The organism is Xanthomonas sp., from assembly GCF_017163755.1.
Lineage (GTDB): Bacteria > Pseudomonadota > Gammaproteobacteria > Xanthomonadales > Xanthomonadaceae > Xanthomonas_A.
This window is the reverse complement of sequence record NZ_JAFIWC010000002.1, coordinates 1-213558: the sequence shown is the minus strand read 5'-3', so window position 1 is coordinate 213558 and position 213558 is coordinate 1. Positions and strand designations below refer to the sequence as shown.

General features: G+C 71.1%; 158 protein-coding genes and 4 pseudogenes. 116 read left to right on the top strand and 46 right to left on the bottom strand.

Going from position 1 to position 213558, the window contains the following annotated elements:
- Positions 1-194 precede the first annotated feature (194 nt).
- Entirely contained in the window at positions 195-428 is a 234-nt protein-coding gene (locus JR065_RS02725; protein ID WP_206231865.1) for a hypothetical protein, read from the top strand.
- 821 nt (positions 429-1249) lie between these two features.
- Here JR065_RS02725 and JR065_RS02720 read toward each other — a convergent pair.
- Positions 1250-2488: a sugar MFS transporter gene (locus JR065_RS02720; protein WP_241093321.1), complete on the bottom strand. Its 1239-nt coding sequence runs from the start codon at positions 2486-2488 to the stop codon at positions 1250-1252.
- A gap of 222 nt (positions 2489-2710) precedes the next feature.
- Between JR065_RS02720 and JR065_RS02715 the strand changes: the two genes are divergently transcribed.
- From JR065_RS02715 to JR065_RS02700, 4 genes are all read left to right on the top strand, one after another.
- A complete protein-coding gene (locus JR065_RS02715; protein WP_206231861.1) occupies positions 2711-3004 on the top strand; it encodes a hypothetical protein in 294 nt (97 codons plus the stop codon).
- A gap of 336 nt (positions 3005-3340) precedes the next feature.
- Positions 3341-3940, top strand: coding sequence for a hypothetical protein (locus tag JR065_RS02710; RefSeq protein WP_206231859.1), 600 nt, complete (start codon positions 3341-3343; stop codon positions 3938-3940).
- Between the two features lie 10 nt (positions 3941-3950).
- Positions 3951-4643 (top strand): hypothetical protein, encoded by a 693-nt coding sequence (locus JR065_RS02705; RefSeq protein WP_206231857.1) that lies wholly within the window; start codon positions 3951-3953, stop codon positions 4641-4643.
- A gap of 163 nt (positions 4644-4806) precedes the next feature.
- A complete protein-coding gene (locus JR065_RS02700; protein ID WP_206231856.1) occupies positions 4807-5460 on the top strand; it encodes a YceH family protein in 654 nt (217 codons plus the stop codon).
- Between the two features lie 174 nt (positions 5461-5634).
- Here JR065_RS02700 and JR065_RS02695 read toward each other — a convergent pair whose 3' ends face one another.
- Both JR065_RS02695 and JR065_RS02690 read right to left on the bottom strand, forming a co-directional pair.
- Positions 5635-6177: a DinB family protein gene (locus JR065_RS02695; RefSeq protein WP_206231854.1), complete on the bottom strand. Its 543-nt coding sequence runs from the start codon at positions 6175-6177 to the stop codon at positions 5635-5637.
- Between the two features lie 2 nt (positions 6178-6179).
- Complete coding sequence (locus JR065_RS02690; RefSeq protein ID WP_206231852.1) at positions 6180-6719, bottom strand: GNAT family N-acetyltransferase; 540 nt, start codon at positions 6717-6719, stop codon at positions 6180-6182.
- Between the two features lie 263 nt (positions 6720-6982).
- On the opposite strand from JR065_RS02690, the gene JR065_RS02685 reads away from it, so the two are divergent.
- The 5 genes from JR065_RS02685 (at position 6983) to JR065_RS02660 (ending at position 16464) form a co-directional block, all read left to right on the top strand.
- Positions 6983-8764 carry an autotransporter assembly complex protein TamA gene (locus JR065_RS02685; protein WP_206231849.1) on the top strand — a complete coding sequence of 594 codons (1782 nt, stop codon included), beginning with the start codon at positions 6983-6985 and terminating at the stop codon, positions 8762-8764.
- Positions 8761-12597 (top strand): translocation/assembly module TamB domain-containing protein, encoded by a 3837-nt coding sequence (locus JR065_RS02680; protein WP_206231848.1) that lies wholly within the window; start codon positions 8761-8763, stop codon positions 12595-12597. The genes JR065_RS02685 and JR065_RS02680 overlap by 4 nt, the downstream gene beginning before the upstream one ends.
- Positions 12598-12739: 142 nt before the next feature.
- Complete coding sequence (locus JR065_RS02675) at positions 12740-13219, top strand: hypothetical protein (protein WP_206231846.1); 480 nt, start codon at positions 12740-12742, stop codon at positions 13217-13219.
- Between the two features lie 186 nt (positions 13220-13405).
- On the top strand, positions 13406-13855 hold the full coding sequence (locus JR065_RS02665; RefSeq protein WP_206231842.1) for a hypothetical protein: 450 nt from the start codon (positions 13406-13408) through the stop codon (positions 13853-13855).
- A gap of 464 nt (positions 13856-14319) precedes the next feature.
- Positions 14320-16464: a S46 family peptidase gene (locus JR065_RS02660; RefSeq protein ID WP_206231840.1), complete on the top strand. Its 2145-nt coding sequence runs from the start codon at positions 14320-14322 to the stop codon at positions 16462-16464.
- Positions 16465-16835: 371 nt separating this feature from the next.
- Here the strand turns inward: JR065_RS02660 and JR065_RS02655 are convergent, their stop codons facing one another.
- The gene (locus JR065_RS02655; protein ID WP_206231838.1) at positions 16836-17444 is read right to left on the bottom strand and encodes a hypothetical protein; all 609 of its coding nucleotides are present in this window, start codon (positions 17442-17444) and stop codon (positions 16836-16838) included.
- Positions 17445-17751: 307 nt separating this feature from the next.
- Positions 17752-18312 carry a gluconokinase gene (locus tag JR065_RS02650; RefSeq protein ID WP_206231837.1) on the bottom strand — a complete coding sequence of 187 codons (561 nt, stop codon included), beginning with the start codon at positions 18310-18312 and terminating at the stop codon, positions 17752-17754.
- A gap of 151 nt (positions 18313-18463) precedes the next feature.
- Here JR065_RS02650 and JR065_RS02645 point away from each other — a divergent pair, with 151 nt between their 5' ends.
- From JR065_RS02645 to JR065_RS02620, 6 genes are all read left to right on the top strand, one after another.
- Entirely contained in the window at positions 18464-19849 is a 1386-nt protein-coding gene (locus JR065_RS02645; RefSeq protein ID WP_206231835.1) for an MFS transporter, read from the top strand.
- Positions 19846-22245 (top strand): GH36-type glycosyl hydrolase domain-containing protein, encoded by a 2400-nt coding sequence (locus tag JR065_RS02640; RefSeq protein ID WP_206231832.1) that lies wholly within the window; start codon positions 19846-19848, stop codon positions 22243-22245. Before JR065_RS02645 ends, JR065_RS02640 begins: the two co-directional genes overlap by 4 nt.
- 243 nt (positions 22246-22488) lie before the next feature.
- Positions 22489-23262 carry a response regulator transcription factor gene (locus JR065_RS02635; protein WP_343237238.1) on the top strand — a complete coding sequence of 258 codons (774 nt, stop codon included), beginning with the start codon at positions 22489-22491 and terminating at the stop codon, positions 23260-23262.
- Positions 23263-24033: 771 nt separating this feature from the next.
- Positions 24034-31761 (top strand): SdrD B-like domain-containing protein, encoded by a 7728-nt coding sequence (locus JR065_RS21670; RefSeq protein ID WP_206231828.1) that lies wholly within the window; start codon positions 24034-24036, stop codon positions 31759-31761.
- Positions 31758-35135, top strand: coding sequence for a hypothetical protein (locus tag JR065_RS02625; protein WP_206231826.1), 3378 nt, complete (start codon positions 31758-31760; stop codon positions 35133-35135). The genes JR065_RS21670 and JR065_RS02625 overlap by 4 nt, the downstream gene beginning before the upstream one ends.
- Before the next feature lie 10 nt (positions 35136-35145).
- Complete coding sequence (locus JR065_RS02620) at positions 35146-36165, top strand: OmpA family protein (RefSeq protein ID WP_206231824.1); 1020 nt, start codon at positions 35146-35148, stop codon at positions 36163-36165.
- A 197-nt stretch (positions 36166-36362) separates the two neighbouring features.
- Here JR065_RS02620 and JR065_RS02615 read toward each other — a convergent pair whose 3' ends face one another.
- Positions 36363-38282 (bottom strand): GGDEF domain-containing protein, encoded by a 1920-nt coding sequence (locus JR065_RS02615; RefSeq protein WP_206231822.1) that lies wholly within the window; start codon positions 38280-38282, stop codon positions 36363-36365.
- A gap of 165 nt (positions 38283-38447) precedes the next feature.
- Here JR065_RS02615 and JR065_RS02610 point away from each other — a divergent pair, with 165 nt between their 5' ends.
- Both JR065_RS02610 and JR065_RS02605 read left to right on the top strand, forming a co-directional pair.
- Positions 38448-39851 carry a sensor histidine kinase gene (locus JR065_RS02610; RefSeq protein ID WP_206231820.1) on the top strand — a complete coding sequence of 468 codons (1404 nt, stop codon included), beginning with the start codon at positions 38448-38450 and terminating at the stop codon, positions 39849-39851.
- A gap of 67 nt (positions 39852-39918) precedes the next feature.
- On the top strand, positions 39919-43365 hold the full coding sequence (locus JR065_RS02605; RefSeq protein WP_206231818.1) for a hybrid sensor histidine kinase/response regulator: 3447 nt from the start codon (positions 39919-39921) through the stop codon (positions 43363-43365).
- Between the two features lie 369 nt (positions 43366-43734).
- Here the strand turns inward: JR065_RS02605 and JR065_RS02600 are convergent, their stop codons facing one another.
- The 4 genes from JR065_RS02600 to acs all read right to left on the bottom strand — a co-directional run bounded on the left by JR065_RS02600 (position 43735) and on the right by acs (position 48220).
- Entirely contained in the window at positions 43735-44304 is a 570-nt protein-coding gene (locus JR065_RS02600) for a manganese efflux pump MntP family protein (protein WP_206231816.1), read from the bottom strand.
- Between the two features lie 256 nt (positions 44305-44560).
- On the bottom strand, positions 44561-45073 hold the full coding sequence (locus tag JR065_RS02595) for a GNAT family N-acetyltransferase (RefSeq protein ID WP_206231814.1): 513 nt from the start codon (positions 45071-45073) through the stop codon (positions 44561-44563).
- Positions 45074-45482: 409 nt separating this feature from the next.
- Positions 45483-46148, bottom strand: coding sequence for a response regulator transcription factor (locus JR065_RS02590; RefSeq protein ID WP_206231813.1), 666 nt, complete (start codon positions 46146-46148; stop codon positions 45483-45485).
- A 128-nt stretch (positions 46149-46276) separates the two neighbouring features.
- Entirely contained in the window at positions 46277-48220 is a 1944-nt protein-coding gene (gene acs, locus JR065_RS02585) for an acetate--CoA ligase (RefSeq protein WP_206231811.1), read from the bottom strand.
- Positions 48221-48450: 230 nt separating this feature from the next.
- On the opposite strand from acs, the gene JR065_RS02580 reads away from it, so the two are divergent.
- From JR065_RS02580 to JR065_RS02545, 8 genes are all read left to right on the top strand, one after another.
- A complete protein-coding gene (locus JR065_RS02580; protein WP_206231809.1) occupies positions 48451-49827 on the top strand; it encodes a DcaP family trimeric outer membrane transporter in 1377 nt (458 codons plus the stop codon).
- A gap of 160 nt (positions 49828-49987) precedes the next feature.
- A complete protein-coding gene (locus JR065_RS02575; RefSeq protein ID WP_206231807.1) occupies positions 49988-51646 on the top strand; it encodes an MFS transporter in 1659 nt (552 codons plus the stop codon).
- 140 nt (positions 51647-51786) lie between these two features.
- Positions 51787-52479, top strand: a complete 693-nt coding sequence (gene yjjG / locus JR065_RS02570) for a pyrimidine 5'-nucleotidase (RefSeq protein ID WP_206231805.1) — start codon at positions 51787-51789, stop codon at positions 52477-52479.
- Between the two features lie 347 nt (positions 52480-52826).
- Positions 52827-54263, top strand: a complete 1437-nt coding sequence (locus JR065_RS02565; protein ID WP_206231803.1) for a coniferyl aldehyde dehydrogenase — start codon at positions 52827-52829, stop codon at positions 54261-54263.
- A gap of 297 nt (positions 54264-54560) precedes the next feature.
- Positions 54561-55184 (top strand): type IV toxin-antitoxin system AbiEi family antitoxin domain-containing protein, encoded by a 624-nt coding sequence (locus JR065_RS02560; RefSeq protein WP_206231801.1) that lies wholly within the window; start codon positions 54561-54563, stop codon positions 55182-55184.
- A complete protein-coding gene (locus JR065_RS02555; protein WP_206231800.1) occupies positions 55177-56007 on the top strand; it encodes a nucleotidyl transferase AbiEii/AbiGii toxin family protein in 831 nt (276 codons plus the stop codon). Before JR065_RS02560 ends, JR065_RS02555 begins: the two co-directional genes overlap by 8 nt.
- Before the next feature lie 126 nt (positions 56008-56133).
- Entirely contained in the window at positions 56134-56961 is an 828-nt protein-coding gene (gene xth, locus JR065_RS02550; RefSeq protein ID WP_206231798.1) for an exodeoxyribonuclease III, read from the top strand.
- The gene (locus JR065_RS02545) at positions 56958-57368 is read left to right on the top strand and encodes a GFA family protein (protein WP_206231796.1); all 411 of its coding nucleotides are present in this window, start codon (positions 56958-56960) and stop codon (positions 57366-57368) included. The genes xth and JR065_RS02545 overlap by 4 nt, the downstream gene beginning before the upstream one ends.
- A gap of 67 nt (positions 57369-57435) precedes the next feature.
- Here the strand turns inward: JR065_RS02545 and JR065_RS02540 are convergent, their stop codons facing one another.
- Positions 57436-57687 (bottom strand): GlsB/YeaQ/YmgE family stress response membrane protein, encoded by a 252-nt coding sequence (locus JR065_RS02540; RefSeq protein ID WP_206231794.1) that lies wholly within the window; start codon positions 57685-57687, stop codon positions 57436-57438.
- Positions 57688-57818: 131 nt separating this feature from the next.
- Between JR065_RS02540 and JR065_RS02535 the strand changes: the two genes are divergently transcribed.
- The 22 genes from JR065_RS02535 to JR065_RS02430 all read left to right on the top strand — a co-directional run bounded on the left by JR065_RS02535 (position 57819) and on the right by JR065_RS02430 (position 82864).
- The gene (locus JR065_RS02535) at positions 57819-58445 is read left to right on the top strand and encodes a 4'-phosphopantetheinyl transferase family protein (protein WP_343237237.1); all 627 of its coding nucleotides are present in this window, start codon (positions 57819-57821) and stop codon (positions 58443-58445) included.
- A 371-nt stretch (positions 58446-58816) separates the two neighbouring features.
- Positions 58817-59458 (top strand): 16S rRNA (guanine(527)-N(7))-methyltransferase RsmG, encoded by a 642-nt coding sequence (gene rsmG, locus JR065_RS02530; protein WP_206231793.1) that lies wholly within the window; start codon positions 58817-58819, stop codon positions 59456-59458.
- Positions 59459-59551: 93 nt separating this feature from the next.
- Positions 59552-60349, top strand: coding sequence for a ParA family protein (locus JR065_RS02525; RefSeq protein ID WP_206231791.1), 798 nt, complete (start codon positions 59552-59554; stop codon positions 60347-60349).
- Positions 60349-61269, top strand: a complete 921-nt coding sequence (locus JR065_RS02520; RefSeq protein ID WP_206231789.1) for a ParB/RepB/Spo0J family partition protein — start codon at positions 60349-60351, stop codon at positions 61267-61269. Before JR065_RS02525 ends, JR065_RS02520 begins: the two co-directional genes overlap by 1 nt.
- 128 nt (positions 61270-61397) lie before the next feature.
- Positions 61398-62123, top strand: coding sequence for a suppressor of fused domain protein (locus tag JR065_RS02515; protein ID WP_206231788.1), 726 nt, complete (start codon positions 61398-61400; stop codon positions 62121-62123).
- Positions 62124-62173: 50 nt separating this feature from the next.
- Positions 62174-63139, top strand: a complete 966-nt coding sequence (locus tag JR065_RS02510) for an NAD-dependent epimerase/dehydratase family protein (protein ID WP_206231786.1) — start codon at positions 62174-62176, stop codon at positions 63137-63139.
- 81 nt (positions 63140-63220) lie between these two features.
- Entirely contained in the window at positions 63221-63943 is a 723-nt protein-coding gene (locus JR065_RS02505) for a glycosyltransferase family 2 protein (protein ID WP_206231784.1), read from the top strand.
- A 1-nt stretch (position 63944) separates the two neighbouring features.
- Positions 63945-64286, top strand: coding sequence for a lipid-A-disaccharide synthase N-terminal domain-containing protein (locus JR065_RS02500; protein WP_206231782.1), 342 nt, complete (start codon positions 63945-63947; stop codon positions 64284-64286).
- Between the two features lie 194 nt (positions 64287-64480).
- Positions 64481-64972 carry an REP-associated tyrosine transposase gene (locus JR065_RS02495; RefSeq protein WP_429001831.1) on the top strand — a complete coding sequence of 164 codons (492 nt, stop codon included), beginning with the start codon at positions 64481-64483 and terminating at the stop codon, positions 64970-64972.
- 261 nt (positions 64973-65233) lie between these two features.
- Positions 65234-67069 (top strand): DUF885 domain-containing protein, encoded by a 1836-nt coding sequence (locus JR065_RS02490; protein WP_206231780.1) that lies wholly within the window; start codon positions 65234-65236, stop codon positions 67067-67069.
- Positions 67070-67320: 251 nt separating this feature from the next.
- Complete coding sequence (locus JR065_RS02485; RefSeq protein ID WP_206231779.1) at positions 67321-67689, top strand: hypothetical protein; 369 nt, start codon at positions 67321-67323, stop codon at positions 67687-67689.
- Between the two features lie 55 nt (positions 67690-67744).
- Positions 67745-69016 carry a TolC family protein gene (locus tag JR065_RS02480; protein WP_206231777.1) on the top strand — a complete coding sequence of 424 codons (1272 nt, stop codon included), beginning with the start codon at positions 67745-67747 and terminating at the stop codon, positions 69014-69016.
- A 122-nt stretch (positions 69017-69138) separates the two neighbouring features.
- The gene (locus tag JR065_RS02475; RefSeq protein ID WP_206231774.1) at positions 69139-69615 is read left to right on the top strand and encodes a hypothetical protein; all 477 of its coding nucleotides are present in this window, start codon (positions 69139-69141) and stop codon (positions 69613-69615) included.
- A complete protein-coding gene (locus tag JR065_RS02470; RefSeq protein ID WP_241093320.1) occupies positions 69612-70892 on the top strand; it encodes an efflux RND transporter periplasmic adaptor subunit in 1281 nt (426 codons plus the stop codon). Before JR065_RS02475 ends, JR065_RS02470 begins: the two co-directional genes overlap by 4 nt.
- Before the next feature lie 158 nt (positions 70893-71050).
- Positions 71051-74266: an efflux RND transporter permease subunit gene (locus JR065_RS02465; RefSeq protein ID WP_206231770.1), complete on the top strand. Its 3216-nt coding sequence runs from the start codon at positions 71051-71053 to the stop codon at positions 74264-74266.
- Positions 74267-74269: 3 nt separating this feature from the next.
- Complete coding sequence (locus JR065_RS02460; protein WP_206231769.1) at positions 74270-74935, top strand: cation transporter; 666 nt, start codon at positions 74270-74272, stop codon at positions 74933-74935.
- A gap of 173 nt (positions 74936-75108) precedes the next feature.
- Positions 75109-75345: a 50S ribosomal protein L28 gene (gene rpmB, locus JR065_RS02455; protein WP_003467012.1), complete on the top strand. Its 237-nt coding sequence runs from the start codon at positions 75109-75111 to the stop codon at positions 75343-75345.
- A gap of 10 nt (positions 75346-75355) precedes the next feature.
- Positions 75356-75523: a 50S ribosomal protein L33 gene (rpmG, locus tag JR065_RS02450; protein WP_170874102.1), complete on the top strand. Its 168-nt coding sequence runs from the start codon at positions 75356-75358 to the stop codon at positions 75521-75523.
- Between the two features lie 218 nt (positions 75524-75741).
- Positions 75742-77160: a cardiolipin synthase gene (gene cls, locus JR065_RS02445; RefSeq protein ID WP_206231767.1), complete on the top strand. Its 1419-nt coding sequence runs from the start codon at positions 75742-75744 to the stop codon at positions 77158-77160.
- Between the two features lie 130 nt (positions 77161-77290).
- Positions 77291-78724: an FAD/NAD(P)-binding protein gene (locus JR065_RS02440; protein WP_429001830.1), complete on the top strand. Its 1434-nt coding sequence runs from the start codon at positions 77291-77293 to the stop codon at positions 78722-78724.
- 202 nt (positions 78725-78926) lie between these two features.
- Positions 78927-81125 carry a DNA helicase II gene (gene uvrD / locus JR065_RS02435; protein ID WP_206231763.1) on the top strand — a complete coding sequence of 733 codons (2199 nt, stop codon included), beginning with the start codon at positions 78927-78929 and terminating at the stop codon, positions 81123-81125.
- The gene (locus tag JR065_RS02430; RefSeq protein ID WP_206231761.1) at positions 81086-82864 is read left to right on the top strand and encodes an amidase family protein; all 1779 of its coding nucleotides are present in this window, start codon (positions 81086-81088) and stop codon (positions 82862-82864) included. The genes uvrD and JR065_RS02430 overlap by 40 nt, the downstream gene beginning before the upstream one ends.
- 508 nt (positions 82865-83372) lie before the next feature.
- Here JR065_RS02430 and JR065_RS02425 read toward each other — a convergent pair.
- The 6 genes from JR065_RS02425 to JR065_RS02400 all read right to left on the bottom strand — a co-directional run bounded on the left by JR065_RS02425 (position 83373) and on the right by JR065_RS02400 (position 91104).
- Entirely contained in the window at positions 83373-83981 is a 609-nt protein-coding gene (locus JR065_RS02425) for a TetR family transcriptional regulator (protein WP_206231760.1), read from the bottom strand.
- Positions 83978-85255, bottom strand: a complete 1278-nt coding sequence (gene fabF / locus JR065_RS02420; RefSeq protein WP_206231758.1) for a beta-ketoacyl-ACP synthase II — start codon at positions 85253-85255, stop codon at positions 83978-83980. Before fabF ends, JR065_RS02425 begins: the two co-directional genes overlap by 4 nt.
- A gap of 70 nt (positions 85256-85325) precedes the next feature.
- Positions 85326-88391 (bottom strand): efflux RND transporter permease subunit, encoded by a 3066-nt coding sequence (locus JR065_RS02415; RefSeq protein ID WP_206231756.1) that lies wholly within the window; start codon positions 88389-88391, stop codon positions 85326-85328.
- On the bottom strand, positions 88388-89497 hold the full coding sequence (locus JR065_RS02410) for an efflux RND transporter periplasmic adaptor subunit (RefSeq protein ID WP_206231754.1): 1110 nt from the start codon (positions 89495-89497) through the stop codon (positions 88388-88390). Before JR065_RS02410 ends, JR065_RS02415 begins: the two co-directional genes overlap by 4 nt.
- An 85-nt stretch (positions 89498-89582) precedes the next feature.
- A complete protein-coding gene (locus JR065_RS02405; protein WP_206231753.1) occupies positions 89583-90200 on the bottom strand; it encodes a TetR/AcrR family transcriptional regulator in 618 nt (205 codons plus the stop codon).
- A gap of 334 nt (positions 90201-90534) precedes the next feature.
- Positions 90535-91104: a TetR/AcrR family transcriptional regulator gene (locus JR065_RS02400; RefSeq protein ID WP_206231751.1), complete on the bottom strand. Its 570-nt coding sequence runs from the start codon at positions 91102-91104 to the stop codon at positions 90535-90537.
- Positions 91105-91193: 89 nt separating this feature from the next.
- Between JR065_RS02400 and JR065_RS02395 the strand changes: the two genes are divergently transcribed.
- On the top strand, positions 91194-92207 hold the full coding sequence (locus JR065_RS02395; protein WP_206231749.1) for an NADP-dependent oxidoreductase: 1014 nt from the start codon (positions 91194-91196) through the stop codon (positions 92205-92207).
- A 329-nt stretch (positions 92208-92536) separates the two neighbouring features.
- Complete coding sequence (locus JR065_RS02390) at positions 92537-92755, top strand: tautomerase family protein (RefSeq protein WP_206231748.1); 219 nt, start codon at positions 92537-92539, stop codon at positions 92753-92755.
- Positions 92756-92902: 147 nt separating this feature from the next.
- On the opposite strand, the gene JR065_RS02385 is transcribed toward JR065_RS02390, so the two are convergent.
- Positions 92903-93778 (bottom strand): aldo/keto reductase family oxidoreductase, encoded by an 876-nt coding sequence (locus JR065_RS02385; protein WP_206231746.1) that lies wholly within the window; start codon positions 93776-93778, stop codon positions 92903-92905.
- A 109-nt stretch (positions 93779-93887) separates the two neighbouring features.
- On the opposite strand from JR065_RS02385, the gene JR065_RS02380 reads away from it, so the two are divergent.
- Positions 93888-94784 (top strand): LysR family transcriptional regulator, encoded by an 897-nt coding sequence (locus JR065_RS02380; protein ID WP_206231745.1) that lies wholly within the window; start codon positions 93888-93890, stop codon positions 94782-94784.
- Positions 94785-95194: 410 nt separating this feature from the next.
- Here the strand turns inward: JR065_RS02380 and JR065_RS02375 are convergent, their stop codons facing one another.
- Positions 95195-96088, bottom strand: coding sequence for a LysR family transcriptional regulator (locus JR065_RS02375; RefSeq protein ID WP_206231743.1), 894 nt, complete (start codon positions 96086-96088; stop codon positions 95195-95197).
- A 184-nt stretch (positions 96089-96272) separates the two neighbouring features.
- Between JR065_RS02375 and JR065_RS02370 the strand changes: the two genes are divergently transcribed.
- Positions 96273-96926 carry a hydrolase gene (locus JR065_RS02370; RefSeq protein WP_206231742.1) on the top strand — a complete coding sequence of 218 codons (654 nt, stop codon included), beginning with the start codon at positions 96273-96275 and terminating at the stop codon, positions 96924-96926.
- 313 nt (positions 96927-97239) lie between these two features.
- Here the strand turns inward: JR065_RS02370 and JR065_RS02365 are convergent, their stop codons facing one another.
- The 5 genes from JR065_RS02365 to JR065_RS02345 all read right to left on the bottom strand — a co-directional run bounded on the left by JR065_RS02365 (position 97240) and on the right by JR065_RS02345 (position 102289).
- The gene (locus JR065_RS02365) at positions 97240-98529 is read right to left on the bottom strand and encodes an aminotransferase class V-fold PLP-dependent enzyme (protein WP_206231740.1); all 1290 of its coding nucleotides are present in this window, start codon (positions 98527-98529) and stop codon (positions 97240-97242) included.
- The gene (locus JR065_RS02360; RefSeq protein ID WP_241093318.1) at positions 98529-100991 is read right to left on the bottom strand and encodes a TonB-dependent receptor plug domain-containing protein; all 2463 of its coding nucleotides are present in this window, start codon (positions 100989-100991) and stop codon (positions 98529-98531) included. The genes JR065_RS02365 and JR065_RS02360 overlap by 1 nt, the downstream gene beginning before the upstream one ends.
- 184 nt (positions 100992-101175) lie before the next feature.
- On the bottom strand, positions 101176-101664 hold the full coding sequence (locus tag JR065_RS02355) for a hypothetical protein (RefSeq protein ID WP_206231737.1): 489 nt from the start codon (positions 101662-101664) through the stop codon (positions 101176-101178).
- 5 nt (positions 101665-101669) lie between these two features.
- Positions 101670-101975: a nucleotidyltransferase domain-containing protein gene (locus JR065_RS02350; protein ID WP_206231736.1), complete on the bottom strand. Its 306-nt coding sequence runs from the start codon at positions 101973-101975 to the stop codon at positions 101670-101672.
- A gap of 110 nt (positions 101976-102085) precedes the next feature.
- Positions 102086-102289 (bottom strand): hypothetical protein, encoded by a 204-nt coding sequence (locus tag JR065_RS02345; protein ID WP_206231734.1) that lies wholly within the window; start codon positions 102287-102289, stop codon positions 102086-102088.
- Between the two features lie 83 nt (positions 102290-102372).
- On the opposite strand from JR065_RS02345, the gene JR065_RS02340 reads away from it, so the two are divergent.
- Positions 102373-102936 (top strand): maltose acetyltransferase domain-containing protein, encoded by a 564-nt coding sequence (locus JR065_RS02340; protein ID WP_206231732.1) that lies wholly within the window; start codon positions 102373-102375, stop codon positions 102934-102936.
- A gap of 78 nt (positions 102937-103014) precedes the next feature.
- Positions 103015-103461 (top strand): universal stress protein, encoded by a 447-nt coding sequence (locus tag JR065_RS02335; protein WP_206231731.1) that lies wholly within the window; start codon positions 103015-103017, stop codon positions 103459-103461.
- A 149-nt stretch (positions 103462-103610) separates the two neighbouring features.
- On the opposite strand, the pseudogene JR065_RS02330 reads toward JR065_RS02335, so the two are convergent.
- Positions 103611-104129, bottom strand: a pseudogene (locus JR065_RS02330) (helix-turn-helix transcriptional regulator); the annotation flags it as partial.
- Between the two features lie 419 nt (positions 104130-104548).
- Between JR065_RS02330 and tssB the strand changes: the two are divergent.
- The 26 genes and pseudogenes from tssB to tssA all read left to right on the top strand — a co-directional run bounded on the left by tssB (position 104549) and on the right by tssA (position 146458).
- Positions 104549-105058, top strand: a complete 510-nt coding sequence (gene tssB / locus JR065_RS02325; RefSeq protein ID WP_206231728.1) for a type VI secretion system contractile sheath small subunit — start codon at positions 104549-104551, stop codon at positions 105056-105058.
- 3 nt (positions 105059-105061) lie between these two features.
- Positions 105062-106555, top strand: a complete 1494-nt coding sequence (tssC, locus tag JR065_RS02320) for a type VI secretion system contractile sheath large subunit (protein WP_206231726.1) — start codon at positions 105062-105064, stop codon at positions 106553-106555.
- Positions 106556-106643: 88 nt separating this feature from the next.
- Entirely contained in the window at positions 106644-107147 is a 504-nt protein-coding gene (locus JR065_RS02315) for an Hcp family type VI secretion system effector (protein WP_184414202.1), read from the top strand.
- 74 nt (positions 107148-107221) lie between these two features.
- Positions 107222-108013, top strand: coding sequence for a type VI secretion system accessory protein TagJ (locus JR065_RS02310; protein WP_206231724.1), 792 nt, complete (start codon positions 107222-107224; stop codon positions 108011-108013).
- 12 nt (positions 108014-108025) lie between these two features.
- Positions 108026-108529 carry a type VI secretion system baseplate subunit TssE gene (gene tssE / locus JR065_RS02305; RefSeq protein ID WP_206231723.1) on the top strand — a complete coding sequence of 168 codons (504 nt, stop codon included), beginning with the start codon at positions 108026-108028 and terminating at the stop codon, positions 108527-108529.
- 2 nt (positions 108530-108531) lie between these two features.
- Entirely contained in the window at positions 108532-110415 is a 1884-nt protein-coding gene (tssF, locus tag JR065_RS02300) for a type VI secretion system baseplate subunit TssF (RefSeq protein ID WP_206231721.1), read from the top strand.
- Positions 110379-111413, top strand: a complete 1035-nt coding sequence (gene tssG, locus JR065_RS02295) for a type VI secretion system baseplate subunit TssG (RefSeq protein ID WP_206231719.1) — start codon at positions 110379-110381, stop codon at positions 111411-111413. The genes tssF and tssG overlap by 37 nt, the downstream gene beginning before the upstream one ends.
- A 48-nt stretch (positions 111414-111461) precedes the next feature.
- Positions 111462-114218: a type VI secretion system ATPase TssH gene (tssH, locus tag JR065_RS02290; RefSeq protein WP_206231717.1), complete on the top strand. Its 2757-nt coding sequence runs from the start codon at positions 111462-111464 to the stop codon at positions 114216-114218.
- Positions 114219-114320: 102 nt separating this feature from the next.
- A complete protein-coding gene (locus JR065_RS02285; protein ID WP_206231715.1) occupies positions 114321-115277 on the top strand; it encodes a hypothetical protein in 957 nt (318 codons plus the stop codon).
- Positions 115198-116028: a hypothetical protein gene (locus JR065_RS02280; RefSeq protein ID WP_206231713.1), complete on the top strand. Its 831-nt coding sequence runs from the start codon at positions 115198-115200 to the stop codon at positions 116026-116028. Before JR065_RS02285 ends, JR065_RS02280 begins: the two co-directional genes overlap by 80 nt.
- A 962-nt stretch (positions 116029-116990) precedes the next feature.
- Positions 116991-119489, top strand: a complete 2499-nt coding sequence (locus JR065_RS02275; RefSeq protein WP_206231711.1) for a serine/threonine-protein kinase — start codon at positions 116991-116993, stop codon at positions 119487-119489.
- Between the two features lie 60 nt (positions 119490-119549).
- Complete coding sequence (locus JR065_RS02270) at positions 119550-119837, top strand: PAAR domain-containing protein (RefSeq protein ID WP_206231709.1); 288 nt, start codon at positions 119550-119552, stop codon at positions 119835-119837.
- A 67-nt stretch (positions 119838-119904) separates the two neighbouring features.
- On the top strand, positions 119905-121209 hold the full coding sequence (locus JR065_RS02265) for a tetratricopeptide repeat protein (RefSeq protein WP_206231885.1): 1305 nt from the start codon (positions 119905-119907) through the stop codon (positions 121207-121209).
- Positions 121210-121467: 258 nt separating this feature from the next.
- Positions 121468-123456, top strand: coding sequence for a type VI secretion system tip protein TssI/VgrG (tssI, locus tag JR065_RS02260; protein WP_206231708.1), 1989 nt, complete (start codon positions 121468-121470; stop codon positions 123454-123456).
- A gap of 19 nt (positions 123457-123475) precedes the next feature.
- Positions 123476-124015: a DUF6931 family protein gene (locus JR065_RS02255; protein WP_429001833.1), complete on the top strand. Its 540-nt coding sequence runs from the start codon at positions 123476-123478 to the stop codon at positions 124013-124015.
- 79 nt (positions 124016-124094) lie between these two features.
- Positions 124095-125414 (top strand): type VI secretion system-associated FHA domain protein TagH, encoded by a 1320-nt coding sequence (tagH, locus tag JR065_RS02250; protein WP_343237236.1) that lies wholly within the window; start codon positions 124095-124097, stop codon positions 125412-125414.
- A 657-nt stretch (positions 125415-126071) separates the two neighbouring features.
- On the top strand, positions 126072-127406 hold the full coding sequence (tssK, locus tag JR065_RS02245; protein ID WP_206231702.1) for a type VI secretion system baseplate subunit TssK: 1335 nt from the start codon (positions 126072-126074) through the stop codon (positions 127404-127406).
- Positions 127388-128697, top strand: a pseudogene (gene icmH, locus JR065_RS02240) (type IVB secretion system protein IcmH/DotU). The gene tssK and the pseudogene icmH overlap by 19 nt, the downstream one beginning before the upstream one ends.
- Positions 128698-128702: 5 nt before the next feature.
- Positions 128703-132242, top strand: a complete 3540-nt coding sequence (tssM, locus tag JR065_RS02235; protein WP_206231698.1) for a type VI secretion system membrane subunit TssM — start codon at positions 128703-128705, stop codon at positions 132240-132242.
- Complete coding sequence (gene tagF, locus JR065_RS02230) at positions 132239-132835, top strand: type VI secretion system-associated protein TagF (protein WP_429001832.1); 597 nt, start codon at positions 132239-132241, stop codon at positions 132833-132835. Before tssM ends, tagF begins: the two co-directional genes overlap by 4 nt.
- Positions 132835-133566, top strand: a complete 732-nt coding sequence (locus JR065_RS02225) for a PP2C family protein-serine/threonine phosphatase (protein WP_206231694.1) — start codon at positions 132835-132837, stop codon at positions 133564-133566. Before tagF ends, JR065_RS02225 begins: the two co-directional genes overlap by 1 nt.
- 6 nt (positions 133567-133572) lie before the next feature.
- On the top strand, positions 133573-137217 hold the full coding sequence (locus tag JR065_RS02220) for a protein kinase domain-containing protein (protein ID WP_206231692.1): 3645 nt from the start codon (positions 133573-133575) through the stop codon (positions 137215-137217).
- Positions 137214-137672 (top strand): hypothetical protein, encoded by a 459-nt coding sequence (locus JR065_RS02215; RefSeq protein WP_206231691.1) that lies wholly within the window; start codon positions 137214-137216, stop codon positions 137670-137672. Before JR065_RS02220 ends, JR065_RS02215 begins: the two co-directional genes overlap by 4 nt.
- The gene (locus JR065_RS02210) at positions 137669-139351 is read left to right on the top strand and encodes a ShlB/FhaC/HecB family hemolysin secretion/activation protein (protein WP_206231883.1); all 1683 of its coding nucleotides are present in this window, start codon (positions 137669-137671) and stop codon (positions 139349-139351) included. The genes JR065_RS02215 and JR065_RS02210 overlap by 4 nt, the downstream gene beginning before the upstream one ends.
- An 11-nt stretch (positions 139352-139362) precedes the next feature.
- Positions 139363-145332: a filamentous hemagglutinin N-terminal domain-containing protein gene (locus JR065_RS02205; protein ID WP_206231689.1), complete on the top strand. Its 5970-nt coding sequence runs from the start codon at positions 139363-139365 to the stop codon at positions 145330-145332.
- Positions 145333-145411: 79 nt separating this feature from the next.
- Positions 145412-146458, top strand: coding sequence for a type VI secretion system protein TssA (tssA, locus tag JR065_RS02200; protein ID WP_206231688.1), 1047 nt, complete (start codon positions 145412-145414; stop codon positions 146456-146458).
- A 514-nt stretch (positions 146459-146972) separates the two neighbouring features.
- Here the strand turns inward: tssA and JR065_RS02195 are convergent.
- Entirely contained in the window at positions 146973-147260 is a 288-nt protein-coding gene (locus JR065_RS02195) for a DUF2782 domain-containing protein (RefSeq protein WP_206231683.1), read from the bottom strand.
- A gap of 89 nt (positions 147261-147349) precedes the next feature.
- On the opposite strand from JR065_RS02195, the gene polA reads away from it, so the two are divergent.
- Together polA and JR065_RS02185 are read left to right on the top strand one after the other, a co-directional pair.
- Positions 147350-150118 (top strand): DNA polymerase I, encoded by a 2769-nt coding sequence (gene polA, locus JR065_RS02190; protein ID WP_206231682.1) that lies wholly within the window; start codon positions 147350-147352, stop codon positions 150116-150118.
- A 799-nt stretch (positions 150119-150917) separates the two neighbouring features.
- Positions 150918-151397, top strand: a complete 480-nt coding sequence (locus JR065_RS02185) for a DUF421 domain-containing protein (protein WP_206231681.1) — start codon at positions 150918-150920, stop codon at positions 151395-151397.
- 784 nt (positions 151398-152181) lie between these two features.
- Here the strand turns inward: JR065_RS02185 and JR065_RS02180 are convergent.
- The 5 genes from JR065_RS02180 to JR065_RS02160 all read right to left on the bottom strand — a co-directional run bounded on the left by JR065_RS02180 (position 152182) and on the right by JR065_RS02160 (position 158018).
- A complete protein-coding gene (locus JR065_RS02180; RefSeq protein ID WP_206231680.1) occupies positions 152182-152460 on the bottom strand; it encodes a DUF2164 domain-containing protein in 279 nt (92 codons plus the stop codon).
- Entirely contained in the window at positions 152457-153356 is a 900-nt protein-coding gene (gene hemF / locus JR065_RS02175; RefSeq protein ID WP_206231679.1) for an oxygen-dependent coproporphyrinogen oxidase, read from the bottom strand. Before hemF ends, JR065_RS02180 begins: the two co-directional genes overlap by 4 nt.
- A gap of 55 nt (positions 153357-153411) precedes the next feature.
- Positions 153412-154482, bottom strand: a complete 1071-nt coding sequence (locus JR065_RS02170) for a hypothetical protein (RefSeq protein WP_206231678.1) — start codon at positions 154480-154482, stop codon at positions 153412-153414.
- A gap of 43 nt (positions 154483-154525) precedes the next feature.
- Entirely contained in the window at positions 154526-155089 is a 564-nt protein-coding gene (locus tag JR065_RS02165) for a hypothetical protein (protein WP_206231677.1), read from the bottom strand.
- Between the two features lie 550 nt (positions 155090-155639).
- The gene (locus JR065_RS02160; RefSeq protein ID WP_206231676.1) at positions 155640-158018 is read right to left on the bottom strand and encodes an alpha/beta hydrolase family protein; all 2379 of its coding nucleotides are present in this window, start codon (positions 158016-158018) and stop codon (positions 155640-155642) included.
- Positions 158019-158488: 470 nt separating this feature from the next.
- Here JR065_RS02160 and JR065_RS02155 point away from each other — a divergent pair, with 470 nt between their 5' ends.
- The 3 genes from JR065_RS02155 to JR065_RS02145 all read left to right on the top strand — a co-directional run bounded on the left by JR065_RS02155 (position 158489) and on the right by JR065_RS02145 (position 162388).
- Positions 158489-159889 carry a cytochrome ubiquinol oxidase subunit I gene (locus tag JR065_RS02155; protein ID WP_206231675.1) on the top strand — a complete coding sequence of 467 codons (1401 nt, stop codon included), beginning with the start codon at positions 158489-158491 and terminating at the stop codon, positions 159887-159889.
- The gene (cydB, locus tag JR065_RS02150; RefSeq protein WP_206231674.1) at positions 159889-160905 is read left to right on the top strand and encodes a cytochrome d ubiquinol oxidase subunit II; all 1017 of its coding nucleotides are present in this window, start codon (positions 159889-159891) and stop codon (positions 160903-160905) included. Before JR065_RS02155 ends, cydB begins: the two co-directional genes overlap by 1 nt.
- A 124-nt stretch (positions 160906-161029) precedes the next feature.
- On the top strand, positions 161030-162388 hold the full coding sequence (locus tag JR065_RS02145; RefSeq protein ID WP_206231673.1) for an AMP-binding protein: 1359 nt from the start codon (positions 161030-161032) through the stop codon (positions 162386-162388).
- Positions 162389-162567: 179 nt separating this feature from the next.
- Here the strand turns inward: JR065_RS02145 and JR065_RS02140 are convergent, their stop codons facing one another.
- On the bottom strand, positions 162568-163578 hold the full coding sequence (locus JR065_RS02140; RefSeq protein WP_206231672.1) for a pteridine-dependent deoxygenase: 1011 nt from the start codon (positions 163576-163578) through the stop codon (positions 162568-162570).
- The gene (locus tag JR065_RS02135; protein WP_241093317.1) at positions 163578-164942 is read right to left on the bottom strand and encodes an NAD(P)/FAD-dependent oxidoreductase; all 1365 of its coding nucleotides are present in this window, start codon (positions 164940-164942) and stop codon (positions 163578-163580) included. Before JR065_RS02135 ends, JR065_RS02140 begins: the two co-directional genes overlap by 1 nt.
- A gap of 125 nt (positions 164943-165067) precedes the next feature.
- On the opposite strand from JR065_RS02135, the gene xanC reads away from it, so the two are divergent.
- From xanC to JR065_RS02085, 10 genes are all read left to right on the top strand, one after another.
- On the top strand, positions 165068-165337 hold the full coding sequence (xanC, locus tag JR065_RS02130) for a xanthomonadin biosynthesis acyl carrier protein XanC (protein WP_003470209.1): 270 nt from the start codon (positions 165068-165070) through the stop codon (positions 165335-165337).
- Entirely contained in the window at positions 165312-166055 is a 744-nt protein-coding gene (locus JR065_RS02125) for a ketosynthase (protein ID WP_241093316.1), read from the top strand. The genes xanC and JR065_RS02125 overlap by 26 nt, the downstream gene beginning before the upstream one ends.
- 57 nt (positions 166056-166112) lie before the next feature.
- Positions 166113-166862: a lysophospholipid acyltransferase family protein gene (locus tag JR065_RS02120; protein ID WP_206231877.1), complete on the top strand. Its 750-nt coding sequence runs from the start codon at positions 166113-166115 to the stop codon at positions 166860-166862.
- Between the two features lie 13 nt (positions 166863-166875).
- Complete coding sequence (locus tag JR065_RS02115; RefSeq protein ID WP_206231671.1) at positions 166876-167163, top strand: 3-hydroxyacyl-ACP dehydratase FabZ family protein; 288 nt, start codon at positions 166876-166878, stop codon at positions 167161-167163.
- Complete coding sequence (locus JR065_RS02110; RefSeq protein WP_206231670.1) at positions 167160-168134, top strand: acyltransferase; 975 nt, start codon at positions 167160-167162, stop codon at positions 168132-168134. Before JR065_RS02115 ends, JR065_RS02110 begins: the two co-directional genes overlap by 4 nt.
- Complete coding sequence (locus tag JR065_RS02105; RefSeq protein ID WP_343237235.1) at positions 168058-168705, top strand: LolA-related protein; 648 nt, start codon at positions 168058-168060, stop codon at positions 168703-168705. Before JR065_RS02110 ends, JR065_RS02105 begins: the two co-directional genes overlap by 77 nt.
- Positions 168706-168796: 91 nt before the next feature.
- Positions 168797-169018 (top strand): hypothetical protein, encoded by a 222-nt coding sequence (locus tag JR065_RS02100; protein ID WP_206231669.1) that lies wholly within the window; start codon positions 168797-168799, stop codon positions 169016-169018.
- The gene (locus JR065_RS02095) at positions 169015-171390 is read left to right on the top strand and encodes an MMPL family transporter (RefSeq protein ID WP_206231668.1); all 2376 of its coding nucleotides are present in this window, start codon (positions 169015-169017) and stop codon (positions 171388-171390) included. Before JR065_RS02100 ends, JR065_RS02095 begins: the two co-directional genes overlap by 4 nt.
- A 5-nt stretch (positions 171391-171395) precedes the next feature.
- Positions 171396-171827 (top strand): phosphotransferase, encoded by a 432-nt coding sequence (locus tag JR065_RS02090; protein WP_206231873.1) that lies wholly within the window; start codon positions 171396-171398, stop codon positions 171825-171827.
- Positions 171828-171865: 38 nt separating this feature from the next.
- The gene (locus tag JR065_RS02085) at positions 171866-172435 is read left to right on the top strand and encodes a hypothetical protein (protein ID WP_206231667.1); all 570 of its coding nucleotides are present in this window, start codon (positions 171866-171868) and stop codon (positions 172433-172435) included.
- A 42-nt stretch (positions 172436-172477) separates the two neighbouring features.
- Here the strand turns inward: JR065_RS02085 and JR065_RS02080 are convergent, their stop codons facing one another.
- Positions 172478-172846: a tetratricopeptide repeat protein gene (locus tag JR065_RS02080; RefSeq protein ID WP_206231666.1), complete on the bottom strand. Its 369-nt coding sequence runs from the start codon at positions 172844-172846 to the stop codon at positions 172478-172480.
- Positions 172847-173276: 430 nt separating this feature from the next.
- Between JR065_RS02080 and fabG the strand changes: the two genes are divergently transcribed.
- The 3 genes from fabG to JR065_RS21665 all read left to right on the top strand — a co-directional run bounded on the left by fabG (position 173277) and on the right by JR065_RS21665 (position 175234).
- On the top strand, positions 173277-174014 hold the full coding sequence (gene fabG / locus JR065_RS02075; RefSeq protein ID WP_206231665.1) for a 3-oxoacyl-ACP reductase FabG: 738 nt from the start codon (positions 173277-173279) through the stop codon (positions 174012-174014).
- A 115-nt stretch (positions 174015-174129) separates the two neighbouring features.
- Positions 174130-174285 carry a hypothetical protein gene (locus JR065_RS02070; RefSeq protein ID WP_206231664.1) on the top strand — a complete coding sequence of 52 codons (156 nt, stop codon included), beginning with the start codon at positions 174130-174132 and terminating at the stop codon, positions 174283-174285.
- A 16-nt stretch (positions 174286-174301) separates the two neighbouring features.
- A complete protein-coding gene (locus tag JR065_RS21665; protein ID WP_206231663.1) occupies positions 174302-175234 on the top strand; it encodes a hypothetical protein in 933 nt (310 codons plus the stop codon).
- 129 nt (positions 175235-175363) lie between these two features.
- Here the strand turns inward: JR065_RS21665 and JR065_RS02060 are convergent, their stop codons facing one another.
- The 4 genes from JR065_RS02060 to JR065_RS02045 are packed head-to-tail and all read right to left on the bottom strand — an operon-like array spanning position 175364 to position 179785.
- Positions 175364-176989 carry an NAD(P)/FAD-dependent oxidoreductase gene (locus JR065_RS02060; protein WP_206231662.1) on the bottom strand — a complete coding sequence of 542 codons (1626 nt, stop codon included), beginning with the start codon at positions 176987-176989 and terminating at the stop codon, positions 175364-175366.
- Positions 176986-177810, bottom strand: a complete 825-nt coding sequence (locus JR065_RS02055; protein WP_206231661.1) for a glycosyltransferase family 2 protein — start codon at positions 177808-177810, stop codon at positions 176986-176988. The genes JR065_RS02060 and JR065_RS02055 overlap by 4 nt, the downstream gene beginning before the upstream one ends.
- Positions 177807-178589: a beta-ketoacyl synthase chain length factor gene (locus JR065_RS02050; RefSeq protein ID WP_206231660.1), complete on the bottom strand. Its 783-nt coding sequence runs from the start codon at positions 178587-178589 to the stop codon at positions 177807-177809. The genes JR065_RS02055 and JR065_RS02050 overlap by 4 nt, the downstream gene beginning before the upstream one ends.
- Entirely contained in the window at positions 178586-179785 is a 1200-nt protein-coding gene (locus JR065_RS02045) for a beta-ketoacyl-ACP synthase (RefSeq protein ID WP_206231871.1), read from the bottom strand. The genes JR065_RS02050 and JR065_RS02045 overlap by 4 nt, the downstream gene beginning before the upstream one ends.
- A gap of 212 nt (positions 179786-179997) precedes the next feature.
- Here JR065_RS02045 and JR065_RS02040 point away from each other — a divergent pair, with 212 nt between their 5' ends.
- The 4 genes from JR065_RS02040 to zwf all read left to right on the top strand — a co-directional run bounded on the left by JR065_RS02040 (position 179998) and on the right by zwf (position 187660).
- Positions 179998-180258 carry a YcgL domain-containing protein gene (locus tag JR065_RS02040; RefSeq protein ID WP_206231869.1) on the top strand — a complete coding sequence of 87 codons (261 nt, stop codon included), beginning with the start codon at positions 179998-180000 and terminating at the stop codon, positions 180256-180258.
- Entirely contained in the window at positions 180251-183565 is a 3315-nt protein-coding gene (locus JR065_RS02035; protein ID WP_206231659.1) for an ankyrin repeat domain-containing protein, read from the top strand. The genes JR065_RS02040 and JR065_RS02035 overlap by 8 nt, the downstream gene beginning before the upstream one ends.
- A 466-nt stretch (positions 183566-184031) precedes the next feature.
- Positions 184032-185822 carry a glycoside hydrolase family 15 protein gene (locus tag JR065_RS02030; protein ID WP_206231658.1) on the top strand — a complete coding sequence of 597 codons (1791 nt, stop codon included), beginning with the start codon at positions 184032-184034 and terminating at the stop codon, positions 185820-185822.
- Entirely contained in the window at positions 185819-187660 is a 1842-nt protein-coding gene (gene zwf / locus JR065_RS02025; protein ID WP_206231657.1) for a glucose-6-phosphate dehydrogenase, read from the top strand. The genes JR065_RS02030 and zwf overlap by 4 nt, the downstream gene beginning before the upstream one ends.
- A gap of 476 nt (positions 187661-188136) precedes the next feature.
- On the opposite strand, the gene JR065_RS02020 is transcribed toward zwf, so the two are convergent.
- A complete protein-coding gene (locus tag JR065_RS02020) occupies positions 188137-189969 on the bottom strand; it encodes a monovalent cation:proton antiporter-2 (CPA2) family protein (RefSeq protein ID WP_206231656.1) in 1833 nt (610 codons plus the stop codon).
- 505 nt (positions 189970-190474) lie between these two features.
- Between JR065_RS02020 and JR065_RS02015 the strand changes: the two genes are divergently transcribed.
- From JR065_RS02015 to JR065_RS01990, 6 genes are all read left to right on the top strand, one after another.
- Positions 190475-193171 carry a bifunctional acetate--CoA ligase family protein/GNAT family N-acetyltransferase gene (locus tag JR065_RS02015; RefSeq protein ID WP_206231655.1) on the top strand — a complete coding sequence of 899 codons (2697 nt, stop codon included), beginning with the start codon at positions 190475-190477 and terminating at the stop codon, positions 193169-193171.
- 135 nt (positions 193172-193306) lie between these two features.
- On the top strand, positions 193307-193594 hold the full coding sequence (locus JR065_RS02010) for a hypothetical protein (RefSeq protein ID WP_206231654.1): 288 nt from the start codon (positions 193307-193309) through the stop codon (positions 193592-193594).
- A 290-nt stretch (positions 193595-193884) separates the two neighbouring features.
- Positions 193885-194163: a hypothetical protein gene (locus tag JR065_RS02005; RefSeq protein WP_206231653.1), complete on the top strand. Its 279-nt coding sequence runs from the start codon at positions 193885-193887 to the stop codon at positions 194161-194163.
- Positions 194156-194722 carry a tetratricopeptide repeat protein gene (locus JR065_RS02000; protein ID WP_206231652.1) on the top strand — a complete coding sequence of 189 codons (567 nt, stop codon included), beginning with the start codon at positions 194156-194158 and terminating at the stop codon, positions 194720-194722. Before JR065_RS02005 ends, JR065_RS02000 begins: the two co-directional genes overlap by 8 nt.
- A 136-nt stretch (positions 194723-194858) precedes the next feature.
- Entirely contained in the window at positions 194859-195362 is a 504-nt protein-coding gene (locus tag JR065_RS01995; protein WP_206231651.1) for a hypothetical protein, read from the top strand.
- Positions 195363-195411: 49 nt separating this feature from the next.
- Complete coding sequence (locus tag JR065_RS01990) at positions 195412-195678, top strand: SHOCT domain-containing protein (RefSeq protein WP_206231650.1); 267 nt, start codon at positions 195412-195414, stop codon at positions 195676-195678.
- Between the two features lie 345 nt (positions 195679-196023).
- Here JR065_RS01990 and JR065_RS01985 read toward each other — a convergent pair whose 3' ends face one another.
- On the bottom strand, positions 196024-197358 hold the full coding sequence (locus JR065_RS01985; protein WP_206231649.1) for a hypothetical protein: 1335 nt from the start codon (positions 197356-197358) through the stop codon (positions 196024-196026).
- Between the two features lie 729 nt (positions 197359-198087).
- Between JR065_RS01985 and chrA the strand changes: the two genes are divergently transcribed.
- The 5 genes from chrA to JR065_RS01960 all read left to right on the top strand — a co-directional run bounded on the left by chrA (position 198088) and on the right by JR065_RS01960 (position 201783).
- Positions 198088-199335, top strand: a complete 1248-nt coding sequence (gene chrA, locus JR065_RS01980; protein WP_206231648.1) for a chromate efflux transporter — start codon at positions 198088-198090, stop codon at positions 199333-199335.
- A gap of 265 nt (positions 199336-199600) precedes the next feature.
- A complete protein-coding gene (locus tag JR065_RS01975) occupies positions 199601-200044 on the top strand; it encodes an excalibur calcium-binding domain-containing protein (protein WP_343237234.1) in 444 nt (147 codons plus the stop codon).
- Between the two features lie 129 nt (positions 200045-200173).
- Positions 200174-200590, top strand: coding sequence for a hypothetical protein (locus JR065_RS01970; RefSeq protein ID WP_206231646.1), 417 nt, complete (start codon positions 200174-200176; stop codon positions 200588-200590).
- Entirely contained in the window at positions 200580-201077 is a 498-nt protein-coding gene (locus JR065_RS01965; RefSeq protein WP_206231645.1) for a GNAT family N-acetyltransferase, read from the top strand. Before JR065_RS01970 ends, JR065_RS01965 begins: the two co-directional genes overlap by 11 nt.
- A 316-nt stretch (positions 201078-201393) precedes the next feature.
- Complete coding sequence (locus JR065_RS01960) at positions 201394-201783, top strand: hypothetical protein (RefSeq protein WP_206231644.1); 390 nt, start codon at positions 201394-201396, stop codon at positions 201781-201783.
- 22 nt (positions 201784-201805) lie between these two features.
- On the opposite strand, the gene JR065_RS01955 is transcribed toward JR065_RS01960, so the two are convergent.
- The 5 genes and pseudogenes from JR065_RS01955 to JR065_RS01940 all read right to left on the bottom strand — a co-directional run bounded on the left by JR065_RS01955 (position 201806) and on the right by JR065_RS01940 (position 208771).
- The gene (locus JR065_RS01955) at positions 201806-202576 is read right to left on the bottom strand and encodes a DUF6065 family protein (RefSeq protein WP_206231643.1); all 771 of its coding nucleotides are present in this window, start codon (positions 202574-202576) and stop codon (positions 201806-201808) included.
- A gap of 288 nt (positions 202577-202864) precedes the next feature.
- Positions 202865-203134: pseudogene (locus JR065_RS21850) on the bottom strand (acetyl-CoA carboxylase biotin carboxyl carrier protein subunit); the annotation flags it as partial.
- Between the two features lie 168 nt (positions 203135-203302).
- Positions 203303-204868: pseudogene (locus tag JR065_RS01950) on the bottom strand (acetyl-CoA carboxylase biotin carboxylase subunit); the annotation flags it as partial.
- A gap of 1014 nt (positions 204869-205882) precedes the next feature.
- The gene (locus JR065_RS01945) at positions 205883-207493 is read right to left on the bottom strand and encodes a carboxyl transferase domain-containing protein (protein WP_206231642.1); all 1611 of its coding nucleotides are present in this window, start codon (positions 207491-207493) and stop codon (positions 205883-205885) included.
- Positions 207494-207607: 114 nt separating this feature from the next.
- Positions 207608-208771: an isovaleryl-CoA dehydrogenase gene (locus tag JR065_RS01940; RefSeq protein ID WP_206231641.1), complete on the bottom strand. Its 1164-nt coding sequence runs from the start codon at positions 208769-208771 to the stop codon at positions 207608-207610.
- Positions 208772-208906: 135 nt separating this feature from the next.
- Here JR065_RS01940 and JR065_RS01935 point away from each other — a divergent pair, with 135 nt between their 5' ends.
- From JR065_RS01935 to JR065_RS01925, 3 genes are all read left to right on the top strand, one after another.
- Positions 208907-209524 carry a TetR/AcrR family transcriptional regulator gene (locus JR065_RS01935; RefSeq protein ID WP_206231640.1) on the top strand — a complete coding sequence of 206 codons (618 nt, stop codon included), beginning with the start codon at positions 208907-208909 and terminating at the stop codon, positions 209522-209524.
- Between the two features lie 530 nt (positions 209525-210054).
- Positions 210055-210573, top strand: a complete 519-nt coding sequence (locus JR065_RS01930) for a c-type cytochrome (RefSeq protein ID WP_206231639.1) — start codon at positions 210055-210057, stop codon at positions 210571-210573.
- 89 nt (positions 210574-210662) lie between these two features.
- A complete protein-coding gene (locus tag JR065_RS01925; RefSeq protein ID WP_206231638.1) occupies positions 210663-212378 on the top strand; it encodes an ExeM/NucH family extracellular endonuclease in 1716 nt (571 codons plus the stop codon).
- Positions 212379-212719: 341 nt separating this feature from the next.
- Here the strand turns inward: JR065_RS01925 and JR065_RS01920 are convergent, their stop codons facing one another.
- Positions 212720-213088 carry a MerC family mercury resistance protein gene (locus JR065_RS01920; protein ID WP_206231637.1) on the bottom strand — a complete coding sequence of 123 codons (369 nt, stop codon included), beginning with the start codon at positions 213086-213088 and terminating at the stop codon, positions 212720-212722.
- Positions 213089-213558 lie beyond the last annotated feature (470 nt).

Genomic DNA, 213558 nt, shown 5'->3' with positions numbered 1-213558 from the left:
GCCATGCGCGCACCTGTTTCCAGCCGGGCCGCCGTTAGCCGGTTGATCCTACTCGGGAAAACGTGGGGATACCTCAGACTCTGACCCATGTTTTCGGTTAGGAGTGGTGTAATTCAGAATGGAGGTGTCAATAAGATGCCAAAAGCATTTAATAGTAGAGTTGGTTTGCCAGGCAAAAACTAATGGAAAAGCTAATGGACAAATTAATTACCGTTGAGCAGGCTTATATGGCCATGTTTGAATATTGGTTGGAGGTTTATAAAAGGACGAACTCTGATGAAATTGGCACTGTGTTATCCGAGTTGAGCATTCTTGAGGATGGCTCCAGCGCTGATCCTGCTGCTATAAACGATTGGTTGCAGGTGATTGATAGGGTTGTTAAAGGAGAGCACGACATAAAATTTAAGATTCTCCCTGATGAACACTAAAGGAACTATTCTATCTTGGATAGCACGCTACTTCCTAGAGTGCATTTTCGGAAAATCGGGGGGTCAGAGTTTAGTTTCCCTGCTCATCTACATCCGTTGGAACCTGTGGCGCCAGCATGTGCTGAGCAACAGCCCTTCCTTGCGGCCATTAAACGCCGTTTCGGCCGTCGTGTCGGCCCCACTGCGCGGGTGTAGATAGCCGAAAGTCAACCTGACAGGAGGGAACGTGCGCTCTGATCCATGTTTTCGATTGGCGTGGGACTAAGCTCCACTTGACGACGTTAGGAGGTTAGAGATGATAAAAAAATACACTTGGCTCTCTGGATTAGCTGTTCTGCCTATTGGCTTGTTGTTGCCCTAAGTGTTGCGTTGGGCATATATATAGACGGATGCGGCACATTAGTATGTAAGTTTGCCGCTAGTGTCTTCGACTATCTTCTTGTGTTCGAATTCCTAGTTCCTACGCTTGCCCTGGTGCCGTCATTGACACTTGTGCTGATTCTAGTGCGACGGCGGACGGGTGACTGGCCAAGGGTTGAGCGACAGTTATGCATAGTAACCTGGCTATTAGTTATATTCTTTATATTTTCTATTCCTTCTTTTTAGGTTGGGCAACGTAGAATCTCACAAAATTGGAGTTTCGCTATCCATAAGGGCAGTACATAGGAATGATTGTTGCGATGGTGTAAAGTTCAAACGCAACGCATACAAGCTTCCGAGCGGCAAATTAATGTCGTTCGTGTGGAAGTGGTATGCGCCGACGGCACATCACCCCACGCAGTGCTGGATGCCGGATATCGTGAACGGCTACGCCTTCACCCTCACCGCACCCTCGCCCCCCAAACCGCATAGAAAAATACATACACCTCGCACGCCGCGGTCAGCAGGAAGGCGTTCTGCAGCCCGTAGGCATCGGCCAGCCAGCCCTGCACCACGACCAGCGCGCCGCCGGCGATCGCCATGATCAGCAGGCCCGAGCCTTCCTCGGTGAGCGGGCCGAGCCCCCTGATCCCCAAGGTGAAGATGGTGGGGAACATGATCGAGTGGAACAGGCCCACGGCGATCAGCGACCACATCGCGACCGGTCCGGTGGTGAAGACGGTGAGCAGCATCACCGCGAACGCGCCGACCGCGAACAGGGCGAGGATGGTTTCGGCGGCGATCGTGCGCATCAGCGCGCTGCCGACGAAGCGCCCCACCATCATGCCGCCCCACAGCAGGAACAGGTAGTGCGACGCCCGTTCGTGGGTGAGGTTGCCGATGTGGGGCTGCGAGACGAAGTTGATGAAGAGGTTGGATACGCCGATCTCGGCGATCAGGTAGATGAAGATGGCGGGTATGCCCAGGACCAGGTTGCGGTGCCGCCACAGCGAATGCTGTCCCCGCTGCTCGCGCGTGGCCCGCTGCGTGGCCTGGCCGAGCGCAGGCAGCTTGAAGCGGGCGATGACGACGGCGAGCACGATCAGCACCGCCGCGACGATCAGATAGGGCAGTTGCACCGACTGCGCGTCGGCCAGGCGTTCGGCCTGGGTCAGCGCGACCTCGCCCTGGGCGGTGCCCGAGGCCGAGCGCCCCAGGATCAGGTAGCCGCCGAACAGCGGCGCCAGCGTGGTGCCGACGGAGTTGAACGCCTGCACCAGGTTCAGCCGCGCGGACGCGGTCTCCGGCGCGCCGATGACCGCGACGTACGGGTTGGCCGCGACCTGCAGCAGGGTGATGCCGCTGGCGATGACGAACAGCGAGACCAGGGTGATGCCATAGGAGGCCAGCCGTGCCGCCGGGATCATGCCCAGCGCGCCGAGCGCCATGATGCCCAGCCCGATCACCAGCGCGCGCTGGTAGCCCACCCGCTCGATCAGCTTGGCCGCCGGAAGCGAGGCGAAGAAGTAGGCGATGAACCATACCGACTCGATCAGCGTCGCCTGGGTGTAGGTCAGGTCGAACACGCTGCGCAGATGCGGCAGCAGCGTGTTGTTGATGACGGTGATGAAGCCCCACATGAAGAACAGCGAGGCCAGCAACGACAGCGCCGCGCGATAGGAAGGCGAATTGCCGGCCATCGGCGCCGCTTGCGAGATCGGAGCCCCTGGCCCCACCGGTCCTGCCATCTGGATTGCTTCCTCCGATGTCGGCAACGCTGAGCGATAGCGATGCGGGCGGATCTTGCCGCGCCATGCCGGTATATGCGCCGTTTCCCGTGACCCACGGCATGGAAACGCATACCGCTCTTGCATGACGCGGGCGAAGCACAGACGGTAGCGGGAGTGGGCGACGGCCGACCAATGAATAAAATCGGCGCGGCTATACGACAATTGCAATGCTGCATTGCCGCACGGCGTTCAGAAGTCGATCCTGTCGCGAGCCGAGCCGAAGAACAGCCGGCATCGATCGTCCCGCTCATTCCTGCCTGCTCATTTCCGCTTGATAGGGTCGAGGCTTGGCATCCGGCGTCTCCGCAGCCGGCACCGGGTGTCATGAAGCGCAACACCAAGATGATGCTTGAGGTGGCGACTGCGACTTCCAATCGCCGCATCCGACGCAAGCACCGGCCGCAAACCGCGCTCCACCGCGCCTGATTGCGTGCGGCAAGTCCGGCGACCAGCCAGCGCAGGTGCGGCCGTTCAGAGCGCCGCGCCGCTCGCTCCGCATCGCCCGATCCGGCAGCGCCCGCAGCAGCAATGCGCTGGCAGGACGCTGTCGGGACCACCCCGACACATTGTCGGAAATCCTCGGATGGCGAGCGCAGCCGCGGCAGCGGAAAATGCGCACACGGCGGGCGATCTGTCCAAGCTCCTCTCGCCGGCAGCCGAATACGCAACGACCGCACACTCGCGCGGCGTTGCGCCATGGACGGAGTGGCTCGGCGACCGATAGAGCCGCGCCCGCGGACGCCACACGAAAGGAATCGAGTCATGAAAGGCGGAAAACTCAACGGGCTGTGCATGGCGCTGGCCGCCGCACTGACCACGTCCTGTGCCATCGTCGCCAACAGCCCGCAGCTGTATCTGTACGACGAGCCGGCAGACGGCGCACGCACGCGGCTGCGCCTGGTCGGTGCGATCGACGGTGCGGTGATCTATCCGGGTACGACCTGCAACCGCGGCCACGTGCCGGGCTTCGGGCGGCCCGCGTTCTCGCCGCTGACCGCGCACCGCGACCTGCAGATGCCGCGGCTGAGCGACACGCCGAAGCGGCCGCTCGAGGTCTATGTCCGCGCCGACGAGCCGGTGGTGCTGTCGTTCGCCGCCGGCGCGACGATGAGCGCGCCGTGTCCGCCCGCTCCGCCGGGCTATCGCATGGTCTGCGATCGCCCGATCGACCACGGGCCGACCTGTGTCAGCGCACGCACGTTCGTGCCGCAGCCCGGGCAGGACTACGAAGCCACGTTCGACTTCGGTGCCGGCGCCTGCAGCCTGGACATCTATGCCATCACCAAAGCGACCGACGGCCGGGTCGAGCGACGCTCGGTGCCCAGCCGTTCGCCCACCTGCCCCGCCAACCAGAATGGATAAGGAACGTTTCATGTCATTGAAGATGTCGATGTACGGGCTCGCGCTCGCCGCCGTTGCGCCGATGCTGGTCGGCTGCGCCACCGCGGGAAAGACCGCCTTCGTCGAGCCGGCGCAGGCGCCCTTGACCGTGCACGCCAGCACCGACTCCAAGACCCGCGGGTTGCGCGTGGTGCGGCGCGCGCATACGGCCAAGATGACCGGCCTGAAGGTGATGCAGGGCGTCTTCGGCGCCATGAGCGGCCAGGTGGTGACGGGCTTCAAGAAGGAAGACCTGCTGGGCGACCCGAACGAAGCCATCGTCGATCCCGCGCTCAGCCTCCTGCCGGCGACGCTGGAGAGCCGCCTGCGCGACTACGCCGCCGCGCATCCGCAGGCCCTGCCGCCGGCCACCTTCAAGGTGAAGGCGGAGGACTGGGTGCTGGTGTACAAGTCGCTGGCCGATGCGGACACCCCGTACGAACTGCGCTTCGCCGCCAGCATGGAAGCGCGGCCGGCGGACGTGAACGGCATGCGCCAGGCCGTGGTTTCGCAGCGCTGCACTCCGGGCGCCATCGAACTGCCGATCGGCGACTGGGAAGCCGACGACTACGCCAAGGTCAAGCAGCGCGCCAGCGAGCTCTCCGAGCAATGCGCCGCCGAATTCGTGCAGAACTTCCCCGACCTGTTCCATGCGCTCGACAGCGTGGCGGTGACGCAGCAATAGGCGCCGCCACGGCCGGTGCGGCAGTGCCGGCTCCCGCCGCGCCGTTGGCCGGATCGGCTGCAGCGACGCGCGATGCCGGCCGTGGCAGGCCGGTTCCGCAGCCCCGGCAGCGAGCCCGGCGCGGTTGCGCGGTATGCTTGCCGTCATTTGTTGGATGCCGACCATGACCGCCGACGCTCCTGCACTGCCGTTGCTCTCCGCCGTCGAGGCCCGCGCGCTGGGTTGCCTGATCGAGAAGGAAGCCACCACGCCCGATGCGTATCCGCTCACCGTCAACGCGACGGTGGTGGCGGCGAACCAGAAGACCTCGCGCGAGCCGGTGATGTCGCTGAGCCCGGGCGACGTGCAGCATGCACTTCGCCAGCTCGAGACGCGCGGCCTGGTGCGGCAGCAGTTCTCCTCGCGCGCCGAGCGCTACGAGCACCGCCTGATCACCGCCCTGGACCTCACCAAGCAGCAGCTGGCGCTGATCGGCCTGCTGTTGCTGCGCGGGCCGCAGACGGTCAACGAACTGCTGTCGCGCGCCGAGCGCATGGTGCGCCTGGCCGACGCGGAGGAAGTGCGCCACCAGTTGGACCGCCTGATCCAGCGGCAGATGGTGGTGCAGCTGCCGCGCGTCAGCGGGCAGCGCGAGGACCGCTACATGCACCTGCTCGGCGGGCCGGTGGATGTCGAGGCGCTGGCGGCGTCGTTCAGATCGCAGCCGGCGCAGGGCGGCAGCGAACTGGAGGCGCGGGTGCAGGCGCTGGAGGCGCAGGTGGACGAGCTGCGCGAGAGTCTGGCGCAGCTCAGGCAGCAGTTCGGCGCCGAGCAGTGAAGCAGTGAAGTAGGGCTTGCCCGGACAGGGCGCGTGCCGCGTGGGCGCCTGCGTAGGCACGAAGACGACGAAGCGCGTGTCGGCAGCGGGCGAGTGACGCCGCACCCTGCGCTCGCAAGCGCTATTCGGGTGGTCGGGTGCGAGGCCCAGGCTGCCCGTGCGTCGGCCCGCCGGTCAATCGGCGTCCAGTTGCGGAATCAGCATCAGCAGGTCGGTCGCGCCCATGTCCACGCCGGCCTGGCTGAGCAAGGTGGTGGCCTGGCCGCGGTGATGGGTCTGGTGGTTGAAGAAGTGCAGCAGCACGTCGCCGCAGCGGCGCCGGTGCGCATCGCCGCGGGTGGTGCGGTAGCTCAGCGTCGCGTCCAGGTCGGCCGCGGCCAGCTGCGCCATCCACGCGTCGATCATGGCGTCCAGCGCCTGCCGCTGCGGCCGCAGCCCGGCCAGCGTCGCCGCTTGCGGGGCATCCAGTGACGCCGGGGCCGGCGCGGCGGCGATCGCGCGCAAGGCGGCAGGCTGCGCCGGGTGCAGCGCGAAGCGGCGCAGCCAGATCGTATCGGCCACCACCAGGTGGTTGAGCGTGCCCAGGATCGAGCCGAAGAAGGCCCCGCGCGGCTGCGCCAGTTCTGAGTCGGACAGCGTGGCCGCCGCCGAATACAGGCGCTCGTTCATCCAGCGGTTGTAGCGCGCGAGCAGGCGCAGCGATTCCAGGGCGTCCATGCTCAGCCCGCCTGCGCCGTGGCTGCGCCCAGGTCGCGTACATACAGCCGCACGTCCGACGCCTCGGGCGCGATCCGGACCGTGCCCTGGCCGCGGAAGCCCAGGGCTTCCAGCAGCCGCGCCGACGCCGCGTTGCCCGGCGACACGATCGCGCACAGCCGCGGCAGCTTCAGTCCGTCGCGCGCATGCTCCAGCACCGCCTGCGCCGCCTCGCAGGCGTAACCGTGGCCGCGGTACTGCGGCAGCAGCGCGTAGCCGATATCCGGCGCGGGCAGGGCGGGGCGCAGCACCAGCCCGGCGACGCCGATCCAGGCATTGTCGTCGCGCCGCTCCACCGCATACAGGCCGAAGCCGTGCGCGGCGTAGCTGGCCACCGCGCCGTCGGCCAGGTAGGTGCGCGCCTGGGCCTCGTCGCGCACGCCACGGTCGCCGATATGGGTCAGGAAGCCGGGGTCGTTGAGCAGGGCCAGCATCGCCGCGGCGTCCCGGTCCGCCTCCAGTCGGCGCAGGCGCAGGCGCGCGGTTTCGACCACGATGGACACAAACGACTCCACGGGCAGCGAGGGGACGCCAGCGTGGCGCGACGCCGGTGGCTTGGCAAGGGGCGGCCCCGCGCGCGCGATGGCCAACGCCGGCCGGCGCACCCGGCCGCCGGCAGGGACGGGCGCTGCGGCGTCGGGCGCGGCCAAAGCCGCGCCGCATCTGGCTTGCCGCGCTTCCCGGCAGCGCGGTGCGGCCGCGGCCGGCCGGCGCGGCACCGGCGCCGGTTAGCAGCTTCACACAAGGTGTCGGTATTCTGGCGCCCATGCGATCCATTTCCCACTTCGCCGCCGCCCTGCTCGTCCTGTCGCTGGCCGGTGCCGCCCATGCACGCGGCACCATCGAAAAAGTGCAGATCCAGGGCCTGGACCAGGACGACGACGCGGCGATGATCGAGAACATCGAGGTCTCGCTGTCGCTGTACCAGGCGGTGGGCAAGGTGCAGGGCGAATCGCGCCTGGAATACCTGCTGGGCCAGGCCGAGCGGCAGGCGCGGCAGGCGCTGGAACCGTTCGGCTACTACACGCCCACGATCACCGTCGAAGCGCCGCGCGTGGACGACAAGCTCAACGTGACCCTGCACGTGAGCAAGGGCGAGCCGGTGCGGGTGCGCAACTTCCATGTGGCCATCACCGGCCCGGCCGAGGACGACCGCTACCTGGGCCAGGACCTGCAGAACTTCCGTCCCAAGGCCAAGGACGTCTTCGACCACACCACCTACGAGACCAGCAAGGTCGCCATCACCCGGCGCCTAGCCGAGCGCGGCTACTTCGACGCCGACTTCACCCAGCGCAAGGTCGAGGTCACCCGCGCCGACCACGCCGCCGACATCGACCTGAGCTGGGACAGCGGCCGCCGCTACAACATGGGCGCGATTCGCTTCCACCAGGACTACTTCCGCCAGGACCTTTTCGATCCATTGGTGTACTGGGACGAAGGCAGCTACTACCACGAAGGCAAGCTCGACCGCCTGCGCGAGTCGCTGGTCAAGCTGGACTACTTCAGCGTCGTCGACATCCAGACCAAGTCAGAGGAAGCCGACGCCAACGGCAACGTGCCGGTGGACGTGAACCTGACCCTGGCCAAGCGCAGCGTCTACACCAGCGGCGTCAGCTACGGCAGCGAGAGCGGCGCCGGCGTGCGCCTGGGCCTGGACCGGCGCTACGTCAACGCGCGCGGGCACAAGCTCAGCACCCAGCTGGACTACGCGCAGAACCGCAAGAGCCTGACCACCAGCTACCGGATCCCGGCATTCCGCTGGCTCGACGGCTGGTACACCGCCTCGGCGCGCGCCTACGACGAACAGACCGACTACATCGACCTGCGCAACCTCAAGCTCAGCGGCAGCCGCAGCGGCGAGATCAACGAGCACTGGACCGCGATCGCGTCGATCAACGCGCTGCGCGAGCGCTGGCGCTACGCCACCGACGAGGTGTTCGACGGCGCGCTGTACCAGTATTCGACCCTGGTCTATCCGCAGATCGAGGGCGACTACGTGGGCGTGGACGACCGGCTGTTCCCGCGCAAGGGCTTCAGCGGCAACGTCAGCCTGCGCGCCGGCGCCGAAGGGCTGGGCTCGGACGCCAGCTTCACCCAGGCGCACATGCGCCTGACCTGGTTCCAGGGCCTGGGCGCCAACAGCCGGCTGATCGTGCGCGGCGAAGCCGGCAGCACCTGGACCAACGCGCTGGTGTCGATGCCGCCGAGCCTGCGTTTCTTCGCCGGCGGCGACAACAGCATCCGTGGCTACGCGTTCCGCGAGGTCGGCCCGCGCACTCCCCGGCCCGACCGCTTCGCGCTGGGCGCCAAGCACGTGCTCACCGGCAGCGCCGAATACGAGCACTACTTCAAGGGCGGGCCGTGGGGCGGGGCGGTGTTCGTCGACAGCGGCAGCGCGTTCGACGACACCCCCGACTGGCACACCGGCGTGGGCTTCGGCGTGCGTTGGCGCTCGCCGGTGGGCCCGGTGCGGGTGGACATCGCGCACGGCCTCAACGACCCGGATTCGCAGTTCCAGCTGTACCTGAACATCGGAGCCAACCTGTGAGCGCGCCCACGCCCGCGTCGCCCGCGCCGCCGCCGCGCCGCCCGCGCTTCTACCGGCGCAAGCGTTTCTGGTGGGGCTCGGCGCTGACCGCGCTGGGCCTGACGCTGCTCGCGTTGATCGTGCTGTACTGGCTGCTGCAGACCGTGGCCGGGCGCGACGTGCTGCTGGCGCAGGTGGTGGCGCGGCTGCCGGCCGGCTCGTCGCTGACCTGGGACAAGGCCGAGGGGCCGCTGGCCGGGCCGCTGACCCTGCACAACCTGGACTTCCGCTACAACGACATCCACTTCACCGCCGAGTGCGCCTACCTGGATCCGGACATCCGCCCGCTGCTCGGCCGCAAGTTGCAGCTGGACCTGCTGCAGCTCAGCAACGCCAGCTTGAACCTGGCCAAGAGCGAGGAACCGTTCGAGCTGCCGAGCTGGCCGCAGTCGCTGCCGCAGATCGAGATGCCGCTGGCGCTGCAGGTCGACCGCATCGCCATCAACGGCTTGCGCATCACCCAGTCGCAGGAGCCGATGATCGACATCCGCACGCTGCACGGCGGGGTGGAAGTGGCCAACGGCGAGCTCCGCGCCAAGCACCTGGTGGTGACCAGCGATCGCGGCGATTTCCGCATCCACGGCGACTACGTGCCGCGCCAGGACTACAAGGCCGACCTGGTCGCCAGCGCGGTGCTGCCGGCGCCGCGCGGGCGCACGCCGGCGCGGCTGGGGCTGGTGGCGCGCGGCAACCTGGACAAGATGGAAGTGGCGATCGCCGGCCACGCGCCGGCGCCGCTGCGCGCCACGCTGATGTTCACCGGCCGCACCGATCCCACCTGGCAGTTCGCCGCCAGCAGCGCCGCGCTGGACCCGGCGTTGTTCGTGCCGCCGGCCGCCGCCGGCAGCGAACCCGCCGCGCCGCTGGCGTTCGACCTGAAGGCCGGCGGCAAGGGCGGCGACGCGAAGTTGCAGGGCCGGTTCGAGTACGCCGGCGACGTGGTGACGCTGGATCCGTCGAACGTGCGCCTGGACAACCAGGTGCTGACCGTGGCGCCGCTGCAGATCCGCGCCTTCGACGGGCAGGTGCGCCTGCGCGGCAGCGCCGATTTCCGCGACGCGGCCAATGCGCGCCTGCGCTTCTCGGTCAACGCCAGCGGCCTGAAATACGCCGCTGCGCCGGACCCGTCCACGCCGGATGCGCCGGCGGTGCCGCTGGAGCTGGTCGAGGCCAACCTCGGCCTGGCCGGCACCCTGAAGGACTGGGCCACCTACGGCGAGGCCACGGTCAGCCGCGGCGACGACACCGCCGAACTGCTGATCGATGCGCGCGGCAACGACCAGCGCGCGCGGCTGCAGCAGGTGCGCGCGACGATGCCCAGCGGCACGCTCGACCTCGGTGGCGAAGTGGCCTGGGCGCCGCACCTGGACTGGGACGTCAGCGCCACGCTGGCCGGGTTCGATCCGGGCTATTTCGCGCCGGGCTGGGACGGCAACCTGTCCGGCCAGCTCGCATCCAAGGGCAGGCAGCGGCCGCTGCGCGCCGACGGCGCGTCCGACGGCTACGAGGCCACGCTGGACGTGCCGCGCGTGAACGGCCGCCTGCGCAGCCGCCCGCTCGAGGCCAGCGGCAAGTTCGCGCTGCAGGGCGAGCAGGGCGAAGGCCAGTTGCAGCTGGCGCTGGGCGACAGCCGCGTGCAGGCCAAGGGCAAGGTGGGCGAGCAACTGGACATCGATGCGCAACTGCAGCCGCTGCAGCTGGCCGATCTGCTGCCCGGTGCCGCCGGCAGCCTGCGCGGCAGCGTGCAGGTCAAGGGCCGCCGCGACGCGCCCGACCTCACCGCCGACCTGGTCGGCAACGGCGTGAAGTGGGACGGCTACGGCGCCGACAGCGTCAGCCTGCGCGGGCGCCTGCCCTGGCGCGGCAGCGGTGGCGAACTGGCGTTGCGCGGCAGCGCGATCAGCGCCGGGCTGGCGCTGGACACGCTGCGCGTGGACGCGCGCGGCGCGGTGGAAAACCTGCAGCTGGACGCGCAAACGCAGAACGACATGGGCGCGCTCGCGTTCAACGGCCAGGTGCGCCGCGACGGCGCGCGCTGGCAGGGCACGCTGGCGTCGCTGCGCGTGGCGCCGGCCAAGGGCGAGCCGTGGCAACTGCGGCAGCCGGCGGGCTTCGCGGTGGCCGGCAGCAGCTTCACCCTGGCCGATGCCTGCCTGGGCGCGGCCGGCGGCGGCGCGCTGTGCGTGGCCGCGAACTGGCCCAAGCAGGGCCTGACCCTGCGCGGCGATGCGCTGCCGCTGTCGCTGATCCAGCCGTGGCTGCCGCCCAACAGCGGCCGCAAGATGTACCTGCGCGGCGAGCTCACCGTCGATGGCAGCTTCAAGCCGGCCGGCAACGCCTGGCAGGGCGCGCTGCGCCTGGCCTCGCGCGAAGGCGGGCTGCGCCTGGGCGACAACGCGCGCGGCGAACTGGTGCGCTACGACCAGTTCAGCTTCAACACCGAGTTCAGCGCCCAGCACATCCATTCCAAGCTCGGCGTCGGCTTCCAGGGCGACGGCTTCATCGACGCCACCGTCGATACCGGCTGGGACGCGTACTCGCCGCTCAACGGCGAGATCTACATGAACATGTCGCGGCTGTACTGGATGGAGCTGTTCTCGCCGGACCTGGTGCGGCCCAAGGGCCTGGTCGAAGGCCACGTCAGCCTGCGCGGCACGCGTTCGCAGCCGTCGATGGGCGGCAACGCCACGCTCAGCGGCTTCACCGGCGAACTGCCGGCGCTGGGCCTGACCCTGAGCGAAGGCAAGGGCCGCTTCGACGCGCAGCCGGACGGCTCGGCGCGCATCGTGGCCTCGGTGAAATCCGGCGAAGGCACGCTCGACGTGGACGGCGGCCTGTCGTGGTACGGCGACAGCACGCCATTGAAGCTCAACATCCGCGGCGACAACGTGCTGGTGTCCAACACCACCGAGCTGCGCGCGGTGGCCAATCCGAACATGCAGTTCGGCATCGCCAACAAGACCATGCAGCTGACCGGCGAGGTCACCGTGCCGTCGGCCGACATCGACCTGGAGCGGCTGGACCGCGGCACCTCGGTGTCCGAGGACGTGGTGGTGCTGGACCCGGCCGATCCGGAGGAAGCGCCTAGTTCGCCGCTGGAGATGGACCTGCGCGTGGTGCTCGGCGATGAGGTCAAGATGGCCGGCTTCGGCCTGAACGGCGCGCTGACCGGCGCGATGCAGGTGCGCTCGCGCCAGGGCCGCGAGATGACCGCCTCCGGCGGCCTGGACGTGAGCGGCCAGTACAAGGCCTACGGCCAGGACCTGACCATCAGCCGTGGCCAGCTGACCTGGAGCAACAACGTGGTCTCCGATCCGCGCATCAACATCCGCGCGCAACGCAAGATCGGCGACGTCACCGCCGGCATCGACGTCACCGGCCGCGCCACCGCGCCGCGCGCCGACGTGTGGTCGGACCCGTCGATGTCGCAATCCGAAGCGATGTCCTACCTGGTGCTCGGCCGCAGCCTCAGCAACGCCAGCAGCGACGAAGCCGACCAGGTCACCGCCGCGGCCAGCGCGCTGTCGGCCGGCAGCGGCCTGCTCGCCTCGCAGCTCGGCGCCCGCCTCGGCTTCGACGACGCCGGCGTCAGCCAGTCGCGCACCCTCGGCGGCTCGGTGGTGGGCTTCGGCAAATACCTGTCGCCCAAACTCTACGTGAGCTACGGTGTGTCGCTGATCGGCAGCGGTTCGGTCATCACCCTCAAATACCTGCTCGGCCGCGGCTTCGATGCGGAAGTGGAATCGAGCTCGGTGGAAAGCCGCGGGTCGCTCAATTGGCGGAAGGAGAAGTAGGTTCCTTGTGGGGAGCCTGGTGAGCAGCCGCACGGCTAGGCTGCAAAGCTTCGGTCCGACCAAGATGTTGACGCTTACCTCACTCTTCTTGTATTAATGCGTAATTCCCAGTGCAACGCCGCGCGATGTATTCGGCAAGCCCATGTCGATCCGGCGCCGTCGTAACTGCAGCGGTATTACGACCCCAGTCATCGGTAGGTTCCTCAGCATTGATCCGGTGGGTGTCAGTCCGGTTAACGGCTTCAACTTCAATCGATATTGGTGCGCCTCAAACAATCCTTACAAGAACACCGCTCCCGATGGGCGATGTGATGGTCCGTCGACATGCGCCATTGATCGCGACATAGTCGCCATGAATCGCGGCGACATGTCCCGCAGTGAATTTATGGATCGATCGGAGGCTAGGGCAGTCGGTGCGGCTATTGGTGTTGGGTTAATTGCCCTCAGCCGTGCGCCGGTTGCTGCGCCGGGCGTGGTCGCTGGCGCAAAGTCATTTTTTACGAAGCTTTTCGCGAGCAAGGCCGTGTTGACTCGCGCTCAGCAGCAAGCAACTAAGAAGGTTGACAACATCATTTCCAATAACACAAAGCCACATGATTTTGCTGGATGCGCATCGAGCTAAAGGGTGAGAAGACTGGATACGATCATGTCACCGAGATGAAAAATTCCGTGACTGCGTTGAAGGGTGCCGTGAAGAATTTGGAGGGAAGTATGAATAATCCAAGCTTGACGGCTGGGCAGCGCACTGCCATCGAGGGGGCTTTCAAACGAACGACTGAGACCATGGATAAAATGACGAGGGCGTTGAGTGGAAAATAAAGCTGATGATTTGCTGGATCAGCTCTACGCCTTGTCGGGGAATTCGAACAGAACCCCAGGGGGCGACCAATATTTTCTGGTTTCTTCTTCGTTGCATCATCCAAGTGAAGACGTGCGTGAGCGCGCAGTCTTTATTGGCGGTTTGAGATGGATGGACAAGGCCATTCTCGGTTACTTCAAAGACGCACTAATCTCAGGGGAAGAGGTTTCCGACAACATCCGCAGACTGATGATTGAGTGCTTGGTTTCGGAGGCTATTGAGCGAAGTGGATCGCGTGATTCTTTGGCTGGGTTCCTGGCTGACATACAGCGATCCTCCGGAAGTCAAAGTCTCGCGGGAAAGGCGGCCTTTGTTGGGATAAAAAGGCTAAAAGGGGAAATCAGCAAAAATGAATTTGCCGTACTTGATTACGATGACATCCATGTTAACGACGATTGACGGCCTTGCGGCGGGTTAAAACCCGCCCTAAGAAGCCGTAGAACTTGTAGGGCGGGACTTAACCCGCCGCAACAAGCAAAAGCCCGCGCACTGCGCGGGCTTTTGATGGTTATTGCTGGTTCGCCAGCATCGAGTCGAGCACCTGCGCGATGGCGGGTTGCTTGGCGTGGGCAGTGCCTCGATCTTTTCAAGCTGCCGAATCTTCTTCTGTGGTACTGCCTCCGGCCGATGGCCGCCATCTATTCGCAGGAGAATGAGTGGCGTAGACCGGGTTGACTATATTCTATGGCGGGAACCGCTGAGATACCCTGCCAATAGATCAACGATGCGCTAGATTTTATTAGGCCTCCTTCTAACAACCAGAGCGCGAGCGCATTGGCTGTGGCGATATATCAAGGTCGCGTATTGCTACTTGCTGCAATGGCAGGCTAAGGTCCGGAACTAGCTCGTAACGTGACGTTTGCATGCCCACATCTAAGAACCTCGCCTGCCTCACCCTGAGCCTTGCTCTCTCTGCCACCGCCCGTGCTGACGAAGGCATGTGGATGCCGTCGCAGTTGCCGGAGCTGGCCACGCCGCTGCGCAAGGCGGGCTTCCGCGGCGATCCGCGCGACCTGGCGGCGGTGACGCAGCCGCCGTTGAGCGCGGTGGTGAAGGCCGGTGGCGGCACCGGCGCTTTCGTGTCCGGCGACGGGCTGTTGCTGACCAACCACCACGTGGCCTACGGGGTGATCCAGTACAACACCTCGGCCGGCGAGAACCTGATCGACAACGGCTTCATCGCACGCGACCGCGGCGACGAGCGCGCGGCCAATCCGGATTTCCGGGTGCTGGTGACGGTGGGCTTCGACAAGGTCACCGACGAAGTACTGGGGCAGGCCAGGGGCAAGACCGGGCGTGCGTACTTCGATGCGGTGGATGCGGCGAGCAAGCGCATCGTCGCCGACTGCGAGCGCGAGGGCGGGGTGCGCTGCAGCGTGGCCAACATGTACTACGGCACCGACTTCTACCGCATCCGCCAGCTCGAGCTGCGCGACATCCGCCTGGTGTACGCGCCGCCGCGCGCGATCGGCAACTACGGCGACGAGATCGACAACTTCATGTGGCCGCGCCACACCAGCGATTTCACCCTGCTGCGCGCCTACGTGGGCAAGGACGGCAAGCCGGCCGACTACAGCGCCGACAACGTGCCGTACCAGCCGCCGGCGCACTTGCAGATCGCCACGCAGGGCCCGAAGGCCGGCGACTACGCGATGCTGGCCGGCTATCCCGGCATCACCTACCGGCACCGCACCGCGGCCGAGTTCGACGAGCAGGTGAATTCGACCCTGCCGCAGCGCGTGGCGGTACTCGACGCGATGATCGCGGTCATCGAGGCGGCCGGCAAGGCCGACGCCGAAGCGCGCACGCGCTATGCGGCGCAGCTGCAGTCGCTGAAGAACAACCGCAAGCGCGCGGCCGGCGAACTGGAAGGATTGCGGCGCAGCGACGCGGTGCGGCTGCGCGGCGAGGACGAGCGCGGCATGCTCGCCGCCGCCACCGGCGAGGACGCGCGCGCGATCGCCGCGTTGCAGGCCTCGCTGGCGCAGGGCGCGGCGGTGCGCGAGCGCGATGCGCTGTTAGCGCTGATCGGCAGCCAGACCCAGTTGCTGTCCTCGGCCCTGGTGCTGGAGCGGTTGCGGCTGGAGTCGGCCAAGCCCGACGCGCAGCGCGAGAGCGGCTACCAGCAGCGCGACCACGCGCTGATCGAGGGCAAGCTGAAACAGGTGCAGCGGCGCTATTCGCCGGCGGTGGAGAAGGCGCTGCTCGGCACGCTGCTGACCCGCTACCAGCAGTTGCCCGATGCGCATCGCGTGGCGGCGTTCGACGCGGCATTCGGACGCACGCCGGCGCAGCTGCAACAGGCGCTGGACGCCCTGTATGCCGGCACGAAACTGGGCACGGAAGCCGAGCGCCTGTCGCGCTTGGCCGCCGCTCGCGAAGGCAAGGCGCTGGCGGCCGATCCGCTGCTGGCGCTGGCCACCACGCTGGTGCCGGCGCAGCTGCAGCTGGAGGACGCGCGCAAGGCACGCGAAGGCGAGCAGCTGCGCCTGCGCCCGGCGTACATGCATGCGCTGGTCGGCTGGCGCAAGCAGCAGGGCCGCGCGGTGTACCCGGACGCCAACGGCACCCTGCGGATCAGCTACGGGCGGGTCGAGCCGCTGGCGCCGCGCGACGCGGTGAGCTTCGCGCCGTTGACCACGGTCGCCGGGATCGTCGAGAAGCACACCGGGCAGGTGCCGTTCGATGCGCCGCAGCCGCTGCTCGAGGCGATCGCCAAGGGCGATTTCGGCAGCACCGCCGATGCGCAGCTGAAGACGCAGCCGGTGAACTTCCTGACCAACCTGGACACCACCGGCGGCAATTCCGGCTCGCCGGTGCTCAACGCGCGCGGCGAGCTGATCGGGCTGAACTTCGACAGCAACTGGGAGGCCGTCAGCGCCAGCTGGTGGTACGACCCGCGCTACAAGCGCGCGATCCACGTGGACATGCGCTACCTGCGCTGGCTGCTGGCCAAGGTGTATCCGGCGCCGCAGCTGTTGCAGGAGATGGGCTTGCCGAAGGAGTGAGGCGGGCACGGCGGTGGCCGATGGCCGTATCGTCCATGCGCTCGTAGCGATAACCGCCAGGATGGGCCTCGATTGGACGCTTGCGGCTGGCGCGCAGATCGGGCTCGCGGGCAGTGCTGCGCGCTCTACGCCTGCGCATGTTGCCGCGCCGCTTCGCGGGCAAGGCGTGGCGGCGCACGTCGTCCCGGGGCGGTCGGCTTCGCTCAGTTCCTGCCGGAGCTCGCCCACCGGCGGGCTGTTGGCGGGTTCGGCCATGTCCGCCTGGCGAGCGAGCGCGAGCGGGCAGATCCCGGGCGCCGACTGGCAAGCGAGCGCGGGCTGCAGATCCGGACTTCGGTGTACCTCGCGTTGCCGGCGCCCGGCAACGCCGTTCAACGCTGCACCGGCGTGCGCACCTCCACCGGCTCCGGCGGCGTCAGCCGCTTCTTCGGCAGCCTGGGCGCGCGAATGTCGGGCACGGTCATGATCGGCGGCCGCGCATCGACCAGGCAGCCGCTGATGTGGTAGTCGCCGGTGACCGCGCGGGCGTGATCGTTGCCGCGGTAGGCCACGAACTTGATCCGGGTGCCGCGGTCGGCGTACAGCGCCCCGTCCTTCGCCGCGCTGTAGAGCGCCGCGCCGTTCTCCACGCGCAGGTCGTACCACTCGTCGACGCCTGCGGCGTTGAGCGCCAGATTGCCCGCCCGCAGCCCGGGCTCGCGCAGCGTGGCCTTGAGCCGGCGCAGTTCCAGGAACTTGTCGGCGGGAATGAACTCGGACGAGGCGCCCGCGCCGCTGAAGCCGGCCGGTATCGCGAACGTGCCACGGTTCTCGAACGGCCGCGCGCAGCGGACGCTGCTCACGGGAACGTCCGGGCGCGGCAGGTCGGTGCGCTTGTCCAGTTCGCGATTGGGCGGCGGTGCCGCCGTGGCCATGCCGCACAGGCACAGGCACAGCGCCATCAGGGTCGGCGGCAGGCGGTGGCGCGCGAGGTGGTTCATGTCGGTCCTTCGGGTGGCGGGTCGGGTGGAACGGCGCGCCTGGCTCAGGCAATGCGGTCCTTCCCAACCTATAACGCGGTCGGCCTGGATTTCAGGACACGCCGGCGCACTGGCGGCCGGTCGCCCAGGGCCGGCGTGGCGCGGACTTCTTTGTATGCGCCATGTCGAAATCCTCACGCCTCGCGATGGCGGGCAGCGAACAGCGGCTTGGAGCGCGGGGCGTGCGCACGTGTGCGTATCAACCGCGTCGCATCCCGTACCCGTGCGTCGCAACCGGCCGCATCAAGCCCGTGCGTCGCGGACACGTTCACGGCGAGCTGCGTGACCGCGCCCCGGCGTCGGCATCGAGCTGCGCGATCGCATCGGCGACCACCGCATCGAACGGCTTGTCCACGTCCACCGAGATCACGTCGCGCTCTTCCAGCGGCAGTTCCAGCGTGTCGAACTGGCTGTCGAGCAGGCTCACCGGCATGAAGTGACCGCTGCGGTGCGCCAGGCGCTGGGCGATGACGTGCGCGGCCGCGTGCAGGAACACGAAGCGCAACGGCACGCCGCTGTCGCGCAGCTGCTGGCGGTGCGCGCGGCGCAGGCCGGAGAAGGCCAGCACCAGCGCCTGCCCGTCGGCCACGCGTTCGCGCAGCTGCGCGGCCAGCGCCGCCACCCACGGCGCGCGCATCGCGTCGGTCAGCGGCTGCCCGCCGGCCATGTGCGCGCGCGCCGCGTCGCTGTGGAAGTCGTCCGCGTCCAGGAACAGGTAGCCGTAGTGCGCCGCCAACGCCTGGGCGACGCTGGTCTTGCCGCTGCCCGAGACGCCCATCACCACGATGGCCTCGGCGGTGTGCAGGTTGGTTGCTGGCGTTGCGTCCATCACGTGCGGTTATACCTTGGGACGGGTTTGGCATGACGCGGCGGCAGGCGTTGGCGGTGCGCGCGGCAGTGGTGTAGCGTCGTGCGCCAATACCGCCGCAGCCCACGCTGCGATGGCTCAATCATCGCACGACTGCCCACAGGAACCGCCGATGCCGCCACCGACATCCCCGCCGCGTGCCGACGCGCCACTGCGCTGGAAGGAAAAGTTCGGCTACGGCATCGGCGACATGGGCTTCAATTTCTACTGGGCCAACATCTCCGCGTTCCTGCTGATCTTCTACACCGACACCATGGGCCTGCCGGCCGCGGCGGTAGGCACGATGATCCTGCTGACCAAGGTGGTCGACGCGATCACCGATCCGGTGATGGGGGCGATCGCCGACCGTACGCGCTCGCGATGGGGCAAGTTCCGTCCCTATCTGTTGTTCGCCGCGGTACCGATGGCGGTGTCCGGGGTGCTGGCCTATACCACGCCGGCGCTGGACCAGGATGGGCGCCTGCTCTGGGCGTACGCGACGTTCATGCTGCTGATGCTGATGTACACGGTGATCAGCATCCCGTACTCGGCGCTGTCCGGGGTGATCACCTCCGACAGCCAGCAACGCACCACGCTGATCAGTTTCCGCTTCATCGCCGCCTTCGCCGGCACCACCCTGGTCAACTACGCCACGCTGGACATGGTGCGCTGGTTCGGCGGCGGCGACGACGCGCTGGGCTGGCAGCGCACGATGATGGTCTATGGCGTGGTCGCGGTCGTGCTGTTCGTGACCGTCTTCGCCACCACCCGCGAGCGGGTGCAGCCGTTGCCGCAGCAGCGCTCGCCGGTGCTGCAGGACATCGCCGACCTGCTGCGCAACCCGCCGTGGCGGGTGCTGTTCGTGCTGGCGCTGATCATCATGGTCAGCATCGTGATGCGCGGCGGCGCCGGCGTGTACTACTTCAAGTACTACATCGGCCGTCCCGAGCTGACCGGCTGGTTCCTGGGCAGTTATTCGGTGGCGCTGGCGGTGGGCGCGGCGGCTACGCCGCTGCTCACGCGCCGGTTCGACAAGCGGCGGCTGATGATGGCGCTGATGGCGATCGTCGGCGTGCTCAGCTGCGCGATGTTCCTGATCCCGCGCGAGGCGATTTGGGCGCTGTTCGCGATGAACATCCTGATCGGCCTGGCGCTGGGGCCGAAGTCGCCGCTGGCGTTCTCGATGTACGCCGACACGGCCGACTACACCGAATGGAAGAGCGGGCGCCGCGCCACCGCGATGACGTTCTCGGCGGCCACGTTCTCGCAGAAGCTAGGCGGCGCGCTGGCCTCGGCCTGCATCGCCTGGATGCTGGCGGGCATGGGCTATGTCGCCAACCAGGCGCAGAGCGACGCCTCGCAGCTGGGCATCGTGCTGCTGTTGACGGTGATCCCCGGCCTGGTCGCGCTGCTGGCGGCGTGGACGATGCGCTTCTATCCGCTCAGCGACGCGATGCTGGTGCAGATCCAGCAGGAGCTGGACGCGCGCAAGCAGGCCGCGCGCGAGACGGCGCCATGACCACCACCACGACCGATACGAGCGACACGATGGATCTGCTGTCCCCGACCGACCACGGCGAGCGCTACGACCTGTACAGCCCGACCGCGATGCCGAGCGCCGGCGGCTTCCTGTGGAACCGGCGGATGATGATCCAGGTGACCTGCCGCGGCTACGCCACCGCGCAGTTCATGCAGCCGGAGCCGGCCAAGTACGCGCATGCGCCGAACCTGGAGGCCAGGACCTTCATGCAGCCGGAGCAGCCGTACTACGCGCACCATCCGGGGCGCTTCGTCTATCTGAAGGACGAGGACAGCGGCGCGCTGTATTCGGTTCCGTACGAGCCGGTGCGCGCGACCCCGCAGCGGTTCCGTTTCTCGGTGGGCAAGCGCGACATCGCCTGGTGCGCGGCCTACGACGGCATCGAAGTGGAACTGCGCCTGCAGCTGCCGGTCGACGACTGCGTGGAACTGTGGCAGTGCCAGGTGCGCAACCTCAGCGGCCGCGCGCGCCGGATCAGCGTGTACGCGTACTTCCCGGTGGGCTACATGTCGTGGATGCACCAGAACGGCGAGTACCGCGCCGACCTGGGCGGCATCGTCTGCAGCAGCGTCACCCCGTACCAGAAGGTGGAGGACTACTTCCGCAATCGCGAGTTCAAGGACCGCACCTTCCTGCTGCACGAACGCGCGCCCGACGCCTGGGACGCGCGCCAGTCGGCGTTCGAAGGCGAGGGCGGGCTGCACGCGCCCTCGGCGCTGCGGCAGGCGCAGCTCGGCGGCAGCGACGCGCGCTACGAAACCCCGACCGCCGCGCTGCAGTACCGCCTGGCGCTGGCGCCGGAACAGCACGAGTGCCTGCGCTTCCTGTTCGGCCCGGCGCGCGACGACGCGGAGATCGGCGCGTTGCGGCAGCGCTACCTGTCCGCCGCCGGCTTCGCGCAGGCCGCCGCGGACTACGCCGACTACCTGGCCGACGCGCGCGGCTGCCTGCACATCGCCACGCCCGACCCGGGCCTGGACAACCTGGTCAACCACTGGCTGCCGCGGCAGGTGTTCTACCACGGCGACGTCAACCGCCTGACCACCGACCCGCAGACCCGCAACTACCTGCAGGACCACATGGGCATGAGCTTCCTGCAGCCGCGTGCGGCGCGTGCGGCGCTGCTGCGCGCGCTGTCGCAGCAGGAAGCCAGCGGCGCGATGCCCGACGGCATCCTGCTGGTCGAAGGCGCGGAACTGAAGTACATCAACCAGGTGCCGCACACCGACCACTGCGTGTGGCTGCCGGTGTTCCTGTCGGCGTACCTGGACGAGACCGGCGATGCGGCGCTGCTGGACGCGCCGGTGCGCGGCGAAGACGGGCGCAGCGCCAGCGTCGCCGAGCGCCTGGATGCGGCGATGCGCTGGCTGCTGGCCGCGCGCGACGCGCGTGGCCTGAGCTATATCGCGCAAGGCGACTGGTGCGATCCGATGAACATGGTGGGCTACCAGGGCCGCGGCGTGTCCGGCTGGCTGTCGGTGGCCACCGCGTATGCGCTGCAGCTGTGGGCGTCGATCTGCGAGCGCCACGGCAGGACCGCGCCGGTGGCCGAATTCCGCGCCGGCGCGGCCGAGGTCAACGCCGCGGTCAACCGCCAGCTGTGGGACGGCGACTGGTACGCGCGCGGCATCACCGACGACGGGGTGGCGTTCGGGGTCAAGGACGATGCCGAAGGCCGCATCTACCTCAATCCGCAGAGTTGGGCGATGCTGGCCGGCACCGCCGACGCGGCGCAGCGCGAGCGCATGCTGCAGGCGATCGACGCGCAGCTGGACACGCCGTACGGGCCGACGATGCTGGCGCCGCCGTACACCGCGATGCGCGAGGACGTCGGCCGGCTGACCCAGAAGCATCCGGGCTCGGCGGAAAACGGCTCGGTCTACAACCATGCCGCCGCGTTCTACCTGTACAGCCTGTACGCGATCGGCGACGCCGACCGCGCCTGGCGCGTGCTGCGCGCGATGATCCCGGGGCCGGACCCGGCCGACTACCTGCAGCGCGGCCAGCTGCCGGTGTTCGTGCCCAACTACTACCGCGGCGCGTGGCGCGAACTGCCGCGCACCGCCGGGCGTTCCAGCCAGCTGTTCAACACCGGCACCGCGGCATGGCTGTACCGCTGCCTGCTGGAAGGCCTGTTCGGGCTGAAGGGCGAGGGCGATGCGTTGCGCGTGCAGCCGCAGCTGCCGTCGCACTGGGCGCAGGCGCAGGTGCAGCGGCGCTTCCGCGGCGCGCTGTTCGAGGTGCAGATGCGGCGCGACGCCGCGTGCACCGCCACGCGCGTGAGCGTGGACGGCGTCGTGCTGCCGGCGCCGCGGATCGGCGGCATCGAGCCTGGCCGCCGCTATCGCGTGCAGGTGTTGCTGCCGCCAGGCTGAGCCGGCGCTTGCGCGACACCGCGAACGCGATCGGAAGAAGCCGCCAATCGATGCGCTGACGCTCTGAGCCGATAACGTCGATGGCGTCGATGGCGTCGAAATGCACGCTCGCCGCGCAGAGCTGCAGCCTGCGTCGCCGATTCGAACGCGGTCCGAACGCTCCTGTCATGCGCCCCTAACGCGGCAAGCGCGCAAATGACACGTGTTAGCATTTCCGCCGCATCATCGGGAGAGAGACGCGCAGTGGTTGATGCACAGGGCAAGGCGGACGCCGCGGCAGCGGCGCCGGACGCCACGTCGCTGGCCGGCTTGACGGTCGTGGTGGTGGAAGACGATGCCGAGATGCGCGACATCATCGTCGACGAGCTCGGCTTCCGCGGCGCGCAGGTCCACGGGCTGGACAGCGCCGAAGCGCTGTACCGGCATCTGTCGGTGCACCCTTGCGACATGGTGGTGCTCGACGTCGGGCTGCCCGGCGAGAACGGGTACACGGTGGCGCGGCACCTGCGCCAGATCGCGCGGGTCGGCATCGTGATGCTGACCGGCCGCGGCGGCGCCGGCGACATGGCGCACGGCCTGCACCAGGGCGCGGACCTGTACCTGGTCAAGCCGTTGGACCCGGCGGTGCTCGCGGCCGCGTTGCAGAGCCTGCGCCGGCGCCTGGCCCCGGCGGCGACCGTCACGGCCGCCCCGGCGGCGGCCACGCCAGCCACGCCGGCCGCGCGCTGGCGCCTGGCCGACGATGGCTGGACGTTGCAGTCGCCCGGCGGCGCGTCGCTGGCGCTGACCGAGTCCGAACGCGGCTTCCTGCGCCCGTTGTTCGCCGCGGCCGGCACGCCGGTGGACCGGGAAACGCTGATCGCCGCGCTCACCGACCAGCCCTGGGATTTCGATCCGCACCGGCTGGAAACGCTGGTGCACCGGTTGCGCACGCGCGTATCCGGCGCTTGTGGGCAGCCGTTGCCGGTGCGGGCGCTGCGCGGCAGCGGTTACCTGCTGGTGGCCGGCGCCGAGTGAATCCGCGTCGCCGACGCGGACTCATCCACGGCGTCCTGTTCGGCGACGCGTTCGACAAGCGCGGCCGGGTGTTGCCGAAGCGCCGCCTTCGCGACGCGGCGATACCGGGAGCTGGGTCGACGTAGGAATGCGCTCCTGCGCGAAGCGACCGCTGCCCCCTGGCAGAGGGAAGTCCGTCGCCGGACCGGGGAGATCGGCGGGCTCCTTGGCGCCGCGCGACGTGATGCGACGGATGCGGCGACGTCGTTGCCGCTACGGGCCGGTGCGTCTGGTAGACATCTTGTCGGGCACCTGCCGGCGCAGCCCCCCACGGCGCTGGCGCGTTCGCGCGATACCGAAGGTTGACGATGGCCGCGGCCCGTGCGGCCAAGACGTCCGCCACGCATGCCTTCATGCCGCATTGCCTCGCTTCGTGCTATCCAGAAGCCCGCTCGCAGCAGGCCGACCGGGTGTCCGGCCATGCACCGGCAGCGCATCTGGCTGCCCGACCCGCCGCGCCTTGCCCCGCCTGGGAATGCATCGCCAGCCGCCGCGGCGCGGCTCCTCCGCCGTCTCGGTGAGCGAGCGAGAGCGAGCGAGAGCCGGCGGCACTGACATCCCCGCAGCGCCTACCCACAATCCGCGCGCCGCTCCCGCTGCGCCACTTTCGTGGCCGGCACGGGGCGGTTCGGCGGTAGCCGGGGGAGAGAGCACGTAGGGGAGCGTGGCGCCAGTGGCGTCGCGAACTACGTGATCCCCAGGCGCCGCATCGGTGCTGAATTGGGGAAATACATGGAACCGTATAACGAGCGCGCGGGCGTTGCCCGCGGCGTTGTCGAGGGTGCGCGTGCGCCGCGCTGGCTGCGTCTGCTGACGATCCTGCTGGGTCTGACCGGCGTGCCCGGCTGGGCGCTGGCGGCCGACCTGCAGATGACCGACCTGTCCGATACCGGCTACGACCCGACGCCGGCCGGCGGCGACGTGGTCTACAACGTCACCGTCGAGAACGGTGCGGCCGACACGGTCACCAACGCGGTCGCGATCTTCGACCTGCCCAACGGCGCCATCGCCGCCGCCCCGCTGCCCGCCGGCTGCGCCGCCGACAGCGGCGTGTCGACGCGGCTGGTGTGCAACATCGGCACCCTGGTCGGTACCTTCTCCTCCAACGGCGCGCCGGTGTCGCTGGCGCTGCGCGTGCGCACCACCGGCGTGGCGCCGGGCACCTTCAGCCTGGTCGGCGCGATCGGCTTCGCCGACGCGGTGCCGGCCGCCACCACCCCGATCGCCAGCCTCAGCAGCAACGATCCGTTCTTCGGCGCCGACACCAACACCGCCAACAACCGCCGCACCGAGGACACCACCCTGGTCGCCGCGGGCGACCTGAGCCTGGAGAAGACCGCCACCCCCAACCCGGTGGTCGGCGGTTCGGAAGTCACCTACACCCTCACCGTGCGCAACGCCGGCCCCAGCGCGTCGGCCAACTTCAACGTGGTCGACAGCCTGCCGGCCGCGGTCACCCTGGTGCCGGGCAGCTTCGCCGGCAGCGGCTGGACCCTCAACAGCGGCACGATGACCGCCACCCACGCCGGTTCGCTGGCGGTGGGCGCCAGCGCCACGTTCAGCTTCCGCGCCAAGGTCAACGCCGGCAGCGGCAACCTGGTCAACAGCGCCGTGGTCAACGCCGGCCCCAGCCCGGACCCGAACCCGGGCGACAACAGCGCCAGCGTCACCACCGCCGTGTCCGCCGGTGCCGACCTGACCATCAGCAAGTCCGCCACGCCGGCGCCGGCGGTGTCCGGCCAGCCGGTCACCTTCAACCTGCAGATCCGCAACGAAGGCCCCAGCGCCGCGGTCAACCCGCGCTTCACCGACGCGCTGCCGACCGGCTTCGTGATCACCGGCGGCACCGCCCCGGCCGGCTGGACCTGCAGCAACAGCGGCGGCGACACCAGCCGCACCTGTTCGCTCGCCGGCAGCCTGGCCAACGGCGCCACCGCCGACTTCACCATCGTGGCGACGGTGCCGGCCAGCGGCACCAACAGCAGCGGTAGCGTCACCAACAGCGCCACCGTCAGCGCCGACACGCCCGATCCGAACGGCCCGACGCTGGGCACCGACAACAACACCGGCAGCGTCACCTTCAGCGTGCTCGCCGACGGCGCCGACCTGTCGATGGCCAAGACCAAGGCCCCGGCCCTGGTGGCGGTGTGGAGCGGCGTCGGCAGCGATGCCGACAGCCGCATGACCAGCCGCATGCAGGTGGCCAACCTGGGCCCGCGTCCGGCCACCGGCCAGGTGCAGGCGGTCGACGTGCTGGCGCAGGGCGAGGAACTGCTGGCCAGCGACGGCAGCGTCGCCGTGCCCGGCGTCGGCTTCGCCGCCGGCAACTGGACCTGCGTGGTGAACGCGGCCTACGCGCCGGGCGGCAACCAGACGGTGACCTGCGACCTGAACGCCGGGTCGCTGCCGCTGGCGGTGAACGCCAATGCGCCGATCCTGCAGCTGCTGACCCGCGCGCGCGCGGCCGGCAACCTGCAGAACCAGGCCTGCACCGGCGGCTCCGGCGGCAGCCTGGAACCGCTCACCGGCAACGGCGTGGACCGCGACCCGGTCACCAGCAACGACTGCTCCGGCGCCGGCACCCGCACCACCGACGAGCGCGTGGACCTGTCGATCAGCAAGCGCACCAACGGCGTCGGCGATGCCGACAACGTGCTCGCCGCCAACGAGAACACCCTCACCTACACGCTGGGCGTCAGCAACAGCGGCCCCGACGGCACCGCCGGCGTGGTCGTCAACGACACCATCCCCGGCTTCGTCGCCGGCCGCACCACCATCAGCGTGGCCGCGCCGGCCGGCTGGAGCTGCCCGGTCAACGGCGCCTCGGTGGTCTGCAACTCCGGCGCCACCGTGCTGGCCAGCGGCGGCAGCGCCAGCATCGTCATCACCGTGACCCGCGCGCTGTTCGACAGCGTCGGCCAGGGCAGCACCACCTGCGGCGGCAGCACCGTCAGCGGCGCGTTCTGCAACACCGCCGGCGTCGGCATCGACGCCGCGGTCGCCGGCTCGGTCGGCGAGATCGACGGCAGCAACAACCAGGCCTCGGACTGGGTGCGGATCGAGCGCGTGGCCAACGTGCGCACCACCGCCAAGAACATCACCTCCGGCACGCCCGGCCGCGCCGGCGTCAACACCACCTACGTGATGTCCTACCTCAACGACGGCCCGTCGACGGTGCCGGGCGTGGTGTTCCGCGACGTGTTCACCCTGCCCGCCAACGACGCCGGCTTCGTGCTGGTCTCGGCGCAGCGCACCGGCGGCGGCACCGCCACCTGTACCGCCACTGCCGGCGCCGGGGTCACCGCCACCGCCACCGCCGGCGGCACGTCCTACGCCAACACCAGCGGCAGCCCCGCCACGGTGACGGTGCAGTGCGCGCGCCTGACGATGAACAACCAGCAGACCGAAAGCCTGACCGTGGTGATCCGTCCGAACGTGGACGCCGGCAACACCGCCCGCCAGTTCGACAACCTGGCCGACTTCTTCCTCGACCTGGACGGCGACGGCGACGCGGACGCGGTGCGCGGCACCGACGCCAACGGCAGCTTCGACTTCAACACCGTGGAAACCGCCGCCGACGACCAGCGCAGCGCCTCGCTGCCGTTCGAGAGCGGCTCGGTGGAACTGATCACCAACAAGGTCGATACCGGCTTCACCGGCGGCGTGGATCCGCTCGGCTACGACGCGACGAATCCGACCGCCAACCTGATCACCTACCGCGTCACCGTGCGCAACAGCGGCCCGTCGGTGGCCACCGACGTGCGCATCGTCGACACGCTGACCCCGCTGCCCGGGCGCACGCTGACCTTCATCGGCGCCTCGGCTACGCCGACCGGCAGCTACGACTTGGCGGCCTGCGCCATCACCGGCGGCAGCAATCCCACCGTGGGCGCGGCGCTGCAGCTGAACTGCCCGATGCCCGGCGTGGGCTTCGGCGGCGGCAACGTCAGCGGCGTGGTCGCCGCCGGCCAGACCAGCACCCTGTACCTGCGCTACCGCTACGACACCGCGCCCGGCGCTTCCGGCGACACCGTGGCCAACATCGCCGTGGCCAGCTCGGCCGAAGCGGACACCAACACCGCCAACAACAGCGCCAGCCAGGAAACCACCATCCGCGCCTCCGCCGACATGGGCGTGAGCAAGCACGTGATCGCGCAGGCCCCGGCCGCCGATCCGGACGTGGCGCTGCCTGCCGACATCGGCAGCGTCGGCCTGCGCCAGCCGTTCTTCTACGTGATCGACGCGATCAACAACGGCCCCGGCGCCAGCCTGTCGCGCGATCGCGGCGGCAGCAGCCCGCTCAACGGCACCGGTACCGTGGTCGGCGACGTGCTGCCGGCCGGGCTGGTGGTCGTCGGCGCCATCACCTGGCAGAAGGTCGGCGACGTGCCGCCCGGCGGCGGCGGCGAAGTGCCCAACGGCACCGGCAGCTGCAGCGCCAACGGCAGCAACGTCACCTGCGCCCTGGGCGACGTGACCGTCGGCGGCCGCGTGCGCATCGTGATCCCGGCGCGCTGGGACACCTATCCGGGCGCCGCCGCGGTCAACAACACCGCCACCGTGTCCACCGAGCAGATCGACCGCGTGCCCAGCAACAACACCTCCACCGTGCCGCTGCTGGTCACCCGCGCGTCGCTGGCCGGCACCGTGTTCGAGGACCGCGACCGCAGCGCCGGCAACGGCGGCGTGCGCCAGGGCGGCGAGCCCGCGCTGGCCGGGGTCACCGTGACCCTCAGCGGCACCGATGCCTACGGCAATGCGGTCAGCGCCACCACGGTCACCGATGCGAATGGCCAGTACCGCTTCGAGAACCTGCCCGCCGCCGGCGCCGCCGGCTACACGCTGACCCAGACCCAGCCCAACGGCTACGCCAACGGACCGGTCGCACCGCCCACCGGCGGCGCCGATGCGCCCTCGCTCGGCGGCACCTACGCGATCGGCACGCCGAACTCCAGCTACACCGCGATCCCGGTCGGCGCCAACGACCAGGGCCTGCGCTACGACTTCCCGGAAGTGCGCCAGCCCAGCCTGTCCGGCTACGTCTACGTGGACCTGGACTTCAACAACCAGCGCAGCGCCGGCACCGACCCGGCGATCGTCGGCGCCAGCATCGAACTGCTCGACGCGCTGACCGGCGCGGTGCTCGCCACCACCGTCACCGATGGCAACGGCCAGTACCGCTTCGAACAGCTCGACCCGACCGTGCTGTACACGCTGCGCGAAGTGCTGCCCAGCGGCGCCTACAGCAACCGTCCCACCGCGGTGAACCCGGGCCTGATCGGCGGCGCCGCGTGCGCGCCCGGCAACTGCGTGGCCGGCACCGGCGTGACCGCGCCGGGCGGCGCCGATGCCGCCAGCACCGACCGCATCTCGCGCATCGACCTGGGCGCGGGCCAGGACGGCACCGTGTTCAACTTCGGCGAGAACCCGAGCGGCAGCTCGATCAGCGGCCGCGTGTGGCTGGACCGCGACAACGACGGCACCATCGACAGCAGCGAGACCGGCCTGGGCGGCGTCACCGTCGTGCTCACCGGCACCGACCAGAACGGGGCGGCGGTGAACCTCACCACCACCACCGCGGCCGACGGCCAGTACGCCTTCACCGGGCTGCTGCCGGGCAACTACACCGTCACCGAGCCGACCCAGCCGGCCGACACGCTCAACGGCCTGACCGTGCCGGGCGACCGTGGCGGCACCGCCACGCCGCCGACCACCACGCCGTCGGCGATCAGCACCATCGCGCTGGGCGCCAACCAGCAGGCCGTCGGCTACGACTTCGGCGAGATCCCCGCCGCGTCGATCGCCGGCCGCGTGTACTACGACAACAACGACAACGGCGTGATCGACAGCGACGAGACCGGCATCGCCGGCGTGCCGATGCAGCTCACCGGCACCGACGACCTCGGCCGCCCGGTCAGCGTCAACATCGTCACCGAGGCCGACGGCCGCTACCGCTTCCCCGAACTGCGCCCGGGCACCTACACCGTGACCGAGCCGCAGCAGCCGGCCGACACCACCAACGGCATCACCACCGCCGGCACCGTCGACGGCGTCAGCCGCGGCACCGCCACCGCGCGCACCACCGTGCCTTCGGCGATCGCCACGATCGTGCTGGCCGACGGCGCGCAGTCGATCGACAACAACTTCGGCGAGATCGCCGACACCCCGGACCTGGTGGTCAGCAAGGTCGCCGAGCCGACCCGCTTCACCGTCAACAACGGCGCGCGCTACACCATCAGCGTGCGCAACATCGGCCCGCGCCCGACCACCGGCGCCTACCAGGTCGAAGACCGCCTGCCGCCGGGCGTGACCCTGGCCGCGACCCCGACCGGCACCGGCTGGACCTGCACCGGCGCGGCCGGCGCGGACCGCTTCAGCTGCAGCAGCAGCCAGGTGCTGGCCTCCGGCGCCACCGCGTCCGAGCGCATCGTCGCCCAGGTCGCGGTCGCCGCGGCCGCCGCCACCGGCGCGCCGATCAACAACGCGGTGCTGGTGGAAGGCGGCGGCGAAGACGCCGCGCACCGGCCGAGCCCGGCCGAGCGCGGCGCGTTCGAGGGCGACGTCGGCCAGCTGCCGGTCTGCGACCCGGCCATCACCCAGAACGCGTGCCGCCTGCCGAGCCAGGTGCAGTTGGCCGCGTCGGTGTCCGGTACGGTGTGGTTCGACGTCGGCAACGACGACACCCTGCTCGACGGCGGCGATCGCCGCCTGCAGAACTGGATCGTCGAACTGGTCGATCCGACCAGCGGCCAGGTGGTCAAGACCACGCTCAGCGCCGCCGACGGCAGCTACCGCTTCGGCGACGTGATTCCCGGGCAGAAGTGGCACATCCGCTTCCGCGACCCCAGCTCCGGGGTGATCTGGGCGTTCCCGGTCAGCGGCGAGACCGCCTCCGGCGCCGCCGCCCCGTGCGCGGCCGATACCGCCATCAGCAACGGCAGCGCCAGCTCGTGCCGGGTCAGCGACGGCGGCATCAGCCAGCTGGAAGTGGTGCTGAAGGCCGGCGAGAACCTGCCGCAGCAGAGCCTGCCGGTGGATCCGTCGGGCGTGGTCTACGACGCGGTCACCCGCGACCCGGTGCCCGGTGCGATCGTCACCCTGGCCCCGGTCGGCGTCTGCGCCGGCTACGACCCGGCCACCAGCCTGCTCAACACCGCGGCCGGCGGCTACCGCATCGAAGGCAACGCGGTGTCGATGACCGTCGGCAGCGACGGCTACTACCAGTTCCTGTTCGGCCCGGCCGCGCCGGCGCGCTGCGAGTTCGAGCTGACGGTGACCCCGCCGGGCGGCTACGTGTTCGTCTCCACGCTGATCCCGGCCGAAGGCAGCTCGCTGTCGCCGCCCGGTGCGGTGGGCAGCAACTACCAGGTGCAGCCCAACGCGCTGGCGCCGACCGGCCCGGTCGGCACCGCCACCCAGTACTACCTGCGGCTGTTCGCCGGTTCGGCCACCGCCGGCATCGTGCACAACCACATCCCGCTGGACACCGCGGTGGCCACCGGGCTGGCGATCAGCAAGACCGGCGACCGCCAGACCGCCGAGATCGGCGACACGGTGATGTACACCCTGACCGTGCGCCAGACCGCGGGCAACGCGCTGGCGTCGGTGGACATCGTCGACCGCCTGCCGCGCGGCTTCACCTACATCGCCGGCACCGCGCGCGCCAACGGCCGCGCCGTGGCCGAGCCCGCCGGCGCGCCGGGTCCGCAGCTGGGCTTTGCGGTCGGCCCGATCCAGGTCGGCGCGCAGATCGTGCTCACCTACCGGGTGCGGGTCGGCGTCGGCAGCCAGCAGGGCGACGGCATCAACCGCGCGCAGGCGTTCGGCTGCTCCATCGCCGGCGGCTGCGTCGACCCGGTCAGCCTGCAGCCGCGCGGCGGCGCGCTGCCGTCGAACCAGGCGCAGTACCGCGTGCGCGTCACCGGTGGCGTGTTCACCGAGGAAGGCTGCGTGCTCGGCAAGGTGTTCGTGGACTGCAACGTCAACCACGTGCAGGACCCGGAAGAGATCGGCATCCCCGGCGTGCGCATGTACTTCGAGGACGGCACCTGGATGATCAGCGACTCCGAAGGCAAGTACAGCTACTGCGGCCTGCCGCCGCAGAGCCACACGCTGAAGGTCGATGCGTCCACGCTGCCGGTCGGCTCGCGCCTGACCACCAGCAGCAACCGCAACCTCGGCGACGCCGACAGCCTGTTCATCGACCTCAAGAACGGCGAGCTGCACCGCGCCGACTTCGTCGAGGGCAGCTGCTCCAACCCGGTGCTGGAACAGGTCAAGGCACGGCGGACCCAGGGCGAGGTGCGCGCGCCGGAAACCGAACCCGGCCACGCCCCGCTGCGCTTCGAAAGCAAGCCGCTGCGCGCGCCGCAGCAGGCCACCGACTCGGCCAAGCAGAGACCCATCGTGGATCCCAGACCGACAACGCCTGCCGCGCCGGCCGCGGAGGTGCAGCCATGAGCCGCAACCCGCAGCTGCGCCGCGCGCCGCGCTTGAGCGTCCTCGCCTGTGCGCTGGCGGCCCTGCCGGCGCTGGCCCAGGACGTGAGCGGCAGCAGCCGCTTCACCCCGGTGCTCGGCGACGCCAGCGTGCTGTACCCGCAGGCGCCCAACACCACCGCCGCACCGCCGCAGGCCGTGCCGACCCGCGCCGGCGAGCTCGACTACGCGGCCAACGGCGAGCTGGGCAAGATCGTGGTCGAACTGGACCGCGACGGCGTGCCGGCCGATGGTCAGAGCGCGGTGCGCGTACAGGTGCGCCTGCTCGGCGAGAACGGCCAGCCGATGCCGGGCGAACGCTTCGCCACCATCGAGTACAGCGGCGGGCGCGTGCGCCTGCCCGGCTCGCGCACCGACGAGTTCGGTCCGGGCGCGCTGGACGCCGACAAGCTGGTGCCGGGCATCCAGCTGCCGGTGCACGACGGCGTGGCCGAGTTCGAACTGCTGGCGCCGTACGAGCCGCAGGACGTGCTGTTGCGCGTCACCGCCGGCAGCCAGACCGCCGAGGGCGTGGTCGGCTTCGTGCCGGAAATGCGCGAGCTGCTGGCCACCGGCCTGATCGAAGGCGTCATCAACTTCCGCCGCCGCGACAACAGCAGCGCGATCGCGCCGGTGCAGCACGACGACGCCTTCGAGCGCGACATCCGCCGCTGGGAGAAGCAGTTCAACAACGGCAAGGCCAGCGCCACCGCGCGCACCGCGTTCTTCGTCAAGGGCCGGATCAAGGGCGAGTACCTGCTCACCGCCGCCTACGACTCGGACAAGGACGTGCGCGGCCGCCTGCTGCGCGACATCCAGCCGGAGGAGTTCTACCCGGTGTACGGCGACTCGTCGCTGCGCGGCTTCGACGCGCGCTCGGCCGAGCGCCTGTACGTGCGCATCGACAACCGCCGCAGCTACCTGCTGTACGGCGACTTCCAGACCGGCGACGGCCTGGCCTCGCGCACCGGCGTCGGCAGCACCGACGCGATCCCGCTGCGCAGCCTGGGCACCTACAACCGCACCGCCACCGGCCTGGGCTGGCACTACGAAACCCCGCGCGTGCGCAGCAACGTGTTCGCGATCCAGGATTCGCTGCGCCAGGTGATCGAGGAGTTCGCCAGCCAGGGCAGCGGCCCGTACGCGCTGCGCAACAACGCGGTGCTGGAAGGCAGCGAACGCGTGGAAGTGGTGGTGCGCGACCGCAACCAGCCCTCGCGCATCGTCTCGGTGAGCTCGCTGGCGCGGCTGGTGGACTACAGCTTCGAGCCGTTCTCCGGGCGCATCCTGCTCAACCAGTTCCTGCCCGCGTTCGACAGCGACCTCAACCCGGTGTCGCTGCGCATCACCTACGAACTGGACCAGGGCACCGAGAAGTTCTGGGTGGTCGGCGCCGACGGCCAGTTCAAGGTCACCGAGCGCCTGGAAGTGGGCGCCTCGGTGGTCGACGACCGCAACCCGTTCGCCGAATTCCGCATGGGCAGCGCCAACGCCGGCTACCGCTTCGGCGAGCGCACCTTCCTGGCCGCCGAATTCGCCCGCACCCGCAGCGAACTGAACACCAACAGCATCAACCAGGTCGCCACGCCGGGCCTGCAGGACCTCAGCGGCGAAGTGGAAGGCGACGCCTGGCGGGTGGAGTTCGGCCACGACGGCGACAAGCTCGACGCGCGCCTGTTCGCCGCGCGCACCGACCCGGCGTTCAACAACGCCGCCTCGCCGCTGTACGGCGGACGCGGCGAGTACAACGCCAAGCTGGACTACCACGTCGGCCCGCGCCTGGACCTGTACGTGGAAGCGCTGCGCAGCGAGGACCGCAATCCCGACGGCGGCGAGCGCGAGGCCGGCGGCGCCGGCGTGCGCATCGGCGCCACCTCGCGGCTGACCGTGGACTTCGGCGTGCGCAGCATCCGCGAGACGGTGGGCGCGTACTCGCCGTGGTCCTCGGCGACCCCGTTCGGCAACAGCGGCGGGCTCACTGGCGGCTTCGCCAGCGGCGCCGGCGGCGGCGCACTCGGCTACGGCCAGCAGCCGCTGGATCCGCTGACCGGCCTGCCGGTGATTGGCAGCAGCAATGGCGGCACCGGCGTGGCCAGCGACCTGCCGATCGGCACCCGCCTGTCCTCCGACAGCGTGCGCCTGGGCCTGGGCTACCGGTTCAACGACCGCTTCTCGGCCGGCGGCGAAATCGAACAGGGCGTGGAAGGCGAGGACCGCCACCGCGTCGCCGCCGGGCTGGACTACAAGGTGTTCGAACGCAGCCGCGTGTACGGCCGCTACGAACGCCAGACCGGCCTGACCAGCGCCTACGGCATCACCACCACCGACCGCGAGACCGATGCGCTGGTGTTCGGCGTGGACAGCAGCTACGTGCGCGACACCCAGGCGTTCTCCGAGTACCGGCTGCGCGATGCGATCAGCGGCCGCGACGTGCAGGCCGCCTCGGGCATCCGCAACAACTGGGACATCCGCCAGGGCCTGCGCCTGAGCAGCTCGGCCGAGCACGTCAAGGTCTACGACGGCAACACCGGCGACGCCACCGGCCTGGCGCTGGCGCTGGACTACAGCGGCAACCCGCTGTGGCGCGGCGCGGTACGGGTGGAGCACCGCATCTCCGGCGACGTGGTCGACACCGCCGCCGACGAGGCGTTCGACACCACCCTGCTGCAGTTCATGGTGGCGCGCAAGCTCAGCCGCGACTGGACCCTGCTCGGGCGCAACTACCTGCTCAGCACCGACTACGCCGCGCGCGGCGACGTGCTGCAGGACCGCTTCCAGCTCGGCGTGGCCTACCGCGACACCGACCGCAACCGGATCAACGCGCTGGCCCGCTACGAGTACAAGCTCGAGCGCGACGAGAGCGGCCTGACCCTGCTCGACGGGCAGGCGGTGGACGGCACCAGCCAGGACGTGCGCACCCGCGCGCACATCGTCTCCACCCATGCCGACTGGCATCCGTCGCGGCCGTGGTGGCTGACCGGGCGCGTGGCCGGCAAGTGGCAGCAGGACCGTTTCGCCTACGCCGACGGCGGCCGCGTCGACAGCCGCTTCCATGCGCTGCTGCTGTCCGGTCGGGTGGTCTACGACATCACCGAGCACTGGGACATCGGCGTGCTCGGCGCGACCTTCCGCGGCCAGTCCGGCGGCAACCAGTACGCCTACGGCCTGGAAGTGGGGCGGCTGCTGCGGCAGAACCTGTGGCTGTCGGCCGGCTACAACTGGAGCGGGTTCGCCGGCGACCGCGACCTGAGCGGCTACGAGTACACGCAGCAGGGCGCGTTCCTGCGCCTGCGTTTCAAATTCGACGAAGACCTGTTCCGTCGCGACGACGTCCGTTACCGCGATCCGGCGCGCTGAGGAAACTGCCATGACCTACCCGAACCGCATCCGCACCCTTCGCCAGCGTGTCCTGGTCGCCGCGCTGATCGCCGCGGCCAGCGCCAGCGCCGGCGCGCAGCAGACCCAGCTGCAACCGGCGCCGCAACGCATCAGCGACGAGGCGATCCACGCCGACCTGGAGGCCTACGAGGCCACCCAGGGCCGCATCCAGGCGCTCAACGACGGTGGCCGCCCGATCCGCGACTACCACCTGTCCAAGGCGCAGTGCTGGCTGGACGTGTCGTTCCACGAGTACACCCGCAACGACCGCAGCGATTTCCCGCAGGCCGCGCTGAGCGAATCGGAGAAGCTGATCGTCGGCATGGAGCAGGGCGCCTCGCCGCTGCCGACCGACACGCCGCTGGTCAACGGCGCCAAGTACCTGCGCGACGACCTGTGGAAGCGCCTGCGCGTGCTGCACGGCACCCCGGGCTTCGCCTGCGCGCAGCAGGCGGTCGCCTGCGGCGAGGTCGAGCTGGTGCATGCCGGCAACGAGTTCAACCAGCAGCAGTGGCGCCATTCCAAGCCGTACATCCAGATCGCCGAGGACCTGGTCAACGACGCCGAGGCGCTGGCCCGCCAGTGCGGCGTGGCCGAAGGCACGCCGGCGGCACCGGCCGCGGCGCTGCCGCTGATCGCCAACGTGCTGTTCGAGTTCGATCGCGACCGCCGCGCCGACATCCGCAGCCACTCGCTGGAGAGCCTGGACCGCGCGCTGGCGCGCATCGCCGAGGAAAAGCTCACGCTGCGCGAAGTGGAGCTGGTCGGCCACGCCGACCGCATGCAGGGGCGCGGCCACGACTACAACCAGGGCCTGTCGCAGCGCCGCGCGCAGACCGTGCGCGAGCTGCTGATCGCCCGCGGCGTGGAACCGGCCAAGATCCGCTACAGCTACCGCGGCGATACGCAGCAGGTGCAGCAGTGCGACGGCGTCACGCCGCGCGCGGCGCTGCTGGAATGCCTGCTGCCCAACCGCCGGGTGGAAGTGCGCTTCGAGCTGGGCGACTAGCGCATTCGACCGCCGGCGTCGCAGCCGGCAAGCGTGTTGTAGGAGCGGCTTCAGCCGCGACAGGCTCTATCGGTACCGCCTGTCGCGGCTGAAGCCGCTCCTACAGGGTGCGGTCGCCTGTGCATGGTGGAAAAGAAGCGCTGGCACCGCTCGCCGTGGCGACCCGCCCTGGAACGTCCCCTGCGCCTCGCGGCGCCTCAGTACTCCGGCGCCGCGTCCGGCGGCGGCGATGCGCCGGCCGGCGCGGCGGACGCGCGCATCCAGATCGCCGGATGGCTGCCGTCGAGCACGATCCATTGCCGCTCGCGTGCGCGCAGCAGGTCGGGCAGCACCTGTTGCGCGGTGGCCTCGGCGCCCGGCACGGCCCACAGCCCGGCCCAGCCGTTGCCGCCGGCGCGGCCGGCCGCATGCACCGCGCGTTCGGCCAGGGCGATCGCGTCCTGCACGCGCGCCTCGGGCTGGCGGAACAGCGGGAACGGCGCGACCCCGACCGACACCGTCAGCGGCAGCATCTCGCCCTGGCCGGCGTCCACGCGCAGGCGCTCGATCCTGCCGCGCAGGTGCCCGGCCAGCGCGAACGCCGCCTCCGGGGAGGTGTTGGTGCGCACCACCAGGAACTCCTCGCCGCTCCAGCGCGCGAGCATGTCGTCCGGTTCGCAGGCCTCGCGCAGGCACGCGGCCAATGCGGTCAGCGCGCGGTCGCCGGCGGCGTGGCCGTAGCGCTCGTTCAACGCCTTGAAGTCGTCCACGTCGATCAGCACGATCGCGCAGCGGGTCTGCGCATCGCAGTCCTCGTCCGCCGGCGTGTCGAACATCGCGTGCATGCGGCGCTCGGCGGCCGGACGGTTCAGCAGCCCGGTCAGCGGATCGAGGTGGCCCAGTTCCGCCTCGCGGCGCGCGCGGCGGCGATGCAGGATCACCAGCGTGGCGCCGAGCAGCAGCACCAGCGCCAGGCCGATGGCGACATGGGCGGCGCTGTCGGCGCGTTCGGTGCTCGCGGCGGCGATCGGCTGCAGCTTGCGCGCCGCGTTGGCCTGCAGCGTCGCCAGCGTGCCCAGGGTTTCGGCGCGGGCCTTGTCGCGATCCATCGCGCGCGCCTGCTGCGCATAGCGTGCCGCGGCCTCGGCGTTGCCCAGCGCGGCGTGGATCTCGCTGATCAGGTCCAGCCCGGTGCGGATCTCGAGGGTGAAATTGCCACGCTCGGACAGCGTCTGCGCCTGCTCGGCGTAGGCCAGCGCGTCCTTCGTCCGGCCCTGGTCCAGGCGCAGCCGGGCCAGGCGTTGCAGCGTCACCACCGCCCCTTGCGGGTCGCCGTTCGCCTGCCACTGCAGGGTCTTCTGCAGGATCTGCTCGGCGCGTTCGTAGTGGCCGCCGGCGCGCTGGATCTCGCCGCGATGGCCATCGATGCGGTGCAGCAACATGTCCTGGTTGCCGAACCTGGCCGCAATCGCCGAGGCCTGGCTGAAGGCGCGGTCGGCCTCGTCGTAGCGCTGGAGCACCAGCAGCGCGTAACCGTAGTTGTAGTACAGCCCTATGTCGCCCGGCGCCGGCGGCCGCTGCAGCCGTTCGGACAGGGCGATGGCCTGGCGGAAGTAGCCCAGCGCGCCCTCCGGATCGTCCAGTTCGCCACGGATCAGGGCGATGCCGATCAGTGCAGAGAGCTGCGCGCCGGTGTCTCCCTTGGACACCGCCTCGTCCTGGGCCTGCTCGAGCAGCTTCAGCGCGCGCGGCGACTGTCCCTGCTGACGCAGCAGATTGGCCGCCTGCAGCCGTTCGACGGCGCGGATCGGCGGGGGGATCCCGGGGGACTGCAGCAGCGCCAGCACGCGTTCGACGGTTGCCGCCGCGCGCGTCGCGTCGCCCAGAATCTGCTGCGCGGTCGCCAGGCAACCGGTCGCCTGCACCTGCACCGACACCGGCAGGTCCGGCTTGGACAGCAGGTCGTTGGCGATCGCCAGCGACGTCTGCGGCTGTTGCGTCAGGCCCGTGCGGCAGCGTTGCAGCAAGGCCTCGTTCGGATCGGCGCCGGGAATGGTCTGCGCCAGCGCCGGGCCGGCCAGCAGGCCCGCGACCACGAACAGGATCCGGCCCCGGCCGGTGAGGAAGTCAGGCGTCATCGATTTGTAATCCAAGCGCGTCTAGCGGCGGAATCGGCCCGCGCAGGCATGCGCGGCACATGCGGATCCAGCGCCGCGTCGCATCCAGCGGGAAGACGGAGGTGGCTAATATAGCCGCAGTCCGCGTCCTGCCTGTCTATGGCGCTTCCTCCCCAGGTCTTGCGCATGCCGAACCCGTCCGCCCCGCAACGTTCCACCGACCTGCGCAGCGCCGGGCCGCTGGCGCGCGCGCTGCGTTGGTGGCGCGACATCCCGCTCGCCGACCGGGGCGATCGGCGCAACGCGGCGATGTTGCAGTTGGTGCTGGTATTCGTGGGCCTGTACCAGTTGACGACCATGCTGGTGGCCTGGTCGCGGATCGGCACGGCCATCGATCCGGTCGCGCTGTGGCTGGCGGGACTCAACGCGCTGGCGATGTGGGCCTGCTTCGTGTTGCTGCGGCGCGGCGCTTTCCTGTGGGCGGCGCGGCTGTTCGTCGTGGTCAGCCTGGCGCTGCTGACCCTGGGCTATGCGCGCTGGGGCCTGGAGGCGCAGCTGCGCGGCCAGCTGAGCCAGCTGCTGCCGGTGCTGATCGGCGGGCTGCTGCTGAGCCGGCGGGCGTTGTGGGGAACGGTGGCCTGGATGGCGCTGGTGGTGGCGCTGGGTGCGTGGCGCGACGCGGCGCGGGTGTTCTTCCTGCCGGGGCTGTGGCCGCGGATATCGGAGAGCGCGGCGATGGGCATCGTCGGCTTCGTGATCGCCGCGATCGTGCTCGACCAGTCGGTGGCGGCGCTGCGCGACAGCCTGGCGCTGGCGCGCCAGCGCGGCAACGAACTGGCCCGTTCGCGCGACCGCCTGCAGCTGGAAATGCAGGAGAAGGAACGCTCGCAAGCGTTGCTGGTGCACGCGCAGAAGATGGAGGCCGTCGGCCGCCTGGCCGGCGGCGTGGCGCACGACTTCAACCACCTGCTGGGGCTGATCCTGGGCTATGCCGCGCGCGGCCGGCGCAGCGACGATCCGGAACAGCTCAAGGCCGCGCTGCAGGGCGCCGAGGCGGCGGCGCGGCGCGCGGCGGCGGTGACCCGCAAGCTGCTCGATTTCAGCCGCCTGGAGGATACCCGGCTGGAGGTGTTCGAGCCGGCCGAGGTGGTCGCCGGCATGCGGCCGATGCTCGACCAGCTGTTCGGCCCGCAGGTGCAGGTGCGCCTGCAACTGCACGAGGCGCCGTGCCCGGTGCGCTTCGATCGCGCGCAGCTGGAGCTGATCGTGCTCAACCTGGCCGCCAACGCGCACCAGGCGATGCCCGAGGGCGGGCAGTTCGAGCTGGCGCTGGCGCCGCAGCCCGACGCGATGCTGGAGATCGTCGCCCGCGACAACGGCCATGGCATGAGCGAGGACGTGCGGGCGCGCTGCCTGGAGCCGTTCTTCACCACCAAGCCCAGCGGCCAGGGCACCGGCCTGGGGCTGGCGGTCAGCGCCAACCTGATCGCCGCCGCCGGCGGCGCGCTGCTGGTGGAGAGCGCGCCCGGGCGCGGCAGCGTGTTCCGCCTGCGGCTGCCGCTGCACGCCGGCGCCGCGGCGGCCTCGTGAGCGGCGCGGCCTGTGCCAATGGCGTTGGCAGGCCCTAGACTGCGGCGATCGCGCACGGGACATCGCCTTGGTTTCTAGCTGGATCCTGCTGCTGGTGTCGGTCGGCTACGCCGCGCTGCTGTTCGCGGTGGCGTGGTGGGGCGACCGGCGCCCGCTGTACCCGGAGCGGCCATGGCTGCGCCCGGCGGTGTACAGCCTGGCGCTGGCGGTGTACTGCTCGTCGTGGACCTTCTACGGCGCGGTCGGCAGCGCGGTGCGCAACGGCGCCGGCTACCTGCCGATCTACCTGGGGCCGCTGCTGCTGCTGCTGTTCGGCTGGCGCATCATCGAGCGCCTGGCGCTGATCGCGCGCAGCGAGAACACGGTGTCCATCGCCGACTTCATCTCCTCGCGCTACGGCCGCTCGCGGCGGCTGGCGGCGCTGGTGGCGATGATCGCGCTGATCGGCGTGGTGCCGTACCTGGCGCTGCAATACAAGGCGGTGGCGATGAGCCTGCAGGTGCTCAGCGGCCAGCCCAGCGCCGGCGCGCCGTTCTACGCCGACCCGGCGCTGTACGTGGCGCTGCTGATGGCCTTGTTCGCCACCTTGTTCGGCACCCGCCAGGTGGACGCCACCGAGCACCACCACGGCATGATGCTGGCGATCGCGCTGGAATCGGTGGTCAAGCTGCTGGCGATGGTGGCGGTGGGCGTGTTCGCCTACGTCTGGCTCAGCGGCCGCGACGGCCACGTGCTGCAGTCGGCGCGCACCCTGTTCCAGAACACCCCGCCGGTCGGCTTCATCTCGCAGACCCTGCTCAGCTTCCTGGCCATCGTCTGCCTGCCGCGGCAGTTCCACGTGGCGGTGGTCGAATGCAGCGACGTCGGCGACATCCGCAAGGCGCGCTGGCTGTTCGGGCTGTACCTGGTGGTGATCTCGGCGATGGTGGTGCCGATCGCCTCGGCCGGCATCGCGATGTTCGGCCAGGGCGGGGAGGTCGCGCACGACAGCATCGTGCTGGCGCTGCCGCTGGCCGAGGGCCGCACCGCACTGGCGCTGGTGGCCTACGTCGGCGGCTTCTCCGCGGCCACCGGCATGGTCATCGTCTCCAGCATCGCGCTGGCGACGATGATCAGCAACGACCTGGTGATGCCGGTGCTGTTGCGCCGCCGCGGCAACCGGGCCGCCAGCGCCGACGTGGCCTCGCGGGTGCTGTGGATCCGCCGCCTGGCGATCCTGCTGCTGGCGCTGATCGCCTACGGCTACTACCGCAGCAGCAGCAACGACAGCACGCTGGCCTCCTACGGGCTGATGGCCTTCGCCGCGGTGGCGCAGTTCGCGCCGGGGGTGATCGGCGGGCTGTACTGGCGCGGGGCCAGCCGCAAGGGCGTGGAGGCCGGCATGGTGCTGGGCTTCGGCACCTGGATCTACACGCTGCTGCTGCCGGCGCTGACCCAGGCCGGCTGGCTGGCGCCGCAGTGGCTGCAGCAGGGGCCGTTCGGCATCTCTTGGCTGCGCCCGCAACAGCTGTTCGGCATGAGCGGCTGGGACCCGCTGGCGCACGGCACGTTCTGGTCGCTGCTGGTCAACGTCGGCACGATGATGCTGGTGTCGGCGCGCTGGCGCCCGGGCCTGGACGAGCGGCTGCGCGCGGCGCCGTTCCTGGAGCCGTATTCGCAGCGGCCGGCGGTGGCCGGCGACTGGCTCGGGCACGTGCACGTGGTCGACCTGCAGGCGCTGGCCGAGCGCATGGTCGGCGAGCGCCACGCGCGGCGCGCCTTCGCCGAGCAGGCGCAGCTGCTCGACCGCGAGCCGCAGCCCAACGCGGTGGCCGACCGCGCCTGGGTGCAGTTCACCGAACGCCTGCTGGCCGCCTCGATCGGCGCCGCGTCGGCGCGGCTGGTACTGACCAGCCTGCTGCGCGGCTCGGGCATGGACCTGGGCGAAGTGGTGGCGGTGCTCGACGAGGCCGGGCAGGAGCTGCGCTTCAACCGCGAGATCCTGTCCACCACGCTGGAGAACATCAGCGCCGGGGTCAGCGTGGTCGACCCGGCGATGCGCCTGACCGCATGGAACCGCCGCTACCAGCAGATGTTCGGCTACCCCGACGGCATGCTCTACGTCGGCCGCCCGGTCGCCGACCTGATCCGCTACAACGCCGAGCGCGGCGAACTGGGCGAAGGCAACATCGAGGAGCAGATCGGCCGCCGCATCGGCCACATGCGCGCCGGCACCCCGCACGTATTCGAGCGCACCCGCAGCGACGGCAAGGTGATCGAGATGCGCGGCCAGCCGCTGCCCGGCGGCGGCTACGTCACCAGCTACAACGACATCACCGACTACAAGCGCGCCGAGCAGGCGCTGCTGGAGGCCAACGAGACCCTGGAGCAGCGCGTGGCCGAGCGCTCGCGCGAGGCCGAGCTGGCGCAGCAGTCCAAGACCCGGTTCCTGGCCGCGATCAGCCACGACGTGCTGCAGCCGCTCAACGCCGCGCGGCTGTTCGCCTCGGCGCTGCGCGACGCGCACCAGAACGAGGAACAGCGGCACCTGGCCGAGCGCGTGGACGCCTCGCTGCGCGCGGCCGAGGAACTGCTCGACGGGCTGCTCGACGTCTCGCGGCTGGACGCCGGCGGCATGCGCCCGACGATCGAGGACTTCGACGCCAGCGTGCTGCTGCGCGAACTGGCCGCGCAATACACCCCGGTCGCGGCTGGACGCGGGCTGCGCATGCGCGTGTACGCGCGGCCGGCCTGGGTGCGCAGCGACCGCCGCCTGCTGCGCCGCGTGCTGCAGAACTTCCTCGCCAACGCACTGCGCTACACCCGCCAGGGGCGCATCGTGCTGGGCATGCGCCAGCGCGGCCAGGAACTGGAACTGCAGGTCTGGGATACCGGGCCGGGCATCCCCAAGCACCACATGCAGCAGATCTTCGACGAATTCCAGCGCTACCAGCAGCCGTTCGACTGGGGCGAGCAGGGCCTGGGCCTGGGCCTGTCGATCTGCCAGCGCATCTCGCGCCTGCTCGGCCACGACCTGGACGCGCGCAGCGCCGTCGGCCACGGCAGCATGTTCTCGATCACCCTGCCGCGGGTGGCGCCGGTGCCGCAGAAACAGCAGCGCCAGCAGCGCGCCGTGGCCAGCCACGATTCGCTGGCCGGGCTGCGCGTGCTGTGCGTGGACAACGACCAGGAAATCCTCGACGGCATGCGCGCGCTGCTCGGCCGCTGGGAGGTGGAGGTGATCTGCGCCAGCACCGTGGACGAGGCGCTGGCGCTGGCGCCGCGCGCGCCCAACGTGATGCTGGTCGACTACCACCTGCACGACCGCCTCGACGGTCTGGACACGCTCGACGCGCTGCGCGAGGCGATGGTCGGCCCGGTCGCCGGCGCCCTGCTCACCGCCGACGGCCGCGACGAACTGAAGCTGCAGGCGCGCGAGCGTGGCTACCGGGTGCTGACCAAGCCGGTCAAGCCGGCGTCGCTGCGCGCGTTCCTGACCGCGTACCACGATCCGATCAAGAGTGGCGAGTTGTGATTGGGGAGTGTGGTAATTCGGAGTGGGAATCGCAGGAGCAAGGGTTCGGCATCCGACGCTGTCGGCGAGCGGACGCCCGTGGTCGCCGCCACTGCAGGCAACGCCGGCGTGCCGCGAACCGGATCATCGATACGTCAACAGCGAAGCAGGGAAGCAAGCAGCGGCTCTTGCCGATCCACTCCGACCCCGAGCGCGCAGCGGCAGCGCTCGCCTTGTAGGAGGGCTTCAGCCCCGACGCTCTACCGTAGAGCGTGGGACTGAAGCCCGCCTGCGAACGGACAGGCGCCGCGGCAGTGGTTCGCCGCCGCGGACGCCGGAACCGGCCACCGCGCTCTTGCCAATCCCCACTCCGAATCCCCCATCCCGGCCTCATGCACCGAGATGCTCGTACAGGATCGTGCTGCCGATCGCGATCAGCAGCAGGCCGCCGACGATCTCGGCGCGCTTGCCGGCAAGCGCGCCGAGCACGCGGCCGAGCATGATGCCGGCGGTCACCATGGTCAGGGTGCACAGGCCGATCACCGCCGCCACCTTGACGATGTTTACGTCGAGGAACGCCAGGCCTACGCCGACCGCCATCGCGTCGATGCTGGTGGCCACGCCGGTGGCGGCCAGCGACCAGAAGCCGTGGCGCCGGCCGTGCTGCGCGTCCGCATCGTCCGGGTCCTGGCGCAGCCCGGCCACGATCATGTGCATGCCCAGCGCGCCGAGCAGGCCGAAGGCGATCCAGTGGTCGAACGCCATCACGTAGCGGGCGGCGGCGCGGCCGAGCAGCCAGCCGAGCGCCGGGGTCAGCGCCTCGATTGTGCCGAAGATCAGGCCGGCGCGCAGCGCATCGCGCCAGCGCGGCCTGCGCATCGCCGCGCCCTTGCCGACCGCGGCGGCGAAGGCATCGGTGGACATCGCGATGCCGAGCAGAAGAATCGAAAGTGGGGACATGGATCGGTACGCGCCGGGGCGGGGGACGACGACGAGCGCACACGCCCGGCGGTCGCCACGCACGCTCGCCGCTGGTCTCGCCAACCGGAACTGGTTGCCCGCACCACGGCGCATCGGCCGAGCATGTTGACGCGGGCACTTTCCGAAGACCGGAAAGCAGGCTACTCCCCAAGGGGACGCGCAGTCTAACAGCGGCAAACGCCGCCGAATACGCCACGAACGCACGCGAACCTGCGGCTTTTCTTGATAGTCGCGGCTATACCGCGCGGCGCGGCGCGGCCGCGCGCGGCAGCCGCCAGTGCACCCGCCAGGCGCCGTCGTCCGGATCCTGGCGCCGCTCGCCGGCGACGAAGCCCAGGCCCTGCGCCAGCCGCGCCGACGCCAGGTTGCGTTCGTCGATGCAGGCCAGGACCCGCTGGACCTGCGCGCTGGCGAAGGCGATGACGATCAGCTGCCGCGCGGCGGCACTGGCCACGCCGCGCCGCCGATGCGCGGCTGCGACCGCATAGCCGATCTCCACTTCGCCGTGCCGCGGCGGGCCCTTGAAGCCGCAGCCGCCGAGCACGCGCGCGTCGGCGTCGCGGATGTAGTAGGTGGCCGCCCATGGCGGCGCCACGCCGTCGGCCAGCCACTGCAGCGCGCGCCGGGCGACGAAGGCCGGCGGCAGCGCGTCGCGGCTGGCCAGGCCGTGCAGCCGCGGCGGCATGCGGCCGCTGGCGAGCAGGGCCAGTTCGTCGGCCGCGATCGGTTCGAGCAGGTAGTCGGACATGGCAGGCTCCCAGGCGACTGCACGATAGCGGACCGATGGCGGCGGACGCCATGTCGCGCGGTATCGCCGGTGCGATGCGCGAGCCGAGGGCGCCGTCCGCGGTCGCCCTCGCGCGCGATCGCTGCGGCGGATACCCGAATCGCACCGGTGATCAGCGCCTTGCCCGGCCAGGTGGCCGCGGAGCTCACGTAGCCGGTCCGCCGCTTCGCTGGTCGCGACTGGAGCCGCTCCTGCAGGTGCTGGCGGCAACGGACTGGGAGCGCTGCGGGACCGGGGCGGCAACGCCGAGCCCGGGCCGCCGCGACCGGCAGGAATAGCACCGAATCGCTGCTCAAACCTCACGCCGCGCGTGGCGCCGGCGTTGGATGCGGTTGGCGAGGCATGGCGCGCCGGGCACGCCGTCGCGCGCTCAATCCTCTTCCGGCGGCAGCACGATGCCGTCGCTGTCGATCGCCAGCTTGCCGGACATCAGCACCGCCTGGGTGCGGTTGGTGACGCCGAGCTTGCGCAGGATCGCGGTGACGTGCGCCTTGATCGTGGCTTCGGACACGCCCAGGTCGTAGGCGATCTGCTTGTTGAGGCGGCCGGCGCCGAGCATCTGCAGCACGCGGAACTGCTGCGGGGTCAGCTCGCGCAGGCGCTGGCCGACCTCGCGTTCGGCGCGGTCGGTGGGCGGCACGTTGTGCGCTTCCGGCGGCGCCCAGCGTTCGCCGTCGAGCACGGTGCCCAGGGCGATGCCGATGGTGTCCGAGTCGGCCGACTTGGGGATGAAGCCGAACGCGCCGTGGTCGAGCGCGCGGCGCATCACCGTGGGTTCCTCGCGCGCCGACACCACCACCACCGGCAGCTGCGGATGCAGCGCGCGCATGTGCACCAGCGCGCTGAAGCCCTGCGCGCCAGGCATGTTGAGGTCCATCAGCAGCAGGTCGGCATCGGCGTGGTGGTCGGCCAGCGCGTACAGCGCCTCGACGCTGTCGGCCTCGTACAGCTGCACCCCCGGCATCACCCGCTGCACCGCCCCGCGCAGCGCCTCGCGGAACAGGGGATGGTCGTCGGCGATCAGCAGGGTGGTCATGGGGGCTGGGATTCGGGATTGGGGATTGGCAAAAGCAAACGGGTGTATCGGCGCGGCGAGGTTGCGGATGGAGGGGAGCCGCTTTGGCGAATCCCCCATCCCGAATCCCCCATCCCGGCTGGCACGCTTCAGCGCGCCAGCCGCTCGTTGACCAGCGAATCCACCACCGACGGGTCGGCCAGGGTCGAAGTGTCGCCGAGCTGGTCGGGGGCGTTCTCGGCGATCTTGCGCAGGATGCGGCGCATGATCTTGCCCGAGCGGGTCTTGGGCAGGCCCGGCGCCCACTGCAGGTGGTCGGGCGCGGCGATCGGGCCGATCTCCTTGCGCACCCAGGCCACCAGTTCCTTGTGCAGCGCCTCGCTGGGCTGCTCGTCGGCCACCAGGGTCACGTAGGCGTAGATGCCCTGGCCCTTGATGTCGTGCGGGAAGCCCACCACCGCCGCCTCGGCCACCTTCGGGTGCGAGACCAGCGCGCTCTCGACCTCGGCGGTGCCGATGCGGTGGCCGGAGACGTTGATCACGTCGTCCACGCGGCCGGTGATCCAGTAGTAGCCGTCGGCGTCGCGGCGGCAGCCGTCGCCGGTGAAGTAGCTGCCCGGGTAGGTGCGGAAATAGGTGTCGATGAAGCGCTGGTGGTCGCCGTAGACGGTGCGCATCTGCCCCGGCCACGAATCGCGCAGCACCAGGTTGCCTTCGGCGGGCCCTTCCAGGATCTCGCCGTCGGCGCTGACCAGCGCCGGCTGCACGCCGAAGAACGGCAACGTCGCCGAGCCGGGCTTGAGGTCGATCGCCCCGGCCAGCGGGGTGATCAGGATGCCGCCGGTCTCGGTCTGCCACCAGGTGTCCACGATCGGGCAGCGGCCGTCGCCGACCACGTCGAAGTACCAGCGCCAGGCCTCCGGGTTGATCGGCTCGCCGACGCTGCCGAGCAGGCGCAAGGACGCGCGCGAGGTGCGCTTGACCGGCGCCTCGCCCTCGCGCATCAGCGCGCGGATCGCGGTCGGCGCGGTGTAGAAGATCGTCACCTGGTGCTTGTCGATGACCTCCCAGAAGCGCGACACGTTCGGATAGTTCGGCACGCCTTCGAACATCAGCGCGGTGGCGCCGTTGGCCAGCGGCCCGTAGACGATGTAGCTGTGGCCGGTGACCCAGCCCACGTCGGCGGTGCACCAGTAGATGTCGTCCTCGCGCAGGTCGAACACGGTCTCGTGGGTGTAGGCCGCGTACAGCAGGTAGCCGGCGGTGGTGTGCAGCACGCCCTTGGGCTTGCCGGTGGAGCCGGAGGTGTAGAGGATGAACAGCGGGTCCTCGGCGTTCATGCGCTCGGGTTCGCACTGCGCCGGCTGCGGGTCGACCACGTCATGGAACCAGCGGTCGCGCGGGGCCTGCATGTCCACCGCGCCGCCGGTGTGGCGCACCACCAGCACGGTCTCCACGGTGGTGGTGCCGGGCAGCTTCAGCGCCGCGTCCACGTTGGCCTTCAGCGGGATCTTCTTGCCGCCGCGCAGGCCCTCGTCGGCGGTGATGATCAGCTTGCTGCCGCAGTCGATCACCCGGTCGGCGATCGAATTGGGCGCGAAACCGCCGAACACCACCGAGTGGATCGCGCCGATGCGCGCGCAGGCCAGCATCGCCACCGCCGCGTCGGGGATCATCGGCAGGTAGATGGTGACGCGGTCGCCCTTCCTGACCCCGAGCGCGCGCAGCGCGTTGCCCAGCCGGCACACGCGCTCGTACAGCTCGCGGTAGCTGACCTTGTAGGACGGCGCGTCCGGGCCGTCCGGCTCGAACAGCAGCGCGGTCTTGTCGCCGCGCGTGGCCAGCTGCCGGTCCAGGCAGTTGACGCTGGCGTTGAGCTCGCCGTCGTCGAACCAGCGGATGCGGAAGTCGTCCAGGGCGAAGTTCACGTCCTTGATCCGGGTTGGCTTCTTGAACCAGTCCAGGCGCTCGGCGGCCTGGCCCCAGAACGCCTCAGGCTGCTCCACCGACTGCCGGTACAGGGTCTGGTACTGGGTCTTGTCGACCCGCGCCCGGGCGGCGAACTGCGGATCGACGGGGTAGATATCGGCCATGGTTCCCTCTGCGATGAACGTTGCGGTGTGGCGGTGCGCCGCCATGCGGCGGCGCGTCATGGTCCAGTGTGCCGCATCCTCTGTTAAACGCGCACGCGATGGCGGCTTAGACGATGGTCGTAACGCCGGCGCTGTTCGACTAATGGCCAATAGGCGCCGGCGCCGGCGGCGCGCACCCTGCGATCAGCCGTGCCTGTGCGCGGCGGACATCCATTATTCGGGAGGGAGTAATGAGCAACCGCATCGCATCCATCGCGCGCCGCCCCCTGGCGGCCGCGCTGTTGGTGGCCCTGATCGCCCCCGGCGCGGCTTTCGCGCAGAGCGGCAAGGGTCAGTCCGCACGGGAACAGGCGCTGGAGGCCCGGGTCGCCGAGCTGGAGCGCCAGGTCCAGCTGCTGCTGTCCTCGCAGCAACAGCAGCAGGGCCAGATCGCCGAGACCCAGACCCAGATCGCCACGGTGAAGTCGACCCAGGCCGCGCAACCGGCGCTGCCGGCGGGCAAGGCGCCGATCCAGGCGCTGACCATCACTCCCGGCGCCGCCCCGGGCACCACGTTCAAGGTCGGCGGCTTCATCAAGGCCGACTTCCTGGCCACCCAGACCGGCGACGGCCAGCTGGCCGACGACGCCACCGGGCGCATGCTGTACCTGCCCGGGCAGACCCCGGTGGGCGGGGAGAAGTCCAACGTGGACTACAACGCCCACGCCAAGTTCTCGCGCATCAACTTCGGCGTGGACAGCGTCACCGACGGCGGCAACAAGGCCGGCGCGCTGGTGGAGCTGGACTTCTTCGGCAACTCGCTGGGCAACCAGACCGCGACCAACACCTACGGCGCCACCCTGCGCCATGCCTACATGTACTGGAACCACTGGCTGGCCGGCCAGACCTGGTCGAACTTCATGGACGCCTCGGCGCTGCCGGAAGCGGCCGACTTCATCGGCCCCACCGACGGCGTGATCTTCGTGCGCCAGGCGCAGGTGCGCTACACCCAGGGCGGCTTCAGCGTCGCGCTGGAAAACCCGGAGACCACGCTGATCGGCACCACCTCGTCCGACCGCGGCTCGATGCCGGACCTGACCGTGCGCTACGGCTGGAAGGGCGACTGGGGCACGTTCGGCATCGGCGGCCTGGTGCGCCAGCTCAAGGTCGACCGCCCCGGCTTCGAGGACAGCAGCGTCGGCGGCGGCCTGACCTTGGGCGGCAAGTGGGCGGCCGGCGCCAACGACAGCTTCGTCTACCAGATCACCGGCGGCGAGGGCATCTCCCGCTACATCGGCCTGGGCATCACCGCCGATGCGGCGCTGGACGCGGCCGACGGCAGCCTGGACAGCACCGGCGTGCTCGCCGGCTACGTCGGCTGGCGCCACGCGTTCTCGCCGAAGCTGCGCACCAACCTGATCTACGCGCGCAGCGACTACGACAACGACACCGCGCTGACCGGCCTTGCGGTGACCAAGAACGTGCAGAGCATCCGCGGCAACATCTTCTACACGCCGATGCCGAAGGTGGATGTGGGCGCGGAGCTGATGTACGGCAAGCGCGAGGTGGAGAGCGGCGCCAAGGGCGACATCACCCGGGTGCAGTTCACCACCAAGTACAGTTTCTGAGGCCATGGCGGCGCGGCGCCCGGGAGGGCGCGCCGCGCCGCCACGACTCGCGCATCGCAGGCGGCGCAGCGCCTGATCACGTCCCGCATCACGCCTGACCGATCCAGCCTGATCCAACCCACATCACCGCACCATGCACGCTTCGGAGGGGAAGCTTCCTATGTCCAGCACCACCACCAACCCGTCGGGCAAGCCCTTGACCCAGGGCCACAAGAAGGTGATCTTCGCCTCGAGCCTGGGCACCGTCTTCGAGTGGTACGACTTCTACCTGTACGGTTCGCTGGCGGCGATCATCGCCAAGCAGTTCTTCAGCGGCGTCAACGAAACCACCGGCTTCATCTTCGCGCTGCTGGCCTTCGCCGCCGGCTTCGCGGTGCGTCCGTTCGGCGCGGCGTTCTTCGGCAGCCTGGGCGACCGCATCGGCCGCAAGTACACCTTCCTGGTCACCATCGTGCTGATGGGCCTGTCGACCTTCATCGTCGGCGTCCTGCCCAACTACGCCAGCATCGGCATCGCCGCACCGATCATCCTGATCGTGCTGCGCCTGGCGCAGGGCCTGGCGCTGGGCGGCGAATACGGCGGCGCGGCCACCTACGTCGCCGAGCACGCCCCGCCGGGCAAGCGCGGTCTGTACACCAGTTTCATCCAGACCACCGCCACGCTGGGCCTGTTCCTGTCGCTGCTGGTGATCCTGGGCACGCGCCTGTACCTGGGCACCGAGGCCTTCGAGGCCTGGGGCTGGCGCGTTCCGTTCCTGGTGTCGATCGTGCTGCTCGGCGTGTCGGTGTGGATCCGCCTGCAGCTGAGCGAATCGCCGGTGTTCCAGCAGATGAAGTCCGAGGGCAAGACCGCCAAGCAGCCGTTCCGCGAGAGCATGCGCTCGGCCAACGGCAAGCTGATGCTGCTGGCGCTGTTCGGCGCCACCGCCGGCCAGGCCGTGGTGTGGTACGGCGGCCAGTTCTACTCGCTGTTCTTCCTGACCCAGTCGCTGAAGGTCGACGGCACCACCGCCAACATCCTGATCGCGGTGGCGTTGGCGCTGGCCACGCCGTTCTTCGTGGTGTTCGGCTGGTTGTCGGACAAGATCGGCCGCAAGAAGATCATCCTGGCCGGCTGCCTGCTGGCCGCGGTCACCTACATGCCGATCTTCAAGGGCCTGACCCACTTCGCCAACCCGGGCGTGGAAGAAGCGCGTGCCAACTCGCCGGCGCTGATCGTCGCCGATCCGGCCACCTGCCACTTCCAGTTCGATCCGGTCGGCGTGCGCAAGTTCACCAGTTCCTGCGACATCGCCTCGGCGGCGCTGACCAAGGCCGGCATCCCGCACGACGCGCAGCCGGCGGCGCCGGGCAGCGTGGCCAAGATCACCATCGGCGGCGCCGAAGTCACCTCCTACGAAGCCGAAGGGCTGAGCAAGGACGAGGCCAAGGCCAAGGGCGATGCGTTCGCCAAGGAACTCAAGGGCGCGCTGGCCACGGCCGGCTACCCGGAGAAGGCCGACCCGGCGCGGATCAACAAGCCGATGACGCTGCTGCTGCTGTGGATCCTGGTGATCTACGTGACCATGGTCTACGGCCCGATCGCCGCGTTCCTGGTCGAGCTGTTCCCCACCCGCATCCGCTACACCTCGATGTCGCTGCCGTACCACATCGGCAACGGCTGGTTCGGCGGCTTCCTGCCGGCGATCTCGTTCGCGCTGGTGGCCGGCAGCGGCAACATGTACTTCGGCCTGTGGTACCCGATCGGCATCGCGTTGATGACCTTCGTGATCGGCGCGCTGTTCCTGCGCGAGACCAATGACGTGGACATCACCAAGTAAGCCTGAAGTAGCTTCGCCGCAGCATCTTGCGGCACTGCGACGCCGGCCCTCGTGGCCGGCGTCGTCGTTTTCGCCGCTGCGCCGCTGCGCGGCCCGCGCCGGGTCTACCATGCGCGCTGGCTCCCAGCTTCCGCCGCCGCATGCCCGCCGCTTCCGACTACCGCTGGATCCTGTTCGACGCCGACGACACGCTGTTCCGCTTCGACGCCTTCGCCGGCCTGCAGCGCCTGTTCGCCACCTACCAGGTGGCGTTCTCCGCGCAGGACTACCACGACTACAGCGCGGTCAACCGGCCGCTGTGGGTGGACTACCAGAACGGCGCGATCAGCGCCGCGCAGCTGCAGCAGCGCCGCTTCGACGGCTGGGCGCAGCGCCTGGGCGTCTCGCCGCAGGCGCTCAACGACGGCTTCCTGGCGGCGATGGCCGAGCTGTGCGCACCGCTGGACGGCGCGGTGGCGCTGCTGGATGCGCTGCGCGGGCGCGTGCGCCTGGGCATCGTCACCAACGGCTTCAGCGCGCTGCAGCACGCGCGGCTGCGGCGCACCGGCCTGCACGACCGGTTCGAGGTGCTGGTGATCTCCGAGCAGGTCGGGCTGGCCAAGCCGCACCCGGGCATCTTCGAGCATGCGCTGGCGCAGATGGGCGCTCCGCCGCGCGAGCGGGTGCTGATGGTCGGCGACAACCCGCATGCGGACATCGCCGGCGGCCTGGCGGCCGGGCTGCACACCTGCTGGTTCAACGCCCACGGCCTGGCGGCGCCGGAGGGCATCGCGCCGCACTACGAAGTGGCGACGCTGGCGCAGTTGCAGGCATTGCTGCTCGAGGAGACATGAACGCTCGTGTTACGCCGCGCGCCATGGCCGAAGCGCCTTAGCGCTTTCTATAGGAGCGGCTTCAGCCGCGACCCACAGCCTAGGCGCACGTCATGCCTGCTGGAGTCTCGCAGGATTGCCAACAGAGCGCATCCGAACGCCGGGCATCGTCGGGACTGAAGCCTCTCCCACAAGGAAACGGCGTGCCGACCAGCCCATGGTGGGAGCGACTTCAGTCGCGACGCGGCAACCCTGCGGCGCCTGCATCAAGGGACCCGGTTGGCCCTCCGCCGCCACCGCACCGCCGCGCCACGGCTTGTCCGGCATCGCCAACATCGGGCCATACGCCAGCATCGTATAGTGCGCCCATGCCCATTTCCGACCCCGCGACCCACAGCGCCGACACGCCGCTCGCCGCGCTGCCGGTCACGCTGCAGCGGTTGCGCGACGCCTGGCAGGCGGCCAAGCCCGACCAGGCGCAGCGCCGCGCCGACCTGCTGCGCCTGCGCGCGGCGCTGAAGCGGCGCCTGCCGGAGATGGCCGACGCCATCGCCGCCGACTTCGGCCACCGTTCCCGGCACGAATCGCTGCTCGCCGACGGCATGACCGTGCTCGGCGAGATCGATCACCTGCTGGCGCACCTGAAGCGCTGGATGAAGCCGCAGCGCATCGGCGTGGGCTGGCGCTTCTGGCCGGCGCGCGCCGAGGTGCGCGCGGTGCCGGTGGGCGTGGTCGGGGTGATCGCGCCATGGAACTACCCGGTGAACCTGGCGTTGATCCCGCTGGCCACCGCGATCGCCGCCGGCAACCATGTCTATCTCAAGCCGTCCGAGCACACCCCGCGCACCGCGCAGTTCCTGCACGCGCTGCTGGCCGAGGCGTTTCCGCCCGAGCGGGTGGCGGTCGCGGCGGGCGGCGCCGAGGTGGCCGCCGCGTTCGCCGCGCTGCCGCTGGACCATCTGGTGTTCACCGGCTCCACCGCGGTCGGGCGCAAGGTGATGGCCGCCGCGGCGCCGAACCTGACCCCGCTGACGCTGGAACTGGGCGGCAAGTCGCCGGCCATCGTCTGCGCCGATTACCCGCTCGAGCAGGCCGCCGCGCGGCTGGCCAGCGGCAAGTGGTTCAACGCCGGCCAGACCTGCATTGCCCCGGACTACGTGCTGATCGACCGCGGCCGCGAGGCGGCGCTGGTGCAGGCGCTGCGCGCGCAGGTGCAGGCGCGCTACGGCGACTTCGCCGACGCCGGCGACTACACCCGCATCGTCAACGACGGCCAGTACCGGCGCCTGCGCGGCTACCTGGACGATGCGCGCGCGCGCGGGCTGGAGGTGATCGAACTGGCGACGGTCGATCCGGCGCGCGCCGACCGCGAGCGCCTGATCGCGCCGACCGTGGTGCTGCAGCCCGGCGACGACGCGGCGCTGATGCGCGAGGAGATCTTCGGCCCGATCCTGCCGATCCGCGGTTACCGCACGCTGGACGAGGCGCTGACCACCGTCAACGGCCGCGAACGCCCGCTGTCGCTGTACCCCTTCAGCCGCGACCGCGGCACCGTCGAGCGGATCCTGCACGCCACCGTGGCCGGCGGCGTCACCGTCAACGACGCGCTGCTGCACTTCGCGATCAACGGCCTGCCGTTCGGCGGCATCGGCGCCAGCGGCATGGGCGCCTACCACGGCCGCGCCGGCTTCGACGCCTTCAGCAAGGCGCTACCGGTCCTGTGGCAGTCGCGCCGCGCCGGCAGCGACCTGCTGAAGCCGCCGTACCGGCGCATCCAGCGCGTGATCGACGTGCTGGTGCGTTAGCTGGCAGTCCTGACCCTTTACACAGGAGCAAATGGATTTTCCGAAACGTCCGCATCCCTGTTCTGGACTAGCCTGTTTGCATACCGTCTGCTTGGCCTGTTCCTGACGGCCCGCAGGCGAGGCCTCGAGGACGGGGCCTATCGCGGCCCTTTGACGGAACGAGCGTCTGCAGAGGCCAGGCAAGCCCGGCACGCCGGGGCGCCTAACTCACGCGGCTCCCTGCGGAAGTGGCACTTTTTCCAACCTGTTGTGATATAAAACCTCGGCCAATTATTAAACTAGGCAAGGTTTCATATCATGCCTGCGCCGCACACCGCTCCCCAACGTGAACAGGCACTCGCGCTGCTGGGAAGCCGCGGGATGATGCGCCTGCGCGAATTCGGCGACGCCGGGATCACAGCCGCGACTGTTTCCCGGCTGGAGCGCGATGGCGCCATCGTGCGTCTGGCTCGTGGGCTGTACCAACTGGCCGATGCGTCGCTCGACCAGCAGCATTCGCTGGCGGAAGTGGCGAAACTGATCCCAAAGGGGATCGTCTGCCTGACCTCGGCGCTGGCCTTTCATGGCCTGACCGACCAGCTGCCCGCCCGCGTTTGGGTGGCGCTGGGCAAGAAGGATTGGCGGCCCCGCATTGCCTATCCTCCGGTGCGGATTGTCCGTTTCCCTCCCGAACTGCTGTCGGCCGGCGTCGAACACCATGCCATCGAGGACATCCCGGTGCCGGTCTTCGGCGTCGCCAAGACCATCGCCGACCTGTTCCGGTACCGGCGGACGGTCGGCGAGGCGGTCGCAATCGAAGGACTGCGGGAGGCGCTGCGCCAGCACAAGACCACACCGGCCGAGATCGCCCGATTTGCCGAGCAGGCACGTATCTGGAAAGTCATGCAGCCCTATCTGACGACGCTGACCTCGCATGGCTAAGCCTCCCACCAACATTGCGGCATCGGTGCGCGCCCGGCTGCTGAACCTCGCGCGCGAAACTCAACAGCCGTTGGATCAACTGTTGACTCGCTATGCGCTGGAGCGGCTGCTGTACCGTTTGAGTCGTTCGGAACATCGGGACCGCTACGTCCTCAAGGGCGCCCTACTTGTCACTACCTGGTTCGATAGCCCGCATCGACCAACCCTCGATGTCGACTTCCTGGGCTTCGGCGATCCGTCGACCGACGTGCTGCTGTCGCGATTCCGGGAAATCGCTTCCGTTCCGGCCGATGACGGCCTTGAATACGACGCCGCTGCACTGAAGGCGGAGTTGATACGGGAGGATCAGGACTACGGCGGCATCCGGCTGCGCACGACCGCAACTCTCGCAGGTGCGCGCATCCCTATCATCATCGACATCGGCTTCGGGGACGCGACCGAACCGGGCCTGGAGGAAATCGACCTGCCAGTACTGCTCGACATGCCCGCGCTACACCTGCTCGCCTATCCGCCCGAGACAGTGATCGCCGAAAAATTCGAGGCCATGGTCAAGCTCGGTTTGGCCAACTCACGTCTGAAGGATTATTACGATGTGTGGGCGTTGCTCACGACGCGGGAACTTGACGAAAACCGGTTATCCGTTGCGATCGCCGCTACGTTCAAACGTCGCGGTACCGCTCTGCCGTCTGACACGCCGGATGCACTGACACCCGCTTTCGCTGCTGACGGCGCCCGGCGAACCCAGTGGATTGCGTTCATGCGGAATGTCGAACGCGAGGCCCCGCACTCGATGACTTGGTTGCAGAACTGGAAGCACGGCTGATGACAGTCGTCCGTCTCGTCTCCACCCAGCAACGACCTTTCTGAGGCCATTGCCATGCTGGTCACGCGCGTAATCGCGCGAAACCAAGGTATTAAAAATGAACAAATTCAAAAGGTTATGTGATTTATGAAAATCGCCTCCTGGAACGTCAATTCGCTCAACGTGCGCATGCCGCACCTGGAACAGTGGCTGCGCGAGTTCGCGCCGGACGTGGTCGGGCTGCAGGAAACCAAGCTGGAGGACCACAAGTTTCCGGACACGGCGCTGGCCGCGGCCGGCTACCGCAGCGTGTTCGCCGGGCAGAAGACCTACAACGGCGTGGCGATCCTGTCGCGCGCGCCGATCAGCGACGTGCAGGTGGGCATCCCCGGCTTCGACGACGCGCAGCGCCGGGTCATCGCCGCCACGATCGGCGCGGATGGATCCTCCGACCCGGCGCAGGCGCTGCGCGTGGTCAACCTGTACGTGGTCAACGGCCAGGACGTGGGCACCGACAAGTACGCCTACAAGCTGCGCTGGCTCGAGGCGGTGCGCGACTGGCTGCAGCAGGAGCTGGCGCGCCACCCGCGGCTGGTGGTGCTCGGCGACTTCAACATCGCCCCGGACGAACGCGACGTGCACGATCCGCTGGTGTGGAGCGACAACCACATCCTCACCTCCACCGCCGAGCGTGGCGCGCTGCACAAGCTGCAGGCGCTGGGGCTGCACGATGCGTTCCGGCTGCACCACGCCGACGGCGGGATCTTCAGCTGGTGGGACTACCGGCAGGCCGCGTTCCGCCGCAACCTGGGCCTGCGCATCGACCTGACCCTGGTGTCCGAGGCGCTGAAGGCGCAGGCCGTCGATTCGGGCATCGACCGCCTGCCGCGGACCTGGGAGCGCCCCAGCGACCACGCCCCGGCCTGGGTCGAACTGGCCGCGGCGGCGCCGGTTACCGTGGAGACCCCGGCATGAGCATCCGCCTGGTCGGCGACACCCCGATCCAGCCGCGGCATCTGGCGCGCTGCCATTGCGGCGCGGTGGTGCTGGAGCTGGCGCTGCCCGACGGCATCGTCGATCCGCGCCGCTGCGACTGCTCGCTGTGCCGCCGCCGCGGGGCCATCGTCGCCTCGGTGCCGCTGTCCGGGCTGCGCGTGGTGCAGGGCCAGGCGGCGCTGCGCCTGTACCAGTTCCATACGCATACCGCGCAGCATCATTTCTGCGGCGTGTGCGGCATCTACACCCATCATCGCCGGCGTTCGGACCCACGTCAGTACGGCTACAACGTCGGCTGCCTGGACGGGGTCAATCCGTACGCGCTGGACGTGCCGATTCCGGTCGAGGACGGGGTGCATCACCCGTCCGATCGCGCGCCCGGTTGAGCGCCGCCGCTGCCACAAAAAAGCCCGGGACATGCCCGGGCTCGGTGTGACGCGACGGTGCGCCGAGTCAGCGCGCGCGTCCGCGGGTGAACAGGTTGACGATCGCCAGCAGGATCACCGCGCCGATCAACGAGTACAGGAAGGTCCACAGGGTGATCGCCTGGTTGATGCCGCCGCCGAACAGCCAGCCGGCGATCAGCGCGCCGACGATGCCGACCACGATGTTCAGGATGATGCCCTGCTGCGCGTCGCGACGCATGATGAGGCTGGCCAGCCAGCCCACGATGCCGCCGACGATCAACCAGATGATGATGCCCATGCTCGCTACTCCTAAAAGGGTCTGCCGGCACCGGGAGCGGTGCGGCGCGGCCATTTAAGGGGCGCGGCCGTGAAGCGACCGTGTAACCTCGGTGACCCCGCCCAGCGGCCATTCCTGTTCGTGGACACGACGTGAGCAACGCCCCTCTCGACCCGCCGCTGCGCCAGGACCCGCCCGACTGGCGTTTCGGCCCGGTGGCGGTGTGGCTGCGCGCGCATCCGCCGCGCACCCCGGGCGAGGCGCAGGCGCGGCGGCTGCTGGCGTGGGAGCTGGCCACACCGGAGGCCGAACTGCCGCTGCGCCGCGACGAACGCGGCCGGCCCTGGCTGCACGAACCGCTGGCGCACGTGGGCACCGGCTGGAGCCACAGCGGCGACTACCTGCTGGTGGCGATCGGCGCGCATGCGCGGCTGGGCGTGGACATCGAGCACCAGCGCCCGCGCCCGCGGCTGCCCGAGGTCGCGCAGCGTTTCTTCCACGCCGACGAAGCGGCGACCCTGCAGGCGCTGGACGAGCCGGCGCGCGAGGCGCTGTTCTTCCGCCTGTGGTGCGCCAAGGAAGCGCTGCTGAAGGCGCACGGCCACGGCCTGTCGTTCGGCCTGCACCGGCTGCGCTTCGCCGAGGATGGCGGCGGCGTGCTGCGCCTGGCCTGGTGCGATCCGGCATTGGGGCAGGTCGAACGCTGGCGCCTGCACGAATGGGTGGCCGCGCCGGGCTACCGTGCCGCGCTGGCCTGGTATCCGCTCGAGCCGGCGTAGCGCCCGGGATGGCCTCGCCATCGACGCGCGGGGGGGCGAGCGATTCAGTCGCAAGGGGGCTGCCGGAGTGCCTGTCGCGACGGAAGTCCTTCCCGCAGCTGATTGGCCGCTGTGCCAGCGACCCGCATCCCGCCCCAGGGCCGAGCGCGCCGGTGCAGCCGTCTTCGGCCAAGGCGCTTGAGCATGGACCCCGCGGGAGGCGGTCGCCGCTTGAGCGGCGCCGTGGTCGCGACGCGGCTTCCCGCGCTGCCGGCGCGCCGCTGCGCCACGCCGGCATTGCCCCTGCCGCGGACATCCGTCAGCGATGGCGCCCTCGGCGACGGCGCCCAGGGCATGGCAGTGGACCCGCCGGCACCTGCGATAATCCGTCGATGAACGACGCCTCCCTCCCCGAACACGTCCACGCCGAGCTCGACCAGGGCCTGCGCGCGCAAGGCCTGGATGCGGCCGCGCTGGCGCCGCCGCTGCTGGCCTACCTGGCGCTGCTGCTGCGCTGGAACCGCACCTACAACCTCACCGCGGTGCGCGACCCGCGCGAGATGGTCACCCGCCACCTGCTCGACTCGCTGGCGATGCAGCCGTACCTGGAGCGCGGCAGCCTCGCCGACCTGGGCACCGGCCCCGGCCTGCCCGGCATCCCGCTGGCGATCGCGCGGCCGCAGCTGCGCGTGACCCTGGTCGAGAGCAACGGCAAGAAGGCGCGCTTCTTGCGCGAGGCGGTGCGCCAGCTGCGCCTGGACAACGCGCGGGTGGCCGAATCGCGCGCCGAGGCGCTGGACGAGCCGGGCGCCTACGACCATCTCACCGCGCGCGCGCTGGACACGCTGGCCGGCATCGTCGCCGTCGGCGGCCACCTGCTGCGTCCCGGCGGGCGCCTGTGGGCGATGAAGGGGATGCGCCCGGACGAGGAGATCGCCGCGCTGCCGCCCGGATGGGTGGCGCAGGCGGTGCATCCGCTGCACGTGCCCGGGCTGGACGCCGAGCGCCACCTGGTGGTGGTCGAGCGCGGCTGAGCCGCGCGCCCGGCCCCGGCCGGGCCGATTTCCGCCCCGGGGGGCTGTGACCGCATAATGCCCGGTCCCACCCACGCCCACGAGGCTTCCCGCATGGCCCGCATCATCGCCATCGCCAACCAGAAGGGCGGCGTCGGCAAGACGACCACGGCCGTCAATCTGGCGGCCGCGCTTGCGCGCCAGCCGCAGCGCGTGCTGCTGGTCGACCTCGACTCGCAGGGCAACGCGACCATGGGCAGCGGCATCGACAAGCGCGAGCTGGTCGCCTCCACCTGCGACGTGCTGCTCGGCGAGAGCGCCGCCGCGGACATCCGCGTGACCACGCCGGAACACTTCGACCTGCTGCCGGGCAACATCGACCTGACCGCGGCCGAGATCCGGCTGATGGACCAGCCCGAGCGCGAGCAGCGGCTCAAGCGCGCGCTGGCGCCGCTGCGCGCCGAGTACGACTTCATCCTGATCGACTGTCCGCCGGCGCTGTCGCTGCTGACCTTGAACGCGCTGACCGCGGCGGACTCGATCATCGTGCCGATGCAGTGCGAGTACTACGCGCTGGAAGGGCTGACCGCCTTGCTGGAGACGATCGAGGCGCTGCGCGGCAACCTCAACCCGGCGCTGGAGATCGAAGGCGTGCTGCGGACCATGTTCGACGTGCGCAACAACCTGGCCAACGCGGTGTCGGCGGAGCTGACCAACCACTTCGGCGACAAGGTGTTCCGCACCATCGTGCCGCGCAACGTGCGCCTGGCCGAGGCGCCCAGCCATGGCCAGAGCATCGTAGGCTACGACCGCACCTCGCGCGGCGGCGTCGCCTACCTGGGCCTGGCCGGCGAGCTGGTGCGCCGCCACAAGGATCGCAACAAGGCCGCCAAGGCCGTGGAGACCGTCTGATGACCGCCAAGCCCCCCGCCCTCGGCCCGAAGAAGCGTGGACTGGGCCGTGGCCTGGAGGCGCTGCTGGGTCCGAAGGGCTCGGCCGCGCCGGCCCCCAACGACGAGGCGCAGCCCGGCGAGAGCCTGCGCCAGCTGCCGGTCGGCCAGCTGCAGCCGGGCAAGTACCAGCCGCGCCAGGAGATGGACGAGGGCAAGCTGCAGGAGCTGGCCGAGTCGATCAAGGCGCAGGGCGTGATCCAGCCGATCGTCGCCCGCGAACTGGCGCCGGGCCGGTTCGAGATCGTGGCCGGCGAGCGCCGCTGGCGCGCCTCGCAGCTGGCCGGGCTGACCGAGGTGCCGGTGGTGGTGCGCGAGCTCGACGACCGCACCGTCATCGCCATGGCGCTGATCGAGAACATCCAGCGCGAGGACCTCAACCCGCTGGAGGAGGCGCAGGCGTTGCAGCGGCTGATCGACGAATTCGCGCTGACCCATGCCGAGGCCGCCGAAGCGGTGGGCCGCTCGCGCGCCTCGGTGTCCAACCTGCTGCGCCTGCTGGAGCTGCCGCCGGCGATCCGCGCGCTGCTGGAGGCCGGGCGCCTGGAGATGGGCCATGCGCGCGCGCTGCTGACGCTGTCGCCGGAACTGGCCAGCCGGCTGGCCTCCGATGCCGCCGACCAGGGCTGGTCGGTGCGCGAGGTCGAGCACCGCGCGCAGCAGTTCGCCGCCGGCAAGGTGCCGAACAACCGCAAGGCCAAGCCCGGCCGCGTCGCCCCGCAGGCCGACATCGCCTCGCTGGAGACCGAGCTGTCCGAGAGCCTGGGCACCAAGGTCGCCATCGCCCACGGCCGCGGCGGCAAGGGCAAGCTGGTGATCCACTACACCGACCTGGACACGCTCGACGGCGTGCTGGAGCGGCTGCGCGGACGGCAGGGCTGAGTCCCTGTCCACCCCGCCACTGCGCCAGGCACTGAAGCACGCAACGCCACACCGGCCACGGAACCACCGCTCGCCCTCGGGCTGAGCGCCGCCCACGGCGACCCGTGACCGCCCACCGGGAGCACTGCATGAGCCACCCCTACGACGACATCAGCCCCGGCGGCAGCCTGATCCAGCTCCGCGGGCAGGAGAAGGCGTTCGAGCCGGCACGCGGCGGAGCGTGCCTCGAACAGATCAGCGCGCATATCGAGCGGCACCTGGGGCCGATATCGAGCGTCTTCCACGAAATCGTCTCCGACACCGTGCATATCGACGTGCATGTGGTGCCGGCCACCGAGGACGTCCCGTACCTGCGGCTGGTGACCTCGGGCATGAGCGATCTGCCGATGGCGCTGTCCGAGGGCGTGGCGGCGCCGCAGTACATGGAACTGATGCTGACGCTGCCCCCCGACTGGCCGATCCGGCAGGAGGACGTCCAGGACGAACGGCACTACTGGCCGATCCGCCTGCTCAAGACCCTGGCGCGGTTGCCGCACAAGCACGACACCTGGCTGGGCTTCGGCCACACCGTCCCCAACGGCGACCCGGCCGAGCCGTACGCGCCCGGGGTCGGCTTCGACGGGGCGATCGTGCTGCCGCCGGTGAGCGCGCCGGAGGAATTCGGTCACCTGGTCGTCGACGCCGAAAAGACCATCGTGTTCATGACCATCGTGCCGCTGTATCCGGAAGAGATGGCGCTCAAGCTGGACAGGGGCAGCGACGCATTGCTGGACCGCTTCGATGCCAAGGGCGTCGGCGACATCGTCGAACCGGGCCGCGTCAACGTGGCCAAGAAGCGCTTCGGGCTGTTCTGAGTGCGGCGCCCGTTCCACCCTGCATCCCCGGATCTCCCGAGACTCCTGCCATGACCATCCTCGTCACCGGCGCGGCCGGCTTCGTCGGCGCCTACACCTGCAGAGCGCTCGCCGCGCGCGGCGAGACGGTGGTGGGCCTGGACAACTACAACGACTACTACGACCCGCAGCTCAAGCGCGACCGCGTCGCCGCGTTGTGCCCGCAGGCCGATATCCGCGCGCTCGACCTCGCCGACCGCGACGGCCTGACCGCGCTGTTCGACGAGATCCGGCCGCAGCGCGTGGTGCACCTGGCCGCGCAGGCGGGCGTGCGTTATTCGCTGCAGAACCCCTACGCCTACGTCGACAGCAACCTGGTCGGCTTCGTCAACGTGCTGGAGCTGTGCCGGCACCGCGGCGTGCAGCACCTGGCCTATGCGTCGAGCAGTTCGGTGTACGGCGATTCGGCCACCGCGCCGTTCTCCGAGGACCAGCGCATCGACCAGCCGCGCTCGCTGTACGCGGCGACCAAGGCCGCCAACGAGCTGATGGCCTACACCTACGCGCAGCTGTACGGCCTGCGCGCCACCGGGCTGCGCTTCTTCACCGTGTACGGCCCGTGGGGCCGCCCGGACATGGCGCCGCTGATCTTCAGCCGCGCGGTGCTGGCCGGGCGCCCGATCGAGGTGTTCAACCACGGCCGCATGCGCCGCGACTTCACCTTCGTCGCCGACATCGTCGCCGGGGTGCTCGGCGCGCTGGACCATCCGTCGCAGGACCCGGTGCCGCACCGCGTGTTCAACCTGGGCAACCATACCCCGGTGGAGCTGGAGCGCTTCATCGGCGTGATCGAGGCCGCCGCCGGCCGCGCCGCCGACAAGGTGTACCGGCCGATGCAGCCCGGCGACATGGTCGAAACCATGGCCGATACCGCCCGCGCCCATGCCGCGTTCGGCTTCGAGCCGGCCACGCCGATCGAGTTGGGCCTGCCGCAGGTGGTGCAGTGGTGCCGCGACTATTTCGGCGCGGCCGCCTGACGCTTCATCTGCGGCTCACCCTGCCACGGGACAATGCGCGGTCTTTTTGTCGTTCCATCCTGCCCAGCCAAGCCGCCCCCCATGAGCCAGCCCTCCCTTTCCGTCGTCGTCCCGGTGTTCAACGAACGCGACAACGTGCCGCCGCTGGTCGCCGAGATCGTCGCCGCGCTGCGCGGGGTCGCCGACTTCGAGATCGTCTATGTCGACGACCATTCGCGCGACGACACGCTGGCGGTGCTGGAGGGCCTGAAGGCGTCCACGCCGGAGCTGCGCGTCCTGCACCACGTCACCCAGAGCGGGCAGAGCACGGCGGTGCGCAACGGGGTCAAGGCCGCGCGCGGCGCCTGGATCGCCACCCTCGACGGCGACGGCCAGAACGACCCGGCCGACATCCCCAAGCTGCTCGCCGCGCGCGCCGCGGCCGACGCGCAGGTCAAGCTGTTCGCCGGCTGGCGGGTGTCGCGGCGGGATTCGGGCAGCAAGCGCTGGGCCTCGAAGTGGGCCAACGCGATCCGCGCGCGGATGCTGCACGACGACACCCCGGACACCGGCTGCGGGATCAAGCTGTTCGAGCGCGAGGCGTTCCTGGACCTGCCGTACTTCGACCACATGCACCGCTACCTGCCGGCGCTGATGCAGCGCGCCGGCTGGCAGACACTGAGCGTGCCGGTGAACCATCGCCACCGCACCTCGGGCGTGTCCAAGTACAACAACCTCAACCGCGCGCTGGTCGGCATCCGCGACCTGCGCGGGATGGCCTGGCTGATCGCGCGCAGCCGCCGCACCGCGGTGCAGGAGCGCTGAGATGGAAGTGCACTTCCTCAACGAACCGATCCGCGCGCTGTTCTGGACCGGCCTGCACGTCACCGGCTGGAAGCTGATCGGCTATACCGGCGCGCTGATGTTCGGCGGCCGCTGGCTGGTGCAGTTCGTCGCTTCCAAGCGCGCCGGCAAGCCGGTGATCCCGCGCCTGTTCTGGTACATGAGCGTGGTCGGCAGCCTGATGACGCTGAGCTACTTCCTGTTCTCGGCCAAGCAGGACTCGGTCGGCGTGCTGCAGAACCTGTTCCCCGCCTTCACCGCGGTCTACAGCCTGTACCTGGACATCAAGCACCGCGGCTGGCACCGCGATCGCGCGTCGCATTGAGGCGGCGGCGATCGCCACTGAGGACAGGCTGAAGTCGAGGAGAGGCTGAAGCGCCCCGGCATGGCGCCTGTTGTGGGAGGGACTTCAGTCCCGACGCCTTGCAGTTTCCGCCATCGCGGGCTTGCGCATTTTCCGACACCCCCGCAGGTCGATTCCCGATGGCGCCGCCGTCTCCCAGCTACGAAGCTGGCGGCATGCACATGGAACCTCCCCGCGGCTATCGCGCGCTGCGCGCAGGGCGCTGCACCGAATCGGGCCGCATCTATCTGGTGACGGCAGTGACCTGCGAACGCCAGCGCCTGTTCGAGGACTGGCGTTGCGCCTGGGCCGCGGCCGCCTGCCTTGCCGATTCTGCGACATGGGACGATGCGCGGTTGCTGTGCTGGGTATTGATGCCCGATCACTGGCATGGATTGCTCCAGCTCGAAGGGGGCGGTCCATTGTCGAGCGTCATGCAGAACGCCAAGGGCAGAGCGGCCAGGGCAGTGAATCTGGCGCGGGGCCGCGGCGGGACGGTATGGATGCCGGGTTTCCATGATCGCGCGCTGCGCCAGGAACGGCAGTTGCTGCCCGTCGCGCGCTATGTCGTCGCCAATCCGCTGCGCGCGGGGCTGGTGCGCAGCGTCGCCGAGTATCCGTATTGGGACGCGGTCTGGCTGGATGCGACGAAGGGGCGGGCGCGCTGACATCAGCAACAGGTCTGTGCCCGGGTTCGGCCCTCGGTGCCACGCCGAAGGCGCTGCGCAGGCTGTCTGGCTTCGTTCGTCGCGACTGAAGTCGCTCCCACAGAGGCGACAACCGCGGCGCTGCCGCCGCCGCTGCGAGAACGCATATCGTGCATCCCGCGCGCGTTGCGTGCGTTGTGGGCTCCCATACTTTCGGCCCACCCCCTGCCGCGCGCGGGGTGCGATCATCGGGATCCTGTTCCCACCTGCCTGTCGCCGCCCATGCCGATCGCCAAGACCCCGCTGGCCGCTTCCCTGTTGCTCGCCCTCACGTTGGCCGCGTCGGCGCCGGCGCGTGCCGCAGCGCCGGCCGTACCGCCAACGGCGTCCGCCGCTTCCGCCGCCGACACCCGCTTCCAGGCGATCTACGAGAAGGAGTGGAAATGGCGCCAGGCGCAGGTCGGCCGCGCCGACGAGGACAGCGACAGCAGCGGCGACAACGTGCGCCTGCCCGACGTCGGTCCCGCCGCGCAGGCCGCGCGGCTGAAGGTGTGGCAGGACGTGCTGCGCCAGCTCGATGCGATCGATCCGCAGCAGCTGTCGCCGGACAACCGCATCAACCTGGCGATCTACCGCCCGCAGGTCGAGAACCTGGCCGCCGAGGTCCGCTTCGGCGCCTACGAGATGCCGTTCAACGCCGACAGTTCGTTCTGGTCGGACCTGGCATTCATGGCGCGGCGGCCGCTGCGCACCCCGGCGCAATACCGCGCCTACATCGCCCGGCTCGACGACGTGCCGCGCTACTTCCAGCAGCAGACCGACAACATGCGCGCCGGGCTCAAGCGCGGTTTCAGCGTGCCGCGCGCGGTGCTGGAAGGCCGCGACGGCTCGATCGCCGGCGTCGCCGAGCTGAAGGATCCCACCGCCGCGGCGCTGTACGCGCCGTTCAAGCAGCTGCCCGCGCAGGTTCCCGCTGCCGAGCAGCAGGCATTGCGCGAGCAGGCGCAGGCGGCGATCCGCGATAAGGTGATCCCGGCCTATGCGCAGCTGCTGGACTTCTACCGGCGCGAGTACGTGCCGCAGGCGCGCACCACCCTGGCCGCCGAAGCGATGCCCGACGGCAAGGCCTATTACCAGCAGCAGATCCGCGAGTACACCACGCTGGAGCTGAGCCCGGAACAGATCCACCAGGTGGGCCTGCAGGAAGTGGCGCGGATCCAGGGCGAAATGAACGCGATCATCGAGCAGGTCGGGTTCAAGGCGCCGGCCGGCCAGCAGACGTTCCCGGCGTTCCTGCAGTTCCTGCGCAGCGACCCGCAGTTCTACGTCAAGACCCCGCAGGCGCTGCTCGATCGCGCCGCGTGGATCGCCAAGCGCGTGGACGGGGAGGTCGGCAAGTTCATCGGCACGCTGCCGCGCGGGCGCTTCACCATCGTGCCGGTGCCGCCGGAGATCGCCCCGTTCTGGACCGCCGGCCGCGGCGGCGTGGGCACCTACTGGCTCAACACCTACGACCTGCCGTCGCGCCCGCTGTACAACCTGCCGGCGCTGACCCTGCACGAATCCTCGCCAGGCCATTCGCTGCAGGGCGCGCTGGCCGAGGAACAGGGCGCGCAGCCGGCGTTCCGCCGCGAGAACTACATTTCCGCCTACGGCGAAGGCTGGGCGCTGTACACCGAGAAGCTCGGCAAGGAGATGGGCATCTACGAAACCCCGTACGAGGATTTCGGCCGCCTCAGCTACGAGATGTGGCGCGCGTGCCGGCTGGTGATCGACACCGGCGTGCACCACAAGGGCTGGACCCGCGACCAGGCCCTGGCCTACCTGCGCGAGCGCACCGCACTGAGCGAGCACGAGGTCACCACCGAAGTGGACCGCTACATCTCCTGGCCGGGCCAGGCGCTGAGCTACAAGCTCGGCGAGATCGCCATCGTCAAGCTGCGTGCCGAAGCCGAACGCGAGCTGGGCGCGGACTTCGACATCAAGGCCTTCCACGACGCGGTGCTCAAGCAGGGCTCGGTGCCTTTGCCGGTGCTGGAGCAGCAGGTGCGCGCGTTCGTCGCCGAGAGCAAACAGCAGGCCGCCGCCCGCACACCCGCCGCGGCCAAGCCCGAATAGCCACCGCGGCGTAAAAGCCCGACGCCTCTCCTTCTCCCACCGAGAGAAGGTGGCGCGCAGCGCCGGATGAGGGTGCGACCGCCAGCGGGACGGCGATGGCCAGGCGCCACCGCCAGCGAGAGCGCGACCCTCGATGCCGATCGAGGGCGCGCTCCGGCGAGGTACGCGCCAGCACCGGATGAGGGCGCACCCGCCGTCCGCTCCGCCGCACTGCGATTGTGTAACCCCTCCCGCATCGCTAGGCTGGCGCCATGTCCGTCCGCCGTGCCCGCCTGCTGCACCCGTTGCTGCGCCTGATGGCGCTGGCGCTGCTGGCGCTCGGCGTGCTGGTGGCGCCGGTGGCCTGCGCGCTGGGTGACGTGCATGCGCTGGCGCACGGCCAGGCGCATGTGGACGAAGACGCGTCGCACCACGCCGACGGCGCCGGCGAACGCGATGGCGCCGGCCTGATGCATGCGTTGATGCACAGCGGCTATTGCCATGGGCAAAGCCCGGCGCTGCTGCCGTCGCTGGCCTGGCAGGCGTTGCCGTTGTCGGCGCAGCTGCGCCCGGCGGCGGTGCGCGAGGACTACCGGTCGCACCTGCTGGACACCTTGCTGCGACCTCCGATCGCGGGTTGATGCGCCGCCGGCGCCTGCCGGCCCGTCCATCGATTCCCGAATCCGGAGAACTCCCATGTGGTTGCGACTGGCGGCATTTGCCGCCTTCGCGGTCGCGTCCTGCGCCTGGGCGCAGGCCGTGCCGCCCGATGCCGTGCTCAGCCTGGACGACGCCATCGCGCGCGTCGCCGGCTCCCATCCCGACCTGCGCCTGGCCGACGGCCAGCGCGCGGTGCTGCGCGCCGAAGCCGAACGCGACGCGCTGCGCCCGCCGCTGCGCCTGGGCGCCGAACTGGAGAACGCGTTCGGCAGCGGCGATGCGCGCGGCCTGGACCAGGCCGAGCTGACCGTCACCCTGGCCGGCGTGCTCGAGCGCGGCGGCAAGCTCGACGCGCGCCGCACCCTGGCCCAGGCGCGCATCGATGCGCTGGCGCCGCAACGCGAACTGGCGCGGCTGGACCTGCTCGCCGAGGTCGCCCGCCGCTATCTGGCGATCGCCGCGGCGGCGCAGCGCCAGGCCATCGCCAGCGACGACGTGGAGCAGCGGCGGCGCACCGTCGCCGCGGCGCGGCAGCGGCTGCAGGCCGGCGCCTCGCCCGAATCGGTGCTGTTGACCGCGCAGGCGCTGCAGGCGCGCGCCGAACTGGAGCGCGACCGCGCCCGCCAGGAGCACGCCGCCGCGCGCCGGCACCTGTCGGTGCTGTGGGGCGAGCGCGAGCCGAGCTTCGCCGCGACCGGTGGCGATCCGCTGGCGTTGCCGGCGGTGCCGGACTTCGCAGTGCTGGCGCAACTGCTCGAACGCACCCCGGAACTGGCGCGGCTCGGCGGGCAGGCGCGGGTGCGCGAAGCGCGCCTGCGCCTGGCGCGCAGCCAGGCGCGGCCGGACCTGGACTGGCAGCTGGGCGTGCGCCGCCTGCAGGACGACGACGCCACCGCGCTGGTCGGCGGCGTGTCGCTGGCGCTGGGCAGCGCCGGCCGCGCGCTGCCGGAGATCCGCGCCGCGCAGGCGGAGCTGGACCTGCTCGGGGTCGAGCGCGAATCGCAGGCGCTGGCCCTGTACTCCACGCTCGCCGACGCGCACGGCCGCTATCGCGCCGCGCAGCTGGAAGTGGCGCGGATGCGCAGCGACGTGCTGCCGATGCTGGCGCGCGCCGAGGCGGCCGCCGAGCGCGCCTACCGCGGCGGCGCGATCAGCTACCTGGAATGGGCGCAACTGCAGGCGCAGCGCAGCGACGCGCGCCGCCAGCAACTGGCGGCCGCGGTCGAGGCGCAGAGCGCGCTGATCGAGATCCAGCGCCTGACCGGGCAGCCGTTCGTGGCCTCCGCCGCGGCGGAGGCGCCGCGATGAGCCGTTGCGGCGTGCCATGGCCGCGGCATCGGCCAGCGCCGCACGCCATCCCGGCGGGTCGGGACTGCCGGACAGGAGAGCCGCCGCGGGCCACACAGCAGCGGCAAAGGTGCCAGCCCGTCGTGGCCATCGGCTTCCGCGCTGCGGCGCGAGTCACGGGCGCCATCATGATCACCGGCAGGCAGCGTGGGCCGCGCTATGCGCTGTCATCGGTGGGCCGCGTCCTGCCTGCCGCACGCCAAGACCCGCCGCACGCCGCCGCCGGCGCTGACCGCAACGCTCCAACGACCGTGGTGCCGCCGCGCGATCTGCGGGCCACGCTGCCGCGGGCCGCCATCGCGACCGCCTCCCTTTTCTTCCGAACCCCCGGCAGATGGCCTGGGCCGCACTGGGTGCTGTCGTCGGTTGGCAGCGTCGTGCCTGCCGTGCGGCAAGACCCACCGCGCGCCGCCGCGGTCGCCGACCGCAACGCTCCAACGACCGCTGCGCCGCCGCGCGATCTGCGGCGCACGCCGCCGTGGGCCGCCATCGCGCCCGCCTCCCTTTTCCTCCGATGCCTGGCGCGCGCCGCCGGCACCTCTCAGGACCGCCTACGATGAAAACCGGATCCATTGTGCTGATCGCGCCGCTGCTGCTGGGCCTGCTGCTCGGCGGCTGCGCCGGCGACGATGCCCACCACGCCCACAGCGGCCACGACGAAACCGAGCCGCATGGCGAGGCGGGACAGGCCCACGCCGACGAGGCGCGCAAGGGCGCGCATGGCGGCCGCCTGCTCGAGCAGGACGGCCATGCGGTCGAACTGGCGATCGCCGAGGACGGTACGCCGCCGACCTACCAGGCCTGGCTGTACCGCGACGGCAAGCCGCTGCCGCCCGGCGCAGGCAGCGTCGAGGTGCGGTTGCAGCGCCTGGGCGGCGTCGCCGAGACCCATCGCCTGCGTGCGCGCGGCGACGGCAGCCTGCTCGCCGACAGCGTGGTGGGCGAACCGCATTCGTTCGACGTGGAGGTGCGGGCGGACGTGCAGGGCCAGGCGCTGCGCTGGACCTATCCCAGCTACGAGGGCCGCACCGCGATCGCGGCGAAGATCGCCGAGGAGGCGGGCATCCGCGTGGCCGCGGCCGGTCCGGGCAGCATCGCCGACGAACACGAGGTGCAGGGCCTGCTGACGCCGTCGGAAGGTGCGCAGGCGCAGGCCACCGCGCGCTTCCCCGGGCCGGTGCGCAGCCTGCGCGCGAACGTCGGCGACCGCGTGCGCGCCGGCCAGGTGCTGGCGACGGTGGAGAGCAACCTGAGCCTGACCGGCTATGCGGTGACCGCGCCGATCGGCGGCACGGTGCTGGCGCGCAACGCCAGCGTCGGCAGCAGCGCCGCCGAGGGCCAGGCGCTGTTCGAGATCGCCGACCTGTCCACGCTGTGGGTGGACCTGCACATCTTCGGCGCCGACGCCGGGCATATCGCCGCCGGCGCGCCGGTCACGGTGACCCGGATCAGCGACGGCGCGGTGGCGCAGACCGTGCTGGAGCGGGTGCTGCCGGGCACGGCCACGGTCAGCCAGAGCACGGTGGCGCGCGCGCTGCTGCGCAACGACGACGGCCTGTGGCGGCCCGGCTCGGCGGTGAAGGCGCGGGTCACGGTGGCGCAGCAGCCGGCGGCGCTGGCGGTGCCGGTGGCGGCGCTGCAGACGTTCCGCGACTGGGAGGTGGTGTTCGTGCGCGTGGGCGACACCTACGAGGTGCGGCCGGTGCGGATCGGCGCGCGCGATGCGCGGCAGGTGCAGGTGCTGTCCGGGCTGAAGGCCGGCGACCAGGTGGTGGTGGAGCAGAGCTACCTGGTCAAGGCGGACATCGAGAAGTCGGGGGCGTCGCATGACCATTGAGCTGCGCATATCGCTGCATCGACCGCGCCGGTGCTTCTGTAGGAGCGGCTTCAGCCGCGACAGAAACCCGAACATAGTCGGGATGCAGGCATATCGGCCGCGGCTGAAGCCGCTCCTACAGAAAAGCGGCATGTCGAGCGCTGCGCACGGAGGCCGCCATGCTCGCTAGCCTGATCCGCTTCGCCATTGCCCAGCGCTGGCTGATGCTGGCGCTGACCGCGGCGCTGGTGGCGGTCGGGGCGTGGAGCTTCTCGCGCCTGCCGATCGACGCCACGCCGGACATCACCAACGTGCAGGTGCAGGTCAACACCGCCGCGCCGGGCTATTCGCCGCTGGAGGCCGAGCAGCGGGTCACCTTCCCGCTGGAAACGGTGCTGGCCGGGTTGCCGGGGCTGGAGTCCACGCGCTCGCTGTCGCGCTACGGGCTGTCGCAGGTGACCGCGGTGTTCGCCGACGGCACCGACCTGTACTTCGCCCGGCAGCAGGTGGCCGAGCGGCTGCAGCAGGTGAAGTCGCAGCTGCCGCCGGAACTGGAGCCGCAGCTCGGGCCGATCGCCACCGGCCTGGGCGAGATCTTCATGTACACGGTCGAGGCCAAGCCGGACGCGCGCAAGCCCGACGGCAGCGCGTGGACCGCCACCGACCTGCGCACGCTGCAGGACTGGGTGGTGCGGCCGCAGCTGCGCAACGTGCCGGGCGTCACCGAGGTCAACACCATCGGCGGCTACGCGCGGCAGATCCACATCACCCCGGACCCGGCGCGGCTGGTCGCGCTCGGCTTCACCCTGGACGACGTGGCGCGCGCGGTCCAGGCCAACAACCGCAACGTCGGCGCCGGCTATATCGAGCGCAACGGCCAGCAGTTCCTGGTGCGGGTGCCGGGGCAGGTCAGCGGCATCGCCGAGCTCGGCGCGATCGTGCTGGACCGGCGCGAAGGCGTGCCGATCCGGGTGCGCGACGTGGCCCGGGTCGGCGAGGGACCGGAACTGCGCAACGGCGCCGCCACCCAGGACGGCAGCGAGGTGGTGCTGGGCACGGTGTTCATGCTGGTCGGCGCCAACAGCCGCCAGGTCGCGCAGGCCTCGGCGGCCAGGCTGGAGCAGGCCAACCGCAGCCTGCCGCCCGGGGTGCGCGCGGTGCCGGTGTACGACCGCACCGCGCTGGTCGACCGCACCATCGCCACCGTGGCCCGGAACCTGGTCGAGGGCGCGCTGCTGGTGATCGTGGTGCTGTTCCTGCTGCTGGGCAATTTCCGCGCGGCGCTGATCACCGCGGCGGTGATCCCGCTGGCGATGCTGTTCACCCTCACCGGCATGGTCCGCGGCGGCGTGTCCGGCAACCTGATGAGCCTGGGCGCGCTGGACTTCGGCCTGATCGTCGATGGCGCGGTGATCATCGTGGAGAACTGCCTGCGCCGCTTCGGCCAGGCGCAGCAGCGCCTGGGCCGCGTGCTCGGCGCCGCCGAGCGTTTCGAGCTCACCGCGGTGGCCACCGCCGAGGTGATCCGTCCCAGCCTGTTTGGCGTGGGCATCATCGCCGCGGTGTACCTGCCGGTGCTCGCGCTGAGCGGCATCGAAGGCAAGATGTTCCACCCGATGGCGATCACCGTGGTGCTGGCGCTGACCGGCGCGATGCTGCTGTCGCTGACCTTCGTGCCGGCGGCGATCGCGCTGGCCTTGGGCGGCAAGGTGGCCGAACGCGAGAACCGCGCGATGCGCTGGGCGCGGCAGGCGTATGCGCCGCTGCTGGACGGCGCGCTGCGCCACGCGCGCTGGGTCGGCGCCGGCGCGCTGGCGCTGCTGCTGCTGTGCGGCGCGCTGGCCACGCGGCTGGGCACCGAGTTCATTCCCAACCTGGACGAAGGCGACGTGGCGCTGCACGCGCTGCGCATCCCCGGCACCAGCCTGCAGCAGGCGATCACGATGCAGGCCACGCTGGAAAAGCGCATCAAGCGGTTCCCGGAAGTGGCGCACGTGTTCGGCAAGCTCGGCACCGCCGAGGTCGCCACCGATCCGATGCCGCCGTCGGTGGCCGACACCTTCCTGATCATGAAGCCGCGCGCGCAGTGGCCCGATCCGCGCAAGCCCAAGGCGCAACTGCTGGCCGAGATCGAGGCGGCGGTGCGGCAGCTGCCGGGCAACAACTACGAGTTCACCCAGCCGATCCAGATGCGCATGAACGAACTGATCTCCGGCGTGCGCGCGGACGTGGCGATCAAGCTCTACGGCGACGACCTGGACACGCTGGTGGCGGTCGGCCAGCGTATCGAGGAGGCGGCCAGGCGCGTGCCCGGTGCGGCCGACGTCAAGCTGGAGCAGGCCACCGGCCTGCCGATGCTGGCGGTGGTGCCGGACCGCGCCGCGCTCGCCGGCTACGGGCTCAACCCGGGCGTGGTGCAGGACACCGTGGCCGCGGCGGTCGGCGGCCAGCCGGCCGGGCAGCTGTTCGAAGGCGATCGCCGATTCGACATCGTCGTGCGCCTGCCCGAGGACCTGCGCCAGGACCCGGCGGCACTGGCCGACCTGCCGATCCCGCTGCGCGGCGACGGCGAGCGCGGCGATGCCGACGAATCCAGCCGCCCCGCCGGCGGGCGCAGCGGCGCGCCGGTCACCGTGCCGCTGCGCGAGGTGGCCAGGGTGCAGACCGTGCTCGGCCCGAACCAGATCAACCGCGAGGACGGCAAGCGCCGCGTCGTGGTCACCGCCAACGTGCGCGACCGCGACCTGGGCGGCTTCGTCGCCGAGCTGCAGCGGCGCGTACAGGCCGAGGTCGAACTGCCGAGCGGCTACTGGATCGGCTACGGCGGCACCTTCGAGCAGCTGATCTCGGCCGGGCAGCGGCTGGCCTGGGTGGTGCCGGCCACGCTGCTGCTGATCTTCGCGCTGCTGTACTGGTCGTTCGGCTCGTTGCGCGATGCGGCGATCGTGTTCAGCGGCGTGCCGCTGGCGCTGACCGGCGGGGTGGTGGCGCTGGCGCTGCGCGGCATCCCGTTGTCGATCTCCGCCGGAGTGGGCTTCATCGCCCTGTCCGGGGTGGCGGTGCTCAACGGGCTGGTGATGATCGCCTTCGTGCGCAAGCTGCGCGAGGAGGGCGCGCCGCTGGCGCAGGCGGTGCGCGAGGGCGCGCTGGCGCGGTTGCGGCCGGTGCTGACCACCGCGCTGGTGGCCGCGCTGGGCTTCGTGCCGATGGCGTTCAACGTCGGCGCCGGCTCGGAGGTGCAGCGGCCGCTGGCCACGGTGGTGATCGGCGGCATCGTGTCGTCCACGCTGCTGACCCTGCTGGTGCTGCCGGTGCTGTACCGCTGGCTGCATCGGCGGGACAATGCGGCGGACACGGCCGCGACCGCGGCCGATCCGGTTCCGGACCCGAGGTGAGGCATGGCCGACGACTGCTGCGGCTGCGGCAAGACCCTGGACGTGGCGGCGCTGCAGGCGCGCCAGCGGCGGGTGCTGTGGTGGGTGCTGGCGATCAACGCCGGCACCTTCGCGATGATGCTGGGCAGCGCCTGGCACAGCGGCTCGGTCTCGCTGCTGTCCGGCAGCCTGGACAACCTCGGCGATGCGCTGACCTATGCGCTGAGCCTGGCCGTGGTGGGCGCGAGCCTGGCGGCGAAGGCGAGGGTGGCGTTGCTCAAGGCCGCGCTGATCCTGGCCGCGGCGCTGGCGGTGGCCGCCGGCATCGGCTGGAAGCTGCTGCACCCGCAACTGCCGCTGTTCGAGAGCATGGGCGTGGCCGCGGCGCTGAACCTGGCCGCCAACCTGCTGTGCCTGCGCCTGCTGTGGCCGTACCGGCGCGGCGACATCAACCTGGCCTCGGCGTGGGCGTGCTCGCTCAACGACGTCTACGAGGGCGGGGCGGTGATCGTGGCCAGCGTCGCGGTATGGGCGTTCGGCGCCGGCTGGCCGGACCTGCTGATCGCCGCGGCGCTGTTGCTGCTGTTCCTGCGCTCGGCCTGGAGGGTGGCGCGGCGCGCCTGGGCGGAATTGCGTCAGGCCCGCGTGTTGCCGGTAAGTGCTTGCGACACAAGGGAAAGCCGTGCATAATGCGCGGCTCGCTGTGCCCGGCTCCGGTCGGAACGGCGGCCGGATACGCGATCTCCGGCCGGCCTTTTCCAGCGTAACTGCTTGATTTCCCATGTCGCGTGGTGGCCCGCAAGGCTGCCGGGGCCGCCGTCTCCCAGGCTATGGGCGACTCAAACTTTCTATCGAGGTGCGTAATGTCCCGCGTATGCCAAGTGTCCGGCAAGCGTGTGCAGACGGGTAACAACGTCTCCCACGCCAACAACAGAACCCGTCGCCGCTTCCTGCCCAACCTGCACGAGCGCCGCTTCTGGGTCGCCAGCGAGAACCGCTGGATCAAGCTCCGTGTTTCCGCGCATGCGTTGCGCACCATCGACAAGAACGGGATCGATGCCGTTCTGAAAGAGCTGCGCGCGCGCGGCGAAAAGGTCTGAGGAGTAAGCAATCATGGCAGGCAAGCGTGACAAGATCCGTATGATTTCCTCGGCCGCCACCGGCCACTTCTACACCACGGACAAGAACAAGAAGAACACTCCGGGGAAGATGGAAATGATGAAGTACGACCCGGTCGTGCGTAAGCACGTGATGTACAAGGAAGGCAAGATCAAGTGATCGCCTGATCGCTGGATCGCGTTTCCAGGTCGACACGAAACCCGCCGCAAGGCGGGTTTCGCGTTTGTGGCGCAAGCGATCGGAAGCGGCCGCATACGACGGCGCCGCGGGCGCAACCGCGCGCAGGTACTTGCGCTGATGGCGGCAGTGCCCGGCATCGGTTGCGTTTGCCGCCGGCTCGCGCAGAATCGGACGACTTTGGCTGCGAAAGGATCGCGATGCTGCCGTTCTGGTTGGAAGGCACCTGGCTGCTTGCGCTGGACTGGCTGATCCGGCTGGTGGCGCTGTTGTGGATACCGGCGCGGACCACCCCCGGCGCGGCGCGCAGCTGGTTGCTGCTGGTCGGCTTCGTGCCGGTGCTGGGATTGCCGCTGTACCTGCTGCTCGGCCATCCGTGGCTGTCGCGCGAGCGCGTGCGCCGGCAGGCGCAGGCCTCGCAGGTGATCCGCGAGCAGCAGGCGCCGCTGACCGCGCTGCGCTGGACGCCGCCCTCGGACACCGCGGTCGCCGAGGTGGTGCCGCTGGTCGAGCGCCAGGGCGATTTCATGCCCACGCACGGCAATACGGTGGAGCTGCTGGACGACTACGCGGCATCGCTGCAGGCGTTGCTCGACGACATCGACGCGGCGCACGAACGCGTGCACCTGCTGTACTACCTGATGTTCGACGACGCGGTCGGCGAGGCGGTGGTGGCCGCGCTGCTGCGCGCGGCCGCGCGCGGCGTGCGCTGCCGGCTGATGCTCGACGCGGTCGGCGGCAAGCGCGGCCTGCGCCGCTACCGCAGGCGCCTGCTGGCCGCCGGCGTGGAAGTGCAGGCGCTGCTGCCGGGCGGGTTGCGCTGGCGCCGCAGCGGGCGCATGGACCTGCGCAACCACCGCAAGATCGCGGTGGTCGACAACCGCGTCGGCTACATCGGCTCGCAGAACCTGGCCGCGCCGGGCTTCGTGCGCGGGCATCCGAACCGCGAACTGGTCGCGCGGGTGCAGGGGCCGGTGGTGGCGCATCTGGAGGCGGTGTTCGCCAGCGACTGGTTCATCGAGACCGGGCAGCGGCTGAGCGTCACCGCCGGCACCGCCGTGCATGGCGCCGACGTGGTCGCGCAGCTGCTGCCCAGCGGTCCGGCCTATCCGTTCGAGAACGCGCGCGATGCGGTCAATGCGCTGATCCACCTGGCGCGGCGGCGCATCGTGATGGTGACGCCGTATTTCGTGCCCGACGAGGCCACCCTCAGCGCGCTGCGCATCGCCGCGCTGTCCGGCGTGGACGTGCAGCTGATCCTGTCGGAAAGCAACAACCAGCGCCTGACCGCGTGGGCGCAGGAGGCGTACTACGACGAGCTGCTGCGCAGCGGGGTCAAGATCGCGCTGTACCGGCCCTGCTTCCTGCACGCCAAGCACCTGAGCGTGGACGAAGGCATCGCCCTGGTCGGCTCGATCAACCTGGACATCCGCTCGTTCGCGCTGAACGCCGAGATCGGCATGCTCTGCTACAGCGCCGACGTGGTGCGGCGCCTGCGCGTGCTGGAGGACGGCTACCTGGCCGATGCGCGCGCGCTGGCGCTGGACGCCTGGCGCAAGCGCCCGGCGTGGCGGCGCAGCCGCGAGGGCATCGCCCGCCTGGCCGACGCGCTGATGTAGCGCGCGCCACGCGGATGTGACAGCGCGATGTAGCCGCGCATGCCAATGGCGGCGGCCACATGACCGATGGTTCTCAGCCGGCGATGGCCGCGAGGGGGGCATCCCTTACAATCGGCGCATGAGCGAAACCATGCCCGATGCATCCGGCGAGGGCGACTGCGATGTCGCCATCGTCGGCGGCGGTGCCGCCGGCGCCCTGGCCGCACTGCAGCTGTTGCGGCAGGCGCCCGGCACGCTGCGGCTGCTGCTGATCGAACCGCAGGCGGTGGCGGCGCAAGGCGTGGCCTATGCCACGCCGTGCGCCGAGCACCTGCTGAACGTGCAGGCCGGGCGCATGAGCGCGTTGCCCGAACAGCCCGGCGATTTCGTCGACTGGCTGCAGCAGCGGGCGCTGTACCCCGAACTGGCGCGCGAGGCGCTCGCGCAGGCCTACGCGCAACGCCGCCATTACGCCGAGTACCTGCGCGCGCGCCTGGCGCAGGCGCAGGCGGCGAGCCCGGCGCGGCTGCGCCACCTGCAAGATCGCGTGCTGGCGTTGGACAAGACCGACGCGGGCAGCGCGCTGCAACTGGCCGGCGGCATGCGGGTGCGCGCACGCACGGTGGTGCTGGCCGTGGGCAACAGCCTGCGCCCGTTGCCGGCGCGCGGCGCCAACAGCCTGCCGGCGCAGGCGCGCGTGGAGGCGTGGAACTACGAGCAGCTGCGCGCGATCCCGCGCGAGGCCACGGTGTGCATCGTCGGTGCCGGCCTGAGCATGGCCGACAGCGTGCTGACCCTGCTCGGCAACGCCCATCGCGGTCCGGTGCACGTGATCTCGCGGCACGCGCTGCTGCCGCTGCCGCACGTGGCGCACGGCGCGCATGCCGCCTTCGACTTCGACCCGCAGCCGCTGCTGGCGATGCCGTTGCGCCAGCGCCTGCGCGCGCTGCGCCGGCATGCGGCCGCGGCGCAGGCGCAAGGCCTGCCGTGGCAGAGCGTGATGGAGCGTATCCGTCCGCTGGGCCAGGCCCTGTGGCGGACGCTGTCGGCGATCGAGCAGCGCCGCTTCCTGCGCCATGCCATGCGCCACTGGGACGTGCACCGCCACCGCATCGCCGCGCCGGTGTTCGCGCAGTTGCAGGCGATGCGCGGTACCGGCCAGCTGCGCGTGCATCGCGCGCGGCTGGACACGGTGTTCCCGGTTGGCGCCTGCGTGCAGGTCAATGCGGTCGGCCCTGACGGGCTGGCGCTGCAGCTGGACGCGCACTACCTGGTCAACGCCACCGGCGTGGAACTGCGCGCGCAGACCATGCGCAGCCCGCTGCTGCACCAGCTGCTCGGCCGCGGCCACGCGCTGCCCGGGCCGCACGGCATCGGCGTGGCCACCGCCGACGATGGCGCGTTGCTCGACGCCGAACACCGCGCCGATCCGAGGATCCGGGTGCTCGGCAGCCTGCGCATCGGCAGCCTGTGGGAAAGCCTGGCGATCCCCGAGCTGCGCGTGCAGGCGCAGCAGGCGGCGCAGGCGCTGCTTGCGGTACTGGGCGCACCGCCGCCGCCGGCAGGCGCCGCCGCGTCGGGCTGAAGCCCGCGCTGTATCGACGCCGCTGCGCATTGGACGCGCCTGCGGGCCGTTCGACCAGCGATGGCATCCAGTGGCACGGCAGCGCACGCCACGTTGCGCCCGGGGCCGACTGCATTGCGCAGAGACAGGCCGGCGGCGCAATCCGAACCGTTCATCGGCACCCAGTCTCAGGTTCCGCGCCGGCTTCGCGTAAAATGCCCGGGTGGATGTCTCCCATTTGCTCGATGATCTGAACCCCGCCCAGCGCGAGGCCGTCTCCGCGCCGCCCGGCCATTACCTGGTCCTGGCCGGCGCCGGGTCCGGCAAGACGCGCGTGCTCACCCATCGCATCGCCTGGCTCAACGAAGTCCATGGCGTGCCGGTGCACGGCATCTTCGCGGTCACCTTCACCAACAAGGCCGCCGGCGAGATGCGCCACCGCACCGACCTGCAGCTGCGCAACGGCAGCCGCGGCATGTGGATCGGCACCTTCCACGGCCTGGCGCACCGCCTGCTGCGCCTGCATTGGCCCGACGCCAAGCTGCCGGAGAGCTTCCAGGTGCTCGACTCGGACGACCAGCTGCGCCTGGTCAAGCGCGTCGTGCAGCAGCTGGAGCTGGACGAGGGCAAGTTCCCGCCCAAGCAGATCGTGTGGTGGATCAACCAGCAGAAGGACGAGGGCCGGCGCGCGCAACACATCCAGCCCGAGCCGCGCGACGAATGGACCACCACCCTGCGCAGCGCCTACGCGCTGTACCAGGAGCGCTGCGACCGCGCCGGGCTGGTCGATTTCGCCGAACTGCTGCTGCGCGCGCACGAGCTGCTGCGCGACAATCCGGCGCTGCTGGCGCACTACCGCAGCCGCTTCGGCGAGATCCTGGTCGACGAGTTCCAGGACACCAACGCGATCCAGTACGCGTTCGTGCGCGTGCTCGCCGGCGAGACCGGCCGGGTGTTCGTGGTCGGCGACGACGACCAGGCGATCTACGGCTGGCGCGGCGCCAAGGTCGAGAACGTGCAGCGCTTCCTGACCGATTTCCCCGGCGCGCAGACCATCCGCCTGGAGCAGAACTACCGCTCCAGCGCCAACATCCTCAACGCCGCCAACGCGGTGATCGCGCACAACCCGGACCGCATCGGCAAGCAGTTGTGGACCGATTCGGGCGACGGCGACCCGATCGACCTGTACGCGGCGTACAACGAGATCGACGAGGCGCGCTACGTGGTCGAGCGCGTGCGCCAGTGGGTGCGCGACGGCGGCAGCTACAGCGAGGCGGCGGTGCTCTACCGCAGCAACGCGCAGTCGCGCGCGCTGGAAGAATCGCTGATCGCCGAACAGGTGCCGTACCGCGTCTACGGCGGCATGCGCTTCTTCGAGCGCGCCGAAATCAAGGACACGCTGGCCTACCTGCGCATGATCGCCAACCGCGCCGACGACGCGGCGTTCGAGCGCGCGGTGAACACGCCCGCCCGCGGCATCGGCGACCGCACCCTGGACGAGGTGCGGCGGTTGGCGCGCGGGCAATCGCTGTCGCTGTGGGCGGCGGCGCAACAGGCCACGCAGGGCGGCGAACTGGCCGCGCGCGCGCGCAACGCGCTGGCCACGTTCCTGGGCCTGATCGAGCAGCTGGCCGCCGAAGTGGCGGGGCTGCCGCTGCCCGAGCAGATCGACCAGGTGCTGGCGCGCTCGGGCCTGCGCGAGCACTGGGCCAAGGAAAGCCGCGGCGGGCTGGACTCCGAATCGCGTACCGAGAACCTGGACGAACTGGTCTCGGTGGCCTCGCGCTTCACCCGCGCCGACAACGACGAGGACGCCGACGAAGGCCGCCAGGCGATGACCGAGTTGGTCGCGTTCCTGGCCTACGCCTCGCTGGAGGCCGGCGAAGGCCAGGCCCAGGCCGGCGAGGACGGCGTGCAGCTGATGACGCTGCATTCGGCCAAGGGCCTGGAGTTCCCGCTGGTGTTCCTGGCCGGGCTCGAGGACGGCCTGTTCCCCAGCGCGCGTTCGCTGGAAGAGAGCGGGCGGCTGGAGGAAGAGCGGCGCCTGGCCTATGTCGGCATCACCCGCGCGCGGCACAAGCTGGTGCTCAGCTACGCCGAGTCGCGGCGCATCCACGGCCAGGACAACTACAACGTGCCCTCGCGCTTCCTGCGCGAGATCCCGCGCGACCTGCTGCACGAAGTGCGGCCGAAGGTGCAGGTCTCGCGCAGCGCGTCGCTCGGCGCGCCGCGCCATCCGGGCCACAGCGTGATCGAGGCGCCGGCGATCCGCCTGGGCGCCAACGTGCACCATCCCAAGTTCGGCGGCGGCGTGGTCACCGACTACGAAGGCAGCGGCGCGCACGCCCGCGTGCAGGTGCAGTTCGACGAGGTCGGCGCGAAGTGGCTGGTGATGGCGTACGCCAACCTGACGGTGACATAGGGCGGAGCGTTGCCGCTACGATCCGTGCGTCGGCGGCGAATGCTTTGCGTGCCGATGGATCGGCTCCGTTTTCCTGCGGACGATGGGTGCGTCCGTCACGCAGGGCGGAGCGCAACACGGAAGGCACAGCGATGACCACCTCAACCGGAGAGGCGATGCGCATGAAAGGCTTCGGCTTGGTCCTGGCGCTGATCGCGCTGTTCGTTTCGCCCTCCCTTGCGGCGGCCGGGCAGGCGCGCAGGCACTTCGACCTGGGCACGGCCACCGTGGCCGACATCAACGCGGCGATCGATGGCGGCGCGTTGACCTCCGAGCGGCTGGTGGCCTTGTCGCTGGCGCGGATCAGGGCTTACGAACCGAACCTGCATGCGGTCATCCGCCTCAACCCGCGGGCGCTGCAGGAAGCGCGCGCGCTGGACGCCGAGCGGCGCAGCAAGGGGCGGCGCTCGCCGCTGCACGGCATTCCCGTGCTGCTGAAGGACAACATCGACACGCACGATCTCCCTACCAGCCTGGGCTTCTACGGGCTCAGGAACGCGGTGCCCTACGCCGATGCCGCGGTCGTCGCCCGGCTGCGTCAGGCCGGCGCGATCGTCCTGGCGAAGGTGAACCTGAGCGAGCTCGCGTCGGGCCCCACCCTGAGTTCGCTGGGAGGCCAGACGCACAATCCGCACAACCTGGCCTATGGACCGGCCGGCTCGTCGAGCGGCACCGCCGTGGGCGTGGCGGCCGGCTACGCGCCGGTCGGCATCGCCACCGACACCACCGGTTCGGCCCGCTGGCCCGCCGCGACCAACGGCGTGGTCGGCCTGCGTCCCACCCTGGGCGCGATCAGCTATGCGGGCATCCAGCCGAGCGCGCCGACGCTCGATGCGGTCGGCCCCATCACCCGCTCCGTCGCCGACGCCGCGCTGGTACTGGACGTGCTGGAAGGCGCCGGCCCGCCGCCGGTGGCGAACGAACCCGTCCGCGCCCTGGCGCCGGACGCGCTTCGCGGCGCGCGCATCGGTTTCCCGCGGCGCGACTTCTCCGGAGACGATCCGCAGGTGGATGCAGCGATGAACGCGGCCATCGACCAGCTGCGCAACGCCGGGGCGACGGTCGTGGAGGTCGAACTCCCGTTCTGGCTGCCGCGCCTGAGCGGCGACCTGCAATCGATCATCGTGCGCACCGAGGCCGCACCGAGCCTGGATGCCTACCTGGCGTCCTCGTTCCCGCCGGGATCGCCAAGCAGCCATGCGCAGATCCTGGCGATGAGCGAGGCGTTCGCGGCGTCGCCGCCCGCGGGCGCCACGCCCAATCCGGGGCGGCTGGACGGGTATCGCGACGAAGCCCATGCGCTTGCGCCGACCGACGCCTACTACCTCGCCGCCCGCGACCAGGGACGCCAGTTCGTCGCCGCGTCGTTGCAGGCGGTGCTCGCGCAGCACCGGCTCGCGGCGATCGTCTATCCCACGCAGACCACGCGCATCAACCGGATCGGCGAGCCGGCGCAGCGCAACGCGCGCGGCCTGTTCGGCAACTTCGGCGGTGTCCTGGCGAGCCTGGCCGGGTGGCCCGAGCTGACGGTCCCGGCCGGGTTCACGGCCGACGGCCTGCCGGTCGGCGTGTCGTTCCTGGGCCCGGCGTCCAGCGAGCACACGCTGCTGGGCTACGGCCTGGCGTTCGAGCGGCAGACCCGCGCCCTGCGCCAGCCGGCGACCACGCCGCCGCTGCCCGGCGAGCGCTTCGACTATTGAGGCACCGCGATGCCGGCATTGGTCCATGGCCGTGCCGGATCGCGTCCCGTGCGTGCCCATCCTCCTTCGTCCGAGGCGATCGGCGGAGGGGCGTGGCGTGGAACGGGCAAGCCGACCGCTGCGCGCTCGACCAGCCGGCGCACCTGCGGCAAGGAGAAGCTGGGCCTTGCGGAGGCGGTCCGTGACCACGAACGCGTCCTCCCGCAGTCGGAGCGGAAGAAGTACGCCCGCAGATCCAGTGCCGCCTGCGCATGGGCACGTCGTGGACCATGGCGCCGTGCCGATCGAACAGCCGCGCCGTTCAGCGCCGGAGAACGCAGGGCCCAGTTGCCGGAACACGCGGATCCGGCCGCGTCGCTGCGGCAGCGGGGGCGCCCGTTTCGGCACCTCCGCCTTACGCGCGAAGCCGTGCCGGCGCACCGCGTCCGCGCTGGCGCGGAGCGGCTCCGGTCCTCGATCAGGTCCAGGACGACCGCTTCGCGCATGGCGCCGCAGCAACGCGCAGTCGTCATGCATCGTTTCGGGCGAAGGCCTGCTCGAACAGGATCACGACGGCCTCGTCCCCGGACACGGCCGTCGTCGGCGGCAGCAGGGCGTGCGCGCTCAAGGCGAGCAGCATGAACTGGTCGGCGTGGACGCCGGGCGCAGCGACCCGCTCATGCGCCAGCGCCTCGGCCACGTAGCGCCGGTACGGGAGCAGCCGGGCCTCCCAGCGCTCCGGGTAGATGCCCGGGGCTTCGCTGGAGCGGGCCAGCGTCCGGCAAAACGATCGGCAGGCCTGCTGCCCGGCGAGATCGCGGATCTGCGCCGCGACCCAGTCGAGCTTGCGCCGCAGGTCCAACGCATCGGACGGCGGACGCGCAGGCGGCGGCAGGCAGGACAGGTGGTGGTCCATGACCGCGCAGAACAGCCGCGCCTTGTCGCGGAAGTGCGCATACAGCGTGACCTTGCTCATGCCGGCCACGTGCGCGATGCGCAGCATGTTGGCGCGTTCGTATCCGTCCTGCTGGAAGACTTTCGCCGCCGCGTCGAGGATGCGGCCGCGGCTCTCCACGCGCGCCCGCTCCCAGCGCAGCGCGGTCTTGCCGGCGGCAGGCGGGCCGGCGGGCCGGTTCACCACCGCCGGAACAGCACGCTGGCGTTGACCCCTCCGAAACCGAATCCGTTCGACAGCGCGTATTCGATCGCGGCCTTGCGCGGCTGCCCGGCGACGAGGTTCAAGCCTTCGGCCAGCGGGTCGGGATGCTCCAGGTTGAGCGTGGCGGGCGCGACCTGGTCGCGCAGGGCGAGCACGGTGAACACGGCCTCGATGCCGCCGGCCGCGCCGAGCATGTGCCCGGTGCTGGATTTGGTCGCGGAAACGAAAAGGTCGTCGCGACGGCCGAACAGCGCCGCCATCGCCGCCAGTTCCGCGCGGTCGCCCACCTGGGTGGAGGTCGCGTGCGCGTTGACGTGGTGGACATGGGCCGGCGTGAGCCCGGCCTGCGCGATCGCCAGGTGCATCGCCCGCCGCGCGCCATTGCCGTCCTCCGGGCCGGCGGTGAGGTGGTAGGCGTCGGCGCTGGTGCCATAACCCACCAGTTCGGCGAGCGGCGTGGCGCCGCGCGCCAGGGCATGCGACAGGCGCTCGATGACCAGCAGGCCGGCCCCTTCGGCCATCACGAATCCGTCGCGACGCCGGTCGAAGGGGCGCGACGCGGACCACGGCGTGTCGTTGAACGCGGTGCTCAAGGCCTTGGCTGCGGCGAACCCGCCCAGGCTGACGCGGTGCATGGCCGCCTCCGCGCCGCCGCACAGCGCGATGTCGGCCTCTCCCACGCGGATCATGCGCGCCGCATCGCCGATCGCCTGCACGCCGGCGGCGCACGCGGTGACCGGCGCCGCCTGCGGGCCCCGGAAGCCGTAGCGGATCGACGCATGCCCGGCGGCCATGTTGGCCAGGAATCGCGGCGCCGAGAACGGCGACAGCCGGTCCGGCCCCCTGGCGTCGGTCGTATGCACGGCGTCGATGATGGAGCCGAAGCCGCCGATGCCGGTGGCGATCACCGTGGCGGTGCGCTCCTGTTGGCGCGCCTCGGTGGGCCGCCAGCGCGCCTGCTCCAGCGCCTCGTGCGCGGCCACCAGGGCGAACTCGACGAAGCGATCCATCTTCTTCAGGTCCTTGGCGGGGATCAGGCCGCTCGCGTCGAAGCCGGCCTCGGCATCGTCGGCGATGCCGGGGACGCGACCGCCCACGCGGCAGGCCACGCCGTCGTACAGCGCCTGCGGCAACGCGGCCACGCCCGATCGCCCGGCCAGCAGCCGCGCCCAGACGTGCTCGACGCCGCAGCCCAATGGCGTGACCGCGCCCATGCCGGTGACCACGATGCGGTTTTCGTCTGTGGCGTTCATGCGTTGCATCCTGAAACGGTTCGCAGGCGCCGGATCGCCTCCGGCGCAGGGGAGTGGAATGCCGCGCGGCTCAAGCGCCGGCGGCGGCGGGCCGGCGGATCTTGAACCAGATGGCGTACATCGCCGGCAGGAACACCAGGGTCATCACCGTGCCCGCGATCGTGCCGCCGATCAGCGTGTAGGCCAGCGTGCCCCAGAACACCGAATGCGTGAGCGGGATGAAGGCCAGCACCGCAGCCAGCGAGGTGAGGATCACCGGGCGCGCGCGCTGCACCGTGGCTTCGATGATGGCGTGGAACGGGTCCATGCCGGCCTGTTCGTTCTCGTGGATCTGGCCGATGAGGATCAGCGTGTTGCGCATCAGGATGCCGGACAGCGCGATCAATCCCACCAGCGCGTTGATCCCGAACGGCTGCTGGAACAGCAGCAGCGTGGGGACCACGCCGATCAGTCCCAGCGGACTGGTCATGAACACCATGATCATCGCGGCGATCGAACGCACCTGCAGGATGATGATCAGCAGGGTGATCGCCAGCATGATCGGGAACAGCGGCAGCATCGCGCTCATCGCCTTGCCCGATTCCTCGATGGAACCGGCCTGGACGATCGCGTAGCCCTCCGGCAGCGTCGCGATCACGGGTTGCAGCGCCTTGGTGATCGCCGCGGACACGTCCGGCGGCTGCAGGTGCTCGGCGATGTCGCCGCGCACGGTGATGGTCGGCACGCGGTCGCGCCGGCGCAGCACCGGTTCTTCCATGCGCACCTGGACCGTGCCGATCTGCGACAGCGGCACGCGCTGGCCCGCCGCGCCCACCAGGGTGAAGTCGGCGATCCTGGCAGGATCGAGCCGGGTGCCGCCGGCCGAACGCGCCACGACCTGGACGCTGCGGATGTCCTCGCGTACCGCCGTGACCGGCACGCCGCTGAGGAAGAACTGCAGTTGCTGCGAGACCGAGGCCGAGGTCATGCCCAGCGCCTGCAAGCGGTCCTGGTCGAGGGTGAAATGCAGCGTGGGCGTGCGCACCCCCCAGTCGGTGTTGACCGTGCGCATGAGCGGGCTGGACTGCAGCGTCCGTTCCACTTGCGCCGCGATCGGCCGCAGTACCGCAGGGTCCGGCCCGCTCACCCGGTAGGCCACCGGAAACGGCGAATACGGGCCGAAGACCAGTTGGGTGACGCGCACCCGCGCCTCGGGCGCGAGCCCGTCGGCGATGGCCAGGCGCAGCCGCTGCTTCAACGCATCGCGCTGCTCCTGGCTGTCGGTGCGCACGACGATCTTGGCGAAGGCCGGATCCGGAAGCTCGGGAGAGATGGCCAGGTAGAAGCGCGGCGCGCCCTGTCCCACGTAGGCGGTGACGATCTTCGCCTCGCCTTGCCTTCTCAGCCAGGTCTCGACCTTTTCCGTCGCCCGGCTGGTCTGTTCGATGGAGGTGCCGTAGGGCATCTGCACTTCCACCAGCACCTCCGGGCGATCGGAGACGGGGAAGAACTGCTTCTTGACCATCCCCATGCCCAGCACCGACAGCGCGAACAGCAGCGCGACCGAACCGGCGGCCAGCCATTTGCGCTGGATGACCTGCGCCAGCACCGAGCGGAAGCGGTTGTAGCGGGGGGTGTCGTACAGCGCGGCATGGCCGCCTTCGACCTTTCCCAGCTCGGGAAGCAGCTTGACGCCCAGGTACGGAGTGAACACCACCGCGACCACCCACGAGGCGATCAGCGCGATCCCCACGATCCAGAACATGTTGCTGGTGTATTCGCCGGCGGTGGAGCGCGCGAAACCGTTCGGCATGAACCCCACCGCGGTCACCAGGGTGCCGGCGAGCATCGGCGCGGCGGTGTGGCTCCAGGCGTAGGCCGAGGCCGCGACCCGGGTGTAGCCCTCTTCCATCTTCACCACCATCATCTCGATGGCGATGATCGCGTCGTCCACCAGCAGCCCCAGCGCCAGGATCAGCGAACCCAGGGTGATGCGGTCGAAGTTCTTGCCGGTGGCGGCCATGACCACGAACACGGTCGCCAGCGTCAGCGGCACCGCCGCCGCCACGACGATGCCCACGCGCCAGCCCATGCTCACGAAGCACACCAGCATGACCACCAGCAGCGCGGCGAAGAACTTCATCATGAACTCGCCGACCGACGAGCTGATGTTGACCGCCTGGTCGGTGACCTTGGTCAGCGACATCCCCATCGGCTGCGCGTCGTTGATCTTGCGCACTTCGGCGTCCAGCGCGGCACCCAGGTCCAGGCCGTTCCAGCCGTCGCGCATGACGATGCCCAGCAGCAGCGCCGGCTGGCCGTCGTTGCGGATCAGGAACGTCGACGGGTCCTCGTAGCCGCGCGTGATGGTGGCGATGTCGCGCAACTTCAGCGAACGGCCGTCGGCCACGATCGGGGTGTTGCGGATCTTTTCCAGCTCGTCCAGCGCACCGTCCAGGCGAATGAAGATCTGCGGGCCCTTCGCCTCCACCGATCCGGCCGGGGTCAGCACGTTCTGTCCGTTCAGCGCCGCGAACACGTCCTGCGGGCTGACCCCCAGCGTGGCCAGCCGCGCGTGCGAAAGCTCCACGTAGATGCGCTCGGGCTGTTCCCCGATGATGTTGACCTTCTTGACCCCGGGGACATGCAGCAGGCGCTGGCGCAGGCCCTCCGCGTCGCGCGCGAGCGCGCGGAACGGCTCGCCCCTGGCCTTCAGCGCGTACAGCGCGAAGGTCACGTCGGCGTACTCGTCGTTGACCAGCGGCCCGACGACGCCGGCCGGCAGGTTGGCGGCCTCGTCGGCCAGTTTCTTGCGCGCCTGGTAGAACTCCTCCGGCACCTGCGCCGGCGGCGTGCTGTCCAGCAGGGTCAGCGTGGTGAACGCCAGGCCCGGCCGGGTATAGGTTTCGCTGCGCTCGTACCAGCGCAGTTCCTGCAGGCGCTTCTCCAGTTTCTCGGCCACCTGGTCCTGCATTTCCTGCGGCGTGGCCCCGGGCCACGCGGTCACGATCGTCATCACCTTGACGGTGAAGGCCGGATCCTCGGCGCGTCCCAGCTTGAAGAAGGACACCACGCCGGCCAGCGATATCAGCAAGATCAGGAAGACGGTGACCGCGCGTTCGCGCACCGCCAACGCCGACAGGTTCAACGCGCTCACCGTCCGGCGCTCTTGCCGGCGGCGGCGACCGCCTCGCCGACGACGCGGACCGGCTGGCCTTCGCGCAGCAGATGCGCGCCCAGCGCCGCCACGCGGTCGCCGGGCCCGAAGGCGCCTTCGACCAGCGCCGATTCGTCCCCCAGCTGCCGGATGGCGACCGGGCGCCACGTGGCCTTCGCGGGGGAACCTGCGATCAGCCACACGCCCGGCCCGGTGCCCGGGTCGAACAGCGAGGCGAGCGGGACCTCGAACAGTCCGCCGGCAGGCGCCGCGGCGGCCGGCAGCTCGACCGTCACCGTCGCGCCCAGCGGCAGCTCGGCGTGGTCCTGCTCCAGCGCGTATCTCGCCTCGAAGGTCCGGGTGAGCGGATCGGCCGCGCCGGAAAGCACCCGCAGGCGGGCCGGGATCGCGCTGCGCCCGCCGAACAGCGATGCCGTCGCCGGCGAGCCGATCGCCGGCCGCAGCGTCTCGGGCAAGCGGACGACCGCCTCGCGGCTGCCCGAGCGCGCCAGCCTGGCGACCACCTGCCCGGCGGAGACGACCTGGCCCGGCTCGGCCAGCACCTCCATGACCACGCCATCGGTGTCGGCGACCAGCGTGGCGTAGCGGCTCGCGTTGCGCGCCACCGCCGCCTGCGCTTCGGCGGCGCGCAGTTGCGCCGAGGCCGCTGCCGCCGAGGCCTGCACCTGGTCGTAGGCGGAGCGGGAGACCACGCCCTTGCCCTGCAGCTCGCGGTACCGGGCTTCATCGGCGACGGCCTGGGCGGCCTGCGCACGCGCGGCGACGACCGCCTGCTGCTGCGAGGCGGCGGCGAGGTTCAGGTCGAGCGGGTCGATGCGGTACAGCGCCTGGCCACGGCGGACGGCCTGGCCGGTCTCGACCAGGCGCTCGACCACCTTTCCCGGTACCCGGAACGCCAGATCGCTCTGCACCCGCGCGGCGATCGTCCCGCTGAAGCTGCGCGACGCGGCGGCGCCGGCCTGCACCGTCGCCGCCCGCACCATCGGCGGCGCGTTGCGCGGATCGGCCTGGGTGGAACTTCCGCACGCGGCGAGCAGCAAGGGGAAAACGCACGCCAGGGCGTGGATGACGGTATGGCGCCGCATACGGGTGTCCGGAGTGGGATGTCCGGGCGCAGTCTGTTACTTGTGACCAATATTGTCAATAGTCACAATATGGACGGGTCGGTGCTCAGGGCGAAAGGCTGCGCAGCACCAGGCTGGACAGCGCGGTCGGCGCCTCCTTGTGGGCATCGGCCAGGTGTTGCAGCGTCACCGGATTGATGTAGGGCAGCAGCACCATGTAGGTCGCGGTGGCCGCCTCGTCCAACGGCGTCCTGCGCTCGAACTCGCCGGCCTCGCGCCCTTCCTGCAGGATGCGGGTCACCAGCTCGCGGATGCGCACGGTGTAGGTGGACGCCGCCGGCCAGCGCTCGGACACGGCCGCGGCCGCCAGCTCGTACAGCCGGCGGTCGTGGACGAACAGGCGCAGGCTCGATTCCACCAGGGTCTTGAACAGGTTGCGCAGTTTTTCCGGCGCGCCCTCGGCGCCGGCCAGCGCGGCCTGCACGTCGTGCTCGATCTGCTGCAGGCAGTTGGCGCAGATGACCTCGCCGATCGCCTGTTTCGACGCGAAGAACTTGTAGATGTACGCCTTCGAGAAGCCGATCGACTTGGCCAGGTCCGAGACGGTGGTCTTGTCGTAGCCGAAGTGGCGGAAGTGCTCGGTGGCCGCCAGCACGATCTGCACGCGGACGTCGTGTTCCACGGGCCCGCGAACGGCGGTGGAAGGGGAGGGGGGAGTCGTCATGGCTGCAGGTTACCCCCCGGGCTGGGCGGCGACAATGGATGACCTTTTCGGTAACGGGTCACTGAACGGCTGCGTACACACAGACCATCGCCCGCAGCGTCGAAGGCCGGCCGGCGGCGTTGCGCCGGTCGGCGCGGGAATCGGCGTGTGCAGGATCGATCCGCGCCGCGGCCGCTGCCAAGCCGTGGACGTGCAGCGGTTGCGTTCGGGAACCGTGCCGGGCCCGGAAGCGGCGCCGTAGCGTTTTTCCCCTTGGCCCGCGACCCGAACTCGCAATCGATCTTCGCCTGCGACGGCCTGCTCACGCCGCTCATCCGCCAGAGCCGGGAGCGCTTCAAGTCGTGGCGGCGGGCCTCGCCTGCTCGGTCAGGATCGCGCCGGCAATCACACCGAACAGGTGGTCCGCACGCGAGGCGAGCGCCGGCTGGTCGCCGACCCACGCCAGCGCCCCGACCAGGGCGAACAGGTCGGTGCCGTCCATGTCCGGGCGGGCCACGCCTTGTGTCTGCGCATTGGCGAGCAGACGGGTGCCGGCCGCGCGCATGGTCACGCACGACGCGTGCAGGGCCGATTCCGGCTCGGCGATCGCCGCCACCATCGACGCGATCGCGCCGCTGTAGTCGTGCGTGACCGCGACCGCCTCGCGCAGCCATGTCACCAGCGCCTCGCCGGGCGCGTGCGAGTCCGCCAGTTCGCCCGCCCTGGCCGTCAGCGCATCGAAGCTGGTGCGCAGCAAGGCTTCGAGCAGGGCCTCGCGGCTCGGGAAGTGGCGGTACAGCGTGCCGAGCCCGACGTTGGCGGTGCGCGCGATGTCGCGCAGCGAGGCGTCGGCGCCCTGCCGGGTAACGATGTCCCGGGCGACCGCAAGCAGGTGCTCGTAGTTTTTCTTCGCGTCGGCTCGCATGGCTGCCTGTTGACAAGCGGAGCAGTGCTCCGAATAATCGGAGCATTGATCCGATTAGTCTAGCAGCGTCCGCTGCGAGGAGAACACCGATGCAGGCGAACACGATGAAGGCCATCCGTATCCACCGGTTCGGTGGCCCCGAGGTGCTGCGCTACGAAGACGTGCCCAAGCCTGTGCCGGGGCCGGGCGAAGTGCGGGTGCGCGTGCACGCCGCCGGCATCAACCCTCCCGATTGGTATCTGCGCGACGGTTACCAGATGCTGCCGCCCGACTGGCGGCCGCAGGTGCCCTTGCCGGTCATTCCGGGATCGGACGTGTCCGGCGTCGTCGAGGCCGTGGCCGAGGGCGTGCAGGGGTTCGCGGTCGGCGACGCGGTGTTCGGCATGATCCGCTTTCCCAGCTACGGCGGCAGCTTCGGCTATGCCGAGTACGTCTGCGCGCCGGCGTCGGATCTGGCGCTCACGCCGCCCGGCGTCGATCACGTGCATGCCGCCGCCGCGCCGATGGCGGCACTGACCGCGTGGCAGTTCCTGATCGAGCTCGGGCACGACGTCGCCAATCCGTTCCAGCCGCAGCCGCATCGCCCGGTTCCGCTCGCCGGCAAGACGGTGCTGGTCAATGGCGCCGCCGGCGGCGTGGGGCACGTCGCGGTGCAGCTGGCGAGGTGGAAGGGCGCGCGCGTCATCGCCGTCGCCTCGGGCAAGCACGAGGCGTTCCTGCGCGATCTGGGCGCCGAGCGGTTCGTGGACTACACCCGGACGCCGCCGGAGGACGTCGTGCAAGACCTCGACCTGGTCCTGGATACCCTGGGCGGGCCTTCGACCGGCCGCTTCCTGCGCACGCTCAAGCCCGGCGGCGCCCTGTTCCCGGTGTTCCCGCTGGGATTCTCCGACGCCGAGAAGGCCGCCGCGCTCGGGGTGACGGTGTCGATGACCCAGGTGCGTTCGAACGGTTCCCAGCTCGCGCAACTCGGTGCCCTGCTGGCGGCGGGCACGGTCCGCATCGCCATCGACAGCACGTTCGCGCTGGCGGATGCGCGCGCGGCGCACGCGCGCGCCGCCGCGGGCCACGTGCAGGGAAAGATCGTTCTGACCGTAGAGTGAGGGATGCGCCTGGCGCGAGGCTGCGTATCCCGTGCGTGGAGACGATGCCCGCGACTGCGGATCGCGCGCTGCAGCTACGGACGACCGCATCGCGGCGCGGGAACATTGTTGTGCTTTCTTGAAATGATTTGCCGACTGGCCAGGCTTTTTCCCACCTCGGCGAACGGCAAAGATCGCTGGCCGAGACGCCGATCGCGCCGCGTCGCGGCCGGCGCTGCCAAACCGCCGCCGGCGGTCGGCGCCTCGACGTTGCATCCGTTCCGGCGCGCATCGCGCCGGAGCACCCGTCATCGCGCCCGTGGCGCCATCGCAAGCAACAGGAGATCCCCATGCCGTTCGCCAACTTCAAATTCCCCGAGGGCGTCGTCGATGCGGCGCAGAAGGAGGACATCATCCACCGCACCACCGCCATGTTCGTCGAGTACTTCGGCGAAGCGGCGCGTCCGTATTCGATGGTCCTGGTCGAGGAAGTCGCCGACGGCGGCTGGGGCCGTGCCGACGAGACGCTGACCCTGGCCAAGATGGGCCTGCCGCCGGCCCGCCGCTAGGCCGCCGGGACGTTCGGCGGCTCCGAGGAGCCGCCGTTCGCATGCAGGCGGCGGGTTCGCAGCTTCCCGGCGGGTGCACGCGTGCCGTGTCCGCGCCATCGCCTGGCCGAGCCATTGGCCAGCGGAAAGCCCAGCCCGGGCGCTGTCTCAATCGTGCCCGCGCCCGATCCGGTCCAGTTCGGCCAGCACGTCCGCCGCGAGTTCCAGCCCGCCTGCCGCCAGGTTTTCCTGCAGATGCCTGGTCGAGGAGGTGCCCGGGATCAGCAGGATGTTGGGCGCACGCGCGAGCAGCCATGCCAGCGCCACCTGCATCGGCGTGGCGCCGAGCCGTTGCGCGATGGACGACAAGGCGCCGGACTGGAGCGGGGTGAAGCCGCCGAGCGGGAAGAACGGGACATAGGCGATGCCCTGGCGGCCGAGCGCGTCGATGAGCGCGTCGTCGTGGCGATGCACCAGGTTGTAGTGGTTCTGCACGCAGACCACCTCGGCGATGCCCTGCGCCTGCGCCACCTGCGCGGCGGTGGCGTTGCTCAGGCCCAGATGCCGGATCAGCCCCTGGCGCTGCAGCTGCGCCAATGCATCGAACTGCTCCTCGATCGAACCCTCGCTGGGCTGGTGCACGTCGCCCATGAGGCGCAGGTTCACCACGTCCAGCGCCTCCAGGCCGAGGTTGCGCAGATTGTCGTGCACCGCGCGGGTCAGCTCGGCCGGGCTCTGCGCCGGGTTCCATGACCCGTCGTCTCCCCGCAGGGCGCCGACCTTGGTCGCGATCACCAGGTCCTGCGGATAGGGATGCAGCGCCTGCCGGATCAGCTGGTTGGTGATGTGCGGGCCGTAGAAGTCGCTGGTGTCGATGTGGTTCACGCCCGACGCCACCGCGTCGCGCAGCACCGCCAGCGCCGCATCGCGGTCCTTCGGCGGGCCGAACACGCCCGGGCCCGCCAGCTGCATGGCGCCGTAGCCCATCCGGCGCACCGTGCGGTCGCCGAGGGAGAAAGTGCCGGATTTCGAAAAGTCGGTCATGGTTGCCTCCAGGCCAGCGGCCGGAACAAGGGTGAGGCGGCACTATAAGTAGCGGGCGGATGCGCGATAATCCGGTTCAATCGGCACAGGCTGTACGGAATCCCGAACGATGGCGGCAGATCTGCAGGACCTCTTTGCGTTCCTGGCGGTGGTGCGGGCAGGCGGCTTCCGCGAAGGGGCGCGCGCGAGCGGCAGTTCCGCCTCCAGCCTGAGCGAGGCCGTGCGCCGGCTGGAAACGCGCCTGGGCGTGCGCCTGCTGAACCGCACGACCCGCAGCGTGCTGCCGACCGAGGCGGGCGCGCGCCTGGCCGAACGGCTCGTTCCCGCGCTCGGCGAGGTGCAGGCGGCGCTGGACGTGGTCAACCGCTTCCGCGACCGCCCGACCGGCACGCTCCGGCTCAACGTGCCGGCCACCGCCGCGCGCCTGGTGCTGCCGGCGATCGTCACCCCGTTCCTCAAGACCTACCCGGAGATCAAGCTGGAGGTCATCGTCGAGGACAGCTTCGTCGACATGCTGGCGGCCGGCTGCGATGCCGGCATCCGCTACGACGAGCGGCTGGAGCAGGACATGATCGCCGTGCCGATCGGCCCGCGCCAGCAGCGCTTCGCCACCGCCGCCGCACCCGGCTATCTCGACGCCAGGGGGCGGCCGCAGCATCCGCGCGATCTGCTCGGCCACGCCTGCCTGCGCGGGCAGTTCGCCAGCGGCGCCATCCCCGCGTGGGAGTTCGAGCGCGACGGCGAGGTCGTGCTGGTCGAACCGGGCGGCCCGTTGCTGGTCCGCCTGGGCGCGGCGGTGGACCTGGCCGTCGAGGCCGCGATCGGCGGCCTGGGCGTGATCCAGCTGTTCGAGGAATGGCTGCGCCCGCACCTGGACAGCGGCGCGCTCGAGCCGGTGCTGGAACCCTGGTGGCAGACCTTCAGCGGCCCGTTTCTGTACTACCCGGGGCGCCGCCATCTGCCGGCGCCGCTTCGCGCCTTCGTCGATTTCATCAAGGCGGGTTGATCGCAGCCCGACGCACGGCTGGCGTCGCCATGGAACCCTGGGCCGAGAAGCTGCCTTCCTCGGCCAGCCGGCGCCACGCTCTGCTTCCCGCAAGATTCCCCCCGCAGAGTCCTCGAGTTCCTGCATGCGCCAATGCCTGGTGGATGCTCTTTTCTCCATCATCCGCGCTCGGCTTGCGGCGTGCCGACGGTTGCGCGAAGACGTTCGCCAACCGGCCAGACGCCGGCTTCAGCGCCCGGATCGCGAACACGTCATGCCGGGATACGGGCTTTCCACGGTTTCATGCGCGGTACTGGCCAACACGCATGGCGCCCTTCGCTCCAGGGCGAAGGCACGCTCGGATCGATCTTTCGCCGGTCATGCAGGGCGACGTCGCTGCGAAGTCGGGAGCGCGGACAACGCGTTCCCGCCTAGCGACCGTCGCCAGCCACCTGCGGTGCCTGCTCGAAGCACGCGATCAACAGCTCGGTGAGCGCTCTGACCTTCAGCGAGGGGTGCTGGCCGGGTGGCCGGACGACATAGATGCCTGCCGGCGGCGGCGGATAGCGCGTCATGACCGCGACCAGCGCGCCGGACTTCACGTGCTCGTGGGTGATGCCGTCGGGCAGCCAGGCGATGCCGAGCCCGGCGATGGCGGCGGCGATGAGCGCGCTGCCGTTGTCGGCCTTGAAGCGACCTCGCGGATGCACGGTGACGGCCTGGCCGTCCTGCATGAACTGCCAGGATTCCGTTCCCTGCATCAGCGCTTCGTGGGCGAGCAGGTCCTGCGGCGTCTCGGGCGCGCCGTGCGCGTGGACATAGCCCGGGCTCGCGACGAGCTTTCCGTGGATCGGCCCGACACACCGCGCGACCAGGTTGGAGTCGGGGAGATAGCCGACGCGGATCGCGCAATCGAAGCCCTCCGCGACGATATCCACGAAACGATCGCTGTAGGACGTGTAGACGTGCAGCCGCGGGTGGCGCAGCGCCAGTTCCGCGAGCACCGAAGCGAAGTGGGTCGGACCGAAGGACAGCGGCGCGGCGATGCGCAGGCGGCCACGCAGGTCGCCGGTGGGCAGGATGCTGTCCCTGGCGGCGTCGATCTCGGCGCAGGCCCGGGCCGCGTGTTCGCGGAACGTGGCGCCGGCGTCGGTCAGCGCGGCGCCGCGCGTGGTGCGTGCAAGGAGCTGCACCCCCAGTTCCGCTTCCAGCCGGGCGAGCCGCCGGCTGACGATGGACTTGGCCAGGCCCAGGCGCCGCGCGGCGGGAGAAACGCCTCCGGCATCGGCCACTTCCACGAATGTGCGCAGTTCTTCGATGTCCAACGTTGCGTTCCCGATTGCGGTACAGCGTGGCACAAACGGCGCCGGTTCCCGCGTTCCCGAATCGGCGACACAGCTTGGCACGGCACGGCGCTACCGCGCCATGCCGGGGAATGACAAGGTTGGCCGCCGGGGCAGCGCCCCTTGGCGCAGGCCCTGCCACTCCACTTCAACCTAGGATGTATTCATGACTTTCCGTAACGGTCTTGCGTCGCTGCTGCGTCCAGAAGACTCGGTCCTCGTTCTGATCGACCACCAGCCTTACCAGCTCACGAACCTCAACAGCCATGATCCGCAGGCGGTGGTCAACAACGCGACCGCGCTGGCCAAGACCGCCAAGGCCTTCGGCGTGCCCACCATCCTGACCAGCGTGATCGCCGATCGCGGCGGCCTCATCTTCCCCCACATCACCGATGTGTTCCCCGGCCAGGCCGTGATCGACCGGACGCTCATCAACACCTGGGAGGACCGCAAGGTGGTGGACGCGGTCAAGGCGACGGGCCGCAAGCAACTGGTCATCGCCGGCTTGTGGACCGAGGTCTGCGTGGCGATGCCGGTCATCCATGCCCTCGGCGAAGGCTGGGACGTCACCGTCATCACCGATGCGTCCGGCGGCGTTTCCGTCGAAGCCCACCAGGTCGCCATCCAGCGCATGATCGCCGCCGGCGCGAACATGATGACGTGGCTGGCGCTGGCCGCCGAATGGCAGCGCGACTGGGCGCGTACCGAGCACGCCGCCGAGCTGACGGACGTGTTCAAGCAGCATGCCGCAGGCAGCGGCATCGCCTACCTGTGGGAGCAGCAACTGCTCAACACCCCGGTACCGCCCAGCGCAGGCTGATCCAGGCGGGGATGGCGAGCATGCGGGCGACCGGCTGCGAAAACGGCCTGCGCATTCGGGGGCTCGTCATCTCCCGCGCTCCAGGAAGACCGCGGTGGCCGAGAGCCGGGCGGTCGGCACAACCAGCGACATGCGCCGCGCCGCGCTCACCACCCGCAAGCCGTTGCCGCTGGCCGGTCGGGGTTCGCGCGCCGCCAGGGATTGGCCTGGCGCTGCTGAAGGCCGGAAGCGACGAACGGGAAAGCCGGCCTGGGCGGCGGCGGACGCCACCGCCTGGATCGCGAACCCGCCGTTCCGGTACCGATCGCCGCCCTCATCCGAGCTGGCTCAACGCCTCCACCAAGGCATCGATCTGGCGTACCGAGGTGAACACCGCCGGCGTCACCCGCACGCACGAGCCGGAATCCAATGCGTCGCGGGCCGTGGTGAAGATGCGGTAGCGCTCCAGCAGCGTCTTCTGCAGCGTGCGGTTGTCCTCGGGCGTGGCCCGGCCGCGCAGGCGGAACGAGGCGATGGCGCTGGTCAGGCGCGGATCCGGCGACGCCAGCACCTCCAGGTGCGGCATGCGGCGCGCGGCGTCGGTCCAGCGGTTGCGCAGCAGGCGCAGGCGCGCCTGCTTGCGCGCCGCGCCGATGCGCTGGTGCAGGTCGATGGCCTCGGGCACCGCCAGATACGCGGCGAAGTTGGACGTGCCGGTGTGCACGCGGCTGTCGGCCTTGCCGCTGTCGTCGTTGCCCATGTACGGATCGATGTCCTGCACCCGGCCGTTGCGGATGTACAGCGCGCCGACGCCGACCGGCGCGCCGATCCACTTGTGCAGGTTGATGCCGACGAAATCCGCCTGCAGGTCCGGCACCCGGTAGTCGAGCTGGCCGAACCCGTGCGCGGCATCCACGATCGCGTCGATCCCGCGCGCACGCGCCATCTGCGCGATCTGCGCCACCGGAATCACCAGTCCGTGGCGGTGGCTGACCTGGGTCAGCAGCACCAGCTTCAGGCGCGGCACGCGCTCGAACGCGGCCTGGTAGGCATCGAGGATCTGCTGGTGGGTGGGCACGTCCGGCAGCGCGATGCGATGCACCTGGACCTGGCGCCGCGGGCCGAGCCAGCGCATCGCGGCGATCATGCTGTCGTAGTCGATGTCGGCGTGCAGCACCGCATCGCCCGGCCGCAGCCGGTTGTAGCCGCCGATCAGCGCCTGCAGCGCTTCGGTGGCGCCGCGGGTGAAGGCGATCTCGTCCTCGCCCACGCCCAGCATCGCCGCCGCCGTGGCGCGCGCGGCCAGGTACTGCGGCGGGTACTGCACGCGCCCGTACCAGGCATTGCCGCGGTTGACCTCGGCGCTGTGGCGCTGGTACGCGGCGAGCACCTGGCGGCCCATGGCGCCCCAGTAGCCGTTCTCCAGATGGTTCACCTCGCCGGTGATGTCGTACTGGCCGGCCACCGCCGACCAGTAGGCCTCGTCGCCGGCCAGCTGCTCGGGCGGCAGCGTGGTGGCGGGCAATGCGGGTATCGCGCCGTCGGCCGCGCGCGCGGCCACGGCCAACCCCGTGGCCGGCAGCAACAGGCCGGCGCCGAGCAGCGCGCGTCGGTTGCGGTCCATCAGAAGTTCAACCGGTACTCGGCGTAGAGATTGGCGCCGTCGGTGTCGTAGGGCGCGTTGCGCGAGTAGATCAGGCCGCGGCTGGCCTGGAAGGTGGCCTCGTCCGGATAGCGGTCCAGCACGTTGTCGGCGCCGACGCGGATGGCGTGCATGCGGCCGATGCGATAGGTGACCGCCAGGTCCAGGAAGGCCATGTCGCCGAAGCGCTGGAAGATGTCGCCCACCGCGTTGCCCGACGAGTCGGTCCAGGCGCCGTAGTAGCGCACACGCCCGAGGAACGACCAGTCGCCGATCGCGTAGGTGCCGCTGAAGGTGGCCTTCTGCCGCGGCAGTTGCTGCTCGAAGATCGTGCGTTGGGTGGCGCTGGTGGCGACGCTGGTGCGGCCGCCGTCCACCTGGGTGCGGTTGTAGTTGTAGGCCAGAGTCAGGTCCAGGTCGCCGCCGCCCAGCGCGCGCGCGTAGCTGCCGACCACGTCCACGCCCTGGGTGGTGGTGTCGAAGTCGTTGGTGAAGTAGTTGACCGAGGTGAAGCCCAATGGATTGGCCACGCCGGCCGGCACCGCGAAGCTGGCCGAGGTGCTGAAGCGGTCGGTCAGTTTGATGTCGTAGATGTCCACCGAACCGGACAGCCCCTTCGCCGAGCGCCAGGTCAGGCCCAGCGACGCGGTGCGCGACTGCTCGGGTTTGAGCGCCCTTGCGCCCAACGCGATGGCCAACGGGTCGCTCGGCGAGAGCCGGCCGCTGGTGAACACCTGCAGCGTGCGGGTGTCCAGGCCCTGGGTGGTGCTGGTGGAGTTGAGCTGGCCCGGGGTGGGCGCGCGGAAGCCGGTGGAGATCGAGCCGCGCAGCGCCAGGTCGGGGGTGAATTCGAACCGGCTCGACAGCTTGCCGTCCACGCTCTGGCCGAACTCGGAGAAGTGCTCGTAGCGCGTGGCCGCACCCACCGTCCAGCGCGCGGTCACCGGCACTTCCACGTCGACGTAGGCGGCGTAGCTCTGCTGGCTCCAGTTGCCCGACTGCCGGTCGGAAAAGCCCGGCGCGCCGTTGGCGTTGGCTTCCAGGCCATCGGCCGCCCCCGGCCCGACCGCATACGAGGCCGGATCGCCGGCCTTCACCCGATAGGTCTCCTGCCGGTACTCGGTGCCGAAGGCCAGGTTGATCGGCCTGGCGAGCGCGGCCACCTCCCACTCGTAGTTGAAGTCGGCGTTGAGGTTCTTCTCCGCCTGCTGCAACCGGCCCAGGTAGAACGAGGTCGGGCTGTCCGGGCCCAGCGATGCGTTGAGCGAGTTGTCCAGCGTGTAGTCGCTGCGGTTGCGGCCGTACGCGGCGCTGACGTCCCAGCGCAACCGCTGCGCGATGTGCCCGCGGATGCCGCCTAGCAACTGGATATCGTCCTGCTCGTTGCCGTACTTCGGGCTGAAGCCGACCGGATAGACGCGGTCGGCCCTCCAGCCCGGATACACGACGCTGGCGCGATACACGCCGGTGGTGCTGTCGGGATTGCGCCAGTTGAAATCGGACACGCCCTCGCTTTCGCCGTACAGGCCGTACCCGTAGAGTTCGACGTCGTCGGCCACGAACGCGTTGGCGTTGAAGCCCACGCGCTTGCTCTCCAGGTCGGGCTGACCCCAGCGCTGCACCGGATCGGGCACGTCCAGTTGCGGATGCGCCGCCTGGAAGGCGATCGCGTCCGGACGCTGGCGCGTGCGCGAGGTCGCATCGGCGTTGCCGCCTTCGGCGAACAGGACCACGCTGCCGTAGTCGCCCAGCGCAAATCCGGTGCGCGCGGCGATCTCGCGCGCCGCGCCGTCCCCGGCCGCGTACTGCGAATACTTGGCGACCACTTCGGTGCCCGGCTGGTCTTCCAGGATGATGTTGATCACCCCGGCGATGGCGTCGGAGCCGTACTGCGCCGACGCGCCGTCGCGCAGCACTTCGATGCGCTTGATCGCGCTGACCGGGATCTGCGCCAGGTCCGCCGCCTGCGCGCCGCGCGCGCCCAGCAGCGCGGTGCGATGGAAGCGCCGGCCGTTGACCAGCACCAACGTCTGATCGGGCGACAGGCCGCGCAGCGTCGCCGGGCGCACGAACACCTGGCCATCGGCCATGGGCAGGCGCTGCACGACGAACGAGGGTACGAGCTGCGCCAGCACGTCCTTCAGGTCGGACGATTCGACCGCCTGGATCTCGTCCTTGCTGAAGACATCCACCGGCGCCAGCGTGTCGAACTGGGTGCGTCCCGAACCGCGCGTGCCGGTGACGATCACCGAGTCCAGCGTGGAAGGCGCCTTGGCCGCTGCGTCCGTCGAAGCCGGTTGCGTGGTGTCGCCCCTGTCGAGCGGAGCCGGCGCCGTCGCCGCGGCAGGGGCGGCGCCTGCCGCACCGGAATTCAGAACGAAAAGAACGGTAAGCGCCAACCGACTGCTCTGCACTGTGGTCTCCGAAGGACAAAGAGCAGGCATGGCCTTCGATGGCCATGCCCGAAAGAGTGCGCAGGATCGGCCGACAATGTGAATCTGTGATTACCCCGGCAATACGGCTTGCCGATGCGGCAGCCGGGTCGCATGGAGGCACGCGCTGCCGATGTCGCGGCGTTTGGATGCACGGGGCGGTGTCGGCCGGGCCATCGAGGGCCCGGCCGTCGCGTCATCGGTAAGGCGTGGCGCTGTCGCTCAGATAGTCGAGCAGCGCCTGTGGCATGTGGCCGACGGGGTCGCGCGGCGGTCGGTCGTTGCGCAGATCCAGGTAGAGCGCGATGGCGGCCAGCAGCGCCGAACGCACCGACGCTTCCTCGTGCGTGGCGACGGTCGCCGCCAGCTGCTCGCTCGACGGTTCCGGCGCCAGTTCCAGGCGCCTGACGCCGCGCTGCGGACGCCCGGCCCGACGATGCAGCATCGGCCCCAGCACCTGCTCGCGGAACAAGGCCAGCATCCCGATCGCCTCGAACAGTTCGCCCCGTGCGAGCTTCGTGGCGCCGTAGTGGAGCCAGATCCACGCCCTTTGCTCGAACCATTCCGGCGAGGCGTCCGGCCACGCAATGGCCGCGGCATCGAGCCGCGCCTGGATATGCTGGGGATCGCGCGCGAACACCATGGCCGGACGCTCGATGCGCCGGTCCAGGTCCGCCGCGGTCACGAACTTCAGGTCGACATGGAGCAACTCGGGCCATACAGGCAGATGAGCAGCCTCGGCTCGCCCACATGCTCTCCGCCGAAGGCCGACAGCAGGCCGCCGATCCGCGCGGCGAAATGCAGCCGCGACGCCATCACCTCATCGTACCGGTCCTCGTCGACCACGACCACGAAGTCCAGGTCCGAATGCCGATCGAAGCCGCCGTGGACATACGAACCGCCGGCCAGCAGCGCGGCCATCCGCGGGTCGCCGGCGACCGCGGCGCGGACCTTCTGCACAAACTCGCGATGCAACGCAGGAAGCGTGCTGGGCATAGTGGATCCTCCAAGCCAGCAGTCCAGGTTACCGAAGTTCCACCGCGGCGAACAAGCGCCGATACGGCCTTGGGCTCGGGAACGTAGCGCCTTGCATCGCTGGTCCATGGTCAGGCCGCCGGTACCGCCAGGCCCGCCGAGCGCTGGATCGTCATCCGCTTTTGGGCGAGCAACGGCGCGAGGACCGAAGCGCGCACATCCGGTGCCTGCTGCCGCGGGACGCAGCGGTTCGGGCGAGCACGCACGAAGCGCGCGCACGCCTGGTCCTGCGACGCTTGCACCGTGCGCGTTCCGGTCACGCGCGTGGCGGCCATCAGGCGCGGCCCGCATCCGCAAGGTGGCTACGCGTCGCCGGCCAATGCGATGATGGCCGCCCTCGATCGCCTGGGAGGGCACGATGCGCAGTGAGAAGGACAAGATGCTCGCCGGCGAGCCGTACCGGCCCGGCGACGCCCAGCTGCAGGCCGACCAGGCCGCGGCCAAGGCCTGGATGGTGCGCTACAACGCGGCGCTGGCCGAGCCGCCGGCACGGCGCCGCGAGCTGCTCGCCGAGCGCCTGGGCGCGGTCGGCGCCGGCGCGGTGGTGCGGCCGCCGTTCCATTGCGACTACGGCTACAACATCCACCTGGGCGAGGGCGTGTTCCTCAACTTCAACTGCGTGATCCTGGACGTGGCGCCGGTGCGCATCGGCGCCGGCACCCAGATCGGGCCGGCGGTGCAGCTCTACGCCGCCGACCACCCGCGCGACGCGGCGCAGCGCCAGGCCGGGCTGGAACTCGGCCGGCCGGTGACGATCGGCCGCAACGTGTGGATCGGCGGCGGCGCGATCGTCCTGCCCGGGGTGACCATCGGCGACGACGCGGTGATCGGTGCCGGCAGCGTGGTCACCCGCGACGTGCCCGCCGGCGCGCGCGTGGCCGGCAATCCGGCGCGGCCGCTGGCGCCATCGTCCGGAAATTGATCCGGGTCAAGGCGCGGCGTCCACGCCGGGTGTGCAATGGTGCCCATGCCGCGCAAGCGGCGTCACCGGAGCACGCACATGTACAAGCGCATTCTGATCGCCACCGACGGTTCCGAGCTGTCCAGCAAGGGCCTGCAGCAGGGGCTGGCGCTGGCCGCCCGGCTCGGCGCCGAAGTGGACATCGTCACCGTTTCCGAACCCTGGGCGATGGGCATGTACGACGCGATGGGCTGGAGCGTGGGCTACGAGGCCACCGCCGAGTACCGGCAGGACCGCGAGCAAGGCGCGCAGGCGATCCTCGGCCCGGCGCTTGAAGCGGCCGCGGCGGCCGGCGTGCCCGCGCACGGCTGCCATGTGCTCGACCGCTACGCCGCCGAAGGCATCATCGACATCGCCACCTCGCACCACAACGACCTGATCGTGATGACCTCGCACGGCCGCCGCGGCATGAGCCGGGTGCTGCTCGGCAGCCAGACCGCCGAGGTGCTGGCGCGCAGCCAGGTGCCGGTGCTGGTGATCCGCTGAGGACAGGGTTCCATTGCGCGCCGCGAGCGGCGGCGGCTCCTGTAGGAGCGGCTTCAGCCGCGACCGAAACCTTCCCCGCGCGACCGTTCCCGGCAAGATCCTGTCGCGGCTGAAGCCGCTCCTACAGGGAGCGGCGGCGGCTATTGCGCCGTCGCCGGCTCGGCCGCCGCATACACCGGCGCATCGTCGACCATCGAGGTCCGGCACAGTTCGCGGATGATCCGCCACATCGGGATGTAGGGGCCGCGGCGTTCCTCCTTGGGCGGGTGCGGCATCGCGCGGCACGCCTTGCGCCAGTGCGCCGGCGACATGCCGAAGCGCGCCTGGAACGCGCGCTGGAACTGGCGCTCGGACGCGAAGCCCATTTCGTACAGCAGCCAGGTGAGGCTGCATTCCGGATGCAGCTGCAGGTAGCGGTGCGCGGTGCGCAGGCGCTGCTCGCGGATGTAGCTGGCCACGCCGCCGCGCGACTGGAACAGCCGGTACAGCGTCGCGCGCGACAGGTGGAACGCCGCCAGCAGCGACTCGGTGCCCAGTTCCGGCTCGCCGATGTTCTCCTCGATGTAGGCCAGCAGGTCGATCAGCAGCGGTTCGTCGGCGACGGCGGGGCCGGCGCCCGGCAGCGGATGCACGCGCGGCAGGGAGGTCGGCACACGGGAAACGGTCATGTCGGCGCAGCTTTCGGCCCACCCCACGGGGCCTGTCCTGGGTACAACCGTGGGAAGCGGACGAAAGCCATCATCGCCGGCGCGTTTGTGCACCGGCGTAGACGCCGCCGCCGCGCTGAGACGAAATGTCGGGTGGCCCGCCGGGCGCGTTCCTAGACTCGCCGCATCGTGTGAAACGCGCCGCGCAGGCGTCAGGCGGCAGGGGACATGGCCGCTTGGCGCGGCGCCCGCGACTACCGGGCGCGGCCAACGGTTGCCGCGCCCAGGCGCAAGGGGAACGTGGAGGCGGAACGACGGCGGCGCGAGGGGAGCGCGCCGGCGGCCGCGTCGGCGTTGCGGGGACAGGCGGCGGCAGATGCGGGACCGGACTGCGGGGAACGCCGGCAGCCGGGTCGATGGGCTCAATCGGAGGCTAGGCAATGGCAAACAGTCAGAAATTCATCGCCCGCAATCGGGCGCCACGGGTACAGATCGAGTACGACGTGGAGGTCTACGGCGCGCAGAAGAAGGTGCAGATCCCGTTCGTGATGGGGGTGATGTCGGACCTGTCCGGCGCCAATGCCGGCGAGCTGCCGTCGCTGGAGGAACGCAAGGCGCTGGAGATCGATGTGGACAACTTCGACAGCCGCCTGCAGTCGATGCGCCCGCGCGCGCGCTTCAGCGTGCCCAACACGCTGACCGGCGAAGGCGAGCTCAGCGTGGACATCACTTTCGAGAGCATGGACGACTTCTCGCCGGCGGCGGTGGCGCGCAAGGTCGAGCCGCTGGCCAAGCTGCTCGAGGCGCGCACCCAGCTGGCCAACCTGGACACCTACATGGACGGCAAGGCCGGCGCCGAGAACCTGATCGCGCAGGCGCTGCGCGACCCGGCCCTGCTGCAGTCGCTGGTGTCGGCGGCCAAGCCCGAAACCGATCCGCAGGGGACCTGAGCCATGGCGACCGAACAACTGGCCGAAGCCGGCAGCGCCACCCAGACCCTGGAGGCGGGCGATTTCGCCGCGCTGCTGAACCGGGAATTCAAGCCCAAGAGCGAACGCGCCAAGGAAGAAGTGGAATCGGCGGTGCGCACCCTGGCCGAGCAGGTGCTCCGCCGCAGCGACGTGGTCAGCGAGGACGTGTCGCAGACGATCAAGGCCTACATCGCCGAGATCGACCGCAAGCTCAGCGAGCAGCTCAACCACATCCTGCACCACGCCGACATGCAACAGCTGGAAGGCGCCTGGCGCGGGCTGCACTACCTGGTCAGCAACACCGAGAGCGACCAGCAGCTGAAGATCCGCGTGCTCAACATCTCCAAGAAGGAGCTGGGCAAGGTGCTCAAGCGCTACAAGGGCACCGCCTGGGACCAGAGCCCGATCTTCAAGAAGGTCTACGAGCAGGAATACGGCCAGCTCGGCGGCGAGCCGTACGGCTGCCTGGTCGGCGACTACTACTTCGACCAGAGCCCGCCGGACGTGGAGCTGCTCAACGGCATCGCCCAGGTCGCCGCGGCCGCGCATGCGCCGTTCATCTCGGCGGTGTCGCCGCGGCTGATGGGCATGGACAACTGGAGCGAGCTGTCCAACCCGCGCGACCTGGCCAAGATCTTCTCCACCCCCGACTACGCCGCGTGGCGCTCGCTGCGCGAGTCGGAGGATGCCAAGTACATCGGCCTGGCGATGCCGCGCACGCTGTCGCGCCTGCCGTACGGCGCGTCCACCAACCCGGTGGAGGAGTTCGATTTCGAGGAGGAGACCGCCGGCGCCGACTCGTCCAAATACACCTGGCAGAACGCGGCCTATGCGATGGCGGTGAACATCAACCGCTCGTTCAAGCAGTACGGCTGGTGCTCGCGGATCCGCGGCATCGAGTCCGGCGGCGCGGTCGAGGGCCTGCCCACGCACACCTTCCCCACCGACGACGGCGGCGTGGACATGAAGTGCCCGACCGAGGTGGCGATCACCGACCGCCGCTCGGCCGAACTGGACAAGATGGGGCTGATGCCGCTGGTGCACCGCAAGAACTCGGACATGGCCGCGTTCATCAGCGCGCAGTCGCTCAACAAGCCCGACGAGTACGACGACCCGGACGCCACCGCCAACGCCGCGCTCGGCGCGCGCCTGCCGTACATGTTCGCCTGCTGCCGCTTCGCGCACTACCTCAAGTGCATCGTGCGCGACAAGATCGGCTCGTTCAGCGACCGCGAGCAGATGCAGGTGTGGCTGACCCGCTGGATCACCCAGTACATCGACGGCGATCCGTCCAACTCCAGCGAGGACACCAAGGCGCGCAAGCCGCTGGCCGCGGCCGAGGTGGTGGTGGAGGAAGTGGAAGGCGCGCCCGGCTACTACACCTCCAAGTTCTACCTCAAGCCGCACTACCAGCTGGAAGGGCTGACCGTGTCGCTGCGGCTGGTGTCGCGGCTGCCGTCGGCGGCCAAGGCCTGACCCGGCGCGTCCGCGCCACGGCGCCGGCGCGGCGACGCGCCGCGCGCCGACCCATCGTTGTTGCGTTTTCCATTACAGGAGCAGTTCCATGGCGTTCGACATGCACATCAAGTTCGGCAGCGGCAAGGTCAAGATCGAAGGCGCGTCCAACCACAAGAAGCACAAGGGCGAGGTGCCGATCCTGGCCTGGTCGTGGGGCGCGAGCAATTCCGGCGATCTGCACACCGGCGGCGGTTCGGCCAGCGGCGGCAAGGCGCACATCCAGGACATCTCCATCACCAAGTACGTCGATGGCTGTTCCAATGCGCTGCTGGATGCGGTGTGCACCGGCGCGCGGGTGGAGAACGCGTGGCTGTACGTCACCAACGCCACCGGCGAGCAGACCGACTTCCTGACCCTGGAACTGAGCGAAGGCGTGCTGGTCACCTCGCTGTCCACCGGCGGCTCGGGCGGCGAAGACCGGCTCACCGAGAACGTGACCCTGCACTTCGGCAAGTTCAAGTACAGCTTCCAGCCGCAGGACGACAAGGGCACGGCGCAGGGCGGGGCGAAGGAATTCACCTACGACATCCAGGGCGTCGCCAAGGCCTGACGGCCGCCACCCGGCCACGCGATCGGCACCGCCGCGACGGCGGCGCCGCGATCCCTTCTTCGTGCGGGCAGACCATGGACACCACTCCCGAACTGCTGCTGCGCCACGGTCGTCCCGACGAGGCGTTGAAGCTGCTGACCCAGCGCGTGCGCCAGCATCCGGCCGACGCGCGCCAGCGCGTGTTCCTGTTCCAGCTGCTGGCGGTGCTGGGGCAGTGGGAGCGCGCGCGCGCGCAGCTGGACGCGTGCCGCGAGCTGGACGCCGGCAACGCCGCGCTGGCCGGCACCTACGCCATCACCGTGCAGGCCGAGCGGCAACGCGCCGCGGTCTTCGCCGGGCGGGCGCTGCCGACCGTGCTCGGCGAACCGGACCCCTGGCTGGCGCACCTGCTGCAGGCGCTGAAGCTGTCGGCCGGCGGCGCCCATGCGCAGGCCGCCGCGTTGCGCGCCGAAGCGTTCGCGCAGGCCCCGGCGGCGGCCGGCACGCTCGACGACGATCGCTTCGACTGGATCGCCGATGCCGATCCGCGCTTCGGCCCGTGCCTGGAGCTGGTGGTCAACGGCGGCTATGCCTGGGTCCCGTTCGCCCACGTGCAGGCGCTGCGCTTCGAGGCGCCGGCCGACCTGCGCGACACGGTATGGGCGCCGGTGGCGGTGACCTGGCGCAACGGCGGCGAGGCGCTGGGCTTCGTGCCGGTGCGCTATCCCGGCACCGAACTGAGCGACGACGGCCAGCTGCTGCTGGCACGGCGCACCGACTGGAGCGGCGCCGACGGCGACACCGGCCTGGGCCAGCGCATGTGGGCCACCGACGGCGGCGACTATCCGCTGCTGGACGTGCGCCAGATCCTGTTCGATCCGACCTGAGCGGCGCGTGCGATGGCCGAACTCACCACCCAGGAACGGCTGCAGCCGTCGCTGCTGGACCGGCTCACCGACGAGGAGCCGCTGCGCCGCGAGGAGAGCCGCGAGCAGCGGGTGATCTCCGCCGCGCGCCTGCGCGAGTGCGTGATGCGCGACCTGTCGTGGCTGCTGAACTGCGTGAACCTGGCTACCGACCAGCCGCTCGACGCGTACCCGGAGGTGCGCCGCTCGGTGCTGAACTTCGGCATCCCCGACCTGGCCGGCGTGGCGATGTCCGGCATCGACGCGGCGGCGCTGCAGCAGCGCATCCGCGAGGCGATCGTGGCCTTCGAGCCGCGGCTCATCGCCGACACCCTGCGGGTGACCGTGCAGGCCGACGCGCGGCGCATGGACCGCCGCTCGCTGGTGTTCTTCATCGAATCGGAGATGTGGGCGCAGCCGTTGCCGCTGAACCTGTACCTGAAGACCGAACTGGACCTGGAGACCGGCCGTCTCGACGTGACCGAGGGGTACGCCTGACCATGGACCCGCGCCTGCTCGGCTACTACAACCGCGAACTGCAACACGTGCGCGAGATGGGCGGCGAGTTCGCGCGCGAGTTTCCCAAGATCGCCGGGCGCCTGGGCCTGGAAGGCTTCGAGTGCGCCGACCCGTACGTGGAGCGGCTGCTGGAAGGCTTCGCGTTCATGGCCGCGCGCGTGCAGCTCAAGCTCGATGCGCAGTACCCGGTGTTCACCCAGCACCTGCTGGAAATGGTCTACCCGCACTACCTGGCGCCGCTGCCGTCGATGGCGGTGGTGCAGTTGCAGCCGGACCCGAACGAAAGCGCGCTGGCCGCCGGGCACCTGGTGCCGCGGCATACCGCGCTGCGCAGCCTGGTCGCCGGCGGCGAACGCACCGCCTGCGAATACCGCACCGCGCACGCGGTGACGCTGTGGCCGCTGGCGCTGCGCGAGGCCAAGTACCTGGACACGCCGGCGGCGATCGCCGCGGCCGGGGTGGGCCTGCCGGCCGGCAGGCCGGTGCGCGCGGCGCTGCGGCTGCGTTTCGAAACCCTCGGCGGGGTGCAGGCTGGCATGCTGGCGCTGGACGCGCTGCCGCTGTTCATCGCTGGCGGCGACGAACTGCCCAAGCGCCTGTACGAACAGCTGCTCGGCAACGCCGCCGGGTTCCTGGTGCGCGGCCAGGACGCGTCGGGCGCGGGGCTGGAACTGCCACGCGGGCGCGAGGCGATCCGCGCGCGCGGCTTCGCCGACGACGAGGCGCTGATCCCCTACGACGGCCGCGCGTTCAGCGGCTACCGGCTGCTGCAGGAGTACTTCGCCTGCCCCGAGCGCTTCCTGTTCGCCGAACTGTGCGGGCTGCGCGCGGCACTGCGCCGGCTGCACGGCACCGCGTTCGAGGTCGTGGTGCTGCTGGAGCGCAGCGTGCCGAGCCTGGCGCAGGCGGTGAGCGCGGACAATTTCCGCCTGTTCTGCACGCCGGCGATCAACCTGTTCCCGCGCCGTGCCGACCGCGTGCACCTGGCGCCGGGCAAGACCGAATACCACGTGCTCGCCGACCGCACCCGGCCGATGGACTTCGAGATCCACAGCCTGGGCGAGGTCGAGGGCTTCGGCGACCGCCAGGAACCGGAGCAGCGCTTCCTGCCGTTCTACGGCGGCGACGCGCGCACCTGGCACGCGCGGCACGGCGCGTTCTACACGCTGCGCCGGGAGCCGCGGCTGCTGTCGGCGCGGCAGCGCCGGCAGGGCGCGCGCTCCAGCTACGTCGGCAGCGAGGTGTTCGTCAGCCTGGTCGATGCCGGCGACGGCGCCTACGCCACTTCGCTGCGCCAGCTCGGGTTGCAGCTGCTGTGCAGCAACCGCGACCTGCCGCTGCACATGCCGGTCGGCAAGGGCGTGACCGACTTCACCCTGGACGGCGGCGCGCCGGTGCGCAGCGTGCGCTGCGTGGCCGGGCCGACCAAGCCGCGCCCGGCGCTGGCCGGCGGCGAGACCGCCTGGCGCCTGCTCAGCCACCTGCAGCTGAACTACCTGTCGCTGTTCGAGGACGGCCAGGACGGCGCCGCCGCGCTGCGCGAGATGCTGACCCTGTACTGCGACCCGTTCGACGCCGCCGCGCTGCGCCAGATCGAGGGACTCAAGGCGGTGAGCGCGCGGCCGATCGTGCGGCGCATTCCCGCACCGGGCCCGATCACCTTCGGCCGCGGCCTGGAGATCACCCTGACCTGCGAGGACAGCGCCTTCGAAGGCACCGGCGCGTTCCTGCTGGGCGCGGTGATGCAGCACTTCTTCGCGCGCTACGTGTCGGTGAACTCGTTCGCCGAGACCGTGCTGCGCACCACCGAACGCAACGAGGTCGCGCGATGGCCCGCCCGGCCCGGCACGCGGCAGGTCCTGTGAGCGCCGCGGCGCTGCAGCGGGCGTTGCGCGAGCGGCCGCAGGACTTCGAGTTCTTCGCCGCGCTGCGCGCGCTCGAGCGCGCGCACCCGCAGCAGCCGCGGCTCGGCCATTCGACCCGGCCGGCCGACGACCCGGTGCGGCTGCGGCACACGCCGTCGCTGGCGTTCGCGCCGCGTTCGATCGACCGCTACGAGCCGGCCGCCGGCGACGCGCCGGCGCGCCTGTACGGGCTGTTCCTGGGCCTGTTCGGGCCCAACGCGCCGCTGCCGCTGCACCTGAGCGAATACGCGATCGAGCGCCGCAGCAACGCCAAGGACCCGACCCTGGCCGCGTTCGCCGACATCTTCCACCACCGCATGCTGAGCCTGTTCTACCGCGCCTGGGCCGACGCGCAGCCGACCGTGCACGCCGACCGCCCGCAGCAGGACCGCTTCCGCGGCTACCTGGACGCGCTGATCGGCATGGCCTCGCCGCACCTGCGCGAACGCGATGCGCTGCCCGACGATGCGCGGCGCCATTTCGCCGGCCGCCTGCTGCCGGTGGCGCGCAACGCCGAGGGCCTGCGCGGGCTGGTCGAGCAGCTGTTCGGGGTGCCGGTGCAGGTGATCGAGTTCGTCGCCGAATGGATGCGCCTGCCCGACGATGCGCACCTGCGCCTGGGCGCTTCGCCGCAGGTCGCCGGGCTCGGCCGCAGCAGCGTGCTCGGCGCGCACGCGCGCGGCGCGCAGCAGCGCTTCCGGCTGCGCCTGGGGCCGCTGCCGCGCAGCGCGTTCCAACGCTTCCTGCCCGGCGGGGAGGCGCTGCGCCAGCTGGCCGCGGCGGTGCGCAGCTACATCGGCGACGAGCACGGCTGGGACCTGCAACTGCTGCTCAAGTCCGACGAGGTGCCGGCGACCACGCTGGCGCGCGGCGGACGCCTGGGCCTGGACACGTGGCTCGGCCAGCGCAGCTGGGACATCGCCGACGCCGACGACGTGGTGCTGCGGCCGTCCGGCTGAGCGCTTTCCTTCCACCTCTCCACCGCATCCGCACGAGGAATCACCGCCATGGCCGAGATCAGTCGCAGCGCCCTGTTCGGCAAGCTCAACAAGCTCGCCTACCGCGGCATCGAAAGCGCCACCGTGTTCTGCAAGCTGCGCGGCAACCCGTACGTGGAACTGGTGCACTGGCTGCACCAGATCCTGCAGCTGCCCGACTCGGACCTGCACCGCATCGTCAAGCGCTTCGAGCTCAACCCATCGAACCTGGCGCGCGACGTGACCGAGGCGCTGGACCGGCTGCCGCGCGGCGCCAGCGGCGTCACCGACCTGTCCGGCACCGTCGAAGAGGCGGTGGAGCGCGGCTGGGTGTATGCCTCGCTCGGCTTCGGCGAGGCGCAGGTGCGCACCGGCTACCTGATCGTCGGCGTGCTCAGCGTGCGCACTCTGCGAAATGCGCTGGTCGGCATCTCCAGGGAGTTCGAGAAGATCAAGCCGGAGGCGCTGAGCGAGCGCTTCGCCGACATCGTCGCCGGTTCGCCGGAGGACGGCCTGCTGCCCAGCGACGGCTTCCGGCTCGGCGACGCCGGCACGCCGGGCGAGGCCAGCGGCGCGATCGCCCCGGCGGCGATGGGCAAGCAGGAGGCGCTGAAGAAGTTCACCACCGACCTGACCGCGCAGGCGCGCGACGGCAAGCTCGACCCGATCATCGGCCGCGACGACGAGATCCGCCAGGTGGTCGACATCCTGATGCGGCGCCGGCAGAACAACCCGATCCTGGTCGGCGAGGCCGGCGTCGGCAAGACCGCGGTGGTCGAGGGCCTGGCCCAGCGCATCGCCCGCGGCGACGTGCCGCCGGCGCTGAAGGAGGTGGAGCTGCGCGCGCTGGACGTGGGCCTGCTGCAGGCCGGCGCCAGCATGAAGGGCGAGTTCGAACAGCGCCTGCGCGCGGTGATCGACGAAGTGCAGGCCAGCGCCAGGCCGATCATCCTGTTCGTCGACGAGACCCACACCCTGGTCGGCGCAGGCGGCGCGGCCGGCACCGGCGATGCGGCCAACCTGCTCAAGCCGGCGCTGGCGCGCGGCACCTTGCGCACCGTCGGCGCCACCACCTGGGCCGAGTACAAGAAGTACATCGAAAAGGACCCCGCGCTGACCCGCCGTTTCCAGGCGGTGCAGGTGGACGAGCCGGACGAGGCCAAGGCGGTGCTGATGATGCGCGGCGTGGCCAGCACCATGGAGCGGCACCACCAGGTGCAGATCCTGGACGAGGCGCTGGAGGCGGCGGTCAGGCTCAGCCACCGCTACATCCCGGCGCGGCAGCTGCCGGACAAGTCGGTGAGCCTGCTCGACACCGCCTGCGCGCGCGTGGCGGTGAGCCTGCACGCCACTCCGGCCGACGTGGACGACAGCCGCCGCCGCATCGAATCGCTGCAGACCGAACGCGGCATCATCGAGCGCGAACGCGCCATCGGCATCGGCGTGGACGAACGCGATGCGGCGTGCCGCGCGCTGCTTGGCGCCGAGCAGGCGCGCCTGGCCGAACTGGAGCAGCGCTGGGGCGCGGAGAAGGCCCTGGTCGACGAACTGCTGGCGCTGCGCGCGCAGCTGCGCGCCGGCACCGCACCGATCGAAGGCACCGGCAGCCCGCTGGAAGCGGCCGCGCAGACGCTCGCGCAGCAGGCCCCGGCGCAGCAGATGCAGGAGATGCCGGCGCCCGGCGGCATGCAGGACGACGAGCGCGGCGCGCTGCTGGCGCGGCTGCGCCAGGTGCAGGCGGAACTGGGCGCGCTGCAGGGCGAGAGCCCGCTGATCCTGCCCACCGTGGACTACCAGGCGGTGGCCGCGGTGGTCGCCGACTGGACCGGCATCCCGGTCGGGCGCATGGCGCGCAACGAGATCGACACCGTGCTGCGCCTGCCCGAGCTGCTGGCCAAGCGCGTGATCGGCCAGGACCACGCCATGGCGATGATCGCCAAGCGCATCCAGACCACCCGCGCCGGGCTGGACAACCCGCACAAGCCGATCGGCGTGTTCATGCTCGCCGGCACCTCCGGCGTCGGCAAGACCGAGACTGCGCTGGCGCTGGCCGAGGCGCTGTACGGCGGCGAGCAGAACCTGATCACCATCAACATGAGCGAGTACCAGGAAGCGCACACCGTGTCCTCGCTCAAGGGCGCGCCTCCCGGCTACGTCGGCTACGGCGAAGGCGGCGTGCTCACCGAAGCGGTGCGCCGCAAGCCGTACTCGGTGGTGCTGCTGGACGAGGTGGAGAAGGCGCATCCGGACGTGCACGAGCTGTTCTTCCAGGTGTTCGACAAGGGCGTGATGGAAGACGGCGAAGGCCGCCGCATCGATTTCCGCAACACGCTGATCCTGCTCACCACCAACGCCGGCACCGAGCTGATCGCCAGCCTGTGCAAGGACCCGGAACTGATGCCGGACCCGGACGGCATGGCCAAGGCGCTGCGCGAGCCGCTGCTGAAGATCTTCCCGCCGGCGCTGCTCGGCCGGCTGGTGGCGATCCCGTACTACCCGCTGTCCGACGCGATGCTCGGGCAGATCGTCAGGCTGCAGCTGGACCGGATCAAGCGGCGCGTGGAAGCCCGCTACAAGATCCCGTTCGATTACGACGAGGACGTGGTGAAGCTGGTGGTCAGCCGCTGCACCGAGAGCGAATCGGGCGGGCGGATGATCGATGCGATCCTGACCAATTCGATGTTGCCGGAGATTTCGCGGGAGTTCTTGAATCGGATGATCGCGGGAGTACCCATCGAGCGTACCCGGATGGGTGTGGAAGGCGGCGAGCTCTCCTATCAATTCTGATGCCGCTCGATGTGCCCTATTCCAAGGAGGTGACCCGTGGCAAGGTGCTCGGATTGCGGCCAGAATCTAACCCTCGATGGCATCGGTCACTCGCGTGACTGCGTGAAGTTGGCGCTGCAGCGATCAGCTAGGCGCCGCGTGACTCCGGAGGAGGCGGAGGCGCTGCGTGCGCAGCAGCGCAATCGCGAGGCCGCGCAGCGCGAACGTGATGCGGAGTTGCGCCGGGAAGTCGTGCGGAGCGCACGCGAAGCGTTGCTGGGCATGGCTCCCACGGCCAACGCCCGGCGCTCGGAGCTGGACGACGTGGCCTACAACATTCACAACGCCTACAACTGGCAGGGACGCGGCGACCAATGCGTCACCGCGGTGGTGGAAAAGCGCAATGGCCGTCACGTGGTGTTTCCCCAGCGCTTCATGTCGGTGATGGAGCAATACGCGTTGCGTCATTACGCCGGCCATGGCCTCGTGTTCAAGCCGGCGGGCGGGGCCCATTTGCACGCGGAGATGTACGTAGTGCTGCACTACCTGTTGCGTGAGAAGAACCCAGCTCTGGAAATAAAGCGCATCGGTGTCAGCAAGCCGATCTGCCCGTTATGCCGGGCGGTGCTGGCCTACCTGGGCATCGGATTCTCGGAAGGATGGGTGACCAGCGAGCCGAGCACCCACTGGCTCGATCCCTGGCGCCTGTTGCCCAGCACCTGCAAGCCCGCCGTCGATCATTGGCGGAAGAAAGGTGACCCGGACGACGATGCCGGGGTCGGAGGCGGAGGGGGTCCTCCGTATCGCCGATCGGTGTCTGAGTCCGCCTACGGCTGGAGATCGCTGGCCGAACGCAGTCGCGCGCAATGGGATTGCGTCCGCTGCTCCGGACGAACGAACACTCCCCGCTCTGCCGATCGCCGATCCGGAATCGCAATTTCCGCCCACAGGGTTTGGGGAGCATTGATCAATCTGCCGAATACGATAGGAGTTCCGCGTCATGATGTTCCTTGCGATCGAGAATATGGCAAGCGCCTATGGGTACAAGCAAAGCAATACGCGCAGTGGCGACAAAAATAAAAATAAGAACAACAAGAAGAAAAATAAGAAAGGCGGGGCTCCGGCGCGGAAAAGCGGCAAGGACGCGATATACCAGGCCAGACGAGCGCTGGCCGAGGCTGTGGACTTCGATCCGGAGAAGGACGATTCGGTTGGAGACTTTATCTTTTGCGTGAAGATGTTCGCCGAACAGAACAAGGACAAGTGCCGCTACGGCGTAGCCGGATCATTGAATAGCCTTCTCAAGCGGATTGCGATCGAATGTAAAAGTGGCGGCATGACTTTCGATACATTGGTATTCGCCGGGCATGGAAACACCGGGGTGATGACCGTTGGGATGGGGTGTACGCCGCTTGGAAAAATGGAGCAGCTGAAGCAGCCAGAGCATCAGGCCGCTCTCGCCGGCTTGCAGATGGACCGACGCATGATCAACGTACAAAACACCCAAACCTGGCAAGACATGTTCAAGGCCCATCGCGAGTGCTTCACTCCCTCTCGGTTGGATGACACATTTCATGTGATATTCGCCGGATGCAGCACGGGAAACATGAGCGAATCAAGCTATCGGCACCTTACGCATGTGGTGGCGGAACAGCTGTCGTCGGTACTCGGCTGCAGAGTGAATGCTTACGGTACGGACGACGAGATAGTCAATGATGACATCCTGGATATTCTCAAGAGCATGGGAACCATCAAGACATCCGCAACGGGTGCTAACGGATCGTACCGGCTCCCATCGGGTGTGTCATTGGACTGGATAAAGAAGGGGTAGGACACGCCAGCGCTCAGACCGGAAGCTATCGGCGCCGATATGAGCCGTGGCCGATCGACCGGATGCCTCGCTGCTCGCGGACCGGTTCCGGATCGTCGACCGCCACTCGCGCGAGAAGCACGTGGCATTCATCGGTAGTGGAAGGTATCTACATCATTCGGGAGAGGTGGGATATGGGAAGGACGCATGCGAAAAAGATCAAGCACCGCGCTCGCAGGTTAGGTGCTCGGTTTCGCTCCTCGAGGGTGCGACTGAAGGATCTGGAGAGGAAGAAGGTCAGTTGGCTGTCGAAGAAGATACTGACCTCGATGGGGGTTCCGGCCAAACCGGGGCCGGGGTCGATTTGTCCCAGGTGCGGGCGCGCGTCTGCGGCATTCGAGTTGGACCATATGGGCCCCTGGCGGCAGTATGTGGCTGCGTTGGCCGGTCCTCATATGATCAATGGCACGATCAAGCTCTCCTATGTTCGAGCGCTCTACAACGATCCGGAGAACCTCTGGTGGATATGCAGGTCTTGCAACGGAAGGAAGAGTGACTACATATCCGAAGACGGTAGCTTTCCCATATCCGGCGTGAGGGGGAGGGATGTGGATCTGGATGATATCGCCCCGCAGTAGCGTATCGAATGCCGTCCGCGGCACGGCAACCATCGTGAGTCCGAATGCCCTCGCCGAGCCTCGGGGTTCGCGCGGTGCGCTTAGAGCTTTTATGAGGTGGCGGCGGAAGGTCTTTCGATCCGCTTGCTCTCTCGCGCCGGGAACCGATGTGGAAGCGGAGCAATGTCGTCGGTATGCGTGATACTTGAGCATCATCTTCGCCATCCGGCCGGCCATGCCCGACTTCCCGCTCAGTCCGTTCTTCGCCGCCGGCCGGAGTACCTCGGTCGCGCACGTTCCCTCTGCGAAGCGGGATGCCAGCGCCTGGACCGGTGTTGCGCCGGCCTCCAGGGTGTTCGCCCCACCATGCCACTGACCCCCGCCGCCTGGCAGCGCCTGCAGGCGCTGTTCCACCAGGCCTGCGAGGTGCCGGAGGCGCAGCGCGCCGCCTTCGCGCAGGCGCAGGCCGGCGACGATCCGGTGCTGCTGCACGAACTGCTGGCGATGCTCGCGGCGGACATGCGGCCCACCGATATCGCGCAGCAACCGGTGCTGGCGGCGATGCGCGGCTTGGCGCAGGCGCCGGCGGTGCCGACCGGCACCCGCTTCGGGCCGTGGGCGATCGACCGCCTGCTCGGGGCCGGCGGCATGGGTCGGGTCTATCTGGGCCATCGCGCCGATGGCGCCTACGAGCGCGAGGTGGCGATCAAGCTGGTCGCCGCCGCGGCGCTGGATGCGCAGCAGCGCGCGGTGTTCGAGTTCGAATGCCGGCTGCTGGCGCAGATGCAGCACCCGGCGATCGCGCAGATCCACGACGCCGGCACCGATGCGCAGGGGCGTCCGTACCTGGTGATGGAATATATCCGCGGCGAGCCGCTGACCCGCTGGTGCGAGCAGCAGGCGCTGTCGCTGCGCGCGCGGGTGGAGCTGCTGGTGCGGGTCGGCGAAGGCGTGCAGCACGCGCACCAGAAGGGCGTGATCCACCGCGACATCAAGCCGAACAACGTGCTGGTCGGCGCCATCGACGGACGCGCGGCGCCGAGCATCATCGATTTCGGCATCGCGGTCGAGACCGCCGACCCGTCGCGCAATCCGGCCGGCGCGCGCGGCACGCCCGGCTACATGAGCCCGGAGCAGGCGCAGGGCGATGCGGGCGGGATCGATGCGCGCAGCGACGTGTACTCGCTGGGCGCGATGCTGTACGAGTTGATCTGCGGGGCGCGTCCGGAGCTGTTCGAGCGCGGCGTGCCCGAAGCGCCGTCGCGCTGGATCCAGGCGCAGCCGGAGCCGGAGCGCCGCGCGTTGGCCGCGCGGCGCGGGCTTGCGCCTGCGCGGTTGCTGCGCGCGCTGCACGATGGCCTGGACGCGATCGTCGTGCAGGCGATGGCGCCGGACCGGACAGCGCGCTATGCCTCGGTGTCGTCGCTGCTCGACGACCTGCGCCGCTGGCTGGGCGACTATCCGCCGCGCGCGTTGAAGGCGCAGCGCTGGATCGGCGCGCGCAAGTTCGTGCAGCGGCATCGCAGCGCGGTGGTGGCCTCGTCGCTGGTGCTGTTGAGCCTGCTCGGCGGCCTGGCCAGCACCGCGTGGTCGCTGCGGCAGATCGCGCGCGAGGCGCAGCGCGCGCAGGTGACCGCCGGCTTCCTCGGCTCGCTGCTGTCCAGCGTCGATCCGGCGGTCGCCAAGGACCTGGACAAGACCCTGCTGCTGCAGGTGATGGACCGCGCCTCGCTGCGCGCCGCGCGCGAACTGGCCGGCCAGCCGCAGGCGCTGGTCGACGTGGAACTGACCATCGGCAGGAGCCTGATCGGCCTGGGCGAATACCGGCGCGCGGTAGCGCAGCTGCAAGCCGTGCGCCAGCACGCCGCGGCGCACCTGGGCAGGTACAGCGATGAAGAGCTGCAGGCCATGCGCATGCTCGGCGAGGCGCTGGTGATGGTCGGCCAAGCCCGCCAGGCCGAACAGGTGCTGCGCGAGGCGATCGGCCAGGTGCGGCGCCGCGACGGCGTGGATTCGCCGCTGGGCTACGACCTGCAGTCCCGCCTGAGCTGGGCGTTGCGCGAGCAGGGCGATTACCAGGCGGCGCTGCGGGAGAGCAAACAGGCCTACGGCGGACTGCTGCGCACCCGTCCGATCGACGACCAGGATGTGGTGACCGCCGGCGACCGCTACGCGGCCAACCTGGCCGACGGCGGCGCCTACGACGCGGCGATCGCGCTGACCGGCGAGCTGATCCGCCGGCGCAGCGCGCGCCTGGGCGCCGATCATCCGCTGACGCTGTCGCTGCGCAACAGCCTGGCGGTGTACCTGCTGATGAAGCGCGATTTCGCCGCCGCCGAGACGCAGCTCAAGGCGATGCTGCCGGTGTTCGTGCGGCTGTACGGCGCCAACGGCGTCGATACGCTGATGATCCACGCCAACCTGGCCGGCGCGCTGCGCCAGCAAGGCAAGCTGACCGAGTCCGGCCCGCACTACCGCGCGGCGCTGCACGGCTGGCGCGCGAAGTACGGCGACGAACACCTCTCCAGCATCATCGCGCGCACCAACCACGCGTTCTGGCTGCTGGACGACGGCCAGCCGCAGCGCTCGGCCGCCGAGCAGCGCGCCGCGCTGGCCAGCGCCGAGCGCGCGGTCGGCGAACGGCACGCGGTGACCGCCGAGATCCTGCGCGGGCTGGCCGAGGCCGAGATCGCGCTGGGACAGCCGGTGCCGGCGCGCGGCCATGCCGAGCGCGCCCGCGGCATCCTGATCGGCCTGTACGGCGACGCCGACGGTCCGCTGGCGTCGGTGCGCGAGACGCTGGCCAAGTTGGATGCCGGCGACGTCGCGCCCGTTGCGGCGATCCATGCTGCTGAGACGAAATGACGGGTCGGCGCGCGCGCTGAGGCGCGACACTGGCGCCCTGGTCAACGCGCCGTCCACGCCATGCCGCCCGCCGCCCGCCTCACCGATCTGCACGTCTGCCCGATGGTCACCGGGGTGGTGCCGCATGTGGGCGGGCCGATCCTGGCGCCGGGCGCGCCGACGGTGCTGATCGGCGGATTGCCCGCGGCGCGGCTCAGCGATGCGGCGGTCTGCGTCGGGCCGCCGGACACCATCGTCTCCGGCGCGCCGGCGGTGTTGATCGGCGGCCTGCCGGCGGCGCGGATGGGGGACAGCACCGCGCACGGCGGGACGATCACGCTCGGTTGCTTCACGGTATTGATCGGATAGGGGACAGGGCATGGAGCAGGCCGGGGCCGCGATGCGGCGCGAGCAGGGGGAAGCGGCGCTGGACGGCATGGGGACGCCGCCGACGCTGGCGCAGGCCATCGCCGCGCACCGGGCCGGGGACCTGGAGGCGGCCGAGCGCGGCTATCGCGCCCTGCTCGCCGCGCAGCCGGCGCAGGCGGACGCGCTGCACTTCCTGGGCGTGCTCAGCCACCAGCGCGGGCGCAGCGACGCGGCGGTGGCGCTGATCGGGCGCGCGTTGGCGCTGATCCCGGCGCACCCGGACGCGCACAACAACCTGGGCAACGTGCACAAGGAATGCGGGCGCCTGGCCGACGCGGAAGCCTGCTACCGGCGCGCGCTGGCCAACGGCCCGGCGCACCACAACGCGCTGAGCAACCTGGCGGTGGTGCTGGAGGCGCAGGCGCGGCTGGAGGAGGCGTTCACCGCCTATGCGCAGCTGCTGCAGCAGGCGCCCGGCTTCGCGCACGGGCACTACCTGCTCGGGCTGTTCCTGCGCAACCATGCGCAGCACCACGAGCATCTGCAGCAATCGGCCGACTGCTTCCGCCACGCGTGGCAACTGGACCGGGACAACCTGCGCGCGCTGGAAGCGCTGGGCACCGCGCTGTACCTGCTTGGCCGCCACGACGAGGCGGTGGGCGTGTATCGCGACTGGCTGGCGCGCGATCCGGGCAACGCGATCGCCCGGCACATGCTGGCCGCCTGCGGCGGCGATGCCGCGCCCGCGCGCGCCGGCGATGCGTACGTGCGCGAGGTATTCGATGGCTTCGCCGACAGTTTCGACGAGCAACTGCTGAACAACCTGGACTACCGCGCGCCGCAGCTGCTGGCCGATGCGCTGGCGCCGCGGCTGGGCGCGCCGCGCGCGGCGCTGGACGTGATCGACGCCGGCTGCGGTACCGGACTGTGCGCGCCGCTGCTGCGGCCGTACGCGCGGCAGCTGGCCGGGGTGGACCTGTCCGCCGGCATGATCGGCAAGGCGCGCCAGCGCGGCGGCTACGATGCGCTGGTGGTGGGCGAACTCACCGCCTACCTGCGCGAGCGGCATGCCGGCTGCGACGTGGTGGTGTCGGCCGATACCCTGGTCTACTTCGGCGACCTGCGCGAGGTGCTGCTGGCGGCCTACGGCGCGCTGCGCGACGGGGGCTGGCTGGCCTTCACCGTCGAGGCGCTCGACGACGCGCCCGAGCGGGTGCTGCTGGGCGCGAGCGGCCGCTACCGGCACAGCCGCGCGCATGTGCGCACGGCGCTGGCCGAGGCCGGCTTCCGCTCCACGAGCATCGACGCCGACGTGCTGCGCAAGGAGGGCGGGCTGCCGGTGCGCGGATGGGTGGTGCTGGCGGGCCGGTGATGCGCGGCGCGCGCACGGACCTCGTCCGCTGGTTAGTAGCCGTCTCAAGCATGTGCCGCTGTCGCGACGGACGCCGCAGCACAAGCGGCGCGGGGCGCGGCCACGGTGCGCAGCGGCGCCCCCGGCGCTGAGACAAAACGTCGGCTTTTGCCGGCAGCGGCATGTGACCATCGCTCGCCGGCCATGCGGCGCAATGGCTCGCGCGGCACCGCCGGCGCGCGCGACCGCACGCGGCGACCGACTTCCTGGACTGTGACCATGGCGCGCACGATCACGCTGCAATCGGACCTAGGCGACCAGCTGCTGTTCTGGCGGATGCAGGCGCACGAGCAGCTGGGCCGCCTGTTCGCGTTCCAGCTGACGCTGCTGTGCAAGCAGGCGCAGCCGGACCTGCGCGGCCTGCTCGGCACGCCGATGGCGGTGCAGCTGGATACCGGCGACGGCTACCGGCGCTGGTTCCATGGCATCGTCGCGGAGATCGCGCAGACCGGCTTCACCAGCATCGACAAGCTCAGCTACGCGGTGCTCGACGCCAGGCTGGTACCCAAGCCGTGGCTGCTGACCCAGCGCCGCGACTGCCGCATCTTCACCGACCAGAGCGTGCCGGAGATCGTGCGCGCGGTGCTGGGCGACATCGGCTACGGCGACGTGCAGCTGAGCCTGAGCGGCGATTACCCCAAGCGCGACTACTGCGTGCAGTACCGCGAGGACGACTTCAACTTCGTCAGCCGGCTGCTCGAGCAGGAGGGCATCTACTACTTCTTCACCCACAGCGCCAGCGCGCATACGCTGGTGCTGGCCGACGCGCTGGGCGCGCATGCGCGCACCCGCGGCTTCGATACGCTGCCCTACGTGCCGCCGGCGCAGCAGGGCAACCGCAACAGCGCCTCGGTCAGCGAATGGCAGCTGGCGCGCGCGGTGCACACCACCCGCCACCAGCTCACCGACTACGACCCGTTGCGCCCGCGCGCATCGCTGGCCGCCGACGAGGAGATCGGCCACGGCGGCGACCTGCACGCGGTCGGCGGCCTGGCTGCGTTCGACTACCCGGGCGCACACGTGCAGGTCGCCGACGGCAAGCGCTATGCGCAGGTTCTGGCCGAAGCGCACAACGTGCAGCGCTCGCGCTATCGCGGGCAGACCACCGCCTGCGGCCTGAGCGTGGGCGCGCTGTTCGCGCTGCAGGACTTCCCGCACCGCGAATGGAACCAGGAGTACCTGGTGATCGCCGCCGACACCACGCTGCAGGCGCCGGGCTATGTGTCCGGCGATGGCGACGACGGCGCGCCGTTCGCGTGCCGCTTCGAGGCCATCGAGAGCAGGCTGCCGTTCCGCAGCGCCGCGCAGGCGCGGCGGCCGACCATCGCCGGGCTGCAGACCGCAGTGGTGACCGGCAGCGACGTCGACGAGGACATCGTCGTCGACCAGCACGGCCGCATCCAGGTCACGTTCCATTGGAATACGTCCGCGCGCAACGGGTCCAAGCCCTCGTGCCCGGTGCGGGTGGCCTCGTCGTGGGCCGGCAAGGGCTGGGGCGCGCAGAGCATCCCGCGCGTGGGCCAGGAGGTGGTGGTCAGTTTCCTGGAAGGCGACCCGGACCGCCCGCTGGTGATCGGCAGCGTCTACAACGCCGATCACCTGCCGCCGTTCGCGCTGCCGGACAACAAGACCCAGAGCGGCGTGCGCAGCCGCAGCGCCGGCGGCGCCGCCGCGGACTTCAACGAGATCCGCTTCGAGGACAAGCTGGGCAGCGAGGAGTTGTTCGTGCACGCGCAGAAGGACCTGCGCGAGGAAGTGGAGAACGACCACTTCGCCACCATCGACAACGACCAGACCGTGACGGTGAAGCGCGACCGCAAGCACACCGTGAGCCGCGACGAGATGCTGGACGTCGGCAACAACGCCACCCACGCCGTCGGCAAGACGTTCAAGCTCAGCGCCGGCACCCAGATCGAACTGGTCACCGGCGCGTCGAGCATCGTGATGAAGAGCAGCGGCGAGATCGAGATCAGGGGCGTGAACGTCAGCGTCTTCGCCCACAACACGGTGAAGGTGGAGAGCGGGGTGCAGGTGGCGATCAAGGGGGCCGCCACCGTGGACGTGGGCGCCGGCGTCAGCGTCAAGGTGCATTCGGATGCGCTGCTGGCGCTGGAGGGCGGGGCGTTGGGCACGCTGCAGGCGCCGGCGCTCAACCTCAAGGCCGATGCGGTGCACAAGATCGGCGGCGCGCTGATCATGATCGGCTGAGGGCACGGTCATGAACGCTATGAACGCGATCGAGCAGGCCTGCGCGGAGATGGAGCTGTCGGCGCCGGCGCGCGCGCGGCTGGACCCGGCGCTGCCGGCGCAGGTGGCGGTGCGCACCCTGCTCGACGGCGGCCAGCCGCAGGATGCGCTGAAGCTGCTGGCGCGGCTGCTGCCCAAGCGTTACGTGGTGGCGTGGCTGTGCCAGTGCGCGCGCGGCGAGGCGCTGGCGCCGGAGGACCGCGCCGGTGCCGCGCTGGCCGAGAAGTGGGTGCGCGAGCCGAACGAGGCCAACCGCCGCGCCGCCTTCGCCTTCGCCCAGGCCGGCGGCTACGCATCGCTGGGCGCGTGGCTGGCCGCGGCGGTGGCGTGGTCGGGCGGCAGCCTGGCGCCTGCGGACCAGCAGACCCCGGTGCCGCCGGCCGAGCACCTGACCGCGCGCGCGGCGGTGGCGGCGATCAACCTGCTCGCCGCGCAGCAGCCGGAACAGTTCGAAGCGCGGCGCAGCGCCTATGCGCTGCACGCGCTCGACCTGCTGGCCGGCGGCGGGGCGGGGCCATGATCGGCGCCGGTGCGCGCGCCGAACCGCGGCACCGCGCGCGGCGGCTTTTCCACTGTTGATCCTGCAAGGGCCTATTCGCGTGTCCACATCGACCAAGCTGATCCTCACCGTCGCCGGCCGCAACGCGGCCCAGTTCGGCGCGCGCGCGCAGATGGCCTTCGCCCAGCGCGGCGGCAGCATCGGCCGCGCCGACGACAGCGACTGGGTGCTGGCCGCGCCCGGCGTGTCGCGTACCCATGCGCTGGTACGCTATCTCAACGGCATGTACTTCATCGAGGACCGCAGCACCAACGGCATGCTGCTCAACGGCGCGGCGCTGCACCGCGGCGACCCGGCCGCGCTCGGCGATGGCGACCGGCTGCAGCTGGACAGCTTCGAGATCGAGGTGCAACTGCAGGCCGAAGCGCCGCCCGTGCCGCCGCCCGCGCAGGCGCCCCCTCTGGACGATGCGCCCGACCTGACCCAGGTGGCGCCCGCGCCGATGCCGCCGCGCGCCGCCACGCCCGCGGCCGAGGACGCGTTCGACTTCGATTTCGGCCTGCCGGCGTTCGGCGGCAGCCCGGCGCGCGCGGCCGCCGGCTACGACGACGCGCTGCTCGGCGATACCGGGCTGGCCAGCGCCGGCGGCGAACTCGACCCGCTGCGCCTGCTCGACCCGCTGCCGACCGCGCCACCGGTGCCGGTGCCGGGCGCGTGGAACCACAGCGCGGCCACCCACGACCATTTCCCTCCGCCGCGCCCGGCGGCTGCCGGCACCGGCTACGAGCTGCCGGAGAACTGGGACCTGACCATCGGCGACTTCGCCCCGCCGCCGGCGCTCTCGCCGCCGCCGTCCGCCGGCGCACCTGCGGCCGCGCATCCTGCCGCGGCGGCGCTGCCACCGGAGCTGGCACGCATCTTCGACATCGTCGTCGACGGGGTGATGGAGGTGCTTCGCGCCCGTGCCGAGATCAAGAACACCTTCCGCCTGCCGGTGACGGTGATCCAGCGTTCGGAGAACAATCCGCTGAAGTTCGCCGCCACGCCCGAAGAGGCGCTGCACAAGCTGCTGGCGCCGACCAGCCCGGCGTTCCTGTCCGGCGCGGCCGCCTTCGACGACGCCTTCGACGACATCCGCTGCCACCAGATGGCGATGCTGGCCGGCATGCGCGCGGCGTTCGAGTCGATGCTGTTCCACTTCAGCCCGGACCGGCTGGAGCAGGAAGCCGACGCCGGCGGCAAGCGCCTGGCCTTCGCCGGCAAGGGCCGCTACTGGGAACGCTACCGCGACAACTTCCAGACCCTGGCCAAGGACCCGGACGAGTGCTTCCGGCGGCTGTTCGGCGACGAGTTCGCGCGCGCCTACGAGGCGCAGCTGGCGCGGCTCAAGTCGTCGCGGCGCGCGGGGAAGATGGGGTAGCCGGGTGCCGTGGCGATCGCCGGCGGCTTGGGGCGCCGACGCGTCGCTGCCGCCCGCGCACGGCATCGCATCCTGTAGGAGCGGCTTCAGCCGCGACACGCGTTGCCGATAGTGCCTGTCGCGGCTGAAGCCGCTCCTACAGCTGGCCAAGGACCCGGACGAGTGCTTCCGGCGCCTGTTCGGCGACGAGTTCGCGCGCGCCTGCGAGGCGCAGCTGGCGCGGCTCAAGTCGTCGCGGCGCGCGGGGAAGATGGGTTGGGGCGCCGACGTGCCGCTGCTGCGCGCGCACGGCATCACATCCTGTAGGAGCGGCTTCAGCCGCGACACGCGTTACCGAGAATGCCTGTCGCGGCTGAAGCCGCTCCTACACAAGCCGCGCTCAGGCGATGGAGGAACACACGCGCAGCGAGTACCGACGGCACCTCGACATCGGCCATATTTCCTGGGCGCAGTACGTCGCCGCGGCATAGCGGCAGCGCTGAGACGAATTGTCGGGTAGCGCATCGGCGCGCTGACCACACTGCATCCGCCAGCCTGGACTGCGCGCGCCGCGCGCCGCGTCCGGGCCTTTTCGGCAAGGGGGATCGCAATGGGGTCGGCTGCCGCGTCCAACGCCGCGGCCGCAGCGGCCATCGACAGCAGCGGGCACGGCGGATCATGCAGAACAACAAGGTCGTCTGGAGCGAGGGACTGTTTCTGCGTCCCCAGCATCTGCAGCAGCAGGAGCGCTACCTGGAGCGCTACGTGGACCTGCGCGCCGGCCGCCTGCGTCCGCACGCGTGGGGCTTTTCCGAACTGGAACTGGAAACCGACCTGCTGGCGATCGGCAAGCTCGGCATCCGCCGCGCGCGCGGCGTGTTTCCCGACGGCACGCCGTTCGCGATGCCCGGCGACGATCCGCTGCCGCCGGCGCTGGACGTGGAGCCGAACTGGCGCGACCAGACCGTCTACCTGACCCTGCCGCTGCGCTCGGCCTCGCAGGCAGACGTGGGCCGCGCCGAGGCGGCGCCGGACCAGCTGTTCCGCTACCGGGTGCGCGAGACCGAAGTGGACGACGCGTCCGGCAGCATGGACGGTGCGGTGCTGATGGAGGTCGGCGGCATGAGCGCGCGGCTGCTGCCGCAGTCGCAGCCGCTGGAAGGGCTGACCCGGATCCCGCTGGCGCGCATCGTCGAATCGCGCGCCGACCGCCAGGTGACGCTGGACGAGGCCTTCGTGCCCACCGCCCTGGCGTGCCAGTCGGCGCCGCGGCTGAGCACGTTCCTGGTGGAACTGCTCGGCCTGCTGCACCAGCGCGGCGAAGCATTGGCCGGGCGGGTGGCGGTCGGCGACCGCGGCGGCGCGGCGGAGATCGCCGATTTCCTGCTGCTGCAGGTGATCAACCGCTGGCAGCCGCAGGTCGCGCACTGGTCGTCGGCGCCGCTGCTGCATCCGGAAGACCTGTATGCGGCGCTGGTCGCGCTGGCCGGCGAGCTGAGCACCTTCACCGTGCCGGGCAAGCGGCCGCCGGCCTGGCCGGCGTACCGCCACGATGCGTTGCAGGCCAGCTTCGAGCCGGTGTTCGCCGCGCTGCGCGGCAGCCTCAGCGCGGTGCTGGAGCAGACCGCGCTGCCGATCCCGGTGCAGGCGCGCAAGTTCGGCGTGTGGGTGGCGATGGTGCCCGACGCGGGGCTGTTCGACAGCGCCGCGTTCGTGCTCGCGGCCAAGGCCGAGGTGCCGGCCGAGGAACTGCGCCGGCAGTTGCCGCTGCAGGCCAAGATCGGCCCGGTGGAGAAGATCCGCGACCTGGTCAACCTGCAGCTGCCGGGCATCGCCGCCGTGCCGATGCCGGTGGCGCCGCGGCAGATCCCGTACCACGCCGGCTACCTGTACTTCGAATTCGACAAGCAGTCGCCGCTGTGGCGCGCGTTGAAGGGCTCCGGCGGCATCGCGTTCCACTTCGGCAGCGAGTTCGCCGGGCTGGACCTGCAGCTGTGGGCGATCCGGAGCTGAGCGCATGAACCGTCAACCGCCCGCCGCCGACGATCCGTTGAGCGATGCCACGATCATGCGCCCGCGCCGCGCCGCCGCCGCGCCCGCCGCGGCCACCGCGCCGGCGGCGGCCGACGCCGACATCAGCGAGTTCCTCGGCCGCAGCGTCAATCCGCTGGTGCAGGCGGCCAGCCCGCTGCTGCTGCTGGCGGTGCAGCTGCGCCACAGCGCGGCCATGCCCGACGTGGCGCGGCTGCGCGAGCAGGTGATGGCGCAGGTGCGGCGCTTCGAACAGCGCGCCCGCGACGCCGGCGCGCCGGTGGAAGCGGTCACCGCGGCGCGCTACGTGCTGTGCGCGATGCTCGACGAGGCGCTGCTCAATTCGCCGTGGGGCGAGCACAGCGGCTGGTCGCAGAAGACGCTGCTGGTGGTGTTCCATGGCGAATCCTACGGCGGCGCCAAGTTCTTCCAGATCCTCGAGCGCCTGTGCGCGGACGTGCCGCGGCACGTGGACCTGATCGAACTGATGTACCTGTGCCTGGCGCTGGGCTTTTCCGGGCGCTACCAGATCGAGGCCGGCGGCCGCGCCCGGCTGGCGGAGATCCAGGACGACCTGTACCGGCGCATCCGCGCCCAGCGCGGCGCCGCCGCCGACACCCTGGCGCCGCACTGGCAGGGCGTGGACGATCGCCGCAACCGGCTGGCGCGCTACGTGCCGCTGTGGGTGGCCGCGCTCGCCGCGGCCAGCGTGGTGCTGCTCGCGTTCGGCTGGTTCAACGCGCGCCTGAACGCGCTGTCGGCGCCGATCAGCGCCGCCGCGGCGCAGATCGGCCTGCAACGCGGCACGCCGCCGCAGGCGAGCCGGCCGCCGCCGGCGACCAGCCTCAAGCAACTGCTGGCGCCGCAGGAACGCGCCGGCCTGCTCAGCGTCGACGAGCGCGGCGACGGCCAGGCGCGGGTGCGCCTGAACGCCAGCGCGATGTTCGCCTCCGGCGGCGTGGACGTGGACCCGGACCAGTTGCCGCTGCTGGGCAGGATCGCCGCCGCGCTGGAGCAACTGCCGGGGCGGGTGATCGTGGTCGGGCATACCGACGACCAGCCGCTGCGCTCGCTGCGCTTCAAGGACAACTACGCGCTGTCGGCGGCGCGCGCCGAGGCGGTGGCGCAGGTGCTCGGGCAGCGCCTGTCGGTGCCGACGCGGATCGAATCGGCCGGCGCCGGCGATTCGCAGCCGGTCGCCATGCCGCCGCAGCTGGCGGCCAACCGCACGCGCAACCGGCGCGTGGAAATCCTGTTCCAACCGGGGGAGTGAGCGCCGTGGGCAAGCTGCTTGGACTGCTGAAATCCCGCTGGCTGGTGACCCTGGCCGGGCTGCTGCTGGCCGCGCTGCTGATCTGGCTGATCGGGCCCTATGTCGCCATCGCCGGGCGCCAGCCGCTGGCCGGCCCGGTGGCGCGCCTGCTGCTGATCCTGTTGCTGGTCGGCGCGTGGGCCGGCTGGCTGCAATGGCAGCAGCTGCGCGCGCATAGGCAGGCCGGCAAGCTGTCGGCGGAACTGGCCGCGCCGTCGGCGCTGGACGCGCTCGGCGACGACCGCCAGGCGCGCGGCGACGACGAGCGCAACCAGCTGCACGCGCGCTTCCACGAGGCGGTGCAGATCCTGCGCAAGCGGCGCGGCGGCGGCGACCTGTACACGCTGCCGTGGTACGTGGTGATCGGCCCGCCCGGCTCGGGCAAGAGCACGCTGCTGCAGCATTCCGGGCTGCATTTCCCGCTGGCCGCGCGGTTCGGCCAGCAGGCGCTGCGCGGCATCGGCGGCACCCGCAACTGCGACTGGTGGTTCACCGACGAAGCGGTGTTCCTGGACACGGCCGGGCGCTACACCACGCAGGATTCGGACCGCCAGGTCGATGCCGGCGCATGGCTCGACTTCCTGCGCCTGCTGCGCCGCTACCGGCGGCGGCGCCCGCTCAACGGCGTGCTGGTGACGATGAGCATGTCCGACCTGCTGCTGCTCGACGACGCCGGGCGCGACCTGCACGTGCAGGCGATCCGCCGCCGCCTGGACGAGCTCGGCGAGCAGCTGAAGATGAGCGTGCCGGTGTACCTGGTGTTCACCAAGTGCGACCTGATCGGCGGCTTCGGCGAGTTCTTCGACGACCTCAACCCCGAGCAGCGCGCGCAGGTGTGGGGCGTGTCGTTCCCGTTGCCGCGCAGCCTGGACGGCAGCGCCGCGCGCGGCTTCGCCGACGAATACGCGCTGCTGCAGGAGCGGCTCAACGCGCGGCTGTTCGAGCGCATGCACGTGGAGCGCGACCGCGCCCGGCGCGCGGCGATCCTGTCGTTCCCGCAGCAGTTCGCCGCGCTCGGCGAGGCCGCGCGGCAGTTCGTCGAAGGCGTGTTCGCCGGCACCGCCTATGCCGCGCCGCCGCTGCTGCGCGGCGTGTACCTGACCTCCGGCACCCAGGAAGGCACGCCGATCGACCGCATGATGGGCGCGGTGGCGCGCACCTTCGGCCTGGCCGAGGCCAGCGTGCAGGCGCCGGGCGCGCAGCGCCGCACGTTCTTTGTCGAACGCCTGCTCAAGCAGGTGCTGTTGCGCGAATCCGGGCTGGCCGGGCGCGCGCCGGCGCTGGAGCGGCGCCGCGCCTGGCTGCAGGCGGCCGGCTACGCCGCGGTCGCGCTGCTGACCGCGGCGCTGCTGGCCGGACTGGGCGGCAGCTACCTGGGCAACCGCGCCTACCTGGCGCAGGTGCGCTCGGCGCTGGACGCACGGCCGGCCGCGCCGGATCCGGACAACGCCGCGACCGCGCCGCAGTACTTCGCGCTGGCGCTGCAGCAGCTGGAGGGCACGCGCGCGGTGGAGCGCGTCGCGCGCCAGTACCGCGGGCGCGCGCCGTGGTCGATGCGGCTGGGCCTGTACCAGGGCGAGGCGGTCGGCGACGAACTGCACGACGCCTACCTGCGCCAGCTCAACGGCACCCTGGTGCCGGGCGTGGCGCTACGCCTGCGCCAGGGCATGGCCGAGCATGCCGCCAGCTCGCCGCAGGCGCTGTACTACTACCTCAAGGGCTACCTGATGCTCGGCCAGCCGCAGCACCTGGACCGCGACCAGCTGGCCGCGCTGACCGCGATCGAGTGGCGCAAGCTGTTCCCCGGCGACGCGGTGCTGCAGCAGGCGCTGGCCGCGCACTTCCAGGCACTGCTCGACGAGCCCGGGCGCCTGCGCGCGCTGTCGCTGGATCCGGCGCTGCTGGAGCAGGCGCGCAACACGCTGCGTTCGGCCGACCTGGCCACGCTGGTGTACGGCAACCTCAAGCTGTCGCAGCCGCAGGCCGGCGCCGAACCGCTGCAGCTGGACAAGGCGCTGGGCCTGCTCGGCAACGTGTTCCAGCGCAAGAGCGGCGCGCCGCTGTCCGAGCCGCTGCCGGCGCTGTACACGCAGCCGGTGTTCGCCGCGCTGGCCGGCCAGGGCATCGGCGAGGCGGTCGAGCAGTTCGTGCGCGACGACTGGGTGTTCGGCCCGCGCCGCATCGACGCGCTGGGCAAGGCGCGGCTGGCGCAGCAGGTGCGCGTGCTCTACGAACAGGACTACATCCGCTACTGGGACGGCCTGCTCGCCGATCTGCAGCTGCAGCCGGCCGCCGACCTGCAGCAGGCCAGCGCGATCGCCGCCAAGCTGGCCGGGCCGAGCTCGCCGCTGCGGCTGCTGCTCGGGCTGGTGCGCGACAACACCCGGCAGCTGCTGCGCGCGCCGCCGGCCGCGCCCGCGCAGGACGCGGCGCGCGCCGCGGCGGGCAAGGCCGGCGCCACGCTGGCGGCCAAGCTGCCCGGCGGCAACGCGACGATGGCCGCGGCGCTGGCCGCCAGCGGCGACGGCGGCGCCGATGCCGCTGCGCCGCCCGGCGCGGCGATCGCCGAGCACTTCGCCGCGCTCAACGGCCTGGGCGACGGCGCGCCCGGCGCCACGCCGCTGGACCACGTGCTCGGCGTGCTCGACCAGCTCAGCAAGACCCTGCTGACGATGACCGATCCGGCCACCGCCTCCGCGCAGCCGAACCCGCAGCTGTTGCTGGCGCGGCAGGAAGCGGCGCAGTTGCCGCCGCCGCTGTCCGGCTGGCTGCAATCGCTGACCGGCAGCAGTGCCGCGCTGATGGCGCGCGGCGCGCAGACCGCGCTGGACGCGCAGGTGCAGCAGGCGGTCGGCGTGGTGTGCGCCGAGTTCGTGCGCGGCCGCTATCCGTTCGATCCGGCCAGCGCCAGCGAGATCCCGCTGCAGAACTTCGGCGAGCTGTTCGGCGTCGGCGGCCGCTTCGACGCCCTGTACCGCGATTCGCTGCGCGCCCTGCTCGACACCAGCGGGCGCGACTGGCGCTGGAAGAGCGGCCCGGATGCGCTCGCCGGCGCGCCCGGGCTGCCGGCGCAGCTGCAGCTGGCCGAGCGCATCCGGCAGAAATACTTCCGCGGCGCGGCGATGCCCGAGGTCGGCTTCACCCTGCTGGCGCCGACCCTGGGCGAGGGCGTGGCGCGGCTGACCGTGGACATCGAAGGCCAGCAGTACGACTACCGCCCCGGCGGCATCGACAGCAAGCCGATGAAGTGGCCCGGGCCCACGCCCGGCCACGTCAGCATCGCCGCGTTCGGCAGCGATGGCGCGGCGCTCGGCCGGCTCGACTACCAGGGCGACTGGGCGCTGTTCCGCGCGCTGCAGGCCGGCGACCTGCAGAACCCGTCGGACCTGCGCTTCGTCGCCCGCTTCGATGTCGGAGGGCATGCGGTGCAGCTGCCGTTGCGCGCCGGCAACCTGCGCCATCCCTTCCTCGACGCCGACGTGCGTCGTTTCGCGTGCGGGGGCTGAGCATGCCGCAGGCCCTGCTGCCCGGATTCTTCGGCAAGCTGCCGGGCGCCGGCGACTTCGTGCAGCGGCGCCTGCCGCCGGCGTTCGTCGAGGCCTGGGACCGGCATTTTTCGCAACTGGTCGCCGCCGCGCGCGAGCAGTTGGGCGCGCAGTGGGCGCCGGCGTACCGCGGCAGCGGCATCCGCGCCTTCGTGCTCGGCGCGGGCGTGTGCGATGCGCAGGCGTGGGCCGGCGTGCTGGGGCCGGGCGAGGATCGCGTCGGCCGCTGCTTCCCGCTGCTGATCGCGCTGCCGCTGGCGCAGGCCCAGGCACCGGCGCCGGCCTGGTACGCACGCGCGGCCGCGGTGCTCGGCGAAGCCTTGCGCGCGCGCACGCTGGGCGTGGACGCGTTCGACGCGCAGGTGCTGACGCTGGCGCCGGACCCGGACGCGACCGTGGTCCCGGACGCGGTGCCGGCGCCGCGCGCGCTGCGCGGGCACGCGCAGTGGTGGGGCGAGGACGGCGCGGTGCTGCACGGCGAAGGCCTGCTGGCCGCGCACCACTACCTGGCCTGGCTGCGCGGCGGCGTGGCGTTGCCGCAGGACGCGCGCTGATGGCCGTGTCCCGCTACCGCTCCGCCGGCCATACCGAGACCGGCAAGGTGCGCCGCCACAACGAGGACGCGCTGCTGCTGCGCGACGATGCCGGCCTGTGGGTGGTGGCCGACGGCCTCGGCGGGCACGCCGCCGGCGACTACGCCAGCGGGCTGATCGTCGAGCGGCTGGCGGCGCTGCCGCGTGCGCCGGACGTGTGCGACTTCATCGAGGCGATCGAGGACACGCTGGCGCAGATCAACAGCGAGCTGTTGCGCTGCGCGGCGCAGCGCCAGGTCGACATGATCGCCTCCACCGTGGTGGTGCTGGTGTACGACCCGGACTTCATGCTGTGCGGCTGGGTCGGCGACAGCCGCGGCTACGGCCAGTTCGCCGGGCCGCTGCGCCAGCTCACCCGCGACCACGTGCACGGGATCAAGGACGACGCCACCCAGTTCGCGAAGGCCGGCGCGGCCGCGTCCGATCCGGCCGCCAACGCCGGCGTGCTGACCCGCGCGGTCGGCGCGCAGGAGCCGCTGTTCGTGGACTGGGTGCTGGCGCCCAGTGCGGCGGGCGCGCAGTACCTGCTGTGCAGCGACGGCATCAACAAGGAAATCCCCGACCCGGAGCTGGACGCCGAATGCCGCCGCTTCGGCGATCCGCGCGCGCTGCTGGCGCGCTTGTTCGAACTGGCGATGGGCAGGGCGGCGCGCGACAACGTCACCGCCGTCGTCGTGCGCCTGCAGGAGTGACACCCCGTGCATGAAGACACCGCCACCGTCGTCGAACTGGTCGCTGCGATGCGCAGCGGCGATCTGGACCTGAAGGCCGTGCTCGACGCGCTGGCCCGGCGCAGCGCGCTGCCCGAGGCCGAGTACCGCGCCGGCGTGGAAACGCTGTGGACGCTGCAGCGGCAGCGGCTGCTCGACGCCACCACCGTGACCACGCTGGTGACCCGGCTCGACGCGCTGCGCGGGGACGCCGCCGCCACGGGCGCGGCGCGTGCGCCGGTCGACGACGACGCCACCGTGGTGATGCCGCGGCGCGCGCCGCCGCCGGCCGTCGAGGACGACGCCACCCGGGTGCAGCCGGCGATGCCGCTGCCCGGCGCCGACGCCGATGCCACCGGCGGCACCGGCACCGGTGGCGCGACCGGCACCGCCGGCACCGCCAGCCTGTCCAGCTGGCAGCGCCTGGCCGATGCCGCCGGCGGCGACTACGCCACCGTGGGCACGCTGCTGAAGGGCCGTTTCTACCTGGAACGCGAGCTCGGCCGCGGCGGCATGGGCGTGGTCTACCTGGCGCGCGACGAGCGCAAGGTCGAGGCGCGCGACCGCGACCCGTGGCTGGCGGTGAAGGTGCTCAGCGACGAGTTCCGCCGCCACCCCGATTCGCTGGTGGCGCTGCAGCGCGAGGCGCGGCGCTCGCAGAAGCTGGCTCACGACAACATCGTGCGCGTGTACGACTTCGACAAGGACCGCACCCTGGTGTTCATGACCATGGAGTACATCGACGGCTGCGACCTGAAGACGCTGATCCGCGAGCAGGCCTACCACGGCATGCCGCTGGCGCGGGCGCGGCCGCTGATCGAAGGCATGGCGCGCGCGCTGGCGCGTGCGCACGCCGCCGGTGTGGTGCACTCTGATTTCAAGCCGGGCAACGTGATGGTCACCCGCGACGGGGTGCCGAAGGTGTTCGACTTCGGCATCGCCCGCGCCGGCAAGCACGCCGCCGACGCCAGCGGCGAGCAGACCGTGTTCGACGCGGCCACGCTCGGCGCGCTGACCCCGGCCTACGCCAGCCTGGAGATGATCCGCGGCCAGGAACCCACCGCCTCGGACGACATCTACGCGCTGGGTTGCGTGTGCTTCGAGCTGCTGACCGGCAAGCATCCGTTCGACAAGCTCAGCGCCGAGGTGGCGCTGCGCGAAGGGCGCATGCCGCCGCCGGTGCCGGGACTGACCAAGCGCCAGTACCAGACCCTGTGCGCGGCGGTGGCGTTCCCGGCCGCGCAGCGCCTGCGCGACGTCCAGGCGCTGCTGCAGGGCCTGCGCGAGATCCCGCTGCGCGAGCGCGCGCTGCCGCTGGCCGGCTACGGCGCCGCGGCGCTGGTGCTGGTCGGGCTCGGCGGCTGGGGCGGCTCGCGCTATCTGCACCAGCGCCAGCTGGCCGAAGTCACCGCGCGCTTCGGCGCCGACGACCCGCAGCGCTACGCCGACGAAGCGCAGGCGATGCAGGCGCTGTCCAGCCTCGACGACGACGACCGCCGGCGCCTGCTGGTCGACCGCGGCGATCTGATCCAGGACTTCCTGCTGCGCCGCCTGGACGCGTTGTGGAATCCGTCCAGCGGCCGCTACGACTACCGCGGCGCGCTGCAGGTGTTCGCGCTGCGCGACCGCCTGCGGTTGTATTCGCCGGCGCTGGACGCGCGCCGCCAGGCCATGGAGCGGGAGAGGAACGAACGCCTCAACGCGCTGGACACCGCGCTCAACCGGCAGATCCAGGCCGGGGCGATCTTCCGCGAGCAGCCCGGCAACGCGCTGGCCACGCTGGAGCAGGTGCGCGAGATCGATCCGGCCAGCGCCCTGCTGCGCCATCCGGAACTGGAACTGCGCTACGACGCGGTGGTGGGCGAGGCGATCGGCGCAGGCCAGCTGGGGCCGGCGCGCACGCGGCTGGCGCAGGCGCGCGCGGCGTTTCCCGATTCGCTGCGCCTGCAGCTGCGCGACACGCAGCTGGCGCAGGCCGAGCACAGGCTGCGCGCGCGCGGCGCCGACCCCGCCGCGCCGCGCAGCGCGGCGCAGGCGCGGCAACTGCTCGCCGCGCTGCTGGCCGCGCCGAGCGCCGACCTCGGCTGGCAGGACCAGGCGGCGTCGGCGTTGGCCGCGCTGCCGGCGGACGAGCGCAGCGCGCAGGCCCAGGCGCTGGCCGCCGCGGTGGTGGCCACGGTGGCGCCGCAGAGCGATCCGGCGCAGCTGGCCAGCGCGCAGGACCTGGTCGCGTTCGGCCTGCGCCAGGCGCCGGATGCGCCTGCGCTGCTCGCCCAGCGCGACCGCCTGCAGACGTTGCAGGCGCAGCTGCAGGCGATGCTGGCGCGCGAGAGCGCCGAGGCCGAAGTGGCCTCGCGCATCGAGTCGCTGCGCCGCGCCGCCGCCGCCAACGACCTGGACAAGGCGCGCGCCGCGCTGGCGCGGATCCGCGCGCTGCAGCCGCAGCACGCGTTCCTGGCCAAGGACGGGCCGCAGTTGCTGGCCGACGTCTATCTGGGCAATGCCGGCGGCGCGTTCGCGCAAGGCGGCTACCGCCAGGCGGCCGAGCTGCTCGGCCAGGGCATCGCCGCGCTCGGCGAGCGTGCCGAACTGCGTGCCGCGCACGAACGCTACCAGGTGGTCGCCGCGGTGATGGACGCGTCCGCCGCGTCGTTGCCGGCGCCCGCGCGGCAGCAGCTGGGCCAGCGCCTGGACGCGCTGTACCGCCGCGATGCGCAGGCGATGGCGCAGCTGGAAGCGCAGTTGAAGACGCAGGGCCGGTTGCCCGAAGGCAGCCTGTCCGCGCGCCTGCAGCGGCCGGGCGGCGACGCGCCGGCGCCGGGCGCGGTGGCGCCCGCGGCCGCGGCCGAGCCCGCAACGGCGGACGCGAAGCGGCCTGCGGGCGGCAAGGCCGACGGATCCAGGCCGGCGGCCGCGACGCCGCGCGCCGCGGCGGCCGGCGCGGCAGCCGCGCCCGCGCCCGGCGCCGACGACGAACCGCTGCCGCCGGTGCCCACCGGCCCGGATCCGTGTGGCGGCGCGGCGCTGCCCGGACGCGGCAAGGCCTGCTTCGACATGCTCGGCCAGCAGCGCGGGCCGATGCTGGTGGTGGTGCCGGGCGTGGCCGGCGGCAAGCCGTACGCGCTGTCGCGCGCGGAAGTGGCGGTGTCGGACTTCAACCTGTTCTGCCAGGCCACAGGCAAGTGCACCGCGCAGCCGGCCGGCGATGCCGAGCTGGCGCGCGCGCCGGTGCGCAACATCAGCCTGACCCAGGCCAGGGCGTACCTGCGTTGGCTCACCATCGGCAGCGGCGGCTGGCGCTACCGCCTGCCCACCGACGCCGAGTGGCAGCACGCCGCGCAGGCCGGCGCCGACTGGCGCCAGGCCGAGGACAGCAACTGCGTGCCGCCGAGCGCCAGCGCCGGCGACGCCGCGCGCGCGCCGGTGTCCGCGCGCGGCCGCGACGCCAATCCCTGGGGGCTGGTGAACGTCACCGGCAACGTATGGGAATGGGTGTCCAGCGGCGGCGGGGTGCAGGCGCGCGGCGGCAGTTTCGCCAGTTACTGGTCCGACTGCACGGTGCAGGCGCGCCGCGCCGACAACGGTTCGGCGCAGGCGGACGTGGGCCTGCGCGTGCTGCGGGAACTGCCATGAACGATGCCCAGCAGCGGGCCAACGCGCAATTGCACGCGCTGGCCGAGGCGTACCAGCACGGCCGCATCGGCCGCGACGAATACCGCGCGCGCCGGCGCAACGTGCTGGCCGCCGTGCGCGGCGGCGCGCAGGGCATCACCCACCGCAACGCGCTGCGGCCGGCCGTCCCGCCGGCGCACGCCGGGCACGAGCCGCTGCCGCTGCTGCTGGCCGCCGCGCCCGCGCGCCGGCGCCGGTTCGGATGGCTGCTGTTGGGCCTGGCGCTATTGCTGGCCTTGCTGCTGCTGCTACTCTTCGCAGACGCAACGCCCACGCTCGCCGGGCGTTCGGAAGCGGCCGCCGTCCCCGGCACGTTCGCCCACCGTTCCGCCCGGTTCCCGGCGGCAACGCAGGCAACCGCCGGCGGAGACGACGCACGACAGGGATCGGGTTCGGGGGAAATCGCATGCGCATGACGTGTCTGGCCGCGGCCGTGTCCGCGTGGCTCGCTGCCGCGCCGGTGTGGGCGCAGGCGCCCGCCGGTGCCGATGCCGGCGCCGCCGCGGCGCTGCCGCCGCTGAAGGACCGCGACAGCGGCGAGGCGGTCGCCCTGCAGGTGCGCGGCTTCCGCGTGCGCGACGTCGGCGAGCACCCGCAGGCCGGCATCACCCCGGCCACGGTGCAGGCGCTGGCCGACGCGCAGTTCCAGGCCCTGGCGCAGGGCCAGCCCGCGGTGGCGTTGCGCTTCGAGCAGCTGCAGGCGGTGGCCGATGCCATCACCCGCTTCTACCGCCTGTCCGGCTTCATCGTAAGCACCGCCTACCTGCCGGCGCAGACGCCGGGCCCGGCGCAGATCGTGGAGATCCGCGTGCTCGAAGGCCGCGTCGGCCAGGTCGAGGTCAAGGGCGCGTCGCGCTACCGCAACGGCACCCTGGCCGCGCCGCTGCGGCCGCTGCACGGGCGGCCGCTGCGCAAGCAGGAGGTGGACAGCGCGCTGCTGTATCTGCGCGACCTGCCGGGCGTGTCGGTGTCCTCGGTGCTGCAGCCGGGCAAGCACGAGGGCGAGACCGACGTGCTGCTGGTCGCCAGCGAGGCGCCGCGGCCATATGCGATCAGCGTGGGCGGCAACAACTACGGCACCGAGCTGACCGGCCGCTACCGCGCCCAGGCCGGCATCGCCTGGAACAGCCCGCTCGGCCTGGGCGACGTGTTCTCCGCCAGCTACGCCTATGCGCTGGACCCGCGGCAGAGCCGGATCGGCGCGCTGTCCTACGCGCTGCCGGTGCCGGCGGTGCCCGGGCTGGGCGCGGTGGTCGGCGCCAGCCGCAGCGAACTGGAAGTGCGCAACGGCGTGTTCGCCGCGCTCGGCCTGCAGGGTCCGACCTCGGTGGCCTATGCCGGCGGCGACTGGAAGTTCGTCAACCGCGAGAACCTGCAGTGGCAGGCGTCGGCGCGCTACCTGCGCGAGCAGTCGCGGCTCAGCGCGATGGGCATGCAGCTGTCCAACCAGAAATTCGACGTGGTCGAACTGGGCGCGGCGATGCGCCGCACCGACCTGCGCTGGCGCGGCATCGATCTGCTGCAGCTGAGCCTGCGCCAGTCGCTGAAGGACCGCTCCGAGGCGCCGGACCTGGTCAGCCCGCAGCACGACCGCCACTTCACGATCGCGCGGCTGGGCTATACGCGCATGCAGTACCTCAGCCGCACCCAGCGCCTGTACTTCAAGCTCAACGGCCAGTACAGCGACGACGCGCTGACCCCGATGGAGCAGTTCGCGGTGGGCGGCCCGGACAGCGTGCGCGCCTACCCGGTGTCCGACGCGCTCGGCGACCGCGGCTACTACGCCGCGCTGGAATACCACGTCGACGCGCCGGGCTTCGCCGATGCCGCCTCGCCGTTCAACGGCCGGCCGTGGCGCGAGGTGCTGGAGCTGGATGTGTTCGCCGACCACGCGCGGGTGTATCCGGCCGGCGGCAACCGCGTGCTGGCGCCGGCGGTGGAAACCTTCGACGGCGCCGGGGTCGGCGCCACCTTGCGCCTGCCGCAGTTCAAGAACTTCGAGCTGCGGCTCAGCGCATCGCGTCCGACCGGCGGGCGCGATGCGTCCGACGGACGCGACGTCCGCTACTACTCGCGCTTCGGTTTCACCTTCTGAGGGATACGCGCATGCCTGCCATCGCCCACGCTTCGACCGCCGCCCGTGCCGCACGCACCCGCACGCCGCGGCACTCGCCGCTCGCGCTGGCATTGGCGGCCACGCTCGCCATCATGGCGCCCGGCGCCGCGCCGGCGCAGGTCGCCAACACCCAACTGCCGACCGGCGGCAGCGTCGTCGGCGGCGCCGGCATGATCAATCCGCCCAACAACCTCGATAACACCCTGACCATCGACCAGAGCTCGAGCCGGATGGCGCTGACCTGGAGCGCGTTCGACATCGGCTCGGCGGCCACGGTGACGTTCAACCAGCCGTCCAGCAGCGCCGCGGTGCTCAACCTGGTGCAAGGCGGCGAACCCACGCAGATCTTCGGCAATCTCAACGCCAACGGCCAGGTGTTCCTGATCAACCGCGAAGGGGTGATCTTCGGCAGCACCGCGCAGATCAACGTCGGCGGGCTGGTGGCCAGCACCCTGGGCATCAGCGCCTCCGACTTCATGAGCGGCAACGACACGCTCGATGCCGGCGGCACCATGGTCGCGCTGATGTCCAACAGCGGCACCATCAACGCCGCCGCCGGCGCGGTCGACCTGATCGGCGGCAAGGTGGTCAACAGCGGCACCATCACCGCCAGCGCCGGCAACATCAACCTGGTCGGCGCCGACAAGGTCACCCTGACCTTCGAAAGCGGCGGCTTCGGCGTCGTCGTCGACAAGGCCTTGCAGATGCAGCTGGACACGCTGGCGGTGGACAACAGCGGCACCCTCAGCGCGCCCGGCGGCATCGTCACGCTGCAGGCGCGCGCGGCGCAGGGCCTGTTCGACCAGTTGGTCAACAACAGCGGGATTGTCACCGCCGCGGCCCTCGGCAACGGCAGCGACGGCAGCGTGTCGCTGATCGCCAACGGCGCCGGCCAGCTCGGCATCGGCGGCAGCGGCAGCATCGACGTGGGCAGCGGCGCGATCACCATCGGCACCGACAGCAGCGTGCAGCAGAGCGGCGTCTATACCGCCGGCACCCTGGGCGGCAGCATCGGTGGCGATGCCGGCTTCACCGGCAACAACCGCATCGCCGCACTCGGCAGCCTGGATGTAGGGGGCAACCTGGGCCTGTCCAACACCATCGGCCTGGGGCAATCCGGCGCGCTGACCGTCGCCGGCAGCAGCAGCTTCGCGCTGGGCAGCCATGCGCTCACCCTGGACGCCGCCGGCAACGACTTCGGGCAGGCGGTCAGCCTGAGCAGCGGCAGCGCCACGATCAGCGACAGCGGCGAACTGATCCTGGGCACGCTGGCCACCGGCAATCTCACCGCCACCAGCAGCGGCGCCTTGAACCTGGGCAGCGGCAGCGTGACCGGCACCCTGTCCGCGACCAGCAACGGCGGCGCGATCGGCCAGTCCGCGAGCAATTCGCTGACCGTCACTGGCACCAGCATCCTCGACGCCGGCAGCGGCTCGATCGCCCTGGAACGCCCCGCCAACGATTTCGGCGGCGCCGTGTCGCTGACCGGCAGCGGTATCGCCCTGGCCGACGCCAACGCCCTGACCATCGCCGCGTTGACCCTGGGCAGCAACAGCGCGCTGTCGCTGAGCGCTGGCGGCGCGCTGACGCTGCCGGGCAGCGCGATCGACACCGGCAGCGCCGATCTGAGCCTGGCCGCCCATGGCGCCGCGCTGAGCACCGCCGGCGACCTGCGCGGACGCAACGTCACATTGAGCGCCCGCGACGGCCTGACGCTCGGCCATGACATCACCACCACGGGCAGCGGCACGCTGCAGTTGAGCAGCGCGGCCGGGGCCATCCAGCAGGCCGGCGGCGTGCTGGACGTCGGCGGCGCGGCGATCGTCAACGCAGGCGGCAACCCGATCCTCCTGGACCGCGCCGGCAACGAGTTCCGCGCCGGGGTCAGCTTGACCGGTACCGGCATCACCGTGGTGGATCAGAGCGATCTCGTCGTCTCGGCGTTGAGCAGCGGCAGCAACGGCGCGATCTCGCTCACCGCCGGCGGCGCCCTGACGCTGCCGGCGCAGGCGATCGATACCGGGACCGCCGACCTCGCCCTGCAGGCCAACGGCGGCGCGCTCGGCATCACCGACGCGCTGTCCGGCCGCAACATCGCGCTGACCGGGCGCGACGGCGTGAGCTTGGCGGGCGGCGTGACCAGCACCGGCACGCTCGCGGTGACCAGCAGCGGCGGTTCGATCCGGCAGGACGGCGGCGCAATCGACGCCGCCGGTGCCGCCACCCTCACCGCCGCCGGCGCGATCGAGCTGGACGCTCCCGGCAACGACTTCCGCGACACGGTCAGCCTTGCCGGTACCGGCATCGAGGTGGTCGCGCGCAACGATCTGAACGTGGCCTCGCTCACCAGCGGCAGCAACGGCGCGCTCTGGCTGCAGGCCGGCGGCACGTTGACGCTGCCGACGGCCGCCATCGGCACCGGCAGCGGCGACTTGACCCTGATCAGTGGCGACGGCCTGAACATCGTCGCGGCGCTGTCCGGCCACAACGTCCGCCTGACCGGCGGTGGCGGCATCAGCCTGGGCGCCGATGTCGATGCCGGCGGCACGCTCGCACTGACCAGCAGCGACCACGACATCGTGCAGAGCGCAGGGGCGCTCACGGCCGACGGCATCAGCACCATCAACGCCGGCACCGGCGCGATCGGCCTGGCCAACGGCAACGACTTCCGCTCGGCCGTGGACCTGACCGGCGGCGACGTGACGATCGCCGACCGCAACGCGCTGACGCTGGGCACGCTGTCCACCGGCACTCTCACCGTCGCCAGCAACGGCGCCCTTAACCTGGGCGGCGGCACGGTGACCGGCGCGCTGGACGCGGACAGCAACGGTGGCGCGATCACCCAGGCGGCCGCATTGACGGTCGGCGGCAGCGCCGATATCGACGCCGGCAGCGGCGACATCACCCTGGACAAGGCCAACGCGTTCCAGGACACGGTCGGCCTGACCGGCACCGACGCGGTGCTGGTGAACAGCGGCGCGCTCACGCTGGCGGCCAGCACCCTCGGCGGCCGCCTCGACATCGACGCCAACGGCGCCATCGGCCAGAGCGGCGCCTTGCGCGTGACCGGCGCCAGCCGCTTCCAGGCGCACGGCAACGCGATCGGCCTGGCCGGCCCCGGCAACGATTTCCAGGGCGCGGTGAGCCTGGCCGGCGGCGGCGTGCAGATCGCCGCCGCCGGCGATCTGGAACTCGGCACGCTGGCCACCGGCGCGCTCGCCGCGACCAGCCATGGCGCGCTGAACCTGGGCAGCGGCACGGTCGGCGGCGCGCTGGACGCGCGCAGCAACGGCGGCGCGATCACCCAGTCCGTCGCCACCGCGCTCACCGTCAACGGCACCAGCACCCTCGACGCCGGCGGCGGCGCGATCGCGCTGGCCAACACGGGCAACGACTTCGGCGGCGCGGTGGACCTCACCGGCAACGGCATCCAGCTCGCCGACCGCAACGACCTGGACATCGCCGCGCTGCGCAACGGCAACGATGGCCGCATCACGCTGCTCGCCGACGGTTCGCTGCGCCTGCCGGCCGGCGCGATCGCCACCGGCAGCGGCGACCTGAGCCTGGTCGCGCGCAACGGCGCGCTGCATCTGGGCGGCGCGCTGAGCGGACGCAACCTGACCCTGGGCAGCGGCAGCGCCCTGATCCTGACCAGCGACGTCGCCGCGACCGGCGACCTGCTGCTGACCACTGCCAACGCGACGCTCGGCCAGGCGAACGCCGCGCTGACCGTCGGCGGCGCCACCACCGTGGCGACCGGCAGCGGCGCGATCGCGTTGACCGATGCCGGCAACCACTTCGCCGGCACCGTGGACATCGCCGGCGGCGCGGTGCAGCTGCGCGGCAGCGGCGCGCTGACCCTGGGCAACCTTTCGGTCGACAGCCTGGACGTGACCAGCGGCGGCATCCTCGGCCTGGGCCAGGGCCGCGTGCGCGGCGCATTGCAGGCCGACAGCGGCAATGCCGCGATCGGCCAGAGCGGCGCGCTGCGCGTGGACGGCGATGCGGCCCTGGTGGCCGGCAGCGGCGCGATCACCCTTGACCAGGCCAACCGCTTTGCCGGCACACTGTCGCTCACCGGCGGCGACACCCGCATCCGCGCAGTGGACGGGTTGAGCCTGGGGACGTCGAACGTCGCCGCGCTGCAGCTCAGCAGCGGCGGCGCGCTGCGCCAGCTGGACGCGTTGACGGTGACCGGCGACGCGGCGATCGACGCCGGCAGCGGCGCGATCGCGCTGGACGCGGCCGGCAACGACTTCCAAGGCACCGTGGCGCTGGCCGGCGGCAGCGCCCGTATCCGCGACGCCAATGCGCTGGCGCTGGGCACGCTGGCCGTGGATGCGCTGGATGTCGCCAACCGCGGCGCGCTGACCCTGGGCGCGGGCAGTGTCGCCGGCAACCTCGTCGCCGACAGCGGCGGCGGCGCGGTGACGCAGCGCGGCGCGTTGCGGGTGGACGGCAGCGCCACGATCAACAGCGGCGCCGCGGCGATCGCGCTGGACGATGCCGGCAACGATTTCCAGGGCGAGGTGAACCTCGCCGGCGGCGCCGCCCACGTGCGCGATCGCAATGCGCTGGCCTTGGGCAGCGTGGCCGTCGCGGCGTTGACCGCGACCAGCAACGGCGCCTTGTCGCTGGGGCAGGGCAGCATCGGCGGCGATCTGGTCGCGCGCAGCGATGGCGCCGCTGCCGCCGCGTCCGGCCTCGCCACGGCATCGGCCGCCACGCCGGCGGCGAGCGGCGGCGACATCGGCCAGCGCGGCGCGCTGAGCGTCGCCGGCAGCGCCACGCTCGACGCCGGCAGCGGCGCGATCGCGCTCACCGAAGCCGGCAACGATTTCCAGGGGACGGTGCTGGCCCGCGGCGGCGCCATCGCCATTGCCGACCGCAACGACCTGGCGGTGGCGGCGCAGGCCGGCGGCGCGCTGGCGCTGAGCGCGGGCGGCGCGTTGCGCACGGCCGGCGCGTCCAGCGGCAGCGGCATCGCGCTCGGCGCCGGCGGCGACCTGGAGCTGGGCCACGACGTTACCAGCAGCGGTGCGCTGCAGCTGCGCAGCGGCGGCGCGATCACCCAGACGGGCGGCGTACTGAGTGCCGCGTCGCTGAGCGGGAGCGCCGGCGGCGCGACCCGCCTCGACGGCGCCAACGCGATCGCCGCGCTCGGCGAGTTCGGCGCCACGCAGCTGAGCCTGCGTACCCTCGGCGACCTGACCGTCGCCGGCCCGGTCACGGTCGGCGACGCGCTGCGCCTGAGCGCCGGCGGCGACCTGGCGATCGACGGCGCGCTCGGCGCCAGCAGCGTGTGGCTGCAGGCCGGCGGCGACCTCGGCCAGGGCGGTGGCGGGCGCATCAGCGCCGCCACCCTCAGCGGCAGCGTCGGCGGCAGCACCCGCCTGGGCGGGCGCGACGCCTTCGTCGACAACCGCATCGGCACCCTGGGCAACTTCGCCTCGCCCGGCGGCTTCAGCCTGAGCAACGGCCAGAGCCTGACCCTGTCGGCGCTCGACGGCAGCGCCTACACCGTCAATGCCGGCACCTCGGCGCTGTACCTGGGCGTGCTCGGCGACCTGCTGCAGGCCGATACCACGTGGCTGTACGACGGCGCCGGGGTGTTCTCGGCCAGCGGCCGCATCGGCACCGCCGCCAACCCGATCTACGTGCGGGGCGTGCACAACCAGACCGTCGCGGCGATCGGCCTGCCGCCGGCGTACTTCTACGCGCTGCGCGCCGACGGCGCGCTGCTCGGCGTGGACGGCGAATCGGGCATCAACGTGCCTACCTCCGCCTTCGCCAGCCGCGCGCAGAGTTCCAGCAACCGTACCGTCGCCTACGTCGACCTGGGCGCGGCCAACGCCCCCTATCGCGCGTTCGGCCTGGTCAAGCCGGGCATCCGCCTGCCCGCCGACCAGCAGCCGGCCTGCGATCCGGACGATCCGGATGCGCAGTGCGAGCAGGAATGAGCGCTCCGCCGCCGCGCTGTTTCCCCGCCGGCATGGCGCCATGCCCTGCCGGCCGACACCGTCCCCGGAGTGACAGCGCATGACCACCGAACAGACCCTCGAGGCGCTGCTGGCGCCGATCGCCGACGACGCCCCGTCCGGCCCTGACCTGGAGTACGACCCGGAGTTCCTGGCGCTGGACCGCGCCGCGGCGAACAAGGCCGAGCGCGCGGTCGGCGACAGCGTGATCGCCGCCGAGGAACCGGACTGGGACAAGGTGCAGACGCTGGCGCTGGCGCTGTTCCGCCGCACCCAGGACCTGCGCGTGGCCAGCCACCTGTGCGCGGCGTGGCTGCGCCTGCGCGGGCTGCCGGGCTGGGCCGACGGCCTGGCGCTGGTCCACGCGCTGCTGGCGCAGCGCTGGGACAGCGTGCACCCGCAGCTGGATGCCGACGACGACGACGATCCCACCGCGCGGGTCAACGCGGTGGTCGGCCTGGGCGACCCGCTCGGCCTGCTCGGCGCGCTGCGCGCCACCCCGTTCGTGCAGTCGCCGCGGCTCGGCCGCTTCAGCCTGCGCGACCTGCGCGTGGCCAACGGCACGCTGAAGCTGGCCGGCGAGGGCGGCGCATCGCTGGCGGAGATCGAGGCGTGCTGCCTGGACTGCCCGCAGCAGGCGCTGGGCCAGACCGTGGCCGCGGTACAGCAGGCGCTGCAGCAGGCGCGCGAAATCGACGCATTGTTCGCCGAGCGCATCGGCACCGCCGCGCCCGACCTCAAGCCGCTGCTGGCCGACCTGCGCGACCTGGAGCGCTTCCTGCTGCCGCAATGGACCGCGCGCGACGGCGCCGCGGCGGCCGAAGCGGGAGCCGATGCCGATGCCGACGCAGCCGGCGCGGACGCCGGCACCGCCGTGGCGGCAGCGGCCGGCAATGCGCGCATCGCCGGTCCCGACGACGTGATGCGGCGTCTGGACGAGATCTGCGCCTATTACGCCAGCCACGAACCCTCCAGCCCGGTGCCGCTGCTGCTGCGCCGCGCGCAGCGGCTGGTCGGGCGCAACTTCCTGGACCTGCTGAAGGAGCTGGCGCCGGCCGGCGTCACCGAACTGCAGCACGTGGCCGGCGTCCGCGACGAGGACGCGTAGCGGCCGACTTGTGCGTCGCGCCTGGCGCGATGGCCCAGGCCGCGGGCAGGCACTCAAGCGGCTGGCCCGCCCAGGCGCTCCGCGCCGCCGCCGGCGGGCGCCGGCGATCGGAGCTTCGTGGGGGCTACCGACGGCTCTGACTGATCACGCCCACGGGCCGGGACGGGCGGACCCTCGCCTCCGATCGTCGCGTCCAGCGAACTTCATCCGAGCCGTCCCCAAGCGGGCGGTCGGCACGCAGCACCTGTAGGAGGGGCTTCAGCCCCGACAGATGGCGTCCGCAGCCAGAGATGTCCATCCCGCCGGTCGCGGCTGAAGCCGCTCCTACAGGGGGCTCGCTGCTACCGGCACCGTCTTGCGAAGAACTCCGGTCAGGGACCACTAGCCCCGCCGTCGCCCGACATCGGCCAGGCCCAAATCCACTGCACGGCGCTTGCAAAGCCCCCAAACCAGGCAATGCTGAAATCGAGTCCCGAGTCCCGAGTCCCGAGTCCCGAAACCCGAAACCCCGGCCTCACCAGCTATACAACTTCCAATACACCGGCGACACGTTGTCCTTGTTGCCGTCCATGTGGCCGTCGCCGTTCTGGTCGTACAGGTAGTACGCCGGGCCGCGCGACGGGGTCACCTTGACCATGCGCAGCTGGCCGGCCACGCGGTATTCCTCCACGGTGTCGCCGTTGTCCATCGTGCGGCTGAACACCTCCGCGCCGCTCACGTCCACCGGCGCGCCGTCGGGGCCGACGCCGCTCGTGGCGCAGCCGGCCAGCAGCAACAGCGGCAGCAACATCAGGGCTTTCATCGCGTTCTCCAGCAGCCAGTTCGTGGCCTGCGATTATGCGCCGCGCCGCCGCATTCGGTGCGCGAAGGGCGGCAGCGTAGAATCGGCCGATGAGCCGATTAGTCCTGATCGACGGGTCCAGCTACCTGTACCGCGCGTTCCACGCGCTTCCGCCGCTGACCAACGCGGCCGGTGAACCCACCGGCGCGCTGTTCGGCGTAGTCAACATGCTGCGTGCGACCTTGAAGGAGCGCCCGGAGTACGTGGCCTTCGTGGTCGATGCGCCAGGCAAGACCTTCCGCGACGACCTGTACCCGCAGTACAAGGCCAACCGCCCGCCGATGCCCGAGGAGCTGCGTGCCCAGGTCGAGCCGATGTGCCAGATCGTGCACGCGCTGGGCATCACCATCCTGCGCGAGAACGGGGTCGAGGCCGACGACGTGATCGGCACCCTGGCGCTGCAGGGTTGCAGCGACGGCCTGGACGTGACCATTTCCACCGGCGACAAGGACTTCGCCCAGCTGGTGCGCCCGGGCGTGCAGCTGGTCAACACGATGAGCGGCAGCCGCATGGACTCCGACGCCACGGTGATGGAGAAGTTCGGCGTGTGGCCGAGCCAGATCGTCGACCTGCTGGCACTGATGGGCGATGCCATCGACAACGTCCCCGGCGTGGACAAGTGCGGGCCCAAGACCGCGGCCAAATGGCTGGCCGAATACGGCTCGCTGGACGGGGTGATGGCCAACGCCGACGCGATCAAGGGCAAGATCGGCGAGAACCTGCGCGCGGCGCTGGCGCGGCTGCCGCTGAACCGGGAGCTGGTCACGATCAAGACCGACGTGGCGCTGCCCGGCGGCCCGCGCACGCTGGGCCTGCGCGAGCAGGACCCGGAGCAGCTGCGCGGCCTGTACCAGCGCTACGGCTTCACCCAGGCGCTGCGCGACCTGGACGGCGGCATCGCCGCCCCGGGCGGGGCGATCGGGGGCGCGCCCAGCCTGCGCGGCACCGCCGCCGGCTACGCGCGCGCCGCCGCGCCCATCGACGAAACCCTGGACCCGGCGCTGGCGGCCAAGGGCGACTACACCGCGATCGTGACCCCGGCGCAGTTCGAGGACCTGCTCGATCGCCTGCGCGCGGCCGACAGCTTCGCCTTCGACACCGAGACCGACGCGCTGGACGCGATGCGCGCCAACCTGGTCGGGCTCAGCTTCGCCACCGAGCCCGGCCGCGCCGACTACCTGCCGCTGGGCCACGACTACCCCGGCGCGCCGGTGCAGCTGGACCTGGCGCTGGCGCTGGCGTCGCTGAAACCGCTGCTGGAGGACTCGGCCAAGCGCAAGATCGGCCAGCACGGCAAGTACGACCTGCACGTGCTGCGCCGCCACGGCGTGCTCGTGCGCGGCTACGCCGAGGACACCATGCTGGAGAGCTTCGTGCTCAATTCCACCGCCAGCCGCCACGACATGGACTCGCTGGCGCGGCGCTACCTGGGCTACGACACGGTCAAGTACGAGGACGTGGCCGGCAAGGGCGCCAAGCAGATCGCGTTCTCGCAGGTGGCCATCGACGACGCCACCGGCTACGCCGCCGAGGACGCCGACATCACCCTGCGCCTGCACCGCGCGCTGTCCGCGCAGCTGGAGGTCGAGCCGGCGCTGGCCAAGGTCTACCGCGAGATCGAGATGCCGCTGGTGCAGGTGCTCACCCGCATCGAGGCCAACGGCGTCAGCGTGGACATGGCCGAACTGCGCAAGCAGAGCCAGGACCTGAGCCAGCGCATGCTCGCCGCGCAGCAGAAGGCCACCGCGCTGGCCGGGCGCACCTTCAACCTGGATTCGCCCAAGCAGCTGCAGGCGGTGCTGTTCGACGAACTGAAGCTGCCGGCGCTGCTGAAGACCCCCAAGGGCCAGCCCAGCACCAACGAAGAGGCGCTGGAGGCGATCGCCGCCGAGCACGAGCTGCCGCGGGTGATCCTGGAGTACCGCGGCCTGGCCAAGCTGCGCAGCACCTACACCGACAAGCTGCCGGAGATGATCAACCTCGACACCGGCCGCGTGCACACCAGCTACCACCAGGCCGGCGCGGCCACCGGGCGGTTGTCCTCGTCCGATCCGAACCTGCAGAACATCCCGATCCGCACCGAGGACGGCCGCCGCATCCGCCGCGCCTTCATCGCCCCGCCCGGGCGCAAGCTGATCGCCTGCGACTACTCGCAGATCGAACTGCGGATCATGGCCCACCTGTCCGAGGACGCGGGCCTGCTGCGCGCCTTCGGCGCCGGCGTGGACGTGCACCGCGCCACCGCCGCCGAGGTGTTCGGGCGCAAGCTGGAGGAGGTCACGCCGAACGAGCGCCGGGCCGCCAAGGCGATCAACTTCGGCCTGATGTACGGCATGAGCGCGTTCGGCCTGGCCCGCAACCTGGGCATCGGCCGCGGCGAGGCGCAGGACTACGTGGCGCTGTACTTCAGCCGCTACCCGGGCGTGCGCGACTTCATGGAGCGCATGCGCGAGCAGGCGCGCACCCAGGGCTACGTGGAAACCCTGTTCGGCCGCCGGCTGTACCTGAACGACATCAACGCCAAGCAGCAAGGGCTGCGCGCCGGCGCCGAGCGCGCGGCGATCAACGCGCCGATGCAGGGCACCGCCGCGGACATCATCAAGCGCGCGATGGTCACCGTGGACGCCTGGCTGGAGCCGCACCGCGCGCGCGCGCTGATGATCCTGCAGGTGCACGACGAACTGGTGTTCGAGGCCGACGCCGACTTCGTCGACACGCTGCTGCCCGAGGTGACCCGGCTGATGGCCGGCGCCGCCGAACTGAAGGTGCCGCTGGTGGTGGACAGCGGCGTCGGCGACAACTGGGACGAGGCGCATTAGCCCGGAGTGGGAATGGGACGCCGGGAATGGGAATGGGGAAGCGCTGGTTCCCTTGCCGTTCTAGGCTCTAGTGCGTGCAGGCGTGCACGCGATCTCCTGCTGGCTCGCTCAGGAGCGCGCGTGGCTGGCGGAGCGCCAAGCGGGAGGTCCGTGTCGAGCTGAACTGCAACGTTCGGCTGGATCGCTAGGCGCGTTCATCCCGATGAGAGGCCGAGCGTTAATCCATTCATGCTGGCGTGGCAGGATGCGAAGCGCGAACACGGCGCCGGGCGTCAGCGGCGAATCGTTTCAGACGAAAAGTGCGCTACATCCCGCGAGCGCATCGCCAATGGATAGGCCGGTCACTGGACGTTGCTGCGGCGGATCCCGATAAATCGTTGTTCGGTGCACAGAAAAGCCAGCAATAAAGCACTGATTTTTGGAACCTTGCGTTGCATCGAGTTTCGGGAATGAATCCGTCCTTAATCCGACAAATTTTTAACCGAAATCTTCACGAACTAGCAAGGTGGGAAGTGGTCATATAGCTCGCGACAGGCGCAATACCTGTCGCGGATCTCCTCCCATCCCCTGGAGTAGATCTAGGAACGGCGACTCCTCCCCAAGTCTCCGTTCCCTGGCCCCGCCGACCTCCCCCTGGTCCGCGGGGCTTTTTATTTTCCGCGCCTGAAACATACGGCCGCATGCACGCCGCCATTCCCGGATGCGGCGTTCCACCCCAACGCAGACGCAACGTCGATGCGCGGACGCTGCGGCGACGCATTACAGTGCGCCGATTCACCAAACTAAACGAGTGCAGGACATGTCCGACCTGTTCCATCTGTCGATGCCGTGGTGGGAGTTCGTCCTGCGCGCGGTGGTGGTGTACGTGATGGTGCTGACGATGGTGCGGGTCTCGGGCAAGCGCGCGATGGGCCAGCTGACGCCGTTCGACATGCTGCTGATCGTGCTGCTCGGCAACGCGGTGCAGAACGCGCTGCTCGGCGAGGACACCTCGCTGGGCGGCGGCCTGCTGCTGGCGGCCACGCTGATCGCGCTGAACTTCGCCGTCGGCCTGCTGACCTCGCGCAGCGAGCGCCTGGAGCGCCTGATCGAGGGCGAGCCGATCGTGCTGGCGCGCGATGGCCACGTGTTCCGCGACGTGCTCCGCCGCGAGCTGGTCAGCCGCGCCGACTTCGAGGCCGCGATGCGCCAGCAGGGCTGCCCCGGCATCGACAACGTGCGCCTGGCGCTGCTGGAGACCAACGGCCACATCACCATCTCGACCAGCAGGGACGGCTGAGCGGGGGAGGCAATGGGCGGCACGGGACCAGCCGCCGGGTCGGCCGGATGCGCGAGGCTCCGCCCGTACCCTCATCCGGCCCTGCGGGCCACCTTCTCCCGGTGGGAGAAGGGAGCAGCCGCAGCCCGCTTTAGCCCCTCTCCCACCGGGAGAGGGTTGGGGTGAGGGTACGGCGGCCAGCGCCCAGCCGGACTAGGTGCACCAGGCTCCGCCCGCACCCTCATCCGGCCCTTCGGGCCACCTTCTCCCGGTGGGAGAAGGGAGAAGCCGCGGCCCGCTTTAGCCCCTCTCCCACCGGGAGAGGGGTTGGGGTGAGGGTCCGGCGGCCAGGCCCCAGCCGGACTAGGTGCACCAGGCTTCGCCCGCACCCCCATCCGGCCCTTCGGGCCACCTTCTCCCGGTGGGAGAAGGGAGAAGCCGCAGCCCGCTTTAGTCCCTCTCCCACCGGGAGAGGGGTTGGGGTGAGGGTACGGCGGCCAGGCCCCAGCCGGACTAGGTGCACCAGGCTCCGCCCGCACCCTCATCCGGCCCTTCGGGCCACCTTCTCCCGCCGGGGAGAAGGAAGAGGCCGCAGCCTGCCTTAGCCCCTCTCCCACCGGGAGAGGGGTTGGGGTGAGGGTACGGCGGCCAGCGCCCAGCCGGACTAGGTGCACCAGGCTTCGCCCGCACCCTCATCCGGCCCTTCGGGCCACCTTCTCCGGTGGGAGAAGGGAGAAGCCGCAGCCTGCCTTAGCCCCTCTCCCACCGGGAGAGGGGTTGGGGTGAGGGTACGGCCACCGCCACGCTACCCGCGCACCCCGACCGGCTGCTCGAGCTGGTACAGCGCGTCGTCGATCTCGTCGAGCTTGCCGGCCAGCAGCTGCCGCGCATCGTGCAGGCCGCGGTTGTAGAAGTGCGTGCCGATCTGCCCGGCAACGAAGTCGAGCAGGAGCCCGGCCTCGAAACTGCCGATCTCCTGCTGCAGTTCCTCGCGCAGGTAGCGCTGCAGCGCCTCGGCGGCCTGCGCCTTGTGCTCGCGGTCCAGCGTACCCGGCGGCGGTGATGCGCCCCGTGCCCGGCTCATGCCAGCCAATCGCGCGGCACCAGGTAGTCGGCCAGCCGCGCCTCGGCGCTGCCGGGTTCGGGCTGGAAGCCGTATTCCCAGCGCACCCGCGGCGGCAGGCTCATCAGGATGCTCTCGCTGCGCCCGCCGCTCTGCAACCCGAACAGGGTGCCGCGGTCGTAGACCAGGTTGAACTCGACGTAGCGCCCGCGGCGGTACAGCTGGAACTCGCGCTCGCGCTCGCCCCACGGCAGCGCGCGGCGGCGCTCGACGAGGGGCAGGTAGGCGTCGAGGAAGCCGTCGCCGACCGCGCGCTGGTAGGCGAAGTCGCGTTCGAAGTCGCCATGCAGGTCGTCGAAGAACAGCCCGCCGACGCCACGGGTCTCGTTGCGGTGCTTGAGGAAGAAGTACTCGTCGCACCAGCGCTTGTGCGCGGCATAGCGGTCCGCGCCGAACGGCGCGCACAGCGCCTGCGCGGTGCGGTGCCAATGGCGCACGTCCTCGTCGAACGGATAGTACGGGGTCAGGTCGAAGCCGCCGCCGAACCACCAGGCCACCGTCTGGCCATCGCGCTCGGCGCGGAAGAAGCGCACGTTGGCATGGGTGGTGGGCAGGTACGGGCTGTGCGGGTGGAACACCAGCGACACGCCGGTGGCGCGCCACGAGGCGCCGGCCAGCTCCGGGCGGTTGGCGCTGGCCGACGGCGGCAGCCGCGTGCCGGACACGTCGGAGAAGCCGATGCCGGCCTGCTCGAACACCGCGCCGTCGCGCAGGATGCGGGTGCGGCCGCCGCCGCCCTCGGCCCGTTGCCACAGGTCCTCGGCGAAGCGGGCGCGGCCGTCCGCGGCCTCGATGGCGGCGCAGATGCGGTCCTGCAGGCCGGTCAGGTAGTCGCGGACGCGGTCGAAGTCGGTCATGGGGGCGATCGGCGGTGCGGGCGGCGAGAGGGCATGCGCCAGGCGCACGCGGCCATTATGGCGTGGCGGCCGCCGCCGGTTCGCCTGCCCGGCGCGGCGCGGCCTGCGGATCGGCGCCATCGCAACGGCTGTCTTCGTTGCGGAAGAACACCGCGAAGCGGTGCTCGCCGTCCAGCCCCAGCAGCAGGTCGGTGCCCAGCGGACGCAGCCGCCATTGCCGCCCGTCGCGCTGGCGCAGCGTGACCTGGCCGTCGGCCAGGCGCGCCTGCCACACCTGGCCGTCATTGCCGCGCACGCTGCCGTCGCGGCGGAATTGCAGGCCGAGCGAATTGCCGATCGGGGCGTGGAAACCGCCGCACGGCAGCTGCGTGGCCGGCGGCGACTGCAGCTGCGCCGCGCTCACCTCGCCCAGCGCGGTGGTGCGCCCGCAGGCCACCGGATCGGACAGCTGGCAGGCCTGTTCCAGCAGCGCCTTCGCGCGCAGGAACTGGCCGTCGTCCCACAGCCGTCCGGCCGCGGCGGTGCATACGTGCGGCGACGCGCTGCGCTGGCACACGGCTTCCGGTTGCGTCGGCGGCAGCGGCGCGGCGCCGGTCCGCGCCGGCGTCCCGGTCGGAGCCGGCGCCGCATCCAGCAGCGCGCGGCAGGCGAACGGCAGCTGCGGCCCGCACAGCGCCGACGCCTGCGCGCGGTCGCCCTGCGCCAGCCGCTGCGCGCAGGTGGGCAGGTCCTGGCGGCATTGCGCGATCGCCGGCGTGGCCGCAGGCGCGGACGGCGCGCAGGGTTCGTTGCCGCCGCCCCGATACACGGTGCCGTCCGGCGCGCGGATCTGCGCCGCGTCGGCCGAGACCGTATAGCGTTCGTTGCGGCCGGTATCCAGGTCGAACAGCTGCAAGGCACCGGGCTCGCGCCGCAGGTGGAAGCGCCGCGGCGAATCCTGCTCCGGTTCCAGCCGCGCGCTGTCCGCGCCGTCCAGGTACAGCGCGTTCTGCCCGCCGTCGGTGTACAGGCCGCACAGGGGGGCGGCCGCAGGCGCGGCGTCGGCGCAGGCGGCGGCGCCCAGCCAGGCCAGCGCGAACAGGCCGGCGCGCGCCGGGGCGTGGCGGAGGGAACGGTACGAGAGCATCGAGAATCCTTTGTCGGCTGGCGCGACGCGCCGGGGGAGAAGGTCAGGCGCGGAACTCGGCGCGGATCGCCGGCCGGTACAGCTGGTACACGATCCAGCCGTGCAAGGCGGCGAAGACCAGTGCGGTGGCCGCGCCGGTGGCCAGGCTGACCACGCGCCCCATCTGCAGTTCGGCCTGCAGCTGCGCGCCTTCGGCGGTCTGCCGGATGGCCTCGGGCAGCAGCCCGTTCATCGTCTCGAAGAACTGCCACAGCAACGGCAGGCTGGCGAAGTTGCCCAGGCCGGTGACGACCAGGAAGGCCACGAAACCCAGTCGCGCCCATTCGCGACGCTGCAGCAGTCCCCAGGCGACGACGCAGAACAGCAGCGCCAGCACCGCCGACAGCACCGACAGCGCGAGCAGGTGGTCCACGCACCATTGCAGCAGCGGCGGCAGCAGCACGCCGATGCGCAGCAGGGTCCGCTCGATCGTCCCGTCGGGCAGCAGCGCCACCAGCCCGGCCTGGCCCAGCGCGTACAGCAGCCATGCCGCGCCGACCAGCAGCGAGATCTTCGCCATCGACGTGATCATCGAACTGCGGGCGACGGGCAGGGGCGGTGGCGGCATCGGCGGTCCTTGCTGGAGGGGCGGTCGGCCGGTGCGCCGGCGCCGCGAACGATCCGCAAGGATAGAGGGCTGGGCGGGCGACGCAAGCGGCAAGGGTGGCGATGGTGGTGGGAGGGGGCTTGGCGCGGTTGGTGTGCGGCACCGGGGAGTTGCGCGGCTTCGCTTGTCGCGACGAATGGCCCGGGGCTAGGCAGAGTCGCTTCTACAAGAGTGAGAAATCGCTGCGGTGGAAGATGGCGTTGAAGGCACGGTCGTAGGAGCGCGAACAGTGATCGAACCGGCCGGTGCACTGTAGGCGGGGCTTCAGCCCCGACGCTGTGCGCAGCCGACAGGTCCGCCACTTCGCTTGTCGCGGCTGAAGCCGCTCCTACAGGGGCTTGCGGGGAGCCGGCCGGGTGCACTGTAGGCGGGGCTTCAGCCCCGACACTGTCCATAGCCGGCAGGTCCGCCGCTTCGCTCGTCGCGACCGAAGCCGCTGCCACAGGCGCAGCCTTCCCGTGGCTCGTCGCGGAGGATGGCCTGGAGCCATCTGCCGCTTCCCCGGCGCGTGCTATTTCAACTGCTGCTCGAACAGCTTCAGCACGCGCTTGTATTCGTCCAGCCACGAGTCGGCGCGGGTGAAGCCGTGCCGCTCCAGCGGGTACGGGGCGAGCTCCCAGTTGTCCTTGCGCAGCTCGATCAGTTTCTGGCTCATGCTCACCGAATCGCGGAAGAACACGTTGTCGTCGATCATGCCGTGGGCGATCAGCAGGTGGTCGCGCAGGCCGTCGGCGTACTCGATCGGCGAGGACACCCGGTACGCCTCCGGGTCAAGCTCCGGGGTGTTGAGGATGTTGGCGGTGTACTCGTGGTTGTACTGGGTCCAGTCGCCGACCGGGCGCAACGCGGCGCCGGCCTTGAACGTGCCGGGCTTGCGGAACAGCGCCATGTAGGTCATGAAGCCGCCGTAGGAGCCGCCATAGATGCCGGCGCGGTCGCGGTCGCCCTGCTTCTGCGCGACCAGCCAGTCCAGCCCGTCCAGGTAGTCGTCCAGCTCCGGATGGCCCATGTTGCGGTAGATCGCGGTGCGCCAGTCGCGGCCGTAGCCGGCGCTGGCGCGGTAGTCCAGGTCCAGCACCACGTAGCCCTTCTGCACCAGCAGGTTGTGGAACATCTGCTCGCGGAAGTACGGCGTGTAGCGCGCCGAGACGTTCTGCAGGTAGCCGGCGCCGTGCACGAACATCACGATCGGGTAGCGTTTGCCCGGCTCGGGCTGCTGCGGGCCGTAGTACTTGCCCCAGATGGTGCCGGCGCCGTGCTTGGACGGCACCTGCACGTACTGCGGCTGGATCCACGGGCGCGCCTTGAATTCGGCGCTGCGGGTGTCGGTGAGCACGCGCGCCTGGCCGCCGGCGGCCGGCAGCACCGCCAGCTGCGGCGGCAGGTAGCTGCCGGAGTAGCGCACCAGCAGCTGCTGGCCGTCCGGCGACAGCGCGAAGTCCTCCACCCCGTCGAGCGCGGTCAGTTCGCTGACCGTATCGCTGTCCAGGTCCAGCTTGCACACCTCGTAGTCGCCCGGCCACGTGCGGTTGCACAGGAAGTAGAAGCCGCGGCCGTCGGCGCTGAGCACCGGTTCGGACACTTCCCAGTCGCCGCGGGTGCGCTGGCGCGGCTTGTCGGTGCCGCGCTGGGTGTACAGGTGCGAATAGCCGGACTGCTCGGACAGCAGCCACAGCGTCTGGTTGTCCGGCAGCCAGCCGAAATCGTTGAAGCTCCAGCCGATCCAGGCCGCATCGGTGAGGCGGTGGCGGGTCTGCAGCGCCGCGCGGTCCAGGTCGACGCTGGCGATCCAGCGGTCCTTGTTGTCGACTGCGCGCAGCAGCACCGCGGCGTTGCGGCCGTCGTCGCTCCAGTGGATCGCCGGGCCGCTGCCGTCGCCGTCGGTCTCCACGCGCAGCGCGCGCGGGCCCTTCAGCGGCTCGCGCTTGGCCGCCTTGCGCAGCTTGGCCAGCGGATCCTGGTCGATGCCGGGCAGGGTGTCGAAGTCGAGCTTGCGCACGCTGCCGGCATGCACGTCCACCAGCCACAGGGTCTGCGCCAGCGGCGCGTTGTGGCCGACGCGGGTGCGGGTTTCCTGGAATTCCTCGTAGCCCGATTCGGTCACGTACTTGGGCATCTTGCCGCCGCGGCCTTCGTCGCCGCCCTTGGCGTGGGTCGCCACCAGCAGGTAGCGGCCGTCCGGCGACAGCGCGCTGTCGTCGATGGCCACGTCCTCGCCCAGGTACACCGGCGCCGGCGCGCGGCTGCTGTCGGCGCGGCGCCAGGCCTGGTCCTGCTTGCGCGCCAGCTCGCGCTGCTCGCGGTCGCGCGCCAGCGTGGCCAGGGTGCGCAGCTGCTGCTCGCGCAGCGCGTCGGGCTTGGGCGTGGCGTCGGGATCGCGCTCGGCCTTCAGCACCGCGGCCTGCATCACGCCGCCGCCGGGCGTCCAGCGGTACCAGTCGTTGCCGGCACGCCACAGCGCGCCGCCGTCGGTGGTGAACTGCGGGCGCGACTCGGCATCGACGCTGCGGGTCAGCTGGGTCAGCGCGCCGCTGCGCAGGTCGCGCAGGAAGATGTCGCCGTTGCGCACGAACAGCATGCGCTGGCGCTGCGCGTCGTAGACCGGGTTGGCCGCGTCCAGGGTGCTGCGCTGGGCATCCTCGACCTGCTGCGCGACGCCGCCGGCGACCGGCTGGCGGAAAGTGTCGCGCACCGGGCTGGCACGGCGCTTGAGCTCGTACTGCACCTGGCGGCCGTCCCAGGCCCACCACGCATTCTCCACCGGCGGCCCGATCCAGTCCGGATCGGCCATCGCCTGTTCGATGGTCAGCGGGGCGGCGTCCTGCGCGGTGGCCAGCGACGGCAGGCAGGACAGGGACAGCAGAAACGCGGGCAGGCACAGACGACGCATCGGGATTCCGGGCAACGGGCAAACCGCGAGCGTAGCAGCCGGCGCGGCGGCGGCGAGTGCGCCGTTGGTCATGGGGGAGCCGGGACTCGGGACTCGGGACTCGGGATTTTCGCAAGTTCGCGGCATTGCTGCTTTTCTGTAGGAGGGGCTTCAGCCCCGACGCTCTACCGGCAAGGCGTCGGGGCTAAATCTCTCCTACAGAAAGCGGCTTGGCTGGAGCCGCAAAAAAGCCGCTTTTTCTAAGAAAAATCTGCACTTTTTTCATCAAATCGCTTGACAGCGATTTGCCCCGGGACAGCATCCTGCCGTCCCGAGTCCCGAGTCCCGAGTCCCGAGTCCCGAGTCCCGAGTCCCGAGTCCCGAGTCCCGAGTCCCGAGTCCCGAGTCCCCGCCCCTGCGACATCCCGTCACGGGCAATTTCACGGCCGTGGCCTAACAATGTGCCTCGGTTCGAGTCTCAGGAAGATGCCATGGACGCATTGCTGCTTTCGCGCATCCAGTTCGGCTTCGTCATCAGCTTCCATGTGCTGTTTCCGGCCTTCACCATCGGCCTGTCGAGCTGGCTGGCGTTCCTGGAATGGCGCTGGCTGCGCACCCGCGACACGGTCTGGCGCGACCTGTACTTCTTCTGGCTGAAGATCTTCGCGGTGTCCTTCGGCATGGGCGTGGTCAGCGGCATCGTGATGAGCTTCCAGTTCGGCACCAACTGGTCGGTGCTCAGCGAACGCGCCGGCAACATCCTCGGCCCGCTGCTCAGCTACGAAGTGCTGACCGCGTTCTTCCTGGAGGCCTCGTTCCTGGGGGTGATGCTGTTCGGCTGGCGCAAGGTGCCGGAGAAGCTGCACTTCCTGTCCACCTGCCTGGTTGCGCTGGGCACGCTGATCTCCACGTTCTGGATCCTGTCGGCCAACAGCTGGCTGCAGACGCCGGCCGGCTACACGATCGTCGACGGCGTGTTCCATCCGGCCAGCTGGCGCGAGGTGATCTTCAATCCGTCGTTCCCGTACCGGCTCACGCACATGGTGCTGGCCGCCTTCATCACCACCTGCTTCGTGATCGGCGGGGTCAGCGGCTGGTACCTGCGCCGCGGCGAGCACCTGGATGCGGCCGCGCGCATGCTGAAGCTGGCGGTGGCGTTCGCCGCGATCGCGGTGCCGCTGCAGATCGCCGCCGGCGATGCGCACGGGCTGAACACGCTCGAGCACCAGCCGATGAAGGTGGCGGCGATGGAGGCGCACTGGCACAACGAGGCGCCGGGCGAAGGCGTGCCGCTGGTGCTGTTCGCGGTGCCCAACGAGGACGCCGAGCGCAACGACTACGAGGTGAAGGTCCCGCGCCTGGGCAGCGTGATCCTGACCCATACGCTGGACGGGCAGATCGCGCCGCTGACCACGGTGCCCAAGGACGAGCGGCCGCCGGTGAAGCCGGTGTTCTACGCGTTCCGGGTGATGGTCGGATTGGGCATGGCAATGCTCCTGCTGGCGTTCGTGTCGCTGTTCTTCTGGTGGCGCGGCACGCTGCTGCGCCGGCGCGGGCTGCACCTGGCGTGGAACGCGATGCTGCCCGCCGGCTTCATCGCCCTGGTCGCCGGCTGGTTCGTCACCGAGATCGGCCGCCAGCCGTACGTGGTCTACGGGCTGCTGCACACGCGCGATGCGGTGAGCGAACTCACGCCGGCGATGGTGTGGGTATCGCTGGGCGTCTACGTGGCGGCCTATGCGGTGGTGTTCGGCTTCGGCAGCTGGTACATCCTGAAGATGCTGCGCAACGGGCCGCTGCCGCACGAGCCGGAGCCGCGCGTGCAGGAAGGCGACAAGACCCCTGCGCGGCCGATCTCCGCGGCCGACGACTACATCGAGGAGACACGCTGATGGACATGGCGACCGTGTTGCCGGTGATCTGGTTCGGGGTGATCGGGTTCGGCGTGCTGATGTACGTGCTGCTGGACGGCTTCGTGCTCGGCCTGGGCATCCTGGCGCCGTTCGCCGAGGACGAAGAGCAGCTCGACCTGATGATGAACACCGCCGCGCCGATCTGGGACGGCAACGAGACCTGGCTGGTGCTCGGCGGCGCCGGGCTGCTGGCCGCGTTCCCGAAGGCGTACGCGGTGGTGCTGTCGGCGCTGTACCTGCCGGTGCTGATGATGCTGATCGCGCTGGTGTTCCGCGGCGTGGCGTTCGAGTTCCGGTTCAAGGCGCATACCTCCAAGTACCTGTGGGGCTGGGCGTTCGCGGCCGGTTCGCTGTGCGCGGCGTTCTGGCAGGGGGTGATCCTGGGCGCGCTGGTGGAGGGCATGCCGCTGCAGGGCGGCAAGTACCTGGGCGGCGTGCTGGGCTGGTTCAGCCCGTTCTCGATGCTGACCGGCGCGGCGGTGGTGTTCGGCTACGCGCTGCTCGGCGGCAGCTGGCTGATCCTGAAGACCGAAGGGACGATGCAGCGCATCGCGCGTTCGCTGACCCGGCCGCTGGTGCTGGTGGTGGTGGTGTTCATGGGCCTGGTCAGCGCATGGCTGCCGTTCCTGGATTCGCGGATCATGGCGCGCTGGTTCCACGACGGGAACTTCTGGTGGCTGTCGCCGGTGCCGCTGCTGGTGCTGGTCAACGCCTTCGCGCTGTGGCGCGCGGCGATGGCGCAGGGCCGCGACGCGCGTCCGTTCGTGCTGACCCTGTGCTTCTTCGCGCTGGGCTTCTTCGGCCTGGTGCTGGGCATCTGGCCGAACATCGTGCCGCCGGGGCTGACCATCTGGGAGGCGGCCTCGCCGCCGTCGTCGCAGGGCTTCGTGCTGGTCGGGCTGGCGGTGCTGCTGCCGGTGATCCTGGGCTACACCGCATGGTCGTATCGCGTGTTCCGCGGCAAGATCACCGCCGACAGCGGCTACCACCACTGAGGGCGCGGCCGCCGCTGGCGTCCCGCCGCCGCGCCGGGCCGGCTTGCCAGCGGCGGCAGCGGCGGCCAAGCTAGCGTTTCCCGCGCGCGTTGCGGGTCATTGCCCGCCCGAGCCGCCGCCACGCATGCCTGCCGTTTCCTCTGCCGTTCCCGCCCCGTCGTCGCATCCGCTCGCCGTCGGCGATGCGCACCGTCCCCTGGCCTACGCCGACGGCCGGCATGTGGATCTGGCCACGTTCCTCGGCCACGTGCGCGGCCTGGCCGCGGCGCTGCCGGACGGGCGCCATGCGCTGAACCTGTGCGAGGACCGCTACCGTTTCATGGTCGCGTTCTGCGCGGTGGCGCTGCGCGGGCAGACCTCGCTGCTGCCGTCCTCGCGCGCGCCGGCGGTGGTGGCCGAGGTGCAGCGCAGCCACGCCGACAGCTACTGCCTGGGCGATACCGCGCTGGCCGAGCCGCCGCCGCGCTACTGGCGGCTGCCCGAGACCCTGCCCAGCGCCGACGGCGAGATGCCGATGCTCGCCGACGACGCCCTGGTCGCGATCGGCTTCACCTCCGGCAGCACCGGCGCGCCCACGCCCAACCGCAAGACCTGGGGCAGCTTCCTGACCAGCACCCGCCAGGACCTGCTGGCGCTGCAGGGCCTGTGGGACGGCGGCGCGGTGCCGCACGTGGTCGCCACGGTGCCGCCGCAGCACATGTACGGGATGGAGCTGTCGGTGCTGCTGCCGCTGGTGACGCCGCTGGCGGTGCATGCGGGGCGGCCGTTCTTTCCGCAGGACGTGGCGCGCGCGCTGGCGCAGGTGCCGGCGCCGCGGTTGCTGGTGACCACGCCGGTGCACCTGCGCGCGCTGGTCGAATCCGGCGTCGCGCTGCCGCCGTTGGCCGGCATCGTCTCGGCCACCGCGCCGCTGGCTGCCGAGCTGGCCGCCGCCGCCGAGGCGCGCTTCGGCGGCCAGGTGCGCGAGATGTTCGGTTCCACCGAGACCTGCGTGTTCGCCAGCCGGCGGACCGCCTGCGAGGCGCTGTGGACGCCGTTGCCGGGGGTGCGCGTGGCGCCGCAGCCGGATGGCACGCTGGTGCACGCGCCGCACCTGGCGCAGCCGGTGCTGCTGGCCGACCTGATGGACGTGGACGCCGACGGCCGCTTCCAGGTGCGCGGCCGCCAGGCCGACCTGCTGGAGATCGCCGGCAAGCGCGCCTCGCTGGCCGACCTGACCCGCCGCCTGCTGGCGGTGCCGGGCGTGGTCGACGGCGCGATGCTGCAGCTGGAGCCGGAGCCCGGGCAGACGGTGGGGCGCATCGCCGCGGTGGTGGTGGCGCCGACGCTGGACGAAGCGGCGATCCTGGCTGCTCTTCGCCGCGAACTGGACCCGGTGTTCCTGCCGCGCCGGCTGCGCAAGCTCGACGCGCTGCCGCGCAACGAGACCGGCAAGCTGCCGCGCGACCGGCTGCTGGCGTTGCTGGCGGCCGCGGCGCGTTGAGGCGGGGACTCGGGACTCGGGACTCGGGACTCGGGACTTTAGCGAGTGCACTGCATTGCAGGAGGGGCTTCAGCCCCGACGCCTTACCGGTAGCGCGTCGGGGCTGAAGCCCCTCCCACAATGTAGTCATGCCGAAGCGGCTGGAAGCGCTTTTTTGGAGGCTGAGCCGCGGCCGCGGCTCAGCCGTGCACGCCGTCGATCTCCACCGCCAGTTCGTCGCGGCAGATCACCGCATGCAGCAGCAGCCGCGGGACGCGGTCGCCGAAGCGCGCGTCCAGCGCCGCGGCCACCAGCGGCAGGTCGGCCTGCTCGCGCACGTAGACCTTCAGCCGAGTGCCGTCGCCGAACTGCGCCGGCAGTTCCGGCGCGTGCGCACGCGCGGCGGCGAGCAGCGCGTCGAAGTTGGCGAAGGTCTCCTCCAGCTGCGCCAGCAGCTGGCCGCTGTGCATCGACGCATGGCCGACCACGCTGGCGGTGCCCGACAGCAGCAGCGGCATGTCGCTGCCGGCCGGCGGCAGCATCGCGCGGGCGAAGCTCGGCGGCTGCGGGCCGTACTGGCGCGGGTAGCGGTACGCGCTGACCTGGCGCGGGTTCTCCAGCGGCGTGCCGGATTGCGCGGCGGCCAGCCAGTAGATCTGGATCACCCGCGCCGCGTCGCAGCGGCCCACCGCGGTGGCCGCCGGCAGCTGGCTGGCGTCGAACCGGCCCAGGCCGCGCGCGCGGCCGACGCAGAACTGGCGGTAGCGTTCGCGGTCGCCGCTGCCCAGGGTGATCGCGTCCAGGTAGTTCCAGATGCGCAGCAGGCGCGGCGTGGCGCTGGCGCCGACGAACGCGGTCAGCTGCGCGTAGGCCAGCGCCGAGGCCGCTTCGATGTCCAGCGCCTGCTCGTCGATCTCGATCACGCCGAACTGCAGGCGCCCGTCGCTGGCCCAGGCGATGTCGCCGTCGCGGCCGCTGCGCACCGGCGCATCGGTGCGCCACACCTCCAGCACGCGCGGCCCGTGCGGCTGCAGCGGCACGCGCAGGTAGCGCGGGTCGTCCAGCCGCGGGGCGTCGTCGCCGAAGCCGAACACCGCCAGCACCTGCGCGTCGCGCAGCAGCGCGTCCAGCTCGGTTTCGGCGACGTAGTCCACCTGCAGCTGCGGGTGGCGCTGCTCGGTGTGCGGGGGAAGCGGGTGCGGCCGGCTCATCAATGGTCTCCGTGCAGGGTGTCGCCGTGGAAATGCTCGCGCGCCTGGCGGCGGCGGTGGCGCCAGGCGCGCAACGCGCGCGGCAGCATCGACGCGGCGGCGATGGTGTAGATCGCGCGGAACACGCGCAGCCGGCGCAGCACCGCGCGGTTGTCGAACACGTCGCCGGCCAGCATCGCCACCACCGCCTGCTCCACCTGCAGCACGTTGCGCGGCTGCGCGAACAGCTCGCGCATGGTCGGCGAGGTGAAGCGGTAGATGAACCACTTGAACTCGTTCAGGCCGGCGCGCAGATGCTTCTCCAGCGCGCGCTGCAGCCGCGCTTCGCGCGCCGGGTCGCGCAGCGCCGCGTCGACCACCGCCGCGCCGCGCTCGGCGCTGTGCATGGCCAGGTACACGCCGGAGGAGAACATCGGGTCGACGAAGGCGTAGGCGTCGCCGAGCATCAGCCAGCGCGGGCCGCTCATGCGCGTGCATTCGTAGGCGTAGTTGCCGGTGGCGTGCACCGGCGCCACGCGCTGCGCGCCGGCCATGCGCGCGGCCACGTCCGGGTGCAGCGCCAGGGTGCGCAGCAGGAACGCCTCGCTGTCGCCCTTGCGGGTCTTCATGTATTCGGGGTAGCACACCGCGCCGACGCTCATCACGTCGTCGGGCAGCGGGATCAGCCACATCCAGCCGTGCGCATGGCGGTAGATGCTGATGTTGCCGGCGTCCTCGCCCGGGCGCCGCGCCACGCCGCGGAAATGGCTGAACAGCGCCGCGGACTGGTGCCGCCGGTTGGCGCGCTTGAGCTTGAGCTTGTTGCCCAGGACGGTGTCGCGCCCGCTGGCGTCGATCAGGTAGCGCGGGCGGAAGCTGCGCACCCCGTCGGCGCCGCGCGCCTGCACCAGCGGCTGTTCGCCGTCCAGCCGCACCGCCTCCACCTTGGTGCCCTCGCGCAGGTCGGCGCCTTCGGCGCGCGCCTGCGCGAACAGCACCCGGTCGAACTCGGCGCGCGGCACCTGGAACGCGTAGTCGGCCTTGGCGTGGAGCGCGCGCTCGAAGCGGAAGGTGTTGTAGCCGCCGGCGTCGTTGGGAAAGTCCGCGCCCAGCTTCAGCACCCCGATCGCGCGGACCTGCTCGAGCACGCCCAGCCGCTGCAGTATTGGGATGTTCATCGGCAGCAGCGATTCGCCGATGTGGAAGCGCGGGTGGCGGTCCTTTTCCAGCAGGGTGACCCGCCAGCCCTGCCGCGCCAGCAGGATCGCCGCCGCGCAACCGGCCGGGCCGCCGCCGATCACCAGCACGTCGGGCGTCTCCGTCGCGGTGGCCGCCGTCGCGGGCGGTGCGGCGGCGGGGACGGGGGCAACGGCGGTGGCGTTCATCCTGGAACCTACGGGCATGCGTGAAGAGACGGCATGATAGCTTGCCCGCCGGTGTCGGGCAGTTGCGCCGCTGCGCCCGATGCACCATCTTGTCGCACCTTTGTCCTCTAGCCGGAAGCCCTTGGATGTCTTCGCAAACCGCCGCCGAACGTGAACTGGCCGAGCTGCTGGTCGAGAGCCTGAACCTGGAGGACGTGCAGCCCGGCGACATCGACCCGGAGGCGCCGCTGTTCAACACCGGCCTGGGCCTGGACTCGATCGACGCGCTGGAACTGGCGTTGGCGATCAGCAAGCGCTACGGCTTCCAGCTGCGTTCGGACAACGACGAGAACCGCCGCATCTTCGCCTCGCTGCGCGCATTGTCGGCGCATGTCGAAGCCAACAAGACCAGCTGACCCGGCGCTCGCCGCGCCCGCCGACGCGCCGTGGGCGCTGGCGCTGGGCCTGCTGCTGGCGCTGGCGTATTCGCCGCTGGCGCACTGGGCCAATGCCTCGCACCGTCCCGAACTGGCGGTGCTGGCCGGCATGGCGCTGGTGCTGATGGTGCTGGTGGAGCCGCTGGCGCGGCGCCGCGGCTGGGCGTGGCTGCTGGCGCTGCTGTGCCTGGGCGCGCTGCTGCCGCTGTGGGACTCGCCGCGCGCCCTGCTGCTGCTGGCGGCGCCGCCGGTGGTGTTCACCGGCTGGGTGGCCTGGTTCTTCGGCCGCAGCCTGCGCGCCGGGCGCACCCCGCTGATCTCGCGCATCGTCCAGGCCCTGTACCTGCAGGCGGGCATGGCGATCAGCGCCGAGCAGTACCGCTACACCCGGCGCCTGACCCTGGCCTGGTCGCTGCTGCTGGCCGCCTTGACCTTGCTGAACCTGGTGCTGGCGCTGTGCGCGCAGCCCAGCGGCGTGCTGGCCCAGCTGGGCTACCGCTCGCCGCTGCCGATCGGCGACGCGCGCGCCTCGCTGATCGCCAATCTGCTGGGCTACGGGGTGATCGGCGGCTTCTTCGTCGGCGAGTACCTGCTGCGCGGGCGCTGGTTTCCGCAGCGTCCCTACCGTAATCTGCCCGATTTCCTGCATCAGCTGGCGCGGCTGGGGCCGGTCTTTTGGCGCGATCTGTTGCGCTGACGCGCGTATCGCGGGGGTTGCAGAGGTTTCGTGCAGATCATCAAGGACAAACTGAAGATGCCGCAGGCAGGGATGCCGTCGCGCATGGCGTGGGCCGTGTGGAATACGTTGCAGCTGCTGTTCACCCTGTCCTTCACCGGGGCCGGCATCGTGGTGGCGCTGCTGTTGCTGCCGCTGGGCGGGCCGCGCCTGCCGCTGCGCATGGGCGCGCGGTTCTGGGCGCCGGTGCTGCTGTTCGGCGCCGGGGCGCGGCTGCAGGTCGAGGGCCAGGAGCGGGTGGACTGGTCGCGCAACCACCTGTTCGTCAGCAACCACCAGTCGATCATCGACATCTGCGCGCTGTTCATGGCGCTGCCGGTGCCGCTGCGCTTCCTGCTCAAGGACGAGATGCTGCAGGTGCCGTTCGTGAACTGGTACGCGCGCTATACCGGCATGCTGTTCCTGGACCGCGACAGCCGCCGCGCCGGGGCGATGGTGCGGCGCCAGGCCGCGGCGCTGCTGCGCCAGGGCCAGGACCTGTGCCTGTTCCCGGAAGGCACCCGCAGCCGCACCGGGGAATTGGCCGAATTCAAGGCCGGGCTGCTGCAGGCCGCTATAGATGCTGGCGTGGACGTGGTGCCGGTGGCGCTGGACGGGGCGGGCAAGGTCCTGCCGCCGACCAGCCTGTTCCGGGTGCGGCCCGGGGTGATCCGGGTGCGGATCGGCGCGCCGATCAACGTGAACGGCCCCGATGGGCCGCTGGACCGGCAACAGCTGACCCAGCGCGCGCACCACGCCGTCCGTGCCATGCTCGAACCCAGGATCTGAGTTGCCAAGGCTTATGCATTTCGTCGTACCGCCCGATCATCCCTGCCTGCCGGGGCACTTTCCCGGCCGGCCGCTCGTGCCCGGCGTGGTGGTGCTGGACCACGTCCTGCAGGCGATCGAGGCCGCGCATGGCGCGCGCGCCGGGTTGCGCCTGCCGCAGGTGAAGTTCCTGCAGCCGCTGCTGCCGGGCCAGCCGGCGCATATCGAGCTGGACGGGCAGGCGCCGCGCTGGCGCTTCCGCGTGCGCCGCGGCGAGGACCTGCTGGTCAGCGGCGACGTGGTCGCGGAGGCGGCGCCATGAGCGCCAGCTGGAAACACCGCCCGGAAGGCGGCGGCCGCTTCGCGCTGTGGCTGATCCGCAGCATCGCCCGCTACGGCGGCCGTACCGTCGGCCGCCTGCTGCTGTACCCGATCACGCTGTACTTCCTGCTGGTGCGCGGCCCGGAGCGGCGCGACTCGCGCGACTACCTGAGCCGGGTGTTCGGCCGCCCGGCCACGCTGCTGGACGTGGCCCGGCACATCCACACCTTCGCCTCGACCATCCTCGACCGCGTGTTCATGCTGTGCGGGCAGATGCAGCGCTTCCGGGTCGACATCCAGGGCCTGGAGCAGCTGCACCGGCAGATGGACCGCGGCCGCGGCGTGCTGATCTTCGGCTCGCACCTGGGCAGCTTCGACGCGCTGCGCGTGCTGGCCACCGAGCGCCCGGACGTGCAGGTCAAGGTGGTGCTGGACAAGGCGCACAACCCGGCGATGACCGAGCTGCTCGGCGCGCTGAACCCGCAGCTGGCGGCCAACATCATCGACGCCGGCATGGACAGCACCTCGATCGTCATGGCGATCAAGCAGGCCACCGACGAAGGCGCGCTGGTGGCGCTGCTGGTCGACCGCCCGCGCCCGGAAGACCCGGCGCTGCCGGCCGCGTTCATCGGCCAGGGCGCGATGTTCCCGACCTCGCCGTGGCTGATCGCCGCGGTGCTGAAGGTGCCGGTGGTGCTGGCGTTCGGCCTGTACCGCGGCGGCAACCGCTACCAGCTGGTGTTCGAGACCTTCAGCGAAGGCCTGGACCTGCCGCGGCGGCAGCGCGCGCCGGTGCTGGCCGCGCTCATCCGCGATTACGCCGCCAGGCTGGAGCATTACACGCGCTCGGCCCCGTACAACTGGTTCAACTTCTACGATTTCTGGAACAACCGCCATGCCGACGCGTCGCACCTTGCCGTGGATGCTGATACTGCTGTGCAGCGCCGCACCGCTTTGCGCCGCACCGCCTGAGGCGCCGGACCCCGGCTGGATCCTGCAGAAGCTGGCGCGGCCGGCGCCGGTCAGCACCGACTTCATCGAACTGCGCGGCTCGGCGCTGCTCAAGGCGCCGCTGCGCGTGCAGGGCCAGTACCGCCGCCCCGACAACGACACGCTGGTGCGCGAAGTCACCTCGCCGTACCGCGAGACCACCACGCTGAAGGACGGCCAGGCCACGCTGCAGCGCGACGGCAAGCCGCCGCGGCGCTTCTCGCTGGCGCGCGCGCCGGAGCTGGCCGGCCTGCAGAACGGTTTCGGCGCGCTGCTGTCCGGCGACCTGGCCCGGCTGCAGCAGCACTACGCGCTGCGCAGCGAAGGCACGCGCGAGCGCTGGCAGCTGCAACTGCAGCCCAGGGACGCGGCGCTGGCCGCGCAGGTGCGCGAGCTGCGCCTGTACGGCCGCGGCGCGGAGCTGCGCTGCATCGAGACCACGCCGGCCAAGGGCGAGGTGCAGCGCACGCTGCTGGCCGGCGCCGCGCGCGACGCCGCGCGCATCGACGCGGCCGCCGCGCTGACCGCGCTGTGCCACGGCGACGCGCGCTGATGCCGGCCCGCGGTAGCAGGGCGGTTCGCCACGCCCAAGCTGCGCCCGCGGCCCCGGATCCGGATATGCGGGCTTTGGCCGGATCGAATCGATGAAACCTGGATTGGGTTCGAGGGCACGCATTTCCTTGGCGCTGCTGTGGCTGGCGCTGCTGGCTGGCGGCGGCTGGTGGCTGGGCAACGTGCTGCAGGTGTCCGGGGATTTGCGCAAGTTCATGCCGGCCCGCGGTAACAGAAGGCGGTTCGCCACGTCCGAGGCCGCGCCCGCGGCTCCGGATCCGGACGCGTGGGCCTTGGCCGGATCGACTCGATGAATCCTGGATTGGGTTCGAAGGCACGCATTTCCTTGGCGCTGCTGTGGCTGGCGCTGCTGGCTGGCGGCGGCTGGTGGTTGGGCGCGGTGCTGCAGGTGTCCGGGGATTTGCGCAAGTTCATGCCCGAAGCCCAGACCCCTGCGCAGAAACTGCTGCTGGACGAACTCGGCGAAGGTCCCGGTTCGCGGCTGCTGCTGATGTCGCTCTCCGGCGCCGATGCCGCGACGCTGGCGCGGCAATCGCAACAGATGCGCGCGCAGCTGGCGGCGCAGCGCGATACCTTCGAACTGGTCGCCAACGGCGCCGACGCCGGCCTGGACGCGATTCCCGATCGCCTGCTGGCGTACCGCTACCTGCTCAGCGACAGCTTCGACGCCCGGCCGCTGGACGCGGCGGCCCTGGCCGACGCGCTGCAGGCGCGGGTGCAGGATCTGGGCTCGCCCGCGGCGGCGGCGGTGGAGCCGCTGCTGCCGCGCGACCCGACCCTGGAAATCCTGCACCTGGCCGAGAGCCTGCAGCCGGCCGGCGGCCCGCAGCCGCGCGAAGGCGTGTGGTTCGACCGCGCCGGCCGCGACGCGCTGCTGGTCGCGCAGACCCGCGCCGCCGGCTTCGACCCCACCGGCCAGCAACGCGCGGTGGACGCGATCCACGCCGCCTTCGCCCAGGCCAGCGCCGGCAGCCGCAGCCGATTGACCCTGACCGGCCCCGGCGCGTTCTCGGTGGAGATCGGCGGGCGCACCCAGCGCGAGGCGCAGTGGATCGGCATGCTCGATACGGTCGGGCTGGTGCTGCTGCTGCTGGTCGCCTACCGCAGCTGGAAGATCCCGGTGCTCGGCGTGCTGCCGCTGGCCAGCGCCGGGCTGGCCGGGCTGGGCGCGGTCGCGCTGCTGTTCGACGGGGTGCACGGCATCACCGTGGCGTTCGGCTTCACCCTGATCGGCGTGGTGCAGGACTATCCAATCCATCTGTTCAGCCACCAGCGTCCGGGCATCGACCCGCGCGCCAACGCGCGCGCGCTGTGGCCGACCCTGGCCACCGGCGTGGTCGCCACCTGCATCGCCTACGTCACCTTCCTGTTTTCCGGCGTCGACGGCCTGCGCCAGCTGGCGGTGTTCACCATCGCCGGGCTGGCGACCGCGGCGGCGACCACGCGCCTGCTGTTGCCGGCGCTGATCGACCCGTCGCCGCGCGACCATGCCGATTCGCCGGCGCTGGCGCGGCTGTGGCGGGGCATCGCGCGACTGCCGCGGCCGAAATGGTCGCTGCTGGCGGTGGCGCTGGCCGCGGCCGCGGTGCTGGCGTTCGCGCCGGGTCCGTTCTGGCAGAACGACCTGTCCAAGCTGACCCCGGTGCCGGCCGAGGGCCTGGCCCAGGACGCGCGCCTGCGCCAGGAGCTGGGCGCGCCCGACGTGCGCTACGTGCTGGCGCTGCCGGCGGCCTCGGCCGAGGCCGCGCTGGCCGCTTCCGAACGGCTGCGCCCGCGCCTGGACGCGCTGGTCGCCGACGGCGCGCTGGCCGGCTACGACATGGCCGCGCGCTACCTGCCCAGCGTCGCGACCCAGCAACGGCGCCAGGCGGCGCTGCCGGACGCGGACGCGGCGCGCGCGCTGACCGATGCGGCGGTGGCCGATACGCCGTTCCGGCGCGAGGTCTTCGCCCCGTTCCTGGCCGACCTGGAGCAGGCGCGCCGCGCCGCGCCGCTGGCGCCACGCGACCTGCGCGGCACGCCGCTGGCCGCCAGCGTCGACGGCCTGCTGCTGCTCGGCGACGGCCACGCCACCGCGCTGGTGTCGCTGGTCGGGCTGCGCGATCCGGCGCCGCTGGCCGGCGCGCTGCGCGGCAGCGGCGCGCAGCTGCTGGACCTGAAGGACGCCTCCGAATCGCTGGTCGCCGCCTATCGCGGCCGGGTGCTCGCCGCGCTCGGCATCGCCGCGCTGCTGCTGGCGCTGACCGTGGCGATCGCGCTGCGCACGCCGCGGCGCATCGCGCGCGTGCTGCTGCCGATGGCGCTGACCACGCTGCTGGTGCTGGCGATCCTGCGCGCCGCCGGCGTGGAGCTGAACCTGTTCCACCTGATCGCGTTGATCCTGGCCGCCGGCCTGGGCCTGGACTACGCACTGTTCTTCGACCATGCCGGCGACGACCGCGCCGACCAGCTGCGCACGCTGCACGCGCTGATCGTGTGCAGCCTGATGACGCTGCTGGTGTTCGCGTTGCTGGCCGCTTCCAGCATCCCGGTGCTGCGCGCGATCGGCAGCACCGTTGCCCTGGGCGTGCTGTTCAATTTCGTGCTGGCGCTGCTGGTATCGCGGCAGACCGCGCGCGACGCGCCGGCGCCTGCATCGCATGCCGCGCGGCAGGGGCCGCGATGACCGGGGTGCGCGGACGCGAGGCGATCGCGGCGCTGGTGCCGCACCAGGGCCTGATGTGCCTGTGGGAGGAGGTGCTCGAATGGGACGCGCAGCGCATCGTGCTGCGCAGCCATGCGCACCGCGCGGCCGGGCATCCGCTGCGCAGCGGCGGCCGCCTGCGCGCGCTGCACCTGTGCGAGTACGGCGCGCAGGCGATGGCGGTGCACGGCGGCCTGCTCGGTCGCGCCAGCGGCCAGCCGGTGCGCCCCGGCGTGCTGGTGGCGCTGCGCGCGGTGCAGCTGCAGGTGGCCTATCTGGACGACCTGCCCGGCGCGCTCCAGGGCCAGGCCGAAGTGCTGCTGCAGGGCGAGGACAGCCAGCAGTACGCGTTCCGCATCGAGCATGCCGGCGTGCTGCTGGCCGAGGGGCGCGCCTCGGTGATGCTCGGCGCGGCGTAGCGCATGCGTCGCTGCATCGTGCGCGCAGGCCACGGCTCATGAAGGCGCTCAGGGCACCCAGGCCGGGCGATCTGTTCTATGTCCCCGCCGTCGATGCCACCGATGCGCCCGGCTTCGTGATCGCACGCTACATCGAGCTCATACCGCCTGCGCTCGGTCACCTGATCGAGGTCTTCGCCGATTTCCATACGCATATCCCGGCATCCATGGCCCAGGTGGACACGTCGCGGCGGCTGTTCAGGCCGATCTTGTGCAGCCTGCGCTTCCCGGGCATGCCGCGCTGGAAGATCCTGTTCAGCGATCCCGCCTACGCAAGATCCGACTCCGGTTACGACCGGATCCAATTCGCCTTCGATACGGACCTGTGGATCGGAGGGGCCAGCCATCCGGCGACCGCGGACCGCCTGGCAGGCGTCGAACCGTCCGTCTGCTGGCGGATGGACCATGTGATGTTCCGCGTCATCGCGCACCTGCGCGGGGCCATCGCCGAGAACGCATGCATGGAGCACTTCGCCCTGCCGGACGACTTGCGGGTCGATAGCGAGGTTGCGCGCGAACGGGTAAGGAAAGCCGCGCACGGCATGCAGACGCTGCTCGGCGGCGAATGAGCGAACCTCCGACGCCGGCGCCGCGCGGCTGGAGTTGGCCGCTCACTGCGCCTGCGGATCGAAGTACGCCTCCCAGGAGCATGGCGAGGCCTGCAGCGCCCGGGCCTTGGCGAAATACAGCGGCGCGTGCCTGCGCCCGGCGCCGTTGCGCAGGGCCACGCCAAGGTTGAAGCAGGTGTTGCGGTCGCGCGAGCCGCGCGCGAGCGCCTGCCGCAGCGTCGCCGCCGCCTCGGCGTAGCGGCCCAGGTCGCACAGCACCGTACCCAGCCCGGTCAGCAGCTCGGGATCGTGCGGTTGCGCACGCACCGCCTCGCGCAGCAGCGCTTCGGCCTCGGCGAGATTGGCGTCCCAGCGCTGCGGATCCCGGTAGATCGCCTGCGTCAGCGACCGCGCGCGGGCGAGCGCGTTCATCGCCACGCGCACGCCACCGGACGCGCGGCGGCGCGGCCGGCCGCCATGCGCCGCAAGCCGATGCGATGCGCGTGCGCGACCCGGCCACTGCCCGGCCGTCCCCGCTGCTGCGCGGACGGCGTCCGGCGCAGGCGGCATGCGCCATGCGCTGGGAGCGGCTTGCCATCCCTGTCGCAGCCGCGCCTGCCGATGGCGTGCCAGAAGTGCGATTCGTACATTCCGTAGTTCCGTGAGTGCGCGCGCCGATCGCAAAAGGCGGCGGCCAGCGCCGGCGCACGAAGATCCGGCCCGCATGCTACGTCCGCCGCCAGCCCCTGGCAAAGACGCGGCGGTGCGGCCGCGTGCCCGGCGCTGCCCGTGGCTGCATCGGCCTGTCGCCGTGTTCTACGATGGCGGGCCATCCGCCGCCAACGCCCCACGGAGAACCTGCATGACCGAGCCTTCGACGAAACGCCGCGCCTTGGTCACCGGCGGCAGCGGCGATCTGGGCGGGGCGATCTGCCGGCGCCTGGCCGCGGACGGCCTGCACGTGATCGTCCATGCCAATAGCAATGTGGCGCGCGCGCAGGCGCTGGTCGATGCCGTGGTGGCGTCCGGCGGCAGCGCCGAGGCGGTGGCCTTCGACGTGGCCGATGCCGACGCCAGCGCCGCCGCGCTGGCCGCGCTGCTGGAGGCCGGGCCGATCCAGGTCGTGGTCAACAACGCCGGCATCCACGACGACGCGCCGATGGCCGGGATGAGCGCGGCGCAATGGCATCGGGTCATCGACGTGTCGCTGCACGGGTTCTTCAACGTCACCCAGCCGCTGCTGCTGCCGATGGCGCGCAGGCGCTGGGGCCGCATCGTCAGCGTATCGTCGGTGGCGGCGGTGCTCGGCAACCGCGGGCAGACCAACTACGCCGCGGCCAAGGCCGCGTTGCACGGCGCCAGCAAGTCGCTGGCGCGCGAGATGGCCAGCCGCGGCATCAGCGTCAACGTGGTCGCCCCGGGCGTCATCGAAGGCGCGATGGTCGGGGACACGTTCGCGCCGGACGCGATCAAGCAGCTGGTGCCGGCCGGCCGTGCCGGCACGCCGGACGAGGTGGCCGCGCTGGTCGCGTTCCTGTGCTCGGACGCGGCCGGCTACGTCAACGGCCAGGTGATCGGGGTCAATGGCGGCATGGGCTGACGGCCCGGGCGCGGCACTTGGAATGCGGCCGGGCGGGGACTATAGTCGGGCCATGTCCGCCCTTCCTGCCCCCAAGAAGCGTCCCAGCCGGGTCCCGGGCGGGACGGTTGCGACCGTGTCCGAGCTCAAGGACCGGACCTACGCCGTGTTCACCGGGTCCGGCGTGCGCGTCGACCTGCAGGCGTTCTTCAGCAGCGAATCCGGGCGCCAGGCGGTGAGTAAGATGGCGCGCACGGTCAGGGGCCACGTCGAGGCGAAGCGGCCCAAATAGGCCGCAGGGGCAGGGAATGCCTTTCAACCAATTGCTGTTGCCGCTGATCGGCGGCTATCTGTTCGTCAACTTCACCTTCATCACCTCCTACTGGGCCTCGCGCCAGGGCAAGGAGCAGTTGCTGATGGCCTCGGCGCTCGTGGGGATCCTCGCGCTGGCGGCGGCGCGGGTGCTGGCGGTGCTGTTGATGGCCACGGCGTGGGGCCGCGAGGCCTGGCAGCTGCTGCATCTGGTCGCGCCGTATCCGGGCATCGGCACCGCCTTGCTGGCGTTCGCGATCTGCCTGTCGCTGCGGGTATGGATCAACTGGTTCTGGCCGCGCGACGAAGCGGCGCTGTGGCTGTACGGGACCGGCACCTACAACAGCCTGGAGCGGCTGTTCTTCCTCAGCGTGCTGCGCGTGGAACAGGTCCGCACCCGCGGCTTCGTCGCCGAACTGGCGATCCGCATGCTGTGGCATCCGCCGTTGCGCCTGGGCCGCTGGCTGTCGCGCCTGCTGGCGCCGCGCGCGGCGTCGGACCAGGCCGGGGCGGATGCGCACCCGGCCGACCGCCTGGACGCGCTGGAGACCAGCGACGGCCTGCTCGCGCCGGTGCCGGTGCTGCTGTCGCTGAAGGATCGCAAGGTCTATGCCGGCTGGCTGGAATGGATCCCGCCGCTGCGCGCCGATGCCTCGCCGTACCTGCGCCTGATCCCGGTGTGGAGCGGCTACCGCGATGCGCAGACGTTGCGGGTGGTGGTGACCGAGAACTACTCCGAGGACATCTTCTCAGGTTCCGAGCTGCCGGCGGCGAAGGTGATCTCCACCGGCGACATCGCCAATGCCAGCCTGTTCGATCCGGACGTGTTCGATCGCTTCGGCAGCGAACCGGCGGAGGCGGAGCAGGGCGAACCGGATCCGGACGCTACCCCGCAAGCGCCGCGCCCGCGCGCCGCCGACGCGGAGTGAGCGCACATGTCGCCGCGCGCGAACGCGGCGAATGCCACTAGCGAAGACAAACGCCGTAGCGCTCCACGCGGCGGGTCGCAGATCCCGATCGCGCCGGACCCTGCGCCGTTCCGGCACGGCGCGCGGACCTCACGCCGCGCGCGCGTACCAGTCGTCGGCCAGCGAGCTTTCGCCGGCCGGCGCGTCGGCCAGCAACGCGTCCAGGCCGTGGTCGCCGATGGCCGGATGCTGCGCGCGCGCCTGGCCGAGCACTTCGCGCGCCAGCCAGCCCATGCGCGCGACGTTGCCGCGCAGCCGCGCGACGAAGGCCTCGTCGTCCAGGGCTTCGCCCAGCGCCGCGTTGAGCCCGTGGAACCAGCCGATCAGGTACTGGTCCAGCAGCCGGCCATCGGCCAGCGGCGGGCGCTGCGCCTCGTTGTGCCGGCCCCAGTCGCGCAGCAGCGCCTGCATGCCCAGGTTCAGCGCGCCGGCGCGCTGGAAGTCGCGCCTGAGCCGGCCGAGCACGGCGAGATGGGCGATGCGCCCGGAGAAATACAGCGGCGCCAGCAGCGACCAGTAGTAGGTGTAGTCCCAGATCACCTTGACCGGCATCACCTGGGCGTCGCCGAACAGCGCGTACTGGCCTTGGTACAGGGTCAGGGTGTTCTCGTAGAACGAGAAGTACATCTGCTGGTACAGCTCGGCGTACTGGGCGAAATCGCCGCCGGCGCGGTCGCGTCCGATCAGTTCGCAGATGTAGGTGTTGGAGATGGCGATGAAGTCGCTGCCCGGCGAATAGAACGGGTCCAGGAACACGCCGGCCTCGCCGGTCAGCGCCCAGCGCCGCGCCGAGAACACCTGCTTGCAGCCGTAGGAGAAATCGCGCAGGAACAGGAAATCCTGCAGCGCGTGCTCGCTGCGCTGCAGCGTGCGCGCGACCTGCGGCTGGTGCTCGCGCAGCCACGCCATCGCCTTGTCGTGGGTGTTCATCGTCTCCAGCGGATGCATCGCCGCGTCGCAGACGATGCCCAGCGAGTGCGCGCCGGAGGACAGCGGGATCAGCCAGAACCAGTAGCCCGGGCCGCACATGTGGTTGGTCGAGCGCCAGCGGTCCGGCGGCGTGCAGCGCTGCAACCAGCCGCTGTCCTGCGACCAGGCGTTGGGATCCACCAATCCGTCCACCCGCCACCACACCGCGTTGGCGTTGTGCGCGTTGTCCTGGGCCAGGCCGAGCTTGCGCTTGAGCAGGCCGGCGCGGCCGCTGGCGTCCACCACCCAGCGCGCATGCACGGTGCCGGCCTGGCCGTCGCGCTCGTAGCGCAGCCGGTGGTCTGCAGCGTCGTCGGCCAGGTCGATGCCGCGCACCGTGCAGCCGTCGATGAATTCCACGCCCAGCGCGCGCGCGCGTTCGCCGAGGAAGTTCTCGAAGCGGCCACGGTCGATCTGCCACGACGGGGTCGGCATCAGCTGGCTGACGCCCAGCTCGGTGCAGCGGTCGATGTCCTCGCGGCCGTCGGAGAAGAAGAAGCGGAAACCGAACTTGCGGATCTGCTCGGTATCCAGGTGATCGCGCAGGCCGAGCACGTTGGCGAAGTAGTGCGCGCCGATCTCCACCGACGATTCGCCGACCTTGAACGCGGCCTCGCGCACCGGATGGGCGCGCCGTTCCAGCACGCTGATGCGCAGCTGCGGATCGCGCTGGCGCAGTTGCAGGGCCAGGGTCAGTCCGGCCAGCCCGCCGCCGGCGATGGCCACATCTGCGCGCGTGGAGGTCATGTGGTCTCTTCCGTGGCCGAAGCGGCCCTGGCCACCGTAGCAAATTCGCCGCCCGGATCGTCGATCAGCACCGGGCTGGCGCGCACGCGCCGGTAGGTGCGCAGCAGGTGGCCGTGGCGCAGGACCTGCAGGACCACGTGCGAGGTGATCTTCCACAGGTCGCGCACCAGCCGGAAATGGCTCTTGCGGAAGGTGCCGGGCGCGTGGCCGGCGTAGCGGGTCTCGATCGGCACCGCCACCACGCGCGCGCCGGCCTGGCGCGCGGCGGAGATCAGCATCTGCGCCTCGAACACGAAGCCTTCGCCGGGCACGTCGGGCAAGGTGAACACCGACTGCGGGTACAGGCGCTGGCCGCTCTGGCTGTCGACCAGCTGGAAGCCGCAGCCCCAGGCGATGCCCCAGTCGCCGAAATCGTTGCCGATGCGGCGGATGGTCGGCTGGCTGGCGCGCTTGCGCAGCCGCGCGCCGACGATCACGCAGCCGGGGTGGCGGTTGGCCGCGGCCAGCAGCCGCGGGAAGTCGGCGGCGCTGTGCTGGCCGTCGCCGTCCATCGTCATCACCGCGCGCGCGCCCTGGCGCTGCGCCTCGGCGAAACCGCTGCGCAGCGCGGCGCCCTTGCCGCGGCGCTGCGGATGGCGGATCAGCGTGACCGGCAGGTCGGCGATGCAGTCGGCGGTGCCGTCGTCGGAGCCGTCGTCGACCACGATCACCCGCGGGCAGTGCGCCAGCGCATCGCCCACCACTTCGCGGATGCGCAGCGATTCGTTGAGTGCGGGGATCAGGATCGCCGCGTCGGCGGCGCTGAGCGGGGTACGGGTCATGCCGTCAGCTCCACGCGCAGGCAGCGTCCCGGGCCGGCGCGCAGCGTGCAGCCGTCGCCGCCGGCGGCCAGCGCGTCGAACAGCGCCAGCATCGGCGCCATCGCGTTGCCCGCGGCGTGGCGCGACAACGCGCCGCCGGCCACCTCCGGCTCGCCGTCGAGCAGCTGCACGCTCAGCCGCGGCTTGTCCGGCGCGGCCGCCGCGGCCAGCACCAGCGCGCCGCCGCACAGGCCTTCGCTGCGCGACACCCGGCCCAGCGGGCCGACCGAACGGCTGTCGTAGCCGACCAGCAGCACCGCCTCGGCGCCGGCCGCCAGCTGCGCCAGCGCCTCCAGCAGGCCTTGCGCGAAGCTGGCCTGGTGCGCGCTGATCGCGGTCGCCGCGGCGGTGGCGCCGGCGCCGATGGTCCAGTAGCCGGCGGCGGCGTTGTGCACCGAGTTGTGGAACTTGGTCGGCGAGATCGCCAGCGGATCGCTGGCCAGCGTCGCGCACATGTAGTCGGTGATGGCCAGGTCGCCATGGGTGGAGGTGAACACCGACGGCAGCGTGGCCGGATCGCGGCCGGCGTCCTGGCACGCGGCCAGCGCCGCTTCCAGCGACACCGCCACCGTGTCCGGCGCGCGCCGCCGCTCGTTCGCCGCCAGCAGCTGCGGCGCCGGGCGCGGCGGGGTGTCGAGCAGCGCGCCGCTGCCGTCGGCGAAGGCGCGCGCGGCCGTCCACGACGGCAGCCCCGGGCTCCAGAAACCGATGCCCTCGACGCTGGCCGACAGCCGCGTCATGCGTCCGCGCGCCCGAACAGCAGCGAGCAGTTGTTGCCGCCGAAACCGAAGGAATTGTTCATGGCGTAGCGGACCTGCGCGTAGGCGTTGTCGAAGCGGATCTGCGGGCCGCACTCCGGATCGGGGATTTCGCTGTTGAGGGTGCCCGGCAGCAGGCCGTCGCGCAGCGCCAGCAGCGCGAACACCGACTCGACGATGCCCGCCGCGCCCAGGGTATGCCCGGTCCAGGCCTTGGTCGAGCTGGCGTGCAAGGTGGCCGGGAACAGCGCGGCGACCGCGGCGGCCTCGATGCTGTCGTTGGCCGGGGTGGCGGTGCCGTGCAGGTTCAGGTAGCCGACCTGCGCGGCGTCCACGCCGGCGCGGTCCAGCGCCTCGCGCATCGCCAGCCGCGCGCCCAGGCCCTGCGGGTGCGGCGCGGACATGTGGTGCGCATCGCTGGATTCGCCGTAGCCCAGCAGCAGCGCCGCCGGCGCGGCGGTCGCGTCGGCGCGTTCCAGCAGCGCGTAGCCGCCGGCTTCGCCCAGGGTCAGCCCGACCCGGCGCACGTCGAACGGACGGCACGGCTCGGGCGACACCAGCTGCAGCGCGTTGAAGCCGAACAGCACGCTGCCGCACAGCGTGTCCACGCCGCCGACCAGCGCCGCGTCGACCACGCCGGCGGCGATCAGCCGCGCCGCCTGCGCGAACACCTTGGCGCTGGACGAGCAGGCGGTGGCCACGGTGACGCTGGGGCCGCGCAGGCCGGTGGCGTGCTGCACGAAATCGCCCAGCGAGTGCGGCGTGTGCACGATCGGCCGGTCCAGGTCGTCGGCGAAGCGCGCGCCGGCGGCGTCGTGGTCGAGCCGGGTATAGGCCTCCTCGCTGGCGCCGATGCTGGAGGTGGACGTGCCCATCACCACCGCCACGCGCTCGGCGCCGTAGCGCTGTGCGGCCGCGGCGACCGCCTCGGGCAGCCCGTCGTGCTGCAGCGCCATCCACGCCAGGCGGTTGTTGCGGCACTCCCACGGCGCCAGCGCCGGCGGCAGCGGCTGCGTCTCCAGCGCGTCGACCCGGCCGATCCAGCACGGCAGCGGCTGCGCGCCGAAATCGTTGCGGCGCAGGCCGCTGCGACGCTCGCGCAGCGCTTCGGCCTGGGCCTGCAGGCCGGCGCCCAGCGCGGTGGTCGCGGTATACGCACGGATGGCGATGGGTGCGATGCGGGGCGACGAGGGCGCTGCGGTCACGCGGTCTTCCGTGGAAATGAATTGCCCGAGTATATCTAGGCGGGTCGTGAAACCGTAAAACGCCCTTCGCACGAGAATGAACGCGAACCGGCATGCGGCCCGCGTTTATAAATGGCCCGCGCTTTCGCCGCTGGCGCATTTCCTCCACAATCCCTGGCCTTCCACGCCGGGCGCGCCCCACGGGCATGCAAGCCTACGTCTACAAAAGCCAACGCAAGCCGGACGCCTACGTCTACCTCGCCGCGCGCGACGATTTCAGCGTCGTGCCGCCGGCGCTGCTGGCATCGCTGCAGCCGCTGGTGTTCGCGCTGGAAGTGGCGTTGACCCCGGAACGCAGGCTGGCCCGCGCCGATGCGGCCAAGGTGCGCGCGCAGCTGGCCGCCGGCGGCTTCTATCTGCAATTGCCGCCGCCTCCCGACGGCCGGATCGATCGACGCGATGACTGATTCCCCGTTCCGCCAGCGCGCGCCGTTGATCGCCGCCGCACTGGGCGCGCTGCTGGCGCTGGCCGGCGGCCTGGGCCCGGTGGCCGCGGCGCTGGGCGCCTGGCTGGCGCAGCCGGCGTTCGCGCTGGCGGTCTCCTGGCACCGCGGCAGCCGCCCGCGTCCGGCCACTGCCGGCGCGCTGCGCCACGAGCTGCCGGCGCTGCTGGCGCTGTGGGCCGGCGGCCTGGGCCTGGTCGCGTTGCTGGTGGCCTGGCCGCTGGCCGCGCTGCACGACAGCGGCAGCCTGGCCGCGGCGCTGGCGCTGAGCGTGGCCGCCAGCGCGGCGCTGCTCGGCCTGTGGCGGACCTGGCCGCTGTGGCACGAGATCGAGCGCGAGGGCGGCAGGCTGGGCACACGCTGGCACGCGTTGGCGGCGCAGGACGTGCAGGCCTGGCGCGGCCTGGCGGTGGCGGCACTGGTGCTGGCGCTGGCCGGCGCCGGGGTGATCCTGGCCTGGCCGGGGCTGCTGCCGGAGGCGGCGCGCTGGCCGCTGGCGCTGGCCTACGCGCTGCTGTCGCCGCTGCTGCACGGCCTGCTGCAGCGCGTCGCCGCGCCGCAGGCGCTGGTCGCGCCGACGGTGTCGGCGGACCTGTTCGCCGAGCTGGCGGCCAGCGCCGCGCACGACGGCGACGAACCGCCGCCGCCGCACGACGAACTGCACGCGGCGCTGTACGACGCGGCGCGCGGCGGGCGCGTGGACCGCGCGCTGCAGCTGCTGCAGGCCGGCGCCGACCCGCACGCGCTGCCGGCGCCGGAATGGCGCGACCAGCGCAGCCTGCCGGTGCTGGCGGCGGTGCTGCCGGACCTGCGCCTGCTGCGCGAGCTGATCGTGCGCGGCGTGGACGTCAACCAGCCGCACCTGGGCATGACCCCGCTGCTGGCCGCCACCCGCGACAGCTGGCACGGCCGTCCCGAGGCGGTGATGACCCTGCTCGCCAACGGCGCCGACCCGCGCGCCAGCGACACCGACGGCAACACCCCGCTGCACCACGCCGCGCGCAGTTCCGATCCGGGCGTGGCCGCGCTGCTGCGCGATGCCGCCGCCGAATTGGACGCGCTGAACCGCGACGGCCTGACCCCGCTGGCGGTGGCCTGCCACGTCGGCAACTGGCGCCTGGGCAAGTTCCTGCTCGAGCGCGGCGCCAAGCCCGAACCGGCCGACGGCAGCCCGGTGCTGCTGGCCGCGGCCGGTACCGAAGAAGACGATCCGGCCGGCGTGCAGCTGCTGCTCAAGCACAAGGCGCGGGTCGATGCGCGCGACCGCCAGCGCCGCAGCGCGCTGCACGAGGCGGCGCAGGCCGGCCACGTGGAGATCGTCGACGCGCTGCTCGGCGCCGGCGCCAACCTGGAGGCGCGCGATGCGCTGGGCCGCACGCCGTGGCTGGAGGCCGCGCGGCATGGCCGCGTCGCGGTGCTCGAACACCTGCTGCCGCACAAGCCCGACCTGACCGCCGTCGATGGCGAAGGCCGCAACGCGGTGCTGCTGGCCTGCACCGCCGACCAGGTCTCGCCGGGATTGATCCGGCGCCTGCTGGAGCTGGGCGTGTCGGCCGCGCAGCCGGACCAGGGCGGACGCCGCGCGGTCGACCTGGCCGCCGAGGCCGGGCGCTGGGCGATCGTCTCCGCGCTGGATCCCGATTACCCGCTGCCGGCGGCGGTCAGCGATGGCCAGGGCGAGGTCGGCAGCGCCGGCCTGCCCGACCGGCCGCCGCTGGAACTGCTGCGCGAAGGCCTGCAGCTGGGCCAGCGCGACGGCCTGGCGGCGCTGGCGCGGCTGTGCGCGGGCGAGGAACTGGGCGCGCTGCTGCACGACCCGCACCTGGCGCTGAACCCGACCGCGGTGGACTGGCTGCTGGCGCACGGCGCCGCCGCGGAGGTGCACGACGCCTGCGGCGACACGCCGATGTTCGCGCTGCTCTCGCGCGGCGTGGAAGCGGTGCCTAGCCTGCAGGCGCTGCTGCGCCACGGCGTGTCGCCGGCCGGACGCGGCGGCCTGACCCGGCTGCTGGCCGCCTGCGCGCAGCACGACCACGCCTCGCGCGGGCTGGAACAGTTCGCGCTGGAACTGCTCGAACGCGGCGCCGATCCGTTCGCGCCGTCGCCGGCCGGCGACCCGCCGCTGTCGCTGGCGGTGCGCCTGGGCTGGCTGCGCCTGCAGCTGCAGCTGCTCGAGCGCGGCGCCGACCGCGAGGCGCGCGACAGCCACGGCATGACCGCGCTGCACCTGGCCGCCGCGCTCGGCCGCGAGGCCTCGCTGAAGCTGCTGATCCAGCAGGGCGCCTCGCCGGAAGCGCGCGCCGCCGACGGCCAGACCCCGCTCGGCGTGGCTCTGTCCAGCGGCCGCCGCGATCTGGCCGACTGGCTGGACTGGCGGGTGTGGCCGCTGCCGCGGCGCCCGCTGCGCGAGGCCGACGTGCCGGCCGCCGCGATGCTCGGCGACGCCGATGCGATCCGCCGCCTGATCGACCTGGGGCTGCCGGTGGATGCGGTCGACGCGCAGGGCTGCACCGCGCTGCTGCGCGCCGCCGGCGGCGGCCATGCCGCGGCGGTGGACCTGCTGCTGGCGCGCGGCGCCGACCTGCAGCACGCCGCCAACAGCGGTGCCACGCCGTTGTCGGCAGCGGTGAGCATGCGCCAGACCGAGATCGTCGCCGCGCTGCTGGCCGCCGGCGCGCAGATCGAACACCGCCTGCCCGGCGGCGTCACCGTGCTGATGCTGGCCTGCGCGCTGGGCCTGCCGGACATCGCCGCGCGGCTGCTGGCCGCCGGCGCCGACGTGCACGCCGGCGACGCGCAGGAGCTGGCGCCGCTGCACTGCGCCGCGCTGTACGGTTTCACCGCGCGCGACAAGGCGCGGCTGCTGGCGCTGCTGGATACGCTGCTGCTGGCCGGCGCCGAAGCCGACCGCAGCGCCGCCGGCGCGGTGACCCCGCTGCTGCTGCTGCTCGGCGCCCGCGCCGAGCCGGGCACCGCCTGCGAGGAACCGGTGGTGCTGGCCGGCGTGGAGCGCCTGCTCGACGAAGACGTGAGCCTGGACGTGCAGGACCCGCGCGGGTTCGGGCCGCTGCACCTGGCCGCGCTGCACGGCCTGCCGCTGCTGGTGCAGCGCCTGCTGCGCGCCGGCGCCGATCCCGACCTGCGCGACACCCTCAACCGCACCCCGCGCGAGATCGCGGTGATGCGCGGCTTCGTCGACGTGGCCGGCCAGTTCCAGCCGGCGGTGCCGGGCGTGTCGTCGATGGCCCGGTTCCTGCGCGAAAGCCGCTGAACCGAAGTGCCTCTCCCGGCCGGCATGGCCGGGCAGCTCCAGCCGGCTGTGCCGGTACGTCGCCGATGGCCGGTTCCTGCCCGAAAGCCGCCGTACCAAAGCCCCTCTCCCTCCGGGAGAGGGGTTGGGGTGAGGGTACGAACGAAGCGGCAAAGCCAAACGCCCAGGGCTCTCCAAAATCCGAGCCTAGAACCCCGAGCTCGCGCCGACCCCATCCCTCGCAACGCGCCAAGCGATTCCGGCAGCCCGGATTCGTTGCCGAGTTCAAGCTCACCCATCCAGTGCGATGAGCGCGGCGCGGCCAATGGCGCAAGCTCCGGCACGGCCGCCGCGCGGAGCCCAAGGCCGGCGCTGGAATTCTTCATCCCATCAGCGCAAAACCCGCCATCAGCTTTTGCAAACATTCGCCATGGGAGACTGATCGCTTCGTGCGGCAACGCACCGGCAAGCTGAGGAGAGCGGCACGATGGTGGCGCGCATCGAGGACTACGCCATGCTCGGCAACTGCCGCAGCGCGGCGCTGGTGGATATCCGCGGCTCGATCGACTGGCTGTGCCTGCCGCGCTTCGATTCCGATGCCATGTTCGCTGCGCTGCTGGGCACGCCGGACAACGGGCGCTGGTCGATCGCGCCCATCGCCGAGTTCAGCAGCCGCCGCCACTATCGCGACGGCAGCCTGGTGCTGGAGACCGAGTTCCATACCGCGGACGGCGCGGTGGCGGTGGTGGACTTCATGGTCGCCAGCCTCGACGACGACGTGCACAACCATGTGGTGCGGATCGTGCGCGGCGTGCGCGGGCGCGTGCCGATGCGCATGGAACTGCAGCTGCGTTTCAACTACGGCCGCACCATCCCCTGGGTCTCACAGATCGACGGCGGGCTGCAGGCGATCGCCGGGCCCGACCAGATCGCGCTGCGCACCCCGCAGCAGCTGCAGGGCCACGGCTTCACCACCGACGCCGAGTTCACCCTGGGCGAAGGCGAGAGCACCTGGTTCGTGCTCAGCCACGGCGTCTCGCACCACGCGCTGCCGCCACCGCTGGCGCCGCAGGACGCGCTGGCGCAGACCGAGGCGTTCTGGCGCGGCTGGTCGCGGCGCTGCATCGACGCCGGTCCATGGACCGAGGCGGTCAAGCGCTCGCTGGTGGTGCTCAAGGGACTGAGCTACCTGCCCACCGGCGCGATCGTCGCCTCGCCGACCACCTCGCTGCCGGAACGGCTCGGCGGCGAGCGCAACTGGGACTACCGCTTCTGCTGGCTGCGCGATGCGGTGTTCACCCTGACCGCGCTGCGCGCAGCCGGCTATTCCGACGAAGCCGGCGCCTTCCACACCTGGCTGCAGCGCACCGTGGCCGGGTCGCCGGACCAGTTGCAGGCGCTGTACGGCATCGGCGGCGAACGGCGCATGCCCGAATGGGAAGTGGACTGGCTGCCCGGCTACGAGGGCGCGCGGCCGGTGCGCGTGGGCAATGCCGCGGCCGCGCAGTTCCAGCTCGACGTGTACGGCGAGGTGATCGCCGCGTTCCATCGCGCCCACCAGCAGGGCATGCCCAGCGCGGTACACGGGCGCTCGCTGGCGCGGCAGCTGCTGGAGGTGCTGGAGCAGTGCTGGCGCGAGCCGGACGAGGGCATCTGGGAGATCCGCGACCAGCGCCGCCACTTCGTCCATTCGAAGGTGATGGCGTGGCTGGCGTTCGACTGCGGCGCGCGCGACGGCGTCACCGATGGCGACGCCGCGCAGCGTGCGCGCTGGCGCGCGTTGGCCGACGAGGTCCGCGCGCAGGTGCTGGAGCAGGGCGTGCACCGCGACGGCTATTTCGTGCAGAGCTACGGCAGCGAGCGGCTGGACGCGGCGACGCTGCTGATCCCGCTGATCGGCTTCCTGCCGGCGGACGATCCGCGCGTGGCCGCCACCGCCGATGCGATCGCGCAACGGCTGAGCACCGGCGGACTGGTCGAGCGCTACCGCGCCGACGAGGCCAGCGGCGACGGCCTGCCGCCGGGCGAGGGCACCTTCATCGCCTGCAGCTTCTGGCTGGTGGAGAACTACGCGCTGCTCGGCCGCACCGCGCAGGCGCGCGAACTGTTCGAGCGCCTGCTCGGGTTGTGCAACGACGTCGGCCTGCTGGCCGAAGAATACGATCCGCGCAGCCAACGCATGCTCGGCAACTTCCCGCAGGGCTATTCGCACGTGGCGCTGGTCCACGCCGCATTGCGCCTGCACGGTCTAATCGGCGAACAGGAAACCCATCCATGAGCGACGCGACGGTAAGAACCCCTCCCTGCCTGATCGTGGTATTCGGCGCACGCGGCGACCTGACCCGCCGGCTGGTGCTGCCGGCGCTGTACAACCTGCGCCGCAGCGGCGCCTTGCCGGAGGAGTTCGCGGTGATCGGCGTGGACCACGGCGACATCACCGAGCTCAGCTGGCGGCGCATGCTCGGCAACGCCTTGCGCGGGCTGATGGCCGACCGCGACGCCGAGTTCAAGGCCGACGGCATGGACGAGGACGTGTGGAACTGGCTGCGCGCGCGCCTGCACTACCTGCGCGGCGACTTCGCCGATCCGGCCACCTACCGCGCGCTGGGCGAGGTGATCGCCAAGTACGACGCGCAGTACGGCAGCGGCGGCAACGTGCTGTTCTACCTGGCCACCGCGGCGCGCTTCTTCGGCCCGGCGATCGAGCAGCTGGGCGCCGCCGGGCTGGTCGAGCAGCGCGCCGACGGCGGTTGGCGCCGGGTGATCGTGGAGAAGCCGTTCGGCCACGATCTGCGCAGCGCCAAGGAGCTCAACGCCATCGTCGGCCGCGTGCTCGACGAGGACCAGGTGTTCCGCATCGACCACTTCCTGGGCAAGGAGACGGTGCAGAACATCCTCGCCTTCCGCTTTGCCAACGGCCTGTTCGAGCCGGTGTGGAACCGCGACCGCATCGACCACGTGCAGATCACCGCCGCCGAGACCATCGGCGTGGAAGGCCGCGGGCGTTTCTACGACCCCACCGGCTGCCTGCGCGACATGGTGCCCAACCACCTGTTCCAGCTGCTGGCGATGATCGCGATGGAACCGCCGGCGGCGTTCACCACCGCGGCGATGCTGCGCCGCCGCGCCGAGGTGATCGAGGCGGTGCGGCCGCTGGCCCCCGGCGACGTGGTGCGCGGCCAGTACGCGGCCGGCGCGATCGGCCGCAACGCGGTGCCCGGCTACCGCGAGGAAGACACGGTGCCGGCCGATTCCAACACCGAGACCTACGTGGCGATGAAGCTGGCGGTGGACACCTGGCGCTGGGCCGGGGTGCCGTTCTACCTGCGCACCGGCAAGCGCCTGCGCGAGCGCACCACCGAGATCGCGATCCGCTTCAAGCCCGCGCCGCTGGCGCCGCTGCGCAGCGCCGAGATCGGCGGCTACGGCCCCGACTGGCTGGTGCTGCACATCCAGCCGGACGAAGGCATCTCGCTGCAGTTCGACGTCAAGCGCCCGGGCGCGCAGGTGAGCCTGGCGCCGGTGCGGATGGACTTCCGCTACCGCGACTGGTTCCCCAAGGAATACACGGTCGGCTACGAGCGCCTGCTGCAGGACTGCATGAACGGCGAGGCGGGGCTGTTCCAGGACGCGACGATGGTCGAGGCGGCCTGGCGCATCGTGCAACCGATCCTCGATGCCTGGAAAGGCTCGGCCGACGAGGTGGCGCAGTACCCGGCCGGCAGCGCCGGCCCGGCGACGGCCGACGCGCTGCTGGCGCTCAACGGCGGCCACAGCTGGCGCACCCTGACCGCAGGCCGCCGCCCGCCGCCGCGGCGCGCGAGCGACGGCGCGGACGCCCGGCCGCCGGCGCTGGCGAAGCGCGCCGCGGCCGCGCCCGCCGCATCCGGGAAGGCGGCGGCTTCCAAGTCGGTGGCGTCGAAGAAGGGTCCGGCTTCCAGGTCCGCCGCGCCGAGGAGCACCGCCGCGTCCAAGCCGGCCGCAACCAGGAAGGCTGCGGCGGACGGTGCCGCAAAGCCCAAGCGGGCCGCGAAGTCCGCGCCCGCGAAGGCGAGCAAGCGCGCGGCGAAAAAACCGTCCGCTGCCCCGGCCAAGCGGCGCCCGGCCGCGCGCTAGCCCGTAGCGCGGCGCTCCGGCAGCGGTACGGTGCCGGCAGTGCGTCGCGGCGCTTTGCAGCAGCGATTCCAGTCGCGACAGGCGAAGCGGCGCGATGGCAGGCTTCGGCCCCCGGTCGGGGCTGCAGCCCCTCCTACAGTGCCCCAGCAGACTTGCCGCAGGTCCCTGTAGGAGCGGTTTCAACCGCGACGAACGAAGCGGCGGACTTCCCAGCTCCGGTCACAGTCGGGGCTGAAGCCCCTCCTACAGTGCCCCAGCAGACTCGCCGCAGGCTCCTGTAGGAGCGGTTTCAACCGCGACGAACGAAGCGGTAGACCTTCCGGCTCCCGGCACAGCCGACGCCCTCCTGCAATGCTCCAGCCGGCAGTTCGCCAGGCCCTTGCAGGCACGCCTGCGGATGGCATCGGGCCATCGGTCGCGCTGAACGAAGCGACGAAGTGGGCCAGCGGACCCCGTATCCGCACCGCCACCACGCCCTACGACTCGCGCTTCGCCCTCGGCGACGCATCGCCGGTACCTTCGCCGGGCGCCTCGCTGGCGTCGGCCTCGAACAGCTTCATCAGGTCGGTGCGCGCATCGCGCGAGGTCTGAATCACCGCCGCGTCGTCGTCGTAGACCAGGTGCTGCGCGCGCAGCAGCTGCCGGTCGTGGTCGCGGAAGCGCGCGATGCGGTCGCGCGCGGTGTCTGGCGGCAGGCCCAGGCTCACCAGCACCCGCTCGCTCAGCTCCAGGCTGGAGGCGAACACCTCGCGGAACGGTTCGGCGCCCAGGTCCATCAGCCGCCATGCGTGCTGGCGGTTGCGCGCGCGCGCGAACACCTGCGCCTTGGGATACAGGCGCCGGATCAGCCGGGTGGTCTTGATGTTGGTGTCCGGGTCGTCCATCGCCACCACGAACACGCGGATGTCGTCGCTGCCGGCCGCGCGCAGCAGCTCCGGGCGGCTGGGATCGCCGTAGTACAGCTTGTTGCCGAAGCGGCGCAGGTCCTCCACCGTGTCCGGGTTGTGCTCCAGCGCGACGAACGGGATGCGTTGCGCGGTGAGCATGCGCGCGACGATCTGGCCGAAGCGGCCCATGCCGGCGATCAGCACCTGCGGGCGCTGCTCGTCGACGGTGTCGTAGGCGGCGCTGGGTTTCGGCGGCGCGCGCCCGGCCTTGTCCGCGTTGCCGTCGAGCAGGCGCTGGATGCCGATCAGCAGCAGCGGGGTCAGCGCCATCGACACGCCGACGATGGCCACCAGCCGGTCGTGGTTGGCATCGTCGAGCAGCCGCACGCGCTGCGCCTCGGTGAACACCACGAACGCGAACTCGCCGCCCAGCCACAGCAGCCCGCCCAGCATCAGCGCGCTGCGCCACGGCAGCTTCGCCACCCGCGCGATGCCGACCAGCAGGCTGAACTTCACCAGCAGCAGCGTGGCCACGCCGCCGGCGACCAGCCACGGCTCGGCGATGATCCGGTCCAGGTCGATGCCCATGCCCACCGCGATGAAGAACACGCCCAGCAGCAGGCCCTGGAACGGCTCGATCTGCGCCTCCAGTTCGTGGCGGAATTCCGAATCGGCCAGCAGCACGCCGGCCAGGAACGCGCCCAGGCTGGGGCTCAGCCCGGCCTGTTGCATGAACCACGCGGTGCCCAGCACCACCAGTAGCGCGCTGGCGGTGAACACCTCGGGCATGCGCGTGCGCGCCACCACGCCGAACAGCCGCCGCAGCACGAAACTTCCGAACAGCAGCACCACCGCCAGCGCGCCGAGCGCGCGCGCCACGTCCGGCCAGGCCAGGGTGTCGTTCTTGGCCCCGCCCAGCAGCGGGATCGCCGCCAGCAGCGGGATCGCGATCAGGTCCTGGAACAGCAGGATGGCGAAGCCCAGCCGCCCGTAGTCGCTGTTGAGCGCCTTGCGTTCGGCCAGCAGCTGCAGCCCCACCGCGGTGGACGACAGCGCCAGCGCGATGCCGACCACCAGCGCGCTCTTCCAGCCCATGTCCAGGAACAGCAGCAGCACGCCGAGCGGCAGCGCGGTCAGCACCACCTGCGCGGTGCCGGCGCCGAACACCGAGTGCCGCATCAGTTTCAGCCGCGCCGGCGACAGCTCCAGCCCGATCAGGAACAGCAGCATCACCACGCCGATCTCGGCGGCATTGAGGATGCGCTCGGTGTTCTGCACGAAGCCCAGTCCGTCCGGGCCCAGCACCACGCCGGCGGCCAGGTAGGCCAGCACCGCGCCCAGGCCCAGGCGCTTGAACACCGGCACCGCGATCACCGCGGCCAGCAGCAGGACCAGCGCCAGCTCCAGGCCGCCGCTATGCATGAGTCGTCTCCATCCCGCCATTATGCGGCCGCCGCGCGACGGCCCGCTTACCCGGATTGGGGGAAGGCGCAGGCATCCGTGGGTTCACGGCGGCGCTGGTGCGCTGGTGCGCTGGGCGGCGCCGGTGCGTCCCATGGGAGCCTGGCAGAGGGCGTCGGCATTCGCGGCTTTGCTCGTCGCGACTGAAGTCGCTCCCACAGGGAAACTGCGGATGGCTGGCTGGGTGCACTGCAGGAGGGGCTTCAGCCCCGACCCAGACCGGTTGCGCGATCTGCGCGGCTTCGTTCGTCGCGGCTGAAGCCGCTCCTACAGGGAACTCACGGACGGTCGGCTGGTGCACTGTAGGAGGGGCTTCAGCCCCGACCTGCGCAGTAGCGACCTACGTCCGCGCCAAGCGGCTGCCGCATAGCTGGCCGCGGATCGGCCGCGCGCGCGGATCATCCCCGCGCCAGCGTCGGCCGTGTACCGTTACCGCACCGCTTGCCCTGCCGTCGCCACGCCCGCCATGAGCACCTACCACCTGCAGTCCGTGTTCCGCCCCGCCTCGGTCGCCATCGTCGGCGGCAGTCCGCGCGAGCGCTCGGCCGGGCGCGCGGTGGTGCGCAACCTGCGCGCGGCCGGCTTCCCCGGCCAGATCGCCTGGATCAACCCGCGCTACAACGAGATCGACGGCCTGCGCACCGTGCGCAAGCTCAAGGACCTGGCCTGGGTGCCGGACCTGGTGGTGATCACCGCGCCGGCGCCGATCGTGCCGCAGGTGGTCGCCGCGGCGGCCGAGCGCGGCGTGCCGGCGGCGATCATCCTCACCGCCGGGCTCGGCGAAGGCCCCGGCTCGCTGGCGGCGCAGGTGGAGGCGGCCGCGCGGCCCAAGGGCCTGCGCATCCTCGGCCCGCACTGCCTGGGCGTGATCGCCCCGCACGCCAAGCTCAACGCCAGCATCGCCGCGCACTGCCCGCAGCCGGGCGACCTGGCGCTGATCTCCGAGTCCAGCGCCATCGCCGCGGCGCTGGTGGAATGGGGCGTGGCGCGCTCGGTGGGGTTCTCCGCGGTGGTGTCGCTGGGCGACGCGCTGGACGTGGACTTCGGCGACCTGCTCGACTACTTCGCCACCGACTACCGCACCCGCGCGATCCTGCTGTACGTCGAGCACATCCGCGACGCGCGCAAGTTCATGTCCGCCGCGCGCGCCGCCGCGCGCGCCAAGCCGGTGGTGGTGGTGAAGTCGGGCCGCCAGCTGCGCATCGATCCCAACGCCGAGACCCACGCCCAGGCGCTGGCCAGTTCCGACGCCGTCTACGGCGCCGCGTTCAACCGCGCCGGCCTGCTGCGGGTGCGCGCGCTGGACGAACTGTTCGCCGCCGCCGAGACCCTCGGCCGGCTCAGCACCTTCCCCGGCCGTCGCCTGGCCATCCTCAGCAACGGCGGCGGCGTCGGCCGCCTGGCGGTGGACAAGCTCGCCGACCTCGGCGGCACCCTGGCCACGCTGTCGCCGCAGACCCTGCAGCGGCTGGAGCAGGCGCTGCCGCAGGAGTGGTCGCACGCCAACCCGGTGGACATCGTGGTCGACGCCGACGGCGAGCGCTACGCCGCCGCCGCCGAGGCGCTGCTGGCCGACCCGGAGAACGATGCGGTGCTGGTGGTCAACGTGCCCACCGCGTTCACCTCCTCGGCCGACGCGGCGCAGGCGCTGACCCGCACCCTGGGCCTGCGCCCGCGCCACCACCGCGAAAAACCGGTGTTCGCGGTGTGGCTGGGCAACGACGACCGCGCCACCGCCACCCTCAACGCCGCGCACATCCCCACCTACGCCACCGAAGCGGACGCGGTGCGCGGCTTCATGCACCTGGTGCGCTACCGCGAAGCGCAGGCCGCGCTGATGGAGACCCCGCCCAGCCTGCCCGACGATTTCGTGTTCGATGCCGCCACCGCGCGCACCATTGTCGACCAGGCGCTGGCCAGCCGCCAGCGCTGGCTCGATCCGCTGGCCACCACCCGCCTGCTCGCCGCCTACGGCATTCCCACCGCGCCGGTGGTGCACGCCGCCGACGCCGACGAAGCCGCGCGCGCGGCCGCGCCGATGCTGGCCGAAGGCTCGGCGGTGGCGGTGAAGATCCTGTCGCCGGACATCCCGCACAAGTCCGACGTCGACGGCGTGCGCCTGAACCTGGTCAGCGCCACGGCGGTGCGCGACGCCGCCGCGGGCATCCTCGCCCGCGCCCGCGCCGCGCGCCCGGACGCGCGCATTGATGGCGTGCTGGTGCAGCCGACGCTGCTGCGGCCGAAGGCGCGCGAATTGATCGCCGGCATCGCCGACGACCCCACCTTCGGCCCGGTGATCGTGTTCGGCCGCGGCGGCACCGCGGTGGAGGTGATCGACGACAAGGCGCTGGCGCTGCCGCCGCTGGACCTGCGCCTGGCCCACGAACTGATCGGCCGCACCCGCGTCAGCCGCATCCTCAAGGCCTACCGCGACGTGCCGGCGGCCGACGAACGCGCGGTGGCGATGGTGCTGGTCAAGCTGGCGCAGCTGGCCGCCGACCTGCCGGAGATCCGCGAGCTGGACATCAACCCGCTGCTGGCCGACCGCGACGGGGTGATCGCGGTGGACGCGCGCGTGGCGGTGGCCCCGCCGCGGCGCCTGCACAAGGGCCGCGGCCACCCGCGTTTTGCGATCTTTCCGTATCCGAAGGAATGGGAGCGGCAGATCGCCCTCAGCGACGGCGCCACCGCGCTGGTGCGCCCGGTGCGCCCGGAGGACGACGCGCTGTTCCGCAGCTTCTTCGCCCGCGTCACCGACGAGGACCTGCGCCTGCGTTTCTTCCAGTCGGTGAAGCACTTCAGCCACGAGTTCATCGCCCGCCTGACCCAGCTCGACTACGCCCGCTCGATCGCGCTGGTGGCGATCGAGCCGAAGAGCGGCGACATGCTCGGCGCGGTGCGCCTGCACGCCGACGCCGACTACGACCGCGGCGAGTACGGCATCCTGATCCGCTCCGACCTCAAGGGCCACGGCATCGGCTGGCAGCTGATGCGGATCATGATCGAGTACGCCGGCTGGCTGGGCCTGAACGTCATCGAAGGCCAGGTGCTGCGCGAGAACCGCACCATGCTGGCGATGTGCGAACACCTGGGGTTCAAGGTGACGCCCGACCCGGAAGACGCGACGTTGATGGACGTGGTGTTGCCGGTGGGGAAGGGGTGAGGCGCAGCGCGCTTTCCTTCTGGCGGAGCGAGCTAAGCTTCGCGCTGGAGGCGTGGCGCTTGCAGTCGCAGCGGCGGCTGGCGTCGGCCAAACCGACGTGACTTGATGGCATGGCTTATGGGGGAATAGGTCGCCGTGACACAGCTGGCTGAATTGATAAGTTGGGCGCTCATCGCGGCAGTCGGTTATCTGGGAACCGTGGCCAGTCCGCGCTATCTGGGACTGTTTTCCGAGAATCTCGGCCACGCTTCGCCTGCGGATCTATTGCAAGAGGCCAACAGGGTCGCGTTGACATTCGGTGTTGCGGTGTTCGGTTATGCGCTCTGGACACGCGGGGGGCCGCCCGGATGGGAGTTCCGGATGCTGGCTGGGCTGGCGGGCTGCTTGGTGTCCTATGTGGCCGTGGTACTCCGGGCCAAATAGTGGCGCCCGCGATGCGGCGGCTGTTTGGCGTCCGTGCTCTTGCGCGCTTCAATCCCGCGGCGCGCCGGTCGGGCGATGGCACGCAGCACGCGTTGAAGCCTGGCCGCCTCGCCATGCGGCATAACTCACGTACAGGAATCCGCCGTATTGGAACGGATAGAGAAGCGTGGAGGGTCTACGCAGCGGCTTTCATCGGTGCGTTACCAACGGAAAACCGCAGGACGCAGGTACGCTGCGCCTTCTGCCCAAGCTACGATGCGCGCTTCATCCGCACGCAATTAAGGTCTTGTATGGACGCCGTCGCACGTCCCGCGCTGAGCAGGCAATGGTCGTCCGGCGCCGAGGGCGGCATGCAGCTGGAGCTGTCGGCGGACATCGATGGCCGTGCGCAGCCGTTGCTGACGATCCTGGCCGACGCGCGCGACGAGTCGCTGTGGGTACAGCTGCAGGCCGGCGCCACGCCGGTGCAGATCCCGCTGCAGGCGTTGCGCGCGGCGTTGGATGCCGCGGGCGAGCAGGTCCATTCCGAGCGCTGGTTCGCGGCGCATCCGCAGGACGGCGATGCGTGATGCCGCAGGCGCGATGAGCGAGCCGCCGTTCCCGGTGCGCAGGCCCTCCACCAGCGCGGCGCCGTCCGGGCTGTGGACCCGCGCGCACGCGGACGTGGAGCGCGACGCGCACGCGGCGTGGAGGGCGGGGCAGCTGCAGCGGGCGTTCCACCTGTTCCAGCTAGGCGCGTCCGCCGGCGTGGCGGGGTGCCAGCTGGACCTGGGCTATTTCCACGACGCCGGCATCGGCACGCCTGTGGACAAGGCCAAGGCGCTGTACTGGTACCGCCTTGCCTGTCGCCAGGGCGATGCGGCGGCCGCATGCAACATCGCCCTGATCTACCGCGACAGGGGCCACAGGCGGTTGATGGTGGAGTGGTACCGGCGCGCGGCGGCGCTGGGCGATGGCGAAGCGGCGGTGGAACTGGCCAGGCTGCATCTGGGCGGGCACGGCGTGCGCCGCTCGTTGCCGATCGCCCGTCGGCATCTGCGCGCGGCGTTGGGGTGCAAGGCGATCCGCCCGGAGGCGCTGCAATGGGCGCAGGCGCTGGCGCAGCAGTTCCCGACGGCCGGGATCTGACGTTCTGCCGACGATGCGGCTGGCAATGCGGCCATGCACGGAGGCACAGGTTGTGCGTCGGGTGTTCGCTGCCGACAGTGCTTCACCGTCGCGATGCGGCAATCCAGAGGGTCCGAAGACATTGCGCGCATCGCGCTTGAAGGATGCGCTCGTCTTGAGCGCCGCGGCGCTGCCCGCACTGGTTCCGGCATCGCCAGCGCACGCCGGCGATTGCGAAGCCGGCGCCAGCAACATGGCGCAGCTGTGCCATGTTGCCGACCAAGCCGATGCGCAACTGGCGACGAAATTCCAGCGCACGCTCGAGCACGTGCGCGCCCCGGACGCTGCGCAACCGCTTGTCGCTGCGCAACAATGCCGGCGCGATTTTGCCGCCGCGTCCTGCGACTACACGACGGCCGCGCGGCAGGCGCCGGCGCTGGCGAACGGTGCATGCCCGGCCTGCATGGGGGCGTTTGCCGCGGCGCGTATCGATAAATCCTGGCCGCCTATCGCAGCGGGTTCGGCCAAGCGCGGTGAACGCGGCGGCGGAGGGCATGTACAGGCATCCGGCCGCCATGTCCGCACGCTCCTTGCCTGCGCGGCGCTTTCCTGGCATACGGGGACCTGGCTTCGGACCGGACCTTCGGACGCAAGCCGGTAGATCCGACCGTTCCGGCGCGCTGCGTCGACTGAAGGCAGGAGGAGGGGCGATGGGCGATACAGGCAATTATCACTGGTTGGTGGTGCTGCTGGTGTTCCTGGTGCCGGTGGCATTGGTGGTGTTTCTGATCACGCGCGCGGCGCTGCGCAGCCGCAGCGGCGAAGACGCGGGCGTGGCCTTCGGCGGTACCGTGCCAGGCGTGGGCGGATCGGCACGGCAGGCGGATCTTGCCGAAGTGGACCGGTTGAAGGCGCACGGCGCGATCACCGAAGAGCAGTACCAGCAGCGGCGCTCGGCGATCCTGGCCAGGCACTGACGCGGCCGGTGGCATCGCCGTGCCAGCGTAGTCGCTGCGGTGCGGCGTTGCGTCAAATGCGTACGGCACCGCGCGGCACCGGAACCGCGACCGGGGCCGCTTGCGATCGTGCGCTTGCGCTGCGCCCATCGGGCGTTCGATGCGCAGGCCGTTGCGCGGTGGATCCAAAGATGTCCGAAGCCTGCATCGGTCCGCAGAGAAGCCGATCGGCACCGTAGCGCGAGAGGAGCAACGGCCGAGGCGCGGCGCGCCGCCTGCGCCGCATCGTGCCGATCGCGATGCGATGACGTGCGGAGATGCGGGGCCGGAACGCGCTTCCGGCCCCGCGTTCCTTCGCGCCTGGCGCTACTCCAACTGTTCCTTGCCCTTGTCGCGCTGGACCGGATACACCTTCGGCGGCGCGGCGGTGGAGCGCAGCAGTTTCAGCTGCGTCGCGTTCTGCTGGCACAGGTTGCGGCCGCCGGCGAACACGCCGTCCTGGGTGCACTTCCACTCGTAGAAGTTGGCGATGCCGCCGGACAGCTGCAGGCTGAAATCGGTGCTCTTGGCGCCGGCATCGAACGGCGTGCCGGCCGCGCTGTTCTGGAACCAGCGCATCCATTCCTTCGAGCCCACCGGCGGGATCTTGTCGGCGGCCTGGAAGGTGGGATTGAGCGGGGAAAGCTGCGGCGATTCGGCGGTGAGGTGGCAACTCATGCAGGCGCTCACCGGGTTGTCCACCGGTCCGTTCAGGCGGCCGTTCCAGCCCAGGTGGGTGGGCGGCAGCTCGGGCCTGGCGTTGATCGCCGACTGCAGGATCTGCGGGTTGATGCGGGTCACCGTCGGCTGCTTGTTGGTGTAGCTGTCGCCGGTGTTCTGCGGGTCGTTACCCCACATCACGCCCACCGGCACCAGGTTCTGCCAGCCGGGCCTGGGGCTGACCGTGCCGTTGTACTGGAAGGTGCCGAAGATCCAGCCGGTACCGGGCACGCGGCTATCGCGCACGGCGAAGTCCATCTGGATCAGCGCGACCTGCTTGAGCTTGCGGTTGGCCGAGGTGAAGCTGTCGGTGAGGTAGGCGGTCCACAGCACCGGGTTGCGCAGGAACGGCACCTGGCTGCGGTCGATGTCGGCGAACAGCGCCTTGCACACCACGGTGCCGTCGCGGAAGCCGTTCGGCTTGGAGGTCACCGATGGGTCGGGATCCTGCGGGTTCTTCCAGGCCTGGCCGAAGGTATAGCCGCCGATGTCGTTGTAGATGCCCACCGCGAAGGTCTGCCCGGAGGCGAGCTGGGTCGGCGCCAGCTGCTTGACCTGGATCTGCGCTTCCTTGGTCAGGCCGTGCACGCCTTCGCGCCCGAACGGGCCATAGTGCTGCCACGGCGCGTGGTACCAGCGCCGGACGCGGTTGTTCTGCACGTACCAGTCGGCCTCCACGTTGCCTTCCAGGCAATAGGCCTTCACCGCGTCGGTGTAGGCGCGCCAGGTCTCGAAGTCGTTGCTCAGCCGGCTCGGCAGCAGTTTGAAGAACGCTGGCGGCGTGCCGCTGGGCGGCCGCTGCGGATAGTCCTGGCTGAGCTGGAAGGTGGGGCCGGTGTAGCCGTCCGGCGGCGCATAGCCGTAGTCCGGAAAGGTCTCGGCGCGCGCGGTGACGGCGGCCAGCGCCAGTGCGGCGATGGTGCCGATGCGAGGCAGGTGCATGGTCTACTCCCCGTGTTGGGTACGTCCTGTGGGATACGTCGATCCACGCGGCGCAGCGCCGCGTGCGGCGGCGTCCGGACGACTCCGGCCCCGGACCGGCCACGACCGCGCCTGCGGCACGGTGCGCGCCGCAGAGGCAGAAGATGTTTATTGGTACCGCGTGTCGTCGCCGGCGGCATGGCCGCGCGGACGCTGGCAGCGGACGCACGGCACCGCACGCGCAAGCGCATGTCGTGTGTGCGTGGAAGGCGCGTCACCGTGAAACGGCGGGGCGGTTATGCGCTCGAGGTGTCCATGTCGCTCTCCTGGCCGGCGGGTGAAGGCAACTGCGGGAATGGATGCAGGTGACGTCGGGCGCAGGGGGGGCGCGTCAGGGTGGCGAGGTGCATCGGGGGACGGATGCAGATCGGCGCGGCGCTTGCGGCGCTGCGCGCATGCCACGGTGGTGCGTCGGTCGCTTCGGTGCGCGGATGTCGCGCCACCGGAAGCGTTGCCTCGACGCGTTCGACTCTAGCTCATTGCCTCGGCGCAAGCAGTAGACAGTTGCGGCGGATACACCTGCAGGCGTACCTGCGTGCGGCCGCGCGGCGCGCGCGTGACGGTTGCGTGGATGCGCATCGCAGTTTCGCCCCGCATGCCCTATGCAGCGCTGCCGGCGCGGCGCGGTAACGCCGGTCGCCGGGTCCTGGCAGAATCGGCGCGCCGCCCTTCGCCCGCAGGAAACCCCACGTGCCCGATTCCGACGACTCGCCGCTGCGCGCGCCCGGACGCAGTGGCGAGGTGTTGCGCGTGTTCCTGCGCCTGGGGCTGAGCAGCTTCGGCGGCCCGCTCGCGCACGTGGGCTATTTCCGCGAGGAGTTCGTGCGCCGCCGCGCATGGCTGGACGATGCCGCGTTCGCGCAGTTGCTGTCGATATGCCAGGTGCTGCCGGGGCCCACCAGCAGCCAGCTGGGTTTCGCGATCGGCCTGCAGCGCGCCGGCTGGCGCGGGGCGCTGGCCGCGTTCTTCGGCTTCACCCTGCCGTCGGCGCTGGCGATGTTCGCGCTGGCGCTGTCGGCGCCGCGCTGGCTGGGGCATCCGTTGGGCGATGCGGTGCTGCACGCGCTCAAGCTGCTGGCGCTGGTGGTGGTGGCGCACGGCGTGTACGCGATGGCGCGCGCGCTGGTGCCGGACCTGCGCCGCGCGGTGCTCGCCGCCGCGGCCTGCGGCTGGGTGTGGATGGTCGAAGGCGGCTGGAGCCAGCCGCTGGCGATCGTGCTGGGTGCCGCGCTGGGCGCATGGTGGTGCGTACCGCCGGCGCCGGCGCCCGACCAGGCGATGCCGGTGCGCTACCGCCCTGGCGTGGCGTGGCTGTGCGCGGCGCTGTACGCCGTCGGGCTGGCGGCGGCGCTGCTGACGCTGCGGGCGACGGCGACGGCGACGGACGCGGCCGCGCCCGCCACGCTCGCCGCGGCGTTCTATCGCGCCGGTGCGCTGGTGTTCGGCGGCGGACACGTGGTGTTGCCGCTGCTGGAACGCGAACTGGTCGCCACCGGCTGGATCGGGGCCGACACCTTCCTCGCCGGCTACGGCGCGGCGCAGGCGATGCCGGGACCGATGTTCTCGCTGGCTGCGTACCTGGGGGCCGACGCGGGCGTGGGCATCGCGCCCGGCTGGGCGTCGGCGCTGGCGCTGCTGGCGATGTTCGCGCCGGGCATGCTGATCCTGCTCGCGGCGCTGCCGGCCTGGCGCGCGTTGGCGCGGCGGCCGCGCTTCGCCTCGGCGATGGCCGGCGTCAACGCCGCGGTGGTGGGGCTGCTGGTGGCGGTCCTGTACGACCCGCTGTGGCGCGAAGGCGTGCGCTCGGCCGGCGACGTGGCGATCGTGGTCGTGGGCCTGGCGCTGATGGGCCTGCTGCGCCGTCCTGCGCTGTGGGCGGCGTGCTGGTGCGTGCTGGCGACGCTGGGCCTGCGCTACCTCGGCGGTCTGGCCGCCTGAGCGGTGCGCCGGCAGCGCGCTGTGGCGCGCGGCTTCGGTCCGGCAGCTGCGAAGTAGCGGATCGCGATGCGATCCATCGGGCGCACGCGCAACGGCGCAGTGCAGCCGTCGCTGGCCGCTGCGCCGCCGATACGGCGTTGCTGTAGTCGAGCGTGAGCGGCTCTCGCGCAGCCCCCGGTTTCCAATGCGAACGCACGGCACGCTGGTCAGCTGGAACGAGGAACATGGATGCGGCGGCATACGCCCGAGCGCCGGCGGCGAGGAAGTGGCCGTGCACGCCTACGCGTTTCCGGCCGATGGCCCGCGCCCGCGCATCGGAGAACTGCTCTCGTTCGAGATCGTCGCCGACGGCGACGGCACCCCGCGCGCGTTGCGGGTGGCGCGTCCGGGGCGCCGTGCCGCGGACCTTGCGCACGCGGCCACGGCGCCGCGCCGGCGTGTGGCCCGGCTGTTGCTGGTGTCGGCATTGGTGCTGGCGATCGCCGTGTATGCGTACCTGGCCTTGCGACCGCACCCGCCCGCCGCGCCGCCGCCGGCCGCGGTCAGGGCCGATGCGCCCGCCGGGCGAAGCTTCCGTTGCGATGGCCGCACCCGTTGCACGCAGATGACGTCGTGCGCGGAGGCGCGCCATTTCCTTGCGCACTGTCCCGGCGCGCAGATGGACGGCAACCGCGACGGCGTGCCCTGCGAACGCCAGTGGTGCCGCTAGCGCACGCGCTGCGAACCCCGGTACGCATGCCATGAGGTGAAGCACGCGGCGGATGCGGCGGCGTTGACGCGGCTGCGCGGGCGCCCACACAATCGCCACGGACGCACTCGCCACGACAGGGAAGACAGGATGAGCTACGACCTGATGGTGTTCGACGTGGATGCGGCACCCCGCGAGCGGGCGCAGTTCCTGGCCTGGTACGAGACCCAGACCGAGTGGGGCGAGCCGCACGACTACGACGATCCGGCGGTGACCTCGGCGCCGCTGCGCGCGTGGTTCCTGGACATCGCCGCTTCGTTTGCGCCGATGAACGGTCCGCTCGCCGCGGACGACGTCGACGAGGCCGCCATGCGCGCCACCGACTACAGCATCGGCCGCACGCTCATCTTTGCGGCGTTCGCGTGGTCGCAGGCGCAAGGCGCGTACGCAACCGCGTTCGCGCTGGCCGGCAGGCACGGCGTGGGCTTCTTCAACGTCAGTTCGGAGCGGGGCGAAGTGTGGTGGCCCGATGGCCACGGCACGCTCGCGTTCGCCCATGCCGACTAGCCGCCAGGTGCGCGGCGAGGCGCACGATGCGCGGACGTTGCGACAGGCCGCCGCCGGCGACGTGCCGGCGCTGCTGCCGCTGGTGCAGGCGTACTGGGCCTTCGAGGCGATCGAGGGGTTCGCGCACGAACGCGTCGGCGTGCAGCTGGTACGGCTGTTGTCCGATCCGGCGCTCGGCGCCGGCTGGATCGCCTTCGATGCCGGTGCAGCGGTCGGCTACCTGCTCGCGGTGCGCGTGTTCAGCCTGGAGTACCTTGGGCTGACCGCGGAGATCGACGAGCTGTTCGTGCTGCCGTCGCAGCGCGGTGCCGGTATCGGCGAACGCCTGCTGCACGCGGCCGAGGCCGACTTCAGGCGCTGGGGCTACACCCAGGTCGCGCTGCAGGTGGCGCGCGACAACGCGGCGGCGCAGGGCTTCTACGCGCGTCGCGGCTATGCGGCACGGCCCGGCTATGCGCTGATGGACAAGCGGCTCGACGTCGTTTGAGGCGGATGCGGCGCACGCGCCGCGCGTCTTGCCGCTGGGTCGTGCAGTGGATGGACGAACGCTACGGCCCGACTGCGTGCGTATCGCCAGCTGATCAAGACCGGCATTGCCGGTTCAGGCGACGTAGGCAAGCGATGCAAAGCGCGGCGCGATGGATCGTCGATCGCACCCGGCTGTGCTGCCGAGGCAATGGAAACCCTGCGGGTCCCCAATGCGGATGATGCAACGCGACGTCGCCACCGATACGGCAACGCCGCCTTGACCGCACCATGACCTGCGCTTGGGTAGGGTCCGGGATCCGTCTGCAGGTGCCCCCATGACCGAATCCACGCTTCCCCCGAACAGGACCCGCGCGCTGGCGCTGGGTTTCTTCGTTTTCGTCGCGGTGTTCGCCACGATCATCTGGTATCTGGTGCGGCCGTACGGCGGGGTGTATTTCTTCCCGGTGCATTTCCTGGCCGGCCTGGGCGTGCCGTTCCTGTTCTATGCCATCGGCGCCAACCGCGTGTGGTTCGGCGTGGGCCTGGTCGTGGCGGCGGTGGCATTGGTGGTACTTAACCTGTGGGGCCACGAAGCCGGCGGCCTGGCCCCGCGCGTGTTCGACTGGGCGCAGGGCGTCGCCGGGGTGCTCGGCCTGGTGCTGGCGTTCGGCGTGTTCCGCATCTCCACCCAGGCGCGGCATCGGCACGGGCCGTCGCGGCGCTGATCCGCGTGCGCCGCGCGTGGCGCTACTCCTCCGGTACGGAATCGCCCGGCGGCGCATCGTCGGGCTGCGCGCGGGTGAACATCGGCAGGCGCAGCTTGACCCGGTGTTCGGCGCCGGCCGGGCATTGCCCCGGTGCCGGACCGCGGAAGTAGCTGCGCTGCCAGCCTTCGCGCGACGCCGTGGAGGCCGGATCGGCCAGCTCGCGCAGGAACTGGCCGCGGCTGTGCATCCACGCGTGGTGCTCGCGTTGCAGCGCCGGCGTCTGCGACAGCGGTTGCCAGCGCGGCTCGGTCTCGGCCAGCACCCGGCGCTGCACCGGGAAGAAATGGCAGAACGGCTCGCCGGCTTCGAAGCGCACGCGTCCGGGGCGGGTGAACTGCCAGTTCATCGTGAACGCGTACGGGCTCCAGTCGGTCTCGATCAGTCCGGTGAGCCCGGCGATGCCGTCCTTGGGCCGGTTGATCGGCGCGGTGACGTACAGCTCCACGCCCGGCTCGGTGCGGAACAGGCACGGCACGTGGAAGGTGAGGATGCCGTAGCCGAAGTGGCTGACCGCCGGCGGGTGCGCGCCGGGCGCGGCCTCCACGCGCACGTCCTCAAGCGTGTTGCCGCCGTGCCACTCGGCTTCGAACGCGCTCTGGCACAGCAGTTCCCAGCCGTGCGCGTTGGCCATGTCCAGCGGCAGGCAGCGGTAGGCGTAACGCTGTTCGGTGCGATCCATCCACGGGCGCTCGCGCGGGGCGGGGCGCACGTCCAGGGTGTGGCCGTCGAGTACGTGGGCGGTGAGTTTCATCGCAGTGGCATCGGTGGAAGCGTGCGCCGAGTGTGACGCGTCGGCGCCGGCGAGGGGAGAGGGCGGCACGCCGGCGGCGGTGCCGCTGCATGGCCGCCGGCTTGCGCCAGCCGCACGTCCACGCCACGGCGTTCGGTCGCGCCGGCGGTGCGTGCAGCTGCGCGTTGTCCAGCGCCGCGTCCGCGGCCGGGTCAGGCGCGCATTGGCGACCGGCAGCCGGTTGCGCGGGTTGCGATGCTCCTTGACCAGGAGGCCGCTATCGCGCCGCCGCCGCGCAGCGCACGTGCCTCATCCGGCCTCGAAATCCACCAGCGTGGCGCCGTCGCCGACCAGTTCGCCTTCGCGCACGCGGTAGCCCTGCACCACGCCGTCGTCCGGGGCCTGCAGGCTGTGTTCCATCTTCATCGCCTCCAGCACCAGCAGCGGCGCGCCGCGCGCCACGCGCGTCCCGGGCGCGACCAGCAGGGCGACGACGCGGCCCGGCATCGGCGCGGTCAGCCCGCCGGCGGGTGCGTCCGCCTGGTCGGCATCGGCCACCGGATCGTGCACCTCGAACGCCTGCGCGGTGCCCTCGGCGAACAGGTGCAGGCGCGCGCCGGCGAACACCGCCTCGCCATGCAGGCGGCGTTCGCCGACATGCGCCTGCAGCCGCCCGTCGCGCAAGCTGCCCTGCACGGCGATGGACGTTGCGCCATCGGCCAGGCGCCATCCCGTCGGCGTCGCGCTGGCCAGCAGGCTGCGCCGTTCGCCGCGATGCTCCAGCACCAGGATGCGCGGCGCGCGGCCCTGCAGCCGCCAGCCGTCGCGCCGATCCCAGGGCGACTGCGGGTCGTGGGGCTGCGCCACGGTGGGCGCCTCGCGCAGCAGCCAGGCCAGCGCCGCCAGCGACCACAATGCAGCGTCGGTCGGCGCCTGCTGCCCGAACAGCGCGGCGTGTTCGCGCTCGATCAGCGCGGTGTCCAGATCGGCCTGGGCGAACGAGGCGGTGCCCACCAGCGTATGCAAGAAGCCGGCGTTGGTGGCGACGCCGACCACCTGGCACGCCGCCAGCGCCTGGCGCATGCGCCGCAGCGCGCGCTCGCGGGTTTCGTCCCAGACGATCAGCTTGGCGATCATCGGGTCGTAGTGGGCGCTGATCGCGTCGCCCTGCTCCACGCCCGCATCCACCCGCACATGCGCATCGGCCGCAGGCAGGCGCAGATGCTGCAGCGTGCCGGTCGACGGCAGGAAACCGCGCGCGGGATCTTCCGCGTACAGCCGCGCCTCGATCGCGTGGCCATGGATGGCCAGTTGCGGCTGTCGGCGCGGCAGCGGCTGGCCGGCGGCGACGCGCAATTGCCACTCGACCAGGTCGGTGCCGGTGATCAGCTCGGTGACCGGGTGTTCCACCTGCAGGCGCGTGTTCATTTCCATGAAATAGAACGCGCCGTCGGGCGCGACGATGAACTCCACCGTGCCGGCGCCGACATAGCCCACCGCGCGCGCCGCCTCCACCGCGGCCTGTCCCATCGCCGCGCGGCGCGCCTGGCTGATGCCCGGTGCCGGCGCTTCCTCCAACACCTTCTGGTGGCGCCGCTGCACCGAGCAGTCGCGCTCGAACAGGTACACCAGCTCGCCGTGCGTGTCGGCGAACACCTGGATCTCGATATGCCGCGGACGCTCGACGTATTTCTCCACCAGCACGTGCGCGTTGCCGAACGCCGACTGCGCCTCGCGCTGGCACGAGGCCAGCGCCTCAACGAAATCCCCGCTGCGCTCGACCCGGCGCATGCCCTTGCCGCCGCCGCCGGCGCTGGCCTTGATCAGCACCGGATAGCCGATCGCATCGGCCTGTTCGCGCAGGAACTGCGGATCCTGGCGCTCGCCGTGGTAGCCCGGCGTCAGCGGCACGCCGGCGGCCTGCATCAGCGCCTTGGCCGCGCTTTTGTCGCCCATCGCGCGGATCGCGGCGGCCGGCGGGCCGATGAACGCCACGCCACGCGCGGCGCAGGCCTCGGCGAAGTCCGCGTTCTCGGACAGGAAGCCGTAGCCGGGATGGATTGCCTGCGCGCCGGTGGCCAGCGCGGCATCGAGGATGCGCTCGCCGCGCAGGTAGCTGTCGCGCGCGGGCGCGGCGCCGATGTGCACGGCTTCGTCGGCCAGGCGCACGTGGCGCGCGTCGCGGTCGGCGTCGGAGTAGACCGCGACGGTGGCGATGCCGAGCGCGCGGCAGGTGGCGATCACCCGGCAGGCGATCTCGCCGCGATTGGCGATCAGGATCTTGTCGAACATCGGCATGTCGGCTGTGGCCATGTCAGTTGCCTGCGGAAGTGCTGCGGTGAGGAATGTGCATGGCGCCGGATCGGCCGCTGGGAAATCTCGACGTACGTCGGGCGCGGCCGCGAAGGCTACGCTGGCGTTGCGAGCGCAATCGAAACGGGGACATCGGTCCAGCGATTGCTATCGCGCCGGTGGTGGTGACAGCCGCCTCGGTTGGCCAAGCATTGAACCGCGCGCTCCCCATGGTGACCGTTGTTGAAGGCGGCATTGGAGCTGTCGTTTCTACTCTGAGGTCTGATGGCGCCGCCGTAGCCATTGCCATTGCCGTTGCTGTTGCTGTTGCTTCTCTTGCTTTTGACTTTTTAGGTCCCTTACGCAGCGGCGAATAGGCCGGGAAAAACCCCGAAGGGGCGGCGCACATGGATGTGCGCCGTTCGCGAAAGGGGCAGGATGCCCCGTACGCGAATCCCGGCCTATTCGCGGACCCGGAGCGCGCAGCGCGGAGGGCGCGGAGTAGGGTGTGCTTTCTTTTGGTTACTTTTCTTTGCACAAGCAAAGAAAAGTAACTCGCCGCAAGGCGAAAGCTTTGCTTTTGCATGTGCTTTGGCTTGGCTTTGGTGGGTATTGCGGAGCAACAGCAACAGCAAGAGCAAGAGCTTCCGCTAACGCGGGTTACTTTTCTTTGCTCGTGCAAAGAAAAGTAACCAAAAGAAAGCACGCCCGTCCTCGCGCCTTCCGCGCTGCGCGCTCCAGGTCCGCGTCTACACCGGGGATTCGCGGAAGGGGCATCCTGCCCCTGCCGCGAACGGCGCACATCCCTGTGCGCCGCCCCTGCGGGGTTCTTCCCCGACGTAGCCGCCGCTGCGGATGGGACCCTGTAGAGCAAAAGCCAGAGCACGGCAACGGCAACAGCAAAAGCAAAAGCAAAAGCAAAAGCAGCGATAGCGAAGCCAGCAGAAGCAGCAGCTGCGACTGCAACGGCAGTGGCGCCGGCAGTTGCGCGTGCGGCGTGGAGCGTACGGAAGCGGTGCTGGTGCATCGTGCCGCTCACATCCGGAACACCCCGAACCGGGTCGGTTCCGCCGGCGCGTTCAGCGATGCCGACAGTGCCAGCGCCAGCACCTGCCGCGTCTGCGCCGGATCGATGATGCCGTCGTCCCACAGCCGCGCGCTGGCGTAGTACGGGTGGCCCTGGCGCTCGAACTGCTCGCGGACCGGCGTCTTGAACGCGAGTTCCTCCTCGGCCGACCAGGCGCCACCCTTGGCCTCGATGCCGTCGCGGCGCACCGTCGCCAGCACGCTCGCCGCCTGCTCACCGCCCATCACCCCGATGCGCGCGTTCGGCCACATCCACAGGAAATTGGGCGAATAGGCGCGGCCGCACATGCCGTAGTTGCCGGCGCCGAACGAGCCCCCGATCACCACCGTGAACTTGGGCACCTTGGCGCACGCCACCGCCATCACCAGCTTGGCGCCGTCCTTGGCGATGCCGCCGTGCTCGTACTTGCGCCCGACCATGAAGCCGGTGATGTTCTGCAGGAACAGCAGCGGAATGCCGCGCTGCGCGCACAGCTCGATGAAGTGCGCGCCCTTGAGCGCGGACTCGGAGAACAGGATGCCGTTGTTGGCGACGATGCCCACCGGATAGCCATGCAGGTGCGCGAAGCCGGTGACCAGGGTGGCGCCGTAGCGCGGCTTGAATTCGTCCAGGCGCGAGCCGTCCACCAGCCGCGCGATCACCTCGCGCACGTCGAACGGCTTGCGCGGATCGGCCGGGATCACGCCGTACAGTTCCTCGGCCGGGTACAGCGGCGGCTCCGGTTCGCGCAGCGCCAGCGCCGGCGGCGGCTTGCGCCAGTTGAGCTGGGCCACGATCGCGCGCACCCGCGCCAGCGCCTGCAGGTCGTTGTCGGCGAAATGGTCGGCCACGCCGGAAATGCGCGTGTGCACGTCGGCGCCGCCCAGCTCCTCGGCGCTGACTTCCTCGCCGGTGGCCGCCTTCACCAGCGGCGGGCCGCCGAGGAAGATGGTGCCCTGCTCGCGCACGATCACCGTCTCCTCGCTCATCGCCGGCACGTAGGCGCCGCCGGCGGTGCACGAGCCCATCACGCAGGCGATCTGCGCGATGCCCTGCGCCGATAGGTTGGCCTGGTTATAGAAGATGCGGCCGAAATGGTCGCGGTCGGGGAACACCTCGTCCTGCAGCGGCAGGAACGCGCCGCCGGAATCGACCAGGTAGATGCACGGCAGCCGGTTCTGCTGCGCGATCTCCTGCGCGCGCAGGTGCTTCTTCACCGTCATCGGATAGTAGGTGCCGCCCTTGACCGTGGCGTCGTTGGCCACGATCACGCATTCCACGCCCGACACGCGGCCGATGCCGGCGACCACGCCGGCGCACGGCACCTCGTCGGCGTACATGCCCAGCGCGGCGAGCGGGGCGATCTCCAGGAACGCGCTGCCGGGATCGAGCAATGCGTCGATGCGCTCGCGCGCCAGCAGCTTGCCGCGCGCCTGGTGCTTGGCGCGCGCCGCTTCGCTGCCGCCCTGGGCGATGCGCGCCTGGGTCTGCCGCAGGTCGTCGACCACCGCGCGCAGCGCCGCGGCGTTGGCGGCGAAGGCGTTGCTGCCGGGGTGCAACTGGGTCTGGATCACGCTCATGGCGGGGCCGTCGAAAGGAGGAAAAGATATTCCGTGCAGGGGCAGCTTCAGCTGCGACGCTTTACCGGGAGCGTGTGTCGCGGCTGAAGCCGCTCCTACACGAAGCGCATGGCATCACTTGGTCCGCTCGAACAGCTCGCGGCCGATCAGCATGCGCCGGATCTCCGAGGTGCCGGCGCCGATCTCGTACAGCTTGGCGTCGCGCCACAGGCGTCCGGTCGGATAGTCGTTGATGTAGCCGTTGCCGCCGAGCACCTGGATCGCCTGGCCGGTGAGCCAGGTCGCCTTCTCGGCGGCGTAGAGGATCGCGCCGGCCGCGTCCTGGCGCGTGGTGCGGCCGGCGTCGCAGGCCCGCGCCACGGCATAGACGTAGGCGCGGCATGCGTTCAGGCCCACGTACATGTCGGCCAGCTTGCCCTGGATCAGCTGGAAGCTGCCGATCGCCTCGCCGAACTGGCGGCGTTCGTGCACGTACGGCATCACCACGTCCATCGCCGCGGCCATCAGCCCCAGCGGGCCGCCGGACAGCACCAGGCGCTCGTAGTCCAGGCCCGACATCAGCACGCGCACGCCGCCGCCGACGCTGCCGAGCACGTTCTCGGCCGGCACCTCGCAGTCCTGGAACACCAGCTCGCAGGTGTTGGAGCCGCGCATGCCGAGCTTGTCCAGCTTCTGCGCGGTGCTGAAGCCGGGCATGCCCTTCTCGACGATGAAGGCGGTGATGCCGCGCGCGCCGCCGGCCGGGTCGGTCTTGGCGTAGACCACCAGCACGTCGGCGTCCGGGCCGTTGGTGATCCACATCTTGTTGCCGTTGAGCACGTAGCGGTCGCCGCGCAGCTCGGCGCGCAGCTTCATCGACACCACGTCCGAGCCGGCGCCGGGCTCGCTCATCGCCAGCGCGCCGACGTGCTCGCCGCTGCACAGCCTGGGCAGGTAGCGCGCCTTCTGCGCGTCGCTGCCGTTCTTGCGCAGCTGGTTCACGCACAGGTTCGAGTGCGCGCCGTAGGACAGGCCGATCGCGCCGGACGCGCGCGAGATCTCCTCCATCGCCACCACGTGCGCCAGGTAGCCCATGCCGCTGCCGCCGTACGCGTCCTCCACGGTCAGCCCGAGCAGGCCCTGTTCGCCGAGCTTGCGCCACAGCGGGGTCGGAAACGCGTTGTCGCGGTCGGCCTGTTCGGCCAGCGGCGCGATCTCGCGCGCGGCGAAGCCGGCCACGGTGTCGCGCAGCAGGTCGATGTCCTCTCCCAGGTCGAAATTCAGCGAAGGCATCAGCATGGCGGGCTCCAGAAGCGGCGTGCGGGGCGGATGGGGCGCCTAGAATCGAGTCGGCGCCCGGTGCGATGGCGGCAGCGTAGCCGGGAACCGGAAAGAAGTGAACAATAATTCATTAATTGAACCTAGAATCAGTCCATGGCCTACAAACGCTCCGCGCTGATGGAAGAACGCCTTGCCGGCAACCGCCAGCGCATCCTGCTGGCAGCGCGGCGGCTGGTCGCCGCCGGCGGCTTCCGCGGCGCGCCGGTGACCGCGGTGGCGGCCGAAGCGGGGGTGTCCACCGGGCTGATCTACCGCCACTTCCCGTCCAAGGCCGAGTTGTTCGCCGAGGTGCTGACCGCCGCGGTGGACTACGAGATCCGGATCCTGCAAGGCATCGCCGCCGAGCCGGCGCCGGCCGCGCAGCGCCTGCGCCGGGCGATCGCCTCGTTCGTGCGCCGCGCCCTGGCCGGGCCGGGGCTGGCCTACGCGTTCATCGCCGAGCCGGTGGAGCCGGAGGTGGACGCCGAGCGCATCCGCTGCCGGCGGCTGTTCGGCGAGGTGTTCAAGGGCCTGCTCGCCGACGGCGTGGCCACCGGCGAATTCCCGGCACAGGACCTGGATGCGGCCGCCGCGTGCCTGGTCGGCGCCTATACCGAGGCGCTGGTCGGGCCGACCGCGCCCAGCCGCGACGGACCGCGCGACAGCGAACGCCTGGTCGAATCGATCTGCAGCTTCTGCCTGCGCGCGGTGGGCGCGTCGCCGGCGCCATAGGGCCTGTTAACGCTATCGGGATAGGCCACGTTGTCATGTCCGGCGCCCAGGCGGCCGTGCGTGGCGCCGCGGCAGGCTGGCCGCCTGTCCAAGCCGCGCGCGGCCGCCTGGGCGCCGGAAAGGGCAACCCGAAGGGCCGCGCTCGGGCGCGCACGGTGCGGCGTCATCGCTCGGTCGCTTATCGGCATAAGCGCCCTCCCTCTTTCTTGCCCCGCACGCGCCCAAGCACGGCGTGGCCTACCCCGATAGCGTTAACAGGCCCTAGCCGGGACCGGCCCGCGCCCGTCCAGCGCATCGAATGCCGGGCCGATGCGAGGATGTTCGTCCGCTGCCGCAGCACGACACGACGGTAAGCGCACGCACTTGCGCGGCGTGGCTACGCCCAACCGTCGCGATGCGCGGCACCGCTGCTGCAACGCAGCACGCTTTTCCGATCGGTCCGGGCGCGATGCGGGCTGCCGCGCGCGGCGATCGCTGGCTATACTCGGCCGCGTAGCGGTGGTCGGTACCACGTGCCAAAGGGGTGTGATGTGCGGAATTACGACCTCGAATTTCTCAAGCGGTTCTCGATGGTGATCGGCCTGTTGGTCGTCATCACCCTGGGCCTGATCGTGTTCGCGGCCTATTTGCATCGATCGCTCCCCCCGGAGGTCTCGCCGGTCGCGCAGAAGCGGACCGAGGAGCGGCTCGCGCCGTCCGGCGCGGTCTATGCCGGCAGCACCGGCGCCGCGGCGCAGGCCGCCGCGCAGGCGGCGGCGACGGCCAAGGCCGCCTCGCAGGTCGCCTACGGCGGCACCACCGACGGCAAGACCATCTTCGACAACCTGTGCACCGCCTGCCATACCACCGGGGTCGGCAAGGCGCCGACGCTGGACCGCGCGCACTGGGACGCGCGCATCGCGCAGGGCAAGGAGACGCTGTACAAGCACGCCATCGAGGGCTACACCGGCCCGGACGGCGGCATCATGCCGCCGAAGGGCGGCAATCCGGCGTTGAGCGAGGAACAGGTGCACGCCACGGTCGACTGGATGCTGTCCAATCTGAAGTAAGCTGCGCGCCGCGCAGGTCCGACGCCGCCCCCGGGCGGCGTTTTTCGTTTCCCTGCCCGGCGCGCCGGGCGAACCCGGAGTCGTCGCCGATGCGCATTACCCCCTTGGCCGCCCTGCTTGCCGCGCTGTGCGCGCTGTCGCCGTTGCCGGCGGCCGCCGATGGCGCGGCGCCGCGGCCGATCGGCCAGTTGCTCGGGCGCGACGCGCAGGCGCTGCCACCGGGGCGGACGGCGACGCTGGAAGGCGTGGTCACCGCGAACTTCGCCGCCAGCCAGGGCGGGTTCTTCGTCCAGGACGGCGGCGATGGCGATGCCGCCACGCCGGACGCGATCTTCGTCGCCGATGCGCAGGCGGCGGCCCTGCAGCCGGGCGACCGGGTACGCGTGCGCGGCACGCTGTCCGCGCGCGACGCCGGCGCGCCCGCTGGGTCGCGCAACGTGATCGAGGCCGAGTCCACCCAGCGCCTGGCGCAGCGGCAGGCGCTGCCGCTGCAGGTGCTCACCGCGCCGCCGGCCGACTGGCGCGCGCTGCAGGGCATGCGCGTGCGCATCGATGCGCCGTTGACGGTCACCACCACCGATGCGCTGGCCAAGTCCGGCGAGCTGGGCGTGGCGTTCGGCGGACGCCTGTGGCAACCCAGCGAGGTCGCCGCGCCGGGCAGCGCCGAGCAGGCCGCGGTGGTCGCCGACAACGCGCGCCGCGCGCTGCGCCTGGCCACGCCCGGTGCACCTGCCGCAGCCGCGCCAGCCTACCTTGCCGGTGCCCAGGCGCCGAACGTGGGCACGGCGCTGCAGGGCGTGGAGGGCATCGTCGAGGTCGCCGCCGGCGTGCCGCGGCTGTATCTGACTGAGGCGCTGCGCCTGCCCGCCGCCGCGCGCCCGGCGCCGCCGCAGGTGGCCGGCACGCTGCGCGTGGCCGCGTTCAACCTGGAGAACCTGTTCAACGGCGACGGCCGCGGCGGCGGCTTCCCGACTCCGCGCGGCGCGCGTTCGCCGGCCGAGCTGCAGGCGCAGCTGGCCAAGCTGGTCGCCACGATCCGCCCGCTGCAGGCCGACGTCGCCGCGCTGATGGAACTGGAGAACGACGGCTACGGTGCCGAATCGGCGGTCGCCACGCTGGTCGCCGCGCTCAATGCCGACGGTGCCGGGCCCTGGCGCTACGTCGACGCCGGCCGCGGCCCGGGCGACAACCCGATCCGCGTCGGCCTGATCTATCGCGCCAACCGGGTCAGCCCGGTCGGCCGGCCGGCGGTGCTGGAGGGCGGCCCGTTCGCCGAGCACAGCCGGGTGCCGCTGGCGCAGGCGTTCCGGCGCGTAGGCGGGCAGCCGTTCGTCGTGGTCGCCAACCATTTCAAGTCCAAGGGCTGCAGCGAGGCGCGCGGCGACGACGCCGACCGCGGCGATGGCCAGGGTTGCTGGAACGCCACCCGGCGGGAGTCGGCGCGGCGGCTGGACGCCTGGCTGCGCAGCGACCCCACCGGTAGCGGCAGCGCGTTGACGGTGCTGCTCGGCGACTTCAACGCCTACGCGATGGAGGACCCGCTGCGCCTGCTGCGCGAAGCCGGCTGGCGCGACGCCTTGGCGCAGGCCAGGGGCGCGCGGCCGTACAGCTTCGTCTACCGCGGCTACAGCGGCCGCCTCGACCACGCCTTGCTGAGTCCGGCGCTGGCGCAGCGCCTGCGCGGCGCGGCCGAGTGGCACGTCAACGCCGACCTGCCCGACGACGCCGGCTACCGCGAACGCAACTTGCCGGGCCCGTGGCGCAGCTCCGATCACGATCCGTTGCTGCTGGGTTTTGAGCTTTAGAGCAGGGGATTGAGGATTCGCAGGAGTGAAGGGCTGCGGCTGCTTGGGCTTGAGTGCTCGCTGCTACCGAGCCGGGATTGGTTGGTCGGGATGGGGATTCGCAGGGGCGAAGGGCTGAGGCTGCTTGGGCTTGAGTGCCCGCGGCTACCGAGCCGGGATTGGTTGATCGGGATGGCGATTCGCAGGAGCGAAGGGCTGCGGCTGCTTGGGCTTGAGTGTCCGCGGCTACCGAGTCGGGATTGGTGGGCCAGGATTCGGGAATCGTAGAAGCGCAGGCCGGTCATGATCAGCGCCCGAGCGCCCGCCGTTGCAAATCCCCAATCCTCAATCCCGGCCAATACCTACCGATGCCTGCGCCAGTTCCACAGGTGCGCGCCGGCCAGCAACAGGCTGCCGGCCACGGTGGCGCCGGTCTCGGCGCGTTCGCTGGGAAAACCCGCCGCGCCGGCCAGCAGGCCGGCCAGTCCCAGCGCCGCCATCGTCCACAGCGGCCACGGCAACGGCCGCCGCCGGTGTGCGCGCCACAGCGCCAGCGCCGCCAGCGGCAGCGCGATCGCCACGAACAGCGCATGCACCCATTCGGCCTGCGCCCACACCCCCAGCAGCGGCAGCATCGAGGCCAGCAGCGGCAACGCCAGGCAGTGCAGCAGGCACAGGCTGGAGAGCAGCACGGCCGAAGCGTCGAACAGGGCGTTGGGGAGGGTCTTCATGGCGATTGGGGGGGTGGCGAGAATGTTATATAATAACATTTCTATCGATGCATGGATGGACTGGTCGGTTGGGGCGGATGAAAGAGGTTCGACTTTCTTGTCTCGCTCCAACCACTCTCCGGGGAGAGTGGCTAGAGCGTGCGGTTGTTCCTTCTCCCCTCCGGGACCATGGCCCCCTTTGGGGAGAAGGTGGCCCGAAGGGCCTGATGAGGGTACGGGCGAGCTTCGCGCACTGGCTCGGCCAAGACGCTTGGCGTTCCGTACCCTCACCCCAACCCCTCTCCCGGGGGGAGAGGGGCTAGAGCGTGTTCCTTCTCCCCTCGGGAGAAGGTGGCCCGAAGGGCCGGATGAGGGTACGGGCGGAGCTTCGCGCACTGGCTCGGCCAAGACGCCTGGCGTTCCGTACCCTCACCCCAACCCCTCTCCCGGGGGGAGAGGGGCTAGAGCGTGTTCCTTCTCCCCTCGGGAGA

What these genes read in the sequence shown, in the direction of transcription:
- JR065_RS02725 (WP_206231865.1), top strand. Translation starts at nt 195, where the DNA reads ATGGACAAATTAATTACCGTTGAGCAGGCTTATATGGCCATGTTTGAA.
- JR065_RS02720 (WP_241093321.1), bottom strand. Translation starts at nt 2,488, where the DNA reads ATGGCCGGCAATTCGCCTTCCTATCGCGCGGCGCTGTCGTTGCTGGCC.
- JR065_RS02715 (WP_206231861.1), top strand. Translation starts at nt 2,711, where the DNA reads ATGAATAAAATCGGCGCGGCTATACGACAATTGCAATGCTGCATTGCC.
- JR065_RS02710 (WP_206231859.1), top strand. Translation starts at nt 3,341, where the DNA reads ATGAAAGGCGGAAAACTCAACGGGCTGTGCATGGCGCTGGCCGCCGCA.
- JR065_RS02705 (WP_206231857.1), top strand. Translation starts at nt 3,951, where the DNA reads ATGTCATTGAAGATGTCGATGTACGGGCTCGCGCTCGCCGCCGTTGCG.
- JR065_RS02700 (WP_206231856.1), top strand. Translation starts at nt 4,807, where the DNA reads ATGACCGCCGACGCTCCTGCACTGCCGTTGCTCTCCGCCGTCGAGGCC.
- JR065_RS02695 (WP_206231854.1), bottom strand. Translation starts at nt 6,177, where the DNA reads ATGGACGCCCTGGAATCGCTGCGCCTGCTCGCGCGCTACAACCGCTGG.
- JR065_RS02685 (WP_206231849.1), top strand. Translation starts at nt 6,983, where the DNA reads ATGCGATCCATTTCCCACTTCGCCGCCGCCCTGCTCGTCCTGTCGCTG.
- JR065_RS02675 (WP_206231846.1), top strand. Translation starts at nt 12,740, where the DNA reads ATGTCGATCCGGCGCCGTCGTAACTGCAGCGGTATTACGACCCCAGTC.
- JR065_RS02660 (WP_206231840.1), top strand. Translation starts at nt 14,320, where the DNA reads ATGCCCACATCTAAGAACCTCGCCTGCCTCACCCTGAGCCTTGCTCTC.
- JR065_RS02655 (WP_206231838.1), bottom strand. Translation starts at nt 17,444, where the DNA reads ATGAACCACCTCGCGCGCCACCGCCTGCCGCCGACCCTGATGGCGCTG.
- JR065_RS02650 (WP_206231837.1), bottom strand. Translation starts at nt 18,312, where the DNA reads ATGGACGCAACGCCAGCAACCAACCTGCACACCGCCGAGGCCATCGTG.
- JR065_RS02645 (WP_206231835.1), top strand. Translation starts at nt 18,464, where the DNA reads ATGCCGCCACCGACATCCCCGCCGCGTGCCGACGCGCCACTGCGCTGG.
- JR065_RS02640 (WP_206231832.1), top strand. Translation starts at nt 19,846, where the DNA reads ATGACCACCACCACGACCGATACGAGCGACACGATGGATCTGCTGTCC.
- JR065_RS21670 (WP_206231828.1), top strand. Translation starts at nt 24,034, where the DNA reads ATGGAACCGTATAACGAGCGCGCGGGCGTTGCCCGCGGCGTTGTCGAG.
- JR065_RS02625 (WP_206231826.1), top strand. Translation starts at nt 31,758, where the DNA reads ATGAGCCGCAACCCGCAGCTGCGCCGCGCGCCGCGCTTGAGCGTCCTC.
- JR065_RS02620 (WP_206231824.1), top strand. Translation starts at nt 35,146, where the DNA reads ATGACCTACCCGAACCGCATCCGCACCCTTCGCCAGCGTGTCCTGGTC.
- JR065_RS02615 (WP_206231822.1), bottom strand. Translation starts at nt 38,282, where the DNA reads ATGACGCCTGACTTCCTCACCGGCCGGGGCCGGATCCTGTTCGTGGTC.
- JR065_RS02610 (WP_206231820.1), top strand. Translation starts at nt 38,448, where the DNA reads ATGCCGAACCCGTCCGCCCCGCAACGTTCCACCGACCTGCGCAGCGCC.
- JR065_RS02600 (WP_206231816.1), bottom strand. Translation starts at nt 44,304, where the DNA reads ATGTCCCCACTTTCGATTCTTCTGCTCGGCATCGCGATGTCCACCGAT.
- JR065_RS02595 (WP_206231814.1), bottom strand. Translation starts at nt 45,073, where the DNA reads ATGTCCGACTACCTGCTCGAACCGATCGCGGCCGACGAACTGGCCCTG.
- JR065_RS02590 (WP_206231813.1), bottom strand. Translation starts at nt 46,148, where the DNA reads ATGACCACCCTGCTGATCGCCGACGACCATCCCCTGTTCCGCGAGGCG.
- acs (WP_206231811.1), bottom strand. Translation starts at nt 48,220, where the DNA reads ATGGCCGATATCTACCCCGTCGATCCGCAGTTCGCCGCCCGGGCGCGG.
- JR065_RS02580 (WP_206231809.1), top strand. Translation starts at nt 48,451, where the DNA reads ATGAGCAACCGCATCGCATCCATCGCGCGCCGCCCCCTGGCGGCCGCG.
- JR065_RS02575 (WP_206231807.1), top strand. Translation starts at nt 49,988, where the DNA reads ATGTCCAGCACCACCACCAACCCGTCGGGCAAGCCCTTGACCCAGGGC.
- yjjG (WP_206231805.1), top strand. Translation starts at nt 51,787, where the DNA reads ATGCCCGCCGCTTCCGACTACCGCTGGATCCTGTTCGACGCCGACGAC.
- JR065_RS02565 (WP_206231803.1), top strand. Translation starts at nt 52,827, where the DNA reads ATGCCCATTTCCGACCCCGCGACCCACAGCGCCGACACGCCGCTCGCC.
- JR065_RS02560 (WP_206231801.1), top strand. Translation starts at nt 54,561, where the DNA reads ATGCCTGCGCCGCACACCGCTCCCCAACGTGAACAGGCACTCGCGCTG.
- JR065_RS02555 (WP_206231800.1), top strand. Translation starts at nt 55,177, where the DNA reads ATGGCTAAGCCTCCCACCAACATTGCGGCATCGGTGCGCGCCCGGCTG.
- xth (WP_206231798.1), top strand. Translation starts at nt 56,134, where the DNA reads ATGAAAATCGCCTCCTGGAACGTCAATTCGCTCAACGTGCGCATGCCG.
- JR065_RS02545 (WP_206231796.1), top strand. Translation starts at nt 56,958, where the DNA reads ATGAGCATCCGCCTGGTCGGCGACACCCCGATCCAGCCGCGGCATCTG.
- JR065_RS02540 (WP_206231794.1), bottom strand. Translation starts at nt 57,687, where the DNA reads ATGGGCATCATCATCTGGTTGATCGTCGGCGGCATCGTGGGCTGGCTG.
- rsmG (WP_206231793.1), top strand. Translation starts at nt 58,817, where the DNA reads ATGAACGACGCCTCCCTCCCCGAACACGTCCACGCCGAGCTCGACCAG.
- JR065_RS02525 (WP_206231791.1), top strand. Translation starts at nt 59,552, where the DNA reads ATGGCCCGCATCATCGCCATCGCCAACCAGAAGGGCGGCGTCGGCAAG.
- JR065_RS02520 (WP_206231789.1), top strand. Translation starts at nt 60,349, where the DNA reads ATGACCGCCAAGCCCCCCGCCCTCGGCCCGAAGAAGCGTGGACTGGGC.
- JR065_RS02515 (WP_206231788.1), top strand. Translation starts at nt 61,398, where the DNA reads ATGAGCCACCCCTACGACGACATCAGCCCCGGCGGCAGCCTGATCCAG.
- JR065_RS02510 (WP_206231786.1), top strand. Translation starts at nt 62,174, where the DNA reads ATGACCATCCTCGTCACCGGCGCGGCCGGCTTCGTCGGCGCCTACACC.
- JR065_RS02505 (WP_206231784.1), top strand. Translation starts at nt 63,221, where the DNA reads ATGAGCCAGCCCTCCCTTTCCGTCGTCGTCCCGGTGTTCAACGAACGC.
- JR065_RS02500 (WP_206231782.1), top strand. Translation starts at nt 63,945, where the DNA reads ATGGAAGTGCACTTCCTCAACGAACCGATCCGCGCGCTGTTCTGGACC.
- JR065_RS02495 (WP_429001831.1), top strand. Translation starts at nt 64,481, where the DNA reads ATGCACATGGAACCTCCCCGCGGCTATCGCGCGCTGCGCGCAGGGCGC.
- JR065_RS02490 (WP_206231780.1), top strand. Translation starts at nt 65,234, where the DNA reads ATGCCGATCGCCAAGACCCCGCTGGCCGCTTCCCTGTTGCTCGCCCTC.
- JR065_RS02485 (WP_206231779.1), top strand. Translation starts at nt 67,321, where the DNA reads ATGTCCGTCCGCCGTGCCCGCCTGCTGCACCCGTTGCTGCGCCTGATG.
- JR065_RS02480 (WP_206231777.1), top strand. Translation starts at nt 67,745, where the DNA reads ATGTGGTTGCGACTGGCGGCATTTGCCGCCTTCGCGGTCGCGTCCTGC.
- JR065_RS02470 (WP_241093320.1), top strand. Translation starts at nt 69,612, where the DNA reads ATGAAAACCGGATCCATTGTGCTGATCGCGCCGCTGCTGCTGGGCCTG.
- JR065_RS02465 (WP_206231770.1), top strand. Translation starts at nt 71,051, where the DNA reads ATGCTCGCTAGCCTGATCCGCTTCGCCATTGCCCAGCGCTGGCTGATG.
- JR065_RS02460 (WP_206231769.1), top strand. Translation starts at nt 74,270, where the DNA reads ATGGCCGACGACTGCTGCGGCTGCGGCAAGACCCTGGACGTGGCGGCG.
- rpmB (WP_003467012.1), top strand. Translation starts at nt 75,109, where the DNA reads ATGTCCCGCGTATGCCAAGTGTCCGGCAAGCGTGTGCAGACGGGTAAC.
- cls (WP_206231767.1), top strand. Translation starts at nt 75,742, where the DNA reads ATGCTGCCGTTCTGGTTGGAAGGCACCTGGCTGCTTGCGCTGGACTGG.
- JR065_RS02440 (WP_429001830.1), top strand. Translation starts at nt 77,291, where the DNA reads ATGCCCGATGCATCCGGCGAGGGCGACTGCGATGTCGCCATCGTCGGC.
- fabF (WP_206231758.1), bottom strand. Translation starts at nt 85,255, where the DNA reads ATGAACGCCACAGACGAAAACCGCATCGTGGTCACCGGCATGGGCGCG.
- JR065_RS02410 (WP_206231754.1), bottom strand. Translation starts at nt 89,497, where the DNA reads ATGCGGCGCCATACCGTCATCCACGCCCTGGCGTGCGTTTTCCCCTTG.
- JR065_RS02405 (WP_206231753.1), bottom strand. Translation starts at nt 90,200, where the DNA reads ATGACGACTCCCCCCTCCCCTTCCACCGCCGTTCGCGGGCCCGTGGAA.
- JR065_RS02400 (WP_206231751.1), bottom strand. Translation starts at nt 91,104, where the DNA reads ATGCGAGCCGACGCGAAGAAAAACTACGAGCACCTGCTTGCGGTCGCC.
- JR065_RS02395 (WP_206231749.1), top strand. Translation starts at nt 91,194, where the DNA reads ATGCAGGCGAACACGATGAAGGCCATCCGTATCCACCGGTTCGGTGGC.
- JR065_RS02390 (WP_206231748.1), top strand. Translation starts at nt 92,537, where the DNA reads ATGCCGTTCGCCAACTTCAAATTCCCCGAGGGCGTCGTCGATGCGGCG.
- JR065_RS02385 (WP_206231746.1), bottom strand. Translation starts at nt 93,778, where the DNA reads ATGACCGACTTTTCGAAATCCGGCACTTTCTCCCTCGGCGACCGCACG.
- JR065_RS02380 (WP_206231745.1), top strand. Translation starts at nt 93,888, where the DNA reads ATGGCGGCAGATCTGCAGGACCTCTTTGCGTTCCTGGCGGTGGTGCGG.
- JR065_RS02370 (WP_206231742.1), top strand. Translation starts at nt 96,273, where the DNA reads ATGACTTTCCGTAACGGTCTTGCGTCGCTGCTGCGTCCAGAAGACTCG.
- JR065_RS02365 (WP_206231740.1), bottom strand. Translation starts at nt 98,529, where the DNA reads ATGGACCGCAACCGACGCGCGCTGCTCGGCGCCGGCCTGTTGCTGCCG.
- JR065_RS02360 (WP_241093318.1), bottom strand. Translation starts at nt 100,991, where the DNA reads ATGCCTGCTCTTTGTCCTTCGGAGACCACAGTGCAGAGCAGTCGGTTG.
- JR065_RS02350 (WP_206231736.1), bottom strand. Translation starts at nt 101,975, where the DNA reads ATGCCCAGCACGCTTCCTGCGTTGCATCGCGAGTTTGTGCAGAAGGTC.
- JR065_RS02345 (WP_206231734.1), bottom strand. Translation starts at nt 102,289, where the DNA reads ATGGCCGCCACGCGCGTGACCGGAACGCGCACGGTGCAAGCGTCGCAG.
- JR065_RS02340 (WP_206231732.1), top strand. Translation starts at nt 102,373, where the DNA reads ATGCGCAGTGAGAAGGACAAGATGCTCGCCGGCGAGCCGTACCGGCCC.
- JR065_RS02335 (WP_206231731.1), top strand. Translation starts at nt 103,015, where the DNA reads ATGTACAAGCGCATTCTGATCGCCACCGACGGTTCCGAGCTGTCCAGC.
- tssB (WP_206231728.1), top strand. Translation starts at nt 104,549, where the DNA reads ATGGCAAACAGTCAGAAATTCATCGCCCGCAATCGGGCGCCACGGGTA.
- tssC (WP_206231726.1), top strand. Translation starts at nt 105,062, where the DNA reads ATGGCGACCGAACAACTGGCCGAAGCCGGCAGCGCCACCCAGACCCTG.
- JR065_RS02315 (WP_184414202.1), top strand. Translation starts at nt 106,644, where the DNA reads ATGGCGTTCGACATGCACATCAAGTTCGGCAGCGGCAAGGTCAAGATC.
- JR065_RS02310 (WP_206231724.1), top strand. Translation starts at nt 107,222, where the DNA reads ATGGACACCACTCCCGAACTGCTGCTGCGCCACGGTCGTCCCGACGAG.
- tssE (WP_206231723.1), top strand. Translation starts at nt 108,026, where the DNA reads ATGGCCGAACTCACCACCCAGGAACGGCTGCAGCCGTCGCTGCTGGAC.
- tssF (WP_206231721.1), top strand. Translation starts at nt 108,532, where the DNA reads ATGGACCCGCGCCTGCTCGGCTACTACAACCGCGAACTGCAACACGTG.
- tssG (WP_206231719.1), top strand. Translation starts at nt 110,379, where the DNA reads ATGGCCCGCCCGGCCCGGCACGCGGCAGGTCCTGTGAGCGCCGCGGCG.
- tssH (WP_206231717.1), top strand. Translation starts at nt 111,462, where the DNA reads ATGGCCGAGATCAGTCGCAGCGCCCTGTTCGGCAAGCTCAACAAGCTC.
- JR065_RS02280 (WP_206231713.1), top strand. Translation starts at nt 115,198, where the DNA reads ATGATGTTCCTTGCGATCGAGAATATGGCAAGCGCCTATGGGTACAAG.
- JR065_RS02275 (WP_206231711.1), top strand. Translation starts at nt 116,991, where the DNA reads ATGCCACTGACCCCCGCCGCCTGGCAGCGCCTGCAGGCGCTGTTCCAC.
- JR065_RS02270 (WP_206231709.1), top strand. Translation starts at nt 119,550, where the DNA reads ATGCCGCCCGCCGCCCGCCTCACCGATCTGCACGTCTGCCCGATGGTC.
- JR065_RS02265 (WP_206231885.1), top strand. Translation starts at nt 119,905, where the DNA reads ATGGGGACGCCGCCGACGCTGGCGCAGGCCATCGCCGCGCACCGGGCC.
- tssI (WP_206231708.1), top strand. Translation starts at nt 121,468, where the DNA reads ATGGCGCGCACGATCACGCTGCAATCGGACCTAGGCGACCAGCTGCTG.
- JR065_RS02255 (WP_429001833.1), top strand. Translation starts at nt 123,476, where the DNA reads ATGAACGCGATCGAGCAGGCCTGCGCGGAGATGGAGCTGTCGGCGCCG.
- tssK (WP_206231702.1), top strand. Translation starts at nt 126,072, where the DNA reads ATGCAGAACAACAAGGTCGTCTGGAGCGAGGGACTGTTTCTGCGTCCC.
- JR065_RS02225 (WP_206231694.1), top strand. Translation starts at nt 132,835, where the DNA reads ATGGCCGTGTCCCGCTACCGCTCCGCCGGCCATACCGAGACCGGCAAG.
- JR065_RS02215 (WP_206231691.1), top strand. Translation starts at nt 137,214, where the DNA reads ATGAACGATGCCCAGCAGCGGGCCAACGCGCAATTGCACGCGCTGGCC.
- JR065_RS02210 (WP_206231883.1), top strand. Translation starts at nt 137,669, where the DNA reads ATGACGTGTCTGGCCGCGGCCGTGTCCGCGTGGCTCGCTGCCGCGCCG.
- JR065_RS02205 (WP_206231689.1), top strand. Translation starts at nt 139,363, where the DNA reads ATGCCTGCCATCGCCCACGCTTCGACCGCCGCCCGTGCCGCACGCACC.
- tssA (WP_206231688.1), top strand. Translation starts at nt 145,412, where the DNA reads ATGACCACCGAACAGACCCTCGAGGCGCTGCTGGCGCCGATCGCCGAC.
- JR065_RS02195 (WP_206231683.1), bottom strand. Translation starts at nt 147,260, where the DNA reads ATGAAAGCCCTGATGTTGCTGCCGCTGTTGCTGCTGGCCGGCTGCGCC.
- polA (WP_206231682.1), top strand. Translation starts at nt 147,350, where the DNA reads ATGAGCCGATTAGTCCTGATCGACGGGTCCAGCTACCTGTACCGCGCG.
- JR065_RS02185 (WP_206231681.1), top strand. Translation starts at nt 150,918, where the DNA reads ATGTCCGACCTGTTCCATCTGTCGATGCCGTGGTGGGAGTTCGTCCTG.
- JR065_RS02180 (WP_206231680.1), bottom strand. Translation starts at nt 152,460, where the DNA reads ATGAGCCGGGCACGGGGCGCATCACCGCCGCCGGGTACGCTGGACCGC.
- hemF (WP_206231679.1), bottom strand. Translation starts at nt 153,356, where the DNA reads ATGACCGACTTCGACCGCGTCCGCGACTACCTGACCGGCCTGCAGGAC.
- JR065_RS02170 (WP_206231678.1), bottom strand. Translation starts at nt 154,482, where the DNA reads ATGCTCTCGTACCGTTCCCTCCGCCACGCCCCGGCGCGCGCCGGCCTG.
- JR065_RS02165 (WP_206231677.1), bottom strand. Translation starts at nt 155,089, where the DNA reads ATGCCGCCACCGCCCCTGCCCGTCGCCCGCAGTTCGATGATCACGTCG.
- JR065_RS02160 (WP_206231676.1), bottom strand. Translation starts at nt 158,018, where the DNA reads ATGCGTCGTCTGTGCCTGCCCGCGTTTCTGCTGTCCCTGTCCTGCCTG.
- JR065_RS02155 (WP_206231675.1), top strand. Translation starts at nt 158,489, where the DNA reads ATGGACGCATTGCTGCTTTCGCGCATCCAGTTCGGCTTCGTCATCAGC.
- cydB (WP_206231674.1), top strand. Translation starts at nt 159,889, where the DNA reads ATGGACATGGCGACCGTGTTGCCGGTGATCTGGTTCGGGGTGATCGGG.
- JR065_RS02145 (WP_206231673.1), top strand. Translation starts at nt 161,030, where the DNA reads ATGCCTGCCGTTTCCTCTGCCGTTCCCGCCCCGTCGTCGCATCCGCTC.
- JR065_RS02140 (WP_206231672.1), bottom strand. Translation starts at nt 163,578, where the DNA reads ATGAGCCGGCCGCACCCGCTTCCCCCGCACACCGAGCAGCGCCACCCG.
- JR065_RS02135 (WP_241093317.1), bottom strand. Translation starts at nt 164,942, where the DNA reads ATGAACGCCACCGCCGTTGCCCCCGTCCCCGCCGCCGCACCGCCCGCG.
- xanC (WP_003470209.1), top strand. Translation starts at nt 165,068, where the DNA reads ATGTCTTCGCAAACCGCCGCCGAACGTGAACTGGCCGAGCTGCTGGTC.
- JR065_RS02125 (WP_241093316.1), top strand. Translation starts at nt 165,312, where the DNA reads ATGTCGAAGCCAACAAGACCAGCTGACCCGGCGCTCGCCGCGCCCGCC.
- JR065_RS02120 (WP_206231877.1), top strand. Translation starts at nt 166,113, where the DNA reads ATGCCGCAGGCAGGGATGCCGTCGCGCATGGCGTGGGCCGTGTGGAAT.
- JR065_RS02115 (WP_206231671.1), top strand. Translation starts at nt 166,876, where the DNA reads ATGCATTTCGTCGTACCGCCCGATCATCCCTGCCTGCCGGGGCACTTT.
- JR065_RS02110 (WP_206231670.1), top strand. Translation starts at nt 167,160, where the DNA reads ATGAGCGCCAGCTGGAAACACCGCCCGGAAGGCGGCGGCCGCTTCGCG.
- JR065_RS02105 (WP_343237235.1), top strand. Translation starts at nt 168,058, where the DNA reads ATGCCGACGCGTCGCACCTTGCCGTGGATGCTGATACTGCTGTGCAGC.
- JR065_RS02100 (WP_206231669.1), top strand. Translation starts at nt 168,797, where the DNA reads ATGAAACCTGGATTGGGTTCGAGGGCACGCATTTCCTTGGCGCTGCTG.
- JR065_RS02095 (WP_206231668.1), top strand. Translation starts at nt 169,015, where the DNA reads ATGAATCCTGGATTGGGTTCGAAGGCACGCATTTCCTTGGCGCTGCTG.
- JR065_RS02085 (WP_206231667.1), top strand. Translation starts at nt 171,866, where the DNA reads ATGAAGGCGCTCAGGGCACCCAGGCCGGGCGATCTGTTCTATGTCCCC.
- JR065_RS02080 (WP_206231666.1), bottom strand. Translation starts at nt 172,846, where the DNA reads ATGAACGCGCTCGCCCGCGCGCGGTCGCTGACGCAGGCGATCTACCGG.
- fabG (WP_206231665.1), top strand. Translation starts at nt 173,277, where the DNA reads ATGACCGAGCCTTCGACGAAACGCCGCGCCTTGGTCACCGGCGGCAGC.
- JR065_RS21665 (WP_206231663.1), top strand. Translation starts at nt 174,302, where the DNA reads ATGCCTTTCAACCAATTGCTGTTGCCGCTGATCGGCGGCTATCTGTTC.
- JR065_RS02060 (WP_206231662.1), bottom strand. Translation starts at nt 176,989, where the DNA reads ATGACCTCCACGCGCGCAGATGTGGCCATCGCCGGCGGCGGGCTGGCC.
- JR065_RS02055 (WP_206231661.1), bottom strand. Translation starts at nt 177,810, where the DNA reads ATGACCCGTACCCCGCTCAGCGCCGCCGACGCGGCGATCCTGATCCCC.
- JR065_RS02050 (WP_206231660.1), bottom strand. Translation starts at nt 178,589, where the DNA reads ATGACGCGGCTGTCGGCCAGCGTCGAGGGCATCGGTTTCTGGAGCCCG.
- JR065_RS02040 (WP_206231869.1), top strand. Translation starts at nt 179,998, where the DNA reads ATGCAAGCCTACGTCTACAAAAGCCAACGCAAGCCGGACGCCTACGTC.
- JR065_RS02035 (WP_206231659.1), top strand. Translation starts at nt 180,251, where the DNA reads ATGACTGATTCCCCGTTCCGCCAGCGCGCGCCGTTGATCGCCGCCGCA.
- JR065_RS02030 (WP_206231658.1), top strand. Translation starts at nt 184,032, where the DNA reads ATGGTGGCGCGCATCGAGGACTACGCCATGCTCGGCAACTGCCGCAGC.
- zwf (WP_206231657.1), top strand. Translation starts at nt 185,819, where the DNA reads ATGAGCGACGCGACGGTAAGAACCCCTCCCTGCCTGATCGTGGTATTC.
- JR065_RS02020 (WP_206231656.1), bottom strand. Translation starts at nt 189,969, where the DNA reads ATGCATAGCGGCGGCCTGGAGCTGGCGCTGGTCCTGCTGCTGGCCGCG.
- JR065_RS02015 (WP_206231655.1), top strand. Translation starts at nt 190,475, where the DNA reads ATGAGCACCTACCACCTGCAGTCCGTGTTCCGCCCCGCCTCGGTCGCC.
- JR065_RS02005 (WP_206231653.1), top strand. Translation starts at nt 193,885, where the DNA reads ATGGACGCCGTCGCACGTCCCGCGCTGAGCAGGCAATGGTCGTCCGGC.
- JR065_RS02000 (WP_206231652.1), top strand. Translation starts at nt 194,156, where the DNA reads ATGCGTGATGCCGCAGGCGCGATGAGCGAGCCGCCGTTCCCGGTGCGC.
- JR065_RS01990 (WP_206231650.1), top strand. Translation starts at nt 195,412, where the DNA reads ATGGGCGATACAGGCAATTATCACTGGTTGGTGGTGCTGCTGGTGTTC.
- JR065_RS01985 (WP_206231649.1), bottom strand. Translation starts at nt 197,358, where the DNA reads ATGCACCTGCCTCGCATCGGCACCATCGCCGCACTGGCGCTGGCCGCC.
- JR065_RS01970 (WP_206231646.1), top strand. Translation starts at nt 200,174, where the DNA reads ATGAGCTACGACCTGATGGTGTTCGACGTGGATGCGGCACCCCGCGAG.
- JR065_RS01965 (WP_206231645.1), top strand. Translation starts at nt 200,580, where the DNA reads ATGCCGACTAGCCGCCAGGTGCGCGGCGAGGCGCACGATGCGCGGACG.
- JR065_RS01960 (WP_206231644.1), top strand. Translation starts at nt 201,394, where the DNA reads ATGACCGAATCCACGCTTCCCCCGAACAGGACCCGCGCGCTGGCGCTG.
- JR065_RS01955 (WP_206231643.1), bottom strand. Translation starts at nt 202,576, where the DNA reads ATGAAACTCACCGCCCACGTACTCGACGGCCACACCCTGGACGTGCGC.
- JR065_RS01945 (WP_206231642.1), bottom strand. Translation starts at nt 207,493, where the DNA reads ATGAGCGTGATCCAGACCCAGTTGCACCCCGGCAGCAACGCCTTCGCC.
- JR065_RS01940 (WP_206231641.1), bottom strand. Translation starts at nt 208,771, where the DNA reads ATGCTGATGCCTTCGCTGAATTTCGACCTGGGAGAGGACATCGACCTG.
- JR065_RS01935 (WP_206231640.1), top strand. Translation starts at nt 208,907, where the DNA reads ATGGCCTACAAACGCTCCGCGCTGATGGAAGAACGCCTTGCCGGCAAC.
- JR065_RS01925 (WP_206231638.1), top strand. Translation starts at nt 210,663, where the DNA reads ATGCGCATTACCCCCTTGGCCGCCCTGCTTGCCGCGCTGTGCGCGCTG.
- JR065_RS01920 (WP_206231637.1), bottom strand. Translation starts at nt 213,088, where the DNA reads ATGAAGACCCTCCCCAACGCCCTGTTCGACGCTTCGGCCGTGCTGCTC.